207 protein-coding genes and 2 tRNA genes (2 of these 209 running past the window's edge) are annotated in these 225,092 nt (G+C 72.9%); 69 read left to right on the forward strand and 140 right to left on the reverse strand.

The window, feature by feature from the left end:
- The 4 genes from ACIG36_RS22685 to ACIG36_RS22700 all read right to left on the reverse strand — a co-directional run.
- Nucleotides 1–1,083, reverse strand: partial view of an MFS transporter gene (locus ACIG36_RS22685; RefSeq protein ID WP_399931214.1) — the 5' portion only. Its footprint begins 459 nt before the window's first position; 1,083 of the gene's 1,542 nt are visible here — the first part of the coding sequence; its start codon is at nt 1,081–1,083; the stop codon falls past the left edge of the window.
- Between the two features lie 8 nt (nt 1,084–1,091).
- Complete coding sequence (locus ACIG36_RS22690) at nt 1,092–1,640, reverse strand: TetR/AcrR family transcriptional regulator (protein ID WP_399930631.1); 549 nt, start codon at nt 1,638–1,640, stop codon at nt 1,092–1,094.
- A gap of 76 nt (nt 1,641–1,716) precedes the next feature.
- On the reverse strand, nt 1,717–3,165 hold the full coding sequence (argH, locus tag ACIG36_RS22695; protein WP_399930634.1) for an argininosuccinate lyase: 1,449 nt from the start codon (nt 3,163–3,165) through the stop codon (nt 1,717–1,719).
- An 89-nt stretch (nt 3,166–3,254) separates the two neighbouring features.
- On the reverse strand, nt 3,255–4,451 hold the full coding sequence (locus tag ACIG36_RS22700) for an argininosuccinate synthase (protein WP_399930637.1): 1,197 nt from the start codon (nt 4,449–4,451) through the stop codon (nt 3,255–3,257).
- A 155-nt stretch (nt 4,452–4,606) separates the two neighbouring features.
- Between ACIG36_RS22700 and ACIG36_RS22705 the strand changes: the two genes are divergently transcribed.
- Together ACIG36_RS22705 and ACIG36_RS22710 are read left to right on the forward strand one after the other, a co-directional pair.
- Nucleotides 4,607–5,152, forward strand: a complete 546-nt coding sequence (locus ACIG36_RS22705; protein WP_399930640.1) for a Uma2 family endonuclease — start codon at nt 4,607–4,609, stop codon at nt 5,150–5,152.
- Between the two features lie 96 nt (nt 5,153–5,248).
- Nucleotides 5,249–5,325, forward strand: a tRNA-Pro gene (locus ACIG36_RS22710).
- A gap of 105 nt (nt 5,326–5,430) precedes the next feature.
- On the opposite strand, the gene ACIG36_RS22715 is transcribed toward ACIG36_RS22710, so the two are convergent.
- From ACIG36_RS22715 to ACIG36_RS22740, 6 genes are all read right to left on the reverse strand, one after another.
- Nucleotides 5,431–5,973 (reverse strand): arginine repressor, encoded by a 543-nt coding sequence (locus tag ACIG36_RS22715; protein WP_399930642.1) that lies wholly within the window; start codon nt 5,971–5,973, stop codon nt 5,431–5,433.
- A gap of 8 nt (nt 5,974–5,981) precedes the next feature.
- On the reverse strand, nt 5,982–7,187 hold the full coding sequence (locus tag ACIG36_RS22720) for an acetylornithine transaminase (protein WP_399930645.1): 1,206 nt from the start codon (nt 7,185–7,187) through the stop codon (nt 5,982–5,984).
- Nucleotides 7,184–8,128: an acetylglutamate kinase gene (gene argB, locus ACIG36_RS22725; protein ID WP_399930647.1), complete on the reverse strand. Its 945-nt coding sequence runs from the start codon at nt 8,126–8,128 to the stop codon at nt 7,184–7,186. The genes ACIG36_RS22720 and argB overlap by 4 nt, the downstream gene beginning before the upstream one ends.
- Nucleotides 8,125–9,276: a bifunctional glutamate N-acetyltransferase/amino-acid acetyltransferase ArgJ gene (gene argJ / locus ACIG36_RS22730; RefSeq protein WP_399930650.1), complete on the reverse strand. Its 1,152-nt coding sequence runs from the start codon at nt 9,274–9,276 to the stop codon at nt 8,125–8,127. Before argJ ends, argB begins: the two co-directional genes overlap by 4 nt.
- Before the next feature lie 97 nt (nt 9,277–9,373).
- A complete protein-coding gene (gene argC / locus ACIG36_RS22735; RefSeq protein WP_399930653.1) occupies nt 9,374–10,402 on the reverse strand; it encodes an N-acetyl-gamma-glutamyl-phosphate reductase in 1,029 nt (342 codons plus the stop codon).
- Between the two features lie 82 nt (nt 10,403–10,484).
- Complete coding sequence (locus ACIG36_RS22740; protein WP_399930656.1) at nt 10,485–11,915, reverse strand: MFS transporter; 1,431 nt, start codon at nt 11,913–11,915, stop codon at nt 10,485–10,487.
- Between the two features lie 103 nt (nt 11,916–12,018).
- Here ACIG36_RS22740 and ACIG36_RS22745 point away from each other — a divergent pair, with 103 nt between their 5' ends.
- Nucleotides 12,019–12,933, forward strand: coding sequence for a LysR family transcriptional regulator (locus ACIG36_RS22745; protein ID WP_399930659.1), 915 nt, complete (start codon nt 12,019–12,021; stop codon nt 12,931–12,933).
- A gap of 9 nt (nt 12,934–12,942) precedes the next feature.
- Here the strand turns inward: ACIG36_RS22745 and ACIG36_RS22750 are convergent, their stop codons facing one another.
- Nucleotides 12,943–14,388: a PLP-dependent aminotransferase family protein gene (locus ACIG36_RS22750; protein WP_399930662.1), complete on the reverse strand. Its 1,446-nt coding sequence runs from the start codon at nt 14,386–14,388 to the stop codon at nt 12,943–12,945.
- Between ACIG36_RS22750 and ACIG36_RS22755 the strand changes: the two genes are divergently transcribed.
- Complete coding sequence (locus ACIG36_RS22755) at nt 14,387–15,343, forward strand: DMT family transporter (RefSeq protein ID WP_399930665.1); 957 nt, start codon at nt 14,387–14,389, stop codon at nt 15,341–15,343. The genes ACIG36_RS22750 and ACIG36_RS22755 overlap by 2 nt on opposite strands.
- A 135-nt stretch (nt 15,344–15,478) precedes the next feature.
- Nucleotides 15,479–15,679, forward strand: coding sequence for a DUF1918 domain-containing protein (locus ACIG36_RS22760; RefSeq protein ID WP_399930666.1), 201 nt, complete (start codon nt 15,479–15,481; stop codon nt 15,677–15,679).
- A 3-nt stretch (nt 15,680–15,682) separates the two neighbouring features.
- On the opposite strand, the gene ACIG36_RS22765 is transcribed toward ACIG36_RS22760, so the two are convergent.
- Complete coding sequence (locus tag ACIG36_RS22765; RefSeq protein ID WP_399930669.1) at nt 15,683–16,927, reverse strand: glycoside hydrolase family 10 protein; 1,245 nt, start codon at nt 16,925–16,927, stop codon at nt 15,683–15,685.
- Nucleotides 16,928–17,111: 184 nt separating this feature from the next.
- Here ACIG36_RS22765 and ACIG36_RS22770 point away from each other — a divergent pair, with 184 nt between their 5' ends.
- Both ACIG36_RS22770 and ACIG36_RS22775 read left to right on the forward strand, forming a co-directional pair.
- Nucleotides 17,112–17,969: a 3-hydroxybutyryl-CoA dehydrogenase gene (locus ACIG36_RS22770; protein ID WP_399931217.1), complete on the forward strand. Its 858-nt coding sequence runs from the start codon at nt 17,112–17,114 to the stop codon at nt 17,967–17,969.
- A gap of 202 nt (nt 17,970–18,171) precedes the next feature.
- Entirely contained in the window at nt 18,172–18,429 is a 258-nt protein-coding gene (locus ACIG36_RS22775; RefSeq protein WP_399930672.1) for a hypothetical protein, read from the forward strand.
- Between the two features lie 24 nt (nt 18,430–18,453).
- Here the strand turns inward: ACIG36_RS22775 and ACIG36_RS22780 are convergent, their stop codons facing one another.
- From ACIG36_RS22780 to infC, 10 genes are all read right to left on the reverse strand, one after another.
- Nucleotides 18,454–18,984 carry an NUDIX hydrolase gene (locus tag ACIG36_RS22780; protein ID WP_399930674.1) on the reverse strand — a complete coding sequence of 177 codons (531 nt, stop codon included), beginning with the start codon at nt 18,982–18,984 and terminating at the stop codon, nt 18,454–18,456.
- A gap of 58 nt (nt 18,985–19,042) precedes the next feature.
- A complete protein-coding gene (locus tag ACIG36_RS22785) occupies nt 19,043–20,380 on the reverse strand; it encodes a tetratricopeptide repeat protein (RefSeq protein WP_399930677.1) in 1,338 nt (445 codons plus the stop codon).
- 84 nt (nt 20,381–20,464) lie between these two features.
- On the reverse strand, nt 20,465–21,646 hold the full coding sequence (locus ACIG36_RS22790) for a PP2C family protein-serine/threonine phosphatase (protein WP_399930680.1): 1,182 nt from the start codon (nt 21,644–21,646) through the stop codon (nt 20,465–20,467).
- 199 nt (nt 21,647–21,845) lie between these two features.
- Entirely contained in the window at nt 21,846–24,356 is a 2,511-nt protein-coding gene (gene pheT / locus ACIG36_RS22795; RefSeq protein ID WP_399930682.1) for a phenylalanine--tRNA ligase subunit beta, read from the reverse strand.
- Complete coding sequence (gene pheS / locus ACIG36_RS22800) at nt 24,356–25,480, reverse strand: phenylalanine--tRNA ligase subunit alpha (RefSeq protein ID WP_399930685.1); 1,125 nt, start codon at nt 25,478–25,480, stop codon at nt 24,356–24,358. Before pheS ends, pheT begins: the two co-directional genes overlap by 1 nt.
- A 152-nt stretch (nt 25,481–25,632) precedes the next feature.
- Nucleotides 25,633–26,751, reverse strand: a complete 1,119-nt coding sequence (locus ACIG36_RS22805; protein WP_399930688.1) for an ATP-binding protein — start codon at nt 26,749–26,751, stop codon at nt 25,633–25,635.
- A gap of 37 nt (nt 26,752–26,788) precedes the next feature.
- On the reverse strand, nt 26,789–27,622 hold the full coding sequence (locus tag ACIG36_RS22810; RefSeq protein ID WP_399930691.1) for a TrmH family RNA methyltransferase: 834 nt from the start codon (nt 27,620–27,622) through the stop codon (nt 26,789–26,791).
- Nucleotides 27,623–27,745: 123 nt separating this feature from the next.
- Entirely contained in the window at nt 27,746–28,132 is a 387-nt protein-coding gene (rplT, locus tag ACIG36_RS22815) for a 50S ribosomal protein L20 (protein WP_004944290.1), read from the reverse strand.
- Between the two features lie 97 nt (nt 28,133–28,229).
- Nucleotides 28,230–28,424, reverse strand: coding sequence for a 50S ribosomal protein L35 (rpmI, locus tag ACIG36_RS22820; protein WP_399930694.1), 195 nt, complete (start codon nt 28,422–28,424; stop codon nt 28,230–28,232).
- Nucleotides 28,425–28,545: 121 nt separating this feature from the next.
- Nucleotides 28,546–29,184 carry a translation initiation factor IF-3 gene (infC, locus tag ACIG36_RS22825; RefSeq protein WP_190064994.1) on the reverse strand — a complete coding sequence of 213 codons (639 nt, stop codon included), beginning with the start codon at nt 29,182–29,184 and terminating at the stop codon, nt 28,546–28,548.
- A 423-nt stretch (nt 29,185–29,607) separates the two neighbouring features.
- Between infC and ACIG36_RS22830 the strand changes: the two genes are divergently transcribed.
- Nucleotides 29,608–29,985: a DUF1844 domain-containing protein gene (locus ACIG36_RS22830; RefSeq protein WP_399930698.1), complete on the forward strand. Its 378-nt coding sequence runs from the start codon at nt 29,608–29,610 to the stop codon at nt 29,983–29,985.
- A 25-nt stretch (nt 29,986–30,010) separates the two neighbouring features.
- Here the strand turns inward: ACIG36_RS22830 and ACIG36_RS22835 are convergent, their stop codons facing one another.
- From ACIG36_RS22835 to ACIG36_RS22850, 4 genes are all read right to left on the reverse strand, one after another.
- Complete coding sequence (locus ACIG36_RS22835; RefSeq protein WP_399930701.1) at nt 30,011–30,823, reverse strand: MIP family channel protein; 813 nt, start codon at nt 30,821–30,823, stop codon at nt 30,011–30,013.
- Between the two features lie 100 nt (nt 30,824–30,923).
- A complete protein-coding gene (locus ACIG36_RS22840) occupies nt 30,924–31,658 on the reverse strand; it encodes an SseB family protein (protein WP_399930703.1) in 735 nt (244 codons plus the stop codon).
- A 164-nt stretch (nt 31,659–31,822) separates the two neighbouring features.
- Nucleotides 31,823–33,031: a type VII secretion-associated serine protease mycosin gene (gene mycP, locus ACIG36_RS22845; protein WP_399930706.1), complete on the reverse strand. Its 1,209-nt coding sequence runs from the start codon at nt 33,029–33,031 to the stop codon at nt 31,823–31,825.
- Nucleotides 33,028–33,873, reverse strand: a complete 846-nt coding sequence (locus ACIG36_RS22850) for a hypothetical protein (protein ID WP_399930709.1) — start codon at nt 33,871–33,873, stop codon at nt 33,028–33,030. Before ACIG36_RS22850 ends, mycP begins: the two co-directional genes overlap by 4 nt.
- A gap of 171 nt (nt 33,874–34,044) precedes the next feature.
- On the opposite strand from ACIG36_RS22850, the gene ACIG36_RS22855 reads away from it, so the two are divergent.
- Entirely contained in the window at nt 34,045–35,232 is a 1,188-nt protein-coding gene (locus tag ACIG36_RS22855) for an amino acid deaminase/aldolase (protein WP_399930712.1), read from the forward strand.
- Between the two features lie 30 nt (nt 35,233–35,262).
- On the opposite strand, the gene ACIG36_RS22860 is transcribed toward ACIG36_RS22855, so the two are convergent.
- From ACIG36_RS22860 to ACIG36_RS22875, 4 genes are all read right to left on the reverse strand, one after another.
- Nucleotides 35,263–36,549: a haloacid dehalogenase-like hydrolase gene (locus tag ACIG36_RS22860; RefSeq protein ID WP_399930715.1), complete on the reverse strand. Its 1,287-nt coding sequence runs from the start codon at nt 36,547–36,549 to the stop codon at nt 35,263–35,265.
- An 89-nt stretch (nt 36,550–36,638) separates the two neighbouring features.
- On the reverse strand, nt 36,639–37,451 hold the full coding sequence (locus tag ACIG36_RS22865) for a 3-oxoacyl-ACP reductase (RefSeq protein WP_399930717.1): 813 nt from the start codon (nt 37,449–37,451) through the stop codon (nt 36,639–36,641).
- Nucleotides 37,448–38,815 carry an aldehyde dehydrogenase family protein gene (locus ACIG36_RS22870; protein WP_399930720.1) on the reverse strand — a complete coding sequence of 456 codons (1,368 nt, stop codon included), beginning with the start codon at nt 38,813–38,815 and terminating at the stop codon, nt 37,448–37,450. The genes ACIG36_RS22865 and ACIG36_RS22870 overlap by 4 nt, the downstream gene beginning before the upstream one ends.
- An 11-nt stretch (nt 38,816–38,826) precedes the next feature.
- Complete coding sequence (locus ACIG36_RS22875; RefSeq protein ID WP_399930723.1) at nt 38,827–40,194, reverse strand: glutamine synthetase family protein; 1,368 nt, start codon at nt 40,192–40,194, stop codon at nt 38,827–38,829.
- A gap of 72 nt (nt 40,195–40,266) precedes the next feature.
- Here ACIG36_RS22875 and ACIG36_RS22880 point away from each other — a divergent pair, with 72 nt between their 5' ends.
- The 3 genes from ACIG36_RS22880 to ACIG36_RS22890 all read left to right on the forward strand — a co-directional run bounded on the left by ACIG36_RS22880 (nt 40,267) and on the right by ACIG36_RS22890 (nt 43,315).
- On the forward strand, nt 40,267–40,989 hold the full coding sequence (locus ACIG36_RS22880) for a FadR/GntR family transcriptional regulator (RefSeq protein ID WP_399930726.1): 723 nt from the start codon (nt 40,267–40,269) through the stop codon (nt 40,987–40,989).
- A 121-nt stretch (nt 40,990–41,110) separates the two neighbouring features.
- A complete protein-coding gene (eat, locus tag ACIG36_RS22885) occupies nt 41,111–42,571 on the forward strand; it encodes an ethanolamine permease (protein WP_399930729.1) in 1,461 nt (486 codons plus the stop codon).
- Nucleotides 42,572–42,607: 36 nt separating this feature from the next.
- Nucleotides 42,608–43,315, forward strand: coding sequence for a gamma-glutamyl-gamma-aminobutyrate hydrolase family protein (locus tag ACIG36_RS22890; RefSeq protein WP_399930731.1), 708 nt, complete (start codon nt 42,608–42,610; stop codon nt 43,313–43,315).
- Between the two features lie 21 nt (nt 43,316–43,336).
- Here ACIG36_RS22890 and ACIG36_RS22895 read toward each other — a convergent pair whose 3' ends face one another.
- Nucleotides 43,337–44,272 carry a LysR family transcriptional regulator gene (locus tag ACIG36_RS22895; protein ID WP_399930734.1) on the reverse strand — a complete coding sequence of 312 codons (936 nt, stop codon included), beginning with the start codon at nt 44,270–44,272 and terminating at the stop codon, nt 43,337–43,339.
- A gap of 70 nt (nt 44,273–44,342) precedes the next feature.
- Here ACIG36_RS22895 and ACIG36_RS22900 point away from each other — a divergent pair, with 70 nt between their 5' ends.
- The gene (locus tag ACIG36_RS22900; protein ID WP_399930737.1) at nt 44,343–45,467 is read left to right on the forward strand and encodes a TDT family transporter; all 1,125 of its coding nucleotides are present in this window, start codon (nt 44,343–44,345) and stop codon (nt 45,465–45,467) included.
- Here the strand turns inward: ACIG36_RS22900 and ACIG36_RS22905 are convergent.
- Genes ACIG36_RS22905 through ACIG36_RS22915 form a run of 3 tightly spaced genes read right to left on the reverse strand, consistent with a single transcriptional unit; the run spans nt 45,391 to nt 49,040 of the window.
- Nucleotides 45,391–46,146 carry a helical backbone metal receptor gene (locus ACIG36_RS22905; RefSeq protein WP_399930740.1) on the reverse strand — a complete coding sequence of 252 codons (756 nt, stop codon included), beginning with the start codon at nt 46,144–46,146 and terminating at the stop codon, nt 45,391–45,393. The genes ACIG36_RS22900 and ACIG36_RS22905 overlap by 77 nt on opposite strands.
- Nucleotides 46,147–46,168: 22 nt before the next feature.
- The gene (locus ACIG36_RS22910) at nt 46,169–47,977 is read right to left on the reverse strand and encodes an ABC transporter permease/substrate binding protein (RefSeq protein WP_399930743.1); all 1,809 of its coding nucleotides are present in this window, start codon (nt 47,975–47,977) and stop codon (nt 46,169–46,171) included.
- A complete protein-coding gene (locus ACIG36_RS22915; protein ID WP_399930746.1) occupies nt 47,970–49,040 on the reverse strand; it encodes a glycine betaine/L-proline ABC transporter ATP-binding protein in 1,071 nt (356 codons plus the stop codon). The genes ACIG36_RS22910 and ACIG36_RS22915 overlap by 8 nt, the downstream gene beginning before the upstream one ends.
- A gap of 175 nt (nt 49,041–49,215) precedes the next feature.
- Between ACIG36_RS22915 and ACIG36_RS22920 the strand changes: the two genes are divergently transcribed.
- The 3 genes from ACIG36_RS22920 to ACIG36_RS22930 are packed head-to-tail and all read left to right on the forward strand — an operon-like array spanning nt 49,216 to nt 51,742.
- Nucleotides 49,216–50,121, forward strand: a complete 906-nt coding sequence (locus ACIG36_RS22920) for a 5'-3' exonuclease H3TH domain-containing protein (protein WP_399931220.1) — start codon at nt 49,216–49,218, stop codon at nt 50,119–50,121.
- Between the two features lie 55 nt (nt 50,122–50,176).
- Complete coding sequence (locus tag ACIG36_RS22925) at nt 50,177–51,034, forward strand: siderophore-interacting protein (protein WP_399930749.1); 858 nt, start codon at nt 50,177–50,179, stop codon at nt 51,032–51,034.
- Nucleotides 51,035–51,073: 39 nt separating this feature from the next.
- Nucleotides 51,074–51,742, forward strand: coding sequence for a hypothetical protein (locus tag ACIG36_RS22930; RefSeq protein ID WP_399930752.1), 669 nt, complete (start codon nt 51,074–51,076; stop codon nt 51,740–51,742).
- 151 nt (nt 51,743–51,893) lie between these two features.
- Here the strand turns inward: ACIG36_RS22930 and ACIG36_RS22935 are convergent, their stop codons facing one another.
- From ACIG36_RS22935 to ACIG36_RS22990, 12 genes are all read right to left on the reverse strand, one after another.
- Complete coding sequence (locus ACIG36_RS22935; RefSeq protein ID WP_399930755.1) at nt 51,894–52,109, reverse strand: hypothetical protein; 216 nt, start codon at nt 52,107–52,109, stop codon at nt 51,894–51,896.
- 170 nt (nt 52,110–52,279) lie between these two features.
- Nucleotides 52,280–55,105 carry a DEAD/DEAH box helicase gene (locus ACIG36_RS22940; RefSeq protein WP_399930758.1) on the reverse strand — a complete coding sequence of 942 codons (2,826 nt, stop codon included), beginning with the start codon at nt 55,103–55,105 and terminating at the stop codon, nt 52,280–52,282.
- A gap of 150 nt (nt 55,106–55,255) precedes the next feature.
- On the reverse strand, nt 55,256–56,194 hold the full coding sequence (gene tatC / locus ACIG36_RS22945) for a twin-arginine translocase subunit TatC (RefSeq protein WP_399930761.1): 939 nt from the start codon (nt 56,192–56,194) through the stop codon (nt 55,256–55,258).
- A 65-nt stretch (nt 56,195–56,259) separates the two neighbouring features.
- Nucleotides 56,260–56,541: a Sec-independent protein translocase subunit TatA gene (gene tatA, locus ACIG36_RS22950; RefSeq protein WP_399930764.1), complete on the reverse strand. Its 282-nt coding sequence runs from the start codon at nt 56,539–56,541 to the stop codon at nt 56,260–56,262.
- A gap of 218 nt (nt 56,542–56,759) precedes the next feature.
- Nucleotides 56,760–56,969 (reverse strand): hypothetical protein, encoded by a 210-nt coding sequence (locus ACIG36_RS22955; protein WP_399930767.1) that lies wholly within the window; start codon nt 56,967–56,969, stop codon nt 56,760–56,762.
- 150 nt (nt 56,970–57,119) lie between these two features.
- Complete coding sequence (locus tag ACIG36_RS22960) at nt 57,120–57,359, reverse strand: hypothetical protein (protein WP_399931223.1); 240 nt, start codon at nt 57,357–57,359, stop codon at nt 57,120–57,122.
- Between the two features lie 53 nt (nt 57,360–57,412).
- Complete coding sequence (locus ACIG36_RS22965; protein ID WP_399930770.1) at nt 57,413–58,375, reverse strand: helix-turn-helix transcriptional regulator; 963 nt, start codon at nt 58,373–58,375, stop codon at nt 57,413–57,415.
- A 21-nt stretch (nt 58,376–58,396) separates the two neighbouring features.
- Entirely contained in the window at nt 58,397–59,413 is a 1,017-nt protein-coding gene (locus tag ACIG36_RS22970) for a helix-turn-helix transcriptional regulator (protein WP_399930773.1), read from the reverse strand.
- A gap of 116 nt (nt 59,414–59,529) precedes the next feature.
- A complete protein-coding gene (locus tag ACIG36_RS22975; protein ID WP_399930776.1) occupies nt 59,530–59,904 on the reverse strand; it encodes an FKBP-type peptidyl-prolyl cis-trans isomerase in 375 nt (124 codons plus the stop codon).
- A gap of 65 nt (nt 59,905–59,969) precedes the next feature.
- On the reverse strand, nt 59,970–60,950 hold the full coding sequence (locus tag ACIG36_RS22980; RefSeq protein WP_399930779.1) for an FKBP-type peptidyl-prolyl cis-trans isomerase: 981 nt from the start codon (nt 60,948–60,950) through the stop codon (nt 59,970–59,972).
- Between the two features lie 150 nt (nt 60,951–61,100).
- Entirely contained in the window at nt 61,101–62,462 is a 1,362-nt protein-coding gene (gene pafA / locus ACIG36_RS22985) for a Pup--protein ligase (RefSeq protein ID WP_399930782.1), read from the reverse strand.
- 9 nt (nt 62,463–62,471) lie between these two features.
- Nucleotides 62,472–63,710 (reverse strand): MFS transporter, encoded by a 1,239-nt coding sequence (locus ACIG36_RS22990; RefSeq protein WP_399930784.1) that lies wholly within the window; start codon nt 63,708–63,710, stop codon nt 62,472–62,474.
- 303 nt (nt 63,711–64,013) lie between these two features.
- Between ACIG36_RS22990 and ACIG36_RS22995 the strand changes: the two genes are divergently transcribed.
- A complete protein-coding gene (locus ACIG36_RS22995; RefSeq protein WP_399931226.1) occupies nt 64,014–65,051 on the forward strand; it encodes a LacI family DNA-binding transcriptional regulator in 1,038 nt (345 codons plus the stop codon).
- A gap of 5 nt (nt 65,052–65,056) precedes the next feature.
- Here ACIG36_RS22995 and prcA read toward each other — a convergent pair whose 3' ends face one another.
- The 6 genes from prcA to arc all read right to left on the reverse strand — a co-directional run bounded on the left by prcA (nt 65,057) and on the right by arc (nt 71,235).
- Entirely contained in the window at nt 65,057–65,818 is a 762-nt protein-coding gene (gene prcA, locus ACIG36_RS23000) for a proteasome subunit alpha (RefSeq protein ID WP_399930786.1), read from the reverse strand.
- A gap of 37 nt (nt 65,819–65,855) precedes the next feature.
- Nucleotides 65,856–66,698: a proteasome subunit beta gene (gene prcB / locus ACIG36_RS23005; protein WP_399930789.1), complete on the reverse strand. Its 843-nt coding sequence runs from the start codon at nt 66,696–66,698 to the stop codon at nt 65,856–65,858.
- Nucleotides 66,650–67,243, reverse strand: a complete 594-nt coding sequence (locus ACIG36_RS23010) for an endonuclease VII domain-containing protein (protein ID WP_399930792.1) — start codon at nt 67,241–67,243, stop codon at nt 66,650–66,652. The genes prcB and ACIG36_RS23010 overlap by 49 nt, the downstream gene beginning before the upstream one ends.
- Before the next feature lie 40 nt (nt 67,244–67,283).
- Nucleotides 67,284–67,502: a ubiquitin-like protein Pup gene (locus tag ACIG36_RS23015; RefSeq protein ID WP_399930795.1), complete on the reverse strand. Its 219-nt coding sequence runs from the start codon at nt 67,500–67,502 to the stop codon at nt 67,284–67,286.
- A gap of 148 nt (nt 67,503–67,650) precedes the next feature.
- Nucleotides 67,651–69,162, reverse strand: coding sequence for a depupylase/deamidase Dop (gene dop / locus ACIG36_RS23020; protein ID WP_399930798.1), 1,512 nt, complete (start codon nt 69,160–69,162; stop codon nt 67,651–67,653).
- A gap of 306 nt (nt 69,163–69,468) precedes the next feature.
- Nucleotides 69,469–71,235 (reverse strand): proteasome ATPase, encoded by a 1,767-nt coding sequence (arc, locus tag ACIG36_RS23025; RefSeq protein ID WP_399930802.1) that lies wholly within the window; start codon nt 71,233–71,235, stop codon nt 69,469–69,471.
- Between the two features lie 242 nt (nt 71,236–71,477).
- On the opposite strand from arc, the gene ACIG36_RS23030 reads away from it, so the two are divergent.
- A complete protein-coding gene (locus ACIG36_RS23030; protein WP_399930805.1) occupies nt 71,478–71,774 on the forward strand; it encodes a ferredoxin in 297 nt (98 codons plus the stop codon).
- Between the two features lie 4 nt (nt 71,775–71,778).
- Here the strand turns inward: ACIG36_RS23030 and ACIG36_RS23035 are convergent, their stop codons facing one another.
- The 3 genes from ACIG36_RS23035 to ACIG36_RS23045 form a co-directional block, all read right to left on the reverse strand.
- Nucleotides 71,779–72,330, reverse strand: coding sequence for a hypothetical protein (locus tag ACIG36_RS23035; RefSeq protein ID WP_399930808.1), 552 nt, complete (start codon nt 72,328–72,330; stop codon nt 71,779–71,781).
- Between the two features lie 196 nt (nt 72,331–72,526).
- Complete coding sequence (locus ACIG36_RS23040; protein ID WP_399930811.1) at nt 72,527–73,414, reverse strand: tRNA (adenine-N1)-methyltransferase; 888 nt, start codon at nt 73,412–73,414, stop codon at nt 72,527–72,529.
- Nucleotides 73,415–73,458: 44 nt separating this feature from the next.
- A complete protein-coding gene (locus ACIG36_RS23045; protein ID WP_399930813.1) occupies nt 73,459–74,685 on the reverse strand; it encodes a site-2 protease family protein in 1,227 nt (408 codons plus the stop codon).
- Between the two features lie 126 nt (nt 74,686–74,811).
- On the opposite strand from ACIG36_RS23045, the gene ACIG36_RS23050 reads away from it, so the two are divergent.
- Both ACIG36_RS23050 and ACIG36_RS23055 read left to right on the forward strand, forming a co-directional pair.
- A complete protein-coding gene (locus ACIG36_RS23050; protein WP_399930816.1) occupies nt 74,812–75,741 on the forward strand; it encodes a RecB family exonuclease in 930 nt (309 codons plus the stop codon).
- A gap of 15 nt (nt 75,742–75,756) precedes the next feature.
- On the forward strand, nt 75,757–76,428 hold the full coding sequence (locus ACIG36_RS23055; protein WP_087928839.1) for a response regulator transcription factor: 672 nt from the start codon (nt 75,757–75,759) through the stop codon (nt 76,426–76,428).
- Nucleotides 76,429–76,539: 111 nt separating this feature from the next.
- Here ACIG36_RS23055 and ACIG36_RS23060 read toward each other — a convergent pair whose 3' ends face one another.
- The 9 genes from ACIG36_RS23060 to ACIG36_RS23100 all read right to left on the reverse strand — a co-directional run bounded on the left by ACIG36_RS23060 (nt 76,540) and on the right by ACIG36_RS23100 (nt 88,610).
- Nucleotides 76,540–78,138 (reverse strand): ABC transporter substrate-binding protein, encoded by a 1,599-nt coding sequence (locus ACIG36_RS23060; protein ID WP_399930820.1) that lies wholly within the window; start codon nt 78,136–78,138, stop codon nt 76,540–76,542.
- A 123-nt stretch (nt 78,139–78,261) separates the two neighbouring features.
- Nucleotides 78,262–79,857, reverse strand: a complete 1,596-nt coding sequence (locus tag ACIG36_RS23065) for an ABC transporter substrate-binding protein (RefSeq protein ID WP_399930823.1) — start codon at nt 79,855–79,857, stop codon at nt 78,262–78,264.
- Nucleotides 79,858–80,315: 458 nt separating this feature from the next.
- Nucleotides 80,316–81,008: an HAD family hydrolase gene (locus ACIG36_RS23070; RefSeq protein WP_399930826.1), complete on the reverse strand. Its 693-nt coding sequence runs from the start codon at nt 81,006–81,008 to the stop codon at nt 80,316–80,318.
- Between the two features lie 136 nt (nt 81,009–81,144).
- Nucleotides 81,145–82,209, reverse strand: a complete 1,065-nt coding sequence (locus ACIG36_RS23075) for a PAC2 family protein (RefSeq protein ID WP_399930829.1) — start codon at nt 82,207–82,209, stop codon at nt 81,145–81,147.
- Nucleotides 82,210–82,353: 144 nt separating this feature from the next.
- Nucleotides 82,354–83,394, reverse strand: coding sequence for a glycoside hydrolase family 18 protein (locus tag ACIG36_RS23080; protein ID WP_399930832.1), 1,041 nt, complete (start codon nt 83,392–83,394; stop codon nt 82,354–82,356).
- A 134-nt stretch (nt 83,395–83,528) separates the two neighbouring features.
- Nucleotides 83,529–85,136, reverse strand: a complete 1,608-nt coding sequence (locus ACIG36_RS23085) for an FAD-dependent oxidoreductase (protein ID WP_399930835.1) — start codon at nt 85,134–85,136, stop codon at nt 83,529–83,531.
- A gap of 2 nt (nt 85,137–85,138) precedes the next feature.
- Entirely contained in the window at nt 85,139–86,674 is a 1,536-nt protein-coding gene (gene glpK / locus ACIG36_RS23090) for a glycerol kinase GlpK (RefSeq protein ID WP_399930836.1), read from the reverse strand.
- Nucleotides 86,675–86,718: 44 nt separating this feature from the next.
- Nucleotides 86,719–87,501, reverse strand: coding sequence for an MIP/aquaporin family protein (locus ACIG36_RS23095; RefSeq protein ID WP_399930839.1), 783 nt, complete (start codon nt 87,499–87,501; stop codon nt 86,719–86,721).
- Between the two features lie 344 nt (nt 87,502–87,845).
- On the reverse strand, nt 87,846–88,610 hold the full coding sequence (locus ACIG36_RS23100) for an IclR family transcriptional regulator (RefSeq protein ID WP_399930842.1): 765 nt from the start codon (nt 88,608–88,610) through the stop codon (nt 87,846–87,848).
- A gap of 302 nt (nt 88,611–88,912) precedes the next feature.
- Here ACIG36_RS23100 and metH point away from each other — a divergent pair, with 302 nt between their 5' ends.
- Nucleotides 88,913–92,422 (forward strand): methionine synthase, encoded by a 3,510-nt coding sequence (metH, locus tag ACIG36_RS23105; protein WP_399930845.1) that lies wholly within the window; start codon nt 88,913–88,915, stop codon nt 92,420–92,422.
- Nucleotides 92,423–92,516: 94 nt separating this feature from the next.
- Here metH and ACIG36_RS23110 read toward each other — a convergent pair whose 3' ends face one another.
- Nucleotides 92,517–92,816: a DUF1330 domain-containing protein gene (locus ACIG36_RS23110; RefSeq protein ID WP_399930848.1), complete on the reverse strand. Its 300-nt coding sequence runs from the start codon at nt 92,814–92,816 to the stop codon at nt 92,517–92,519.
- 117 nt (nt 92,817–92,933) lie between these two features.
- Here ACIG36_RS23110 and ACIG36_RS23115 point away from each other — a divergent pair, with 117 nt between their 5' ends.
- The 3 genes from ACIG36_RS23115 (at nt 92,934) to ACIG36_RS23125 (ending at nt 94,406) form a co-directional block, all read left to right on the forward strand.
- Nucleotides 92,934–93,404, forward strand: a complete 471-nt coding sequence (locus ACIG36_RS23115; RefSeq protein WP_399930851.1) for a nuclear transport factor 2 family protein — start codon at nt 92,934–92,936, stop codon at nt 93,402–93,404.
- Nucleotides 93,405–93,523: 119 nt separating this feature from the next.
- Nucleotides 93,524–93,952 (forward strand): Hsp20/alpha crystallin family protein, encoded by a 429-nt coding sequence (locus ACIG36_RS23120; RefSeq protein ID WP_399930853.1) that lies wholly within the window; start codon nt 93,524–93,526, stop codon nt 93,950–93,952.
- Between the two features lie 58 nt (nt 93,953–94,010).
- A complete protein-coding gene (locus ACIG36_RS23125) occupies nt 94,011–94,406 on the forward strand; it encodes a DUF2267 domain-containing protein (RefSeq protein WP_399930856.1) in 396 nt (131 codons plus the stop codon).
- 74 nt (nt 94,407–94,480) lie between these two features.
- Here the strand turns inward: ACIG36_RS23125 and mshC are convergent, their stop codons facing one another.
- The 4 genes from mshC to ACIG36_RS23145 all read right to left on the reverse strand — a co-directional run bounded on the left by mshC (nt 94,481) and on the right by ACIG36_RS23145 (nt 98,018).
- The gene (mshC, locus tag ACIG36_RS23130; RefSeq protein ID WP_399930859.1) at nt 94,481–95,710 is read right to left on the reverse strand and encodes a cysteine--1-D-myo-inosityl 2-amino-2-deoxy-alpha-D-glucopyranoside ligase; all 1,230 of its coding nucleotides are present in this window, start codon (nt 95,708–95,710) and stop codon (nt 94,481–94,483) included.
- Between the two features lie 105 nt (nt 95,711–95,815).
- A complete protein-coding gene (locus tag ACIG36_RS23135; RefSeq protein ID WP_399930862.1) occupies nt 95,816–96,646 on the reverse strand; it encodes an SCO1664 family protein in 831 nt (276 codons plus the stop codon).
- Entirely contained in the window at nt 96,610–97,200 is a 591-nt protein-coding gene (locus tag ACIG36_RS23140) for a DUF3090 domain-containing protein (protein WP_399930864.1), read from the reverse strand. The genes ACIG36_RS23135 and ACIG36_RS23140 overlap by 37 nt, the downstream gene beginning before the upstream one ends.
- Before the next feature lie 95 nt (nt 97,201–97,295).
- Nucleotides 97,296–98,018, reverse strand: coding sequence for a histidine phosphatase family protein (locus ACIG36_RS23145; protein ID WP_399930867.1), 723 nt, complete (start codon nt 98,016–98,018; stop codon nt 97,296–97,298).
- A 66-nt stretch (nt 98,019–98,084) separates the two neighbouring features.
- On the opposite strand from ACIG36_RS23145, the gene corA reads away from it, so the two are divergent.
- Nucleotides 98,085–99,077, forward strand: coding sequence for a magnesium/cobalt transporter CorA (gene corA, locus ACIG36_RS23150; RefSeq protein WP_399930869.1), 993 nt, complete (start codon nt 98,085–98,087; stop codon nt 99,075–99,077).
- Nucleotides 99,078–99,170: 93 nt separating this feature from the next.
- Here the strand turns inward: corA and ACIG36_RS23155 are convergent.
- Nucleotides 99,171–99,255: transfer RNA gene (locus ACIG36_RS23155), tRNA-Leu, on the reverse strand.
- A 234-nt stretch (nt 99,256–99,489) separates the two neighbouring features.
- On the opposite strand from ACIG36_RS23155, the gene ACIG36_RS23160 reads away from it, so the two are divergent.
- The 3 genes from ACIG36_RS23160 to ACIG36_RS23170 all read left to right on the forward strand — a co-directional run bounded on the left by ACIG36_RS23160 (nt 99,490) and on the right by ACIG36_RS23170 (nt 102,225).
- Entirely contained in the window at nt 99,490–100,824 is a 1,335-nt protein-coding gene (locus tag ACIG36_RS23160; protein WP_399930871.1) for a M20/M25/M40 family metallo-hydrolase, read from the forward strand.
- A gap of 153 nt (nt 100,825–100,977) precedes the next feature.
- Nucleotides 100,978–101,211 (forward strand): chaplin ChpH, encoded by a 234-nt coding sequence (gene chpH / locus ACIG36_RS23165; RefSeq protein WP_399930874.1) that lies wholly within the window; start codon nt 100,978–100,980, stop codon nt 101,209–101,211.
- 162 nt (nt 101,212–101,373) lie between these two features.
- On the forward strand, nt 101,374–102,225 hold the full coding sequence (locus ACIG36_RS23170) for a chaplin (protein ID WP_399930877.1): 852 nt from the start codon (nt 101,374–101,376) through the stop codon (nt 102,223–102,225).
- A gap of 78 nt (nt 102,226–102,303) precedes the next feature.
- Here ACIG36_RS23170 and ACIG36_RS23175 read toward each other — a convergent pair whose 3' ends face one another.
- Complete coding sequence (locus ACIG36_RS23175) at nt 102,304–102,492, reverse strand: DUF5703 family protein (protein WP_399930880.1); 189 nt, start codon at nt 102,490–102,492, stop codon at nt 102,304–102,306.
- A 47-nt stretch (nt 102,493–102,539) separates the two neighbouring features.
- On the opposite strand from ACIG36_RS23175, the gene ACIG36_RS23180 reads away from it, so the two are divergent.
- Nucleotides 102,540–103,334 (forward strand): hypothetical protein, encoded by a 795-nt coding sequence (locus ACIG36_RS23180; RefSeq protein ID WP_399930883.1) that lies wholly within the window; start codon nt 102,540–102,542, stop codon nt 103,332–103,334.
- Nucleotides 103,335–103,414: 80 nt separating this feature from the next.
- Here the strand turns inward: ACIG36_RS23180 and ACIG36_RS23185 are convergent, their stop codons facing one another.
- On the reverse strand, nt 103,415–105,502 hold the full coding sequence (locus ACIG36_RS23185; RefSeq protein ID WP_399930886.1) for a helix-hairpin-helix domain-containing protein: 2,088 nt from the start codon (nt 105,500–105,502) through the stop codon (nt 103,415–103,417).
- A complete protein-coding gene (locus ACIG36_RS23190; protein ID WP_399930889.1) occupies nt 105,499–106,482 on the reverse strand; it encodes an aldo/keto reductase in 984 nt (327 codons plus the stop codon). Before ACIG36_RS23190 ends, ACIG36_RS23185 begins: the two co-directional genes overlap by 4 nt.
- 147 nt (nt 106,483–106,629) lie before the next feature.
- On the opposite strand from ACIG36_RS23190, the gene ACIG36_RS23195 reads away from it, so the two are divergent.
- From ACIG36_RS23195 to ACIG36_RS23210, 4 genes are all read left to right on the forward strand, one after another.
- Complete coding sequence (locus ACIG36_RS23195; RefSeq protein ID WP_399930892.1) at nt 106,630–107,679, forward strand: LLM class F420-dependent oxidoreductase; 1,050 nt, start codon at nt 106,630–106,632, stop codon at nt 107,677–107,679.
- A 242-nt stretch (nt 107,680–107,921) separates the two neighbouring features.
- A complete protein-coding gene (locus ACIG36_RS23200; protein ID WP_399930895.1) occupies nt 107,922–108,713 on the forward strand; it encodes a ferritin-like domain-containing protein in 792 nt (263 codons plus the stop codon).
- 7 nt (nt 108,714–108,720) lie between these two features.
- A complete protein-coding gene (locus ACIG36_RS23205) occupies nt 108,721–109,116 on the forward strand; it encodes an MmpS family transport accessory protein (protein WP_399930897.1) in 396 nt (131 codons plus the stop codon).
- A gap of 74 nt (nt 109,117–109,190) precedes the next feature.
- Nucleotides 109,191–109,598 (forward strand): (2Fe-2S) ferredoxin domain-containing protein, encoded by a 408-nt coding sequence (locus tag ACIG36_RS23210; RefSeq protein ID WP_399930900.1) that lies wholly within the window; start codon nt 109,191–109,193, stop codon nt 109,596–109,598.
- A 24-nt stretch (nt 109,599–109,622) separates the two neighbouring features.
- Here ACIG36_RS23210 and ACIG36_RS23215 read toward each other — a convergent pair whose 3' ends face one another.
- The 3 genes from ACIG36_RS23215 to ACIG36_RS23225 are packed head-to-tail and all read right to left on the reverse strand — an operon-like array spanning nt 109,623 to nt 114,123.
- Complete coding sequence (locus tag ACIG36_RS23215; RefSeq protein ID WP_399930903.1) at nt 109,623–111,575, reverse strand: primary-amine oxidase; 1,953 nt, start codon at nt 111,573–111,575, stop codon at nt 109,623–109,625.
- Nucleotides 111,572–113,125, reverse strand: a complete 1,554-nt coding sequence (locus tag ACIG36_RS23220; RefSeq protein ID WP_399930906.1) for an APC family permease — start codon at nt 113,123–113,125, stop codon at nt 111,572–111,574. The genes ACIG36_RS23215 and ACIG36_RS23220 overlap by 4 nt, the downstream gene beginning before the upstream one ends.
- A gap of 38 nt (nt 113,126–113,163) precedes the next feature.
- Complete coding sequence (locus tag ACIG36_RS23225; protein WP_399930909.1) at nt 113,164–114,123, reverse strand: hypothetical protein; 960 nt, start codon at nt 114,121–114,123, stop codon at nt 113,164–113,166.
- Between the two features lie 381 nt (nt 114,124–114,504).
- On the opposite strand from ACIG36_RS23225, the gene ACIG36_RS23230 reads away from it, so the two are divergent.
- On the forward strand, nt 114,505–115,392 hold the full coding sequence (locus tag ACIG36_RS23230; protein ID WP_399930912.1) for a DMT family transporter: 888 nt from the start codon (nt 114,505–114,507) through the stop codon (nt 115,390–115,392).
- Nucleotides 115,393–115,463: 71 nt separating this feature from the next.
- Nucleotides 115,464–115,994 (forward strand): NUDIX hydrolase, encoded by a 531-nt coding sequence (locus tag ACIG36_RS23235; RefSeq protein ID WP_399930915.1) that lies wholly within the window; start codon nt 115,464–115,466, stop codon nt 115,992–115,994.
- A 25-nt stretch (nt 115,995–116,019) separates the two neighbouring features.
- Here ACIG36_RS23235 and ACIG36_RS23240 read toward each other — a convergent pair whose 3' ends face one another.
- Both ACIG36_RS23240 and ACIG36_RS23245 read right to left on the reverse strand, forming a co-directional pair.
- Nucleotides 116,020–116,937, reverse strand: a complete 918-nt coding sequence (locus ACIG36_RS23240; protein WP_399930917.1) for an NADP-dependent oxidoreductase — start codon at nt 116,935–116,937, stop codon at nt 116,020–116,022.
- Nucleotides 116,934–118,487, reverse strand: a complete 1,554-nt coding sequence (locus tag ACIG36_RS23245; RefSeq protein ID WP_399930920.1) for an MFS transporter — start codon at nt 118,485–118,487, stop codon at nt 116,934–116,936. The genes ACIG36_RS23240 and ACIG36_RS23245 overlap by 4 nt, the downstream gene beginning before the upstream one ends.
- 166 nt (nt 118,488–118,653) lie before the next feature.
- Here ACIG36_RS23245 and ACIG36_RS23250 point away from each other — a divergent pair, with 166 nt between their 5' ends.
- On the forward strand, nt 118,654–119,094 hold the full coding sequence (locus ACIG36_RS23250; protein WP_399930923.1) for a MarR family winged helix-turn-helix transcriptional regulator: 441 nt from the start codon (nt 118,654–118,656) through the stop codon (nt 119,092–119,094).
- Between the two features lie 71 nt (nt 119,095–119,165).
- Complete coding sequence (locus tag ACIG36_RS23255; RefSeq protein WP_399930926.1) at nt 119,166–120,113, forward strand: MBL fold metallo-hydrolase; 948 nt, start codon at nt 119,166–119,168, stop codon at nt 120,111–120,113.
- A gap of 102 nt (nt 120,114–120,215) precedes the next feature.
- Here ACIG36_RS23255 and ACIG36_RS23260 read toward each other — a convergent pair whose 3' ends face one another.
- The 3 genes from ACIG36_RS23260 to ACIG36_RS23270 form a co-directional block, all read right to left on the reverse strand.
- Entirely contained in the window at nt 120,216–120,419 is a 204-nt protein-coding gene (locus tag ACIG36_RS23260; RefSeq protein WP_399930929.1) for a cold-shock protein, read from the reverse strand.
- A gap of 169 nt (nt 120,420–120,588) precedes the next feature.
- Nucleotides 120,589–120,834: a DUF6255 family natural product biosynthesis protein gene (locus ACIG36_RS23265; RefSeq protein ID WP_399930931.1), complete on the reverse strand. Its 246-nt coding sequence runs from the start codon at nt 120,832–120,834 to the stop codon at nt 120,589–120,591.
- Entirely contained in the window at nt 120,831–121,160 is a 330-nt protein-coding gene (locus tag ACIG36_RS23270; protein ID WP_399930934.1) for a hypothetical protein, read from the reverse strand. Before ACIG36_RS23270 ends, ACIG36_RS23265 begins: the two co-directional genes overlap by 4 nt.
- Nucleotides 121,161–121,316: 156 nt before the next feature.
- Between ACIG36_RS23270 and ACIG36_RS23275 the strand changes: the two genes are divergently transcribed.
- The 4 genes from ACIG36_RS23275 to ACIG36_RS23290 all read left to right on the forward strand — a co-directional run bounded on the left by ACIG36_RS23275 (nt 121,317) and on the right by ACIG36_RS23290 (nt 124,770).
- Nucleotides 121,317–122,168, forward strand: coding sequence for a helix-turn-helix domain-containing protein (locus tag ACIG36_RS23275; RefSeq protein WP_399930937.1), 852 nt, complete (start codon nt 121,317–121,319; stop codon nt 122,166–122,168).
- 13 nt (nt 122,169–122,181) lie between these two features.
- Nucleotides 122,182–122,370: a DUF397 domain-containing protein gene (locus tag ACIG36_RS23280; protein WP_399930940.1), complete on the forward strand. Its 189-nt coding sequence runs from the start codon at nt 122,182–122,184 to the stop codon at nt 122,368–122,370.
- A gap of 126 nt (nt 122,371–122,496) precedes the next feature.
- Nucleotides 122,497–123,531 (forward strand): phosphotransferase family protein, encoded by a 1,035-nt coding sequence (locus tag ACIG36_RS23285; protein ID WP_399930943.1) that lies wholly within the window; start codon nt 122,497–122,499, stop codon nt 123,529–123,531.
- Between the two features lie 6 nt (nt 123,532–123,537).
- Nucleotides 123,538–124,770: an acyl-CoA dehydrogenase family protein gene (locus ACIG36_RS23290; protein ID WP_399930945.1), complete on the forward strand. Its 1,233-nt coding sequence runs from the start codon at nt 123,538–123,540 to the stop codon at nt 124,768–124,770.
- 41 nt (nt 124,771–124,811) lie between these two features.
- Here ACIG36_RS23290 and ACIG36_RS23295 read toward each other — a convergent pair whose 3' ends face one another.
- From ACIG36_RS23295 to ACIG36_RS23305, 3 genes are all read right to left on the reverse strand, one after another.
- Complete coding sequence (locus ACIG36_RS23295) at nt 124,812–125,405, reverse strand: TetR/AcrR family transcriptional regulator (protein WP_399931229.1); 594 nt, start codon at nt 125,403–125,405, stop codon at nt 124,812–124,814.
- Nucleotides 125,406–125,472: 67 nt separating this feature from the next.
- Nucleotides 125,473–127,140 (reverse strand): class I adenylate-forming enzyme family protein, encoded by a 1,668-nt coding sequence (locus tag ACIG36_RS23300; RefSeq protein WP_399930949.1) that lies wholly within the window; start codon nt 127,138–127,140, stop codon nt 125,473–125,475.
- 32 nt (nt 127,141–127,172) lie between these two features.
- A complete protein-coding gene (locus tag ACIG36_RS23305; RefSeq protein WP_399930952.1) occupies nt 127,173–127,964 on the reverse strand; it encodes an SDR family oxidoreductase in 792 nt (263 codons plus the stop codon).
- 217 nt (nt 127,965–128,181) lie between these two features.
- Here ACIG36_RS23305 and ACIG36_RS23310 point away from each other — a divergent pair, with 217 nt between their 5' ends.
- Both ACIG36_RS23310 and ACIG36_RS23315 read left to right on the forward strand, forming a co-directional pair.
- On the forward strand, nt 128,182–129,525 hold the full coding sequence (locus ACIG36_RS23310) for a serine-threonine protein kinase (RefSeq protein WP_399930955.1): 1,344 nt from the start codon (nt 128,182–128,184) through the stop codon (nt 129,523–129,525).
- A gap of 179 nt (nt 129,526–129,704) precedes the next feature.
- Nucleotides 129,705–130,316: a hypothetical protein gene (locus ACIG36_RS23315; RefSeq protein WP_399930958.1), complete on the forward strand. Its 612-nt coding sequence runs from the start codon at nt 129,705–129,707 to the stop codon at nt 130,314–130,316.
- Nucleotides 130,317–130,341: 25 nt separating this feature from the next.
- On the opposite strand, the gene soxR is transcribed toward ACIG36_RS23315, so the two are convergent.
- Nucleotides 130,342–130,791: a redox-sensitive transcriptional activator SoxR gene (soxR, locus tag ACIG36_RS23320; RefSeq protein WP_399930960.1), complete on the reverse strand. Its 450-nt coding sequence runs from the start codon at nt 130,789–130,791 to the stop codon at nt 130,342–130,344.
- A 45-nt stretch (nt 130,792–130,836) separates the two neighbouring features.
- Nucleotides 130,837–131,460: a TetR/AcrR family transcriptional regulator gene (locus ACIG36_RS23325; RefSeq protein WP_399930963.1), complete on the reverse strand. Its 624-nt coding sequence runs from the start codon at nt 131,458–131,460 to the stop codon at nt 130,837–130,839.
- A 126-nt stretch (nt 131,461–131,586) separates the two neighbouring features.
- On the opposite strand from ACIG36_RS23325, the gene ACIG36_RS23330 reads away from it, so the two are divergent.
- The 3 genes from ACIG36_RS23330 to ACIG36_RS23340 all read left to right on the forward strand — a co-directional run bounded on the left by ACIG36_RS23330 (nt 131,587) and on the right by ACIG36_RS23340 (nt 134,359).
- A complete protein-coding gene (locus tag ACIG36_RS23330; protein ID WP_399930966.1) occupies nt 131,587–132,108 on the forward strand; it encodes a DUF2165 domain-containing protein in 522 nt (173 codons plus the stop codon).
- A gap of 158 nt (nt 132,109–132,266) precedes the next feature.
- Entirely contained in the window at nt 132,267–133,592 is a 1,326-nt protein-coding gene (gene hmgA / locus ACIG36_RS23335; protein WP_399930969.1) for a homogentisate 1,2-dioxygenase, read from the forward strand.
- Nucleotides 133,593–133,609: 17 nt separating this feature from the next.
- A complete protein-coding gene (locus ACIG36_RS23340; RefSeq protein ID WP_399930971.1) occupies nt 133,610–134,359 on the forward strand; it encodes a GntR family transcriptional regulator in 750 nt (249 codons plus the stop codon).
- A gap of 10 nt (nt 134,360–134,369) precedes the next feature.
- Here the strand turns inward: ACIG36_RS23340 and ACIG36_RS23345 are convergent, their stop codons facing one another.
- On the reverse strand, nt 134,370–135,086 hold the full coding sequence (locus ACIG36_RS23345) for a TetR/AcrR family transcriptional regulator C-terminal domain-containing protein (protein WP_399930974.1): 717 nt from the start codon (nt 135,084–135,086) through the stop codon (nt 134,370–134,372).
- A gap of 65 nt (nt 135,087–135,151) precedes the next feature.
- On the opposite strand from ACIG36_RS23345, the gene ACIG36_RS23350 reads away from it, so the two are divergent.
- Together ACIG36_RS23350 and ACIG36_RS23355 are read left to right on the forward strand one after the other, a co-directional pair.
- Nucleotides 135,152–136,126 carry an ATP-binding cassette domain-containing protein gene (locus tag ACIG36_RS23350; RefSeq protein ID WP_399930977.1) on the forward strand — a complete coding sequence of 325 codons (975 nt, stop codon included), beginning with the start codon at nt 135,152–135,154 and terminating at the stop codon, nt 136,124–136,126.
- A gap of 29 nt (nt 136,127–136,155) precedes the next feature.
- Nucleotides 136,156–136,911, forward strand: coding sequence for an ABC transporter permease (locus tag ACIG36_RS23355; RefSeq protein ID WP_399931232.1), 756 nt, complete (start codon nt 136,156–136,158; stop codon nt 136,909–136,911).
- Between the two features lie 72 nt (nt 136,912–136,983).
- Here ACIG36_RS23355 and ACIG36_RS23360 read toward each other — a convergent pair whose 3' ends face one another.
- Nucleotides 136,984–137,280: a hypothetical protein gene (locus ACIG36_RS23360; protein WP_399930980.1), complete on the reverse strand. Its 297-nt coding sequence runs from the start codon at nt 137,278–137,280 to the stop codon at nt 136,984–136,986.
- 238 nt (nt 137,281–137,518) lie between these two features.
- Here ACIG36_RS23360 and ACIG36_RS23365 point away from each other — a divergent pair, with 238 nt between their 5' ends.
- A complete protein-coding gene (locus ACIG36_RS23365) occupies nt 137,519–139,141 on the forward strand; it encodes a serine/threonine-protein kinase (protein ID WP_399930982.1) in 1,623 nt (540 codons plus the stop codon).
- 39 nt (nt 139,142–139,180) lie between these two features.
- Here the strand turns inward: ACIG36_RS23365 and ACIG36_RS23370 are convergent, their stop codons facing one another.
- Nucleotides 139,181–139,984, reverse strand: a complete 804-nt coding sequence (locus ACIG36_RS23370; protein ID WP_399930986.1) for an SGNH/GDSL hydrolase family protein — start codon at nt 139,982–139,984, stop codon at nt 139,181–139,183.
- 358 nt (nt 139,985–140,342) lie between these two features.
- Here ACIG36_RS23370 and ACIG36_RS23375 point away from each other — a divergent pair, with 358 nt between their 5' ends.
- The 6 genes from ACIG36_RS23375 to ACIG36_RS23400 all read left to right on the forward strand — a co-directional run bounded on the left by ACIG36_RS23375 (nt 140,343) and on the right by ACIG36_RS23400 (nt 148,785).
- A complete protein-coding gene (locus tag ACIG36_RS23375) occupies nt 140,343–140,798 on the forward strand; it encodes a hypothetical protein (RefSeq protein ID WP_399930989.1) in 456 nt (151 codons plus the stop codon).
- 1 nt (nt 140,799) lies between these two features.
- Nucleotides 140,800–141,894, forward strand: coding sequence for a GNAT family N-acetyltransferase (locus ACIG36_RS23380; RefSeq protein WP_399930992.1), 1,095 nt, complete (start codon nt 140,800–140,802; stop codon nt 141,892–141,894).
- Nucleotides 141,895–142,342: 448 nt separating this feature from the next.
- On the forward strand, nt 142,343–143,167 hold the full coding sequence (locus ACIG36_RS23385; protein ID WP_399930995.1) for a glycosyltransferase family 2 protein: 825 nt from the start codon (nt 142,343–142,345) through the stop codon (nt 143,165–143,167).
- A complete protein-coding gene (locus ACIG36_RS23390) occupies nt 143,164–144,255 on the forward strand; it encodes a glycosyltransferase (RefSeq protein WP_399930998.1) in 1,092 nt (363 codons plus the stop codon). Before ACIG36_RS23385 ends, ACIG36_RS23390 begins: the two co-directional genes overlap by 4 nt.
- On the forward strand, nt 144,252–145,067 hold the full coding sequence (locus tag ACIG36_RS23395) for a polysaccharide deacetylase family protein (RefSeq protein ID WP_399931001.1): 816 nt from the start codon (nt 144,252–144,254) through the stop codon (nt 145,065–145,067). The genes ACIG36_RS23390 and ACIG36_RS23395 overlap by 4 nt, the downstream gene beginning before the upstream one ends.
- Nucleotides 145,060–148,785 (forward strand): lipopolysaccharide biosynthesis protein, encoded by a 3,726-nt coding sequence (locus tag ACIG36_RS23400; RefSeq protein WP_399931004.1) that lies wholly within the window; start codon nt 145,060–145,062, stop codon nt 148,783–148,785. The genes ACIG36_RS23395 and ACIG36_RS23400 overlap by 8 nt, the downstream gene beginning before the upstream one ends.
- An 8-nt stretch (nt 148,786–148,793) precedes the next feature.
- Here the strand turns inward: ACIG36_RS23400 and ACIG36_RS23405 are convergent, their stop codons facing one another.
- From ACIG36_RS23405 to ACIG36_RS23495, 19 genes are all read right to left on the reverse strand, one after another.
- Nucleotides 148,794–149,429, reverse strand: a complete 636-nt coding sequence (locus tag ACIG36_RS23405) for a hypothetical protein (protein WP_399931007.1) — start codon at nt 149,427–149,429, stop codon at nt 148,794–148,796.
- Nucleotides 149,429–149,683, reverse strand: coding sequence for a hypothetical protein (locus ACIG36_RS23410; RefSeq protein ID WP_399931009.1), 255 nt, complete (start codon nt 149,681–149,683; stop codon nt 149,429–149,431). The genes ACIG36_RS23405 and ACIG36_RS23410 overlap by 1 nt, the downstream gene beginning before the upstream one ends.
- A gap of 56 nt (nt 149,684–149,739) precedes the next feature.
- Nucleotides 149,740–151,146, reverse strand: a complete 1,407-nt coding sequence (locus ACIG36_RS23415) for a xylan 1,4-beta-xylosidase (RefSeq protein ID WP_399931012.1) — start codon at nt 151,144–151,146, stop codon at nt 149,740–149,742.
- Nucleotides 151,147–151,239: 93 nt separating this feature from the next.
- The gene (locus ACIG36_RS23420; RefSeq protein WP_399931015.1) at nt 151,240–151,614 is read right to left on the reverse strand and encodes a GntR family transcriptional regulator; all 375 of its coding nucleotides are present in this window, start codon (nt 151,612–151,614) and stop codon (nt 151,240–151,242) included.
- A 78-nt stretch (nt 151,615–151,692) separates the two neighbouring features.
- On the reverse strand, nt 151,693–153,546 hold the full coding sequence (gene asnB / locus ACIG36_RS23425) for an asparagine synthase (glutamine-hydrolyzing) (protein ID WP_399931018.1): 1,854 nt from the start codon (nt 153,544–153,546) through the stop codon (nt 151,693–151,695).
- A gap of 141 nt (nt 153,547–153,687) precedes the next feature.
- Nucleotides 153,688–154,875: a type III PLP-dependent enzyme gene (locus ACIG36_RS23430; protein WP_399931021.1), complete on the reverse strand. Its 1,188-nt coding sequence runs from the start codon at nt 154,873–154,875 to the stop codon at nt 153,688–153,690.
- Complete coding sequence (locus ACIG36_RS23435) at nt 154,872–156,629, reverse strand: IucA/IucC family protein (protein WP_399931024.1); 1,758 nt, start codon at nt 156,627–156,629, stop codon at nt 154,872–154,874. The genes ACIG36_RS23430 and ACIG36_RS23435 overlap by 4 nt, the downstream gene beginning before the upstream one ends.
- Nucleotide 156,630: 1 nt before the next feature.
- On the reverse strand, nt 156,631–157,839 hold the full coding sequence (locus tag ACIG36_RS23440; protein ID WP_399931026.1) for an MFS transporter: 1,209 nt from the start codon (nt 157,837–157,839) through the stop codon (nt 156,631–156,633).
- Nucleotides 157,836–159,590: an IucA/IucC family protein gene (locus ACIG36_RS23445; RefSeq protein WP_399931029.1), complete on the reverse strand. Its 1,755-nt coding sequence runs from the start codon at nt 159,588–159,590 to the stop codon at nt 157,836–157,838. Before ACIG36_RS23445 ends, ACIG36_RS23440 begins: the two co-directional genes overlap by 4 nt.
- A complete protein-coding gene (locus ACIG36_RS23450) occupies nt 159,587–160,810 on the reverse strand; it encodes an acetyl-CoA carboxylase biotin carboxylase subunit family protein (RefSeq protein WP_399931032.1) in 1,224 nt (407 codons plus the stop codon). The genes ACIG36_RS23445 and ACIG36_RS23450 overlap by 4 nt, the downstream gene beginning before the upstream one ends.
- A gap of 166 nt (nt 160,811–160,976) precedes the next feature.
- A complete protein-coding gene (locus ACIG36_RS23455; RefSeq protein WP_399931034.1) occupies nt 160,977–161,984 on the reverse strand; it encodes an ABC transporter substrate-binding protein in 1,008 nt (335 codons plus the stop codon).
- Nucleotides 161,985–162,026: 42 nt separating this feature from the next.
- Nucleotides 162,027–162,851 (reverse strand): ABC transporter ATP-binding protein, encoded by an 825-nt coding sequence (locus ACIG36_RS23460; protein WP_399931038.1) that lies wholly within the window; start codon nt 162,849–162,851, stop codon nt 162,027–162,029.
- Nucleotides 162,848–163,906 (reverse strand): FecCD family ABC transporter permease, encoded by a 1,059-nt coding sequence (locus ACIG36_RS23465; protein WP_399931040.1) that lies wholly within the window; start codon nt 163,904–163,906, stop codon nt 162,848–162,850. The genes ACIG36_RS23460 and ACIG36_RS23465 overlap by 4 nt, the downstream gene beginning before the upstream one ends.
- The gene (locus ACIG36_RS23470) at nt 163,903–164,886 is read right to left on the reverse strand and encodes a FecCD family ABC transporter permease (protein WP_399931235.1); all 984 of its coding nucleotides are present in this window, start codon (nt 164,884–164,886) and stop codon (nt 163,903–163,905) included. Before ACIG36_RS23470 ends, ACIG36_RS23465 begins: the two co-directional genes overlap by 4 nt.
- 135 nt (nt 164,887–165,021) lie before the next feature.
- Nucleotides 165,022–166,575, reverse strand: a complete 1,554-nt coding sequence (locus tag ACIG36_RS23475) for a carboxyl transferase domain-containing protein (protein ID WP_399931043.1) — start codon at nt 166,573–166,575, stop codon at nt 165,022–165,024.
- An 18-nt stretch (nt 166,576–166,593) separates the two neighbouring features.
- Nucleotides 166,594–167,094: a DUF402 domain-containing protein gene (locus ACIG36_RS23480; protein ID WP_399931047.1), complete on the reverse strand. Its 501-nt coding sequence runs from the start codon at nt 167,092–167,094 to the stop codon at nt 166,594–166,596.
- A 94-nt stretch (nt 167,095–167,188) separates the two neighbouring features.
- Nucleotides 167,189–168,070: an esterase/lipase family protein gene (locus tag ACIG36_RS23485; RefSeq protein ID WP_399931050.1), complete on the reverse strand. Its 882-nt coding sequence runs from the start codon at nt 168,068–168,070 to the stop codon at nt 167,189–167,191.
- A gap of 151 nt (nt 168,071–168,221) precedes the next feature.
- On the reverse strand, nt 168,222–169,250 hold the full coding sequence (locus ACIG36_RS23490; RefSeq protein WP_399931053.1) for a hypothetical protein: 1,029 nt from the start codon (nt 169,248–169,250) through the stop codon (nt 168,222–168,224).
- Between the two features lie 80 nt (nt 169,251–169,330).
- On the reverse strand, nt 169,331–172,822 hold the full coding sequence (locus tag ACIG36_RS23495) for a DNA polymerase III subunit alpha (protein ID WP_399931055.1): 3,492 nt from the start codon (nt 172,820–172,822) through the stop codon (nt 169,331–169,333).
- Nucleotides 172,823–172,985: 163 nt separating this feature from the next.
- Between ACIG36_RS23495 and ACIG36_RS23500 the strand changes: the two genes are divergently transcribed.
- The gene (locus ACIG36_RS23500) at nt 172,986–174,017 is read left to right on the forward strand and encodes a DUF3533 domain-containing protein (protein WP_399931058.1); all 1,032 of its coding nucleotides are present in this window, start codon (nt 172,986–172,988) and stop codon (nt 174,015–174,017) included.
- A 548-nt stretch (nt 174,018–174,565) separates the two neighbouring features.
- Nucleotides 174,566–175,015 (forward strand): subtilase-type protease inhibitor, encoded by a 450-nt coding sequence (locus ACIG36_RS23505; RefSeq protein ID WP_399931061.1) that lies wholly within the window; start codon nt 174,566–174,568, stop codon nt 175,013–175,015.
- A 91-nt stretch (nt 175,016–175,106) separates the two neighbouring features.
- On the opposite strand, the gene ACIG36_RS23510 is transcribed toward ACIG36_RS23505, so the two are convergent.
- The 6 genes from ACIG36_RS23510 to ACIG36_RS23535 form a co-directional block, all read right to left on the reverse strand.
- Entirely contained in the window at nt 175,107–176,117 is a 1,011-nt protein-coding gene (locus ACIG36_RS23510) for a S1 family peptidase (protein WP_399931238.1), read from the reverse strand.
- 294 nt (nt 176,118–176,411) lie between these two features.
- Nucleotides 176,412–177,224: a slipin family protein gene (locus ACIG36_RS23515; protein ID WP_399931064.1), complete on the reverse strand. Its 813-nt coding sequence runs from the start codon at nt 177,222–177,224 to the stop codon at nt 176,412–176,414.
- A gap of 247 nt (nt 177,225–177,471) precedes the next feature.
- Complete coding sequence (locus tag ACIG36_RS23520) at nt 177,472–178,386, reverse strand: S1 family peptidase (protein WP_399931067.1); 915 nt, start codon at nt 178,384–178,386, stop codon at nt 177,472–177,474.
- 248 nt (nt 178,387–178,634) lie between these two features.
- On the reverse strand, nt 178,635–179,429 hold the full coding sequence (locus tag ACIG36_RS23525; RefSeq protein WP_399931070.1) for a DUF1684 domain-containing protein: 795 nt from the start codon (nt 179,427–179,429) through the stop codon (nt 178,635–178,637).
- 60 nt (nt 179,430–179,489) lie between these two features.
- Nucleotides 179,490–180,401 carry an LLM class flavin-dependent oxidoreductase gene (locus ACIG36_RS23530; protein WP_399931072.1) on the reverse strand — a complete coding sequence of 304 codons (912 nt, stop codon included), beginning with the start codon at nt 180,399–180,401 and terminating at the stop codon, nt 179,490–179,492.
- A 389-nt stretch (nt 180,402–180,790) separates the two neighbouring features.
- A complete protein-coding gene (locus ACIG36_RS23535) occupies nt 180,791–182,044 on the reverse strand; it encodes a DUF5685 family protein (protein WP_399931075.1) in 1,254 nt (417 codons plus the stop codon).
- Between the two features lie 275 nt (nt 182,045–182,319).
- Between ACIG36_RS23535 and ACIG36_RS23540 the strand changes: the two genes are divergently transcribed.
- The gene (locus ACIG36_RS23540; protein ID WP_399931077.1) at nt 182,320–182,766 is read left to right on the forward strand and encodes a cell division protein SepF; all 447 of its coding nucleotides are present in this window, start codon (nt 182,320–182,322) and stop codon (nt 182,764–182,766) included.
- 82 nt (nt 182,767–182,848) lie between these two features.
- Here the strand turns inward: ACIG36_RS23540 and ACIG36_RS23545 are convergent, their stop codons facing one another.
- The gene (locus tag ACIG36_RS23545) at nt 182,849–184,054 is read right to left on the reverse strand and encodes an acyl-CoA dehydrogenase family protein (protein ID WP_399931080.1); all 1,206 of its coding nucleotides are present in this window, start codon (nt 184,052–184,054) and stop codon (nt 182,849–182,851) included.
- Nucleotides 184,055–184,127: 73 nt separating this feature from the next.
- Nucleotides 184,128–185,720, reverse strand: coding sequence for an MFS transporter (locus ACIG36_RS23550; protein WP_399931083.1), 1,593 nt, complete (start codon nt 185,718–185,720; stop codon nt 184,128–184,130).
- 155 nt (nt 185,721–185,875) lie between these two features.
- On the opposite strand from ACIG36_RS23550, the gene ACIG36_RS23555 reads away from it, so the two are divergent.
- Nucleotides 185,876–187,054, forward strand: a complete 1,179-nt coding sequence (locus tag ACIG36_RS23555; RefSeq protein ID WP_399931086.1) for a glycosyltransferase family 39 protein — start codon at nt 185,876–185,878, stop codon at nt 187,052–187,054.
- Between the two features lie 260 nt (nt 187,055–187,314).
- Nucleotides 187,315–188,349, forward strand: coding sequence for a phosphatase PAP2 family protein (locus tag ACIG36_RS23560; protein ID WP_399931089.1), 1,035 nt, complete (start codon nt 187,315–187,317; stop codon nt 188,347–188,349).
- Between the two features lie 77 nt (nt 188,350–188,426).
- Here ACIG36_RS23560 and ACIG36_RS23565 read toward each other — a convergent pair whose 3' ends face one another.
- Entirely contained in the window at nt 188,427–188,642 is a 216-nt protein-coding gene (locus tag ACIG36_RS23565) for an I78 family peptidase inhibitor (RefSeq protein ID WP_399931091.1), read from the reverse strand.
- 499 nt (nt 188,643–189,141) lie between these two features.
- On the opposite strand from ACIG36_RS23565, the gene ctaD reads away from it, so the two are divergent.
- A complete protein-coding gene (gene ctaD, locus ACIG36_RS23570) occupies nt 189,142–190,821 on the forward strand; it encodes a cytochrome c oxidase subunit I (protein ID WP_399931093.1) in 1,680 nt (559 codons plus the stop codon).
- An 11-nt stretch (nt 190,822–190,832) separates the two neighbouring features.
- Here the strand turns inward: ctaD and ACIG36_RS23575 are convergent, their stop codons facing one another.
- On the reverse strand, nt 190,833–191,813 hold the full coding sequence (locus tag ACIG36_RS23575) for a hypothetical protein (RefSeq protein ID WP_399931096.1): 981 nt from the start codon (nt 191,811–191,813) through the stop codon (nt 190,833–190,835).
- Nucleotides 191,810–193,060 carry a glycosyltransferase family 4 protein gene (locus ACIG36_RS23580; RefSeq protein ID WP_399931099.1) on the reverse strand — a complete coding sequence of 417 codons (1,251 nt, stop codon included), beginning with the start codon at nt 193,058–193,060 and terminating at the stop codon, nt 191,810–191,812. Before ACIG36_RS23580 ends, ACIG36_RS23575 begins: the two co-directional genes overlap by 4 nt.
- Before the next feature lie 256 nt (nt 193,061–193,316).
- Between ACIG36_RS23580 and ACIG36_RS23585 the strand changes: the two genes are divergently transcribed.
- Nucleotides 193,317–194,099: a hypothetical protein gene (locus ACIG36_RS23585; protein WP_399931102.1), complete on the forward strand. Its 783-nt coding sequence runs from the start codon at nt 193,317–193,319 to the stop codon at nt 194,097–194,099.
- Between the two features lie 20 nt (nt 194,100–194,119).
- Complete coding sequence (locus ACIG36_RS23590; RefSeq protein ID WP_399931105.1) at nt 194,120–194,572, forward strand: hypothetical protein; 453 nt, start codon at nt 194,120–194,122, stop codon at nt 194,570–194,572.
- Between the two features lie 102 nt (nt 194,573–194,674).
- Here ACIG36_RS23590 and der read toward each other — a convergent pair whose 3' ends face one another.
- From der to ACIG36_RS23610, 4 genes are all read right to left on the reverse strand, one after another.
- The gene (der, locus tag ACIG36_RS23595) at nt 194,675–196,135 is read right to left on the reverse strand and encodes a ribosome biogenesis GTPase Der (protein ID WP_399931108.1); all 1,461 of its coding nucleotides are present in this window, start codon (nt 196,133–196,135) and stop codon (nt 194,675–194,677) included.
- 57 nt (nt 196,136–196,192) lie between these two features.
- Nucleotides 196,193–196,780 (reverse strand): lysophospholipid acyltransferase family protein, encoded by a 588-nt coding sequence (locus ACIG36_RS23600; protein ID WP_399931241.1) that lies wholly within the window; start codon nt 196,778–196,780, stop codon nt 196,193–196,195.
- A 44-nt stretch (nt 196,781–196,824) separates the two neighbouring features.
- Entirely contained in the window at nt 196,825–197,538 is a 714-nt protein-coding gene (gene cmk, locus ACIG36_RS23605; protein WP_399931111.1) for a (d)CMP kinase, read from the reverse strand.
- Between the two features lie 109 nt (nt 197,539–197,647).
- Complete coding sequence (locus ACIG36_RS23610; RefSeq protein WP_399931114.1) at nt 197,648–198,733, reverse strand: prephenate dehydrogenase; 1,086 nt, start codon at nt 198,731–198,733, stop codon at nt 197,648–197,650.
- 32 nt (nt 198,734–198,765) lie between these two features.
- On the opposite strand from ACIG36_RS23610, the gene ACIG36_RS23615 reads away from it, so the two are divergent.
- Nucleotides 198,766–199,128: a DUF952 domain-containing protein gene (locus ACIG36_RS23615; protein WP_399931117.1), complete on the forward strand. Its 363-nt coding sequence runs from the start codon at nt 198,766–198,768 to the stop codon at nt 199,126–199,128.
- A gap of 148 nt (nt 199,129–199,276) precedes the next feature.
- Here ACIG36_RS23615 and ACIG36_RS23620 read toward each other — a convergent pair whose 3' ends face one another.
- From ACIG36_RS23620 to ACIG36_RS23660, 9 genes are all read right to left on the reverse strand, one after another.
- Complete coding sequence (locus tag ACIG36_RS23620; protein ID WP_399931119.1) at nt 199,277–200,455, reverse strand: pseudouridine synthase; 1,179 nt, start codon at nt 200,453–200,455, stop codon at nt 199,277–199,279.
- Complete coding sequence (gene scpB, locus ACIG36_RS23625; protein WP_399931243.1) at nt 200,455–201,021, reverse strand: SMC-Scp complex subunit ScpB; 567 nt, start codon at nt 201,019–201,021, stop codon at nt 200,455–200,457. Before scpB ends, ACIG36_RS23620 begins: the two co-directional genes overlap by 1 nt.
- A 101-nt stretch (nt 201,022–201,122) precedes the next feature.
- Nucleotides 201,123–202,058, reverse strand: coding sequence for a segregation and condensation protein A (locus ACIG36_RS23630; RefSeq protein ID WP_399931122.1), 936 nt, complete (start codon nt 202,056–202,058; stop codon nt 201,123–201,125).
- A gap of 83 nt (nt 202,059–202,141) precedes the next feature.
- Nucleotides 202,142–202,684, reverse strand: coding sequence for a hypothetical protein (locus ACIG36_RS23635; protein WP_399931125.1), 543 nt, complete (start codon nt 202,682–202,684; stop codon nt 202,142–202,144).
- Nucleotides 202,669–203,796: a ParA family protein gene (locus ACIG36_RS23640; RefSeq protein WP_399931128.1), complete on the reverse strand. Its 1,128-nt coding sequence runs from the start codon at nt 203,794–203,796 to the stop codon at nt 202,669–202,671. Before ACIG36_RS23640 ends, ACIG36_RS23635 begins: the two co-directional genes overlap by 16 nt.
- A 333-nt stretch (nt 203,797–204,129) precedes the next feature.
- Nucleotides 204,130–205,245, reverse strand: coding sequence for an alanine dehydrogenase (gene ald / locus ACIG36_RS23645; RefSeq protein WP_399931246.1), 1,116 nt, complete (start codon nt 205,243–205,245; stop codon nt 204,130–204,132).
- 175 nt (nt 205,246–205,420) lie between these two features.
- Entirely contained in the window at nt 205,421–207,556 is a 2,136-nt protein-coding gene (locus ACIG36_RS23650) for a tetratricopeptide repeat protein (protein ID WP_399931131.1), read from the reverse strand.
- Between the two features lie 209 nt (nt 207,557–207,765).
- The gene (locus tag ACIG36_RS23655; protein ID WP_399931134.1) at nt 207,766–208,401 is read right to left on the reverse strand and encodes an NUDIX domain-containing protein; all 636 of its coding nucleotides are present in this window, start codon (nt 208,399–208,401) and stop codon (nt 207,766–207,768) included.
- Nucleotides 208,402–208,475: 74 nt separating this feature from the next.
- Nucleotides 208,476–210,128: a CTP synthase gene (locus ACIG36_RS23660; protein WP_399931137.1), complete on the reverse strand. Its 1,653-nt coding sequence runs from the start codon at nt 210,126–210,128 to the stop codon at nt 208,476–208,478.
- A gap of 449 nt (nt 210,129–210,577) precedes the next feature.
- On the opposite strand from ACIG36_RS23660, the gene ACIG36_RS23665 reads away from it, so the two are divergent.
- Together ACIG36_RS23665 and ACIG36_RS23670 are read left to right on the forward strand one after the other, a co-directional pair.
- On the forward strand, nt 210,578–212,380 hold the full coding sequence (locus tag ACIG36_RS23665; RefSeq protein WP_399931140.1) for a glycoside hydrolase family 15 protein: 1,803 nt from the start codon (nt 210,578–210,580) through the stop codon (nt 212,378–212,380).
- Between the two features lie 69 nt (nt 212,381–212,449).
- Nucleotides 212,450–214,060: a PucR family transcriptional regulator gene (locus tag ACIG36_RS23670; RefSeq protein WP_399931143.1), complete on the forward strand. Its 1,611-nt coding sequence runs from the start codon at nt 212,450–212,452 to the stop codon at nt 214,058–214,060.
- 309 nt (nt 214,061–214,369) lie between these two features.
- Here the strand turns inward: ACIG36_RS23670 and ACIG36_RS23675 are convergent, their stop codons facing one another.
- Nucleotides 214,370–215,491 carry a glycosyltransferase family 4 protein gene (locus ACIG36_RS23675; protein ID WP_399931146.1) on the reverse strand — a complete coding sequence of 374 codons (1,122 nt, stop codon included), beginning with the start codon at nt 215,489–215,491 and terminating at the stop codon, nt 214,370–214,372.
- Between the two features lie 488 nt (nt 215,492–215,979).
- Nucleotides 215,980–217,731: a DNA repair protein RecN gene (gene recN, locus ACIG36_RS23680; RefSeq protein ID WP_399931149.1), complete on the reverse strand. Its 1,752-nt coding sequence runs from the start codon at nt 217,729–217,731 to the stop codon at nt 215,980–215,982.
- 121 nt (nt 217,732–217,852) lie between these two features.
- Between recN and ACIG36_RS23685 the strand changes: the two genes are divergently transcribed.
- Complete coding sequence (locus ACIG36_RS23685; RefSeq protein WP_399931152.1) at nt 217,853–219,217, forward strand: S41 family peptidase; 1,365 nt, start codon at nt 217,853–217,855, stop codon at nt 219,215–219,217.
- 333 nt (nt 219,218–219,550) lie between these two features.
- Here the strand turns inward: ACIG36_RS23685 and ACIG36_RS23690 are convergent, their stop codons facing one another.
- From ACIG36_RS23690 to ACIG36_RS23700, 3 genes are read right to left on the reverse strand one after another with little or no spacing between them, the layout of a single operon-like run.
- The gene (locus tag ACIG36_RS23690; RefSeq protein ID WP_399931155.1) at nt 219,551–220,492 is read right to left on the reverse strand and encodes an NAD kinase; all 942 of its coding nucleotides are present in this window, start codon (nt 220,490–220,492) and stop codon (nt 219,551–219,553) included.
- Nucleotides 220,489–221,295 carry a TlyA family RNA methyltransferase gene (locus tag ACIG36_RS23695; RefSeq protein WP_399931249.1) on the reverse strand — a complete coding sequence of 269 codons (807 nt, stop codon included), beginning with the start codon at nt 221,293–221,295 and terminating at the stop codon, nt 220,489–220,491. Before ACIG36_RS23695 ends, ACIG36_RS23690 begins: the two co-directional genes overlap by 4 nt.
- Nucleotides 221,296–221,334: 39 nt before the next feature.
- Entirely contained in the window at nt 221,335–221,556 is a 222-nt protein-coding gene (locus ACIG36_RS23700; RefSeq protein ID WP_399931157.1) for a hypothetical protein, read from the reverse strand.
- Between the two features lie 69 nt (nt 221,557–221,625).
- Here ACIG36_RS23700 and ACIG36_RS23705 point away from each other — a divergent pair, with 69 nt between their 5' ends.
- Nucleotides 221,626–221,973 (forward strand): sterol-binding protein, encoded by a 348-nt coding sequence (locus tag ACIG36_RS23705; RefSeq protein ID WP_399931159.1) that lies wholly within the window; start codon nt 221,626–221,628, stop codon nt 221,971–221,973.
- Here ACIG36_RS23705 and ACIG36_RS23710 read toward each other — a convergent pair.
- The 3 genes from ACIG36_RS23710 to ACIG36_RS23720 are packed head-to-tail and all read right to left on the reverse strand — an operon-like array spanning nt 221,921 to nt 224,900.
- The gene (locus ACIG36_RS23710) at nt 221,921–222,790 is read right to left on the reverse strand and encodes an ABC transporter ATP-binding protein (protein ID WP_399931161.1); all 870 of its coding nucleotides are present in this window, start codon (nt 222,788–222,790) and stop codon (nt 221,921–221,923) included. The two genes, ACIG36_RS23705 and ACIG36_RS23710, sit on opposite strands and share 53 nt — an antisense overlap.
- A 26-nt stretch (nt 222,791–222,816) precedes the next feature.
- Nucleotides 222,817–223,854 (reverse strand): FecCD family ABC transporter permease, encoded by a 1,038-nt coding sequence (locus ACIG36_RS23715; RefSeq protein ID WP_399931164.1) that lies wholly within the window; start codon nt 223,852–223,854, stop codon nt 222,817–222,819.
- Nucleotides 223,851–224,900, reverse strand: a complete 1,050-nt coding sequence (locus ACIG36_RS23720; RefSeq protein ID WP_399931167.1) for a FecCD family ABC transporter permease — start codon at nt 224,898–224,900, stop codon at nt 223,851–223,853. The genes ACIG36_RS23715 and ACIG36_RS23720 overlap by 4 nt, the downstream gene beginning before the upstream one ends.
- Before the next feature lie 56 nt (nt 224,901–224,956).
- Between ACIG36_RS23720 and ACIG36_RS23725 the strand changes: the two genes are divergently transcribed.
- Nucleotides 224,957–225,092, forward strand: the 5' end (the start) of a protein-coding gene (locus tag ACIG36_RS23725; RefSeq protein WP_399931170.1) for an ABC transporter substrate-binding protein. 896 nt of this gene lie beyond the right edge of the window; 136 of the gene's 1,032 nt are visible here — the first part of the coding sequence; it begins with the start codon at nt 224,957–224,959; the stop codon falls past the right edge of the window.

Here is a 225,092-nt window from a genome sequence, read left to right on the forward strand (position 1 = left end):
GGACGACAGTCCGACCAGCACCGCCAGGGCCACCCCGATCGCTCCCAGGCCGCCCGCCACCACCGAGCGGACCGAGAAGCGCCGCGCGGCCTGGCCGGCGAGCAGACCCGCCGTCACCGCGCCGATGGCCGCGGGCAGCTCGGCGAGCCCGGCCTCCAGCGGACTGCGGTCCTGCACCAGCTGCAGGAACTGCGAGAGGAAGAAGACCATCCCGGACAGCCCCAGCACCGTCAGCAGATCGGCCAGTACGGCGGCGGAGAAGCCCCGGTGATGGAAGAGCCGCATGTCCAGCAGCGGCGAGGACAGGCTCAGCTGACGCCGCACGAACCACGTCAGAGCCAGCAGGCCCACCGCCACCACCAGGGCGATCGGCCAGGTCAGGCCGTGCGTGGCACCTTCCTTGATCGCGTAGACGACCGCGATGACACCCACCATCGACAGTGCCACGCTCAGCAGGTCCCACGGTCCGGGCGAGGGGTCGCGCGACTCGGGCAGCAGCCTGCTGCCGACGAGCACCAGCACGGCCATGACCGGCAGGTTGATCAGGAAGACCGAGCCCCACCAGAAGTTCTCCAGCAGGAAGCCGCCCACGACCGGGCCCACCGCGGCGCCGGCGGAGGCCATCGCCCCCCAGATGCCGATGGCCAGGCTGCGCTCCTGGGGGTCGTGGAAGAGGTTGCGGATCAGGGCCAGCGTGGAGGGCATCAGCGTCGCGCCCGCCACGCCCAGCAGCGCACGGGCCGCGATCATCATCTCGGGGCTGGTGGCGTAGGCGTTGAGCACCGAGACCGCGCCGAAGGCCACCGCACCGGTCAGCAGCAGCTTCTTGCGGCCGATGCGGTCACCGAGGCTGCCCATGGAGACGAGCAGGCCGGCGATGACGAAGGAGTAGACGTCGCCGATCCACAGCAGCTGGGTGCCCGAGGGGCGCAGGTCCTCGCTGAGGAAGGGGGTGGCCAGGCCCAGGACGGTGGCGTCGACGGCGACGAGCAGCACGGCCAGGGCCAGCACCGCCAGCGCCAGCCAGCGCCCCGGGCGCGGGGCCTCGGCCTCGTCCCGCTCGTCCGGCCGCGGGGTGATCATCTCGCTGCTCACCGCTCCATCCTCCGCTGTGCGCCGCCGAGCAGCAGCTCGGAGACCATGCGGCTGATGTCCTTGGCGGCCACCCGGCCGTCGTGCACGGCCCAGGCACCGGTGCCGATCAGCCCGTACAGGGCCTCGGTGAGCCAGGCGGGTGACAGGTCGATCCGGAAGGCGCCTTCCTCCTGGCCCCGGAGGAACAGCGCGTGGACGCGGGCGTCGAGCCGGTTCCAGCCCTCGTTGATCCCGCCCTCGTAGAGCTGGTTCTCGGTGAAGAGGAAGGCGAGCATCGCGGCGATGGGCTCGGCCTCGGCGACCAGCCGGCGCACGGCCTCGGACGCGTCGCCCTCGTCCACCCGCGCCGCGTCCAGGGCGCGCCCGAAGAGCTCGATGCCGAGGTCCTCCAGGGCGCGCACGAGCGCGTCGCGGCCGGCGAAGTGGCGGTGGAGGGTGGCACGGCTGATGCCGGCGGCCTTGGCGATCTCGTCCATCGAGGCGGTCGACTTGCGGGTGAGCAGGGCGGCCGCTGCTCTCAGGACACGTTCACGATCGAGGCTCATGAGACGACCATAACCCGGATGAGACAGAGATGTCTCATCCGGGTGGTCGTTGTCTCACTACCCCGGGGCCCCGGGGTCAGCCGCGCCGGGCGTCCGCCCAGGCCCGCTGGACCGCCAGGTCCTCCTTGACCTCCTGCAGCTGCGTCGCGACGGCCGAGGGGGCCGTGCCGCCCCGCCCGTTGCGGGAGGCCAGCGCGCCGGGGACGCTCAGCACGGAACGGACCTCGGGGGTCAGGTGCGGGGAGATCGCGGCGAACCGCTCGTCCGTCAGCTCGTCCAGCTCGATGCCGTGCGCCTCGCACTCCTTGACGCACTCCCCCGCGACCTCGTGCGCCACACGGAACGGCACGCCCTGCTTGACCAGCCACTCCGCGATGTCGGTGGCCAGCGAGAAGCCGGCCGGGGCCAGCTCCTCCATGCGCTCGCGGTGGACGGTGAGGGTCGCCATCATCCCGGTGAAGGCCGGCAGCAGGACCTCCAGCTGGTCGCAGGAGTCGAAGACCGGCTCCTTGTCCTCCTGCAGATCGCGGTTGTACGCGAGCGGGAGTGCCTTGAGGGTGGCGAGCAGCCCGGTGAGGTTGCCGATCAGCCGCCCCGACTTGCCGCGCGCGAGCTCGGCGATGTCGGGGTTCTTCTTCTGCGGCATGATCGAGGAGCCGGTGGAGAAGGCGTCGTGCAGGGTCACGAAGGAGAACTCCTTCGTGTTCCAGATGATGACCTCCTCGGCGATCCGCGACAGGTCGACGCCGATCATCGCCGTGATGAAGGCGAACTCGGCGACGAAGTCCCGCGAGGCCGTGCCGTCGATGGAGTTGCCGGCCGAGCCCCGCTCGAAGCCGAGGTCGGCGGCGACCGCCTCCGGGTCGAGGCCGAGGCTGCTGCCCGCGAGCGCGCCGGAGCCGTACGGCGAGACCGCCGTGCGCTCGTCCCACTGCCGCAGCCGCTCCGCGTCCCGGGACAACGCCTGGACATGGGCGAGCACATGGTGGGCGAAGAGCACCGGCTGGGCGTGCTGCAGGTGCGTGCGCCCCGGCATGGCGACGTCCGGGTGGGCCTCGGCGAGGCCGACCAGCGCCTCCTGGAGGTCGGTGATCAGGCCGCCGATGATCCGCGCGTGGTCGCGCAGGTACATCCGGAAGAGCGTGGCGACCTGGTCGTTGCGGGACCGCCCGGCGCGCAGCTTGCCGCCGAGCTCCGGGCCGAGCCGCTCCAGCAGGCCGCGCTCGAGGGCGGTGTGCACGTCCTCGTCGGCGATGGTGCCGGTGAAGGTGCCGGCGGCGACGTCGGCCTCGAGCAGCCCCAGCCCCTCGATCATCCGCTGGAGCTCGTCGGCGCTCAGCAGCCCGGCCTTGTGCAGCACGCGCGCGTGGGCGCGGGAGCCGGCGATGTCGTAGGGGGCCAGCCGCCAGTCGAAGTGGACGGAGGCGGAGAGCTTGGCGAGGGCCTCGGCCGGCCCGTCCGCGAACCGGCCGCCCCACAGGCGTACGTCGCCGCCTCCGGCGGGGTTCTGCGCTCCGGTGGTCATCGTCGGTTGCTCCTCTGCGTGGCGCGGTGCCCGCTGCCTCCCCCGGCCCGGGGCCGGGGGAGGCAGCGAGGTGGGGGGTGGCGGGTGGACTAGTGGGCCAGGTCCCGCTTGGCGGCGATCTTCGAGGAGAGGCCGAAGATCTCGATGAAGCCCTTCGACATGGACTGGTCGAAGGTGTCGCCGGTGTCGTAGGTGGCGAGGTTGAAGTCGTAGAGCGACTTCTCGGACCGCCGGCCCGTGACGACCGCCCGGCCGCCGTGCAGCGTCATCCGGATGTCGCCGGAGACGTGCTCGTTGGCCTCGGCGATGAAGCCGTCCAGGGCCCGCTTGAGCGGGGAGAACCACAGGCCGTCGTAGACGAGCTCGGCCCACCGCTGCTCGACCTGCCGCTTGTACCGGGCGAGCTCGCGCTCGACGGTGACGGCCTCCAGCTCCTGGTGCGCGGTGATCAGCGCGATGGCGCCGGGCGCCTCGTAGATCTCCCGGGACTTGATGCCGACGAGCCGGTCCTCGACCATGTCGAGCCGCCCGACGCCCTGCGCGCCGGCCCGCTCGTTGAGCTGCTGGATGGCCTGCAGCACGGTGACGGGCTTGCCGTCGATCGCCACCGGGACGCCCTGCTCGAAGCTGATGATCACCTCGTCGGCCTCCCGGGGGGTGGCCGGGTTGGCGGTGTAGTCGTAGACGTCCTCGATCGGGGCGTTCCAGATGTCCTCGAGGAAGCCGGTCTCGACGGCCCGCCCGAAGACGTTCTGGTCGATGGAGTACGGGGACTTCTTGGTGGTCGCGATCGGCAGGCCCTTGGCCTCGCAGAAGGCGATGGCCTTGTCCCGGGTCATGGCGTAGTCGCGGACCGGGGCGATGCACTTGAGCTCGGGCGCGAGGGAGGAGATGCCGGCCTCGAACCGCACCTGGTCGTTGCCCTTGCCGGTGCAGCCGTGGGCGACGGTGGTCGCCCCGTGCTTCTTGGCGGCGGCCACCAGGTGCTTGACGATCGTGGGCCGGGAGAGGGCGGAGACCAGCGGGTACCGGTCCATGTAGAGGGCGTTGGCCTTGATCGCCGGGAGGCAGTACTCCTCGGCGAACTCGTCCTTGGCGTCGGCGACCTCCGCCTCCACCGCACCGCAGGCGAGCGCGCGCTTGCGGATGACGTCCAGGTCCTCGCCGCCCTGGCCGACATCGACGGCGACGGCGATGACCTCGGCGCCCGTCTCCTCGGCGATCCAGCCGATGGCGACGGAGGTGTCAAGGCCGCCGGAGTAGGCGAGTACGACGCGCTCGGTCACGGGGTTCTCCTTACGGTGCGATGCGCTGTGCGCTGCGCGCTCATGCGCAGGTAGGCATAACTATGCGCTACTCCGTATGTTTCGTCAATAGCTCGTGGGGGTGAATATGGCCCTCCGACCCCGCGCAGGGCCCACGCACCCAGGACGCTGGGCGCATGTCATGGCCGCTCGACTTCCTCGTCAGCAGGTTCCATGCCATCTGCGAGCAGGAGGGAGGCATCAAGATCGATGTGGTGGGCGACCGGATCGTCATCTCGATGCGCACGGGCGTCCACAGCTGGACGGAGCACGACGTTTATGACGCCGCCATCGCGGCGGGCCTGTCCGAGCAGCGGATCCTGGGCCGCGTGCTGATCGAGTTCCCCGGAGAGGCCCCGCGCGTACCGGAGGTCTCGATCCTCCGAGAGGGCCGACCGGAAGAGCCCTATTCATGCAAGGACCTCATGGCCGCGGTCGAGATCGTCTCCACGCAGCACGACGGGCCCGACCTCGCACTCAAGGAGGAGCAGTACGCCCGCTCCGGCGTCCCGGCATTCCTGATCATCGACCCGCTCGACGGGGAGTGCACCCTGCTGGCAGACCCACGGGATGCCGTCTACCGGCGCAAGGAGACCTTTCCTTTCGGCGAGACCGTGCCTCTCCGCCTGCCGGACGGCATGCTGATCAACATCCCCACGGACAGCTTCCGCCGCCACGGCTGACCGCCACCCGCACCCCCGGATTTGGATCACGGCGCGGAACAGGATATTTTCTTTCTGCACGCCCCACCGGGAAGAAACCCCGGAGGGACACGGCACCGGGACGTGGCGCAGCTTGGTAGCGCACTTGACTGGGGGTCAAGGGGTCGTGGGTTCAAATCCCGCCGTCCCGACCAGCGTTTTCGCAGGTCGAAGGCCGTTTCCGCAGACAGCGGAAACGGCCTTTCGCGTATGCGCGGACACCGCCGCGGGGGCCGGGACGGCCCCCGCCACAGGGCCGGTCAGCGTTCCTTCTGGGCCAGCCGCAGCAGGTGGTCCGCCAGGGCCTGGCCGCCTACCGGGTCGCGGCTGATCAGCAGGACGGTGTCGTCGCCGGCGATGGTGCCGATGATCTCGTGGACGCCCGCCTGGTCGATGGCCGAGGCGAAGAACTGGGCCGCGCCCGGTGGGGTGCGCAGGACGACCAGGTTGGCCGAGGCCTCCGCGGAGATCAGCAGTTCGGCCGCCAGGCGGCCCATGCGGGCCTCCGTGGCGGACTCCCCCAGCGGTGCGCGGGGGGTGCGGTCGCCGCCCTCGGAGGGGACGGCGTAGATGAGCTCGCCGCCCGTGTTGCGGATCTTGACCGCGCCGAGCTCGTCGAGGTCGCGGGAGAGCGTGGCCTGGGTGACGGACAGGCCGTCGTCGGCCAGCAGCTTGGCGAGCTGGCTCTGGGACCGGACGGCCTGCCTGCTGAGAATGTCCACGATCCGGCGGTGGCGGGCGGTGCGGGTCTGCGGCACGGCCATTCCGCCGTGGCCCGGCTCGGTCTCCTGCGCCTCGGTCATCGTTGTCGTCAGTCTCCGGATCGTCGTTCCGCTGTGGCCCCGTCGGCGACGGCGTCCAGGACGCCCGGCAGCGCCCGGAGGAACGTCTTCGCCTCATCTTCGGTGATGATCAGCGGAGGGGCCAGCCGCACCACGTCGGGCGCGACCGCGTTCACCAGGAGTCCGGCTTCCCGGGCCGCCTGCTGCACCTGCGGTGCGAGGGGCTCGCCAAGGACAATACCCAGCAGCAGGCCCGCGCCACGGACGTGGTCGACCAGGGGGTGGCCGAGCGCGGCGATCCCGTCACGCAGCACGGCGCCCATGTGGCGCACGTGGCCGAGCCCGTCGCCGGCCGCGAGGGTGTCCAGGACGGCGAGGGCGGCGGCGCACGAGACGGGGTTGCCGCCGAACGTGGACCCGTGCTGACCAGGTGTCAGCAGGTCGGCGGCGGTGCCGAAGGCGAGGGTGGCGCCGATGGGCAGCCCGCCGCCCAGGCCCTTGGCGAGGGTGACGACATCGGGCTCGACGCCCTGCGCGAGGTGTTCGAACCAGTGCCCGGTGCGGCCGATACCTGTCTGGATCTCGTCCAGGACGAGCAGCGTCCCGGTGGCCCGGGTGATCTCGCGGGCGGCCGCCAGATAGCCGGCCGGGGGGACGACGACGCCGTTCTCGCCCTGGACCGGTTCCAGCACCACGAGCGCGGTGTCGGTGGTGACCGCCGCGCGCAGCGCGTCGGCGTCGCCGTAGGGGACGTGCGTGACGTCGCCGGGCAGCGGCAGGAACGGCTGCTGCTTGGCGGGCTGGCCGGTGAGGGCGAGGGCGCCCATGGTGCGGCCGTGGAAGCCGCCGGCGGCGGAGACCATGTGCGTACGGCCCGTACGCCGCCCGATCTTGATCGCGGCCTCGATCGCTTCGGCGCCGGAGTTGCAGAAGTAGACGCGTCCCGGCCGCCCGGCGAGCTCCAGCAGCCGTTCGGCGAGCTGGACCGTCGGCTCGGCGGTGAAGAGGTTGGAGACGTGGCCGAGTGTGGCGATCTGGTCGGAGACGGCCCGCACGACCGCCGGGTGGGCGTGGCCGAGGGCGTTGACGGCGATGCCGCCGACGAGGTCGAGGTAGCTCCTGCCGTCGGCGTCCCAGACGGTGCTGCCCTCGCCTCGCACGAGGGGCACGGCGGGGGTGCCGTAGTTGTCCATCATGGCGCCCTGCCAGCGCCGGGTGAGTTCCGCGTTGCTCACGACGCCTCCTCGGCGGTCTCCGGGGCCGGGTCCGGGTCGGGCACGACCATCGTCCCGATGCCCTCGTCGGTGAAGATCTCCAGCAGGATGGAGTGCTGGACCCGCCCGTCGATCACGCGGGCGGTGGTGACGCCGCCGCGCACGGCGTGCAGGCAGCCCTCCATCTTGGGCACCATTCCGCTGGCCAGCTCGGGCAGCAGTTCCTCCAGCTCGCTCGCGGTGAGCCTGCTGATGACGTCGTCGCTGTGCGGCCAGTCGGCGTAGAGGCCCTCGACGTCGGTGAGCACCATCAGGGTCTCGGCGCCCAGCGCGACGGCCAGCGCGGCGGCGGCCGTGTCGGCGTTGACGTTGAAGACGCCGCCCTCGTCGGCGTCGTCGATGCTGTGGGCGATGGAGGAGATGACGGGGATGCGGCCGTCGTCGAGGAGGGCCAGGACGGCGCCCGGGTCCATGGCGGTGATCTCGCCGACCCGGCCGATGTCCACGCGCTCGCCGTCGATGTGGGCGTAATGCTTCGTGGCGGACATCAGCCGGGCGTCCTCGCCGGTCAGGCCGACGGCCAGCGGGCCGTGCCGGTTGAGCAGGCCGACGAGCTCGCGCTGCACCTGGCCGGCCAGCACCATCCGTACGACGTCCATGGCCTCGGGCGTGGTGACGCGCAGCCCGGCCTTGAACTCCGACTCCAGGCCGAGCCGGTCGAGCTGGGCGCTGATCTGGGGGCCTCCGCCGTGCACGACGACCGGGCGCAGCCCGGCGTGGTGCAGGAAGACGACGTCCTGGGCGAAGGCGGCCTTGAGCTCCTCGTCGACCATGGCGTTGCCGCCGAACTTGATGACGACGGTCTTGCCGTGATGGCGCGTCAGCCAGGGCAGGGCCTCGACGAGGGTGCGGGCCTTGGGCAGGGCGGTGTGCCGCCGGGTGGCGGATGCGGGGACGCTCATGACGAGTAGGCGCTGTTCTCGTGGACGTAGTCGGCGGTCAGGTCGTTGGCCCAGATGACGGCGCTCGCGTCGCCCTCGGCCAGGTCGGCGGTGATGCGCACTTCGCGGTAGCGCATGTCGACGAGGTCGCGGTCGTCACCGACGGAGCCGTTGCGGCAGACCCAGACGTCGTTGATGGCGACGGCCAGTTTGTCGGGGTCGAAGGCGGCGGAGGTGGTGCCGATGGCGGAGAGCACCCGGCCCCAGTTGGGGTCCTCGCCGTGGATGGCGCACTTGAGGAGGTTGTTGCGGGCGATGGAGCGGCCCACCTCCACGGCGTCGTCCTCGGTGGCCGCGCCGACGACCTCGATGCGGATGTCCTTGCTGGCGCCCTCGGCGTCGCCGATGAGCTGGCGGGCGAGGTCGTCGCAGACGGTGCGGACGGCCTCGGCGAAGGCGTCCGCATCCGGGGTGACGCCGGCGGCGCCGGAGGCGAGCAGCAGGACGGTGTCGTTGGTGGACATGCAGCCGTCGGAGTCGACGCGGTCGAAGGTCTGCCGGGTGGCGGAGCGCAGCGCGGCGTCGAGGGCGGGGGTGTCCACGTCGGCGTCGGTGGTCAGGACGACGAGCATGGTGGCCAGGCCCGGTGCGAGCATGCCCGCGCCCTTGGCCATGCCGCCGACCGTCCAGCCGTCGCCCTGGGCGACGGCGGTCTTGTGGACGGTGTCGGTGGTCTTGATGGCGATGGCGGCCTTCTCGCCGCCGTGCGCGGACAGTTCGGCGGCGGCCTTGTCGATGCCGGGCAGCAGCTTGTCCATCGGCAGCCGGACGCCGATCAGGCCGGTGGAGGCGACGGCGATCTCGCCGGCGTTGTGCCCCAGCGCCTCGGCGGCCTTCTCGGCGGTGGCGTGCGTGTCCTGGAAGCCCTCGGGGCCGGTGCAGGCGTTGGCGCCGCCGGAGTTGAGGACGACGGCGGAGACCTGGCCGCCCTTGAGCACCTGCTGGGACCACAGGACGGGCGCGGCCTTGACGCGGTTGGCGGTGAAGACGCCGGCGGCGGCCAGGCGGGGGCCCTGGTTGACCACGAGGGCGAGGTCGGGGCTGCCGCTCTCCTTGATCCCGGCGGCGATGCCGGCCGCCGTGAATCCCTTTGCTGCGGTGACGCTCACTGCATCTCCTCGTCGGTGCTGCTCGTGGTGCTGGTGGTGTTCTGGGGGTCGCACGGGACCAGCCGTGCCAGTACGGTCGCGATCATCCGGCGCACGCTCATGGCGCCACCCCGGTGACGGGCAGCCCCAGCTCCTCCGGGAGGCCGAGGGCGATGTTCATGCTCTGCACCGCGCCGCCCGCGGTGCCCTTGGTGAGGTTGTCGATGGCGCTGACCGCGACGATCCGGCCGGCCGCCTCGTCGAGCGCGACCTGCACCAGGGCGGCGTTGGAGCCGTACACGTGGGCGGTGGCGGGCCACTGCCCCTCGGGCAGCAGGCGGACGAACGGCTCGCCCGCGAAGGCCTTGTCGTACGCGGCGCGCAGGCTGTGGGCCGTGACGCCCGGCCGGGCCTTGGCGCTGCAGGTGGCGAGGATGCCGCGCGGCATGGGGGCGAGGGTGGGCGTGAAGGAGACGGAGACCGGCTGCCCGGCGGCGCCGGAGAGGTTCTGGCTCATCTCGGGGGTGTGCCGGTGCGTGCCGCCGACGCCGTAGGGGCTCATGGAGCCCATGACCTCGCTGCCGAGCAGGTGCGGCTTGGCGGCCTTGCCGGCGCCGGACGTGCCGGAGGCGGCGACGATCACGGCCTCGGGCTCGGCGAGGGCGGCGGCGTAGGCGGGGAAGAGGGCGAGGGAGACGGCGGTGGGGTAGCAGCCGGGGACGGCGATCCGCTGGGCCCCGCGCAGCGCCGCCCGGTTTCCGGGCAGCTCGGGCAGCCCGTACGGCCAGGTGCCGGCGTGGGGGGTGCCGTAGAACCGCTCCCACTGCTCCGCGTCGTTCAGCCGGAAGTCGGCGCCGCAGTCGACGACGAGCACGTGGTCGCCGAGCTCCGCGGCGACGGCCGCGGACTGCCCGTGCGGGAGGGCGAGGAAGACGACGTCGTGCCCGGCCAGCGACTGGGCGCTGGTGGGCTCGAGCACCCGGTCGGCGAGCTGCGGCAGGTGGGGCTGGAGTGCGCCCAGGCGCTGTCCGGCGTTGGAGTTGCCGGTCAGCGCGCCGATGCTCACCTCGGGGTGGCCGAGCAGCAGGCGCAGCAGTTCTCCGCCCGCGTATCCGCTCGCTCCGGCCACTGCCGCACGTATTGCCATGGGTCGGTCCTCCTCCGTAATGCAGCATGACTATACGGAGAGAGGAACTTTTATGCAATACCCGCGGTGACTGACCTCGCCTTTATTCCGCCGGCACCGGCTCCCGCCGGGGTGCCGGGCGGCGGCGGACGGCGTCACCGGCCGTCGGGTGCAGGCGCAGGGCGCCGGCGAGGGCGCCCAGGCTGACGAGCGCGAGCAGACAGAAGGCGACGCCGTGGGCGTTGGCCGGGCCCGGGGCGCCCGGCAGGAGGCCGCCGAGGGGACCGCCGGCGCGCAGGGCGACGGTGGCCGCGGCGACACCGAGGCCCGCCGCGGCCTGCGCGGTGGTGGACTGCAGGGTGCTGGCGTGCCGCATGCGCTCGGGCGGCACGTCGGCGAACGCGATGACCTGGTAGCAGGTCAGGCCCAGCGAACGGGCGGCGCCGCTGATCACGGCCAGGGCCACGATCACGGCGAGCGGCGTGCCGGCGGTGAGGAACGCGCAGGCGGCTGTCGTCGCGCAGACGCCGAGCGCCGCGGCGACCAGCAGCGGACGGAAGCCGAAGCGGTCGAGCAGATACGTGGTCGCGGGCTTGATGCCGATGTTGCCCACGAAGACGAAGAGCACCATCGCGCCGGACTTCACCGCGCTCCAGCCGAAGGCCTCCTGGAACAGCATCGGCAGCAGGAAGGGCACCGCCGCCACGACGATCCAGAACAGCGAGCCGCCGCCGACCGACGCGCGGAACGTCGTCACCTTCAGCGTGCGCAGCTCGACCAGCGGCTGGTCCACGCGCAGCAGGTGCCACACCGCGGCGGCCAGCAGCATCGCGGCGAGAGCGCCCGCGGCGGCCGCCGGCGCCCAGGGCGCGCCGGGAGCGGACAGCAGGTGCGCCGTCCACGTCAGCGCACCGAGCCCGGTGGAGGTGAGGACGACGCCCCACCGGTCCAGGCGCGGCGGGGCGCCGGCGGGCGGGGTGGCGTCGACCAGGCGCCGGGCGACGACGAACGCCACCGCGCCGAGCGGCAGGTTGATCAGGAACATCCAGTGCCAGCTGGCGTAAGTGGTGAGCAGCCCGCCGATCAGCGGGGCGATCACGGGGGCGACGAGGGCGGGCCAGACCACGTACGCCACCAGCCTGGGTATGTCGGGCTTGGCCGCCCCGGCGACCACCATCAGCCGCCCGACGGGCACCATCATCGCGCCGCCCGCGCCCTGCAGGACCCGCATGGCCACCAGCTGGCCCAGCCCGGTGCTCAGCGCGCAGCCCAGCGAGGCGAGGGTGAAGACGGCGATCGCCGTCAGGAAGACGCGCCGGACACCGAAGCGGGCGACCAGCCAGCCGCTGAGCGGTATCAGCACGGCCAGGGTCACCAGGTAGGCGGTGACCACCAGGCCGATCGCGGCCGGGTCGACGCCCAGGGCCGGGCCCATGCGGGGCGCGGCCGTCGCCACGATGGTGCCGTCGAGGTTCTCCAGGAAGAAGCAACCCGCCACCAGCAGGGCGGTGTTGCGGTGTTTGGTATCGATCATCTGCTCCGTCGCTTTCTTGTTCAGCCCATCGTGGGACGTGCGACGTGTGACTACAAGGTCCGAATGCTCACAGCACAGTTGATCGCCGTGCAACGATTGCGCCATGCGCCTGCCCGACATGAACCTCCTGCCGGCCCTGGACGCCCTGCTGCGCGAGGGCAGCGTCACCGGGGCCGCGGCCCGGATGAACGTCTCCGCCTCCGCGATGAGCCGGACCCTGGGCCGGCTGCGCCGGGTGCTGGACGATCCGCTGCTGGTCCCGGCCGGGCGGGGGCTGGCGCTGACGCCCCGCGCGCTGGAGCTGCGCCCGCGGGTGGAGGCGGCCCTGGCCGGGGCGCTGGCCGCGCTCCAGCCGGTGCAGCCGGTGGACATCGCGGCGGTGCGGCGCCGCTTCACCCTCCGTTCGAACGACGGGCTGGCTGTCGTCCTGGGCCCGGCCCTGACCGAGCGCATCGCCCGCGAGGCCCCCGGCATCCAGCTGCGCATCCTGCCCGAGGGCGACGAGGACCCCGCCGACCTGCGTGACCGCGTCGACCTCGACCTGGGCAACCTGCCGGAGCTGCCGCACGACGTGCGCAGCCGGGCGCTGGCACCCGACCGCTATGTGGCGGTCTGCCGCACCGGCGCGCCGCACGCGGCCGATCCGCTGACCGCCGGGCGCTTCGCCGCGCTCCCCCACATCACCGTCTCGCGCAGGGGCCGCTTCCACTCCGTCGTCGACGAGCACCTGGACCGTCTCGGGCTGGAGCGCCGCGTCCTGGCGACCGTCCCCACGCATGTGACGGCCTGTTTCCTGGCCCTGCGCTCCGACGCCCTGGCCCTGGTGTCCGCGGCGGTGGCCGCGCGGGTGGCCGAGGCCGTGCCGCTGACCGTGCGGGACATCCCGCTGGAGCTGCCCGCCGTCAGTACCGGCATGGCCTGGCACGTCCGGCTGGACACCGACCCCGCCCACCGGTGGCTGCGCGACGCGGTGGCCCGGATCGCGGGCGATCCACAGGAGGACGCGGGCGCGGCGTGACGGGACGGCCTAAGCGGCGGTCTCCTCGTGGGCCGTGCGCAAGCGGCGTACGCCCTCGGCCAGTTCGCCGGTGCTCGCGGCCGCCGAGAAGCACAGCCGCAGCCGCGGAGCGGGGGGTTCGGCGCTGTAGAAGGGCCGGCCCGGGGAGACGGCGACGCCGGCGCGCAGCGCGGCGGCGGCCAGCGCGGCCTCGTCGGTGCCGTCCGGCAGGCGGAGCCACACGTGGAAGCCGCCCGGCGGCACGAATTCCGCTGTCAGGCCCGGCAGTTGCCGGCCCAGCTCGGCCAGGAGCGTCTCGCGGCGGACGCGCAGCGCGGCGGCGACCGTGCGCCCGTGGCGGGCCCAGGCGGGCGAGCCGACGAGTTCGAGCGCCGCCTCCTGCAGCGGGCGGGGGACGAAGAAGCTGTCGACGACCTGGATGGCCCGCAGCCGCTCGAGGACGGGGCCGCGGGCGGCGAGGGCGCCCACCCGCAGGTTGGGTGAGGTGAACTTGGTCAGCGAGCAGACGTGCACGACGACGCCGTCGGGGTCGTCGGAGGCGAGGGTGGGCGGCAGGGGCGGGGCGTCCTCGTGGGCGAGCCGACGCGCGAAGTCGTCCTCGACGACGAAGGCGCCCGCCGCGCGGGCGATCCGGAGCACCTCCGTCCGGCGTTCGTCGGCCAGGACCGTGCCGGTGGGGTTCTGGTAGAGGGGCTGGCTGACGAAGACGCGGGCGCCGCTGGCGCGGAACGCGTCGGCGAGCAGGTCGGTCCGCACACCGTGGCCGTCCACCGGCACCGGCACGGGCCGCAGGCCCGAGGCGCGGGCGGCGGCGAGCATGCCGGGGTAGGTGGGGGACTCGACGAGGACGGGCGCGCCGGGCGGGGCGAGGGCACGCAGCGCGGTGGTCAGCGCGCTCTGGCCGCCCGCGGTGATCAGCACGTCGGAGGCGGCGACGAGTCCGGCCGGGCCGCCGATCTCGCGGGCGAACCAGGCGCGCAGCTCGCCGACGCCCTCCAGGGGCGGCCGCTCCCACGCGCCGGGCCGCCGGCCGGCGCGGGCGAGGGCGGCGGCGAGGGCGCGTTCGGGCTGGAGAGAGGGGTGCAGATAGCCGCCGGTGAGTTCGATGACGCCGGGCGGCGGCGTGGCGAGGCTGAAGGAGATCCCGCGGGCGTCGACGGAGCGCGGTACGGCCTCGTCGCCCGTCTCGGCGCTCAGCGCGACCTGCTGCCAGGAAGTGTCGCCGGAGCGGGCGGGCGCCCGGCGCGGCTCGGCGCGGAAGGCGCCCGCGCCGGGCCGGGTGACGACCAGGCCCTCGGCGGCCAGCGCGGCGAGCGCCCGGGAGACGGTGACGGGGCTGACGCGGAAGCGGTCGATCAGGGCGCGGCTGGACGGCAGCTTCTCGCCCGGAGAGTAGCGGTTCATCTCCGCCCGCAGGATCCCGGCCAACTCCGCGACGCTGCTACGCTCGTTCATGACAGCACACGATAGCGCTACTCACCGTTCCACGATAGCGGTGGGCACCCCGTCGGTCTCCGCGCCGGCCACCGCGCTGCCCTCGCCCGCGGGCGACCGGTCCACGCTCGGCACGCTGCTCGCCGTCCTCGGCGTGGCGTCCTTCTCGCTCACCTTCCCCGCGACCGCGTGGGGCCTGGAGGGCTTCGGGCCGTGGTCGTTGATCAGCTGCCGGCTGATCCTCGGTGGGCTGCTCGCCGGGGCCTTTCTGCTGGCCGGGCGCGTACCCCGGCCCACCCGCGCGCAGTGGCGCGGGCTGCTCGTGGTGGCCGGCGGGACCGTGGTCGGCTTCCCGCTGCTGACCACCCTGGCGCTGCGGACGTCCACGACCTCCCACGCGGCGGTGGTGGTGGGCCTGCTGCCGCTGACGACGGCCGCCTACTCGGCCCTGCGGACCGGAACCCGCCACTCGCGGCTGTTCTGGGCGGCCGCGGTGGCCGGGGCCGTCGTGGTGGTGACGTTCGCCCTGTGGCAGAGCGGCGGGGCGCCCGCCACCAGCGACCTGTACCTCTTCGCCGCCCTGCTGGTGTGCGCGGCGGGCTATTCGGAGGGCGGCCGGCTGGCCCGCGAGATGCCCGGCTGGCAGGTGATCGGCTGGGCACTGGTGCTGTGCCTGCCACTGGCCGCCGCCGGGGCGGCGCTCTCCCTGCCGGCCGAGCCGGTCCACCCGACCGGCCACGCGGTGGCCGGGCTGCTGTGGGTGGCGGTCGGCTCGCAGTTCGTGGGCCTGTGGATCTGGTACCGGGGGATGGCGGCGATCGGGGTGGCCAGGGCCAGCCAGCTCCAGCTGGCCCAGCCCCTGCTCACCCTGGTCTGGTCGGTGACCCTGCTGGGCGAGCGGCTCACGCCGGCCGCGCCCGTGGCGGCGCTGGCCGTGCTGGTGTGCATCGGCGTGACCCAGCGGGCCGGACGGTGACCGGCGCGGGCCCTGCGGTGACCCGGCCGGCGCACCGGCCCGTACTTTCCTGAGCGCGCCCTATACCGCCGCCCACCCTAGGCTGGGAGTATCCGAGTGCACCTGTCCCGTCTCTCGTCGAAAGGGTTTACGTCGATGCATGCGAGCAAGGGCGACCGGTTGGTGGTGCACGGCCGAGTGGTGGGGCAGAAGGACCACGTGGTGGAGATCGTGGAGGTCCTCGGCCGCGACGGCAACCCGCCGTACCGGGTCCGGTCGGAGAACGGGCACGAGTCCATCATGTCGCCCGGCCCCGACTCCGTGGTGGACCACCGCAAGGCCTCCGACCAGCAATAGCCGTCAGCGCGGCGGGCGCGCGCGGTGCGGGTAGTGGTCCTTCACCACGCGCGCCATCGCCCCCGCGCGGTCCTGGGCGACGTGCTTGGCGGAGAAGTAGACGTTGCCCAGCACCTCGGGGTGGCTGCGGCCGAGCGTGAGGTGCCGGGAGAGCTCGGCGGGGTCCTGCCAGGGGGCGGGCTGCGCGGGGTCGCCCGCCCGGTACAGGGCCTCGCCGATGTAGAGGTGGACGTCCGTGCCGCGCACGGTCTCCGCCCACCACGGCACCAGCTTGGCGTAGTCGGCGGCGGCGAAGCCGATGTGCCAGTAGCACTGCGGGACGATGTAGTCGATCCAGCCCTCGCGAACCCACTTGCGGGTGTCGGCGTACAGGTCGTCGTAGGTCTGCACCCCGGCCCGGGTGTCGGAGCCGAGGGGGTCCGTCGCGCGGTTGCGCCAGACGGCGAACGGGCTGATACCGAACCGCACATGCCGCTTGCGTCTCCTGACACGCTCGGCCACCTCCCGCACCAGCCGGTCGGTGTTGTCGCGCCGCCATGCCGCCCGGTCGGGGAAGCCTGCGCCGTACCGCTCGTACGCGGCCGTGTCGTCGAAGGTCTGCCCGGCCACGGGGTAGGGGTAGAAGTAGTCGTCGAAGTGCACGCCGTCCAGGTCGTAGCGCCAGACCGCGTCGAGCATGGCGTCCTGGACGAAGCGGCGCACCTCGGGCAGGCCGGGGTTGTAGTAGAGCTTGCCGCCGTAGGGCACCACCCAGCCGGGGTGCACCCGCGCGGGATGGGTGGGCACCAGCCGGCCGGGGTCGGTGTGGTTGGCCACCCGGTAGGGGTTGAACCAGGCGTGCAGCTCCAGGCGGCGTCTGTGGGCCTCGCGCACCGCGAAGGCCAGCGGATCCCAGCCCGGCGACCGGCCCTGGGTGCCGGTCAGGTACTCCGACCACGGTTCGTAGCGGGACGGCCAGAACGCGTCGGCCGTGGGCCGGACCTGCAGCAGCACCGCGTTGAGCCGGCGGGCCGCGGCGGCGTCGAACAGTGCGGTGAGCTCGGCCTGTTGGGTCTGCGGGGGCAGGCCCGGCCGGGACGGCCAGTCGACGTTGACGACCGTGGCCGTCCACATGCCGCGGAACTCCCGCCTGCGGACCCGGCCGGTGCCCTCCCGGGCCGGAAGCGCACCGGACTCGCCGGTCGCGAGCATCGTGGTCATCGCGCCCGCGGCGGCCACGGTGAACCCTCTTCTGCTCATACGTCCCATATGCGGCCACTCCCTGCTTGTGGATGTCTCGTGAGTCACACCATTCGCGCAGAGCATGCCCGCCCCGGGCCCCTCGGCACCGCGTCCCGCGGAGTAACGTCTTTTCCGAGGCGGGAGCCGGACGACCTTCGACCACCCGCGCCAATCTACGAAGATCAGCGAAAGGCACGAGGTGACAGACTCAATCGCCGGCATTGCACGCGTCGGAGTGGTGGGCTGCGGCCAGATGGGCGCGGGCATCGCGGAGGTGTGCGCACGGGCCGGCCTGGACGTCAAGGTCGCCGAGACCACCGGCGACGCGCTGGAACTGGGCCGCACCCGGCTCACCAACTCCCTCGGCAAGGCCGCCGAACGCGGCAAGATCACCGAGGCGGAGCGCGACGCCACCCTGGGTCGGCTGGGCTTCACCACGGACCTCGGCGAGTTCGCCGACCGCGACCTGGTCATCGAGGCGGTCGTGGAGAACGAGCAGATCAAGACCGAGATCTTCAAGGTCCTGGACCAGGTGGTGACCAGCCCGGACGCGATCCTGGCCTCCAACACCTCCTCCATCCCGCTGGTGAAGCTGGCCGTGGCGACCTCCCGCCCCGACAAGGTCATCGGCATCCACTTCTTCAACCCGGCCCCGGTGCAGCAGCTCGTCGAGCTGATCCCCGCGCTGACCACCGGCGAGGAGACCATCAAGCGCGCCGAGGCCCTGGTGGGCAAGGTGCTGGGCAAGCACGCCATCCGCGCCCAGGACCGCTCGGGCTTCGTGGTCAACGCCCTGCTCATCCCGTACCTGCTCTCCGCGATCCGGATGTTCGAGTCGGGCATCGCCAGCCGCGAGGACATCGACAACGGCATGGAGATGGGCTGCGCCCACCCCATGGGCCCGCTGCGGCTGTCCGACCTGATCGGCCTGGACACCGTCGCCTCCGTGGCGGACAGCATGTACGCGGAGTACAAGGAGCCGCTGTACGCCGCTCCCCCGCTGCTGCAGCGCATGGTCGACGCCGGCCGCCTGGGCCGCAAGACCGGCTCGGGCTTCTACACCTACTGACGAACACGCTGAACGACGCCGTCCGCTGACGGACAGTCACCACCCGTGCCCCGCCGACCCGTCCGGCGGGGCACGGTGTTTCACACGGGGTGTGCGCCGGTGACCCGCGGATACCCTCCGCACACGCTCCCGTTCCGGCCCTCCACGCGATTGACTCGGACCGATGTCCACCGCAGGAAGTCTTCCGGAAGGGGTACGGACCGTGACCATCCATCCCGAGCACGCCGCCAAGGCGGCCGAGCTCGCGGAGCTCAGGCGCAGCCTCGACGTCGGCGTCGTCCGCATCGACGGCCACCTCGCCCTCCTCACCCAGCGCAGCGACCAGGCGGAGCGCGATCTCACCGACGTGGCCGATCGGGTACGGGCTCTGGAGCACGGCAAGTGGCCGTTGCCGTCACTTGCCGCGCTCACCGGCCTCGCCGGCCTGGCGGTCGCCGTCTGGCAGGCGATCGGCCGGTGAGCGCGCCACGCGCCGCGGGGCCCGTCAGCCGAGCCGGATGTGGTGCAGGAGCAGCAGGGCCGCCGCCATGTTGGCGGCCGGCACCTCACCGCGGGCGATCAGGTCGGGCACCAGCTTGAGCGGCACCCACTCGCGGCGGTCCGACTCGAAGCCGTCCTCCGGGTCGCCGATGTACTCGGCCTCGTCCGTCCAGTAGATGTGGTGCCGGGCGTCGGTGAGACCGTTGGACGGCTCGACGGACATCAGGTGCCGCAGCCGGCCGGGCCGCCATCCGGTCTCCTCCTCCATCTCGCGGGCCGCCGCGAAGGCGATGTCCTCGCCGTCCTCGACGACGCCCGCCGCCAGCTCCCAGCCCCAGTTGTCGGTGATGAAACGGTGCCGCCACAGCAGCAGGACCTCGTTGGCCGCGTTGACCACCGTGGCCACGGCGACGGGCCGCAGCCGGATGAGGAAGTGGTCGAGGTGGCGGCCGTCGGGGAGTTCGACGTCCGCGAGATTGACCTGGAACCAGCGGTTCTCGTAGACGGTCAGCTCCCTGAGATTCTTCCAACGCACGTGTCTGCCACCTTCCGCCGAGGTGGCCACCTCCCGGGCGCTGAACTGGCAGCCTTCCTCACAAGGGCACGCGCAGCGCCCCGTCGATCATCTCGGCGGCCTCGGCCGTGGCCGCGCACCCACTTTCGATCAGGTGCTCGCGCACCGCACGGAGCCGGTCCCGTAAGCGCTGCGATTCCATGCCTCTCGCCTGCTCGGTCATCTCCCGTGCGGTGGCCACCGCCTTGTCCGCGTCTCCCTGACGCAGCTCGATGTGCGTGAGCATGGCGAGCCGGTGGACACGGCCCCGGTCGTGCGCGGGGGTGTCGACGGCCCGGTCCGCGTGCTCACGGGCGGGTCCGAGGTCGCCGAGGCTCAGCAGCGCCTCCGCCACCTGTACGTTCACCAGGCCGGGCTGGACGTAGCCGGTCTCGGCGGGTTCCCGGCCGCGGTGGATGCGTTCGGCCGCGGCCTCGGCGCGCCGGATGCAGCCCAGCGCCCCGGCCCCGTCGCCGAGCCGGGCGTAGGCCTTGGCCTGCATGGCGTAGAGGTCGGCGGCGAGCGCCGGGGTGAGACTGCCGCCCCCGGCCCGCAGTGCCGACTCGGCGAAGGCCACGGCCTGCCGGTACTCCCCCATGAACAGCGACTGGTTGACGAGCAGGGCGATCACATAGGCGCCCAGGCCCCGGTCCCCGCTGGCCTTGGCGAGCCGCAGCGCCTGGTGGAAGTAGCGCTGGGCCAGTCCGTGCGCGTCGGAGTCGTACGCGCAGATGCCGGCGACGGCCACCAGGCCGCCGGTGGCGCGGTGCAGCTGACGGCCCGTCGCGTCCGAGTAGCTGCCGCGCAGCAGGGGCGCGGCCTCGGCGTTGAGGAAGCCGACCACCCGGGCCCGGGTCGCCACGCCGCCCGCCTTGCGGTACATCTGCTCGTAGTGCGCCCGTGCCGCGCGCAGCATCTCGATGTCGGCCGGTGAGACGCGGGTCAGGCCGCGCCGGGAGACGTCGGCGTCCTCGGGCGGGTTCTCCCACTCCCAGACGGGGATGACCGCGGGCGTCCCGGTGACGGCGGGGGCCCGCACCACATGCTCGCGCTGCTGTTCGTCGGAGCGCCACAGGGCGGTGGCGCGCTCGACGAAGCCGGACAGCGGGGTGCCGGGGGCCCTGGGCGTGCCCGGGGTGCCCAGGCCGATGTCGTCGAGGGTCAGCGCGCGGTGCAGCCGCTCGCCCAGGACCTCGCAGATCAGATCCGGTACCTGGCCGCGTGGCCGCTGGCCCTTGAGCCAGCGGGCGACGGCGGTGTGTTCGTAACGCAACGCCAGTCCGCGTGCCCGGCCCGCCGCGTTGATGTGGGCGGCCAGGCCGGCGTGGGATATTCCCGCCTCGTCGAGGATGGCGTCGAGCAGTGTGTTGGGCTCCATACCCGCCCTCCGGTGCGCTCGGTGGGATCAGCGTAGTGGAGGTGCCTTCGCACGGGGTGTGAACGGGCCACGGCCCGGCGCCCCTTACCGGCGGCGGCAGGAGCGGGCGAGCGGTGCCGGCGCGGCCTGGGCGGGGACGCGTTCGCGGTCGTTGCGCAGGGCGAGCAGGGCGAAGTCGTCGCAGAGCCGGCCGCCGGTGTGGCGCAGCAGGGCGTCCTGGACGTGCTCGACGACGGCCGAGGGGACCGCCGGCGCCCGGCGGGCGGCCTCGGTCAGCGTGCCGGTGAGGGGGAAGAAGGCTCCGGTGGCGTCGCGGGCGTCCTCGGCGCCGTCGGTGTGCAGGACCAGGGCGTCGCCGGGGAGCAGCCGGTCCAGCTCGCGGACGGGCAGGTCGGCGGGCAGCGGGAAGGTGCCGAGCGGGGGCAGGGGGTCGCCGGCGGTCACGGCGACGGCCCGGGGCGTGCCGTGGCCGGCCCGGGTGAGGCGGTGGGGCCAGGGGTGGCCGCAGTTGAGCGCCAGGACCTCGCCCTCCTCACGGACCTCGAGGAGCAGGACGGTGACGAACTCCTCGCCGGCAAGGCCGCCACCGGGCGGGTGGTGCTCGCGGGCGCGGTCGCACAGGTGGCGTTGCAGGGCGCGTTCGAGGCGGCGCAGTACGGCGGGCAGTTCGGCCTCGTCGTGGGCGGCCTCGCGGAAGCTGCCGAGGAGGGCGGCGACGGTGCCCAGGGCGGGCAGTCCGTGGCCGCGGACGTCGCCCATGACGACGCGGACGCCGTGGGCGGTGGCGAGCACCTCGTACAGGTCGCCGCCGACCAGGGCGCCCTTGCTGGCGGAGAGGTGGCCGCCGGCCAGGGCGAGGCCGTCGAGCCGGCTCGGCAGGGGGCGCAGCAGGGCGTGCTGGGCGGCGGTGGCGATCTCCCGGAGGTGCTCCAGTTCCTGGGTGATCCTGCGGCCGCGGCCGGAGGCCAGGTAGCCGGCGACGACGACGGCGAGGATGGCGCAGCAGGTGCCCAGGCGGGTGCCGGCGTCGGTGCGGCCGCCGGAGCCGAGCGGGACGAGCGCGAACAGCGCGCAGGCGCCGCCGAGCAGGACACACTGGCGACGGCCGCTGCCGGCGCAGGCGATCGCGGGCGTGGCGGCGAGGAGTTGGACGAACTGCGCTCCCAGGGGATTCAGCAGCTCCCAGCACAGGATCGAGAGGACCCACAGTCCGGGCAGCGTCAACACCAGACCACGCCGCCAGCGAAGCGCCCCAGTACGGATCATGCCGTCGGCCCCCCATTGCAGCAATGACGCTCGATTCTTTCGAGTGGTCAGCCGGAAGTAACGACTTGACCCCCTGATTCCACCCCATTGAGTGACATTCGGAGCGTGCCTCGCTGACGGTGCGTGAAAGGCTGGAGGGGCGCCCCGGAGATCCGGGGCGCCCCTCGCAGGCGCTGACGGCGCGACGGCCGTGGTGGTGCTACGCGCCGCGCAGCACCGCACCCGTGTGCTCGACGGCCGAGCGGACCGCCGCGTCACGGGCCGCCGAGGCCTCCTCGGCGGTCAGGGTGCGGTCGTCGGCACGGAAGCGCAGCGCGTAGGCCAGCGACTTCCTGCCCTCGCCGAGCTGGGTGCCGGTGAAGACGTCGAACAGGCGCAGCGACTCCAGCAGCTCGCCGGCGCCGGCCCGCAGCGCGGCCTCGACGTCGGCCGCGGCGACCGAGGCGTCCACGACGAGCGCGACGTCCTGGGTGGCCACCGGGAAGGAGGACACGTGCGGGGCCTCGACGGCGCCGGTGCCCGCCTGCTCCAGGCGGTCCAGCTCGATCTCCATCGCGCAGGTGCGCTCCGGCAGGCCGAAGGCCTTGGTCACGCGCGGGTGGAGCTCACCGGCGTTGCCGACGAGCACCTCCTCGCCGTCGATCACGGCGAGCAGCGCGGCGCAGCGGCCGGGGTGGAACGGCGCCTGCTGGTCCTGGCGGACGATCAGCTCGACGCCGGCCTCGCGGGCCACCAGGCGACCCGCCTCGACGGCGTCCGCCCAGGTGGCCGGGCGGCCCTGGCCCCACCAGCCGGCCCGCTCGCGGGCCCCGGCGAGGACGACGGCTGCGCGGCGCGGCTGCCGGGGCAGCGCGGCGTCGAGGCCGGCGATCTCCTCGTCGGTGGGACGGCGGTCGACGGGCAGCCGGACGGGGGCGATCTCCTCGCCGGTCGGCCGGAAGACCAGGCCGGTCTCGAAGAGCGCCAGGTCGTGCTCGCCGCGGCTGTCGTTGCGGCGCAGGGCGGCGAACAGCCCCGGCAGCAGCGTGGTGCGCAGCAGCGGCTCGGCGTCGGAGAGCGGGTTGACCAGGCGCACGGCGGTGCGGCGCGGGTCGTCGGCCTCCAGGCCCAGGTGGTCCAGGGCCCACTCCCCGATGAAGGGGTAGTTCAGCGCCTCGACGTACCCGGCGCCGGCCAGGGCCCGGCCGGTGCGGCGGTGCAGGCGCTGGCGCGCGGTCAGACCGCGGCCGGCGGGCGGCTGCGGGAGGGTGGAGGGAAGGTTCTCGTAGCCCTCGAGCCGGATGACCTCCTCGGCGAGGTCGTTGGGGTCGGTGAGGTCCGGGCGCCAGCTGGGCACGGTGACGATCAGCTCGTCCTGCCCGTAGACGTCGCAGCCCACCTCCTGCAGGCGGCGCACGACGGTCTCGCGGCCGTACTCCACGCCCGCGACGCGGTCCGGGTGGTCGGCGCTGATGGAGATCGTGCGGGGGCCGCTGGGGGCGACCAGCTCGGTGACGCCGGCCTCGGCGGTACCGCCGGCCAGCAGCACCAGCAGGTCGACGGTGCGCTGGGCGGCCGCGGAGGCGGCCTGCGGGTCGACGCCGCGCTCGAAGCGCTTGGAGGCCTCCGAGGACAGCTTGTGGCGGCGCGCGGCGCGGGCGACGGCGACCGGGTCGAAGTGGGCGGCCTCGATGACGACCTCGGTGGTGCCCTGAGCGGCCGCGTGGTCCGCGATCTCGGTGTCGGCGCCGCCCATGACACCGGCGAGCCCGATGGGGCCGCGGTTGTCGGTGATGACCAGGTCCTCGGCGTCCAGGACGCGCTTGGTGCCGTCGAGGGTGGTGAGCTTCTCGCCGGCGTGGGCGCGGCGCACGCCGATCGTCCCGTCCAGGCGGGAGCGGTCGTAGGCGTGCAGCGGCTGGCCCAGCTCGAGCATCACGTAGTTGGTGATGTCCACGGCCAGCGAGACCGGGCGCATGCCCGCCTTCTGCAGGCGGCGCTGCAGCCAGATCGGGGAGCGCGCCTCGGGGTCGAGGCCGGTGACCGTGCGGGCGGTGAAGCGGTCGCAGCCGGTGGGGTCGGCGACGTGGACGGGGTAGCCGTAGCTGTTGGGCGCGGGCACGTCCAGCAGGGCCGGGTCGCGCAGCGGCAGGCCGTAGGCGGTGGCGGCCTCGCGGGCGATGCCGCGCATCGACAGGCAGTAGCCCCGGTCGGGGGTGACGGCGATGTCCAGGACCTCGTCGGCGAGCTGCAGCAGCTCGATGGCGTCGGTGCCGGGCTCGCACTCCTGCGGCAGCACGATGATGCCGTGCGTGCCGTCGTCGCCCATGCCCAGCTCCTCGCCGGAGCAGATCATGCCGTGCGAGACCTTGCCGTAGGTCTTGCGGGAGGCGATGGCGAAGTCGCCGGGCAGCACGGCGCCGGGCAGCACGACGACGACCTTGTCGCCGACGGAGAAGTTGCGGGCGCCGCAGACGATCTCCTGCGGCTGGCCGCTGCCGTTGGCGTCGCCGACGTCGACGGTGCAGAAGCGGATCGGCTTGCGGAAGCCCTCGAGCTCCTCGATGGTGAGGACCTTGCCGACGACCAGGGGGCCCTTGATGTCGGTGCCGAGCTGCTCGACGCGCTCGACCTCGAGACCGGCGGCGATGAGCTTGGCCTGTACGTCACGGCCGGTCTCGCCCGCCGGCAGGTCGACGTATTCCCGCAGCCAGGAAAGCGGGGCGCGCATCAGATCTCCATCCCGAACGGCCGGGTGAAGCGCACGTCACCCTCGACCATGTCTCGCATGTCCTCGACGTTGTGGCGGAACATCAGCATCCGTTCGATGCCGAACCCGAAGGCGAATCCGCTGTACTTCTCCGGGTCGATGCCCGCGGCGACCAGCACCCGGGGGTTGACCATGCCGCAGCCGCCCAGCTCGATCCAGCCCTCGCTGGAGCAGGTCCGGCAGGCCTTCTCGGGGTTGCCGACCGACTCGCCGCGGCAGACGTAGCACTCCATGTCCAGCTCGGCGGAGGGCTCGGTGAACGGGAAGTAGTTCGGGCGCAGCCGGGTGGTCAGGCCCTCGCCGAACAGCGAGCGCACCATGTGCTCGATGGTGCCCTTGAGGTCGGCCATGGTCAGGCCCTCGTCGATGGCGAGGAGCTCGACCTGGTGGAAGACCGGGGTGTGCGTGGCGTCCAGCTCGTCGGTGCGGTAGACGCGACCGGGGCAGACCACGTAGACGGGGGGCTCGCGGTCGAGCATCGAGCGGACCTGCACCGGGGAGGTGTGGGTGCGCAGCACGATGCCGGACTCGGCGGCCTTCTGGTCCGAGCCCTGGACGAAGAAGGTGTCCTGCATGGCGCGGGCCGGGTGGTCGGGCTCGAAGTTCAGGGCGTCGAAGTTGAACCACTCCGCCTCGACCTCGGGGCCCTCGGCGACCTCGTAGCCCATGGCCACGAAGACGTCCTCGATGCGCTCGCAGAGCGTGGTCAGCGGGTGCCGGGCGCCGGCGGGGATCCGGTCGTGGGGCAGGGTGACGTCGACCGCCTCCTCCACCAGGACGCGGGCGTCGCGCTCGGCCTCCAGCTCGGCCTGGCGGGCGGCCAGCGCCTTGTTCACGGCGCCGCGGGCCATGCCCACGCGCTTGCCGGCCTCGGCCTTGGCCTGCGGCGGAAGGGCACCGATCTCGCGGTTGGCCAGGGCCAGCGGGGAACGGTCGCCCATGTGGGCGGCCTTCGCCTCCCGCAGGGCGTCCAGGTCGGCGGCCGCGGCGAAGGCGGCGAGCGCCTCGTCCCGCATCCGCTCGATCTCTTGCGGTTTCAGTGCCTCGACCTCGACAGGGTCGTACGACTTATTCGGTGCCGACATCTCTTCCCGTGCTTCCGATTCGCTGGCTTCGCTTCGCTGCGCGGTATTCCGCCCGGCGACGTTCCCAGAGGCGGGCCAAAAGGTGGTGCCAAAGGTGCCAAAGGTCGAGTCTAAGGGGCGCGCTCCGTCCGGTGAGCCCGTGGGGCGCGGCTTCAGGCCTGGGTGAGGAAGGCCGGGGCGCCCACGGGCAGGGTAAACCGGAACTGGGCGCCGCCCCGGGCGGCCCGGCCCACGGTGATCGTTCCGCCGTGGGCCTCGATGATGCCCTTGACGATGTACAGGCCCAGGCCGGTGCCACCGCGCTTGCTGCCCCGCCAGAAACGGGTGAAGACGCGGGCCATCGACTCCTCCGGGATGCCGGGGCCCTCATCGCTCACGGTGACCGCCGTCCCCTCCGCGTGCGCCTTCGTCCGTGCTGGTGACACCTCTATGGTGACCGTTCCCTCGCCGTGGCGCACCGCGTTTTCCAGGAGGTTGCCCAGCACCTGGTCGATCTTGTCGGGGTCGGCCCACAGCGCGGGCAGCGACTCGGCGACCTTGATCTCGAACCGCTCGGGCCGCAGCCCGGCCCGGGTGTACGTCGCGACGTGCCGGCGCACGGCCGCGGCGATGTCCACCGGCTGCCGGCGCACCTCCAGACGGCCGGAGTCGATCCGGGAGATGTCCAGCAGCTCGGCGATCAGGCGCGTGACCCGGTCGGCGTCGGCGTCGACGGTCTCCAGCATCAGCCGTTTCTGGTCGTCGGTGAACCGCTCCCACTTGGCCAGCAGGGTGGCCGTGAAGCCCTTGACGGAGGTCAGCGGGGAGCGCAGCTCGTGGGCGACGGTGGCGATCAGCTCGGCGTGGCTGCGCTCGGTGCGGCGGCGCGCCTCGGTGCCGCGCAGCTGGACCACCACGCGCACCACGGGCCCGCCCGCCCGTTCGCGCACGTACCGGGCGGAGACCAGCACCTGCCGGCCGCCCGGCAGCAGCAGATTGCGCTCGGGCTGTCCGGTGCGGGTGGCCAGGCCCCCGTAGGGGTCGGTCAGGGACCACCAACGGCGGCCGTCCAGGTCCTCCAGCGGCAGGGCGGTCTCCAGCGCCCGGCCGACGGCGTCGGCGGGGCGGACGCCCGTGATGCGGGCGGCGGCGGTGTTGAAGCAGGTCACCCGGCCCGCCGCGTCGGCGACGACCAGGCCGTCGGGCAGTTCGTCGGGGTGCAGGGCGAAGCCCGGCGGGGAGGCCGCCGGGCAGGTGCCGGCCACGCTCCCGGAAGTTCTGACGTACTTCATCCGCACCCCCTCCCGAGCCCCCGGAGCGCCAACCCTACTAGCTGGAGGTCACGGAGCGGCACCCTCCGGACGCGCGCTGCGCACGAGCGGAGGCGTACAGGCACACGGCGGCGGCCGTGGCGAGGTTGAGGGACTCGGCCTTGCCGTGGATCGGCACGCGCACCACGGCGTCCGCGAGCGCCCGGGTCTCCTCCGGCAGGCCCCAGGCCTCGTTGCCGAAGACCCAGGCGGTCGGCCCGCCCATGGTGCCCTGGTCCAGCTCCGCGTCCAGGTCGCGGTCCCCGGCGCCGTCGGCGGCCACGATGCGCACCCCGGCGGCCTTGAGGCCCTCGACGGCCTGCTCGACGGGGACGCCCACGGCGACCGGCAGGTGGAAGAGCGAGCCGACGGAGGCGCGGACGGACTTGGGGTTGTACAGGTCGACCGAGGCGTCGGTGAGGACCACGGCGTCGGCGCCCGCGGCGTCCGCGCAGCGCAGGACGGTACCGGCGTTGCCGGGGTCGCGCACGTGCGCCAGGACGGCCACCAGCCGGGGCCGGGCGGCCAGGATCTCCTCGAAAGGGGTGTCCAGGAAGCGGCACAGGCCGACCAGGCCCTGCGGGGTGACGGTCTCCGACATCTCCGCGACGACCTCGTCGGTGGCGGTCAGTACCGGCACCCCGGCCTCGAGCGCGGCGGCGACGATGTCCGCGTGCCGCTCGGCGGCGTCGGGCGTCACATACAGCTCGATCAGGTGCCCGATGGCCTCGCGCACGGACTGCGGGCCCTCCGCCAGGAAGCGGCGCTCCTTGCCGCGGAAGCTGCGCTTGGCCAGTCGGCGGGCCGCGACGACACGGGGCGATCGCAGGGAGGTCAGCTCGGGGGCCGCCATGGGCTCACTTTCGGTTGCTGGGGGGTGCGCCGGTGTCCGGCGCCGGACGCAACCGGACCCGCAGGCCGTCAGGGCCTGCGGGTCCGGTCAGTGCCTAAGCGAACGATGCCTCGCGGCACCGGATCAGGCGGCAGCCTTCGGCGCGTTGACGTCGGCCGGCAGCGCCTTCTGCGCGACCTCGACGAGCGCGGCGAACGCGTTCATGTCGTTGACCGCGAGCTCGGCCAGGATCTTGCGGTCCACCTCGATGTTGGCGGCCTTCAGGCCCTGGATGAGGCGGTTGTAGGTCATGCCGTTCTGGCGGGCAGCGGCGTTGATGCGCTGGATCCACAGCTGACGGAAGTCGCCCTTGCGCTTCTTGCGGTCGTTGTAGTTGTAGACCAGGGAGTGGGTGACCTGCTCCTTGGCCTTGCGGTACAGACGCGACCGCTGGCCGCGGTAGCCGCTGGCCTGCTCGAGGATCGCCCGGCGCTTCTTGTGCGCGTTGACTGCGCGCTTGACGCGTGCCACTTGTTAACTCCTTGTAGCGGGGCCGTGGGTTCTCACACGACCCGAAATCGATAGGTCCCGGTCCGACGCGCGCCCCGTTCGCACGGGGCGCAGGGCGTCACTTGCCGAGAAGCTTCTTGATCTTCGCGGCGTCGCCCGGGGCCATCTCGGCGTTGCCGGTGAGGCGACGCGTCAGCTTGGACGACTTGTGCTCGAGCAGGTGGCGCTTGCCGGCACGCTCGCGCATGACCTTGCCGGAGCCAGTGATCTTGAAGCGCTTGCTGGCACCGGAGTGCGTCTTGTTCTTCGGCATGCGCCGTATCTCCTCGTCGGTGGCGCTCCCCGGCCCGGATCCGGGCACACGGGTAGCGTCAGCTGTGTTCGGTTGCTGTCCGGGGCGGATACCCCGGGGCGATCCGGGGCGCAGCCCTGGATCACGCCTCTGCGGGCTCCTCGGCGGCGTCCGCGGTGGATCCACCCTGGCGCTCCGCCTTGCGAGCGGCCTGCGCCTCGCGGGCTTCGGCCATCGCCTCGGTCTTCTTCTTGTGCGGACCGAGGACCATGATCATGTTGCGGCCGTCCTGCTTGGGGTTCGACTCGACGAAACCCAGCTCCTGGACGTCTTCCGCGAGGCGCTGCAGCAGTCGGTAGCCCAGCTCGGGCCGGGACTGCTCGCGACCACGGAACATGATCGTGATCTTGACCTTGTCGCCCTGCTTGAGGAACCGGACGACGTGACCCTTCTTGGTGTCGTAGTCGTGCGGGTCGATCTTCGGCCGGAGCTTCATCTCCTTGATGACCGTGTGCGCCTGGTTCTTGCGCGCCTCACGGGCCTTCATGGCCGACTCGTACTTGAACTTCCCGTAGTCCATGAGCTTGCAGACCGGCGGACGGGCGTTCGCCGCCACCTCGACCAGGTCGAGGTCGTATTCCTGCGCAAGCTCCAGTGCCTTGGCAAGCGGCACGATGCCGACCTGCTCGCCACTGGGACCGACAAGTCGCACCTCGGGGACTCGGATCCGGTCGTTGATGCGGGGCTCGGCGCTGATGGGGCCTCCTCGGTAGCACCACACGGCCGCCTGGCGGACAGCCGCGTAACGTCTGTTCGGTATGACCGCCGCGTCGCGCGAGACGCAAAAAACGCCCCGGACGGGTCACAGGCAGGGCTCCTCACACTCAGGGAGCACCGCCGCGGTGAACCGCGAGGCGCGATAGACAGCTTCCCATCGTCCGTACGGAACGATGGGTCCTGTCAGACCCGAGACCTTCCGACCGTGGGCCGGGGAGGTGGGAGATCGGAGCCTCCACTTGTGGGCCGGGCACACAGGTGTCCGGCCGGTCGCTCACCAGCATACCAGCGACCCGGCCCGACCCCCACCCGGGCGCGACCGGGCCGCTGTCCGGGCGCGGCCGGGCCCTCGGCCGGGTCCGCGGGGGCACGGCCTAGGCTGGGCACAGCGTTCCGGTGCGGAACAGGAAGAAACGGAAGAGCAACGATGAGCGACGCCACCCCCGAGGCCACCCCGGGCAACGACCGGGCCCCGGACTTCGACACCATGACGCGCGACATCGCGGACGTCCCCGCGGTCGAGGTGATCACCACGGTCGCGGTGCACCTGATGAGCGCCGCGGCGGTCAACCTGGGCCTGGCCGAGGAGGGCGACCAGCACAAGGACCTCGACGAGGCCAGGAAGCTGATCCACGCCCTGGCCGGTCTGGTCACCGCGAGCGCCACCGAGATCAGCAACTTCCACGCCGCGCCGCTGCGCGACGGCCTGAAGTCGCTGCAGCTCGCCTTCCGCGAGGCCTCCGTGGTCCCGGACGAGCCCGGCCAGGGGCCCGGCGAGAAGTTCACCGGGCCCGTCTACTCCTGACGCCCGGCAGGGCGGAGGATACGGGTCAGGCCGCGCCGGCCCGGCCCGGCTTCTCCGGCGGCGGGGGCAGCTTCTCGGGAGCGGCCCGGTCGTTCGCGACGATGGCCTCCCCGTGCCGCGGATGGGTGACCCGGTGCGCGTAGGCGGCCAGTGCGGCGCCGATCAGCGGGGCGACGATGAACAGCCACAGCTGGGACAGCGCCGGGCCGCCCGCGAAGAGGGCCGGGCCGATGCTGCGGGCCGGGTTGACGGACGTACCGGTCAGCGGCACGCCCACGATGTGGACCACGGCCAGGGCCAGGCCGATGGCCAGCCCGTCGAAGCCGACCACCGCCACCCGGTGCGTCACCGCGAGCACCACGAAGACCAGCAGGAAGGTCAGCACGACCTCGGCGAGGAACGCGCCGCCCGTGTTCAGGCGCACGGCCGAGCGGTCGGCGAAGCCGTTGCTGCCGAACGCCCCGTGGGTCTTGATGCCCGGCACCTGCTTGGCCAGCAGGAAGAGGATCGCCGCGCCGACGATGCCGCCGAGCAGCTGGGCGATCCAGTACTCGATCGCCGTGTGCAGGGTGATCCGGCGCTCCAGCAGCATCCCCAGCGTCACCGCCGGGTTGACGTGGCAGCCCGAGACCGGGCCCAGGGCGTACGCGAGGGCCAGAAGAGTGAAGCCGAAGGCCAGCGCGATGCCCAGGACACCGATGTAGTCGGCCGCCAGGACGACGGATCCGACGGCGAAGAAGACCAGCAGCAGGGTTCCGATGAATTCCGCGGCGATGGTCCTCGTCTTCACCGGGTCGAGGTTCTCGAGGGCCGGTTTCACGTTCTTCAGGGCGTCCATGGCGTCCTCCTGAGGATCGGTGGACTGTCCACGGCAATTGTCGGACGATCCACCGCGCCACGCCTGTCGGAGATCAGCGACCCGTCGGAGGACCGGCGGCTCAGCGGCTGAAGAGCGCCTCTCCCGGGACGTTCGTCTCCGCGGGCAGCAGGGCCAGGTCCAGCCCGCGCACCAGCCGGCCCCGCAGCACCTCGTCGGCCGCCAGCGCCTGGGCGACGCGCCCCACCACCTCGGGGGCCGCCGCCTCCGGCACCAGGGCCAGCGCCAGCGTGCCGTCGGCGTCCCGGGCCGGGGCCAGGTGCGCGCGCAGCACGCCGGGCTCGGCCGCCAGGACGGCGCGCAGCGCGTCCGCGACGGCCGGGTCGGCCAGCGGGTCGGCGCTGGTGCGCCCCTCGGCCAGCGCCCGCAGGGCGGCGCCGGTCAGCGGGTAGGTGACGGGCCCGGCCAGGTCCAGGACGATCGTGTCCGCCTTCTCGTGGGCGGCCGCCTGCAGCGCCTGGTGCAGGGGCACGGCCACGGGCCGGGCGTCCGCGCGCCAGCGGGCCAGCGACTCGGTGGAGGTGAACGCGGGCAGCGCCCGGCGCCCGTCGGGGGCCTGCAGCGTGGGCACGGCCATGTCGCTGGTCTTCTCGCGCTTGAGCCCGTCGGGCCCGGTCTCCACCTCACCCAGCACGGCCACCACCGGTACGAGCAGCCGCGCACCCGGCAGGGCCGCCAGCACCCGCCCCTCGGCGGCCGGATCGGTCGCCCAGGCGGCGAGCGCCTCGGTCAGTGCGACGTCGGCGGAGCCGTCGTCGTCGGAGAAACCGGGATCGGGAATGTTCTTGAGCGCCACGTGCCCGAGCCTATCCGGCGGGGACGCCGGGCCTTGGCGCCGGGCCTTGGGTCCTCAAGCGCCGGACGGGCTGATCTCAGCCCGTCCGGCGTTTGAGGACACCGCGCGCAGCGCGGTCCGGGGGTGGGGGGCTTGCCCCCACCACGCGGCGGAGCCGCACATTGTCACTGCGGGAAGGGGCGGGGTGGGGGAAGAACCCTCCGCCGCGCGCCACGCCACCGCAGCACCCCGGCCGCGACCAGCAGCCCGGCCCCGGCCCCACCGGCCGCGAGGGCCGGCACCCCCGGCACGTACCGCGCCCCGCCCGCCGGAGCCGCCCCCGGCCCGCCCCCGAAATAGCGAGGCGGCCTCACGCCCCCGGCCCGCGTCCCCACGTCGGCCCGCCGCGCAGCGGCCACCGCCGCCGCCGCATCCACCAGCCCGGCACCCACCTCGTCGCTCCGACCGCCCGGCGGCGTGTCGCGCGCGGTGCGCGCCAGCAGTTCGCGTACCTGGGCCGCGTTCAGGGCGGGGTCGGCCGCCCGGACCAGGGCGACCACGCCGGAGACGAACGCGGCGGCCGCGCTCGTGCCCCAGCCCTCGTAGTAGCGCCGGTCGGGATCGGCGATCACGACGTCGACGCCGGGCCCGCTGACCGTCGCGTACCACCGGCGCGTGGAGAACGCCGCCCGCGTCCCGTACCGGTCGACGGCCGTCACCGCGATCACGCCGGGGTAGGCGGCCGGGTAGGAGACGTGGTCGCCGTTCTCGCCGCCGTTGCCGGCCGAGGCGACGACGACGGCGCCCTTGCTCAGCGCGTACTGCACGGCGGCGTCCTCGCGGGGCTCGGGGTGCGCGGTGTCGCTGTCGTCCCCCAGGGACAGGTTGATCACGTCGGCGCCGTGGTCGGCGGCCCAGCGGATCCCGTCGGCGAGGGCGCTGCCGCGCGCCCCGCGGGCCTTGGCGCGTGCCGGGTCGCCGTCCTCGAGGATCACCCGCACCGGCAGGACGGAGGCCTCCGGCGCGACGCCCATGACGCCGTCGGCGTCGCCCGGCCCGTGCCCGCGCCCGGCGATGATCCCGGCCATGGCGGTGCCGTGCCGGGCCCAGGACCGCTCGCCCCGCGCGGCGCCGAAGCCGATCAGGTCCTTGCCCGGCAGCACCCGGCCGCGCAGGTCGGGGTGGCCGTCGTCGACGCCGGTGTCGAGCACCGCGACGGTGACGCCGGCGCCCTTGGTCGTCCGCCAGGCCTCCTCGGCGTGCAGTGCCTCCAGGGCCCATTCCTGCGCCCTGATGCCGTCGGCCCGCGCGGCCGGGGCCGACGCCAGCACCGTGAGGGCGAGGGTGCCGGAGAGCAGGCCCAGCAGGCGCGGGCGCGGCCGTCGCGCCGTCACCGGCCGTCCTCCCGTGCCGTCTTGCGCGAGGCGTCGCGGAAGATGCGTTCCACTTCTTCCGCGAGTGCCCGCGCGTCGTGGCCGAGGCCCGCCTGGGCCGGGACGGTGCTCGCGCCGGGGGCCACCGCGCGGGCGGCGGGCTGGGGCGTGGTGCCGGTGCGGGCGTCGGCGAAGCCGGTGACGGAGTAGACGACGACCGGAATGTCCGTCAGGACGTCGATGTGCCAGCTGGCGCGCTGCGCGTCGCCGAAGCGTGCGGCGACGGTGCCGGGGGGCGCGTAGGGGCGGGGCATCAGGTCGGCGCGCTCGTCGAGGCGTTCGCGGGCGAAGCGCTCGCGCAGGGCCCGCATGCCCCGCGCGTCGGTGTCCGTGACGAGCAGTCCGACGGTGGTCACGCTCGAGGAGGTGACGTCGGCGTAGGTGGCCCGCAGCAGGCGCTTGCAGCCGGCGGGGGCCAGGGCCCGGTCGAGCGGGGGGTCGAAGGCGTCGGCGCAGCCGGCGTCGGGGGCGACTCCGAGGCGGGTCCAGTCGCGGCGGGCGCCGCCGGGGCCCGCCGCGTCGCTGTGTATGCCGCGGGGGAAGAGCTCGTCGACGGGCACCTCGCGCCAGAGGGTGCCCCCGCGCTCGTACGCCGCCTCCGCGGCCGAGCGCTCGGGCGTGCCGCCCGTCAGCCAAGTCCCGGCCACGGACCCTGCTATGAGCCCCAGTCCGGCGAACAGGCAGACGGCGGCCGCCACGCCCGGCCGACGGGCGGTCCGCCCCACGGTGGGCGGCGTTTCCGGCGGCGGGGGCGCGTACCGGGGAGCGGCGGGCGGCGCCATGGCATCCGCGTCGGTGCTCACGCTCTGCGCTCCCCCTCGCGAGCCGGCTCGGCGAACCGCCTCATGTCGGACATCGGCCGCGGCCCGAAGAGCCCGGCGTGCGCGCCACTTTACGGTGCGTGGCACGGCGGGTGCCATTCGCCCGCGCCCAGCCACTGTCCAGCGCAATCGGGCTCTGGCAAGCTGCCCTCCATGCCCTCCGACCGAGTGCGCTACGACCGGGCCACCGCCCATCTGCAGGCCCCGCTGGCGGTGGTCGACCTGCAGGCGTTCGACGCCAACGCCGACGACCTGGTGCGCCGGGCGCGCGGCAAGCCGGTACGGGTGGCCAGCAAGTCGGTGCGCTGCCGGGCGCTGTTGGAGCGGGTGCTGGCGCGGGACGGCTTCGCGGGGGTGATGAGCTACACGCTCGCCGAGTCGCTGTGGCTGGCGCGTTCGGGGGTGGCGGACGTGCTGCTGGCCTACCCCTCGGCGGACCGGGCGGGCTTCGCCGAGCTGACATCGGACGCGAAGCTGGCGGCCGCGGTCACGGTGACGGTGGACGACCCGGCCCAGCTGGCGCTGATCGACGCGGCGCGCGCGGGGCGCGAAGAGGTCCGGGTGTGCCTGGAGTTGGACGTCTCGCTGCGGCTGCTGGGCGGACGGGTGCGGATCGGGGCGTTACGGTCGCCGGTCGGCGAACCCGGGCGGCTGGCGGAGCTGGCCCGCGCCATCGACCGGCGGCCCGGCTTCCGGCTGGTGGGCCTGATGGCCTACGAGGCCCATGTGGCGGGCGTGGGTGACGCCCCCTCGGGCCGGCCCCTGCGGGCGCGGGCGATCCGCCTGATGCAGTCCGCCGCCCGCGACCGGCTGCGGGCCCTGCGGGCCGAGGCGGTGCGAGCGGTACGGGAGGTGGCGGACCTGGAGTTCGTCAACGGCGGCGGCACCGGCAGCGTGCAGCACACGGCCGCCGAGCCCGCGGTGACGGAGGTCGCGGCCGGTTCGGGGCTCTACGTACCGCGGCTGTTCGACGACTACACCAGCTTCCGGGGCCGCCCGGCGGCGCTGTTCGCGCTGCCGGTGGTGCGGCGGCCGGGGGTGGGCGTGGTGACGGTGCTCGGCGGCGGCTACCCCGCCTCCGGCGCGCCCGGCCCGGACCGGCTGCCGGTGCCCCATCTCCCGGCGGGGCTGCGCCTGGCGCCCCGGGAAGGCGCGGGCGAGGTGCAGACGCCGCTGCTGGGTCAGCCGGCCGACGATCTGCTGATCGGCGACAAGGTGTGGTTCCGGCACGCGAAGGCGGGCGAGCTGTGCGAGCGCTTCCCGGCGCTGCACCTCGTCGATGGCGACCGCGTCGTCGACACGGTCGCCACCTACCGGGGCGAGGGTCACGCGTTCCTGTGAGGGCGCGGCTTCCTGTGAGGGACCGGCCTGTCAGAACGCCTTGTCCACCTGGTCCGGGATGACGCTTCCGTCGGCGCGGCGCACCGGCATCCTCGAGCCGTCCTCGGCCGTGGCGCCGGTGGTCGAGCAGGGGTACGTGCCGGACTTGCGCGGCATGGGCTCGATGAACATCGGGTTGACCACCCAGCGGCCGTCCGCGTTGTCGTAGCCGCGGCACATCAGCTCGGACTTGTTGCGGTTGATGGCCACGTGCGCGCCGGTGGCGTCATTGACGAAGGTGACGTCGGTGTCGGCGTCACCCGCGCCCAGGGCGATGCGGTGGGCGCGGTCCTGCAGCTTCCAGGCCTTGGCCCCCTTGATCTTGAAGATCTCCTGGTTGATCATGCAGCGCTTGCCGTCCATGTACGGCAGGGCGTCGCCGCGGCCGGTCTCGACGCCGCCGCAGCCCTTGATGGCCGTGGTCAGCCGGCCGTGCTCGGTGATGCTGCGGATGCCGATGGTGTGCTTGCGGTCCAGGCCGACGCCGCTGGACCAGGCTTCGGCGATGGGCTCGGCGGAGGCGGAGACGATGTAGACGTCGAAGCCGGCCGCCTTGAGCGTGCGGATGAGGTCCTTCTGCTGGTCGTAGTAGCGGATGTACCCGGCGATCGTGTGCGTGCCGACGGTCTGCTTCGCGCCGATGGGCGCGGCGAGCTGCTCGGCGCGGGCCTGGCGGGCGAAGGAGGTCAGGGCGGCGGGGGTGTGGCCGGCGAACAGCTGCGGGATCCAGCCGTAGGCGGGCACCGTGCGCCGGTGGTTCCAGTCGCCGGCGAAGGCGGCGTCGCCCGCCATGGTCTGCGACTTCTCGCGGATCTCGAAGATCTCGTCGGCGCAGGCGGTGTTCTTCGAGGTGGGCAGCGGCCGGCCGACGGGCACGGCGGTGCCGCAGGCCTTGGTCAGGGCCTTGTCGGCGGCGGTGGTGAGCCAGGCGCTGGTGGCCTTCCAGCTCTTGGGCCGCAGGATCTTGTCGTGCTTGAGGGCCCAGGCGAGCGTGGCGTCGGTGATGTCGTTCTTGACGACGGTGTTGTCCCAGTCGAACGCGGCGACCGGGCGCGGGCCGCGGTTGCCGGAGCAGGTGCCGCGCTCGTCGATCATCTTCTGCAGCTTGGCGCGGTTGTCGCCGGCCCAGGCGAGCTTCTTGTCGAGCTGGGGGCAGTTCTGGCGGGGCGCGCGGTCGTGGGCGGGGGCCGCGGTGGCGGGGGCCGCGGTGGCGGGGACCGAGGCGGCGAGGGCCGCGGCGGCAGCGAGGCCGACGACGATGGCGGACTTGGTGCGCATGTGCTCTCTTTGGTGCGAGTGGGTGCAGGGCTCACGCCGGGACCGGGCCCGGTGCGTGACGGCCCGGTCCCGGCGTTTGATCATGGACCTTACAGCGGGGTGACGTAGGCGCCCGCGATGCCACCGTCCACGAGGAACTCGGCGGCGTTGACGAAGGAGGAGTCGTCGCTGGCGAGGAAGGCGACGGCGGCCGCGATCTCCTCGGGCTCGGCGAACCGGCCCACCGGCACGTGCACCAGGCGGCGGGCGGCGCGCTCGGGGTCCTTGGCGAAGAGCTCCTTGAGCAGCGGGGTGTTCACCGGCCCCGGGCACAGCGCGTTGACCCGGATGCCCTCGCGGGCGAACTGCACGCCCAGCTCGCGGGACATGGCGAGCACGCCGCCCTTGGAGGCGGTGTAGCTGATCTGGGAGGTGGCGGCGCCCATCACGGCGACGAAGGAGGCGGTGTTGATGATGGAGCCGCGGCCCTGCTCCCGCATGTACGGCAGCGCCGCCTTGCAGCACAGGTAGACGGAGGTGAGGTTGACCTCCTGGACGCGCTTCCAGGCGTCGAGCCCGGTGGTGAGGATGGAGTCGTCGTCGGGCGGGGAGATGCCGGCGTTGTTGAAGGCGATGTCGACCGAGCCGTAGGTGTCGTGGGCGGTCCTGAAGAGCGCCTCGACCTCCTCGGGGCTGGTGACGTCGACCTTGACGAAGAGCCCGCCGGTCTCGGCCGCGGCGGCCTTGCCCGCGGTCTCGTCGATGTCGGCGCAGACGACGTTCGCGCCCTCGGAGGCGAGCCTGCGGGCGGTGGCCAGGCCGATGCCGCTGCCGGCTCCGGTGACGACGGCGGTGCGGCCGACGAGCCGGCGGCAGACCGGGGTTTCCCCTGTCGCGGGCGCGGGGCGGGTCTGGTCGGTCACGGGGTCTCCTCCAGGGGGTCGATGGCGACGAAGACGTTCTTGGTCTCGGTGAAGGCGGACAGCGCTCCGGGGCCCAGCTCGCGGCCGATGCCCGACTGCTTGAAGCCGCCGAAGGGCGTCCAGTAGCGGACGCTGCTGTGGGAGTTGACGGAGAGGTTGCCGGCCGCGACGGCCCGCGAGACGCGCAGGGCGCGCGAGAGGTCCCGGGTCCAGATGGAGCCGGACAGGCCGTAGGGGGTGGCGTCGGCGATCCGTACCGCCTCGGCCTCGTCGTCGAAGGGGATGACGACGGCGACGGGGCCGAAGATCTCCTCCGTGGCCGTCCGGTCGCCGGGGGCACCCTCGAGGACGGTCGCGGGGTACCAGAACCCCTTGCCCCGCGGGGCCTCGCCGCGGATCGCGGCGGGCGCCGTCTCGGGGACGTAGGACCGTACGCGCTCGCGCTGCGCGGCGGAGATCAGCGGGCCCATCTGTGTCGCCGGGTCGGCGGGGTCGCCGACCACGTACGACGTCACGGCCGGTTCCAGCAGTTCCATGAACCGGTCGTAGACGGTGCGCTGGACCAGGATGCGGCTGCGGGCGCAGCAGTCCTGGCCGGTGTTGTCGAGGAACGCGCCGGGTGCCGCGGCGGCGGCGCGTTCGATGTCGGCGTCGGCGAAGACGATGTTGGGGCTCTTGCCGCCGAGTTCGAGGGTGACGCGCTTGAGGGTCGTGGCGCACTTGGCCATGATCTGTTTGCCGACGGCGGTGGAGCCGGTGAAGACGACCTTGGCGACGCCGGGGTGCTCGACGAGCGCGTCCCCGGCGACCGGGCCGGCGCCGGGCAGGACCTGGAAGAGGCCTTCGGGCAGTCCGGCCTCCAGGGCGAGGGCGGCCAGGCGCAGGGCGGTCAGCGGGGTGGTCTCGGCGGGCTTGAGGAGGACGGCGTTGCCGGCGGCCAGCGCGGGGGCCAGGCCCCAGGCGGCGATCGGCAGGGGGAAGTTCCACGGGGCGATGACGGCGACGACGCCGAGCGGTTCGTGGAAGGTGATGTCGAGGCCGCCGGCGACGGGGATCTGGGCGCCGCTCAGCCGTTCCACTCCCCCGGCCGCGTATTCCAGCAGGTCGCGGGCGTTGCCCGCCTCCCAGCGGGCGTTGCCGATGGGGTGGCCGGCCTCGCGGACCTCCAGCTCGGCCAGCTCCTCCAGGTGCGCGTCGACCGCGTCGGCGAAGCGGCGCAGCTGGCGGGCGCGGTCGCCGGGTGCCAGCGCGGCCCAGGCCGTCTGCGCCCGCGCGGCGCGGGCGACGGCGGCGTCGACGTCCTGGCGGGTGGAGTCGGGGACGGTGGCGATGATCTCTTCGGTGGCGGGGTTGACGATGTCCAACGCGGTGGTCCTCACATCCGCTCGAAGGAGCGGTAGCGCTCCCAATCCGTGACGGCGGTGTCGTACGCCTCCTGCTCGACACGCGCCATGTGCAGGTAGTGCTCGACGACCTCGTCTCCGAAGGCCGCCCGCGCTATGGGGCTGCTTTCCCACAGCGCGGCCGCCTCGCGCAAGGTGGCGGGGACGTGGGCGGCGTCGCCGGTGTAGGCGTTGCCGGTGCAGGCCTCGGGGAGCTCGAGCTGGTGCTCGACGCCGTACAGCCCGGCGGCGACCATGCCGGCGACGGCGAGGTAGGGGTTGACGTCCCCGCCGGGGAGGCGGTTCTCGAAGCGGTGGGAGTGGCCGTGGCCGACGACGCGCAGGGCGCAGGTGCGGTTGTCGGGGCCCCAGGCGACGGCGGTGGGGGCGAAGGAGCCGGGGCGGAAGCGCTTGTAGGAGTTGATGTTCGGCGCGTACAGGAGGGTGAAGTCGCGCAGGGCGGCGAGCTGTCCGGCGAGGAAGTGCCGCATGGTCGTCGACATGCCGTACGGGCCGTCGTCGTCGGCGAGGACGGGGCGCCCGGCCTCGTCGCGCAGCGAGAGGTGGATGTGGCAGGAGTTGCCCTCGCGCTCGTTGTACTTGGCCATGAAGGTGAGCGCCATGCCCTCCTGGGCGGCGATCTCCTTGGCACCGGTCTTGTAGACGGCGTGCTGGTCGCAGGTGGTCAGCGCCTCGTCGTAGCGGAAGGCGATCTCGTGCTGGCCGAGGTTGCACTCGCCCTTGGCGGACTCGACGGTCATCCCGGCGGCGCCCATCTCGTTGCGGATGCGGCGCAGCAGGGGTTCGACGCGGCCGGTGCCGAGGACGGAGTAGTCGCTGTTGTACTGGTTGGCGGGCGTCATGTCGCGGTAGCCGCGGTTCCATGCCGCTTCGTAGGTGTCCTTGAAGACGATGAACTCCAGCTCGGTGCCCGCGTAGGCGCTCCAGCCGTGTTCGGCGAGCCGGTCGAGCTGGCGGCGCAGGATCTGGCGCGGGGAGGCGACGACGGGTGAGCCGTCGTGCCAGGCCAGGTCGGCGGTCATCAGGGCGGTGCCGGGGTTCCAGGGGGTGCGGCGCAGGGTGGTGAGGTCGCCGCGCATGGCGAAGTCGCCGTAGCCGCGTTCCCAGGACGACATGGCGTATCCGTCGACGGTGTTGAGGTCGACGTCCACGGCGAGAAGGTAGTTGCAGCCCTCGGTGCCGTGGTCGAGGACGTCGTCGAGGAAGAACCGGGCGGCGAACCGCTTTCCCTGGAGCCGTCCTTGCATGTCCGTGAAGGCGAGGACGACTGTGTCGATCTCCCCGGTGTCCACGAGCCGGCGCAGCTCGTCGACCGTGAGCGGGGGCATGCGGTCTGCCACGGTGGGCCTCCTGTCGGTGCGACCGGAGGTCTTAAGGTAGGGCCGTAGACCATTGATTGGGAAGGGGGCGGGATGAACGACCGTGTGACGGACCGGCTGTCGCCGGTGCTGCGACCGGTCCGGGCGGGCAACGGTTTCGAGGAGGCGCTGCAGCAGATCCTGCAGATCGTGCGGCTGGGACTGGTGGCCCAGGGGGAACGGCTACCGGCGGAGCGCGAGTTGGCCGAGCGGTTGCACATCAGCCGGGTGACGCTGCGCGAGGTGCTCAAGGTGCTGCAGGACCAGGGGCTGGTGGAGAGCCGGCGCGGCCGCTACGGCGGCACGTTCGTCCTGGCCAGGGCGCAGTCGCCGGGCGAGGAGGAGCTGCGGCGCCGGATAGCGGCCGTGGACGTCGAGGACACCCTGCGCTTCCGCGAGGTGCTGGAGGTGGGCGCGGCGGGGCTGTGCGCCGCGCACGGGCTGACCGGCGAGCGGGAGCGGCGGCTGCGCGAGGCGCTGGCGGCCACGCACGACGCGCCGCTGGCCGGCTACCGCCGCTTGGACACCCTGCTCCACCTCACCCTGGCCGAGCTGTCCGGATCGCCCACACTGGCCGCCCAGTACGCCGCCGTCCGCGCGACCGTCAACGACCTGCTGGACTGCATCCCGCTGCTGGTGCGCAACCTCGAGCACTCCCAGCGGCAGCACACCGCCCTGGTGGAGGCGGTGCTGGACCGGGACGCGGACGGGGCGCGCGAGGTGATGCGCGAGCACTGCTGCGGCACGGCGGCACTGCTGCGCGGCTTCCTGGCGTGAGACGGCGGGGCGCGGGGAAGTAACCCGGGTTTAACGCAGAGGGGTTGCCTTTCGACCGGCGGCAGGGCAAAGGTATGGCGCAAAACCTTTGCCCCCCGGCATTTCCAGGCAGGAGCGGCTCATGGCCGATCGCACGGACTCCCCCAGCGCCCCGCCCGCCGCCCCACCCGGCGGCTCCCCCGGCTATCTCGAGAAGCGCACCCTGCGCCGGGGCAGCGCGGGGCCCCTCCTGCTCACCGGCCTGGGCGTGGCCTACGTGGTCTCCGGCGACTTCTCCGGCTGGAACTTCGGCCTCGCCCAGGGCGGTTTCGGCGGACTCGCCGTCGCCGCCGCCCTGATGGGCCTGATGTACACCTGTATGGTCTTCGCCCTCGCCGAACTCGCCGCCATCCTCCCCACGGCGGGCGGCGGTTACGGCTTCGCGCGCCGCGCGCTGGGCCCCTGGGGCGGCTTCCTGACGGGCACGGCCATCCTCATCGAGTACGTGCTGGCACCGGCGGCGATCTCGATCTTCATCGGCGACTACGTCGAGTCGCTGCACCTGTTCGGGCTCACCTCCTCCTGGCCGGTGTACCTGGCCTGCTTCGCCGTCTTCATCGGCATCCACCTGTGGGGCGTCGGCGAGGCGCTGCGGTTCAGCTTCGTGGTGACGGGGGTGGCGGTGGCCGCCCTGATCGTCTTCGCCGCGGGCGCCCTCACCGACTTCGACTCCGCCCGGCTGAACGACATCCCCGCCGACCCCGACGCCTTCGGCGCCTCCTCCTGGCTGCCGTTCGGACTGCTGGGCATCTGGGCGGCGTTCCCGTTCGGCATGTGGTTCTTCCTCGGGGTCGAGGGCGTGCCGCTGGCCGCCGAGGAGACCCGCGACCCGGCGCGCACGCTCCCGAAGGCGATGGCCACCTCGATGGGCATCCTGCTGCTCCTGGCCCTGCTCACCTTCCTGGCCGCCACCGGTGCGGGCGGCGCCGACGCCATGAAGGACGCCGGCAATCCACTGGTCGCCGCGCTGCAGGGCGACGGCCCGCCCACCCCGCTGAGCCGCGTCGTCAACTACGCCGGGCTCGCGGGCCTGGTGGCCTCCTTCTTCTCCCTCATCTACGCCGGCTCCCGCCAGCTCTTCGCCCTCTCCCGAGCCGGCTACCTCCCCCGCTTCCTCTCCCTCACCAGCCGCCGCAAGGCCCCCTGGCTCGGCCTGCTGGTGCCGGGCACCCTCGGCTTCGCGCTGGCCGCCGCCAGCGGCGACGGGGCACGGATGCTCAACGTCGCGGTGTTCGGCGCCACCATCTCCTACGCGCTGATGTCGCTCTCCCACATCGTGCTGCGCCGCCGCGAGCCGGGCCTGGCCCGCCCCTACCGCACCCCGGGCGGGGCCGTGACCTCGACGGTGGCGTTCTTGCTGGCCTGCTCGGCGCTGGTGGCCACCTTCCTGGTGGACGTGACGGCCGCGTTCATCGCGCTGGGCGTGTACGCGGTAGCCGCCGGGTACTTCGCCTTCTACAGCCGGCACCGCCTGGTGGCGAGCGCGCCGGAGGAGGAGTTCGCGGCACTGGCTGCAGCGGAAGCGGAACTGGCACGCGACTGAACCCGCGTAGGAACGACCCATGAAAGGACACCGCACGTGAACGCTGGCCCCCGGCCCCTGATCGGCGTCACCACCTACTCCACCCCGGCGCGCTGGGGCGTGGCGTGGCACCTGCACGCCGCGCTGCTGCCGACCGCCTACCCCCGGTACGTCCAACGGGCGGGCGGGCTGGCCGTGATGCTGCCGCCGGACGACGCGGCGGCGGCCGCCGCGGTGGTCGCGCGGCTGGACGGCCTGGTCCTCGCGGGCGGCGAGGACCTCGACCCCGCCCTCTACGGCGAACGCCCGCACCCGCGCGCCGGCGCCCCCGTGCCCGAGCGCGACCGCTGGGAGCTGGCCCTGCTCGGCGCCGCGCTGGAATCGGGCGTCCCGGTGCTCGGCATCTGCCGCGGCATGCAGCTGATGAACGTCCACGCGGGCGGCACGCTCGTCCAGCACCTGCCGGACGAGGTGGGCCACGAGGACCACAACCCCGTACCGGGCACCTTCACCGACCACCTGGTCAAGCCCGTGCCGGACACCCTGACCGGCCGGCTGCTGCCGGACGCCCTGGACGTCGCCACCCACCACCACCAGGCGGTGGGCCGCCTGGGCGAGGGCCTGATCCCCACCGCCCACGCGCAGGACGGCACGGTCGAGGCCCTGGAGTACCCGGAGAGGCCCTTCGCCCTGGGGGTGCAGTGGCACCCCGAGGCCCGGGACGACCTGCGGCTGGTGGAGGGGCTGGTGGCGGCCGCGGGGTGAGCCGCCCTTCCGGCGCGGCGCCTACCCCGCCGTCAGCCCCAGGAGTTCCCGCGCGGGCCCCGTCGGCCGGTGGCCCGCCGGCCAGACCGCGCGCAGGGCGCGGCGCAACGGCAGGCCGGCCACCGGGATCTCCACCAGGCGGCGTGCCGCCAGTTCCTCGCCGATGGCCAGCTCGCTGAGCACCGAGGGCCCGGCGCCGCTGACGACCGCGGCCTTGGCCGCCGTCGTCGAGGCCAGCTCCAGCAGCGGCGCCGCCGGGCCGCCGCGTTCCGTCAGCGCCGCGTCCAGCACCTGCCGCGTCCCCGAGCCGCGTTCGCGCAGGATCAGCGGCGTCGCCGCCAGCTCCGCCGGGTCCAGCGGCGCGCGGCGCCGGGCCCAGGGATGGCCCGGGGCGGTGACCACGACGAGCCGGTCGTGGCCGATCACGGTGCCGTCCAGGCCGGGCGGCACCTGAAGGCCCTCGACGAAGCCCAGGTCGGCCTCCCCGGCGAGCAGCCGTGCCGCCACGGCGGCCGAGTTCCCGGCGAACAGCGAGACGGCCGTGCCCGGCCGCTCCGCGCGCAGCGCGATCAGCCAGCCGGGCAGCAGGTACTCGGCGATGGTCATGCTCGCCGCGACGCGCAGCCGCGAGTCGCGGCGGCCCCGCAGCGCCTGCGCGCCCGCGTCGAACGCCTCCGCCGCCTCCACGATGCGGCGTGCCCAGTCCGTGACGAGGACGCCCGCGTCCGTCAGCCGCGAACCGCGCGGTGAGCGCTCGACGAGCGCGAGGCCGAGCTGCCGTTCCATGGAGCGCACCCGGCCGCTCGCGGCGGGCTGGGTGATGCCCATCTCGCGCGCCGCCCGGCCCAGACTGCCCAGCCGGGCCACCGCCAGCAGCAGCTCCAGCGCCCCCAGATCGGGCACCCGGTGGGTCAGCGGCACCCGGCCCTCCGCAGCCCCTCGGTCCTCCTCGCTCATAACTCCAGCTTATGTCCTCATAGCCGCAACGTCCCTGGTGGGAGCGGTCCGCGCGGGCGAGGGTGGAACCATGAGCACGAACGGCACCGCCTCCCCCCTCCGCCAACTGGGCCCCAACTGGTACGCCACCGTCATGGGCACCGCCATCGTCGCCTCCGCCGGGTCCGCCCTGCCGGTGACCGTGCCGGGGCTGCGGGGGGCGTACGAGGTGGTGTGGGCGCTGGCCGCGCTGCTGCTGCTCACGCTGCTCGCCGCGCGCGCCGCGCACTGGGCGCGCCACCCCGACCAGGCCCGGCGGCACCTGGGCGACCCGGCGGTCGCCCCCTTCTACGGCTGTCTGGCGATGGCCGTACTCGCCGTCGGCGGCGCCACCCTCTCCGTCGGCTCCGCGGTGATCGGCGAACGCGCCGCCGTGGCCGCCGACGCCGTGCTGTGGGTCGCCGGCACCGGCATCGGCCTCACCGCGGCGGCGGCCATTCCGTACCTGATGGTGACCCGGCACCGGATAGCCCCGGGCGACGCCTCGCCCGTCTGGCTGCTGCCCGTGGTGGCACCGATGGTCTCCGCCGCCCTGGGCCCCGCCCTGGTGGCGCACCTGCCGGCCGGGCAGTGGCGGGAGGCGATGCTGCTGGGCTGCTACGCGCTGTTCGGCGTGAGCCTGCTGGCGACGCTGGTGATCCTGCCGGTGGTCTTCGCCCGCCTGGTCCACCACGGCCCGCTGCCGCTCGCGCTGACCCCGACCCTGTTCCTCGTCCTCGGGCCGCTGGGCCAGTCCACGACGGCCGTGGGCAACCTCGCCGACGCCGCGCCGGGGGCCGTCGGCGCTCCCCACGCCGGGGCGATGGCCGCCTTCGCGGTGCTCTACGGCGTGCCGGTCATCGGCTTCGCCCTGCTGTGGCTGGTCCTGGCGACGGCCATGGTGGTCCGCGCCTTCCGGGGCGGCATGGGCTTCGCGATGACCTGGTGGGCCTTCACCTTCCCCGTCGGCACCTGCGTCACCGGCGCCGCCGGACTGGCCCGCCACACCGGGCTGGAGGCGTTCACCTGGCTCGCGACGGGGCTGTACGTCCTGCTGGTGGCCGCCTGGGCCGTCGCGGCGGCCCGTACCGCGGCCGGTCTCATCGGGGGCCGGCTGCTCGCAGCGCCGCGCCCAGCACCGTCGGTGCCCGCACCAGCGATGGCCCGTACCACGTGAGGTGACGCCCGCTGACCAGCGCGGACGGCAGGCCGGGGAAGGACTCCGGCCCGTCGTCCGCGCCGAAGCGGTACGGCTCGTCGGGCAGCACGACCAGGTCCGCCCCGCAGGAGTTGAGCTCCTCGAGCGGGATGCGCGGGTAGCGTTCGGGGTGCCCGGCGTGGACGTTGGCCACGCCGAGCCGGGCGAGGACGTCGCCGGCGAAGGTGTCGCGGCCCAGCACCATCCAGGGCCGGCGCCACACGGGCACCACGGCCCGCAGCGCCGGGCCGCTCGCGCGCACGTCGCGCCAGGCGTCGCGCGCGTCGTCGAGCCAGCCCGGCCGGGCCAGGCCGCAGCCGCGCACCAGGACCCGCTCGAGCTCGGCGAACGCCTGCTCCAGGGTGCGGACTTCGGTGACCAGCACCTCCAGCCCGGCCGCCCGCAGCGCGCCGAGGTCGGGGGCCCGGTTCTCCTCCTCGTTGGCGATGACGAGGTCGGGGGCGAGGGCCACGATCCGGGCCACGTCGGGGTTCTTGGTGCCCCGGACCCGGACGACGTCGAGGTCCGCCGGGTGCTCGCACCAGTCGGTGGCCCCGACCAGCAGCCCGGGGGCCGCGGCGGCCACGGCCTCGGTGAGCGAGGGGACCAGGGAGACGACGCGGCGTACGGTGGGGCGGCTCCTGCCGGGCGCGGTCATCGCTCCACCGTACGCCTGTTCGTCAGCTGCCGGCAGGCGCCATCCTGTCGGCGAAGCCCGGGTGGGCGTCGAGCCAGCGGCGGGCGGACTCCTTCTCCTTGCCCTTGCCGCCCTTCTGGATCTCGGCCTCGAGGGAGGAGAGTTCCTTCTCCGACATCGTGAAGTCCTTCACCCACTGGGTGATGCGCGGGAAGTCCTTCGCGAAGTCCTTCTTGCCGACCGCGTGGATCTCCTCGCCCTTGCCCCAGGCGCCCTTGGGGTCCTTGAGCTTCTTCAGGTCGTGGGTGCCGTAGGCCCAGTGCGGCGACCAGAGGGTCGTGACGACGGGCTCCTTCTTCTTGATGGCCCTCTCGAGGTCGGCGAGCATCGTGGAGGTGGAGGAGGAGACGACCTTGTACTCGCCCTCCAGTCCGTACTCCTTGAGCACCTTGTCGTTGAGCTTGGCCATCATCCCGGCGCTGGCCTCGATGCCGACGATCTTCCCGCCGAACTGCGCGCCCTTGCCCTTGAGGTCGGCGAGCGAGTCGACGCCCTTGACGTAGGACGGCACGGTCAGCTCCAGCGAGGTGGGGCCGTACCAGGAGCCGAGGTCGGTGAGCTTGTCGCCGTAGCGGTCCATGTACTGCTGGTGCGTGGTGGGCAGCCAGGAGTCGAACTGCAGGTCCATCTGGCCCTGCGCGAGCGCGGTGTACAGCGGGCCCGGGTCGAGCTGCTTGACGTCCGGCTTGTAGCCGCGGTCCTCCAGGACGTTCTGCCACAGGTAGGTGGTGGCGACGGCCTCGTCCCAGGGGAAGTAGCCGAGCTTGACCCGCTGGCCCTGGCCGACGTTCTTGCCCGCGGCCACGCTCTCGCGCCCGCTGTCGCCGCCCACCAGGTGCATGCCGCCCGCGACGAGCGCGAGGACGACGACGCCGACGGTGGCGACGGCCGTGCCGGGCCGGTAGCGCAGGAATGCCGGAGCGGCGCCGCGCGCGGCGGCGGCCTTGGCGGAGGTGCGGCGGCCGAGCGGGGAGACCCGGGTGCCGAGGGCGCCGGTCATCCGGTCCAGGTACATGGCCAGGACGACGACCGCGAGGCCGGACTCGACGCCGCCGCCGATGTCGACCTGGGTGACGGCCGCGTACACGGCCTCGCCCAGGCCGCCGGCACCGGCCATGCCGGCGATGACGACCATGGACAGCGCCAGCATGATCACCTGGTTGACGCCCGCCATGATGGTCGGCAGGGCCAGCGGCAGCTGGACGCGGGTGAGGGTGTCGCGCGGGGTGGTGCCGAAGGCGCGTGCGGCCTCGACGAGTTCGCCGTCGACCTGGCGGATGCCGAGTTCGGTCATGCGGACGCCGGGCGGCATCGAGAAGACGATGGTGGCGATCAGGCCGGGGACGGGCCCGATGGAGAAGAACATCACGCCCGGGATGAGGTAGACGAAGGCGGGCATCGTCTGCATGACGTCCAGGACGGGCCGCAGCGCACCGCTCACCCGGCGGTCGCGGGCCGCCCACACGCCCAGCGGCACGGCCAGCAGCAGCGTGACGACGCTGGCGACCAGGACGAGCGAGAGCGTCGACGTCGCCTCGTCCCACAGGCCGAAGGAGTCGATCAGGGCCAGTCCGGCGAAGGTCAGGACGGCGGCGGTCAGGCCGCGCAGCCACCAGGCGACGACGGCGAGGATGCCGGCCATGAGCAGCGCGTGCGGGGCGCCGAGTACGGCGTTCACGCCGTCGTACAGGCCGGTCAGGACGGTGCTGACGGCGTCGAAGAGCCAGGAGAGGTGGGACTGCAGCCAGTTCACCGCGCTCGCGGCCCAGCCGCCGAGGTCGATCCTAGGCACGGGCGGTCACCTCCTCCTCGTTCGCCGCCGCTCCGGGCGCGGCCCCGGCGGGCTGTTCGGCGAGCGCGGCCAGCAGCTTCTCGCGGGTGACGACGCCGGTACGGGCGCCGTGCTCGTCGGTGACGGCGAGGGGGGCGGCGCTGCGGGCGAAGGGCGCGAAGAGGTCGGCGACGGGGGTGCCGGCGGCGACCGTCACGGCGTCCGCGGGCAGCTCGCCGGCCGGCTCGTCCATGATCGAACCGGCGGTGAGCACGCGGGAGCGGTCGACGTCCTGGATGAAGGAGGCGACGTAGTCGTTGGCGGGGCGGACGAGGATGTCCTCGGCGGTGCCGTTCTGGACGATCCGGCCGTCGCGCATGACCGCGATGCGGTCGCCCAGGCGCATGGCCTCGTTGAGGTCGTGGGTGATGAAGACGATGGTCTTCTTCAGCCGCTTCTGCAGGTCCAGCAGCTGGTCCTGCATGTCGCGGCGGATCAGCGGGTCCAGCGCGCTGAAGGACTCGTCCATCAGCAGCAGGTCGGCGTCGGTGGCCAGCGCGCGGGCGAGGCCGACGCGCTGCTGCATGCCGCCGGAGAGCTCGTCGGGCCAGGAGGCCTCCCAGCCGCCCAGTCCGGCCAGCTCCAGGGCCTGCGCCGCGCGCTCCTCGCGCTCGGCGCGGGGCACGCCGCGCACCTCGAGCCCGTAGGCGGCGTTCTCCAGCACGCTGCGGTGCGGGAAGAGGGCGAAGTGCTGGAAGACCATGCTGATGTTGCGCGAGCGCACCTCGCGCAGCTCGCGCGGGGACAGGGCGGTCAGGTCCCGCCCGTCGTAGCGGACGCTGCCGGCGGTCGGCTCGAGCAGGCCGTTGAGCATCCGCAGCAGGGTGGACTTGCCGGAGCCGGAGAGTCCCATCACCACGAAGATCTGGCCGGCCTCGACCTCGAACGACGCGTCGATCACCGCCGCGGTGGTGCCGTCGGCGCGCAGCTCGTCGCGGCTCGCGCCGTCCTCGAGCCGGCGGACGGCGGTTTCGGGTCGTCTGCCGAACACCTTGTACAGGTGCTCGGCCTTCAGCCTGGACACATAAACCTCTCGGGTCGGACTCACTGTCGGGCCCCGCCCTCCCCCAGGGGCGGGGCCACTCCGGCGTCGCGCCTGCCCCAGGTCATTCGGGGCAAACCGAACAGTGATCCAGTTCACATGTCGGTGGGGCCGTGTCAGTGGGGTGCGGCATGATCGATCCGTGACCCGACGCCTGATGCTCCTCGACACCGCCTCCCTGTACTTCCGCGCCTATTTCGGGGTGCCGGAATCGGTGAAGGCCCCCGACGGCACGCCCGTGAACGCGGTGCGCGGCCTGCTGGACTTCATCGCCCGCCTGGTCCAGGACCACCGCCCCGACGACCTGGTGGCCTGCATGGACTTCGACTGGCGCCCCCAGTGGCGGGTGGAGCTGATCCCCTCCTACAAGGCGCACCGGGTGGCGGAGGAAGTGGCGTCCGGTCCCGACGAGGAGGAGGTGCCGGACACGCTCTCGCCGCAGGTGCCGGTCATCGAGGCCGTGCTGGACGCGATCGGCATCGCGCGCGTGGGGGCCGTCGGGTACGAGGCCGACGACGTGATCGGCACGCTGGCCGGCCGGGCGGCGGGCCCGGTCGACATCGTCACCGGCGACCGGGACCTGTACCAGCTGGTCGACGACGGGCGCGGGGTGCGGGTGCTGTACCCGGTCAAGGGCGTGGGCACCCTGCAGGCCGTGGACGAGGCGGTGCTGCACGAGAAGTACGGGGTGGACGGGCCCGGCTACGCCGACCTGGCGCTGCTGCGCGGCGACCCCAGCGACGGGCTGCCGGGGGTACCCGGCATCGGCGAGAAGACGGCGGCGAAACTGCTGGCCTCCTTCGGCGACCTGGCCGGCATCCTGGCGGCGGTCGACGACCCGGCGGCGAAGGTCAGCCCGGCGCAGCGCAGGCGGCTGGACGAGGCCCGCCCGTACCTGGCGGTGGCGCCGAAGGTGGTGCGGGTCGCCTCCGACGTGCCCCTGGCGCCGTTCGACGCGGCGCTGCCGGCTGCGCCGCGCGATCCGGCGGGGCTGGAGGAGCTGGCGGCTCGCTGGGGGCTGGGCGGCTCGCTGCAGCGGCTGCTCTCCGTCCTCGAACGCTAGATGTTAGGTTAGGCAGTCCTAACTTTTCGCGATCAGGGGATCAGGGGAGAACGCCATGGCAGACCGTCCCGTCCGCAGGAAGCCGCAGCTGACCCAGGCGCACGTGCTGCGCACCGAGCGGCTGACGCCGCACATGGTGCGGGTGGTCCTGGGCGGCGAGGCGCTCGCGGAATTCGGCGCCGGCGAGTACAGCGACCACTACGTCAAGCTGCTCTTCCCGGTGCCGGGCGTGACGTACCCCGAGCCCTTCGACATGGAGGTCATCCGCCGCGACCTGCCCCGCGACCAGTGGCCGCGCACGCGCACGTACACGGTGCGCTCCTTCGACCGCGCGGCGCGCGAGCTGGTGATCGACTTCGTCTTCCACGGCGACGAGGGCCTCGCGGGCCCCTGGGCCGCGCACGCCCGGCCCGGCGATGCGATCCGCATGCTGGGCCCCGGCGGCGCCTACGTCCCGGACCCGGCCGCCGGCTGGCACCTGCTGGTGGGCGACGAGAGCGCGCTGCCCGCGATCGCGGCCTCGTTGGAGCGGATGCCCGAGGGCGCGGTCGTGCGCGCCTTTGTCGAGGTCGCCGACGAGAGCGAGGAGCAGAAGCTGGAGCTTCCCGACGGCGTCGAGGTGACGTGGCTGCACCGCGGCACCGCGCCGGTGGGCCGGGCCCTGGTCGAGGCCGTGCGCGCGCTCGACTTCCCGGCCGGTGACGTCCAGGCCTTCGTGCACGGCGAGGCCGGGTTCGTCAAGGAGCTGCGCCGCCATCTGCGCCTGGAGCGCGAGGTGCCGCGCGAGCGGCTGTCGATCTCCGGCTACTGGCGTCGTGGGCACGACGAGGACGGGTGGCAGGCGTCCAAGCGGGAGTGGAACGAGCAGGTGGAGGCCGAGCAGGAGGGCGGGCCGGCGGCGTCCGCCGCCTGAGCCGTCTTCTGACGGGCCGCCAGGGATAGGGTCGGCCGTATGAACCCTGCCCGCCCAGCCCTGGCTGCCCTCGCCGCGGCTGCCCTCGTCCTGACGGCCGCCGCCGACGCCACAGCCGACCCCTCCCTCTCCGACTCCGAGAGCTCCATATCCAGCGCCGACCCGGCCCAGCGCGGCCGCGAGGTCGTCTTCACAGTGACCACCGGCCGGACCACGCTCGACGACCACGACGGCTATCTGACGGTGGAGTCACCGGCGTTCGCGAAGAAGCTCACCCTCAAAGCGAAACGATTCCGCGAGGGCAAGGACGGCGAGCTCTACACCAAGGTCGCGGGCATGGTCCTGTGCGACCTCGAGCCGGGCACCTATCCCGTCGACCTCAAGGACGGCGGCGAGGACGAACCGGCCGACTCCGTCGAGCTGACCGTCGTGGCCCAAATGGACCCGGCCAACCGCGACTTCTGCGACAGCCACACCAGTTACGAGGACGCCGTCGACCGCACCAGCGAGACCGCGCCCGACGAGGACGTCGACGAGGACGAGGAGGACGAGGGCGTCGGCCTCGGTGAACTCGCCGCCGTCATCGTCGGCACGGCGGCCCTCTCGGCGGTACTCGCGGCAACGGCGACGTACCTGCTGACGCGGAGGCGGCGGAGCCGCGACGAGGGCGGGAAGAAGGCGGCCGGGCCGGAGGACGAGGCACGGTAGTCCGCCCGGGACGGGGGGGGGGGGGGGGGGGGGGGGGGGGGGGGGGGGGGGGGGGGGTGGGGGGGGGGGGGGGGCCCCCCGCCCCCGCCCCCCCCCCCCCCCCCCCCGCCCCCCCCCCCCCCCCCCCCCCCCACTGCCGTAGCGAGCCTGCCTAGGGGGCCAGGCAGCTGACCCCGGGGGCTCCCGCGGGGTCCAGCAGGCCGGCGGGGTCCAGCAAGGCCGCGGGGTCGACGAGTTCCGTGACTGCGGCCGGGCCCTGGGTGAGGCAGGTGACGGTGGCTGCCGGGTCCGGCGCGGCCACGGACGGTGCGGCGAGCACGCCCAGGAAGGCGGCGGCCCCGACGCAAACGGTGACGATACGACGCATGAATTCACCCTTCATCGCGTGTGGTTGACGCGTACGGCAAGCTGCCCACGCGCCAACCCGCCATGCCGCGCATCACCCGAACGGGGACGGCGAATCGATCCGGCACTCCGGCGTCCGCGACGCCTCCCGACGACGCGGAGCCCGGTGACGGTGCGCCGTCCCCGAAACCGTCACCCCACCGACGAGTACGCCACCACGCCGCGCAGCAGCCCGTCGACCGCCTTGCGCGCGTTGCGCGCGACCGGGCTGCCGGCCGGGGCCGCCGCCGCGATCTGGCCGAGGACGTCGATGAGCTGCTTGGACCAGCGCACGAAGTCGCCCGCCGGCATGTCGATCTCCCGCAGCACCTCGTCCAGGCCGTGGCCGGAGGCCCACCGGTAGGCGGGCCAGGCGAAGCCGAGGTCCGGCTCGCGCTGGCCGACGCCTTCCGCCTGGTTGATCTTGTGCTGCTCCTCCAGGGCGTCCAGGCGGCCCCAGATGCGGACCATCTCGCCGAGCGCGTCCTGGGCCGCGCCGGCGGGCAGCTTCGGCGGTGCCGCGTCGTCGGCCGCGCGTGCCTCGTAGACCAGCGCGGACGCGCACGCGGCCAGCTCGGCGGGCTTGAGCCCGTCCCAGACGCCGTCGCGCAGGCACTCCGAGGCCAGCAGGTCCAGCTCGCCGTAGAGCCGGGCCAGCCTGCGGCCGTTCTCCGTGACCTCGTCGCCGCGCAGGTAACCGAGGTCGGTCAGCAGCGCGCAGATACGGTCGAAGGTGCGCGCGATGGTGTTCGTACGGCCCTCGATGCGGCGCTCCAGCTGCCGGGTGTCGCGCTGCAGCCGGTGGTAGCGCTCGGCCCACCGGGCGTGGTCCTCGCGCTCGGCGCAGCCGTGGCAGGGGTGCGAGCGGATCGCGGCGCGCAGCCGGGAGATCTCGGTGTCGTCGGCGGCCGCGGCGCGGGACCTGCGGTGCCGCTCGGGCTCCATGTGCCCGGCCTTGGTGCGCAGCGCGGAGGCGAGGTCGCGGCGCGACTGCGGGCTGCGGGGGTTGAAGGACTTGGGGATCCGCATCCGCTCCAGCGGCTCCACGGGCACCGGGAAGTCAATCGCGGCGAGCCGCTTGACCTGCCGCTCGGCGGTCAGCACCAGCGGGCGCGGGCCCTCGTGGTGGTCGAAGCCGCGGTGGCGGTCGGTGCGGGCGGGCGCCACGCCCGGGTCGAGCACCAGGGCCAGGCCCGCGAACTTGCCCGTGGGGACGTGGATGACGTCGCCGGGCCGGAGCCGCTCCAGGGCGGCGGCCGCGGCGGCCCGCCGCTGGACCGCGCCCTGCTTGGCCAGCTCGGTCTCGCGGTCCTTCAGCTCGCGGCGCAGCCGGGCGTACTCGTCGAAGTCGCCGAGGTGGCAGGTGATGGCCTCGCGGTAGCCGGCCAGGCCTTCCTCGTTCTTCTGCACCTGGCGCGAGATGCCGACGACGGACTTGTCCGCCTGGAACTGGGCGAAGGAGGTCTCCAGCAGCTCCCGCGAGCGGTGCCGCCCGAACTGGGAGACCAGGTTGACCGCCATGTTGTACGAGGGCTTGAAGCTGGAGCGCAGCGGGTAGGTGCGGGTGCCGGCCAGGCCGGCGAGCGCGGCGGGGTCCATGCCGCGCTGCCACAGCACCACGGCGTGGCCCTCGACGTCGATGCCGCGCCGCCCGGCGCGGCCGGTGAGCTGGGTGTACTCGCCGGGGGTGATGTCGGCGTGCTGCTCGCCGTTCCACTTCACCAGCTTCTCCAGCACCACGGACCGGGCGGGCATGTTGATGCCCAGCGCCAGGGTCTCGGTGGCGAAGACGGCCTTGACCAGGCCCTTGACGAAGAGCTCCTCGACGACCTCCTTGAAGGTCGGCAGCATGCCCGCGTGGTGGGCGGCGATGCCGCGCTCCAGGCCCTCCAGCCACTCGAAGTAGCCCAGGACGTGCAGGTCCTCGTCGGGGATGGGGGCGCAGCGCTCCTCGACGATCTCGCGCACCCTGGCGCGCGCCGCGTCGTCGTTGAGCCGCAGGCCGGCGTAGAGGCACTGCTGGACGGCGGCCTCGCAGCCGGCGCGGCTGAAGATGAAGGTGATGGCGGGCAGCAGGCCCTCGGCGTCGAGGCGCTCGATGACCTCGGGGCGGCCGGGGGTCCATATCCGGCTGCGCTGGCGGCGCTCGCGCTCGCGGTCGGCCTCGCGCACCATCTTGCCGCGGCGGCGCTCGCGCGGGTTGTAGGTGCGGCTGTTCTCCATTCGGGCCATGCGCAGCAGGTCGGGGTTGACCTCGCGGCGGGCGGCGCCGCGGCCGCCGTGGTCGGTCTCCTCCTCGAACAGGTCGTACATCCGCCGGCCGGCCAGCACGTGCTGCCACAGGGGGACGGGCCGCTCCTCGGCGACGATCACCTCGGTGTCGCCGCGCACGGTGTCCAGCCAGTCGCCGAATTCCTCGGCGTTGGAGACGGTGGCCGACAGGGAGACCAGGGTCACCGACTCCGGGAGGTGGATGATGACCTCCTCCCAGACGGCGCCGCGGAAGCGGTCGGAGAGGTAGTGGACCTCGTCCATGACCACGTGGCCGAGGCCGATGAGGGCCTGCGAGCCGGCGTAGAGCATGTTGCGCAGCACCTCGGTGGTCATCACGAGCACCGGGGCGTCGGCGTTGACGCTGTTGTCGCCGGTCAGCAGGCCGACCTTGGCGGCGCCGTAGCGGCGGACGAGATCGCTGTACTTCTGGTTCGACAGCGCCTTGATGGGCGTGGTGTAGAAACATTTGCGGCCCTGGCTGAGGGCCAGGTGGACGGCGAATTCGCCCACGATGGTCTTTCCGGAGCCGGTCGGCGCCGCGACCAGCACCCCCTTGCCGGCTTCCAGGGCCTTGCAGGCCTCTATCTGGAAGGGGTCGAGCTCGAAGTCGTACATCTCGCGGAAGGGGGCGAGCGCGGTGGCCTGCTCCGCGGCGCGCTGCCGTGCCAGGGCATAGCGCTCAGCAGGGGACATGTCCTCGGTCATCTTGTCTACGAGCCTACCGGGCACCTCCGGCAGCCACCCGATCTTTATCGAGCTCCCGGGAGCCGCAGGGCGGCGGGGGCCGCATACGACGGCGGGGCGGCCGCCGACCGGCGGCCGCCCCGCCGTGCGGACGGGTGGTACGTGATCAGGTCACGTCACGTCGTCGTAGCCCTTGTGGCGGCCGCCGGACTGCTCGGTCAGGGGCGGCAGCGGCTCGGAGTCGCCGACGGGCTGCGGGGTGAGGTCGAGCGGGGCGGCCTCGTCGTCGGAGAGCAGCCGGTCGGGGTCCGCGTCGCGCTTGCGCTTGTCGTTGAGCATCGCGATGCCCACGGCGATGAAGTAGAGCACGATGATCGGGCCCGCGAGCAGGAACATCGAGAACGGGTCGACGGTCGGCGTCGCGACGGCCGCGAAGACCGTGACGCCCATGATCATTCCGCGCCACCAGCCCAGCATCCGGCGGCCGGTGAGCACGCCGCCGAAGTTGAGCATCATCAGCAGCAGCGGCAGCTCGAAGGAGAGGCCGAAGACCACCACCAGGCGGGTGACGAGGTCGATGAGCTCGTCGAGCGGCAGCAGGTTGTTGACGCCGTCGGGGGTGAAGTCGATGAGGACCTTGGCCGCGGACGGCAGGACCTTGTAGGCGAAGAAGCCGCCGGCGGCGAACAGCGGCACACCGGCCGCGACGAAGCCCAGCGCGTACTTCTTCTCGGTCCGGTGCAGGCCGGGCGCGAGGAACGCCCACAGCTGGTAGAGCCACACGGGGCTGGCCAGCACCAGGCCGGAGACCAGCGACACCTTCACCATCAGGGTGAACGGCCCGACCAGGCCGGACATGGTGATGCTGGCGCACTGCTGGCGGCTGTCCTTGTTCGCGAGCTCCGCGAAGGAGATCTTGCAGCCGATCGCGTCCTGGATCGGGTGCTTGAAGACCTCGATGATGTCCCGGTAGTAGAAGGCCGCCACCACGGCGACGATCACGATCGCCAGGACGGACTTCGCCAGCCGGTTGCGCAGCTCACGCAGGTGCTCCGCGAGCGGCATCCGCCCCTCGGGGTCCTTCTCCTTCTTGCGGGCAGACTTCAGCAACCCACGTCCCTATCTCGTGCGGCAGACGGTCGCCGTCGGCGGCGGCCGTCACAGTCTGTCCTGGGTCAGCGCTGGGTCGTACGGTCGCTCGGCTCGTTCACCGGGCGGGAGGTGACGTCGCCGGGGGCGGCCTTGATGGTGCGGGGGGCCTCGGGGGCGGCGGGCGGGTCGGCGGGCGCGGCGGCGTTGTCCTGGCCCTCGGACTTCATGGCCTTCGCCTCGCTCTTGAGGATGCGGGCGGACTTGCCGAGGGAGCGCGCCATGTCCGGAAGCTTCTTCGCACCGAACAGCAGGACGATGACGACGAGGATGAGGATGATCTCGGGAGCACCGAGCCGTCCGAACATAGGGTTTACCTTCTCACCGAAGCGGGATGGGTGTGGGACCGGCCGGCTGATCGGACATTTGTCCATCAGCCGTACGGCAGCGATCGTAACGCGCAGGGGTAAACGCTCGGCAATCCCTGTGCATACGCCCAGTCGCGACCCTCCGCCTCGTCAACAGGGCCACCTCGACCAGCGTACCGTCCGTCCCGAAACCGCAGGAGGGGCGCCGGATGCGGCTTTCAGTGCCCTTCGCGCAGGGTGTGGGCGGTGTGCGCGGCCAGCGGCCCGGCGGCCCGCTCCAGGTCCTCGGCGGCCCTGCTGATCCGGTGCGAGGCCTCGGAGACCTGCCGGGACAGCCGCCGCACCTCGGCGAAGACGCGCACGGCGAGCACCGCGAGCACGGCGATACCGCAGAAACCGAGGGCGATGGCGAGCATGGGCCAGAACATGGGGGCGAGCCTATCGAGGGGGTAACCGAGGGCTAATCGACGGGTAATCGACGGACGATCGAAGCGGAATGGCCGGATTGTGACGGTCGAGCGGAGGTTCGAACGGGCGGTTCGGGTGGCGATCCGCCCGGTTCAGACGGTTCGGCCGTTTCAGGCGGTGATGTGCAACCGCAGCGTACGCACCCCGCCGCCGGTGAGCAGCTCGACGATCCGCTCACCGGCCGGTTTGCGGACGGCCGAGCCGCAGTCGGGGCAGGTGAAGGAGTAGAAGGTGGTGCGGTCGCTGGCGCCGATGGCCAGCCGCAGCGCCCCCGCCGCCAGCTCGAAGCGGCCCCGGCAGTCGGGGCACGCGGCCTTGAAGACCGCGGCCGCGGGCGGCCGCGCGCCCATCACGTCCCCTGCCCCGTCCACCGCGGGCCTCCCCTTCACCGTCGACCTCTCCTTCACTCGCCGTACGCCGCGAGGGCTTCGCGGGCGGCCTCCCGTGCGCTGCCGGCCAGCTCCGGCGGGGAGACGATCCGCCCGTCCCGGCCGAGCCGCAGCGCCAGGCGCCGCAGGGAGGCCGGGTCCGGGGTGCGCAGCGTGATGCGCAGGCCGCCCTCGGGCAGCTCCTCGGCGCTGTCGTGCGGGTAGTACTCGGCGACCCAGCGCCCGCCGGGCCCCACCTCGATGACCACCTCGGGGTCCTCGGCGCGGGGCTGTACCAGCCCCTCGGACAGGTCGCGCAGCTCCACCGGCGGCGGGTCGGACGGCTCGTCCAGCAGCCGGATCTCGGCCACCCGGTCGAGGCGGAAGGTGCGCCGGGCCTCGGAGAGCCGGCACCAGGCCTCCATATAGGTGTGGCCCACGGCGAACAGCCGGATCGGGTCGACCTCGCGCTCGGTGAGCTCGTCGCGCGCGGGCGAGTAGTAGCGCACCCACAGCCGGCGCCGCTCGGAGATGGCCCGGTCCACGTCGGCGAAGACGCCGCCCTCGGACTCGAAGCTGACCGACAGCCGGGAGCTGGCGCCCGCGGCCTCGCCGGCCGCGGCCTCGATCTTGGCGGTGGCGCGCAGCAGCGCCTGCCGGTCGCTCTCGCGCAGCCCCGGCAGGGTGGCCACGGCACGGGCCGCCACCAGCAGGGCGGTGGCCTCGTCGGCGGCGAGCCGCAGCGGCTCGCCCGTGCTGGCCCCGGAGGCGTCCGGGTTGTGCCACCAGATGCGGTCGCCGTCGGTGTCGATGTCCAGCAGGTCGCCGCCCCGGAAGCTGGTGCCGCACATCGGCAGGACGTCGAGGTCGCCGATCAGCTCGTCCTCGGTGATACCGAAGGCACGTGCCACGTCGGCGACCCGGGCACCGGGGCGTTCGCGCAGGTAGGTGACCAGCGACAGCATCCGCCGGGTCTGGTCAATGGCGTTTCCGGCCATCAGAAGTCGGTCCCGTTCCTCTCAGCCCTTGGCCACGGCACGCAGCCGGTCGATCACATCGGCCCGCAGCTCGGCGGGTTCCAGCACGATGACGTCGGGGCCGAACTCCACCAGCCAGGCGTCCAGTCCGTGCCCGTAGGGGATCTCCAGCTCGTCCCAGCCGTCGCCGAGCTCATGGGTGGCCAGCGCCCGCGCCCGCAGCGGGTAGCCGTGGCCGGCCCGCACCTTGATCCGGGCGGTGCCGGTGGCCTTCTCGCCCGCCCACTTCTCGACGGTCGTGCGCACCGTGACATGGTCGGGCACGGGTGCGGTGAAGGCCAGGGCCCGGGAGCGGACCTTGCCGGTGATGCGGGAGAGGCGGAAGACGCGCTCGGCCTGCCGGTCGCGGTCCCAGCCGGCCAGGTACCAGTGGCCGCGCCAGCACTCCAGGGCCCAGGGCTCGACGCGGCGCTGCTCGGGGCGGGCGGCGTTGGCCTTGCGGTAGTCGAAGACGACCGGACGGCGGTCGCGGGCGGCGAGCATCAGGGGCTCGAACGCGGCCTCGTGGGCGGGGATCCTCGTCTCGAGGGCGCTCAGGCCGTCGGAGGGGTCCTCGGCCAGCGGCATCCCGGCGGCGCGCAGCTTCTGCAGCGCCCCGCTGGCGGCGCCGGCGAGACGGGCCTGCTGCCAGACCTTGGCGGCCAGGCCCAGGGCGGCGGCCTCCTCGACGTCGAGGGTGATCGCGGGGAGGCGGTTGCTGTCGCGGCGGGCGAGGTAGCCGATCTCGCCGTCGAGGCCCTCGACGGTCTCGATGATCAGGCCGAGCTCGCGGAGGTCGTCCTTGTCGCGCTCGAACATCCGGTTGAAGGCGTCGTCGTTCGCGCTCTCACCGGCCGCCGGGGCCGCAGAGGCTCCCGAGGCTGCAGCAGCTGCAGCAGCTGCAGCAGCCTCGATGTACGCCTCGATCGAAGCCCGCAACTCCGCTTTGCTGAGCGGGCGGCGCGTGCCCAGCAGGCACAGCGCCAGGTTCATGAGCCGCTCGGCCTTGGCAATCGCCATCGACGCCCTCTCTACTTGTGCTCTCAACCGTTGACCGTACCGCTCACGGCTCGTACGACAAAAGCCGAGGGCCCGTGCCGGTCCGGCACGGGCCCTCGGCCTTCGTTCGGGGTGTCTCAGACGCCCATCAGGTCGCAAACGAAGATCAGCGTCTCGCCCGGGGCGATCACGCCGCCACCGGCGCCACGCTCGCCGTAGGCGAGGTGGGCGGGGATGACCAGCCGGCGACGGCCGCCGACCTTCATGCCCTGGATGCCGCGGTCCCAGCCCTCGATGACCTTGCCGGCACCGAGCTTGAACTCCAGCGCGCTGCCGCGGTTCCAGCTGGCGTCGAACTCCTCGCCGGTGGACAGGGCCACACCGACGTAGTGAACCTTGACGACGTCCCCGGCCTTGGCCTCGGGACCGTCGCCCTCCCAGATCTCGGTGATCTCGAGGTCAGACGGCGGCGGGCCCTCGTAAAAGTCGACCTCGGGCTTATCGATGTTCACGAACGTGCTCCTACGTTTCGATCCTGTGGACAACCGTGCAATTCTGGCAGACCGCGATCGAACGATCAGACCTTGCCCACGATGTCCACGACGAAGACCAGGGTGTTCTTGTCGAGGCCGCTCTGCGCCTGGCCCTCGTAGCCGAACTTCGGCGGGATCACCAGCTCCACCCGGTCCCCCACGTGCTTGCCGACCAGGCCCTTGTCCCAGCCCTGGACGACCGAGCCGGTGCCGATCTGGAAGGCGGTGGCCCCGGCGTGGTCCCAGGAGGCGTCGAACTTCTTGCCGTCCTCCCACTTCACGCCGGTGTACTGGGCGATCAGGCCGTCGCCGGCCTTGATCTCCGGACCGCTGCCCTTGATCAGGACCTGCTCCTTGAGGTCCGTCGGCGGCTTGGTGTCCTTGGGGATGGTGATCTCCGCGGCCTTCTGGGAATTGGCCTTGACCTCCGGCATCCCGTCCTCCGGCTTGGCCTGATCGCCCTTGGCCTCGGCCTTGGCGTCGACCTTCTGGGCGCCGACGACGTCGATGACCCACACCAGGCCGTCCTCCGGCTTGACGCCGGCCTGCGGGTTGAGCTGGTCGCCGATCAGCGCCTTCGCCGTGCCCTCGACCTCGATCCGGGAACCGGCCTTCTGACCGATCACCGCGTCGAGCACCTTGGCGGGCATCTCCTGGCTGGGCTGGCCGAGCTGCTGCACCATCTGGCGGCGCGGACCCTTGCCGCCAGACTTGTCCTGGGTCGCCCAGGTACCGCCCAGCGGCTTGTTGTCCTTCATCGTCTGCCCGGCGAAGTCGAGCCGGACGAAGGAACCCTTCTCGGCCTTCGCACCCGTCCCCTCGGTCAGGGTCTTCACGACGAGCTTGTCCGCGGGCTTGGCGTCCTTCGGCACGGAGATCTCGGGCTTCTCCCCGAACTTCCCCTCCACCTTCACCTTGGCGTCGGACGAGCCGCCGTCATCGGACCCGCACGCCGCGGCGGTCAGCAGCAGGACGGGCACGGCCAACGCCGCGGCGAGGCGACGCGCGTTCTTCGTGTGGTTCATCAAGTCCAACTCGGGCTATAGGGGTCGCTGGGCAGTGCCGTCACTCTACGGCCTGTCCCGCGCCGATCAACCCCGTCCGACACGGATGTGCGCCGGGTCCGGTGAACCCGGCGCACACGCGTGCCCTTTGCCGTCCCGGCACGGCGCCCGTCACATTCCGGCGATGAGCTTCTCCACCCGGTCGTCCACGGAACGGAACGGGTCCTTGCACAACACCGTGCGCTGCGCCTGGTCGTTGAGCTTGAGGTGCACCCAGTCGACCGTGAAGTCCCGGCGCTGCTCCTGGGCCCGGCGGATGAAGTCGCCCCGCAGCCGGGCGCGGGTGGTCTGCGGGGGCACCGACTTGCCCTCGAAGATCTTGATGTCGTTGCACACCCGGGCGGCCTGGCCCTTGCGCTCCAGGAGGTAGTACAGGCCCCGGCGGCGGTGGATGTCGTGGTACGCCAGGTCTATCTGGGCGATCCGGGGGTGCGACATGGTGATGTTGTTCTTCGCCCGGTAGCGCTCGATGAGCTGGTACTTCATCACCCAGTCGATCTCGGTGGAGATCCGGTCCAGATCCTCGTCGCGGACCGCCTCCAGCGCCCGGCCCCACAGCTCCAGCACGCGCTCGACCGTGCCCGTGCGGATCCCGCGGCGCTCGCAGAAGTCCACGGCCTTCTCGTAGTACTCCTGCTGGACCTCCAGCGCCGAGGCCTCCCGGCCGCTGGCCAGGCGCACCTTGCGCCTGCCGGTGATGTCGTGGCTGACCTCGCGGATGGCCCGGATGGGGTTCTCCAGCGTCAGGTCGCGCATGACCGTACCGGCCTCGATCATGCGCAGCACCAGGTCGGTGGCGCCGACCTTGAGCAGCATGGTGGTCTCGGACATGTTGGAGTCACCGACGATGACGTGCAGCCGGCGGTAGCGCTCGGCGTCGGCGTGCGGCTCGTCGCGGGTGTTGATGATCGGGCGCGAGCGGGTGGTGGCGGAGCTGACCCCCTCCCAGATGTGCTCGGCGCGCTGGCTGACGCAGTAGACCGCGCCGCGGGGCGTCTGGAGGACCTTCCCGGCACCGCAGATCAGCTGACGGGTGACGAGGAAGGGGATGAGGATGTCCGCCAGACGCGAGAACTCCCCGTGCCGCGCGACGAGATAGTTCTCGTGGCAGCCGTAGGAGTTCCCGGCGGAGTCGGTGTTGTTCTTGAAGAGGTAGACGTCGCCCGCGATCCCCTCCTCGTGCAGGCGCCGTTCGGCATCGACGAGCAGGCCCTCGAGAATGCGCTCGCCCGCCTTGTCGTGGGTGACCAGCTCGGTCACGCTGTCGCACTCCGGTGTTGCGTATTCCGGGTGCGAGCCCACATCGAGGTAGAGGCGAGCGCCGTTGCGCAGGAAGACATTGCTGCTGCGGCCCCAGGAAACGACACGACGGAAGAGGTACCGCGCCACTTCGTCAGGGGACAGCCGGCGCTGTCCCCTGAAGGTGCACGTGACGCCGTACTCGTTCTCCAGCCCGAAAATGCGGCGGTCCATGCCTGAACACTACGCCTGATGCTCCGCGCTGAAACCGGGTTCGACAGCACCGTTCCGATCATTTTCCGACCGGGCCACGACGGGCGAGGGGCTCGCGGGAGCCCGCAGGGAACGCCGGGCGAGAACCATCACGAGCAGCGCGGCCACGCCACCGCCCACGGCCACCACGAAGCCCGCGCGGACACCGGAGTGCTCCAGCACCGGACCGGCGAAGGCCGTACCGATGGCCGCGCCCACGCCGAAGGACGTCACCAGCCAGGAGAACGCCTCGGTCACCGTGCCGCGCAGCGCGTGCCGGTCCACCACCACGAAGGCACAGGCCAGGCAGGGCGCCAGGAAGAGGCCCGCGACACCGGCCAGCACCGTCATCGCGACGGGGCCGGGCACCAGCAGCAGCGGTACGTAACCCAGCGCGAGCCCGACGACGAGCATCCGCAGCCGCTGTTCGGGGCTGCCGGCCCACTGGCGGGCACCGTAGACCGTGCCACCGATCAGGGCACCCACGCCCAGCGCGGAGAGGATGTAGCCGGCGACGTTGTCGCTGTGGTGGGCGTCGCCGTAGGCCACGGCCGCGACGGCGATCGAGCCCAGCGCGGAGCCGATGAAGAAGAACGTACCGAGCAGCACCAGCAGCCCGCGCGAGCGCAGCGCGCCCAGCCAGTGGGCCTCACGGGGCTCGCTGCGCCACTGCCGCGAGGGCGGCGAGGTGACGACGGCGAGGGCGCCCAGCGCGCCCAGCGCGTTGATCACGTAGAGGGCGCCGGCCTCGGACCAGGAGGCGACGAGCCAGGTGATGAGCAGCGGGCCGACGACGTACATCACTTCCTGGGCGATGGCGTCGAGGGAGTAGGCGGCGTGGATGCGGTCCTCGCTCTTGAGGACGGACGGCCACAGGGCCCGCAGGCCGCCCTCGAGGGGCGGGGTGAAGAAGCCGGAGACGATCACGGCCGCGTAGACCAGGGGCAGCGGCTCGAGGCCGACGGCGGCGAAGACCGACATGCCGAGCGCGGCGAGCAGCGCCGAGGGCAGCAGGACGCGCGGCTGGCCGTGGAGGTCGACGGCCCGGCCGAGCAGCGGCTGGCCCACCGCGTTGGCCACGCCGTAGACGGCCGACAGGACGCTGGCGAGGGTGTAGCTGCCGCCCTCGGCGCGCACGAAGAGCACGATCGCCAGCGCCGCGGTGGCGTTGGGAAGCCGGCCCACCAGGGTGCCGGTGAGCAGTCGCGCCGCGTGCCGCGTCCTGAGCATGTCGACGTATCCGCCGCCCGCCGCCGCCATTGTCCGCCTCTCGTGGAACCGGATCGTTTTTGACAGACCCGGTAGTCTTATGACCGAGCCATCCCGGTTTTACGTATAACTAGCGAGGTTATACGTACCATGTTCGCAGCCCGTGGGTCCACCCGCGCGGCTCGGCAGGCAGCGGAGAGGGGCGACGCGGCGGTGGCGGACGACAAGCGCGGGGGCGCGGGGACGAGCGACGGGGACACCGGCGCACGATGGCCGACCGTCCGGGGCAGGCACGCGGCGACCGCCCGCGCCACCAGCCGCGACGTGGCACGCGCCGCCGGGGTCTCCCAGGCCACCGTCTCCCTGGTGATGGGCGACAAGTGGCGGGGCCGGGTCTCCGAGCCCACCGCCGAGGCCGTGCGGGCCGCCGCCCGCGAGCTGGGCTACCGGCCCAACCTCGCCGCCCGCAACCTGCGCCTGGGCCGCACCCGCACCGCCCTGCTCGTCGTGCCCGCGCTGACCAACGAGTTCTTCGCCGGCGTCTACACCGGCGCCGCCCGCGTGGCCGCCGAGCACGGCGTGGGCGTGGTCCTCTACCCCTCCCCGGAGGGCACCGGCCCGGCCCGCGACCCCTTCGCCTCCGCCCGCGCGACCCTGGACGGCGTCATCGCCTCCTCCATGGCCGCCGACGCCCTCAGCGACCTGCGCGCCGGCGACCTCCCCCTGGTGATGCTCGACAGCGACCCCGAGCGGACGGACGCCGCCGCCACCGTCAACCTCGACATCGCCGACGGCATGCGGCAGGTGACGGAGCATCTGCTCGCCCTGGGCCACCGGCACTTCGCGCACATCGCGGCCGACGTCGACTCCTGGACCTTCCGGGTACGCGCCCAGGCGCTGGCCCGCACGGTGGCCGGCGTGGCGGGCGCCACGGTCGTCGCGACCGAACCGGCCGCCCTGACCGTGGCCGGCGGGCAGCGGGCGGCCGAGCGGGCCCTGACCGGCCCCCGACCCCGGCCGACCGCGCTGGTCTGCGACGACGACATCCTGGCGGCGGGCGCCTGCAAGGCGGCCGGACGGCTGGCACTGCGGGTGCCCGACGAGGTATCGGTGACCGGCTTCGTCGACCTCACCCTGGCGACCGCCGTCGAGCCGGAACTGACCACCGTGCGGCTGCCCGCCGAGGCGGTGGGCGCCGCCGGCATGCGGGCCCTGGTGGCCGCCCTCGACGGCCGGCCGGCCGCGACGACCACCGTGCCGGTGGAGCTGGTCACCCGCGGCACCAGCGCCCCGCCGAACGCCGCGCGCCCCGATGGGCGGGATACCCAGCGGGGCGCGCGGCGTGAGGCGGGAGTGGTTTAGAGCGGCTACTCGTCGGAGGCGGCGTCCGCGCCGGACCCCGAACCGGAGTCCTGGCCGGAGCCGCCCGAGCCCTCCTCCAGCAGCCTGGACAGCTGCCGGCCCAGCAGCCGCTTGAACTTGCGCTGCTGCGGCCGCGTACGGTCCAGCACCGCGACCTCCAGCTGCTCGGCGGTCAGCGTGCGCTCGGTGCCGTTGGTGTCCCGGGCGAGCGAGTCCCGGGCCAGCTTGAGCGCCTCGGCGAGCGTCATGCCGTCCCGGTGCCGCTGGTCGAGGTAGCTGCTGATCTGGTCGGCGTTGCCGCCGATGGCGACCGAGCCGTGCTCGTCCACGATCGAGCCGTCGTGCGGCAGCCGGTAGATCTGGTCGTCCTCGGGAGCCGCCCCGACCTCGGCGACGATCAGCTCGACCTCGTAGGGCTTCTCGGCCGCGCTGGAGAAGATCCCGCCCAGCGTCTGGGCGTACACATTGGCCAGGCCCCGTGCCGTGACGTCGTCACGGTCGTAGGTGTAGCCGCGCAGGTCCGCGTAGCGCACCCCGCCGATCCGCAGGTTCTCGAACTCGTTGTACTTCCCGACCGCCGCGAAGGCGATCCGGTCGTAGATCTCGCTCACCTTGTGCAGCGCGCGGGACGGGTTCTCGGCGACGAACACCACGCCGTCGTTGTACTGGAGGACCACGACGCTGCGGCCGCGCGCGATGCCCTTGCGGGCGTACTCGGCGCGGTCGGCCATGGCCTGCTGGGGGGAGACATAGAACGGCGTCGACACCGCTATCCGTCCCTTTCTGTCAGTGTCGAGGACGGCATCACAGGAGGGCGGCCCGCGGGCCGTCGGGCTCCTCGAGCCGGCGCTCGTGAATGGCACGGACGATCTCGGAGGACTCGGCCTCGGTCAGCTTGCGGAAACCCTCGTCGGTGATGACGGTGACGATCGGGTAGATCCGGCGCGCCAGGTCGGGACCGCCGGTCGCCGAGTCGTCGTCGGCCGCGTCGTAGAGCGCCTGGACGACGAGCGTGGTGGCCTGCCCCTCCGTCAGGTCCTCACGGAAGAGCTTCTTCAGCGCCCCCCGGGCGAACAGCGAGCCGGAGCCCGTGGCAGCGAAGCCGTGCTCCTCGGAGCGCCCGCCGGTCACGTCGTAGGAGAAGATGCGGCCCTTCTGCCGGTCCACGTCCCAGCCGGCGAACAGCGGCACCACGGCCAGCCCCTGCATCGCCATGCCGAGGTTGCTGCGGATCATCGTCGACAGCCGGTTCGCCTTGCCCTCCAGTGAGAGCGAGACCCCTTCGACCTTCTCGAAGTGCTCCAGCTCCAGCTGGAAGAGCTTGACCATCTCCACGGCCAGCCCGGCGGTGCCGGCGATCCCCACCGCCGAGTACTCGTCGGCCGGGAAGACCTTCTCGATGTCCCGCTGCGCGATGACATTGCCCATCGTGGCCCGCCGGTCACCGGCGAGCACCACGCCCCCGGGGAACGACGCCGCCACGATGGTCGTGCCGTGCGGGGCCTCGAGAACACCCTGCGCGGGCAGCTGCCGGTTGCGCGGCAGCAGCTCGGGCTGGTGGGCGCCGAGGAAGTCGATGAAGGAGGACGAGCCCGGCGTCAGGAAGGCAGCTGGTAGACGCCCGGTGCTACGAGGGTTGGCTTCCACACGTTTCCTTCCACATATTCGGCGGCACGCCTCATGACGTCCGGCCGATCCTTGAACTGCCCCAGGGCGGCGTTGCAGCTGAAGCACAGTACGCCACGCACACCACCTGTTTCGTGATCATGATCCACATGCACGGCGGGAGCAGCAAGGCATATCACGCATACGCCCGCCTGCTGCTCCACGAGCTCTCGCAGCGCGACCTGACTCAGGCCATACTTGCGACGAAAATAGCTGTCGCGGTTTCGCTCCGCCCGGCATTCACGGCAGTAGCTGGCCCAGCCGTCCGAAGACGACTTGTTCCGCTCCCACTCGTCATGCGGCTTGACCTTCCCGCACTGCGGACAGCGCTTGTGCCCACGCGGCACGGGAACCTTCACCCGCACCGTGCGCCCCTTGGACTCCTGACGCACACGGTAGTACTCCGCCGAGCACTCCTTGCAGTACGCCTGGAGTCCATCCTTCGTCGACTTGTTGCTCGCGAACGCCGCCCGCGGTTTGCACTCACCGCACCGCGAGCAGCGTTTCGCTTCTTGCTCGTCAGACACCAGCCGCCCCCGTAGTCGACCTAAGAATCGAAGGTCAAATCTACTCTCCGCCCTTCTGAACGAAGGACCTCACGAAATCCTCGGCGTTCTCTTCGAGCACATCATCGATTTCGTCCAGCACGGAGTCCACGTCGTCCGACAGCTTCTCCTGGCGCTCCTTGAGGTCCTCGGAGGCCTGCGCGTCCTGCGCCTGCTCCTCGACCTCCTCCGTCGCACGCGTGGCCTTCTGCTGTCCGCCGCCGGTGTCCTTGGTCGCCATACCCCTCACCCCGCTCGGTTTCGACGTACACGTACACGAGACCTACAAGATCAGACCCTACAAGCCGGGTCCGGCCCCGTCCCTGCTCTTGCTACAACGTCCCGGAACCACCGTGATGATTCCCGGTTCCCGTACTTCTCAGACCCGCTCAGCCGCCCGAGAGGACGCGGACCAGGTCCTCGGCCGTGCGGCAGCGGTCCAGCAGCTCCTTGACGTGGTTGCGGGTGCCCCGCAGTGGCTCCAGGGTGGGCACCCGCTGCAGAGAGTCACGGCCGGGCAGGTCGAAGATGACCGAGTCCCAGGAGGCGGCGGCCACGTCGTCCGCGTACTGCTCCAGGCAGCGGCCGCGGAAGTAGGCGCGGGTGTCCTCGGGCGGGGCGGTGCGGGCGCGCAGCACGTCGTCCTCGTCCAGCAGGCGCTTCATCCGGCCGCGGGCCACCAGGCGGTTGTACAGGCCCTTGTCGGGGCGTACGTCGGCGTACTGGAGGTCCACCAGGTGGAGCCGGGCGGCGTCCCAGTCGACGCCGTCGCGGCGGCGGTAGCCCTCGAGGAGCTCGCGCTTGGCCACCCAGTCCAGCTCGCCGGACAGGCTCATGGGGTCGTGCTCGAGCCGGCCGAGCACGTCCTCCCAGCGGGTGAGGACGTCCTTGGTCTGCTCGTCGGCGTCCGCGCCGAAGCGGTCCTCGACGTATTTGCGGGCCAGCTCGAAGTACTCCATCTGCAGCTGGACCGCGGTCAGTGTCCGGCCGCTGCGCAGTGTGACCAGGCGGCGCAGAGTGGGGTCGTGGCTGATCTGGTGGAGGGTGCGCACGGGCTGTTCGACGGCGAGGTCGGCGGCGATGAAGCCGTCCTCGATCATGGAGAGCACCAGGGCGGTGGTGCCGAGCTTGAGGTAGGTGGAGATCTCGGAGAGGTTGGCGTCGCCGATGATCACGTGGAGGCGGCGGTACTTCTCGGCGTCGGCGTGCGGCTCGTCGCGGGTGTTGATGATGGGCCGCTTGAGGGTGGTCTCGAGGCCGACCTCGACCTCGAAGTAGTCCGCGCGCTGGCTGATCTGGAAGCCGTGTTCGTGGCCGTCCTGGCCGATGCCGACGCGGCCGGCGCCGGTGACGACCTGGCGGGAGACGAAGAACGGGGTCAGGTGGCGCACGATGTCCGAGAAGGGGGTCTCCCGCTTCATCAGGTAGTTCTCGTGCGTGCCGTAGGAGGCGCCCTTGTTGTCGGTGTTGTTCTTGTAGAGGTGGATGGGCTGGGCGCCGGGCAGCTGGGCGGCGCGCTCGGCGGCCTCGGCCATGATCCGTTCGCCGGCCTTGTCCCACAGGACGGCGTCGCGGGGGTTGGTGATCTCCGGGGAGCTGTACTCGGGGTGGGCGTGGTCGACGTACAGCCGTGCGCCATTGGTGAGGATGACGTTGGCCAGCCCGATGTCCTCGTCCGTGAGCTGGCTGGAGTCGGCGGCCTCGCGGGCGAGGTCGAAGCCACGGGCGTCCCGCAGCGGGTTCTCCTCCTCGAAGTCCCAGCGGGCACGTCGTGCCCGGTGCATCGCGGCCGCGTAGGCGTTGACGATCTGGGACGAGGTGAGCATGGCATTGGCGTTCGGGTGACCCGGGACGGAGATCCCGTACTCCGTCTCGATGCCCATTACTCGCCGTACGGTCATGCGGCCCTCCTTGCCCGGCGGCGCCCCCTGGTGGGGTCGGCGCTCAAGTACCGCTGCGCATCCAGTCCGTGCCCGGTCCCCGATCCCCCACTGCGCTTCGCGGTGGTACCGAAGAGCCTAGAACGGCTTTGCGGCGCTGGGGAGATCATTACAGTCTTTGCTCCGGTTCTTGTGGCGGTCGGAAATCGTCATTGTCGAGGTCCCACAAGTGGTGCAAAACGCGTCCGGCTGCGGACGCCCTGGCATTCCCCCGCCGGGAGGCGGGGGAATGTGAACAACAGGGACATCCGCAGCCGGACGGCGGTGCTAGAGGTACTGGCCGGTATTGGCCACGGTGTCGATGGAACGGCCGGTGTCGGCGCCCTGCTTTCCGGTGACCAGGGTGCGGATGAAGACGATCCGCTCGCCCTTCTTTCCGGAGATCCGGGCCCAGTCGTCCGGGTTGGTGGTGTTGGGCAGGTCCTCGTTCTCCTTGAACTCGTCCACGCAGGCGGCGAGCAGGTGGGAGACGCGCAGGCCCTTTTGGTTGTGGTCGAGGAAGGCCTTGATGGCCATTTTCTTGGCCCGGTCCACAATGTTCTGGATCATCGCTCCGGAGTTGAAGTCCTTGAAATAGAGGACTTCCTTGTCACCGTTGGCGTAGGTGACCTCCAGGAAGCGGTTCTCCTCGGATTCCGCGTACATCTGCTCGACCACCGACTGGATCATGCCCTGGACGGCGGCCTTGGCCGACCCGCCGTGCTCGGCGAGGTCGTCGGCGTGCAGGGGCAGGGTCTCGGTCAGGTACTTCGAGAAGATGTCCTTGGCGGCCTCCGCGTCCGGACGCTCGATCTTGATCTTCACGTCGAGCCGGCCGGGGCGCAGGATCGCGGGGTCGATCATGTCCTCGCGGTTGGAGGCGCCGATGACGATGACGTTCTCCAGGCCCTCCACGCCGTCGATCTCGGAGAGCAGCTGGGGGACGATGGTGTTCTCCACGTCCGAGCTGACTCCGGAGCCGCGGGTGCGGAAGAGGGAGTCCATCTCGTCGAAGAAGACGATCACGGGCGTGCCCTCGCTGGCCTTCTCCCGGGCGCGCTGGAAGATCAGCCGGATGTGCCGCTCGGTCTCGCCGACGTACTTGTTGAGCAGCTCGGGTCCCTTGATGTTGAGGAAGAAGCTCTTCCCCGCGGGCTTGCCGGTGACTTCGGCGACCTTCTTGGCAAGGGAGTTGGCGACGGCCTTGGCGATGAGTGTCTTGCCGCAGCCGGGCGGGCCGTAGAGCAGCACGCCCTTGGGCGGGCGCAGTTCGTGTTCCTTGAAGAGGTCGGGGTAGAGGTAGGGGAGCTCGACCGCGTCGCGGATCAGCTCGATCTGGTTTCCCAGGCCGCCGATCTTCGTGTAGTCGATGTCCGGGACCTCTTCGAGGACGAGTTCCTCGACCTCGCTCTTGGGGATGACCTCGTAGACGTAGCCGGAGCGGGATTCGAGCAGGAGGGCGTCGCCGGGGCGGATGGTGGTGTCCAGCAGCGGCTCGGCGAGCCTGACCACCCGCTCCTCGTCGGTGTGCCCGATGACCAGGGCGCGCTCGCCGTCCTCGAGGATCTCCTTGAGGGTGACGATGTCGCCGTGGCGCTCGAAGGCCATGGCCTCGACCACGTTGAGGGCCTCGTTGAGCATGACCTCCTGGCCGGGCCGGAGGTCGTCGATCTCGACGCCGGGGCTGACGTTCACCCGGAGCTTGCGGCCCCCGGTGAAGATGTCGGCCGTGCCGTCCTCGTTCGGCTGCAGGAAGACCCCGAAGCCGGCCGGTGGCTGGGCGAGCCGGTCGACCTCCTCCTTGAGGGCCACGATCTGGTCCCGTGCCTCGCGGAGGGTGTTCGCGAGGCGTTCGTTCTGTGCGGACACGCCGGCCAGGTTCGTCTGGAGCTCGACGATCCGCTCTTCGAGAATCCTCGTGTGACGCGGAGAGTCGGCGAGCTTGCGTCGCAGGACGGCGATCTCCTGCTCGAGATAGGCAACCTGGCCAGCGGGGTCTTCAGACCCTCGTCCCGGCCGGATGCCGCGGTTCATGTCGTCGTCGTGGGCTGCCACGGTCCTCACCTCCTCCAAGGGGAGCTGGACGCTTCCTGACCCTACCTGGGCCGGTGCAGGTTGAAACCCCTAGATCACAAACCCGGTCGGAGTGTGTCCGATCTTCACCCTTGCGCACGTCCTCACGGGAGGGGAATACCCACCCATCAACATCGGAAAGCGGGCGGTTGTATCGTCGACTCGGTCAACACCCGTCAGGGCTGGCTCCAATTGGTTCACGTACGCAGGAAACGGCAGGCGAGATGACCGTGCAGGAAGAGGGACTCGGTGAACTGGAAGTCTGGATCGACCAGGACCTGTGCACCGGTGACGGTATCTGCGCGCAGTACGCCCCCGAGGTCTTCGAGCTGGACATCGACGGGCTGGCCTATGTGAAGAGCGCCGACGACGAGCTGCTCCAGGACAAGGGTGCCACCACGCGCGTCCCGTTGCCGCTGATCAACGACGTGCGGGACTCGGCGGTCGAGTGCCCCGGCGACTGCATTCACGTGCGCCGGGTGTCGGACCAGGTCGAGGTCTGGGGTCCGGACGCCGCGTAGCGGCTCACACACGTCCCGCGACGGGCAGGGCGGTCAGGACGAACTTGCCGTTGCGCCAGTGCCACTTGACCGCCCGGAGCCGGTCCGGGCAGCAGCGCGGGACGCGGGCGGTGGAGTAGCCGAGGAGAGTGGCCGAAACGGTGCCCTCGGTGACGATGAGGTCCGTGACGCTCATCCCCTGCCGGGGGTCGACGAGCGTCGCCACGATCCGGGGCGTGCCGCCGGGGGCCGGGGGCGGGGTGAGGACGTAGAGCCCGCCGGGCGGGGTGCCCGCGCCGGAGGGGCAGCGCACCACCGCGGCCGTCTCGGGGCGTCCGTCGCCGTCGAGGTCGGCGGGGTCCTGGCGGACGACTTCGGCGCTCGCCCGGCCGCAGTCGACGGGGTAGCGGGCGGCGCGGGCGTCGGGGGCCCACGTGGGGGAAGCGGTGGCGGTGGCGTCGCCGGGGCCGAGGAGGGCCGCGCCGGCGATCAGGCCGGCCAGGGCGGTGGCGGTGGCCAGCCAGTGGACGGGGCGGGGGCGGGTGTGCGGGTGGGGCTCGGGTCCTGCCGGCTGCACGCGCGCGACTCCTGTGAGGGCTGGGGCTGCGGGAAGTGCTCGCATCGTGCCATACGGATCTTCGCGCCGGAACAGCGGGTTCAGGGGTGAGCCGCACGCTCGGTGCGCGCCGGCGGGGTGCGTCAACGCCGAGGCGCCGCCGCCGAGTTCCGCGAACGCGGTTCTCGGTGGCGGCGCCTTGTCGTCGTGCGGGGGCTCAGCCCTTGTTGGGGCCCTCGTAGTCCTCGCCGTAGGCGCCCTTGGCGGGGCGGCGGCGGCGCATCGGGGGCTCGACGCCGTCCGCGAGGCGGCGGGCGGTGACGAGGAAGCCGGTGTGGCCGATCATCCGGTGGTCCGGGCGGACCGCGAGGCCCTCCACGTGCCAGTTGCGGATCATCGACTCCCACGGCTGCGGCTCGGCGAAGCAGCCGATCTCACGGATGGACTCGACGGTCCGGGCGAGCTGGGTGGTGGTCGCCACGTAGCAGCAGAGGATGCCACCGGGGACGAGCGCCTTGGAGACGGCCTCCAGGCACTCCCACGGGGCGAGCATGTCGAGGATGACACGGTCGACGTCGGTGTCGGAGAGGTTGTCCTGCAGGTCGCCGACGGTCAGCTGCCAGGCGGGGTGCGGGCCGCCGAAGTAGCGCTCGACGTTGGCCTGCGCGATCTCGGCGAAGTCCGCGCGGCGCTCGTAGGAGTGCAGCATGCCCTGGTCGCCGATGGCGCGCAGCAGGAAGCTGCTGAGCGAGCCCGACCCCACACCCGCCTCGACGACGCGTGCGCCGGGGAAGATGTCGGCGAAGGCCAGGATCTGCCCCGCGTCCTTGGGGTAGACCACGGCGGCGCCGCGGGGCATGGACAGGACATAGTCGGGGAGCAGGGGGCGCAGCGCGAGGTAGGCGACGTTTCCCGTGGTACGGACAACACTGCCCTCGGGAGCGCCGATCAGCTCGTCGTGGGGGAAGGAACCCTTGTGGGTGTGGAAGTTCTTCCCGGCCTCGAGCGTGAACGTGTAGTGGCGTCCCTTGGGGTCGGTGAGCTGGACCTGGTCCCCGACCTTGAAGGGCCCGCGACGGCGGGCGGCACCGGTCGGTTCGGACATGTGACCAGCCTACCGGGCCCTGGGAGGGCCCAGCACCACGAGGCTCAGGAGGAGGGCCTGGCCATGGCCGCGACGAAGGCGCGCTCCACGTCGGCCGTGGAGAGGACGCCGTAGACCTCGCCGGTGTCCTCGACCACCAGGTATTCCGTGGCCGGAACGGCCCGCAGCATCTCGAGCAGGTCCTCGCCGGAGAGCTCGGCGGGGATGCGCATGCCTTCCCTGAGGTCCTGGGCGAGGGTGCCGACCGCGACCCAGGGGCGGCGGTGCTCGGGGACGCCGACGATGGCGGCCTCGCGGACCAGTGCGGTGGGGGCGCCCTGTCCGTCGACGACGACGAGGGCGCGGGCGCCGGCCTCGTTGGCGCGGCGCAGGGCCTCGGAGAGGGGGGTGGTGGCCTCGACGGGGACGGCGCGCCGGGTCAGGGCGCGGGCGCGCAGGGCGGGCAGGTGTTCGCGCAGCCGGGCCATGCGCAGGCTGTTGCCGGCACCGGTCCAGATGATCGCGGCGAGGATGGCGGCGAGCAGGGCGTCGGTGAGGGTGTCGACGCCGCCGAAGTCGGCGCTGTCGCCGCGGTGGGTGAGGAGCGGGAGGCCGACCAGGACGGCGACGGCGAGGGCGCGGCCGACCCAGGCGGCGGCGATGGTGCCGGTCATGGGCTTGCCGCTGATCTTCCAGACGACGGCGCGCAGCATGCGGCCGCCGTCGAGCGGGAGGCCGGGCAGCAGGTTGAAGGCGGCGACGAGCAGGTTGGAGATCATCAGTCCGGCGAGCAGCACGCCGGGGACGGTGCCGGGCTCGACGGCGAGCACGCCGAGGTAGAAGACGCCGGCGAGGACGAGGGAGAGGAGGGGGCCGACGAAGGCGAGGACGAATTCGCGGCCCGGGGTCTCGCTCTCCTTCTCGATCTCGGAGACGCCGCCGAAGAACTGCAGCTGGATGCGGCGCACCGGGAGCTTGAAGCGCAGGGCGGCCAGGGTGTGGGCGAGCTCGTGGACGAGGACGGAGGCGTAGAAGGCGACGGCGAAGAAGAGGGCGACCAGGTAGCGGGCGCGGCCGAGCTCGGGCAGGACCCTCTCGAGCTGGCCGCCGAAGACCCAGGTGATCAGGGCGGCGACCAGGAACCAGCTGGGGGCGACGTAGACGGGCACGCCGAAGGGCCGGCCCATGAGGATGCCGCCGCCGCTCTCGCGGGGTCGCGGCGGTTCGTCCCCGGGCCCGGCCGGTCGGCCGGCGCCCCCGACGCCGGATTGGCCCTGCCCGCTGTTGTCCACGGTGTCCCCTCGTCGGATCCGGTCATTCGCACCCACGTGGTGCTTTCTTACGATCATGCAGTGCGATGGGGTCTACCGTCGATGGTATGCGGCCGACTGTCAGTGACGGGCCGTAGGGTTTGTGTCATGGATACCGCCCCCGAGCATCCCGCCGCCCCGGCCGTGGCCGCCGTGCGCCCGGCCTCGCTGTCGCCCTCGCGGGCCGCCGATTTCATGCAGTGTCCGCTGCTCTACCGCTTCCGGGTGATCGACAAGCTGCCGGAGAAGCCGAGCGCGGCGGCCACCCGGGGCACGGTGGTGCACGCGGTGCTGGAGCGGCTCTTCGACGCCCCGGCGGGCGAGCGCACGGCGCCGCGGGCCACGGGTCTGGTGCCGGGCGAGTGGGAGAAGCTGCTGGCGGCCCGGCCGGAGCTGGGGGAGCTGTTCCTGCGGGAGGACGGCTCGCACGACGCGGAGCGGCTGGCCACGTGGCTGCGGGATGCCGAGCGGCTGGTCGAGCGGTGGTTCAGCCTGGAGGATCCCACCCGTCTGGAGCCCGCCGAGCGTGAGCTGTTCGTGGAGACGGTGCTGGACTCGGGCCTGAAGCTGCGCGGCATCGTCGACCGGCTGGACGTGGCGCCCTCCGGCGACCTGCGGATCGTCGACTACAAGACGGGCAAGGCTCCGGCCCCGCAGTACCGGGACACCCCGCTGTTCCAGATGATGTTCTACGCGCTGGTGGTGTGGCGGCTGCGCGGGCGGATCCCGCGCCGGCTGCAGCTGGTCTACCTGGGCAGCGGGGACGTGCTGACGTACGACCCGGTCGAGGCGGAGCTGGTGGCGGTGGAGCGCAAGCTGCGCGCCCTGTGGGAGGCGATCACGCTGGCCACGGAGACGGGCGACTGGCGGCCGCGGCCGACGAAGCTGTGCGGCTGGTGCGACCACCAGTCCGTCTGCCCCGAATTCGGCGGCACTCCCCCGCCGTATCCGCTGCCCGTGCCCGCACCGCGTACCGCCGCGGACGACGGTCCGGCTGCCCCTGCCCAGGGGGCTCAGGGCAGAATGGACCCGGTCTAGCGAAGGAGTTCTCCTGTGGCGATCCGTGTCCTGCTGGTCGACGACCAGCCGCTGCTGCGCACCGGCTTCCGCATGATCCTGGAGGCCGAGCAGGACCTCGCGGTCGTCGGCGAGGCCGGGGACGGCCTGCAGGCGCTCGACCAGGTCCGGGCCCTGCAGCCCGATGTGGTGCTGATGGACATCCGCATGCCCCGCATGGACGGCGTCGAGGCGACCCGGCAGATCACCGGCCCCGAGCGGAACGGCCCGGCCAAGGTGCTGGTGCTGACCACCTTCGACCTCGACGAGTACGTGGTGGAGGCGCTGCGGGCGGGGGCCAGCGGCTTCCTGCTGAAGGACGCGCCCGCCCATGAGCTGGTCCAGGCGATCCGGGTGGTGGCGGGCGGCGAGGCGATGCTGGCGCCGAGCATCACCCGGCGGCTGCTGGACAAGTACGCCGGTCATCTGCCGTCGGGCGAGGAGCCGCTGCCGGACACGCTGCACACGCTGACCGACCGCGAGGTCGAGGTGCTCAAGCTGGTGGCCCGGGGCCTGTCGAACGCGGAGATCGCGGCGGATCTGTTCGTCAGCGAGACGACGGTCAAGACGCACGTGGGGCATGTGCTGACCAAGCTGGGTCTGCGCGACCGGGTGCAGGCGGCGGTCTACGCCTACGAGAGCGGACTGGTGCGCCCCGGCGCGCAGTAAAACAGGACAAAGGCCGGGCGGGTGGCGTCCGGTCGCGGCGGCAAGCGAAACGCCCCGGTGCGCGGTGTCGACCGCGTACCGGGGCGTTCTTCGTTTCCGGCGCCCGGCGGACTAGCCCTTGGCGCCCTTGCCGATCTCCCAGAAACGGAAGACGGTCGAGGCGTCGAGGGTCCACTGCAGGCCGGAGACGCGCTCGTTGGCGACGGCGTACTGCTTGCCCTGCCACAGCGGCAGGACCGGCACGTCCTGGGCGATGGTGTTCTGCACCTTGGTGAAGTCGGCGACCGTCGCCGGGCGGCTGCCCTGGGCGGCGGTGTTCGGCAGGATGCCGGCTATCTCCTTGGACTGGTAGTTGTTCGCCAGCACGTTCTCGTCGCCGAAGAACGGCGCGGTGAAGTTGTCCGGGTCCGGGTAGTCGGGCACCCAGCCCTTGACGTAGACGCCGTACTTGCCGGCGGCGATGTCCTTCTCGTACTGGTCGAACGGCACGCTCTGCACGTCCGCCTCGAAGAGACCGCTGGCGTTGAGCTGCTTGGCGATCTCCTTGAACTCGGCCACGGTGGCCGGGCCGTATCGGACCGGGGTGGCCCACAGGGTGAGCTTGACCTTGCCCGTGATGCCCGCCGACTTGATGGCCGCGGCGGCCTTGTCGGGCTGCGGGCGGTCGCCGTAGACGTCGAAGAACGGCGTCTTGTGGGCGGTGATGCCGCTGGGGACGACGGAGTACAGCGGCTCGGCCGTGCGCTTGTAGACGTCGCGCACCAGGGTGCTGCGGTCGATCGTGTAGGCGATGGCCTTGCGGACGCCGACCTTGCCGACCACCGGGTCCTTGGTGTTGAAGACCAGGTGCTGGACCTCGGCGCTGGTGCCCTCGATGACCTTGAGGCTGCCCTTGTCGCCGGCGCCGGCGGACTCGATGTCGGCGATGTCCTTCATGGCCAGGCCTCGGTAGGCCAGGTCGACGTCGCCCTTCTGGACGGCGGCCTTCAGCTCGTCCTGCTTGCCGTCGAAGAACTTGATCGTCATGCCGCTGTTCTGCAGCTGGGCCGGGCCCTTGTAGGAGCCGTTGGGCTTGAAGACGGCCTTGGTCTTGCGGTCGAAGGAATCCAGCTTGTAGACACCCGAGCCGACGGCCTTGCCGTCGGTGCGGAGCTTGTCCTTCGGGTACTCCGTGTGGTCCACGATCGAGCCGGCACCGGAGGCGATCTTCTGCGGGAAGGTCGCGTCGGGGCGCTTGAGCTCGAAGACGACGGTCGACTTGTCCGGCGTCCTGATGTTCTTGATCGTCGACAGCATGGTCGCCGCCGGACCGTTCTTGTCGTTGATCTTCAGGGTCCGGCGGAAGGAGTAGGCGACGTCCTCGGAGGTGAGGTCGTTGCCGTTGCTGAACTTCAGCCCCTCGACCAGCTCGCACTGGTAGACGGTGCTGGTGTCGTCCTTGAACTTGCAGCTCTTGGCGGCGTCCGGCTGCGGAGTGGTGCTGCCCTTGGGGAAGCTCATCAGCGACTGGAAGACGTTGTTGAAGAGCAGCCAGGAACCCGGGTCATAACCGGATGCCGGGTCGGTGGCGAGCACCTCGTCCGACATGCCCATGACCACCGACTGCCCGGTGCCGGCCTCGTTGCCGTCTTCCGACCCGCACCCGCTCAGCAGGGCGGCGGCAAGCCCCGCGCCGAGCGGGGCGGCGAGCCACTGGTCACGTTTCCTCACGTGCACGTTCCTCACAGTTCTTTGATCGCAGATGAGACCGTCGGGTGAAACTTGTCGAGCAGGGGTGGAGCAGGTGGAGCAGGGTGGAGCGGTGGGGCGCCGGCCGGACGGGCGGCCGGGCCGTCAGGCGCCGCGGGAGAGTTCCCACGGCTGCAGCTCGGAGGCGGAGTTGAGGGCCCACTCCGCGCCGGTGATCTTCTCCCGCACCGCCACGTACTGCTTGCCCTGCCACAGCGGCAGCACCGGCACGTCCTCGGCGAGGATGTCCTCGGCCTGCTGGAAGTACTTGGCGGCCGTGTCGCGCTGCGCGGCCTCGCGGGACTGCGGGATCAGCTCGTTGGAGATCTTCGTGTTGCGGTAGGGCGAGGAGAGGAAGTTGTCATTGCCCACGAACGGGGCGATGAAGTTGTCCGGGTCCGGGAAGTCGGGGAACCAGCCCATGCCGTAGACGGCGTACTTGCCCTTCGCGGCCTCGGGGCGGAAGTCCGCCCACTTCACGCCCTGCACCTTGGCGGTGAACAGGCCGGTGCTGTTCAACTGCTTCTGCAGCGACTTGAACGCCTTCCCCGTGGTCTCACCGTAGTGATCGGTGGTGTACGTGAGGGTGAGCGGCACCGGAGTGGTGATGTTCGCGGCCTTCAGCAGGGCGCGGGCCTTCTCGGCACTGGGCTCGCCGTACTTGTTGGAGAAGGAGTTCTGGTGGCCGGTGATGCCGCTGGGCACCAGGGAGTACAGCGGCTCGCTGGTGCGGCTGTAGTCGTCGCGCGCCAGCGCCTGGCGGTCGACCACCTGGGCCACGGCCTGGCGCACCGCCTTGGACTTCACCGACGGGTCCTCGGTGTTGAAGGCGAGGTAGCTGATCTCCTGGCCGGGCGACTCCAGCAGCCGCACGCCCTTGTCCGTCGAGCCGCGCAGGCGGGCGATCTGCTCGGGCAGCAGGGCGCGGTTCATGATGTCGATGTCGCCGGCCTTGAGGGCCTTCTCCATCGCCTTGGAGTCGTCGTAGAAGCGCATCTCGACCTTGTCGTTGAGCAGCTTCACCGAGCCCTTGTAGTCCGGGTTCCTGCTGAAGGTGGCCTTGACGACGCGGCCGTCCTTCTCCTCGGTCTTCAGGGTGTACGGGCCGGAGCCGACGGTCGTGAAGCCGTTGCCCAGCTTGTTCTTCTCGTACGACTCGCTGTCGACGATGGCGGCGGCCGGGGTGGCGATCTTCTGCGGGAAGGTCGCGTCGGGCGACTTGAGGTGGAAGACGACCTCCAGCTCGCTGGGCGTCTCGACCTTGTCGATGTTGCTCAGCAGCGAGACCGGGCCGTTCTCGAAGTTGATCGTCCGGGCGCGGTCGATGGAGAACTTGACGTCCTCGGAGGTGAGATCGTGCCCGTTGGAGAACTTCAGGCCGCTGCGCAGCGTGCAGCGCAGCTGCTCGTTCTTGCGGTCCCCGAACGAGCACTTCTCGGCGGCGTCGCCGACCGGCGAGGTGCCGGAGCGCGGCAGGCGCAGCAGGGTCTGGAAGGTGCTGTGGAGAACGTTCCAGGCGCCGATGTCGTACGCGGCGGCGGGGTCGAACGGCGCGGGCGCGTCCGTGGTCTCCTCGAACCGGTCGGTCGTCCCGATGACGATGGCCTTGTTCCCGCCGGAGACCCCGCTCCCGCCACAGGCGACGAGGACGGGTGCCAGCAGGCCTGCCACGGCGGGCAGGACCAACGTCTTGCGGTTCATTGTCTGGGGTTCTCCCTGTGGTGCGTTCGGTGCCCGGACCCTACCGATACCTGATGCGCTGGTCATATGGGCAGCCGTGAAGTTCTCGCGAAAAGATTAGTGCGCGTGGCCACCGGCCCCGGAACAGGGCGAACTTGATGCAATATCACGCCGCGATAACGGCAGGCGCATGTCCGATATTCGGACGCCGGAACGATTCCGGCACGGGATGATCAAACGGGACACAAGGGTGCGCTTCAACCCCCGTGGAGGCCCGTCCGGGGCGACAGAAGCCGCCACGCGGACCCCGGAACCGGTGACGAACGTCACGTAGGCGATTGTCTGTCCGACCGTGCGAATTCAGCCGCCGCATTCGTCACGGAAAACAATCGATCAAACGCCCAGAGTTCTTGCTCATTCCCGCGCCGCACGCTCAGTGCATGCGCCGGTGCATTCCCGTGAGCAGGTCACCCGGGTGATCAGTGCCTGATCAGGCCCCGGAGAAAAGACAAGTCGACTTCCTCGAGCGAGCGCACCACCGTGCGCCCCGCGGCGGGCGGGATCGGGGCCACCGAGGGCACCGCCACCACCCGGCAGCCGGCCGCCTCCGCAGCCGTCACGCCCGTGAGGGTGTCCTCCACGACCGCGCAGCGCGCGGGCTCCGCGCCCAGCCGGGCGGCGGCCAGCAGGTAGGGGTCCGGGTGCGGCTTGGTACGGGCCATCTCGTCGCCCGCGACGGTGAGCGTGAAGTGCTGCGGGCCCAGGCTGTGCAGCACCCGGTCGATGATCTCCCGGTGCGAGGCCGAGACCAGCGCTGTGGGCACCGAGTGCGCGGCGAGCTCCGCCAGCAGCCGGCGGGCGCCCGGCATCAGCGGCACACCCGTGCCGATCATCTGGGAGAAGCGGCTGTTCAGCAGCGCGGTCAGCTCGGCCAGGGCGATCTTGGCGCCCGTCGCCTTGATCAGGAAGGAGGCGCTGCGGGCCATCGGACCGCCGACGACCACCTCACGCCACTCCTCGAGCAGCTGGTGGCCCAGCTCCTCGAAGACCGCGACCTCCACCTGCCACCAGAAACCCTCGGTGTCGACCAGCGTGCCGTCCATGTCGAGCAGAACGGCCTGCAGGGCCGGGGCCGTCGAACGCGTGTCGACAGCGGGGATGCTGCTGGTCATCCGCACACCTCCTGAGGGGACGAAAGGCCGGCCCCTCACCCTCCTCGGGTGACGAACCGGCCTTCACCGGGCAGACAAGTGTACGGCGAACCGTTACGGTGCGTCGCGTCAATAACGCGCGAAATCGGCGCCGGCGCTACCCGCCCGTACCGTCCGGGCCGTCCTCGGGCGTCCCGGGAGCGCTCTCGCCGCCCCGGTCCTCGCCCTCGTCGTCCTTGGCGGACGCCTTCGGCGGGCGCGTCCGGCCGCTCGTGGTGTCCCTGAGGTACGAGCCGTCCCGGCCGCCCTCGCCGAGCCCCGGTTCCGCCGCCAGCCCGCCGGGCTGACCCGGCTGGCCCGGCTGACCCGGCTGGCCGTCGCGGCGGCGCAGATAGCGCTCGAACTCACGGGCGATGGCCTCGCCGGAGGCCTCCGGCAGATCCGCGGTGTCCCGCGCCTCCTCCAGCGACTGGACGTACTCGGCGACCTCGCTGTCCTCGGCCGCCAGCTGGTCCACGCCCAGCTGCCAGGCCCGCGCGTCCTCCGGCAGCTCGCCCTGCGGGATGCGCAGGTCGATCAGGTCCTCCAGGCGGTTGAGCAGGGCCAGGGTGGCCTTCGGGTTCGGCGGCTGGGAGACGTAGTGCGGCACGGCCGCCCACAGGCTCACCGCCGGCACGCCCGCGTGGGTGCACGCCTCCTGCAGGATGCCGACGATGCCGGTCGGTCCCTCGTAGCGGGACTCCTCCAGGTCCAGGGTGCGGGCCAGGTCCGGGTCGGAGGTGACGCCGCTGACCGGAACCGGCCGGGTGTGCGGGGTGTCACCGAGCAGCGAGCCCAGGATCACCACCATCTCCACGCCCAGCTCGTGGGCGAAGCCCAGGATCTCGTTGCAGAACGAGCGCCAGCGCATGCTCGGCTCGATGCCGCGCACCAGGACGAGGTCACGTGCCGCCGCCTTCTCGCCGCCGCCGGTGCGCACCACGGACAGCCGGGTGGTCGGCCAGGTGATCTTGCGGACGCCGCCGTCCAGCCAGACCGTGGGCCGGTTGACCTGGAAGTCGTAGTAGTCCTCGGCGTCGAGCGCGGCGAAGACCTCGCCCTTCCATTCCCGGTCCAGATGCGCGACCGCACTGGACGCGGCGTCACCGGCGTCGTTCCAGCCCTCGAAGGCACAGATCATGACCGGGTCGATCAGCTCGGGAACCCCCTCAAGCTCGATCACCCAGCGCCTCCTTCCGACCGGCGGGCCGGGCTCGTGCCCCGGTTCGCGCCGGTTGCCGTTCCGTGCAGTTGCGGTTGCCTTGCGTGTGCCCCAAGCCTACGACTTCGGCGACCCCCCTTCGCAGCCCCTGAGGGGGAGGTACTTTCAGCCACGCACACCCCATCCTCCGCGGTAGGCACGCCAGTCCGACTCGGTCGCGGCGAAGTCCACGTACAGGGCCACCCCGAAGCGCTGACGACGGCGGTCCTCGCGGCTCAGGCCCAGCCGGGCGCCGCGCAGGGCGGCCGCGGCGGTCTCGGCCCGGCTCTGATGGCCCCAGGTGTCGGTGTGGTAGAAGGGCAGGCCCATCAGCAGATCCGTTTCTGCCGGTGTCACCTGCAGGGCGAGCGCCGTCTGCCGGGCCACGTAGCCGCCGTAGAGGTTCTCCCAGGGCAGCGCGGTGTCGTAGGACATCACGGCGATCTGGTCGGTCCGGCGGGCGACCTTGCCGAAGTAGCTCTGGGTCCACCACTTCTTGCTGCCCATCAGGCGGGCCGCGCTGTGCATCGAGGGCAGCGGGTCGATCTGCTGGGCGGCGACGGAGAGCAGCCCGCCGCTCGAGCGCACGGCCGGGCGCAGCGCGTCGAGCAGCGTGAGGAAGTCGGCGTCGTCGCTGGGCACCGGCTCCACATCGAGGTGCACCCCCTCGAAGCCGGCCCGCATCACCTGCCGGGCGCTCTCGACGACGGCGGCGCGGGCGGCGGGCGAGCCCAGCCACAGCCCGGCCCCGCCGGGCGCGGTGACCAGCTTGTTCCCGAGCCATGCCTGGACGCGCACGCCGGGCAGTTCGCGGTGCACGGAGTCGAGCAGCCACCGGACGTTCCTGTACGCCGAGGCGGGCAGGGTGCCGTCGTGCTCGAGCGGGCCCGCGTGCACGTACAGGTCGCGGATGCCGGTGTCGCCGATCCGCCGCTTGAGGCGGGCCAGGTCGGCGGGGCCGCGCCGGCCGTCGACCCAGGCGTGCCCCAGCCAGACGGCGTCCCTGCCCCGGGTGACCGCGTCCTCGGCGGGCGCCCCTGCGTACGCGGCCCGCAGCGCGCTGCCCGCCGTGACGACGGGTATCAGCACCAGCAGGACCAGGCCGAGCGCGACGCGCACCACGATGCGCCTGAGCAGCGCCTTGCGCCGGGTTTTTGGCCGGTTCATGTCGTCCCCCATCTTTCCCTTCGAGGGACGTGTCCGGGCCCGTGCCGGTTGCCTGCGGCCGGAAGTGCGGACCGGGCATGCGGAAGGGGAGGGACGCCCGGGGCGTCCCTCCCCTCACCGGGTGCGCGGGGACGTCAGCCCCGGTCGCCCAGCATGTCCTTGACCCGGGCGCGGACGTCCTCGTTGTCCAGGCCGCGGATGGTCAGGGTGGTGCGGCGGCGCAGCACGTCGTCGACCGTGGCGGCCCACTCGTTGTCGCGGGCGTAGACGACCTGGGCCCAGATCTCCGGGCCGTCCTCGTGGATCCGCTCGCCGAGCTCGGGGTTCTCGTTGACCAGGCGGGCGATGTCGAACGAGAGCGAGCCGTAGTGCGTGGCCAGGTGACGGGCGGTCAGCGGGTCCATGCGGCTGCCGGGCTCGCGGTCCACCAGCAGGCGGTGGGCGACGGCGTTGGGGTTGGCGACACCGGGCAGCGGGGTGCGGCGGACCAGGCTGGAGATGGGCTCCATGTCCTCCGTCAGCGGGCTGCCGGGCACCTGGGCGAGCTTGTTCATGACCGTACGGCCGATGTGGCGGTAGGTCGTCCACTTGCCGCCGGCGACCGAGAGCATGCCGCCCTTGCCCTCGGAGACGACCGTCTCGCGCTTGGCCTGGGCCACGTCGCCCGGACCGCCGGGCAGCACCCGCAGGCCCGCGAAGGCGTAGGTCATCAGGTCGCGGTCGAGGTCCGCGTCCTGGATGGAGAACGCCGCCTCGTCGAGGATCTGCTGGATGTCCTCCTCGGTGGCGCGCACGTCGGCCGGGTCGCCCTCGTACTGCGTGTCGGTGGTGCCAAGCAGCAGCTGGTCCTCCCAGGGGAGGGCGAAGGTGATGCGGTACTTGTCGATCGGGGTGGCCATGGCGGCCTTCCACGGCGACTTGCGCTTCATCACGATGTGCGCACCCTTGGAGAGGCGGATGGAGGGGGCCGCGCCCTTGTCCTCCATCTTGCGCAGGTGGTCGACCCAGGGGCCGGTGGCGTTGAGGACCACGCGGGCGTCGATGCCGAACTCGGAGCCGTCCAGGCGGTCCTTGAGCTCGGCGCCGGTCACCTTGCCGTGGGTGAAGCGCAGGCCGGTGACCTCGGCGTGGTTGAGGACCACGGCACCGGACTCGACGGCGGCGCGGACCGTCATCACGGCCACGCGGGAGTCGTTCATCTGGTGGTCGTAGTAGACCGCCACGGCCTTGAGGTTGTCCGTGCGCAGACCGGGGTTGTCGGCCTTGGCCTTGGCCGGGGAGATCACCTTGCCGACGCCGTCGCCGAAGGCGGACAGCGCCGAGTAGGCGAACACACCGGCGCCGAGCTTGGCCGCGCCGACCGGGCCGCCCTTGTAGACGGGCAGGTAGAAGGTCAGCGGGTTGACCAGGTGCGGGGCCACGTCCTTGGCCAGCACCCGGCGCTCGTGGTGGTTCTCCGCGACCAGCTTGACCGCGCCGGTCTGCAGGTAGCGCAGACCGCCGTGGACGAGCTTGGAGGACGCGGAGGAGGTGGCGCCGGCGAAGTCGCCGGCGTCCACCATCGCGACCCGCAGACCGGACTGCGCGGCGTGCCAGGCCACCGAGGTGCCCAGGATGCCGCCACCGATCACCAGGAGGTCGTACGTCGCGTTGGACAGCCGGTCCCGGGTCTCGGCGCGGCCCGGGTTGGCGCCGGCAGCCGGGTGCGTTCCCAGGGTCGGAACGCTCTGCGGGGTTGTCATGATTACTCCTCGTCCTCGATCCAGCCCATGGTCCGCTCGACGGCCTTGAGCCAGTTCTTGTACTCGCGGTCACGCGTGTCCGCGTCCATGCGGGGGGTCCACTCGGCGGCCCGGCGCCAGTTGGCGCGCAGCGCGTCGGTGTCCGGCCAGAAGCCGACGGCCAGGCCGGCGGCGTAGGCAGCGCCGAGGCAGGTGGTCTCGGCGACCATCGGGCGCACGACGGGTGCGTCCAGGAAGTCCGAGAGCGTCTGCATCAGCAAGTTGTTGGAGGTCATGCCGCCGTCGACCTTCAGTGCGGTCAGCTCGACGCCGGAGTCCTTGGTCATGGCGTCGGTGATCTCGCGGGTCTGCCAGGCGGTGGCCTCGAGCACGGCGCGGGCGATGTGCGCCTTGGTGACGTAGCGGGTCAGGCCCGCGATCACACCGCGCGCGTCGGAGCGCCAGTAGGGGGCGAACAGGCCGGAGAAGGCCGGCACGAAGTAGGCGCCGCCGTTGTCCTCGACGGAGCTGGCGAGCGTCTCGATCTCGGCCGCGCTCTTGATGAGGCCCATCTGGTCGCGCATCCACTGCACGAGGGAGCCGGTGACGGCGATGGAGCCCTCGAGGGCGTAGACGGGCTTCTGGTCGCCGATGCGGTAGCCGACGGTGGTCAGCAGGCCGTTGTAGGACTGGACGGGCTCGTCACCGGTGTTCATCAGCATGAAGGTGCCGGTGCCGTAGGTGGACTTGGCCTCGCCCTGCTCGAAGCAGGTCTGGCCGAAGAGGGCCGCCTGCTGGTCGCCGAGCGCGGAGGCGACGGGGACGCCCGCCAGGGCGCCGCCCTTGGCGGTGCCGTAGACCTCGGCGGAGGAGCGGATCTCCGGCAGCACGGCGGCCGGGATCTCCATGGAGGCCAGGATGCGCTCGTCCCACTCCAGGGAGCGCAGGTTCATCAGCATGGTGCGCGAGGCGTTGGTGACGTCGGTGACGTGCACGCCGCCCTGGGCGCCGCCGGTGAGGTTCCAGATGACCCAGGAGTCCATGGTGCCGAAGAGGATGTCGCCGGCCTCGGCGCGCTCGCGCAGGCCCTCGACGTTGTCCAGCAGCCAGCGGACCTTGGGGCCGGAGAAGTAGGAGGCCAGCGGCAGGCCCGTCTCGCGGCGGAAGCGGTCCTGGCCGACGTTGCGGCCGAGCTCCTTGCACAGCGCGTCGGTGCGGGTGTCCTGCCAGACGATGGCGTTGTAGACCGGCTCGCCGGTGTTCTTGTCCCACATCAGCGTGGTCTCACGCTGGTTGGTGATGCCGATGGCCTTGACGTCGGCGGCGGTGATGCCCGCTTTCTCGACGGCGCCGGCCACGACCTCCTGGACGTTGGCCCAGATCTCCTTGGCGTCGTGCTCGACCCAGCCCGGCTTGGGGAAGATCTGCTCGTGCTCCTTCTGGTCGACGGAGACGATGCGGCCGTCGCGGTCGAAGACGATGCAGCGGGAGGAGGTGGTGCCCTGGTCGATCGCCGCGATGAACGGGCCCTGGCCGTGGGTGCCGGTGGTGTCGGTCATGTGGAGTGTGCTCCTGAGGTCTGAAGGGTCTCGGCGGTTGCTGGTCAGAACGCGATCTTGTGGATGCCTGCGGCGAGGGCGCCGCCGATGAGCGGGCCGACCACCGGAACCCAGGCGTAGCCCCAGTCTGAACCGCCCTTGTTGGGCAGCGGCAGCAGTGCGTGCATGATGCGCGGACCGAGGTCGCGGGCGGGGTTGATCGCGTAACCGGTCGGACCACCGAGCGAGAGGCCGATGCCGACGACGACGAGGGCCACCATCAGGGTGCCCGTACCGCTCGTGGCCAGGCCCTTGGTCAGACCCATGGTGAGGATGAAGAGCACCAGCGCGGCGGTGCCGATGATCTCGGTGACCAGGTTCTGCACCGCGTTGCGGATCTCGGGGCCGGTGGAGAAGATGCCCAGCACCGGGCCGGCCTGGGGGGTCGCGGCCTGGTCGACCATGCCCTCCTTGGGGTTCAGGCTGGCGACGATCTCGGGGTCCGTCAGGTGCGCCTGGAACTGGCCGTAGTAGGCCAGCCAGACCAGCGACGCACCGATCATCGCACCGAGCAGCTGGGAGCCGATGTAGAGCGGCACGTCGCTCCACTCGGTCGCGCCGTCGATGGCGAGGCCGAGCGTCACGGCGGGGTTGAGGTGCGCACCGGACTTGGTGCCGATGTACGCACCGGCCAGCACGGCGAAGCCCCAGCCGAACGTGATGGCGAGCCAGCCGGCGTTGCGCGCCTTGGAGCTCTTCAGCGTGACGGCGGCGCACACGCCGCCGCCGAGCAGGATCAATACTGCGGTACCGATGAGTTCACCGGTGAAGATGTCGGAGCTGGACACCCGCGACTCCTTTGTCCTTCGTCCAGGGGAAGGCGAACCCCGGGTCCCTCCGGCGGTCCGCGCCCTCCGTGAGGGCGGTGATCGGTCCCGTGGCACTGCACACCATAGCGAATATTGTCGTTAGGTGTTCGACAATGCCGACCGATGAACGGCAGTTTTCTGCACGGTCAAGGGCGCGTCAAGGGCTCTGTGACCGGAAACTCTCGGCCAACTGGCCGGAAATCTACGTTTGGATACCGGCCGGTAACGGGGTGGTCTCGAGGGGGTTCCGGCCACCGCTTCCGGGGCTGTTTTCCATACCGCGGCCCCGGTTTCCGGCGGGCCCGGAAGCGTCCGGCGCGGCGCTAGAAGCGTCCGGCGCCCAGATCGCGGGAGACGGCGCGCGCGCAGTCGCGTACGGCCGCGACCAGCCGGGCCCGCAGCTCGCCGTCCTCGCACACCCGCTCCACGGCACCGGTGATGCCCACCGCGCCCACCGGCATCCGGCGCCGGTCGTGGATGGGGGCGGCGACGGACGCCACGCCTGCCCAGGTCTCCTCCACGTCCGCGGCCCAGCCGCGGGCCCGGGTCAGGTCCAGCACGCCCTCGATCTCGGGCAGCGCGGTGATCGTCCGCGGGGTGAACGCCTCGCGGCCGGCGTCGGCCACCTCGGCGTGCGCCACCGGGTCGTAGGCGCACAGCACCTTGCCCAGGGCGGTGGAGTGCAGCGGCTGCATCGCGCCGACCTCGAGGACCTGGCGGCTGTCGTCGGGGCGGAAGACATGGTGGATGATCAGCACGCCCTGCTGGTGGAGGACGCCGAGGTAGACGCTCTCCCCGCTGGAGCGGGCCAGGTCGTCCGCCCACACCAGGGCGCGGGCCCGCAGCTCGTGCACGTCCAGGTAGCTGTTGCCCAGCCGCAGCAGTTCGGCCCCGAGCTGGTAGCGGCCGGAGGCGGGGTCCTGCTCGACGAACCCCTCCTGCTGCAGCGTGCGCAGGATGCCGTGCGCGGTGCCCTTGGCCAGCCCCAGCGCCGAGGCCACGTCGGACAGGCCGAGCCGCCGCTCGCCGCCCGCGAGCAACCGCAGCATCGCCGCAGCCCGTTCGAGCGACTGGATGGTCCGTGCCATCGACAACAACCTCCTTGCGCGCTGCCGCCCGGCTGTATCCGTTTGTATCCGTTCGGCAATGCTGAACACTATCGGCCGATGCCGACCACGGGGTACCCGACAGCAGGCCAGACCATGATCGCTGACAGCGGACGGGTGGCCGGATCCGGCCACGCACCCGGGCGGCGGCCCGGTGGCCGGTGGCGGTCCGCAGCGTGGGACACCCCCTGCCGGCGCCGGGCACGCCAGCTACGCTTGCGGCGTGCGCCCTCTTCAAGGGAGGGCGCAAAGCCGACAGCCGTCGCACACCCGGGAGCACATCCATGGCCTCGCGTACGCCATCGACCCTTCTGCCCGCCCGAGTCGCGCATCTGCGCGAAGCCCTCGCCACCCGCGTGGTGGTGGCCGACGGGGCGATGGGCACGATGCTTCAGGCGCAGGACCCCAGCCTCGAGGACTTCCAGCAGCTCGAGGGCTGCAACGAGATCCTCAACGTCACCCGCCCCGACATCGTGCGCTCGGTGCACGAGGCCTACTTCGGCGTCGGCGTGGACTGCGTGGAGACCAATACGTTCGGCGCGAACCTCGCCGCCCTGGGTGAGTACGACATCGCCGACCGGATCTTCGAGCTCTCCGAGGCCGGCGCCCGCATCGCCCGCGAGGTCGCCGACGACTTCACCGCCGGGGACGGGCGGGCGCGCTGGGTGCTGGGCTCGGTCGGACCGGGCACCAAGCTGCCGACGCTGGGCCACGCCCCGTACGTGCGGCTGCGCGACGCCTACCAGCAGAACGTCGAGGGCCTGGTCGCCGGCGGCGCCGACGCGATCCTGGTGGAGACCACCCAGGACCTGCTGCAGACCAAGGCCTCCGTCATCGGCGCCCGCCGCGCCATGGAGGCGGCCGGGGTGGACCTGCCGCTGCTGGTGCAGGTGACGGTCGAGACGACCGGCACGATGCTGCTGGGCTCCGAGATCGGCGCGGCCCTCACCGCGCTGGAGCCGCTCGGCATCGACATGATCGGGCTGAACTGCGCGACCGGCCCCGCCGAGATGAGCGAGCACCTGCGCTACCTCTCCCGGCACGCCCGCACCCGCGTCTCCGCCATGCCCAACGCCGGCCTGCCGGTCCTGGGCAAGGACGGCGCGCACTACCCGCTGACGCCCGCCGAGCTCGCGGACGCGCACGAGACGTTCGTCCGGGAGTACGGGCTGTCCCTGGTGGGCGGCTGCTGCGGCACCACGCCGGAGCACCTGCGCCAGGTCGTCGAGCGGGTGAAGGACCTGACGCCCACCGAGCGCGAGCCGCGGCCCGAGCCGGGCGCCGCCTCGCTCTACCAGACGGTTCCCTTCCGCCAGGACACCTCGTACCTGGCCATCGGCGAGCGGACGAACGCCAACGGCTCGAAGAAGTTCCGCGAGGCCATGCTCGAGGGCCGCTGGGACGACTGCGTGGAGATGGCCCGCGACCAGATCCGCGAGGGCGCGCACCTGCTGGACGTCTGCGTCGACTACGTCGGGCGCGACGGCGTCGCCGACATGGCCGAGATCGCGGGCCGGTTCGCGACGGCCTCGACGCTGCCGCTGGTGCTGGACTCCACCGAGCCGGCCGTCATCCAGGCCGGCCTGGAGAAGCTGGGCGGGCGCGCCGTCATCAACTCCGTCAACTACGAGGACGGCGACGGCCCCGACTCGCGCTTCGCGCGGATCACCCGGCTGGCCGTGGAGCACGGGGCGGCGCTGATCGCCCTGACCATCGACGAGGAGGGCCAGGCCCGCACCCCCGAGCACAAGGTCGCCGTCGCCGAGCGGCTGATCGCCGACCTCACCGGGAACTGGGGCGTGCGGGAGTCGGACATCATCGTCGACTGCCTCACCTTCACCATCGCCACCGGCCAGGAGGAGTCCCGGCGCGACGGCATCGCCACGATCGAGGCGATCCGCGAGCTCAAGCGCCGTCACCCCGACGTCCAGACGACGCTGGGTCTGTCGAACATCTCCTTCGGCCTCAACCCGGCCGCCCGCATGGTGCTCAACTCCGTCTTCCTGAACGAGTGCGTCGAGGCGGGACTGGACTCGGCGATCGTGCACGCGAGCAAGATCCTGCCGATCGCCCGTCTGGAGGAGGAGCAGCGCGAGGTCGCCCTCGACCTGATCTACGACCGCCGCCGTGAGGGCTACGACCCGCTGCAGCGCTTCCTGGAGCTGTTCGAGGGCGTGGACACCAAGTCCATGAAGGCCGGCAAGGCCGAGGAGCTGGCCGCGCTGCCGCTGGAGGAGCGGCTGCGGCGCCGGATCATCGACGGCGAGAAGAACGGCCTGGAGGCCGACCTCGACGAGGCGCTGGCGGAGCGGCCCGCGCTCGAGATCGTCAACGACACGCTGCTCGAGGGCATGAAGGTGGTCGGCGACCTCTTCGGGTCCGGCCAGATGCAGCTGCCGTTCGTGCTGCAGTCGGCGGAGGTGATGAAGGGCGCGGTCGCCTACCTCGAGCCGCACATGGAGAAGTCGGACGCCGAGGGCAAGGGCACGATCGTCCTGGCGACGGTGCGCGGCGACGTGCACGACATCGGCAAGAACCTCGTCGACATCATCCTGTCCAACAACGGCTACAACGTCGTCAACCTCGGCATCAAGCAGCCGGTCTCGGCGATCCTGGAGGCCGCCGAGGAGCACCGGGCCGACGTCATCGGCATGTCGGGTCTGCTGGTGAAGTCCACCGTCATCATGAAGGAGAACCTGGAGGAGCTGAACCAGCGCAAGCTGGCGGCGACCTATCCGGTGATCCTGGGCGGCGCGGCGCTCACGCGCGCGTACGTCGAGCAGGACCTGCACGAGATCTACGAGGGCGAGGTGCGCTACGCGCGCGACGCGTTCGAGGGCCTGCGCCTGATGGACGCGCTGATCGCCGTCAAGCGGGGGGTGCCGGGCGCGACCCTGCCGGAGCTCAAGCAGCGGCGCGTGCCGAAGCGGGACGTGGCCGCGGTCCTGGAGGTGGACGAGCCCGAGGGATCGGTCCGCTCGGACGTCGCGGTCGACAACCGCGTCCCCGAGCCCCCGTTCTGGGGCACGCGGGTGGTCAAGGGCATTCCGCTCAAGGACTACGCGTCCTGGCTGGACGAGGGCGCGCTGTTCAAGGGCCAGTGGGGACTGAAGCAGGCCCGCACGAGCGGTCCGACGTACGAGGAGCTGGTGGAGAGCGAGGGCCGGCCGCGGCTGCGCGGCCTGCTGGACCGGCTCCACACCGACAACCTGCTGGAGGCGGCCGTGGTCTACGGCTACTTCCCGTGCGTGAGCAAGGGCGACGACCTGATCGTCCTGCACGAGGACGGCACCGAGCGCACCCGCTTCACCTTCCCGCGCCAGCGGCGCGGCCGGCGGCTGTGCCTGGCGGACTACTTCCGCCCGGAGGAGTCGGGCGAGACGGACGTGGTGGGCCTGCAGGTCGTCACGGTCGGCTCGCGGATCGGCGAGGCGACGGCCGAGCTGTTCGCCTCGGACGCCTACCGCGACTACCTGGAGCTGCACGGCCTGTCGGTGCAGCTGGCGGAGGCCCTGGCCGAGTACTGGCACGCGCGCGTGCGGGCCGAACTGGGCTTCGGCGGCGAGGACCCGGCCGATGTGGAGGACATGTTCGCCCTGAAGTACCGGGGCGCCCGCTTCTCCCTGGGCTACGGCGCCTGCCCGGACCTCGAGGACCGCGCGAAGATCGCCGACCTGCTGGAGCCGGAGCGCATCGGCGTCCACCTGTCGGAGGAGTTCCAGCTGCACCCGGAGCAGTCCACGGACGCGATCGTCATCCACCACCCGGAGGCGAAGTACTTCAACGCGCGGTAGCGCGGGGCGGGGTGGGGGGCGGGGGGCTCCGGTGCGTCCTGAGGCACCGGAGCCTTCCGGCTCGGACACCGGCCGGTATCCGGCCCGGCGTCGGCTAGACGTCCGCGCCCTCGACGAACAGCAGGCGCAGGTCCATGCCCGTCGAGCGGACCTCGCGGGCGCGGGCGTACTCGGGGGAGGCGTACCACTCCTTGAGGCGGGCCATGTCGGGGAACCGCAGGACGACCATGACGCGGGAGGCGGGCCACTCCTCGCCCTCCGCGGCCTCGGGCACGGCGCCCTTGACGGTGTACGTGCCGCCGTAGAGCTCGATCGAGGGAACGGCCAACTCCCGGTAACGAGCGAGGATTTCCTCGTCGTGGACCTCGGCATCGACAATCGCGTAAGCAGACATGCGGTCATGATGCCAGTCGCATATGCCAAACCCTGACGGGGCAGCCGACTCGCCCGCGACTTCCGGCCATCCGGCGGCACTTGACCTCAACCGCGCTTGACGTCCGATGCTGTGATCATGAAAACGCAGCAGATCAGCGACTCCCTCCGCGCCCTCGCCGAGCTCACCGACCGCGCCGCCCTCGACCGTCTCGTCACCGACTACCTCCGCTCGCTCGACGAGCGGAGCTTCGACGACGACTGGGCCCGCCGGTTCTTCACGGACGACGCGCGCTCCGAGACCCCGGTGGGCGTGCACGAAGGGGCCGGGGCGCAGCTGACCTCCACCCGCGAGGCCATGGCGCTGTTCCGGCGGACCGTGCACTTCGGCACGAACCTCTCCGTCGACTTCGACGGCGAGGACCGGGCCTTCCTCCGCTGGAACCAGCTCAGCACGCACGTGCTCGGCGAGCCCGAGCGGCTCTTCGAGTCCGGCGGGCACAGCGAGGCCGAGGCCGTCCGTACGACCGACGGCTGGCGGCTGCGGCGGATCGCCCTGCGCATCGCCTGGACGAAGGGGGAGCCGCCGGTCCTGCCCCACCGCCGTTAGGCGCCCCGCGGGGGCCCGAGGACACCATCCTTGAGTCCCCCCTTGTCAAGTTTGCTGCTGCGAGGTATATAGGGATTGATTGTCGTGTGTGCATCCCGTCCACGGGAGAGGAGTGACCCATGATGCTCATGCGAACCGATCCGTTCCTCGCGCTCGACCGCCTGACGCAGCAGATGCTGGGCACCACCGCGAGGCCGGCGGCCATGCCGATGGACGCCTACCGCGACGGCGACTCCTTCGTCGTCGAGCTCGACCTGCCGGGCGTGGACGCCGACAGCATCGACCTGGACGTCGAGCGCAATGTGCTGACCGTGAAGGCCGAGCGCCGTACGAGCGCCCCCGAGGACGCGGAAGTCCTGATCGCCGAGCGGCCCGCGGGCTCCTTCAGCCGTCAGCTGTTCCTGGGCGAGACCCTGGACACCGAGCACATCGACGCCTCCTACGACGCCGGCGTGCTGCGGCTGCGGATCCCGGTCAGCGAGCAGGCCAAGCCCCGCAGGATCGCCATCAGCGGCGGGGACTCGTCACGCAAGCAGATCAGCGGCTGATCCCGGCAGCCGAGGGCGGGGCGCCGCCCCGCCCGGCGGCGACCGGAAGGAACCACTCATGCCCATCCACTGGGACGCGTTCCTGACAGCGGTCCGCGAACGCGGCGAATACCCCACGGACCACGAGGCGGAACGGGCCGCCCGCGTCGTCCTCGCCCTGCTGGGCGCCCATCTGGTGGGAGAGGTGCGGGCCGAGCTGGCCGCCCGGCTCCCCGAGACGTTCGCGCTGGTGCTGCTCAACCCCCTGCAGGCACAGGAACCGCTCTCCCCGGAGCGGTTCGTCCGGGCGACGGCGGCCTGGATCGACGGCGCCACCGAGCAGACCGCCACGTGGGACGTCAGCGCGGTGCTCAGCGTCGTGGCCGACACCGCGGGCGAGGAGCTGACCGGCCGGGTGCTGCTCCAGCTCCCGGTGGGCTACGACCTGCTCTTCGGCCGGCCGCGCACCGGCTGATCCGCGCGGGGACGAATGTGGGGCGCTCCGCCGCGGAATCCCGCGGCGGAGCGCCCCACGACCGATCGATGCGGTTACAGCGCCACGCCCAGCAGCGCGTCCACCGCGCGGGAGACCACGCCCGGCGCGCCCTGGTCGGTGCCGCCCGTGGCGGCCTGGGCGGCCGCCCAGCGGTCGACCGCGGCGAGCGCGGCCGGGGCGTCGAGGTCGTCGGCGAGCGCGTCGCGGATCTCCTCGACGAGCGCCTCGGCGGACGGGCCGTCGGGGCGGGAGACGGCGGCGCGCCAGCGGTCCAGGCGCTCCAGGGCCTCGGTCAGGACGGCGTCCGTCCACTCCCAGTCGGCGCGGTAGTGATGGGCCAGCAGCGCGAGCCGGATGGCGGCCGGGTCGACGCCCTGGCGGCGCAGCGCGGAGACGAAGACGAGGTTGCCCTTGGACTTGGACATCTTCTCGCCGTCGAGGGCGACCATGCCGGCGTGCACGTACGCCTTGGCGAAGGGGTGCTCGCCGGTGAGCGCCTGGGCGTGCGAGGCGCCCATCTCGTGGTGCGGGAAGATCAGGTCGGAGCCGCCGCCCTGGACGTCGAAGCCCATGCCCAGGTGCTCGAGGGCGATGGCGACGCACTCGATGTGCCAGCCGGGGCGGCCGGGGCCGAGCGAGGCACCGTCCCAGCTGGGCTCGCCCGGACGGGCGGCCATCCACAGCATGGGGTCGAGGGGGTTCTTCTTGCCGGGGCGCTCGGGGTCGCCGCCGCGCTCGGCGGACAGCAGGCGCATCGCCTCGGCGTCGAGGTTGGAGACGCTGCCGAAGGACGGGTCGGAGGCGACGGAGAAGTAGATGTCGCCCTCGAGCTCGTAGGCGGCACCGGCGTCGCGCAGCCGCTCCACCAGCGGCACGATCTTGGGTATCGACTCCACGGCGCCCACGTAGTGGCGGGGCGGGAGCATACGCAGGGCGGTCATGTCCTCGCGGAAGAGGGCCGTCTCGCGCTCGGCGAGGGCGGTCCAGTCGTCGCCGTTGGCGACGGCCCGCTCCAGCAGCGGGTCGTCGACGTCGGTGACGTTCTGGACGTAGTGAACCTGCCGCTTGGTGTCGAGCCACACGCGCTGCACCAGGTCGAACGCGTTGTAGGTCGCCGCGTGCCCCATGTGGGTGGCGTCGTACGGCGTGATGCCGCACACGTAGAGGCGGGCGACGGGACCGGGGGCGAGGGTCACTCGCTCGCCGGTCGCGGTGTCGTGGATCCGGAGGTCGCGGCCACTGCCGGGCAGGGCGGGCACCTCAGAAGCGGGCCAGGCATGCATGCCCCGAGCGTAACCGGATGCATGTTCCGGATACGAACCGGACCGGTGTGTTGGCCGAAGATGCTCTCTTGCGTCCACGCCCCCCAGTGTGCTGCGCGAGCGTCCCTACAGCGGGGGCCAGGGGATCGCGGGCCACTGACCACTGGGTTCGCGGTGGCGCCCGGTGCGCAGGAGGTCCGCCACCCGGGCCCTGAGGGCGTCGATCTCGGCGGGGGTGATGAGCTCGGCCAGCCGGGCGGCCAGCGGGCGGTCCTCGGCCAGATCGGCCGAAAGTCGCCGCAGGGCCTCCAGCGCCTCCTCGGTCAGCGGCTCGCCCGCCCAGCCCCACAGCAGGGTGCGCAGCTTGTCGTCCGCGTTGAAGGTCACACCGTGGTCGATGCCGTAGATCCGCCCGTCGGCGGCGGGCAGCAGATGACCGCCCTTGCGGTCACCGTTGTTGATCACCGCGTCGAGGACGGCCAGCCGGCGCAGCCGCTCGTCGTCGGCGTGGACCAGCAGCGCGGTGCGGTCCTCCCCCACGTCGGCGAGGCCGACGGCCTTCCAGCCGGGGCCGGGCTCGTCGCCGTCGACCAGGGCGAGCAGCCGGTCCTCCTCGGCCCGCTCCTCCGTGGCCTCGATCCACAGCTGGCACATGCCCCGACCGTACGGGCCGTCGCGCAGCACCGTGGGCGGGACCAGGCCCCACCCCATGGCCTCGGACAGCTCGTACGCGGCCACCTCGCGCTGGGCGAGCGTGCCGTCGGGGAAGTCCCACAGCGGCTGCTCCCCCGCAACCGGCTTGTACACACAGGCGGCGCTGACGCCCTCGTACTCGACCGTGCAGTAGAGCACCGCGTTGGACGCCTCGCGGATCTGCCCACGCACCGTCAGCTCGCCCTTGGCCAGCAGCTCGTGCGGGGTCAGGCTCCGCGGCGGTATCCGTTCTGGCGCGGACATACGTGTCCTTCCGGGTCGAGCGGCAGGCTGCACAGCGGGCACGGGGGCCGGCCGGCGTTGACGACTTCGAGCGCGCGCTTGGCGAAGGCGCGGGCCATGGTTCCGGTGAGCCGCACGCGGAGCATGGGAGGGCCGTTCAGCTCGTCCTGCAGCAGCCGTTCCTCGGCCTCGGCGAGGTCCTCGTCGGTGTCCGCCTCGAGTTCGACGAGGGCCTGGGCCTCCACCACCATGCGCTGGCCGTCGCCGTCCCAGGCCAGGGCCATGGTGCCGACCCGGAACTCCTCCTCGACGGGCGTGTCCAGGGGGGCGGTGTCGGCGAATTCGACGGGGGCCACGGCGGGCACCGGGGCGCTGCCGCCGGTGCGCCGGACCACCTCGTCCAGCAGTTCGTCGATACGCTCGGCGAGCGCCTCGACCTGGGCCTTCTCCAGCGCGACGCTGGTGGTCCGGCCGCCCGCGGTGGCCTGGAGGAAGAAAGTGCGGCGGCCCGGCAGCCCGACCGTACCGGCGACGAAGCGGTCCGGCGGGTCATAGAGGAACACCTGACGGGACAACGTCCTGCTCCATTGGGTTCGGTGGTCGGAGTGACTGTTCCGGGTGCGGGATCAGGGCTGCCGACCCCGCGTCCCCACCCTACTGCGCGAGACGATCACGGGGCCCCCGCACCGCCTCCCACGGCCGCGTCCTCGCTGTGGCCCTGCTCACGGCCTTCCTCGCCGGCCTCCTCACCGGCCATCTCGCGGGGGGCGAGGCCGCTGAGGTCGCCGGTGTCGGCCAGGCGCAGCAGGTACGGGCGCAGCCGGGTGTAGCGGATGGCGGTGACCGAGCACGGGTCGGCGGTGATCCGCTGGAACTGGTCCAGGTGCAGGCCGAGGGCGTCGGCGACGATCGCCTTGATCAGGTCGCCGTGGGTGCACATGAGGTAGACGGCCTGTTCGCCGTGGTCCCGCTCGATCCGCTCGTTCCACTCCCGTACCGCGTCCACCGCGCGGGACTGCATGGCGCGCAGGGACTCGCCGCCGGGGAAGGCGGCGGCGGAGGGGTGGCGCTGGACGGTCTCCCACAGCGGCTCGTCGGCGAGCTCGCTGAGCTTGCGGCCGGACCAGTCGCCGTAGTCGCACTCGCCGATGCGTTCCTCGGTGTGCGGCGCCAGCTCGGGCCGGGCGGCGAGCAGCGGGGCGAGGGTCTCGCGGCAACGCTGCAGCGGGCTGGTGACCACGGCGGCGAGCGGGATGCCCGCCAGCCGTGCGGGGAGGCCGGCGGCCTGGGCGGCGCCGCGTTCGTCCAGGGCCACGCCGGGGGTCCACCCGGCGAGCACTCCGGCGGTGTTGGCGGTGGACCGGCCGTGCCGGACCAGGATCAGCGTGGGCATGGCAGCCAGCCTACGACGGCTTCCCACGGCCGTGACGGCTACCGGCGGTAGGGGCGGGCGGGGAGAATGCCAGGCGTGATCGTGGATTGCGCCATCTACCGCGACGGGCGCCGCACCGACGGCCCCGTCGACTTCTCCGACGCGCTGGACGCGGCGCGGGCAGCGGGGAACGCCTTCGTCTGGATCGGGCTGCACGAGCCCACGGAGAAGGAGTTCGAGCTGGTGACGAGCGAGTTCGCGCTGCACCCGCTGGCCGTGGAGGACGCCCTCAACGCGCACCAGCGGCCGAAACTGGAGGTGTACGACGACTCGTTGTTCGTGGTCCTCAAGACGGTGGTCTACGACGACGAGGCGGACACCGTCACCACCGACGAGCTGATGCTCTTCCTCGGCGATTCCTTCGTGGTGACCGTGCGGCACGGCGAGGGCAGCCCGCTGGCGCGCGTGCGGCGCCGCCTGGAGGAGGACCCGGAGCTGCTGGCGCACGGCCCGACGGCGGTGCTGTACGCGGTGAGCGACGACGTGGTGGACCAGTACACCGAGGTCGCGGCCCTGCTGCAGGCCGATCTGGACGACCTGGAGGCCGAGGTGTTCGCCCCGTTGGGCGGCGACACCAAGCACACCGCCTCGCGCATCTACTCCTTCAAGCGCCAGGTGGTGGAGTTCCGGCGGGCCACGGTCCCCCTGACGGACCCTCTGGCCCGGCTGACCGGGGCCGGCCTGCCCTTCGTCGACGACCGCGCCCGCCCGTTCTTCCGCGACGTGGGCGACCATCTGACGCGCGCCAACGAGTCGGTGGACGGCCTGGACCGCCTGCTGAGCGACATCCTCTCCGCCCACCTGGCGCAGATGGGCGTCCAGCAGAACGACGACATGCGCAAGATCTCGGCCTGGGCCGCCATGGCGGCGGTCCCCACAATGATCGCCGGCATCTACGGCATGAACTTCGACCACATGCCGGAGCTGCGCCGGCCGTGGGGCTATCCGGCGGCGGTGCTGCTGATGGCCGGCCTGGTCTTCTGGCTGCACCGGACGTTCAAGCGGCGGGGGTGGTTGTAGGAACCCCGGACGGTCGCGGGGTGCGGTGGCCGGAGCAGAGCGAAAAAGCCCCGGAAACGGCGAAGACCCCAGCTTCGCTGGGGTCTTTCCTTGTGTCCGAGGGGGGACTTGAACCCCCACGCCCGATAAAGGGCACTAGCACCTCAAGCTAGCGCGTCTGCCATTCCGCCACCCGGACCAGGTGTCTGTCTCTGCGGGGTGTTCCCCGCGGCGACATGGAAAACAATACCAAACATCCGGGGTGCTCGATCACCCGGCCGGACGTGGCGGCGGGCGCGGTCGTTGCGGGCGTGTGTCGGCGGCATTGCGGCCTTGGGCTGGGCGAACGGTGGGGGGAGGATGGCGGTGGACCCCCGCCGGAGGCCGCCCGTACGCGCGTCGGCCGCCCGGCGGCCAACCACGAGGAGGCAGCGTGAGCGAGTCGAAGCCGGGCACCGCCGGCACGGGCAGGACGGCTGAGAGCGAGGTCGTCGACCTCTGCCGCGACCTGATCCGGATCGACACCAGCAATTACGGCGACCACTCCGGACCGGGTGAGCGCGTGGCCGCCGAGTACGTGGCCGAGAAGCTCGCCGAGGTGGGGCTCGAGCCGCGGATCATCGAGTCGCACAAGGGCCGGGCCTCGACGGTGGCGCGGATAGAGGGTGCCGATCCCTCCCGGCCGGCGCTGCTCATCCACGGGCACACGGACGTGGTGCCCGCCGACGCCGCCGACTGGACGCACCACCCCTTCTCCGGCGAGATCGCGGACGGCTGCGTGTGGGGGCGCGGCGCGGTCGACATGAAGGACATGGACGCGATGACGCTGGCGGTCGTCCGCGACCGGCTGCGGTCGGGCCGCAAGCCGCCGCGCGACATCGTGCTGGCCTTCCTCGCCGACGAGGAGGCCGGCGGCACCTACGGCGCCCGTCACCTCGTCGACAGGCACCCGGACCTCTTCGAGGGGGTCACCGAGGCGATCGGCGAGGTCGGCGGCTTCTCCTTCACCGTCAACGAGAACCTGCGGCTCTATCTGATCGAGACGGCCCAGAAGGGCATGCACTGGATGCGGCTCACCGTGGAGGGCACGGCGGGCCACGGGTCGATGACCAACAAGGACAACGCCATCACGGAGCTGTGCGAGGCGGTCGGGCGGCTGGGGCGGCACGAGTTCCCGGTGCGGGTGACCAAGACCGTGCGGTCCTTCCTCGACGAGTTGTCGGACGCCCTCGGCACCCCGCTCGACCCCGAGGACATGGAGACCACGCTCGCCAAGCTCGGCGGCATCGCCAAGATGATCGGCACCACGCTGCGCAACACCGCCGCCCCGACGATGCTCGGCGCCGGCTACAAGGTCAACGTGATCCCCGGGCAGGCCACCGCGCATGTGGACGGGCGGTTCCTGCCGGGGTACGAGGAGGAGTTCCTCGCCGACCTCGACCGCATCCTCGGGCCGCGGGTCAAGCGGGAGGACGTGCACGCGGACAAGGCCCTGGAAACCGGCTTCGACGGCGACCTGGTGGCGGCGATGCAGTCGGCGCTCAAGGCCGAGGACCCCATCGCGCGGGCCGTGCCGTACATGCTCTCCGGCGGCACGGACGCCAAGTCCTTCGACGACCTGGGGATCCGCTGCTTCGGCTTCGCACCGCTGCAGTTGCCGCCCGAGCTGGACTTCGCCGGGATGTTCCACGGAGTGGACGAGCGGGTTCCGGTGGATGGTCTGAAATTCGGTGCACGAGTGCTCGACCGATTCCTGGATCAGTGCTGAGCCGGTTCCTGAACGACTGTCGGATTGCACGTATTTGGCGCTTCCTTAACCGGAAAGAGTGAACGCCGACACGCTTACGTAGCCCCATTACCTCCTCATCGTTACAGGTGTGCGGTCCGCGGCTGGGACCGCATTGCCAACAAGGAGGAATCAATGCTCAAGAAGGTCGTCGCCGCTGCGGCTGCCACCGGTGGTCTCGTACTCGCGGGCGCGGGCGTTGCCGCTGCCAGCGGCGGGGCTCAGGGTGCCGCCGTGAACTCTCCCGGCGTCGTCTCGGGCAACGTCGTGCAGGTCCCGGTGGAGGTTCCGGTGAACGTGTGCGGCAACACGATCAACGTCGTCGGGCTGCTCAACCCCGCCGCGGGCAACGTCTGCGTCAACAAGTGACGTTGTGTCTCATCCCGTGAAGGATTGAAACCGGGTGGCTCCGGGGCACATGCCATGTGCACCGGAGCCACCCGGCTTTCGACCCGGAGCTTTCCGCGCACGGGCGGAACACTCGTCCTTGCGCATTCCGCATGGCAAGAAGCAGCAAAGGGGCAAGACGAAATGCGACAGGTCACCAAGAAGGGCCTGATCACGGCAGCGGCGGCGACCGGCGTGATCGCCGCCGTCACGGGCGGCTACGCCCAGGCGGACTCGGGCGCGAGGGGAGTCGCCTCGAACTCCCCCGGCGTCGCGTCGGGCAACACCGTGCAGGTCCCCGTCCACGTTCCGGTGAACGCCTGCGGCAACACCGTGAACGTGGTCGGGCTGCTCAACCCCGCGACGGGCAACCGGTGTGTCAACGGCGGCGGTCACGGCGGCCACGGTCACGGCGGCCACCAGGGCCACGGCCACAACGGCCACGGCTCGCAGGCGCACGGCAGCAGCACCGGCTCGCCCGGTGTCGCCTCCGGCAACACGGTCCAGGCCCCGGTGAGCATTCCGGTCAACGCCTGCGGCAACAGCGTCAACGTCGTGGGCATCGGCAACCATGCCACCGGCAACCAGTGCGCGAACAACGGGCACACGCTGCCCGGCGGCCACGACCACGGCCACAAGCCGCCGCACGGCGACAAGCCCGGTCACCCGGGCGGGCACGAGCAGAAGCCCGGCGGCCACCACGGCAAGCCCGCCGAGACCAAGCCCGGCCACAAGCCGGCTGACCACCACGGCCAGCCCGCCGGTCACCCGGGCGCGCCCGCCGGCCACCAGGCCAAGCCGGCCATGGAGGTCAAGGACGCCCACCGGGCCCCGGCGGCCGCTCCCGCCGAGCACCGTCCGGCGACGGTGGCCCAGCAGGCCGCCGAGCTCGCGCACACCGGTGCGGGCCAGCTCGGCGCGGCCGGCGCGGCCAGCGCGGGCCTGCTGCTCGGCGGCGCGATGCTCTACCGCCGCGCGCGCGGCGCCCAGGGCTGACCGGGGCGAGTACGGCACGGAGGGGGCCCCGCTGTCGCGGGGCCCCCTCCGTCTGCGTTCACCCGGTCACCACGCGGCTCACCACGTGGCACGGATCTGGCGGATGATCCGGCGGCGCAGCCGCGCCTTGCGGCTGCCGTCGGGATTCAGGCGTAGTCGGTCCAACTCCCAGTGTCCGTACTCGGCGTGGTCGGTCAGCAGACGGGTGGCGGCCTTCCGGGAGACACCCCGGGGCACATACACATCACAGAATTCGTATTCCGGCATCGCATCTATTGTGCGGGAACGGGCCCGGTGCGGATAGCGTCTGCACTATGTCTGATGCTGCGCAGCCATCCGCTGCCGAGGTACGGGCCGCCGCCGAGGCGGTCAAAGCCGCTCTGGACCGCCACCTCGAGGCCGTCGAACGCCGTTCGGGGGAGGACGACCCGGCCGTGTACGCCGCGTTCAACGAGCTGGCCGCGACAGCCGAGGCGTACGACGAGCTGCTCTACGACGCCTATGACGAGGTCACCCCGTTCGAGATCCCCGGTGACGAGGGGCTGCCCGCGTACGCCGGGCCCGAGGAGCCCAGTGCCCTGAGCGTGCTCATCCGCAGGGACTACTCGGTGGCCGAGCCCCACCGCCTGCTCGCCCAGGCCCAGCGCGTCGCCGACCTCGACCCCGATGTCGACACGGACACCGGCACCGGAGTGACCTCCGGCGCGGCGGGCGGTGTCGGCAACAGCGTCCACGCTGCCCTCGGGGTGCTCTTCGGCGAGTACGAACCCGACGAAATCGCCTCCCGCCACAAGGAATTCGGCCTGGAGGAGGGCGACTCCACCCTCTGGGTGGCGGCGGCCGACGAGCTCGCCGAGCCCGGCGAGTGGCTGTCGGCCCCGTTCGACCAGGCCGATCCGCAGCGGGTGGTCTGCCGCTTCGACGTCAGCGCCGTCTTCGACGAGGAGCGCGGTCCGGTCGACGACCTCGGGGACGATCTCGACGACGACGGCGAGGACGTCGATGACGACGGCGACGTCGACGACGACGGCCTCGACGACGACCTGGACCTGGAGGGCGACGAGGACGCCGGCCCCGGCGACGGGGGCGGACGGTCCACCGGCAGGTGACCGCCCGGCCCGCCGGCCCCGGGGCCGGCGGGCATCACCCGGCGGGCATCACCCGTGCAGGGCTTTACCAGTGCAGGGCTCTACCCGGCAGGACGGAGCTGTGCCTCCAGCAGTGACCGCAGCCGGGTGGTCCGTTCCTTCGCCGGTACCTCGGCGACCGCGCGGGCCAGCGCCTGGTCCACGCCGTGCACCACCGACAGGTGCTGCTCGCCCCGGCTGAACGCCGTGTAGACCCAGGACCTCGTCAGGGTCTGCGCGGCGTCGCCGGGCAGCACCACCACGGCGGCCGCCCAGCGCGTCCCGGCGGCCTGGTGGGCCGTCACGGCCCAGCCGTGGCGCACCTCCTGGGCGACCCGGTCCGGCGGTACGACCACGGTCGTGCCGCCGCAGTCCAGCCGCAGGCCCTCCGCGTCGGCGGAGACCACCGTGCCGGGGACCATCCGGCCGGGCGCCGGCACATGGGCGACGCGGTCGCCCGGGTCGAAGCCGCCGAACCGGCCGGGGCCGGGGTTCAGCCGCTCCTTGAGGGCCGCGTTGAGGGCGCGGGTGCCGGCGGGGCCGCCGTGGCCGACGGTGATGACCTGGGTGCGGTCGGCCGGGACGCCGATCGCGCGCGGGACGGAGTCGGCAACGAGCTGCACCGTGCGGTGCACTGCCTCGCCCGGATCCCGCACCGGGACGATCACGACCTCCTTGCCGGGCGCGTCCACCTGGTGGAGCTCACCGACGCCGATGCCGGAGACCAGCTCGCCGACGGGGCCGGGGTCCGGGGTGCGGGAGACGACCACCGGGCAGGTACGGGACGCCAGGACGTCCGCGAAGACGCGGCCGGGGCCGGCGGACCACAGGACGGCGGGGTCGCCGGACAGCACGAGCCGGGTGCCGTCGGCGAGGGACTCCACCAGCAGGGCCGCCGTCTCCACGTCCAGTTGGGGGGCGTCGAGGACGGCCAGGACGTCGAGCGCCAGGGTGCCGTCCTCCTCGCGCCCCGGGCCCTCCCGGCCGGCGAGCAGGCCGGCGACGGTCACGGCGTCGGTGACCCCTGCCTCGGCCAGCCGGCGCCGGCCGTCCTCGGTGTGGGCGGCGGCACAGGCCCGCAGGCCCAGCCCTTCGGCGGCGGCGACCATGGCGGCGGGCTCGGCGCGGGCGGCCTCGCCGCCGCTGTGCGCCACCAGGCCGGCGCGGGCGACCGCCCGGATCAGCTCGGCGGCGGAGGGGGACGGCGCGGTGGCCGCGGCGGCCTCCCAGTCGCTCGCGGCGGGGCCCGGCTCGGCCTCGTCCCGCCCGGCGGCGGTGGCCAGCCGGGCGAGGCCGTCGGCGAGGCTCTCCTCGGCCATGGCGCAGCGGTCCAGGCCCAGCAGCAGCCGGGCCGGCTCGGCGGCCTCTTCCTCCTCGTCCGTCTCCTCCGGCTCGGGGCCCTCGCGGAAGACGAGCACCGAGCCCTCGGCGATGGCGTCGTGCAGGGCCTCCTCGGGGTCCGGGACGGAGCGGCGGGCGAGCTCGGCGCTCAGGGCGGAGGACTCCAGCACGGTGTGACCGGCGAGCGCTGCCTGCTCCAGCAGCCAGCCGGTGAGCGCCCGCGCCCGGCGTTCGTCCCCCGGTCCGCACTCCGGCCCGAGGAGCGCCCGCGCGAAGCCGTCGGCCTGGTCGGGGCGGACACCCGGCACGGCCAGCAGCCGCCAGGGGTCCTCACGCAGGGCGTCGGCGGCGTGCTCGCCGAGCGTTCCGGCGACCTGCCCGGCCAGCTGCTGCGGCGCCCCTCCGGCGGCGAGCACCTCGGTGAGCTCGGCGGTCGGGGCGATCGCCGCGGGGCGCACGGGCGCCGCCGCGGCGGCGGGCCGGGGCACCGGGGCGGGGCGGGCGGGCCGTGCCGGACGGGCGGCCGGCCTGGGCTCGTTGAAGAACGACGCGGCGGACCGCTCCCCGCTCTCGACGGCCCGCACGGCGGCGGCGAGCGCCTCGGCGACGGCCGACCGCTGCGCGGGCTCGCCCTGCTCGCCACTCGGCCCGGCGGTCTGCTCGGCGTCCCGCTCAGCGCCCTGCCCGGCGCGCTCCTCTCGGGCGTGCTCCTCGCCGGGGTGTTCCCCGCCGGGGGAGGCTGCGTCGCCGCGCGGCGGTGCGCCGGCCTCCGTCTCCGGCGCCCCGTCGGCGAGGGGGTTGTTGCTCACAGCGTGCTCCAGTCCTGGTCCGGGTAGCGGTGCACGGGCGCCGACACGTCGTCGAGCGCCTGGCAGATCTCCTCCGGAAGCGTAAGGGCCTCCACTGACAGTGCCTCCGCGAGCTGCTGCGCGGTGCGGGCGCCGACGATCGGGGCGGCGACCCCGGGGCGGTCGCGCACCCAGGCGAGGGCCACCTGCAGGGACGTGGTGGCCAGTCCGTCGGCGGCGGTGGCGACGGCCTCGACGATGCGGGTGGCCGTCTCGTCCAGGTACGGCTCGACGAAGGGCGCCAGGTGCTCGGAGGCGGCCCTGGAGTCGGCCGGGGTGGCGCGGCGGTACTTGCCCGTCAGCACGCCCCGGCCCAGCGGCGAGGAGGGCAGCACCCCGATGCCCAGGTCGAGCGCGGCGGGCAGCACCTCGCGCTCGATGCCGCGCTGCAGCAGGGAGTACTCCATCTGCGTGCAGGCCAGCCGGGTGCGCGCGCCCGGCGCGGCGAGCTGCCAGGTCGCCGCCTTGGCCAGCTGCCAGCCGCAGAAGTTGGAGACGCCGGCGTAGCGGGCCCGGCCGCTGCCGACGGCGAGGTCGATCGCCTGCAGCGTCTCCTCGACCGGGGTGGCCGGGTCGAAGGCGTGTATCTGCCAGACGTCGACGTAGTCGGTGCCGAGCCGCTCCAGCGAGGCGTCGAGGGCCGCCAGCAGGTGGCCGCGCGAGCAGTCGATCCGGCGCTCGGGGTCCAGGACGCTGCCGGCCTTGGTGGCGATCACCAGGTCGCGGCGCGGGACGAGGTCGCGCAGGAGCCGGCCCAGGAGGTATTCGGCGCCGCCGTCCGCGTAGACGTCGGCGGTGTCGACGAGGGTGCCGCCCGCGTCCCGGAACGCCTTGAGCTGCTCGGCCGCCTCGTGCTCCCCGGTGTCCCGGCCCCAGGTGAGGGTGCCGAGCCCGAGCCGGGATACCCGTAGGCCCGTACGGCCGAGATGCCTTTGTTCCATGAGCGCTGAGGGTACTGTCCGGGCCGCGTCGCGTCGCCGTGCCGCCACGGCCTGTGGACGACGGGTCGGTGACGTATCACGCGTCCGCGCGCTAGAGTCCCGGCAACAAGGACGTTACTGATCAGTAAGGGGTGCGGAATGAGTCGGATGAGGCTCGGAATCAACCTCGGCTACTGGGGAGCCGGGGTGGACGCGGACAACCTCGCGGTCGCCCGCGAGGCCGATCGCCTGGGCTACGCCGTCTGCTGGGCCGCCGAGGCCTACGGCTCCGACGCGCCCACCGTGCTGTCCTGGGTCGCCGCGCAGACCGAGCGGATCGACGTCGGCTCGGCGATCTTCCAGATCCCCGCGCGCACGCCCACGATGACGGCGATGACCGCCGCCACCCTCGACACGCTCTCCGGCGGCCGCTTCCGCCTGGGCCTCGGCGTCTCCGGCCCGCAGGTCTCCGAGGGCTGGTACGGCGTGAAGTTCGACAAGCCGCTCGCCCGCACCCGCGAGTACGTGGAGATCGTCCGCAAGGCCATGGCCCGCGAGCGCGTCACCCACGACGGAGACCACTGGACCCTGCCGCTGCCCGGCGGCCCCGGCAAGCCCATCAAGCTCACCGTGCACCCGGTCCGCGAGCGCATCCCGCTGTACATCGCGGCCATAGGCCCCAAGAACCTCGAGCAGACCGGCGAGATCGCCGACGGCGCCCTGCTGATCTTCTTCGCGCCCGAGCACGCCGAGGAGACCACCCTGGGCGCGCTGCGCGCCGGCCGCGCCAAGGCGGGCAAGGACCTCGAGGGCTTCGACGTGGCGCCGACCGTCCCGATGGCCGTCGGCGACGACGTCGACGCGCTGGCCGACCTCTTCCGCCCGTACACCGCGCTCTACGTGGGCGGCATGGGCAGCGCCAAGCAGAACTTCTACAACCAGCTGGCGCGCCGCATGGGGTACGAGAAGGAGGCCGCCGAGATCCAGGAGAAGTACCTCTCCGGCGACAAGGCGGGCGCCGCCGCGGCCGTCCCCCGCCGGCTGATCGACTCCACCACCCTGCTCGGCTCCGTCGAGCGCATCGCCGACCGGATGCAGGCCTACGCGGACGCCGGGGTGACCACCCTGTCGCTGGCCCCGGCCGGGTTCACCCTCGACGAGCGGATCGCGAGCCTGCGCACCGGCGTCGAGGCCCTGGAGCGCGCCGGACTCGCGTAACAGCGCGGGAGGACTCGCGTAACGACGCGGGAGGAACGGAAGGGGCGCGGCCGTGGTGGGGGCTCGGGGGTTCCTCCCCGCCACGGCCGACACCGAGCACAACGCCCGTCCGCTCTCGTGGTTACGCGCCGGACGCCCCCCAAATCTCCGTACCCGCTCCGCCATTCGGAGCAGCGCGCGGCGGCCCCTGATTGCCGCCCCCCGCCCGGGGCACTTGACTGGCGCGTACGGAGGTGAGGGCCATGCTCACGGCCAGAGGTCTGTTTCAGGAGATCATCGACAGCGACGAGGCCTACCAGCTGTTCTGCTCCATCGCCGCGGGCGGGGAGCACCAGGGCGGCTGGGAGAACGGCCGGATCGCCGCCCTCGTCCCCGAGAGCCTGCGCGACCTCGCCCCGAAGATCGCCCGGCACGGCGCCGACGAGGACAAGCACGGCCGGATCTTCGAGGCCCTTCTGCGCAGGCGCGGCCTGCCGCAGGTCGACGTTCCGCCGGAGACCGACTACACGGCCGTCCTCGAACGCAAGGGCATCGGCCTGCCGCACTCCACACTGCGCGCCGACACCCCGCTGACCGAACGGGACATCGTCACCTACCTCGCCCACAGCCGCGTCACCGAGCAGCGCGCCTCCGACCAGATGGACATGCTCACCACCCACTTCGGGGACCACCCCGAGGTCGGCAAGGCGATCCGGATGATCTGCCACGACGAGGCCAATCACCTCGCCTACTGCCACGAGGAACTGCTGCGCCTGGCGGCCGCCGGACACGGCCGGACGATCCACACCCTGCTGCGCGAGACCGCGCTCGCCGAGATCACCGTCTACCGGGACGTCAGCCTCGCCGTCATGGCCCGCATGGGCCGCATCCTGCGCTGGTCCGGTCCCAAGTCGGCCGCGCTGGCCGCGGGCATCCACGCGATGCACCGCTACGAACGGCTCGTCGGCTGGCGCCGGATGGTCACCCTGCGCATGCCGGAGCGCCGGGACGCGCTGGGCGGAAAGGCCCCGGCGGAGCCGGAGTTCGCCCGATGAGGCGGCCATGACCGGACACACGCGGCACCCCAAGTGGCCCTGGGTGGTGCTCGGGGTGCTCATCCTCCTGGCGGGGGGCTGCGTGGCGCTCTTCCTCGGGATCCGCGAGGACGCGTCCAAGGAGGTCACGGTGACGTACGAGGTCACCGGCAGCGCCTCCGATGTGGCCGTCTCGTACAGCACATGGCGCAGGGGCGAGATCCTCGAGAACCGGCAGACGTCGCAGTCCCTGCCGTGGCGCAAGGAGGTGACCACCACGGCGTTCAGCAAGGGCGGGGTGCTGGCGGCCACCACGGGCGCGTCCGGGGGGTCGGTGACCTGCCGGGTGTCCGTGGGCGGGGGGAAGCCCAGGACCGCCACCGCGTCCGGCCCCTTCGCCACCGCCACCTGCAGCGGGTTCTGACCGGCGGCCCACGGCGCCCCGGGCGTGCCGACCGGCTCTCCCGGGCCGTGCGGGGCATGCGTAAGATCACGCGGATGACCTCCAACAGCGCCCGTCTCCCCTCCCCTTCCGCCGCGCCCTGCCGGATCACCGTGTGCCGGGGCTGCTGCTGCGGTGACGCGCGCAAGGTGCCCGGGGTCGATCACGCCGGGCAGATCGGGCGGTTGCGGGCCGCGGTGGGCGGGGCCGCTCAGGTGCGGGCGTCGGAGTGCCTGGACGTGTGCGACCAGGCGAACGTGATGGTGGTGCAGCCGTCGGCGGCGGGGCGGGCCGCCGGGGGGCGGCCGGTGTGGCTGGGGCTGGTCAACGACGACGACGCGCTGGCCGACGTCGCGGCCTGGGTGCGGGCCGGCGGGCCGGGCCTCGCGGAGCCGCCGGGGGTGCTGGACCTGTACGAGTTCACCGTCTCGCGGCGGGTGGGGAAGGCGCTGGAGGCCCCCTGAGCGCCTTCCCCGCCCGCGCGGGCGTCAGGCGTGGCAGTGGCCGCCGCTGCCGGTCTCCTTGGGCAGGTCGAGGGCGGGGTTGCGGTCGAAGAAGCCGGTCGGCCTGAGGGAGAAGCCGCTGACGTCGACGGGCATCACGGGCCACTCCTCCAGGCGCGGCAGGTGGGTGGGCCCGAAGGTGTGCCAGACGGTCAGCTCGGTGTTCTCCAGTGACTCGCCGCCGGTGGTCCACTGCGGCAGTCCCGCGCCGCCGGGGTGCTGGTTGGGGTAGTCGCCGGCCGGGTAGCGCCGGTCGGTGCGGTGGTGGGTGACCCACAGGTGCTTGGTCCCGTACGCCATGCGCCGGGCGACGGGCGATCCCGGCCGGGCCAGGACGAGCGGCCCGGGACGCGGGACGAGCGTGTAGGCGACGGGCTGTCCCATGCGGTTGCGCGAGCCCGGGTTGGTGATCCGCCAGCGCCGTCCGGTCGTGGTGTCGGCCGTCCGCCCGCCGTCCGCGCTGTCGGCGAGAACCGTCGTACGGGTGGTGAAGGCGTTGCCGGCGGGGTTGCCGGGGCCCTCGGGCAGCGGGACGACGTCGATCTCCTCGACGGTGTTGGCGAGCCCGTCGACGGCCGCGTCCAGCCGTACGCAGAACAGGTGCTGGTGGTACGGGGCGAGCAGGCCCGGCGCCACCTCGGTGCCGTGGGGCGAGCCGGCGCCCGGCTCGACGGCCGAGGTCTGCACGATGCCGGTGGACTTGGCCTCGAAGGCGATCGTGCCGTCCTGGTGGAAGTACCAGTAGAAGCCGTAGTCGTAGTTGCCGACGGTGGCGATGTAGGAGATCACCAGGCGGCGCGAGCGGCGGCTCTCGGCGGCCATGCCGTTGAAGATGTCGCTGTGCTTCCAGAGCAGGCCGTCGTCCTCCTCGTGGATGCAGACGGCGTTGGGCAGGGTCTGGGGGTGGCCGAGGTCGTCGGCGACGACGGCGTCGAGGTAGCGGATCTCGCCCAGGCAGTCGCAGCCCAGGCGCAGCGCGTTGGCGTTGCGGCCCAGGGCGTACTCCCCCGCGTCGAGGAAGGCCACCCAGTTGCGGGACTCCTCGGCCTCGCCGTAGGCGACGGCCATCTCGGCGAGGGAGGCGCGGTGCAGGACGGAGCGTTCGGCTCCGGCGGTGCCGTCGCGGTGGGTGACGCGGTGCAGGACCAGGCCCTCGCGGGCGTTGAAGTCGATGCGCAGGCTCCAGTTCTGCCAGGTCAGCAGGGGGCCGTCGAGGTGGAAGGAGGGGCCTTCGGGCTGGGTGATCTCCAGCGGGCGCAGGTCGGTGCGGGCCGGGCCGGTGAACTCGGGTTCGTAGCGCCCGCATTCGACGGGTATGGGTACCGCGCCGGTGTCGGTGAGGCGGACGACCTCGCGTGCGATGACGTCGACGTCGGCGACCAGCCCGCCGACGGGGTGGGCCCAGGGGCTGTCGGTGGCGTCGCAGCGCAGCCAGGTCAGCGAGCGCAGCAGGCGCCGGCCGGGGCGGTCCGTGACCAGGACGCCGGCGGCGAGCGGGGCGCAGACGGCCAGTTCCAGGGCGGCGTCGTCGACTCCGCGGTCGGCCATGGCCTTGCGCCAGCCGGGGTCGGCCTTGACGACCGCGTCGACGATCTCGTACTCCTCGAAGGTGACCTGCGGCTGTCCCTCGGCGGCCGTGTCCAGCTCGCGGTGGGCGAGCAGCAGGCCGGCGGTGACGTCGACCAGTGCCTCGGCGGCGGCTCCGGTGGCGGAGTCCAGGAGGGTGACGCGCAGCCGCCGTACGACGGGGTCGCCGGGCCGGTGGGCGGCGGCGGTGTGCCGGGCGGGTTCGTCGAGCAGGACGAGGGGGAAGCGGGTGGTGGCGGTGACCTTGCCCGCCTCGGTCAGGACGCGGCGGGCGGTGGTGATCTCCTCGGCGCTCAGCGGGTCGAGGGGGTGCGGGGCGGCCGTCGTGGTCCGGGGGTGGCAGGACGTCATGAGGAAACCTTTCGCGACGGGGTGGAGGAGCCGGTCGCGGCCTCGGCCGCCCGCTCCAGCTGGAAGGCCTCGTTGCCCAGCCCGATGCGGGCGTGCAGCTCGGGCCGTACGGCCTTGAGCACCAGCCCGTAGGCCAGTCCGCCCACCACGGCCAGGCCGACGATGCCCGGCAGGACCCAGGTCAGGACGGACCCGGGGCCGGCGCCGAGCAGGACGCCGAAGTCCTTGACGGCGTAGCCGGCGATGACCAGCAGCGCGACGCCGGCCACCGCGGAGGCCACCAGCCGCGGGGCCTGTGCCCGTGCCGCGCCGCGGCGGACGAAGAAGGCGATGACGGCGGCGCCGGCGGCGGCCATGAGCAGGATGACGCCGAGAGCGCCGACGTTGCCCATCCAGGTGAACAGGCGCAGGACGGGCGCGGTGGGGTCGCCGTGCGGGCGGTCGTCGGTGAGGGCGAAGACGGCGACGGCGACGACGGAGACGGCGCTCTGCAGCAGCGAGCCGTAGGCGGGGGCGCCGCTGGTGCGGGCGGTGCGGCCGAGGGCGGCGGGCAGCAGGCCCTCGCGGCCCATGGCGAAGGCGTAGCGGGCGACGACGTTGTGGAAGCTGAGCATCGCGGCGAACATGCCGGTCACGTAGAAGAGGTGCATGACGTCGGTGAAGCCGGCACCGAGGCGGTCCTCGGTGAGGACGAAGAGCAGGTCCGGCCCTTCCTTCCGGGCCGCCTCCACGATCCGGGACGGCCCGGCGGCCACGCTCAGCGCCCAGGAGCCGACGGCGAAGAAGAGGGCGACGAAGCCGACGGCGAGGAAGGTGACGCGGGCGACGACGACCTGGGGACGGCTGGTCTCCTCGGCGTAGACGGCGGCCTGTTCGAAGCCGACGAAGGAGGCGATGGTGAAGCAGAGCGCGGTGCCGAGGCCGGCGCCGGTGAGGGTAGAGGGGTCGAAGGCGTGGAAGGAGAGGCCGTCGGGGCCGGGGTTGCCCGCGCCGGCGGCGACGAAGACGGCGACCATGGCGCATTCGACGAGCAGCAGCAGGCCGAGGACCTTGACGTTGAGGTCTATCTTCAGCCAGCCGAGCACGCCGATGACGGCGACGGCGGCGAACGCGGGCACCCACCAGGGAACGGCGAGCCCGAGGTACCGGTCGACGAGGGTGGACAGCTCGTAGCCGAAGATGCCGTAGATGGCGAACTGCATGGCGCTGTAGGCGACCAGGGCGACGACGGAGGCGGCGGCCCCGGCGGTGCCGCCCAGGCCGCGGGCGATGTAGGCGTAGAAGGCGCCGGCGTTGTGCACGTGCCGGCTCATCTCGGCGTAGCCGAAGGAGAAGAGCATCAGGACGATGCCGAGGATGACGAAGAGGAGGGGCTGTCCGACGATGCCCATCGTGCCGTAGGTGGTGGGCATGACGCCCGCGGTCACCATCAGGGGGGCGCTGGCGGCGACGACGGACAGCAGCAGCCCGGCGACGCCGATGCGGCCGGCGCGCAGCCGTCTCTCCTGGCCCTTGAAGGTGCTGATCTCGCTCGTGATGCCCGTGGACATGGCGGGGGTCCTTCGACGTGAGTGAGGGGGAGGCGTGGTCAGGCGGTGCCGAGGGCGGTGCGGCGGGCGGCCCGGAAGGCCTTGCGGGGATCCCGGTCGGGGTAGGACCAGGGGGCGTTCGTGGCGTGCGGGCCGATGCGGGTGAGCAGGGCGGCGGCCTCGGCGGTCCGGCCCTCGTGGAGCTTGGCGTGGGCGAGGTAGTTGAGGTCGACCTTGCGCCGGGGGTGGGCGGTGGTGCCGTCGTCGACGTCCCATTCCAGCCACCAGTCGAAGGCGGCCTTCATCACCTGGCGGGCGCGGCGGGTCGTCCAGTGGCCGGAGCGGGCGGGGTCGGCGGGCTCGAGGCCGGCGCGGGCGAGGACGCGGTAGCGCTCGGCGTGGGCGACGACGGGCAGGACGGCCAGGGGGGAGTCGGCGGGGGCCTGTTCGGCGGCCCAGGAGGCGAAGTCGTAGACCTCGTGCAGGGGGTCGTCGCGGTCGCCGTCCTGGTGTTCGGCGAGGCAGGCGGCCATCAGGTGGTGGGCGTGGTGGTGGTCGCGGTGCCGGGCGCGCACCTGGTCGAAGGCGCGGACGCGTTCGTCGTCGGTGCCGGTGCGGCGGGCGAGGATGAGGATGCCGAGCCAGGGCGTCGGGTCGCGGGGTGCCATGCGGGCGGCGGCCAGGCACAGGGCGCGGGCGGCGTCGGGCTGGTCCTGGCCGCGGGCGGCCCGGAAGACGGTGGCGCAGGCGAGGAGGGCGGCGGCGTCGGGGCTGTCGGGCTCGGCGAGCTGCCATTCGCGGGCCCAGGCGGCGCTGGTGGGGCCCTCGGCGAGGACGACGAGGCGGTGCCCGCGGCGGTCCCAGTCGTCGCCGGTGCGGGCGAGGAGCTGCCGGGCGCCGTCCCAGCGGCCCCGGACCAGCGCGTCCCGGACGGTGGCGAGTTCGTGGTCGTCCAGGGCCGGGTCGAAGGCCGGCCCGTCCTTGTTCCGGGGGCGGCCCAGGGGCGGCGGGGGCGTCATCGGCGGGCTTCCTCCACGGCGTGCGTCCCCTCCGGGCGCCGGGTCGGGGGCGTCCGTGAACAAGCTTTCTCGATCACGCACAGCAAACCGGTAGTCACGGCTCCGAGTCAAGACCGATCTTGATGCTGACATAACGTCAAGTAACGCCCTGTCAGGTCAAGTTGCGTGATCACTCGGACGGGAGGGAATGGCGTCGGCACCCTCCGCGCACATGCACGACGAACTGGAGTTCGACGCATCGGGCAGGATGGGAGCCGGGGCCGGAGGCTCCCGTTCCGGATGAACGGCCGAAAGAGGGGTACTCGGCCGTGACACCGTCCACGGGCGGCTATCGTTTTTCCGTCAAGTCTCCTACGGCCACACGGCCTTGAGGTGCGCGACATGATGGTCTTCGCCTTCGCCGTGAGCGCGGCGTGCTGCCTGGGCGTGGGGTTCGTGCTGCAGCAGGACGCCGCGCAGCGCGCCCCCATGAGCGACTTCCTCTCCTTCCGGCTGCTGCTGGACCTGGTCCGCATGCCCCGCTGGCTGGCCGGCATCGCGTTCATGGTGTGCGGCATGGCGCTGGGCGCGCTCGCGCTCGGCCTGGGCGAGGTGTCGCTGGTCGAGCCGCTGATGGCGACGAATCTGCTGTTCGCCATGGCCTTCTCCCGGTGGCGGACCAGGCAGCCGCTGGGCGGCACCGGCTGGGCGGGGCTGTGGCTGCTGGCGGTGGGGGTGGCCGCGTTCGTCGTGGCCGGGCGCCCGCACGGTGGCCGGACGGTCACCGATCCACTGCGGCACTGGCTGGTCGTCGGCGTGGTGGCGGGCACCGCGCTGCTGCTGGCGGCCGTCTCCAAGCGGGTGCGGATGAGCACGGAAGCCGCGCTGCTGGCCGTCGCCGCCGGGCTGCTCTACGGACTGCAGGACGCCCTCACCCGCGTCACCGGCGAGCGGCTGGCAGAGGGCGGGTGGACGGTGCTGGTCACCACCTGGCAGCCGTACGCCGTGGCCGGGCTCGGGCTCGCGGCGCTGGTGCTGGTGCAGAGCGCCTTCGAGACGGCGCCGCTGCGGATGTCGCTGCCCGCGCTGACCGCGGCCCAGCCCCTGGCGGGGATCGCCTGCGGGGTGGGGTTCATGGGCGACCGGCTGCGTACGACGCCGGGCGCGCTGGCGTGGGAGGCCGCGGGCCTGGTGGCGATCGTCTGCGGGATCGTGCTGATCGGACGGCATCCGGCGATGCCGTCCGGGGTGGCGCGCCCGGAGCGGGTCCGCGACCTGCAGCCGCACTGACGGCCGGACTGCCGCGCTCCGGCCGGACCGACTGACGCCACCGCCCCGCTCCGGCTGGTTGGATGGGCCGCATGAGTGATCAGCAGCCGCTCGCGGCCGATGAGGTGCTGGACGTCGTCGACGAGCACGACCGGGTGACCGGGCAGGCGCCGCGCGGCGAGGTGTACGCGGCGGGGCTGCGCCACCGCTGTGTGTTCGTCCAGGCGCGCGACGCGCGGGGACGGATCTTCGTGCACCGCCGCACCGCCCGGAAGCTGGTGTTCCCCTCGCTGTACGACATGTTCGTCGGCGGGGTGGTCGGGGCGGGCGAGACGTACGACGAGGCCGCGCTGCGCGAGGCCGAGGAGGAACTGGGCGTGAGCGGGCTGCCGGCGCCCACCCCGCTGTTCCGGTTCCTGTACGAGGGGCCCGGGGGCTCGTGGTGGTCGGCGGTGTACGAGGTGCGGTGCGAGCTGCCGGTCGTGCCGCAGGAGGAAGAGGTGGCCTGGTGGGACTTCCTCCCCGAGGACGAGGTGGAGGCCCGCCTGGCCGACTGGCAGTGGGTGCCGGACGGCCTGGCGGCCTACCTCAGGCTGCGCGAGCGGCGGCACGAGGGGCGGTAGCCGCCCCGCGCGGGGAAGGCACGGACTACACCGTCACCACGATCTTGCCCCGCGTGTGGCCCTCCGCGCTCAGCCGCTGCGCGTCCGCCGTCTTCTCCAGCGGGAAGACCTGGGCGACCTCCACCGACAGCACGCCCTGCTCCGCCAGGTGGCTCAGGGCCGCGAGGTCGGCGGCGTCCGGGCGCACCCACAGCAGCCGGCCGCCGAGGGCGGTGACGTCCGGGTCGACGATGGACACCAGGCGGGCGCCGTCGGCCGTCACCTCGGACGAGCCGTTGATGACGCCGCCCACGAAGTCGAGGACCACGCTCACGCCCTCGGGCGCCAGGGCCCGCACCCGCTCGTTGAGGCCCTCCCCGTACGTGACGGGCTCGGCGCCCAGCGAGCGCAGGAAGTCGTGGTTGCGCTCGCTGGCGGTGCCGATGACGCGGGCGCCCAGGTGCCGGGCGAGCTGGACGGCCATGGTGCCCACGCCGCCGGCGGCGGCGTGGATCAGCACGGTGTCGCCCTCGCCCGCCTGCACGGCCTTCAGCGACTGGTAGGCGGTCAGCCCCGCCAGCGGCAGGCCTGCGGCCTCCTCGAAGGAGAGGTTGGCGGGCTTGCGCGCGAGGGTGCGCACCGGGGCGGCGACGTACTCGGCGAAGGTGCCGCGGGAGAGGAAGTCCTCGCGGACGTAGCCGATGACCTCGTCGCCCTCCTGGAATTCGGGGGTGTCCGAGCCCGGGGTGACGACGACGCCGGAGACGTCCCAGCCGGGGATGACCGGGAAGACGGCGTCGATCAGGCCGCCGAGGTAGCCGGCCTGGGCCTTCCAGTCGACGGGGTTGACGGCGGCGGCCTTGACCTTGATCAGGACGCTGTCCGGGCCCGGGTGGGGGTCGGGCAGGTCCCCGTACTCGAGGACCTCGGGACCGCCGTAGGCGCGGTAGCTGACAGCCTTCATCGTGCGGACTCCTTCGTTGCCGGGGTGGTTGCGGTGTTCGGTTCGGTGGTCGTTCGGGCGTCGGCGTCCGTCTCAGCGTCGGACGCCGCGGCCGGGGCCGCCAGCGCTGCCGGCCTCAGGCCCTGGATCCCGCGCAGGCCCAGCCAGGCCACCAGCGAGACCATCAGGAACGCGGCGCCCGCGATGACGAACGTCAGGGTGAACTGGCTCTCGGCGGGCAGCTTGGGCGCGCCCGGCGGCAGGTGTTCGAGGCTCTTGGAGGCCAGCACCGTGGTGATCATCGCGCTGCCGATGGCGCTGCCCGTGGAGCGGGAGATGGAGTTGATGCCGTTGGCTATGCCGGTCTGGTGGTGCGGGACGCTGGCGACGATCACGGCGGGCATGGCGGCGTAGCCGAGGCTGATGGCCGCGCCGACGAACACGCCCGCGGCGATGACGGAGACGGTGTGCTCGTGGTCGAGGGCGATCCACACGAAGCCGGCGGTCCCGACCAGCGAGGCGAGCAGCAGGACGGGGCGGGGGCCCTTGTGGCGGACGAGCTGGCCGCCGACCGGGGCGGCGAGCAGCGAGACGACGGTGCTGGGCAGCAGGTACTCCACGGAGGCGCGCAGCACGCTGGCGCCGAAGCCGTAGCCGGCGATCTGCGAGGGCATCTGCACGAGGTAGGACACCCCGATGAACAGGGCGAAGGAGCCGAAGCCGACGAGCAGGCCGGCGAGGTTGGCGAAGAGCACCGGCCGGTGGACGAACATCTTCATGTCGACGAGCGGCTCGCGCACCTTGCGTTCCACCAGTGTCCACAGCACGGCCGCCACCACGGCGCCGGCGAAGCAGCCGACGGTACGGGCGGAGGACCAGCCCCACTCGTGGCCCTGGGTGATGGGCAGCAGGAGCAGCACCAGGGTGGCGGCCAGGGTGAGCGCGCCGAGGACGTCGGTGCGGCCGCCGGTGGTCTCGCGGGTGGCGGGGACGAGCGTGACGACGGCGATCAGGGCGAGCGCGGCGAGACCGGTGGCGAGCCAGAAGGCACTGCGGTAGTCCGGGTCGTCGCCGGAGGTGAGCAGGCCGGTGGCCACCAGCGCGAGGCCGCTGCCGAAGGCGAGCGTGCCGCTGACCATGGCCATGGCGCCGGGCAGCTTCGCCGGGCGCACCTCCTCGCGCAGCACGGACAGCGCCAGCGGGAAGATCGCGGTGGCGGCGCCCTGCAGGACGCGGCCGGTGATCAGCCAGGGCAGGGAGTGCGTCACGGCGGCCAGGACGGAGCCCGCGACCATGACGATCAGCACGCCGACCAGGGTCTTCTTCTTTCCGTGCTGGTCGCCGAAGCGGCCGAGCAGCGGGGTGAAGACGGCGGCGGAGAGGAGGGTGGCGGTGGTGACCCAGCTGACGTTCGCGGAGGTGGTCTCCAGGTCGTTCTGGATGAGGCCGAGGATCGGCACGACCAGGGTCTGCATCATCGAGACGACCATGGCGGCCAGGCTCAGGGCGAAGACGATCACCGTCTCGTTGCGCTGCTCGCCCGGTGCGGCCACGGGTGCGGGGGAGGTCATGGGATGGGGTGTTCCTTCGTAAGTCGCCCGGCGTTGCGGTGCCAACGCGTTACTTCATGGCATGGATGCTTGAAGACGTCAAGCAACTCGCACCACCGTAGGCAGCAATACTTCAGGTAGTCAAGTTAATGGTTTAGGTCATGAACCTCTTGAGTACACTCGAGCCATGACCGGCACCACTCCCCCCACCCCCGGCAAGGCCGAGCTCCTGGAGCTCGTGGCCGCGCTCGGCACCGCCCAGTGGCAGGACTTCGCGGCCGCCGCCGCCCGTCACGGCCTCACCTCCGTCCAGGCCAAGCTGCTGGCCCAGCTCAAGGGGCCGGTACCCATGCGCGGCCTCGCCGCGCTGCTGCTGTGCGACGCCTCCAACGTCACCGGCATCGTGGACCGGCTGGAGGCCCGCGGCCTGGTCCGCCGCGAGCCCGACCCCGCCGACCGCCGGGTCAAGAACGTCGTCGCCACCGACGAGGGCCGCGAGACCATCCGCCGCGTCCGCGCCGAGATGCAGGCCACGCACAGCGCCCTCGACGCCCTCGACGAGGCCGAGCGCGCGACCCTGTACGGGCTCCTCGCGCGGCTGCGACCCGGCCTGGAACACCGCGCGTAAGGCCTCCCGGCCGCCCGTATTCTGACGGTCAGTCCGATCCGCCGGCCCCGGCGGACGCATGGGAGGCCCTGATGACCAGCACGAACACCACCGCACCCGCCGCCGGGGCGGAGGGCACCGAGCCGTACACCGTCACCCTGGCGCCCGGCGTGAGCGCCTTCGTCCAGCCCGACGGCGGCTGGTGCCTGAACAACGCCGGCTTCGTCACCGGCGGCGGCCGCACCCTGCTGATCGACACGGCCGCCACCGAACGACGGGCGCTGCTGCTGCGCGACGCGGTGAGCGCCGGCGGCGCCCCCGAGCCCTCGCTGGTGGTCAACACCCACCACCACGGCGACCACACCTACGGCAACTGCGTCTTCACGCCCGGCGCCACCGTCGTCGGGCACGCGGCCTGCCGCCGCGAGACGCTGGCAGCAGGCCTGCAGTTGCACGGCATCTGGCCGGACGTCGACTACGGCCGCGTCGAGGTCAGCGCCCCCACCCTCACCTACACCGACGCGCTCACGCTGCACATTGGCGAGACGGAGGTGCGCCTGCTGCACCCGGGCCCGGCGCACACCGTCGGCGACACCATCGCCTGGCTGCCCGAGCAGGGCATCGTCTTCACCGGCGACCTCGTCTTCAACGGCGGCACGCCCTTCCTCCTGATGGGCTCGCTCAGCGGCTCACTGCGCGCCGTGCGGATGCTGCGCGAGCTCGACGCGTCGGTCGTGGTGCCCGGCCACGGCCGGGTGACCGACCCCGGCGTGTACGACACCGTCGAGGGCTACCTGCGCTTCGTCGACGACCTGGCCCGCACCGCCCACGCCGCCGGCCGCACCCCACTGGAGGCCGCCCGCGACGCGGACCTCGGCGAGTTCGCCGAACTTCGGGAGAGCGAGCGCCTGGTCGCCAACCTCCACCGCGCCTACGCCGAACTCGACGGTGTCCCCGCCGGACAGCCCCTCGACCTGGTCGCTGCGCTCGCCGACATGACGGAGATGAACGGCGGCCGCCCGATCGCCTGCCACGCCTGACGCTTGCCGCGTGGTGTGGCACCAGTGCTCTGGCCAGAAACGTTCACCGGGTCGAGAGCAGTGGCAGACGACGGCTGGTTGGCACGTCGGGCGGGTTCCGGATCAGATGGACCGGACGTTTTCCGCCTGGGGTCCCTTCGAACCTTGGACGACGTCGTATTCGACACGTTCTCCCTCGTCGAGCTCCCGGTAGCCATCCTTTCGGATCGCGCTGTAGTGGACGAACACCTCGCTGCCCCCGCCATCGGGCGTGATGAACCCGAATCCCTTCTCCTTATTGAAGAACTTCACATTGCCCTGAGCCATGGTCGTGTCTCCTGCTGATGTCCGGGTGCCCCGTTGCGGGCAGAGGGAGACCTACCCCGCCACGAAAGCGCAGGAGTCAGAAGTCACCCGAACGACGGCAGGCCGCGCTGACGCCGACCCGCCCTGCCCGAGCAGGCAACCGACCCGGTGAACGTTGCCGGTCAGGGCACTAGCCGGCCAGTGTCAGTGCCGCCTGGCCGGCAATGCCCCAGTGGCTGAGGTGGTACGCGGTACGGGAGATCAGCGCGGCCGCCGCGCGATCGGCTTTGGCCCGGACGCGGGCCGGTGGCCTCACCGTTTCCGGCAGGCCGGGGGGCCGTAGGGCCCCGTAGTCCGTGAAGCGGCGGGTGCCGCAGCGCTTGCAGCGTGCCTCGCCGGTTCCGGCCGACTCCCATTCCGGGTGGTGGCAGCTCATCGGTTCGCCTCCGGGGCGGGCTCCGGCGTGGAGTGTGCCTTGATCCAGTGCAGGTGCGCGTCAGCCGTCGCCCTGCCGCGCAGTTCGGGTGGCGCGGTGCGGCGGCGTGCCGCCAGTTCGACACACTCGGGGCACGTCCCGAGATAGGGCCGCAGCCCGGCCGCCTCGCGCTCCGCGCTGGTCGCCAACCGCAGTGCCGCGAAGGGCACTTCCCATTGCAGGCTCCCATCGGGGCTCTGCAACTGCACGCGGCCACCGGTGCCACCGATCACTTGGGCGATCTTGTCCTCACGTACGTCCACCACGTAGGCCCCCTTGCGATACATCTGTCCCCTCCAACTGGCTTGTGTGCGGCCGAAGTTCGCGCACCTTGACGGTAGCGCTGCCGGTCCAAAAATTGCGACCCGTTCATCCCAATCACTGCAACGAGTGGACCGTCGTCCGGTCACGGGCCACACTGAGTGCCGACAGGAGGGGAACGGATGCCACCGAGGAAGGCCCCAAGCGTCCGTCAGCGACGACTGGGTACAGAACTCCGCAGGTTGCGCGAGGCGGCAGGCCTCTCGCTGAGGCGGGCGGCAGAGCTGGTGGGCACCGACCCGAGCGGCATCAGCAATTCGGAGTCGGGCCGCCACGGCGTGAGTGGTGAGCGGGTCCGAGCCTGGGCCAGCGCCTACGGCTGCCCAGACCCCGCCTATGTGGATGCGCTTGTTGCCATGGCCGAGGAGCGCGGCAAGGGCTGGTGGGAGGAGTACCGCGGAACTCTGCGGGTCACGGCACTCGATCTCGCCGAGCTGGAGCATCGTGCGGTCGGCTTTCGCGCATTGCAGCTCATGCACCTGCCGGGACTGTTGCAGACCGAGGAATACGCTCGGGCCGTCTTCAGGACAGCGGTCCCGGCTCTCAGCCCTGCAGAGCTACGGCGCAGGCTTTCTCATCGGATGAAACGGCGTGACGTCCTCGATCGTCCGCAGCCGCCGACTTGTACGTACCTCATTCACGAGGCGGCTTTGCTGCTTCAGTTCGGCGGTCAGAGCGTTGCACGCGCGCAGCTCCAGCATCTCTTGAGCGAGTCGGAGCGCGACAACATCACCGTGAGGGTTATCCCGTTCTCCGCCGGTGGCTTTCCGGGCGCAGCGAACCCGATGCTGTACGTGCTGGGGGCCGTGCCGCGACTCGATACGGTCCACATCGATACGCCGACCGGCTCCGCATTCCTGGACGGGGAAACGCAGCTTGCCAATTACCGGTCCGTGCTTGATCTGGGCGAAGAGTTCGCACTCAGCCCTGAGCGCTCACGAGACTTCATCCGCAAGGTGGCGCAGCAGACGTAAGGATTCGAGGACCATGAACATTCAGTGGCGTAAGTCGTCGTTCTCGTCGGAAACACAGGGCGACTGCATAGAACTCGCCAATCCGACCGGTCGCATACTCCTCCGCGAGAGCGACACGCCCAACACCGTGATCGCCACCTCCCCGGCCGCCCTGCGAGCCCTGCTCACAACCGCCCCGTCCCGGCGGCGCCGGCAAGGGTGACGCCCCCGGCCCTACGGCCCGAGCATTCACGTCAATCGACCCCAGGGACACCTGGACGACATACCGACCAGTCGGCATGATGAGCCCTCACGGACCGGACAACAACTCCCCCGCGAGGAGCATGCGATGAGCGAGGCCAACGACCCGGGCAACCCCCCGGGCCTGGACCCGGAACGGCTGCGGGACCATCTGGATCGGGCGCTGCCCGGCCTGGTGGCCGGGCCGTTGACGGCCGAGCTCATCGAGGGGGGCCGCTCCAACCTGACGTACGCCGTCACCGACGGCACCAGCCGGTGGGCCGTGCGGCGCCCGCCGCTCGGACACGTGCTGGCCACCGCCCACGACATGCGGCGCGAACACCGGGTCATCAGCGCGCTGCGCCAGACCGCCGTCCCGGTGCCCGGGGCGGTACTGCTGTGCGAGGACGAGGACGTCCTGGGGGCGCCCTTCTACGTCATGGACTTCGTCGACGGCACCCCCTACCGCACGTCCGCGCAGCTCGCCGCCATCGGGCCCGGCCGCACCCGCGAGGTCGTGCTGGGGCTCGTCGACACGCTCGTCGACCTGCACGCCGTGGCCCCCGAGGCAGTCGGCCTGGCCGACTTCGGGCGGCCCGAGGGGTTCCTGGAGCGGCAGCTGCGCCGCTGGGGCAAGCAGCTCGAAGCCTCCCGCAGCCGCGAGCTGCCGGGGATAGACGAGCTGCGCGAGGCGCTGGGCCGGGCGCTGCCCGCCTCCCCCGCCCCGGCCGTCGTGCACGGCGACTACCGGCTCGACAACGTGCTCGTCGGCGCGGACGACACCGTCCAGGCCGTCCTGGACTGGGAGATGTCCACGCTCGGCGACCCGCTCACCGACCTGGGCCTGCTGGTCATGTACGGCGAGCAGCGTGCCGTTCCGGGCCTGCCCATCGCGAGCACGGGCGGCGCCCCCGGGCACCCGGACCCGGCCGAGATCGTCGAGCGCTACGCGGCCCGCTCCGGCCGCGACATCTCTGCCCTGCCCTGGTACACCGCGTTCGCCTACTTCAAGCTCGCCGTGATCCTCGAGGGCATCCACTACCGCTACACCCTCGGGCAGACCGTCGGCGCCGGCTTCGACCGCATCGGCGAACTGGTCCCGCTCTTCGTCGGCAACGGCCTCTCCACCCTGCGAAAGGGATAAGCCCCCATGGACTTCTCGTTCGACGCCCGCACCGAGGAACTGCGCGACCGGCTGCTGGCCTTCATGGACGAGCACGTGTACCCGGCGGAGGCCACGGCCGCCGAGCAGCGCGCGAATCTCGCCTCCCCGTGGGACGTGCCGCCGGTGGTGGAGGAGCTCAAGGCGGAGGCGCGGCGGCAAGGGCTGTGGAACCTATTTCTTGCAGACCAGCACAGCCTCCCCGACCCCGTGCACGGCGCCGGCCTGACCAACCTCCAGTACGCGCCGCTCGCCGAGATCACCGGCCGCAGCCCCCAGCTGGCCCCCACCGCCCTGAACTGTGCCGCGCCCGACACCGGGAACATGGAGGTGCTGGCACAGTTCGGCAGCGCCGAGCAGCGGAAACTCTGGCTGGAGCCGCTGCTGGCGGGCGAGATCCGCTCGGCCTTCGCGATGACCGAGCCGGAGGTGGCCTCCTCCGACGCCACGAACATCGAGACCCGCATCGAGCGGGACGGCGACGAGTACGTCATCACCGGCCGCAAGTGGTACATCTCCGGTGCGCTGCACCCGGATTGCCGGGTCCTCATCGTCATGGGCCAGACCGACCCGGACGGTGCCGACGTCCGCCGCCGGCAGTCGATGGTGCTGGTCCCGCGCGACACCCCCGGCGTGCACGTGCGCCGTGCCATGCGGGTCTACGGCTACGAGGACCATTACCACGGTGGTCACGCGGAGGTCGTCCTCGAGGGCGTCCGCGTGCCGGTGGGCAATCTGATCGGCGAGGAGGGCGGCGGCTTCGCCATCGCCCAGGCCCGGCTCGGCCCCGGCCGTATCCACCACTGCATGCGCCTGATCGGCATGGCCGAGCGCGCGATCGAGCTGATGTGCCGGCGGGCAGTGGCCCGTACGGCCTTCGGCAAGCCCCTGGCGGAGCAGGGGGTGGTGCGCGAGTGGATCGCGGACGCGCGCGTGGCCGTCGAGCAGCTGCGGCTGCTGGTGCTGAAGACGGCCTGGCTGATGGACACCGTCGGCAACCGCGGCGCCCACACCGAGATCCAGGCCATCAAGATCGCGACGCCCCGGACGGTCGTCGGCATCCTCGACCAGGCCGTGCAGCTGCACGGCGCCGCCGGGGTGAGCCAGGACCTCCCGCTGGCGGAGCTGTGGGCGGCGGCCCGGACGCTGCGGCTGGCCGACGGCCCGGACGAGGTGCACCAGCGGTCCCTGGCCCGCCGGGAGCTCGCCCGGTACCGCTGACCGGTAGCGGGGGTGCGGCCCCCCGGCCGCCCCCGCACCCCCTACGGCCGCAGCGCCCGCAGCAGCAGGTCCGCCAGGTGGTCGGCGACCTGCCGCGCGGTCAGCGCGCCCTCGGGCCGGTACCAGCTGCCCAGGTGGTGGACGGACCCGAAGTGGTAGTCCACCACCAGGTCGGCCGGGGTCTCGGCGCTGAAGACCCCCGCGCGCTGGCCCTCCTCGACCAGCGCCCGGAACCGCTCGTGGTAGCGGCGCCGCTCCGCCCGCACCTGCTTGCACTTCTCGGGGCCGAGGTGGTGCATGGACCGGAAGAAGATCTTCGTGTCGTCGAGGTTCTCTATGGTGGTCACCACCACGTCGGCCGCCGCGTCCCGCAGCCGCTTCTCCACGGGCGCGTCGGCGCCGGCGAAGCCGTCCAGCCGCTCCTGCTGCAGCCGCAGCACCCGCCCGTACACCTCGTGCAGCAGGTCGTCCTTCGACCCGAAGTAGTGATACAGCGCCCCCTTGGTGACGCCCGCCGCCTCCACGATGTCCTGGACGGACGTACGGTCGTACCCCCGCTCGGCGAACAGCCGCGTGGCGGCGGCCAGCAGTCGCTGCGGTACCGGCCTCCCGCCGTTGTCCGTCGTTCCGGCCATCGCCGACCTGGTCGTCATCGCCGCCACCCGCCCTTCCGCCACCGGTCCATGTGCCACGCCCCGCACACTAGTGCCGCTGCCGGTCACGCAGTTCCCTGCGCAGGATCTTGCCGGTGGTCGTCTTGGGCAGCTCGGGCAGGATCTCCACCTCGCGCGGGTACTTGTACGCGGCCAGCCGTTCCCGGCAGTGGGCGACCAGCTCGGCGGGGCCGGCCGGGGTGCCGGGGCGCAGGCTGACGTAGGCCTTGACGGACTCGCCGCGGTAGGGGTCGGGGACGCCGACGACCGCCGCCTCGCGGACGGCGGGGTGGGTGTAGAGGACGTCCTCGACCTCCCTGGGCCAGACCTTGAAGCCGGAGGCGTTGATCATGTCCTTCTTGCGGTCGACGACGTAGAGCCAGCCCTCGCGGTCCATGAAGCCGATGTCGCCGGTGCGCAGCTCGCCGCCGGGGAAGGTCTCGGCGGTGGCGTCGGGGCGGCGCCAGTAGCCGGGGACGACGTGGGGGCCGCGCAGGGCGATCTCGCCCGTCTCGCCGAAGGGCACGTCCCTGCCCTGGTCGTCGATGATGCGCAGCTGCGTCTGCGCGGTGGGCAGGCCCACGGAGAGGGTGCCGGAGCGGGGGTCGACGGGGGCCTTCAGGCCCGGTGGGACGGTGGAGCAGGGGGCGGTGCACTCGGTGAGGCCGTAGGCGTTGTGCAGGTACGGGCCGAAGGCGGCGGCGAACGACTCGACGAGCGCGGGCGGCAGCGGGGCACCACCGGAGTTGATCAGCCGGAAGGAGGCGAAGTGGTCGCGGGTGGCCTGCGGCTGGGCCATCAGGGCCATGAAGGCGGTGGAGGGGCCGACGGTGTAGTCGGGGCGGTGCTCGAGGAAGGCGTCGAGGACGACGCCGGGTTCGAAACGGTTCGCGAGGACGAGGGTGCCGGCGTCGGCGAGGCAGGTGGTGAGCTCGGCGACCATGCCGGTGATGTGGAAGAGCGGCGCGAGGGCGAAGTAGACGCTGCCCTCGGGGAGCCCGGCGTGGGCGCGGGCCCACTCGGCCTGATGGGTGAGGTTGCCGTGGGTGTTGACGGCACCCTTGGGGGTGCCGCTGGTGCCGGAGGTGTAGCAGATGAGGGCGGGGTCGTCGGGGCCCGTTTCCGGTACGGACGGCGCGGGGAGGTCCGTACGTCCGGCGACGGCGAGCAGGTCGTCGGCGTCCTCCGGGGGCCTGCGCCGCCCGTCGCGCAGCACGCGCGCGTCGTCGCGGGTCTGCAGGCCGAAGTCGCAGGCGGTGAGGGCGATCCGCACGGGCGAGGCGCTGGCGGTGTGCCGCAGGAAGTCCTCCCAGGCCCGGTCCCGGCAGACCAGCGCGGTGACGCCGGCGTCGTGCAGGACGTGACTCACCTCGTCCGCCCGGTACATGGGGTTGACCGGCACGACGACGCCGCCGGCCTTCCAGACGCCGAGGACGGCGAGGACGAAGTGCGGGGTGTTCTGGAGCATGACGGCCGCCCGGTCGCCGCGCCGGAAGCCGTTCGCCGCCAGGTGGCCGGCGACGGCGTCGGACATGGCGTCGGTCTCGCGGTAGCTCAGCCGCCCGTCGAAGTAGGCCAGGGCGGTGCGGCCGGGGGCTCTGCGGACGGCGGCGGCGAAGAAGTGCAGGGCGCTCGGCGGCGCCGTGACGGGCGTGCGCTGGGCGGGGGTGAGGCGGTCGAGCCAGGGCTGGTCCTGGTACGAGAGGTGCGCGTTCATGATGCGGCCCTTCTCTGCGTTCCGGGAGGTCCTTACGGCTGCTGCGCGGTACCGGTGGCCTGCTGTTCGCGTTCCTCGACGGTGCGCTGCAGGCGGTTCATGCCCGCGAGCCAGCGCTCCGGGTCGGTGGCGCGGGTGGCGGCGTGGCCGGCCACCTCGGGGTGGGGGAGGATCAGGAAGCGGCCGGCGGCCATGCCCTCGAAGAGCGCGTCCGCCACCTTCGCGGGCTCGATCGCGGTGGGGCGCAGCACGAGGTCGCCGACGACGCCGGTGCCGTGCAGCATGTCCGTGCGCACGCCCTGCGGGCAGATGGCGTGGACGTCGATGCCGCGGTGGCGGTAGGTGAGGGAGAGCCATTCGGCGAAGGCCAGGGCGGCGTGCTTGGAGACGCTGTAGGGGGCCGAGCCGACCATGGTGAGCAGCCCGGCGGCGGAGACAGTGGCCACGAAGCGGCCGCTGCCGCGCTCGAGCCATTCGGGGAGCAGGGCGCGGGCCGCGCGGATATGGGCCATGACGTTGACGTCCCAGGCCGCCTCCCACACGTCCTCGCCGGCCTCGGGGCCGCCCAGGGGGGCGATGCCGGCGTTGGCGCAGTAGATGTCGACGGTGCCGCCCAGCGCCTCGCGGGCGGCGGGCAGGACGGCGGAGGCGTCGCCGGGGACGGCGGTGGCGCCGGTCTCGGCGGCGACGGCTTCGGCCTTGGCGGCGTCGATGTCGTTGACGACGACGCGGGCCCCTTCGGCGGCGAAACGGCGCGCGAGCGCGGCGCCTATGCCGCCTCCGGCCCCGGTGACGACGACTGCCGCGTCCCGCACGGATTTCACGCTGGCGCCTCCTGGGCTCGACGATCCCGGCAGACTAACCAGTCGGTATGCCCGGGTGGAAGGGTGCCTCCCCCGAGGTTGTTCCACTCCCCGGGCCCCGGCACAAGAGCCCGGCCGACGGATCACGTAAGGGTGAAGTCCCCGTGGACAGGCTGGACATGCCCCCTTGACGGCAGGAAGATGCGCGCACACCGGACCGGGGGCAGGGGGACGCACCATGGCGGGCATATCCGTGGAGCCGTACTGGGAGCTGACATTCGACGCCGAGGGGGATGCCGACCCCGGCGAACGGGACGCCCTGGTACGGGGGGTGGCCGAGCGGGACGTCACCGACCTGGTGGTCTTCGCGCACGGCTGGAACAACGACCGGTCCATGGCCACCCGCCTCTACGACCGCTTCTTCGCCCCCTTCCCCGGCGTCCTCGCGGACGCCGGTGCCCCCGCGCGCCTCGGCTACGCGGGTGTGATCTGGCCGTCCATGCGGTTCACGGACGAGCCGGTGCCCGACTTCCCCGCGCGGGACGCCGTACCGCCCGGGGACGGGCCCCGTCTCGAGCCCGCGACCCTGCGGGCGCTGGCCGCGGTCTTCCCCGGCAGCGAGGCGCTGCTGGACCGGCTGGCGGAGTTGCTGGAGCAGCGGTCCGAGGACCCCTCGCGGCTGGAGGAGTTCGCGGCCCTGGTCCGCCGGCTCGTCCTGCCGCGCCAGGCGGGGACGGCGGCGGGCGCGGACGCCTCGGCCGAGGACCTGGACCCGGACGCCGGCGAGCGCGCCGAACCGGACATGTTCGCCGACGAACCGGCCCGGGTGTGCGGCCGCTTCGCCGACGCGCTGGCCACCGCGGAACCGGCCGGGGCGGAGACGGCCGCGGCGCGGGCCGAGTTCTTCGGGGACCTGCGCAAGCGGCTGTGGAGCGGCGCCCTGGAGCTGCTGCGCCAGGGCTCGTACTGGGAGATGAAGCGGCGGGCGGGCGTGGTGGGCCGCGCGGGGCTCGGCCCGGTCCTCGAGCTGCTCGCCGGGGACCGCGCCGGTCCGCGGGTCCATCTGGTGGGGCACAGCTTCGGCGCGCGGCTCATGGCGTTCGCGCTCGGCGCGCTGCCGGAGCGCACGGAGAGCGTGCGCTCCCTCACCATGCTCCAAGGCGCCTTCTCGCACTACGCGTTCGCTCCCCGGCTGCCGTTCGACAACGGGCGCGGCGGCGCGCTGAAGGGGTTGCACGAGCGGGTCCGGGGCCCGGTGGTGTGCTGCCATTCGCGCCACGACCAGGCGCTGAGCCTGCTGTATCCGCTGGCCTCGCGCGTCTCGGGGGACTCCGCCTCCGCGTTCGGCCTCGACGACGCCCGCTGGGGCGCCATGGGTCACGACGGCGTCCAGGCCGTGGAGGGCACCGGCACGCTGCAGCTGGCGCGGGCGCTGCAGGGCCCGTTGCCCGAGTCGGGTTGTGTGAACGTCGACGTCGCGGCGGTGGTGCGGCGCGGCGGTCCGCCCACGGGCGCCCACAGCGACATCTGCCACGGCGAACTCGCCCGTCTCGTCCTGCTGGCCGGGCGGATCGTACGCTGACCGGTGGGTGAGGATCCGCCACCTTCGTGGCCGCCCACATCTGTGCGCCCGTTGGGGGTAGCAGAGCGGAGTCGGGTGCGTGCGCGTCCGGCGGGTCCGGACATCCGATGGATCCGATCGGCGACGCGTTACGTCCCTTCCATGTCGATCCGAGTCCGCGCCGCCGGAGGTGGGATGCAGTGGCAGGTTTCAGAGCACTGGCCCGAGAGGTACGCAATCCACGGAACACCATCGCGCTGCGGCGGACCTCCTTGCGCAAATGCCTCGAGCGCTTCGCCCCCTACGGGCACCGGGCGACCTGGCGACATCTGTGCGCCCGCGCCGGCCTCGCCCCCGACGACCGCGCTCCCGACCCCGCGCTGCTGATCGCGGCGCTGGCCGAGCTGGAGGAGGCACGGGAGGTCTGGCTGGCGTACGAGGCCGAGTTCGCGGGCCGGCGCCGCCGTGAGAAGCACGACGGCATCCGCCAGCCCAGTGCCGTCGACGACTGGCACCGCAACACCTGGGGCGGCTGCGACATCGTGCCGTGCGCCTCCCCCGACGTGACCCCGGACGCCCGGCTCGCGGACGTCCTGCGCCGGGTGATGGCGGCCATGGAGTCCGCGCCCGGCCACACCTGCCCGGTGTGCGCCGGAGAGCGCGTCGAATGGCGCACCGACCTGGAGCGCTACCCGCTGGAGGGTCCGGTGTGCACCGACTGCGGCATCGTGGTGCCGGTGTCCGTGCTCACCCCGGCCGCGCTGCTCGCGGCGCGGCGGTACGCCTTCGCTGAGCGGTACGCGGCGGTGTGAGGGCGCTCCCCGGCGGCGGGGAGCGTCAGCCGTGCAGCATCGATCCACTGCCGAGCCGGCCCACGCGGTCGTCCGGGTTGGTCAGCGCGCACTTGTCGATGGACAGGCAGCCGCAGCCGATGCAGCCGTCGAGGTGGTCGCGCAGCTTGACCAGCTGCGTTATCCGCTGGTCGAGCTCGGCCCGCCATTCCTCGGAGAGCCGGGCCCAGTCGGCCCGGTTGGGGGTCCGCCCGTCGGGCAGCCGCTCCAGTGCCTCGCCGATGACCGCCAGCGGTATGCCGACCCGCTGGGAGGCGCGGATGAAGGCGATCCGGCGCAGCACGTCACGGGTGTAGCGGCGCTGGTTGCCGGAGGTGCGGCGGCTGCTGATCAGCCCCTTGGCCTCGTAGAAGTGCAGGGCCGAGACGGCGGCTCCGCTGCGTGCGGAGACCTGCCCGACCGTAAGCTCTTGAACTTTCAGGGGAATCTGGGGCACGGATCAGACTGTACGTCAGCCGCCGGGCGCACCGGCCGGGCAGCGTCACGGCTGCCCGTCGGTGCCGCCGACCATGCGCAGCACCAGGCCCGCGTAGAGCTCGCCGACCTCGTCGGGGGTGCGCCGGCCCTCGGCGTTGAACCAGCGGGCGACGTCGATGCACAGGGAGAGCACCGCGAGGGTGGTGCCGCGCACGTCGGGGACGTCGAAGTCGCCGGCCGCGACGCCGTCCTCGATGATGGCGCGCACGGCGGCGTCGGTGGCCCGGCGCAGCGCGATGATCTCGGCGTGGTGCTCCTCGCCGAGCGCCCCGAGCTCGTACTGCACCACGCGGGCGGTGGTGTGGTGTTCGGCGTGCCAGCGCACGAAGCGGCGGACCGCCTCGGCGAGGCGCTCGGCGGGGGTGCCGGCGCCGTCCCGGGCGCGGGTGACGATGTCGAGGGCGAGGCGGTGGCCGACGCCGCTGATGCGGTAGAGGAGTTCTTCCTTCGTTTTGTAGTGGATGTAGAGCGCGGCCGGGCTCATCCCGGCCCGGCCGGCGATGTCGCGGGTGGTGGTCGCGTGGTAGCCGCGCTCGGCGAAGGCCTGGACGGCGGCGGTCAGCAGCCGCCGGGCGGCGTCGGGCGTGACGTCGGCCCACTCCTCGGTCCGCTGCGCCTGCGCGCCCATGGGGTGCCCCGCTCTCCGGGCCCGCACGGGCCCTCTCGCCGACGGAAGGAGCGAACACCATACCGCGCCTCCTGAGCAAGCGCTTAGGGTGCGTACGGGCCGGGCGGCAAGGGAAGGCTTGTCCTCATGACCGCTGAGCGCACCCTGCCGGCGGCGGCCATGGCGCTGACCGCCACGGTGGCGGTCTCCATCACGCTCGTCGCCTTCGGCAACATCACCGACTTCGGCACCAATCAGGAGTTCGTCCGGCACGTCCTGGCGATGGACACGACCTTCCAGGACGAGGACCTGATGTGGCGGGCGATCACGGACCCCGCGGTCCAGGACGCCGCCTACGTTCTGATCATCGCCTGGGAGGCGCTGGCCGCGCTGGTGCTCCTCGCGGCCACGGCGCTGTGGCTGCGCGGGCTGGCGCGCGGCCGGCACGGCTACGGCCCGGCCCGGAGGGCCACCACGGTGGGGCTGGTGATGATCCTGCTGCTGTTCGGGCTGGGCTTCATCGGCATAGGGGGCGAGTGGTTCGCGATGTGGCAGTCGGCGAAGTGGAACGGGCTGCAGGCCGCCGCACGGAACGTCACCCTGGCCGGTGTCCTGCTGGTGCTGATCCACCTGCCGTCCCCGCAGTGGCACCGGGACCGCGAAGCGTGACCGGGCCCCCGGCTCCTGCGGCGGATCCGGCCGCCCCGGGCCGTTTTCCGGGCGGCCTCCGCACGCCGCGCGGCTGATCCATTGACGCACGCCGCTCCCGAATCCTACGGTCACCCATAGGAATCCATCGGCCAATCCACCGGCGGCGGGAGCACGCGATGAGCGGTACGGGCAACGAGCAGGCGCGCAAGACGGCCGAGGCGCTGGTGTACTCGTCCGGGTTCGGCAACGAGCACAGCAGCGAGGCCGTGCCCGGTGCGCTGCCGCAGGGGCGCAACTCCCCCCAGCGGGCCCCGCTCGGCCTCTACGCGGAGCAGCTGAGCGGCTCGGCCTTCACCGAGCCCCGGCAGCACAACCGCAGGTCGTGGCTGTACCGCATCCGCCCCTCGGCCGCGCACCCGCCGTTCACCCGGACCGGTAACGGCGCCCTGCGCGGCGCGCCCTTCACCGAGACCGTCCCCGACCCCAACCGGCTGCGCTGGAACCCGCTGCCCGAGCCCGCCGAGGGCACCGACTTCCTCGCCGGGCTGTGGACGCTCGGCGGCAACGGCGACGCCGCGCAGCGCACCGGCATGGCCGTGCACCTCTACGCCGCCAACGCCTCCATGACCGACCGCGTCTTCAGCGACGCCGACGGCGAGCTGCTGATCGTGCCGGAGCGCGGCGGGCTGCTGCTGCGCACGGAGTTCGGGCTGCTGCGGGCCGAGCCGGGGCATGTGGCGCTGATCCCGCGCGGGGTGCGCTTCCGGGTCGAGCTGCTCGACGACAGCGCGCGCGGATACGTCTGCGAGAACTACGGGCGTCCCTTCGTCCTGCCCGACCTCGGCCCGATCGGCGCCAACGGGCTGGCCAACGCGCGGGACTTCCTGGCGCCGGTCGCCGCGTACGAGGACGTCGAGGGCCCGGTCGAGGTCGTCAGCAAGTACTGCGGCAACCTGTGGTCGGCGACGTACGACCACTCGCCGCTGGACGTCGTCGCCTGGCACGGCAACCATGTGCCCTACGTCTACGACCTGCGCCGCTTCAACGTCATCGGCTCGATCAGCTACGACCACCCGGACCCGTCGATCTTCACGGTGCTCACCTCCCCGTCCGACACCCCGGGGCCGGCGGGCGTGGACTTCGTGGTCTTCGCGCCGCGCTGGCTGGTGGGCGAGGACACCTTCCGGCCGCCGTACTTCCACCGGAACGTGATGAGCGAGTACATGGGCCTGATCGAGGGCGCCTACGACGCGAAGGCGGAGGGCTTCGTACCGGGCGGCGGTTCGCTGCACAACATGATGTCGGCGCACGGCCCGGACCGGGAGACCTTCGACCGGGCGAGCGCGGCCGAGCTGACGCCGCAGAAGGTGGACGACGGGCTGGCCTTCATGTTCGAGACCCGCTGGCCGCTGACGCTGACCGGGCAGGCGGCGGACGCGGGACACCTGCAGACGGGCTACGACGGGGTGTGGCAGGGTCTGCAGCGCCATTTCCGTCGCTGACGCCCGCGGAGTTCCCCGTGACCACCTTCGCCCCCGACTCGCTCGCCCTCAACCGCAAGCTGCCGCTGTGGTACCAGGTATCGCAGTCGCTGCGGGCCTCGATACTCGGGCGCCGCCCGGAGGATCCGCTGCGGCTGCCGACCGAGGACGCGCTCGCCACGCACTACGGCGTGAGCGTGCTGACCATGCGGCAGGCACTGAAGGAGCTGGAGGCGGAGGGACTGATCAGCAGGCACCGCCGGCGCGGCACGTTCATCGAGCCGAGCGCCCGGCGCGGCTCGCCCGTGCGGCTGCTCGGCTCGGTGGACACCATCGTCGCCCAGCAGTCCGGCGAGATCACGGCCGTCCTCGACCACGGCCCTGAGCAGGTCCCGGCCGAGCTGGCCGAGCACTTCCCGGACCTCGACGAGGCGGTGGCCTTCCGGCGGCTGCGCTGCGACGGGGAGTCGGGCGAGCCGACGAACTGGGCGGAGAACCTGGTCCGCCCCGAGCTCGCCGAGCGCATCGACCTGGCCGACCTGACCCGGTGGCCGATGACGAAGGTGCTGCGCGACGCGCTGGGCGTGACGATCAGCCGCATCACCGACACGGTCGAGGCGCGCCTGGCGGACCCGGAGACGGCCCGGCTGCTCCAGGTGCCGCTGCTCAGCCCGATCCTGCACTACACGGGGATCACCTACGACGAGGACGGCCGGGCGATCGACGTCGCCCGCATCCGCTACCGCGGCGACCGCTTCTCCTTCACCGTCACGCTGGACGCCCACTAGGGCGAAGGAGTCAGCGCCCGAAGCCGTTCAGCAGGCGGTTGACCGAGCGCTCGAAGAGCGCGTCGGGGTCGGGCACCGCGGGCGCCTCGGCGAAGGCCGCCGCCAGCCGGGGGTGGGCCCCCTCGGCCAGCGCCCGCGCCAGATGGGCGTGCCGGGCCGGCTGCTCCTCCCCCGGCGCCCAGGGCGAGGTCCGCGCGCGCTCGGCGCCGGCCACCTCGTGGGTGACGTAGGCGGCGACGACCGCGTGCAGCATCGAGATCAGCTCCAGCTTGGTGGCGCCGTCGGCCTCGAGCGGCTCCAGCGTCCACAGGGCGTACTCGAGGTAGCGCAGCGCGTTGGGACTGAAGCCGTACTCGGGGACCAGCAGGCGCGGGAGCCAGGGGTGACGGCGCATCAGGGCGCGCATCTGCCGGGCCAGGCCGAGCGTCCCGGCGCGCCAGTCGGCCGGCGGCGGCCCGGACAGGTCGTACTCGCCGGCGGCCGCGTCGACCATCAGCTCGTACAGGTCCTCCTTGCGCGGCACGTAGTTGTAGAGCGACATCGTGCCGCAGCCGATCTCGGCCGCGACCCTGCGCATGGAGACGGCGTCGAGCCCGTCGGCGTCCGCGACGCGCACCGCCGCCGCCGCGATCTCCGCGCGGCTGTGCGCGGGGCGCGGCCCGCGCCCGGTCCGCTCGGAGCGCGCCCAGATCACCTCGGGCCCGGCCGGGCGTCCGCTGGCTGCCATTGATCCATCACCTCGGTCACCATCCTAGTTACGTACGGCGTACGTAGTACGGTATGGTCACCGCCATGACTACGTACGCTGTACTTAGTGAGGGCCTGCGGAAGCGCTTCGGCGACGTGCGGGCGCTCGACGGCTTCGACCTGGCCGTCCCCGAAGGCACCGTCTGCGCCCTGCTGGGCCCCAACGGCGCTGGCAAGAGCACCGCCGTCCGCCTGCTGACCACCCTCGTCGCCCCCGATTCCGGCACGGCCCGCGTCGCCGGGCACGACGTCCTGCGCTCGCCGGACGCCGTCCGCCGCGCCATCGGCGTCACCGGCCAGGCCACCGCCGTGGACCTGGACCTGACGGGACGGGAGAACCTGCGCCTGTTCGGCCGGCTGCGCGGACTGCGGCCCGCCGAGGCCCGTGCGCGCGCCGGGGAACTACTGGCGCGCTTCGGCCTCGAGGAGGCCGCCGGCCGCTCCGCCCGGACGTACTCGGGTGGCATGCGCCGGCGCCTGGACCTGGCCGCGAGCCTGCTCACCCAGCCGAGGGTGCTGTTCCTGGACGAACCCACGACCGGCCTCGACCCCGCCAGCCGCGAGCTGATCTGGCAGACCGTCCGGGACCTCGCCGACCGGGGCACGACCGTCCTGCTCACCACCCAGTACCTGGAGGAGGCGGACCGGCTGGCCGACGAGGTCGTCCTCATCGACCACGGACGCGTCACCGAGCGCGGCACCCCGGCGGGCCTCAAGGCCCGCATCGGCTCCCACGCCGAGGTCGTCGTCGCCGACGCGGAAGCGCTGCCGTCGGCCGCGGCCGCCCTCGCCGCCCTCACCGGCACCCGTCCGGTGCTGGACCCCGGGCGCCGCGCCGCCGGGGCGGCCGTCACCGGGCCGGCGCTCACCCTGCCGTTCCTGGTCCGCGAACTCGACGCGGCGGGTGTGCCCGTCGTCGACGCCACCCTGCGCGAGCCGACCCTGGACGAGGTCTTCCTGCGCCTGACCGCCCCCGCCGGCGCGACCGCCGGCACGACCGCCGAGGAGGCCGCCGCGTGATCACCGGCACCCTGTCCGACAGCCGCGCCATGCTCGGCCGCAACGTCCAGCGGATGCGCCGGGCGCCCGGGTTGTTCGTCATCACCCTGACGATGCCCGTGACCATGCTGCTCTTCTTCGGCTACGTCTTCGGCAGCGCGGTGGTACTGGACGGCGGCACGGACTACCGCGCCTATCTGGTCCCCGGACTGTTCGTCGCCACCGCCGTCAACGGCGTGATGACCTCGATGCTGTCCTCCGCGCAGGACTACCAGCGCGGGGTGATGGACCGCTTCCGGACACTGCCCATGAGCCGCTTCGCCATTCCGGCCGGGCAGACGGGCGCCGACGTGCTGCTCGCGGCCGTCGGCCTGATACCGCTGGCACTGTGCGGGTACGCGGTGGGCTGGCGCGTCGAGGGCGGGGCGCTGCCCGCGCTGGGGGCGTTCGCGCTGCTGCTGCTCTTCCGGCTGGTCACCGCCTGGCTGGGCCACTGGCTGGGACTGCTGCTGAAGACGGAGGAGGCGGCGGGCCAGATGGGCGGGGCCACCTTCATGCTGCCGCTGCTGTCCAACGCCTATGTGCCCACCGAGGGCATGCCGGGCTGGCTGCGCACGGTCGCCGAATGGAACCCCGTCAGCGCGGTCACCGCCGCCTGCCGCGACCTCTTCGGCAACGCCCACCCGGCCGCCGGTGCCTCCTGGCCCGTGGCACACCCCCTCGCGGCGTCACTGGCCTGGGCCGCGCTGGTCCTGGCCGTCGTCGTGCCGCTGACGGTCAGGAGGTACGGGCGGACTGCCGGGTGAAGGATTCGCCAGGTGTGCCGGTGGGGCGGCCGGCCCGGGGGTGAGGGCGGGCCGGAACGGGTACGGGCCGGGTCAGGCGGGGCTGCTGCCGGTGCTGGTGCTGGGGCCGCTGTGGCTGCCGAAGAGCGAACGGCGCAGCCGCTTCAGCGGGGCGAGCAGGGAGACGCGGGCGGTCCTGCTCTGCCCGGCACGGGTGTGGTCACGCGCGGTGAGCTCGCGCATCAGTACGGTCGCGCCCTCGACCTCGCGCTGCGGCAGGGCGGGCCCGCCGAGCACCGCGAGGTGACGGTCCAGGCGCGCGCTGGACGCACCGCTTCCGTAGCTGACGGCAGGTACACGCGCCCTGCTGCGCATCGCTATCTGATCCATGAGACTCCCCACCCGTACGAGGCACCCGGCCCAGGCAGAGTAACCCTATCGCCCCATCGCGTCACCCGCGCATCCGCGGGTCGGATTCACCACCCCGTCAAGGGCGTTGACGAGCCTGGCGTGAACCTGCCGTCACCGTGCGCGAGTTGGCCGGGACATTCCGCTGCCGCACAGGGGGCAATCACGCTCCGTTGCGGTACATTCACCCCGAATCGCTCTCGGGGGAGGGACGGACGTCATGGACGGGAGTTCCGGTGCCGGACGCGTGCTGGCGAACCGCTACCGACTGCAGCAACAGCTGGGGCACGGCGGGATGGGCGTGGTGTGGCAGGCCCGGGACGAGGTGCTGGGCCGGGAGGTGGCGGTCAAGGAGGTCCTGGCGCCGGCCGGGCTGACCGACCGTGACGTGCGGCAGCTGTACGCCCGGCTGGAGCGCGAGGGGCGCGCGGCGGCGCGCGTGGCGCACCGCAACGTCGTCACCGTGCACGACGTCTTCGTCGGCGACGACGGCCGGCCCTGGATCGTCATGGAGCTGGTGCGCGGCATGTCACTGGCCGACCTGCTCGACGCCGAGGGCCCCCTCGACCCGGCCCGCGCGGCGCACATCGGCGCCGAAGTGCTGGCCGCGCTCCGGGGAGCGCACGCCGTGGGCGTACTCCACCGTGATGTGAAACCGGGAAATGTGCTCATCGGTAACGACGGGCGTGTCGTGCTCTCCGACTTCGGCATCGCGATGATCGAGGGCAGCTCCGCCCTGACGGCGACCGGGCAGCTGGTGGGCTCGCCCGAATACCTGGCGCCGGAACGGGCCCTGGGCCACCCGCCGGGTCCGCAGTCCGACCTGTGGTCGCTCGGGGTGACCCTCTACGCCGCCGTCGAGGGCCACTCCCCCTTCCGTCAGGACACACCGCTGAGCACGCTGCGCGCCGTGGTGGACGCGGCGCTGCCGCCGCCCCGGCGGGCAGGCGTGCTCGCGCCCGTCCTGGACGCGCTGCTGCGCAAGGATCCGGCGGAGCGTCCGGGCATGGCGGACGCCGAGCGGATGCTGCGGACGGCGGCCGCGCAACGCCGGGCGCCGGGCCCGGCGAACGCGGCGTACTCGCCGACGGTCGCGGCGGCGGACCCCGGCCCGCAGCCGCCCGGCGGAGCCGGCGCGGGAGACCGCCCGGCCGCCGGGCGGGGCGAGGACCCGGCGCCCGCCGGCCGGCGGCGCGGGCGGGTGGCGCTGGTGGCCGGCGCGCTGGTCGCGGCGCTGGCGGTGGGCGGGCTGGTATGGGGACTGACCCGCGACGCCGGCGGCACGCCGGACGCGAGCGGGGCCGGGGCGGGCACCGAGCCGGCCATGAGCGACGGCAGGAACGCGGGGGCGGGCGCAGGCTCGGTCACGGGCGCCGGCTCGGCCACGGTGAACGTCGTCGTCACCGCGCAGCGCGACAGCTACTCCGGCGCGTGCCCGCCGCCCGCCGCGGCCGCCCCCGCCTTCCAGGCGGGCTTCGCCGTGGACCGCGGCCCGGCGGAGGTCGTCTACCGGTGGGTGACGGGCAGCGGGAGCGTCACGGACGGCGGGTGGAAGACGCTGCGCTTCGGCGCCGGGTCCGGCACCCGGGTCGTGGAGCACGCGGAGACGGGCCGGAGTGCCGGCGCGCCGGAGAAGGACTGGATCGCGGTGGAGATCAAAAGCCCGCGCCGGGCGACGTCGCAGCGCGTGCCGTTCACGGTGTCCTGCCGGCGGACACCCACGGGCGGGACCGGCCCGTCCGCCTCCGTCTCCCCCACCGCCTCCCCGCCGCGCCCGTCGGCACCGGCTCCGGCGCCGACGGGGTCGGGGGGTTCGGGTCTGTACGGCGGGACGGGGGGCTGACGGGCCGGCGGGCCCCGCCCGGTCCCCGGCCGCGGCCGCTCAGGACGCGGCCGCGAACACCGGCAGGTAGCCGCCCGACTGTCCGGCGGCGTTGGGGTGGTAGGACTCGTCGACGGGCAGCGTCACGCTGTTCAGCCAGGCGCTCCCCGAGCACAGCTCGTGCCCGGCGAAGGTGGCGTTGACGTCCCCGTAGGCGAAGCCGTGGTCGGCGGCCCGCTTGGCGGTGACGGTGCCGATGTGATCGGCGGCGGCGTTGATGGCCTTGCGCTTGGTGTCGCTCAGCCCGGCGCACGCCACGCCCGTCCGGTAGAAGCGGGGGTAGCCGAGCACGACGACCCGGGCCTGCGGTGCCTTGGATCTGACGGCCGAGTAGACGGCGTCGAGTCTGCCGGGCAGCTCGTCGCGGATGTACGCGCGGGCCTTGGCGATGCGCTCGAGACAGGAGCTGTCGCTGCCCAGGACGCAGGACGTCATGGTGTCGGCGAACCCCGCGTCGTTGCCGCCGACGCTGATGCTGACGAGCCCGGTGGCGGGGGTCAGCGCGCCGAGCTGCTTGCCGAGAACATCACCCGTCCGGGCGCCCGAACAGGCCACGAAGGCGAACGAGGAGGGGCGGTGCGCGGCGGCCCACAGGGCGGGGTACGCCCTCGTGCTGCGCTTGCAGGAGCCGCTCGCGGAGTCGTAGGAACCGGCACCGACGCCGGAGGAATAGGAGTCACCGAGCGCCACATAGGCGGGGGTTGACGCTCGCTCGGCAGAGTGCGCGGCGCCGGCCCCGCCGAAAGCGAGGCCGACGGTGAGGGCCAGCGCGGATACGGCACCCGCGACCCGGGACAGTTTCATGGAATCTCCCTTAGCAGGGTTTTCTGCCACCACCGTGGTAGCAACGACCCGGCCATGTTGGAAGTGTCCATGCCAAAAACGGAAGATCAATACCCTTTTTCGATCATGGCGTGAGGATGTCGTGCCCATGACGATCGCAACGCCCGCGCGCCTGTCAACAGGCCTCTGCGGATGATCATTTGACGGCTCGTCGGATGGTCGTGGCGGCGCACCGGCTGTTCATCCGACCGTAAGCCTCCGGTTGTGGCGGCCGTGCCGTCCGGGGGCTGTTTTGCATGGCCTTCACATCTTGACGGGCCTTTGCCCGCTGCGCGACATTGAAGCCCGGCATCCGGCGCTTCGGGGGGCTAAGTCGCCAATGCAGAGCTTCACTGATCTCACCGGTCTTGACGATCCGGCGGAACGGGACGATACGGGCGACGGTGACGGCAGCGACGACAGGAGGGCGTCCGCGGGGGACTCCCTCCTCGTGGTGGCGGGCGCGGCCGCGGCCATCGCGGGCACGGGCGGCGCCCTGGCGCTCGCCGACATCGCCTCGCCCCTGCGCGCGCCGTTCACGCTGTTCTTTCTGATCGTGGCGCCCGCGTGCGCCGTGGCGGCCGCGCTGCCGGGCCTGGACCCGCTCAGCCGGGCGGTGGTGGCCGCCGGGGCGGCCGTCGCCCTCGACCTGCTGATCGCGCAGGTCATGCTCGCGCTGCACGCCTGGACGGTGCGGGGCGGCGTGGCGGCGGTCGCCACGGTCAGCCTTCTGGTGTTCCTGCTGGCACACGCGCGGCGCCATCGCGGCCGCGCCGCGAGAAGTCGGGCTTCGTGACGTGGACATCAGCGTGTACCGGCCCGGTGAGCTCACCGCGGCCGACCGATTGGCGTGGTCGTCGTTGCAGGCGCGGGCCGTGGAGGACGGGTCGCCGCAGCTCGCGAATCCTTTCCTCGCTCCGGAGTTCGCGCTCGCCGTCGGCCGCTGCCGGCGCGGGACGCGCATAGCGGTGGTGCGGGAGGAGGGCGCGCCGGTGGCATTCTTCCCCTTCCAGCGCTCCTCGCTGGGGGTGGGGCGGGCCATCGGGCTGGGCGTCTCGGACGCCCAGGGCCTGGTGCACCGGCCGGGCTTCCAGTGGGACACGCGCGAGCTGCTGCTGGCGTGTGGGCTGTCGCTGTGGGAGTTCGACCACCTGGTGGAGGGTCAGAAGCCGTTCGAGGTGGCGGCCTCCGGCTCGTTCGCCTCGCCCGTCATCGACGTGGACCAGGGCTACGAGCGCTACCTGGCGGCCCTGCGCAAGCAGTCGCCCAAGTTCACCCGCACCACGCTCGCCAAGGAGCGCCGGCTGGGGCGGGACGTCGGCGAGGTGCGCTACGTCCACGACGAGCGCGATCCGGCCGTGCTGCGCGTGCTGACCGGCTGGAAATCGGCGCAGTACCGAAGAACAGGGCGTGCGGACCGCTTCGCGCGCCCCTGGATAGCCCAGCTCGTCGAGCAGCTGTTCCATACGCGCACCGCGACGTTCGCCGGGCTGCTGTCGGTGCTCTACGCGGCCGGGCGACCGGTCGCGGCCCACTTCGGGCTGCGCTCGCCGACGGTGCTGTCCTGCTGGTTCCCGGCGTACGACCCGGAGTTCGCGCGCTACTCCCCCGGCCTGGTGCTGCACATGCACATGGCCGAGGGGGCGGCCGCCGAGGGGCTGGCCTACCTGGACCTGGGCCGGGGCGGAAAGGCGTACAAGGACTCGCTCAAGACCCGGGAGCTCAGCGTCTCGGAGGGCTGGGTGACCAGGCGGCACCCGGTGGCCCTGGGCTACCGGGCCCGGCGGGCCCCGGTGCGGGCGCTGCGCAACACGGTGCTCTCCCGGCCGGAGCTGTTCGAGCCGGCCGACCGGCTGCTGAAGCGCATGGGGCGCATTCGTCACGGCGAATGAGCCCCGCACGCGCCCCCGTGCGTCCGGTGGGGGCGGCGACGGCGGAACCGGTCGTCATGAACTCGACGTCAATACCTAAGACTGTGCGGATGGTTGCATAGGCGCAAAAAACACCAAAGGAGGAGTCTCCGACCCACCTCTTGCCATACAGTCTCAAGCTTCAATACCGTCGTACATCTACCCGCATCGGCCCATCATCTTCAGCGGCTCCGGGGAGGGCTCACAGCGTCGCGATGATGTCCGGCGCGGGGCGCGGCAGGGGGTGCCGCGCTCGGCCAGTCGACAACGCCGGGGCGCGTGCCGCGCGGCTCGGTGATACTTGCCAACTCGCCCTGCTCTGCTGGTCGTTCCATGCCGGGCGGGCAAGGCGAGTACCCCCTTTTCGAACCGGACACACCATCGGACCGCTGGGGCAGGCGGTCCACCGGACGAGAGGGAAAGAAGACACATGAGTGCGTTCCTGCGGCCGGCGGCCAGTGAAGAGGATCCGGAGACATCCGGCCGCTACCGTCCGGTGACCTCGCAATTCGCGATAGCGCCACCGGTGAGCGTCGTCATTCCCGCCATGAACGAGGCGGAGAATCTTCCGTACGTCTTCAAGACACTGCCCGGCTGGATCCACGAAGTGGTCCTGGTCGACGGCAATTCCACCGACGACACCGTCCGGGTCGCCCGCGACCTGTATCCGGACGTCAAGGTCGTCGAACAGCTCGGCAAGGGCAAGGGCGACGCGCTGATCACCGGCTTCGCCGCCTGCAGCGGCGAGATCATCGTGATGGTCGACGCGGACGGCTCCGCGGACGGCGGCGAGATCGTCAGCTATGTCTCCGCCCTGGTGGGGGGCGCCGACTTCGCCAAGGGCTCGCGCTTCGCCAACGGCGGCGGCACGGACGACATGACGCTGATCCGCCGGCTCGGCAACCGCGTGCTGACCTCGATGGTCAACCACAAGTTCGGCGCCCGCTACACCGACCTGTGCTACGGCTACAACGCGTTCTGGAAGCGCTGCCTGGACGAGATCGCCCTGGACTGCGCCGGCTTCGAGGTCGAGACCCTGATGAACATCAGAGTGGTGAAGGCCGGGCTGCGCGTACAGGAGATTCCCAGCCATGAGTTCGTCCGCATCCACGGCACCAGCAACCTGCGGGCCGTGCGCGACGGGCTACGGGTGCTGAAGGTCATCCTGCGCGAGCGCGGTACCGGCCGCCGCCCCCGCCACCGGCGCGCGACGCTCGCCATCGCGCCCGCCGCCAACCGCGGGGAAGTCTCTTGAGCACAGCACCGACGCACCGCACCGGCACACCGAGCGTCTCGGTGGTCATCTGCGTCTACACCGAGGACCGCTGGGGCGACATCCTCGCCGCGGTGGCCTCGGTGCGCGACCAGTCCTATCCCGCCCTGGAGACGCTGCTGGTGGTCGACCACAACCCCGCCCTGCTGCGCCGCCTCGCCAAGACCTACGGGGACGACGGCGCCGGGGCGGGGGCACAGCCCGTGCGGGTGCTCGCCAACGCGGGCCCGCGCGGCCTGTCGGCGGGCCGCAACACCGGCATCGAGGCCTCCCGCGGGGAGGTCATCGCCTTCCTCGACGACGACGCGGTCGCCGAGCGGGACTGGCTGCTGCACTTCGCCGAGGGCTACGCCGACCCGCGGGTGATGGCGGTGGGCGGCCGCACCCAGCCGGTGTGGGCCTCCCGCCGCCGCCCGGCCTGGTTCCCGGAGGAGTTCGACTGGGTGGTGGGCTGCACCTACCGGGGGCTGCCGCCGGGGAAGGTGGCGGTGCGCAACGTCCTGGGCGGCAACGCCTCGTTCCGTCGCTCGGGGCTGGCCGCCGTCGGCGGCTTCGCCAGCGGCATCGGGCGCGACGGCCACCGGCTGCCGCTGGGCGGCGAGGAGACCGAGCTGTGCATCCGGCTGACCCGGGCGCTGCCGGACGCCCTGCTGCTGATCGACGACCGCTCGGTGATCCACCACCGGGTGCCGCCGGGCCGTGAGCGGTTCCGCTACTTCCGCACCCGGGCGTACGCCGAGGGCCTGTCGAAGGCCCTGGTGGCGCGCAGCGTGGGCAGCCGGGCGGGGCTGGAGAGCGAGCGCCGGTACACCACGCGGGTGCTGCCCGCGGGCGTGGGGCGCGGGCTGCGGGACGCGCTGCTGGGCCGGCCCGGGGGCGCGGGCCGGGCCGGGGCGATCGTCGCCGGTGTGGCGGCCGCCGCGGGCGGCTACGCGCTCGGCACGCTACGGGCGCGCCGGGGCGGCGGCCGGTTCGCGGTGGCGGCGGTGGAGTCGGTGACGGGCACGGCGAGGGGCACCCCTGCGGGACCGGGCGCCGGGGCCGCGGCGGCCGAAGGAGCGGGCGCATGAGCGACGGCCCGGTGCCGATCCTGATGTACCACGCCGTGGCCCACGCGCCCGCCCGCGCGACGTACGGGCTGTCGGTCTCGCCCGGCGCGTTCCGGGAACAGATGCGGGTGCTGGCGGGCCACGGCTTCACGCCGGTGACGACGGCGCAGCTGGCCGCCGCCTGGCGCGGGGGCCGCCGGCTGCCGCCGAAGCCGGTGCTGATCACCTTCGACGACGGCTACGAGGGCGTGCACCGCTACGCCCTGCCCACCCTGGCCGAGCACGGCTTCACGGCCACGCTGTTCGCCTCCACGGGCTGGCTGCGCGGCGAGCACGAGAGCGGGGGCGCCCTGGACCTCATGCTGAGCTGGGACCAGCTGCGCGAGCTGGCCGCGGCCGGAGTGGAGATCGGCGGGCACAGCCACACCCACCCGCAGCTCGATCAACTGTCCGACGAGAAGCTGGCGTTCGAGGTGCGGCACTGCCACGAGCTGCTGACGGCCGAACTGGGTCACCCACCCGTGTCGTTCGCCTATCCCTACGGTTACTCCAGCCGCCGGGTGCGCGGTACGGTGCGCGCGGCCGGGTTCGGGGTCTCGCTCGCCGTGGGCAACGCGCTGGCCACGCGCCGCCAGGGCCCGTACGCCCTGGAGCGGGTGACCGTGCGCCGCACGACGGGGATCGCCGACTTCGAACGGCTCGTCGAGGGACGGGCGCTCGGCCGGTTCTTCGCCCGGGACCGGGCACTGACCAAGGGGTACGCCGTCGTCCGCGGAAGCCGGAGACTCCTGCGGAGCAGCGGCGTCGGGAAGGCGATCGAAGCCCGTGCCTGAAGCGTCCACCCGGACCGAGGAAAGAGCCGTGGAGCCGACCCCCCGGCGGCTGCGGCTGCCCGGCGGCGGCACCGGAAGCCCGCTGTTCCGCAACGCCTTCGCGCTGATGCTCAACACCGGCATCAGCGGAGTCCTGGGGCTGGGCTTCTGGCTGGCCGCCGCCCGCTACTACAGCGAGGAGTCGGTCGGCCAGGGCTCGGCCGCCATCGCCGCGATGAAGCTCCTGGCGGGGCTGACGGCCATCACGCTGACGGGGGCGCTGGCCCGCTTCATCCCGGTGGCGGGGCGAACGACGGGCCGGCTGGTGTGGCGCACGTACGCGGGCAGTTCGGTGCTCGTCGCCGTGGCGGCGGGCGTCTTCGTGCTCACGCTCGACCGCTGGGGCCCCTCGTTCCGGTTCCTCGCCGGGCCGTTGCCGGCGCTGGGGTTCGTCGCGGCGGCCGTCGCCTGGTCGGTGCTCACCCTGCAGGACGGGGTGCTGACCGGGCTGCGCAACGCGCTGTGGGTGCCGGTGGGCAACACCGTCTTCTCGATGGTGAAGCTGGCGCTGCTGGTGGCGCTGGCGGTGGCGCTGCCAGTGTCGGGGGTGTTCGTCTCCTGGGTGGTCTCCATCGCGGTGTCGGTGGTGCCGCTGGGCTGGCTGGTGTTCCGGCGGCTGGTGCCCGCGCACATCGCGGCCACCGAGCGCACGGCGCGCCCCGCGTCCTACCGGGAGATGGGCCGCTTCCTGGCCGGGGACTGCACCGGCTCGCTGTTCTCGCTGGCCGTGGTCTACCTGGTGCCGGTGATCGTCGCCGCGCAGGTCGGCCCGGCCGACAACGCCTACTTCTACATCACCTCCACCATCGCCGGCACGGTCAACCTGCTGGCCATCAACATGGGCGCCTCGCTGACCGTCGAGGGCTCGCACGACCCGGCGCGGCTGGCGGAGAACTGCCGGGCGGCGCTGCGCCGCATGGCCAAGCTGATGGTGCCGGTGTGCGTGCTGCTGTTCGTCCTCGCGCCGTACGTCCTGCGGGTCTTCGGCCGGGGGTACGCGGACGCGGCGACGCCGCTGCTGCGCTGGTTCGCGGTCGGGGCGGCGCTGCGGGTGGTGATGGAGGTCTACTTCGCGGTGCTGCGGGCGCAGAGCCGTACCGCGGGGCTCGCCTATCTGCAGGGGCTGCTGTGTGCGCTCGTGCTGGGGCTGACGCTGGTGCTGCTGCCCCGGATGGGGCTGACGGGGGCGGGGGTGGCGGAGATCTGCAGCCTCACGGTGATCGTCTCGATCGCGGCGGTCAAGCTCCGGTCCGTGCTCCGGGCGGAACGGGCGGCCGCCGTCGGGCCCGACGAGACGCCGCCCGACGGCGACCTCGCCGACCTCGCGGTGCACGGCGACCGGCGCGACGACCGCCGGGACGACCGACGGGAGAAGGCGCCCGGGGAGCACGAGGGCGGCGGGTTCGGCACCCGCTGGGCGCTGCGCAAGGCGCTGGACGCGGACACCGTCCCGCTCGGCCTGCGCCCGGACATAGACCACCCCGAACGCCGCCCCGACGTGCGGCCCGTGCCCGACACGGGAGCGCACGGGCAGGCGGCCGAGCCCCCGGTGGCCGCGTCCCGGGAGGAGAAGACCCCGGCGGAGGAAACCCCGGCGGGCAGGGCCCCGGCCGAGCAGGTCCCGGCGCCCCCGGCACCCGCCGGGGGCGCCGTGGCGCGTCCCGCGCGGTGGTGGCGCGGTCCGCAGGCCTGGAGCTGGCTGCTGCTGGCCGCGGCGCTGGCGCTGTACTGGGTGCCGCTGACGGCCGCCGGGGACGTGGACCTGGAGGGCATGGGCGGGTTCGGGCTGGTGTCGGTGCTGCCGGTGGCCACGCTGCTGGGGGCGGGGCTACTGGTGGTGACGTTCGCCTCGGCGCTGTGGCCGGCCCGCCCCCGGCCGTGGCTGCTGCTGACGGTGCTGGTGGCGACCGTGGTGTGCCTGCACGCCGTGCCCGCGGTGCTGGAGGACCGGCCGCGCTTCGCGACGGCCTGGCAGCACCTGGGCTTCCTGGACTACCTCGACCGCACCGGCACGGCCGCGCCCGACCTGGACGCCCGCTGGAGCTGGCCGGGCTTCTTCGCCCTGGCCGCGTTCGCCGCCCGCGCCTGCGGGGTGGAGGACCTCGCCGGGGTGCTGCGCTGGTGGCCGCTGACCATCCAGCTGCTGTCCCTGGCACCGCTGGCGCTGCTGCTGCGGGCGGTACGCGCGAACTGGCGGGCGAAGTGGACGGCGCTGTGGATGTTCGCGCTGTGCGGCTGGGTCGGGCAGGACTACTTCTCCCCCCAGTCCCTCAACTACCTCTTCTACCTGCTGTTCACGGCCGTGCTGCTGGTGTGGTTCCGCTGGCCGGGACAGCTGCGCGGCAGGCTGCTGCCCGGCGAGCGCGAGGTCGCCCCGGTCGGGCGGGGCGAGGCCGCCGTCCTGGTGGCGCTGCTGCTGGCCCTGTTCGCCGCCTCGGTCGCCAGCCACCAGCTCACCCCCTTCGTGATGCTGGGTGTGGTCACCGCCCTGGCCCTGGCCCGGCGGCTGTCGCTGACCGGGCTGCCGCTGCTGTGCGCGGTGATGCTGGCGGTGTGGGTGGGGTTCCTGGCGGAGCCGTACTGGTCGGGGCACTTCGACGACCTCTTCGGCGGGCTGGGCTCGCTGGGCGGCAACGTCTCCTCGTCCGTCTCGGGCCGCATCGAGGGTGGCAGCGCCACGCACAAGATGGTGCTCTACGTCCGGGTCGCGCTCGCCGCGGGCGTGCTGGCCCTGGCCGCGCTCGGCTGGTGGCGGCGGCGCCGCGCCGGCCTGGGCGACCGGTCGCTGCTGGTCCTGGCCTGCGTGCCGTTCCTCGCCTTCGGCATGCAGTCCTACGGCGGCGAAGTGGCGCTGCGCGTCTTCCTCTTCGCCCTGCCGGGCGCCTGCGCCCTGGCCGCCCTCGCCCTCTTCCCCCGCCCGGACACCCACCCGCGGGCCACCGGCCGCCGCCCGTGGCGGGCACCGCTGGCGGCGCTGCTGGCCGGGCTCGTGCTCGTCCTGGGCTTCCTGGTGGCCCGCTGGGGCAACGAGCCCTTCGAGCGCGTGCGGCCCGGCGAGGTGGCCGCCATGGAGTACGTCTACCGGCACGACCGGCCCACCGTGCGGCTGCTGTGGATGAGCAGCGACACCGTCAACGACGTCACCCCCGCCATACCGTGGGGCTCACGGGACATGGAACGGGTCCTGTACGAGCCGACGCCCGCCCCGCGCGACCCGGCGCGGGCACCCGAACTCGTGACGCAGCTGCGCGCCGCCGGGCCCAACGCCTATCTCGTGATCAGCCGCGGCCAGTCCGTGTACCTCGAGTTCAGCGCGGGCTACGCCCCCGACTGGGAGCGGCGTCTGCTCGCCTCCCTCGACGCGCGGCCGGAGCTGCGCCGGGCGCTCGCCAACGACGACGCCGTGCTGTACGAGCTGCGGGACAAGCCCGCCGGCGCCGCCCCCGACCCGCGGCCGGGCCCGGCCGGGCCGCGGGTGACGTGGACGCCGGTGTCGGTGGCCGGCGCCCTCGCCGCGGTGGCGCTGCTGGCCCTGCTGACGGCCCGGGAGCTGGTGCGGGCCGGGGTACGGCCGGGGGTGCGGCAGCTGCGGTGGCTGCAGGGCTCGTTCTGGTTCGCACTGCCGTTGCTGGCGGTGGTGCTGGGGTCGCTGGCCTGGCGGCTGGCGACGATGTCGTAGCGGGGTGGTCAGAACAGGGACCGGTAGCACAGGGCGGCCACGGCGCTGAGGCCGGCGACCGGGCGCCGGGGCCGGTGGTGCGGCAGGACATGACCGTTCAGGGCGGTCACGCCGGAGTCCGGGTAGGTGACGCGGATCCCGCCGTCGCGGTCCCACGCGGGGTCGCCCTCGAGCTCGCCGAGCCGCTCCATGCCGGCCCCGATCAGATGGGGATGGACGTGCAGCGGGCCGACGTCGCCGAAGGCGACGGTCAGCAGGGTCAGGTCGCACTGCTCGGTGTCGATGTGCAGGAAGACCTCGTCGTCGCCCTCGTAGTAGCCGTAGGCCGCGAAGGTGGGTACGAGCAGCCGTCCGGTCAGCGCCCGTGCCGCGCCGACCAGCGACAGGTGCACCCGGGCCAGCAGCGGGCCGCTCGCGGCGGGCGTCGCGCGGCGCGGCAGCCGCCGGGCGGGGACGGGGGTGCGCGGGCCGCGCCGGGGTATCTCGGCGCCGGCGTGCCGCCGCCGGCCCTCGGCCGCGATGGCCTGGGCCAGGTCGCGGTCCCACAGCCCCGCCAGCCCCACGTGCCCCCGGGCCGCGAAGGCCCGTTGCTCGGCCCGGGTGACGGTGGTCCGGCGCAGCGGCGGTGTGCCGGGGCCGGCCATCAGGGCGTGGTGGCGACGGGCCAGGAGGCCTCGGTGGTGTAGTGCGCCAGCTCCCCCTCGGGTGTCAGGCGCAGCACCCCGACGAAGGTGTAGCCGTCGGCGAGCGGCACCCTGCCCTGCGCGCCGAGGTGTTCGTCGATGGCGGCCCGCGCGGCGGGCTCGGCCCGCGCCATCTCCACGACCTCGCGGGGCAGCACGTAGTAGTTGTCGTCCGCGTCGGCGATGACCAGCGCCTGGCTCGTGTCGTCCGGCATGGGGGCTTCCTTTCGGTCGGTGGGACGCCGCGGGGAGAGGGGTCGTGGCCGTGGGCTCACAGCCAGCGGGTCTCGTACGGCCCGAGCTCGACCCGGCGGCCGTCGACGCGGGCCGTGACCTTGTGGTCGAGGGTGTTGACGGCCAGCACCGTGCTGCCCGAGGCGAGGACGCGGATCCGTGCGCTGTCGTCGCCGCTCACGTCCACGGAACGGAACGCGGTGCCGGGCGGGAAGGCCCTGGCGAACCGGGTGAGCAGATCCAGCATCGGCAACTGTCCGCCGCCGTCGTTCAGTTCGGTGCTGCGCCACAGGCATCCGGGGCATTCGGCGCCCTGTTCCTGGGGGTTCCAGTAGAAGGCTCCCGCGACCCCGGCCTCGGCCAGGTACGTCATGGCGCTCGCCTGGACGGCCACGCGGTGGGTCTCGCTCCACGTCTTGCGGTTGTCGTGCTCGTCGGCGGGTTCGACGTACCACTCGGCCCACCACACCGGCAGTCCGGTGGTGCGGTTGAGCCAGCGGGTGACGTCCGCGAACTTCTCGGTGGCGCGGAACTCGTCGGGGACGGTCCTGTTGCCGGTGCGGGTGTAGCTGGCGCCGTCGACGACGACGAAGTCGGCTCCCTCCTTGTGCTCGTCCCAGTACTCCACCGCGTCGACCGCGCGCTGGTCCACGGCACCCCAGGGGCCGCTCACCCGGGAGGCGTTGGTACCGGCACCGGGGGCCTCGCTGTCCATGACGACGTACGGACCCCCGACGAGGGCTCTGCTGTTCCTCTTCTTCACCTCTTTGTAGACGAGGTTGTAGAGCTCGGTGTACCCCTCGTAGTCCCAGCGCTTCCTCGATTCGTCGTAGAAGCCCTTGAACTCGTTCCAGACGACGAAGTGCCGGACGTCGGGGTAGCGCTTGGCGATGACGCCCGCGAGTTTGGCGAAGTCCTTGTAGTGGGCCCGGTCGGGGGCCTTCTCCAGGGACTTCTGGGACCAGTCGGTGCGTTCGCCGCCGCCCTTCATCCAGTCGGGGGCGCAGCACAGGGTGAGCACGGGTGTGGTGCCGGTGCGGCGCATGAGGGCGACGCGCCGGTCGAGGTCGGTGAAGTTGTAGCGGCCCTTCCTGGGCTCGGGGTTGTCGACGCCCCAGCCCATGATGTGCTGGTTCTGGGGCAGCCGGTCGCCGGAGAGGGTGCGGGCGGCGGTTCTGCGGGCGTCGTCCTGGCCGAGGTCGGCGCTGTACTGGGTGTGGGTGAAGCCCCAGCCGATGTCGGCGGCGGTACCGCCGAGCCGTCCGCCGCCCGTGCCGGGCGGCAGGACCGCGAGGCTCACGGTGACCAGGGCCACCGCGGCGACGACGGCGGCCGCGAGCAGGACGGCGAGCCGCGACCGCGGCGTCCACGACCGCCACCACGCCGCCGGCGGCCGCCTCCGTGCCGCCTTCGGCGGCGTACCGGATCCACCATGACGTCCCATCACGGAAAGGGTAACGGGGGCGGAAACGGTATGCGGGGGCTTCGCGGCGGGACCGGGGAAAACCAGGGGCCGTGCCGACCCATCGGACACGCCCTAGCGTTCGTACACCGCGCGCAGTGCGTCCCGGGCGGCGGCGAGGGCGGCGTCGTGGTCCAGGCCCAGGCGGTGCGCGCGCTGGGCGAACGCGGCGGCCGCGGCGGCGGCCTCGCGCTCGGGCGCGGCGCCCCGGGCGGCGATGAACGTGCCGTGGCGCCCGCGCGTCTCGATGATCCCGTCGGTCTCGAGCGCCCGGTAGGCCTTGGCCACGGTGTTGGCGGCCAGGCCCAGTTCCTCGGCGAAGCCGCGGACGGTCGGCAGCTTGTGGCCCACCGGGAGGGCGCCGGAGCAGGCGCGCTCGGCGATGCCGGCGCGGATCTGCTCGAAGGGCGGTTCTGCGGCGTCCGGATCGACGGTGATCTGCAAGGGCACGGCGGGACTCCTGGCCGGTCGGGCGGTTGTGCCGTCCATTGTGCGCCAGCAGTGGCCGCCGTGCCCGCAGCGCCAGCCCTAGAGCTCCAGGGTCGCGCCGTAGGAGAGCAGCCAGCTGTTGAGGCCGAGCACCACCTCGGTGGCGGCCCGGTAGGAGTCGCCGGCGTCCTCGGCGAGCGCGCGCCGCAGGGCGGCGCCGTCGAGCAGGGGGCGTACGGGCGCGCCGGGGTCGGCGAGGACGCGGCCGAGCTCGGTGCGCAGTGCGGCCGCGTAGCGGGGGTCCTGGGTGCTGGGGTAGGGGCTCTTGACCCGGTCGGCGACGGCGGCGGGCAGCACGTCGCGGGTGGCGGCGCGCAGCAGGGACTTCTCCCGGCCGTCGAAGGTCTTCATCGCCCACGGGGTGTTGAAGACGTAGGAGACCAGGCGGTGGTCGCAGAAGGGCACGCGCACCTCGAGGCCGGTGGCCATGCTGGCCCGGTCCTTGCGGTCGAGCAGCATCTGCACGAAGCGGGTCAGGTGCAGATAGCCGACTTCGCGCATCCGCTTCTGCAGGCCGCTCTCGTCGGGCAGGCGGGGGACCTCGGCGAGGGCGTCGCGGTAGCGGGAGTCGGTGTAGCCGGGCAGGTCGATCTTGGCGAGGAGGCCCTGGTCGAACAGGCCGGTCCGGCCGCCGCTCGCCTCGCCGGAGAAGTGGTCGGCGACGCGGGCGGCGACCCAGGGGAAGGTGTCGGCGTGCGCGTGCTCGTTGTGGAACCAGGAGTAGCCGCCGAAGACCTCGTCCGCGGACTCGCCGGACAGGGCCACGGTGGACTGTTCACGGATGGCCTTGAAGAGCAGGTAGAGCGAGGTGTCACCGTCGCCGAAGCCGGCTATGGGCAGGTCGCGGGCGGTGAGGACCGCGTGCCGGTGGGCGGGGTCCGTCAGGGCGGCGGTGTCCAGGACGATGTCGCGGTGGTCGGAGCGCACGTGCTCGGCGAGGGCGTGGGCGTAGGGGCCGTCGGGGGTGGGCCGCAGGGCGTCGGCCCTGAAGTGCTCGGCGTGGCCGGCGAAGTCCACGGAGAACGAGCGCACCGGCCCGCGCCCGGCCGCGGCGAGGCCTTTGGCGGCGAGGGCGGTGATGGCGGAGGAGTCGAGGCCGCCGGAGAGCAGGGTGCACAGGGGGACGTCGGCGACGAGCTGGCGGTCGACGATGTCGTCGAGGAGTTCGCGGACGCGGCGGACGGTGGTGGCGGTGTCGTCGGTGTGCTCGCGGGCCTCCAGCGCCCAGTAGCGGCGCACGCTCAGGCCCTCGCGGCGCACGCGGGCGATGTGGCCGGGCCGCAGCTCGTGCATGCCGCGGTAGACGGCGTGGCCGGGGGTCTTGGTGAAGGCCAGCAGTTCGGCCAGGCCCTCGGCGTCGACGGCGGGACGGACGGCGGGGTGGGCGAGGATCGCCTTGGGCTCGGAGCCGAAGAGGACGCCGTCGGCGGTGGGCCGGTAGTAGAGCGGCTTGATGCCCATGCGGTCGCGGACCAGCAGGAGTTCCTCGGTGCGCGGATCCCACAGGGCGAAGGCGTACATGCCGTTGAGGCGTTCGGCGAAGGCCTCGCCCCATTCGAGGTAGGCGTGCAGCACGACCTCGGTGTCGCTGCGGGTGCGGAAGGAGTGGCCGAGGGAGCGCAGTTCGGCGCGCAGCTCGCGGTAGTTGTAGACCTCGCCGCTGTAGGTGAGGGCGAGCAGGGTGCGGCCCTCGCGCTCGACGAGCATGGGCTGGCGGCCGCCCTCGATGTCGATGACGGCCAGCCGGCGGTGCCCGAGGGCGGCGCGGGTGTCCAGCCAGATGCCGCCGGCGTCGGGGCCGCGGCAGGCCATGGTGGCCGTCATGGCCTCGAGCGTGCCGCGGGCGGCGGTGAGGTCCTGGTCGTAGGAGATCCATCCGGTGATCCCGCACATGTCGCGGTGTCCCCTCTCGGTGGCGGTCCCCCGTGGGCACGGCCCGCCGCGCGAGGGCGGCGGACCGTGCCGACGACGCTACGCCCGCTATAGATGCACACGCCATCTACATTTGGTAAAACCGAGCGGATCCGGCCCGCGTCAGCGCAGGAAGTGGAACGTGGGGGCCGGGTGCATCAGGAACTCGTGGTGGGAGATGTTCCAGGCGTACGCGCCCGCCATGGCGAACGCCACCCGGTCCCCCACCCGCAGCTCCGCCACCGGGACGCGGGCGGCGAGGGTGTCCTTGGGGGTGCACAACTGGCCGCTGAGGGTCACCGGTTCGTCCAGCGCGGCCGGGCGCGGCCAGGGACGGTCCCACTCCTCGGTGGGCAGCACGGTGAAGGGGTGGTCGTGGCCCTTGGCGGCGGGGGTGCGCATGTGGTGCGTGCCGCCGCGCAGCACCGCGAAGGCCTCGCCGTGGCTGTGCTTGAGGTCCAGCACCTCGGTGACGTACCAGCCCGCGTGGACGGTCATCGCCCGGCCCGGCTCGATGCGCAGGGTGACGCCCGGGTGCCGCCCGGCGAGCTCGCGCAGCCCCCGGCCGTAGGCGGCCCAGTCGAAGCGGGTGTGCGGGCGGGCGTAGTCGACGGCCATGCCGCCGCCGACGTTGACCTCCATCGGGCCCAGCCCGTGCCGGTCGCCGAACTCCCGGGCCCAGGCGGTGATCCGGCCCGCCACGGCCAGCTGGGCGGGGGCGTCGAGGCCGCTGGCCAGGTGGGCGTGGATGCCGCGCAGCCGCAGCCGGCGGCCGCGCAGCAGCGGCACGCAGGCCTCGGCGCGGCGCGGGTCGAGGCCGAACGGGCTGGGCCGGCCGCCCATGGCCAGCGCGGCGCCGCCCAGGTCGCCGTCGCCGACGGGCAGATTGACGCGCAGCAGGACGTCCACGGGCGCCGTGCCGGGCAGCTCGTCGGCGAGGGCGGCCAGCAGCCGCAGCTCGTGCTCGCTCTCCACGTGCAGGCGCTCGACGCCCAGCTCGAGGGCGAGCCGCAGCTCGGCCTCGGTCTTGCCGGGGCCGCCGAAGGCCAGCGGCAGGCCCGGGACGGCCTCGCGGACGTGCGCCAGCTCGCCGCCGGAGGAGACCTCGTAGCCGGTGACGTGGGGGGCGAGGGCCCTCAGGATGTCCGGGGCGGGGTTGGCCTTGGCCGCGTAGTGCAGCTCGACCTCCGCGGGCAGGGCGGCCCGTACCGCCCGCGCGTGCTCGTCGAGGGCGGTCAGGTCGTAGACGTAGGCGGGAAGTTCGCCGGCCGGCAGCGCGGTGACGTGTGCGGCGGCGCGGGGGGTGATCACGACGTGGTGCTCCAGGGTTCGGTGCGGGTCTCCGCCGAGTTCGCCACGGTCAGCAGGTCCGACACCAGGGGCGAACCGATCCGGACGTAGCCGGCGTGCCGGTCGGCCTTGCGTTCCCAGCGGGTCAGCAGGTTGGCCTTGGCCGGCAGCGGCACCCCCGCGACCAGGGCGCGCAGCAGTGGCGGGTTGCCGTGGGCCTCGGCCCGCCGGGCCAGCACCCGGCGGACGGCGGACCACAGTTCGGGCTCCAGGTGGGGGTGGCGGTCGGCGAGGGCCGCCAGCATCTCGGCGAGGTGGTTGACGAGCAGGCAGTACACGACGCGGTCCCAGCCGCGCTCGCGGTCGTACGTCATCGGGCGGGCCACGTCCTCGGGGAAGGAGGCCAGGGCCGCCGCGTGGTGCTCGGGGAGCAGCTTGGTGCCCTCCAGGTCGCGCAGCAGGACCTGCCGGGGCATGCCCTCGTCGTCGACGCCGACGACGACGTTCTGCAGGTGCGGCTCGAGGACGACGCCGTGGTCGAAGTAGGCGGCCAGCACCGGCGGGACGAGCAGGTCGAGGTAGGCGTCCCACCAGGCCAGGGCGGATTGCGGGCCGGTGCCGGCGAGCAGGCGGGAGACCTGGGCGCCGGTGGTGGGGTACTCGTCGGCGACGGCGGCGGCCAGCAGGGCGGTCAGGCCGGGCGCGAGGCGGGCGCCCAGGCCCTCGCGGACGATGACGCCGAAGCCCTCCGCGAGCTCGCGGCTGCCGAGGTCCAGGGTGCGGTAGCCGGGTTCGCGCAGCAGGTCGGCGCCGGGGAAGCGGGCGGCCAAGTCGGCGGCCACCGGCTCCAGCAGGCGGGTCAGGGCGACGGCGCCCGTCAGCTCGTACTCGGCGTTCTTGCGCAGGCAGTTGGTGATGCGGATGTTGAGGCTGAACTTCAGGAAGTCCTTGCCGTCGTAGAGGGTGCGCACCGATGCGGTGGGCTCGAACTCCGCGCCGCGCTCCCCGAGGTCGAGGACGTCGCCCCGCTCGATGGCCGCGCGCAGGACGGGGTGGTCGGCGAGCATGCCGTACTGCCAGGGGTGCGCGGGCAGCAGCGCGTACCCCTCGGGCACGCTTCCCTGCCGGTCGAAGGCGGCCAGGGCGGTGACGGTGGCGGCCTCCTCGCGGAGGAACTCGCGGCGCACGGCCAGGTGGCGCAGGGCGAAGCGGGCGCGTGCCTCGGGCGCGTAGCGGGCCCAGTCCTCGGCGGCGCCGGAGCGGGCCTTGGGGGTGGGGTGGAAGCGGTGGCCGAAGAGCAGGGACTGCTCGGAGTCCATGTAGCGGGCGCCCGGCGTCAGGCCGTCCGGGCCCGGCCGCCAGGTGTCGAGGGCGGCGCTGACGCCCGCGTGCCCGGTGGCCACCTGGCCGAGGAACTCCTCGTTGCGCACGCCGGTGCGCAGCTCGAGCTCGCGGTGGATGTACTCGGCGAGCGCCTGCCAGGGCAGCTCGGCCCACGCGCCGTCGCGCTGTTCGGTGACCGGCCCGGTGAAGCGGTGGGCGCCGATCAGGGAGGCGCGGCGCAGCCGGACGCGGAGCAGGGCGCCGCTGCGGGGCAGGCGCAGCAGCAGGTGGCCGTCGGTGACGGCGGTCTGGTGCTCGGGGCCCGACACCTCGCGCAGCAGGCAGTTCAGCAGCGTGTGGGCGACCACGTGGTCGGCGACGGGCACGCCGGCGAGCGCTGAAGGGCTCGTGCGGAGCGAGGAGGCGGAGGAGGCAGAGGGGGCTGAGGACATTTCAGCGACTCCAGCGGAGGAGGGTTGGCGTGCTGACGAGCGCCGTCAGGGCTGCGACGGCGGATCCTGCGACGATGGGGGCGGCCGGGCCCCAGAGGTCGTTGGAGACGGCGGCGACCGCTCCGGCGACCACGGCCCCGGCCTTGGATATGAACTCCAGGGCCCCGAACATCCGGCCGGGCCTGCGTCCCCGGCTGGCTTCGGCGGCGAGCGCGGACAGGCTCACCAGGCCCAGGGTCATGCCGGCGCCCAGCAGCAGCCGCAGCGCGACGAAGGAGACCAGGGTGCCGGCGCCCCAGTGCCCGGCGAGGGCCACGGCCACCAGCCCGAAGCCGGTGACCGCGCCGAGCAATGGGCGGTGGGCGACGGCCGTGTGCACGGGCCGGGCGAGCAGCGGGTAGCACACGTGGGGCAGGGCGAAGAGGACGCCGCTCGCGAGGGAGCCGAGGCCGGGCAGCCGCTCCTCGACCAGGGTGATCAGGTAGGGGTAGGAGATCACGGTGGCCAGGACGAAGGCGAACTCCAGGGCGTACAGCAGACGCAGCGACCCGGGGGCCGGGCTCTCGTCCGCCTCGTCGCCCTCGGCGGCCGGGGCGTCCGCCGCGGGCCGGGCGGCGCGCGGCGGTTCGGGGAGCGCGGCCAGCATCAGGGCGGCGGCCAGCGGCAGCACGGCGAGCAGCGCGTACTGGCGGTGCGGGGAGACCCAGGGCGAGAGGGAGCCCACCACGATGGGCGCGGCGACGAGCGCGAGCCGGGCGGCGCCCTGCATCAGGGTCAGCGCCCAGGACAGGCGGCTGCCGTCGAGGGCGGCGGCGAGGTAGCCGTTGGAGGCGGCGAAGGTGCCGCCGAGGACGCCCTGCAGGACGAGGGCGGCGGTGAAGGCGGGCAGGCTGTCGGCCCAGCCGGCGAGCAGGAACGACACCGCCAGGCCCAGCTGGGCCCGCAGCAGCAGCCGCTTGCGGCCGTAGCGGTCGGCCAGGCGCCCCCACAGGGGAGCGCCGAGCGCGCCGAAGACGGTGGGCACGATGTACAGCAGCCCGGCCCAGCGGGCCTCGCGGTCGCCGAGCGAGGGCAGGATCTGCGTGAGGTAGGGCGGCAGGCCCAGCGCGGCGAAGGAGGCGACGAAGTAGCAGGCGGCCACGGCGTGGATCTGGCGGTTGCCCAGGGTGGCCGGTGCCTGCCGCTTCGTACGCTCCAGGACCGCGGTCACCGGAGGTCCCCGCGCAGGTAGTTGGGCCCGTCGACGTAGTGCTTGTTGATGTCGGCGGCGCCGGAGCGCTCCTTGGTGAGCAGGGTGCCGGCGGTGATCATGGCCTTGACGGGCAGCCGGTCGGCGTCGAGGACCCGGGCGCGCAGCACGGCGGCGGGGCCGGGCGCGATCCGCCCGAGCGCCTCGGCCAGCCGGTCGCGCAGCTGCCGCAGCCAGTCCTCGAGCGATCCGCGGCCCACCGCGGCGAGTTCGAAGGCGAGGGCGCCGGCGCACAGGTGGACGGTGATGGTGGCGAACACGTCGGCCACGGGTCCGTCGCCGGCCACCAGGATGCGCTTGTCGTCGAAGCCGAGGAGGTCGGCGGCCTCGCCGCCCAGGCGTGCGGCGAGCCGGACGGAGTGCACGCGCGGCCCGTCGTTGTCCTTCAGCAGCAGCCGCATCCTGGGCCGGCCGTCGATCTCGTCGAGGACGACGGAGGTGTTCTGCTGGTGGGACTCGAGGGCTATGCCGTACGAGAAGAGGGTGGTGTGCCAGTCCAGCAGCAGCGTCAGGTAGGCGTCGACCAGGGCGACGAGCGAGCCGCCGTAGTAGCGCTCGGCGAGGGCGTCGGCCACCAGGCGTCCGTCGGGGGTACGGGCGAGCAGCCCGGCGACGGTGACGACGTGGGCGTCCTGCAGCCCGGCCGGGTAGCGGCGGACGAGGGTGGCCAGCAGTTCGTGGCCTGCGCCCAGGTGGGTGCGTTCGTCGGCGATCAGCACAGTGCCGGCGAAGCGCGGTTCCAGGGCGATGATCTCCTCGAGCAGCCGCTGGCCGACCTCGCCGTCCAGCAGGGTGCCGGGCTTGATGGTGCGCCGGTTGCGCAGGCCCAGGGTGGCGGTGGCGAGCGGCAGCTTGAGATGGGTCCCGTGGTCGTCGGTGACGGCGACCGTCCGGGTGGAGAGGGTGGGGGTCACCTCCAGCCAGGGCTTCTCGGCCAGGTGGGCGGTGCCGGTCAGGCCGGTGGCGGCCAGCGCCTCGGTGAGCGGGGCGCCGGCGGTCAGGGGGTGGACGGGCAGGGCCAGGTGGCTGTCGTCGAGGCGGGGCAGGCCGAGGGCGGCCGGGGTGGGCCACCAGTGCGGGAGCCCGGCGAGGTCCCCGGTGACCGCCGTGCGCGGCACGGCGAGCCAGCGCAGCGCGAAGGTGGGGTGGAACTCGGGCGCATACGCGCGTAGTTCGGCCTCGCTGAGGCCGGAGCGTGCTCGTCCGGTGGGGTAGACGGGGTGGTCGCGGAAGGCGGCCAGGGTGTCGAAGGCGAGGGAGCCGCCCAGCCCGGTCCAGGCCGTGACGGAGTGCCCGTAGGCGGCGGCCAGCCGTGCGACGACGTCCTCGCGCACCCGGCCGTGCAGCCGGATCGCGGCGAGCGCCTCGTCGCACTCGGTGAGGAAGGCGTCGAAGCCGGCCCGGTCCTCGGGGACGGCCGCGGCGCGCAGCCGGGAGAGCACCGCGCGCAGGCCCCGCACCGGTCCGCCGGCGGTCTCCAGGACGGCCTCGCGGGCCCGGACCTCGCACTGGAAGCCCTCGGGACCGACCGGGAGCAGCAACGTTTCCCCCGTGACGGGGAGCCGGAGCCAGTCCCCGTCGGGACGCTTCTCGGCGACCGCCTTGGAGCGCAGCTGGTAGGCGTCCTCGCGCAGCAGGGTGCTGAGCACCCTGCCCAGCAGCTCCTCCTCCAGCGCGTCGCGCGCCGGTGCGGTCGTCTCGGCCGTGCTCATGAGACGATCTCCCATCGCTGGGCAGCCAGGAATTCCGCGACGGCACGGTCGATCCGGTCCTGGTCGGTACCGGTCGCCCGCAACACCCCCAGGTAGTCACGGTTCGTGCGGTAGTGCGGGTGTTCCTCGCCGAGCTCGCGCAGTGGCCGGTAGACCAGCCGGACCCCGTCGCGCTCGGTGTCGCTCGCCCCGGGCGCGGCCTTGAGAGTGCCGCCGCGCTCGGCGCACACGTACTCCATACGTACCCGGCCGTCCGTGCGCGCACCGAGTTCGGCCGGGAGTGGCCGGCCGAGGTGGGTGCGCAGGATGTGCTCGAAGAGCGGAATGTCCAGCAGGCCGGCCAGGACGAGGTCGCACTGGTCGCCGATGGCGCGGTAGTTGACCTCGATGATGCGGGCGCGGTCGCCCTGGACGACGTACTCGGTGTGGCAGATGCCGAAGCCGATGCCGAGCGCGCGCAGCTGGGCGATGATCTGCTCGCTGTGGGGCTGCGGGAGTTCGGGCAGCAGGTCGAGGCGTTCCTCGATGAAGTACGGCAGGGGGGAGAGCTCGGTGCGGAACGCGGCGAAGGCGTGCAGGGTGGTGCCGTCGCCCAGCGTCTCCAGGGTGTGCAGCTGCCCGTCCAGGTACTCCTCGACGACCAGGGCGGCCTCGGGCCGGCGGGCGCGGATCTCCCGGCAGCGTTCGGCCAGTTCACGGCCGTCGTGCACGAGGACGACGTCCTCGCTGGCCACGCCCTCGCGGGGCTTGACCACGCAGGGGAAGGGCAGGTCGGCGTCGGCGAGCTCGTCGGCGTCCTGTCCGGGGCGCAGCTCCACCGAGCGCACGGCGTCCAGGCCGGCGTCGGCCAGGGCCCGGCGCAGCTGTGCCTTGTTCTTGGCGTTGTGGGCGGCCTTCCAGTCCTTGCCGGGCAGGCCGAAGTAGTCGGCGGCCAGCGCGGCCTGGGTCTGCAGGTGGTCGCTGTTGGTGAAGACGGCGTCGGGCCGGCCGAGTTCGGAGATGCGGCCTATGACCTCGCGGAAGTCGCGTACGCCGCAGTGCACCAGGTCGAGTTCGGGCAGGGCCTCGCCGCCGGCGGCGACGTGGCGTGCGTAGGCGCGCCGGTGGGCCTCGGGCTGGTCGGTCAGGAGGGTGACGGCCAGGCCCAGGCGGGCGGCGGCGGGCAGATAGCCCTCGGTGACGGAGTCGGTCGGGTTGAGCGCGAGAAGATGCAGCCGCACGGGGGCACCTTTCGGAGGAGGCAGGGGTGTCAGGGGGTGCTCGCCGCGGGCGGCGCCGCACACGCGGCCCGCGGCGAGCGGTGGGGAGAAAGGGTCTTGCGGGTACTGCGGGGTGTTCCGGGGCGCTGCCCGGGTCCTGCGGGGCGGCCGGGCCGGCCGGGGCGGGCTACTTGGGGGCGTCCACGCCGGCGGCCTTGGCGATGTCGTCGACGACGTGGTTGGCGGCCTGGATGCCGATGCCGGACATCCACGTCTCGTCGGGCACCTGGACGACCTTGTCGTTCTTGACGGCGCCCAGGCCCTTCCAGAGCGGGTTCTCCTGGACGGCGTCCTGCTGGGTCTTCTTGGGGTCGTCGGCGACGGTCACGAACACCAGGTCGGCGTCGGCCTTGTCGATCTGCTCCGGGGAGACCTCGAGCATGGGCTTGTCGACGTCCTGCGACTCGGGGCGGCGCAGGCCGATGTCGGACAGGACGATGCCGCTGAACGACTGCTTCTGGTACAGGCGGGTGGGGCCGGCGACGAAGCGGACGACGGAGGCGGTGGGCATCTTGCCGTCGTACTTCTTCTTGATCTCCTCACCGAGGGCCTTGGCGCGCTTCTCGTACGCCGCCATGGCCGCGTCGGCCTCCTTCTCCAGGCCCAGCGCCTTGGCGTGGACCTTGAGGTTGTCCTTCCAGGGGGCGCCCGTGGTCTCGGTGAAGACGGTGGGGGCGATGCCCTTGAGCTTGTCGTAGACCTTGGCGTGGCGGACCTTGGAGGACAGGATCAGGTCGGGCTTGAGCGACAGGATGCGCTCGACGTTGGGCTCGGCCATGGGGCCGACGTCCTTGGTGTCCTTGACCTTGGCGGAGAGGTAGGCGGGGAAGCCGCCCTCGGTCTTCATGTGGGGGGAGACCGCGCCGACCGGCGTGATGCCGAGCATGGTGACGTCGTCCAGCTCGCCGGTGTCGAGGACGACCACGCGCTGCGGCTTCTTCTTGATCTCGGTGGTGCCCATGGCGTGGGTGATCGAGCGCGGGAAGCCGGCGTCGGAGGCGGCGGGCTTGGACTCGTCCTTCTTCTTGTCCTCGGCGCCACCGCAGGCGGCGAGGGCGGCGGTGCCGACGATCACAGCGAGCAGCACCGTGAGCACTCTGCGCATTCTGTACAGGGCTGGTCGGAGCACGGTCATGGTGGGGTTCCTTTTTTCGAGCGGTTGAGGGGACGTGCGGAGTCAGGAGGCGGCGGGCGCGGTGCGTCTGCGCGACCGGTCGCGCGGGACGACCAGGGGGGTGCCGGTCTCGGGGTCGGGGACGACCCGGCACCGCACCCGGAAGACCTCCTCGACGAGTTCGGCGGTCAGGACCTCCGCCGGGGGCCCGGCCGCGGCCGGGCGGCCGTCGCGCATGACGACCAGGTGGCCGGCGTAGCGGGCGGCCTGCCCGAGGTCGTGCAGGACCATCACGACGGTCCGGCCGGCCTCGGTGTTGAGCTCCTCGACCAGGTCCAGCACGTCGAGCTGGTGGCGCAGGTCGAGGAAGGTGGTGGGCTCGTCCAGGAGCAGCAGCGGGGTGTCCTGGGCGAGGGCGAGGGCGATCCAGGCGCGCTGGCGCTGGCCGCCGGAGAGTTCGTCGACGGCCCGGTCGCGCAGGGCCTCGGTGCCGGTGCGCGCGAGCGCCTCCTCCACCGCGGCCTGGTCGGCGGCGGACCAGGGCGTGAGCATCCGCTGGTGCGGGTAGCGGCCGAGGCGGACGAGCGCCTCGACGGTGATGCCCTCGGGGGCGATCGCCTGCTGCGGGAGCAGGCCCATGCGGCGGGCCAGGGCGCGGGCGGACATCCGGTGGATGTCGGCGCCGTCGAGGGTGACGGTGCCCTTGGCGGGGGCCAGCAGCCGGGCGAGGCCGCGCAGCAGGGTGGACTTGCCGCAGGCGTTGGGGCCGACGACGGCGGTGACGGCGCCGCCGGGGAGCGTCAGGTCGACGCCGTCGACGATGACGGTGTTCCCGTAGCCGAGCGTCAGGCCGTGGGCCGCGAGCTGGTTGGCGTTGGTCGCGCTCATCGGGTGGCACTCCCGGGGTGGGGCTTGAGTTGACGCAGCATCAGTACGAGCAGCCAGGGCGCCCCGAGCGTCGCGGTGACGACGCCGACGGGCAGCCCGTGGACGGGCAGGAGGTGCAGGACGACGAGGTCGGCGCCCAGCAGCAGGACGGCTCCGGCGAGCGCGGTCAGCGCCAGCGTGCCCGCGGTGGGCGGCCCGGCGAGGAACCGCACGATGTGGGGTACGGCCAGGGCCACGAAGCCGACGGGCCCGGTGAGGGCGGCGGCGACCGAGGCCAGCACCACGGCCAGGAACAGCAGCTGCAGCCGGGCGGCGTTGGGGGACAGTCCGAGGGCGCCGGCGCTGTCGTCGCCGAGGTCGAGGACCGCGATCCTGCGGTGGCAGACCAGGGCCAGGACGAGCCCGGCGAGGATCGCTCCTCCCCCGGCCTCGACCTCGGTCCAGTTCCGCCCGTACACCGAGCCGGTGGTCCACTGGAGGGCGGAGGAGGCGAGCTCGGCGGGGAAGCGGACGATGAGGAGGTTCACGGCGGCGGCGAGGCCGGACTGCACGGCCAGGCCGACGAGGACGAGCCGGGAGACGGTGAAGCCGCCCCGCCAGGCGAGCAGGCCGAGCAGGCAGGCGGCGAGCAGGCCGCCGCCGAGCGCGGCGGGCGAGATCAGCGCCGCCGGCGCGCCCGAGGCGATGACGGCCACCGCGCCCAGCGAGGCGCCGCCGGTCACCCCGACCACGTCCGGGGAGGCGAGCGGGTTGCGGGCGACGCGCTGCAGGATCGCACCGGCGACGCCCAGTCCCGCGCCTGCCGCGACGGCGGAGAGCACCCGGGGGGCGCGCAGTTCCTGAATGAGCATCACGGTGCCGGGGTCGCCGAGCCCGACCAGGCCGCGCAGCGCGTCCACGGGCGGGACCCGCACCTCGCCGGTGCCGAGCCCGATCGCGGCCAGCACCACGAGCAGGGCCACGGCGGCCGCGCTCAGCAGGGCGGTCCGCCGGCGCTGCCGGGCGAGCGCGCCGCCTCCCGGGCGGGGCTTCGCGTCGGTCATGACGGAGGTCATCGCGCCACCTTCCGGGCGAGGAAGGCCAGCAGGGGCGCGCCGAGCAGGGCGGTCACGATGCCGACTTCCAGTTCGACGGGGCGCAGCACGACGCGGCCGAGGACGTCCGCGGCCAGCAGCAGCAGCGGGCCGGCGATCAGGCAGCCGGGGATCACCCAGCGGTGATCGGTGCCGAGGAGCTTGCGTACGAGGTGGGGGGCGGCGAGGCCCACGAAGGAGAGCGGGCCCGCGACCGCGACGGAGGAGGCGGCGAGCAGGATCACGGCGATCCCGCCGGCGGCGCGCACCCTGGCGACCGGGACGCCCAGCGCCTGGGCGGTCTCGTCGCCGAGGGCGAGGGCGTTGAGCGCGGGGGTGACGGCCAGGGCCAGGACGAGGCCGGCGGCCAGCGGCACGGCGACGGGCAGCAGGATGTCGGTCTGCCGGCCGGCGAGGGAGCCCGCCAGCCAGAAGCGGGCCTCGTCCAGGGTGCGGTGGCTGGTGAGCATCACCGCGGAGGTCCAGGAGATGAGCACGGCGTCCAGCACGGTGCCGCCGAGCGCGAGCCGCACGGGGTCCAGGTCGCCCGCGCGGCGGGCGAGGGCGAGCACGGCGAGGGTGGCGAGCGCGGCGCCGCCGAAGGCGAAGGGCAGGTACTGGGCCGGGTGCGTCAGGTGCAGCGCGTAGCTCGCGACGACCACGGCGAAGCCGGCCCCGTGGTTGATGCCCAGGGTGGCGGGCGAGGCGAGGGGGTTGCGGGTGATGCCCTGGGCGAGGGCGCCCGCGACGCCGAGGGCGGCACCCACCACGACGCCGATCACCGTGCGCGGCACCCGCAGCCCGGTGACGACCAGTCCGTCGCGGCTCCGGTCGCCCTCGGTGAGGGCGTGCCACACGGTGGCCAGGGGCACCGAGCGGGAGCCCGCCGCCAGGCTGAGCGCGGCGCAGGCGACGAGCAGGACGACCCCGGCCGCGACGAGGAGCAGCCTGCGCGTGGCCAATGGCCGCCCGGAGGCGGGCGGCCGGGTTGGCCGGCTCGGGAGGACATCGGTCGCGTTCACGGAGGGAACCTTAGGTTAGGCAAACCTAAGATTGTCAATTCCCCGCGAACGTATACCCCCAATGCCCGCTTATCTTTATGAATGAACGACACCCCGGCCACCGAGGCGCCGGTAGCGCGAACGACGCGCGGCGAGCCGCTCCCGCGGGTCGCGCGCCGTGAGAGCAGCCATCTCCGCTCCGATCACCCGCCCGAGAGCCGAAAGGAAGTCTCCTTCCTCCGGCAGTCCTTCCTCCACGATGCGGTCCACGATCCCGTTCGCCAAGAGGTCGGCGGACCGTACGCCCTGCCGCCCGGCCACCTCGTACGCCCGGTCCGTCGTGCGGTGCAGGATCGCGGAGGCGCCCTCGGGCGGCAGCGGGGAGAGCCAGGCGTGCCGCGCCGCCACCACCCGGTCCGCCGGGAGCAGCGCGAGGGCGGCGCCGCCCGCCCCCTGGCCCAGCAGCAGGCACAGGGTGGGCGCGGGCAGGTTCACCAGATCGGCCAGGCAGCGGGCGATCTCACCGGCGAGGCCGCCCTCCTCGGCCTCGCGCGAGAGCGCGGCGCCCGCGGTGTCCACGACGGTGAGCAGCGGAAGGCCCAGCTCCGCCGCGATGCGCATGCCGCGCCGGGCCGCGCGCAGACCGGCCGGCCCCAGCGCCTGCCCGGCGGCCGGGTCGGGGTGAGTGCCCCGGTCGTGGCCGAGCACCACGCACGGGGTGCCGCCGACGCGCGCGAGGGCGAGCAGCAGTCCGGGGTCGCGCTCCCCCGCTCCCGTGCCGCTGAGCAGCGTGACGTCGGTGGCGGCGGCGCGCAACAGCTCGCGCACGCCGGGCCGGTCGGGTCGGCGCGACCGGCGAATCGATTCCTCGGCGGAGGGCGGCGCGACAGGGCTCGCGACGGTTCCGGGCGTATCGAGGGAGGAACCGGCGGGGGAGCCGGCGGTGGCATCCGGAGCGCCTCCGCCGTCCGCGCACAGCACGGACAGCGCCCGCGCCGCGACGCCCGCCAGCCGCCCGGCCGGCAGAACGGCGTCCACCAGTCCGTTCGCCAGCAGGTTCTCGGCGACCTGGACGCCCGCCGGGAACTCCTCGCCGTAGAGCGCCTGATGCACGCGCGGGCCCAGGAAGCCGATGAGGGCGCCCGGTTCGGCGGCGGTGAGGTGGCCGAGCGAACCCCAGGAGGCGAGGACGCCGCCCGTGGTGGGGTGCCGCAGGTGGACGAGGTAGGGCAGCCCGGCGGCCTTGTGGTCGGTGATCGCGCCGGCGACCTTCACCATCTGCAGGAAGGCGATGGTCCCCTCCTGCATCCGGGTGCCGCCGGAGGCGGGCGCCGCCAGCAGCGGCAGCCGCTCGGCGGTGGCCCGCTCCACGGCCCGTACCAGCCGCTCCCCCGCGTCGACCCCGATCGATCCCGCCAGGAAGCGGAACTCGCAGGCCACCAGGGCCACTCGGCGCCCGTGCACCCGCCCCTCACCGGTGATCACCGACTCGTCCAGCCCGGTCCGCTCGCGGGCGGCGAGCAGATCGGCGCGGTAGTCGGGGTCGTCGGTGGTCACCGCGACGGGATCGTCCCAGCAGCGCCAGCTGCCGGGGTCCACGACGGCCAGGACGAGGTCGAGGGCGGAGACGTGCTTGCCGGTTTCGGTCATGCCGTCACCCTGTCATGTTCAGGCGAGAAGACCACCGAGGCCGCCCGACCGGGCCAGCGCCTCGAGCTCGTCCAGCGCCTCGCGGGCCGCCCGTGCCGCGGCGGGGTCACGGGCGTCCAGGCCGCTGTCGGCGAACTCGTCCTCGTCCAGGCGCAGTACGGTGGCCCCGTCCGCCGAGACCCACAGGTCCAGGTCGAGGTCCTCGACGACGAGCGCGCCGGCCTCCACCCGCGCGGGACGGGTGACGTCGCAGTACCAGCCCTTGAGCGTGCCGGAGGCGTCCCGCACCTCCTTGACGGCGTACCAGCGGTCGCGCCAGTAGTGCTCGGTGAACACGTCGCCGTCCTCGAACCGGACGAACCCGAAGTCGCGCGGCCCGGCACCCGCCCAGGGCGCCCGCACCACGACCCGCGTGCCGTCGTCGTGGGTGACGACGGCGGGATAGCGCACCTTGGTCCGGCCCGCCTTCACCAGCCCGACCGTCACCGTGCCGCCCGCCGTGAGTACCCCGTTCATCATGAAACCCCGCTCCATGCCTCGCCGTCGTCGGATCAACGGCCGCAGCCTCTCCCACGGCGGGGCACGGAGCCACTGGTTTTTCCGTCCCGGCCGGCTAGCTCAGCATGGAGGCGCAGTTCGCCGGGGTGGCGTTCTCCGGGTCCAGGGCGTTGGCGGCCTCGTGGAAGGCCACGCGGTCGATCGTGCCCAGGGTCAGGTGCATGGAGATGTCGACCGGGCACAGGTCCTGGACCAGGACGTTGCGGACGCCCGGCCCGGAGAGGAACTGCGTCTCGTAGGGGGTGACGACCTCGTCGTACCTGGTCGCGATCACGGTGTACTTGACGCCGGGAAGGGTGTCGCCGCCCTCGTTGAGGCGCTTCATGAAGTCCGAGCCGACGACCTGGTCGGTCAGGCCCGGGGCATTGTCCTGGATCACGCCGCGCGCGCCGGGGACCACGTCCAGCAGCCTGGTGAGCCCGGACAGGGTGGTGCCGTGGTTGTTGGGGGCGATGCCGACCAGCGCGTTGACCTTCTTGGCGCCGCCGTTGAACTTCATGTACTGACGGGGCATCATCCCGCCCTGCGAGTGGCCGACGATGTCGACCTTGGAGGCGCCGGTGGCGGCCAGCACCTTGTCGACGTCCACGGCCAGTTCCTCGGCCGACTTCGCCACGGGCCCGAGGCCGTGGAAGACAGGGACGCCGGGCAGCTTGCCGTAGTCGAAGGAGAAGACGCAGTAGCCGCGCTTGACCAGGTAAGGGGCGAAGGACCACCAGTTGTTGGTGGAGTTCTCCATCGTGCCGTGGACGAGGACCACGGGACGGGGATGGGCGGCGGAGGGCTTGCAACTGAAATCGTTCCAGCCACTGCTGACCGTTTCCGCGGCGCTCGGGGCGGCGGCCGCCGACGTCGGCACGGCGGCCGCCGACAGGGCGAGAGCCAGGGCGGGCAGGAGGGAACGGAGCGACTTCCAGGGTCTGCGGCGCAGCTTCATATGACGTCCTCGCAGGTGGGGGATGGCATACCGACCGGCACCCGGGCGACTGTTTCGGGCGCATTAAAAGGTCGTTAACTTACTTGCGAGTAGGGTGCGGGGCGTTTCTTGCTTTCGTCAAGCAAATTCCCCGAAATCGGATGTGGCGTGATTACGCCACTTCGCGACCGCGCACGTCCAGCGTCGCGGCGGGCCCCACCGCCCCCATGCCGAAGCGCGCCCGCGCCCGGTCGACCGCCGCCTCGACACGGCGCGCCTTCTCGTCGGCGGGATCGAACGTCAGCTGGTGCGCGGCGAGTTTCCCGTCGCCCAGCCCCTCGGCGCGCAGCGCCACCGACCGCACCCTGGCGCGCTGCAGGGCGAGCGCGGCGTGCAGCGCGTAGGCGGCGGCGGTCAGCTCGGGGGTGTGCGCGGTCGGTTCGGCGAAGGTCCTCGAGCGGGTGCTCGAGGAGCCGTCGGCGTACCGGACGGTGAGCTTCAGGCCGCGGGCGACCTGGCCGCCCGCCCGCATCCTGGCCCCCAGCCCGTCGGCGAGCGCGAGCAGCGCGTGCCGCCGTCGTTCCGGGTCCAGTTCGTCGGCGCCGAAGCGGTGTTCGGCACCCATCGAGCGGGCGCGCGCGTCCGGGGTGACGGGCGTGGGGTCGATGCCGTGCGCCCGCTCGTGGATCCGCCGCCCGGCGGCCGCGCCGAGGATGCGCTGCAGCGCGGCGAGCGGCGCGTCGGCGATCCGGCCGACGCTGTCGAGCCCGTACGAACACAGGGTGCGGGCGGTGGCCGGCCCCACCCCGTACAGCGCGGCGGCAGGCTTGCGCGCCAGGAACGCGGCCACGTCCTGCGGCTCCGCCGTGAGGGCGCGGATGGCGCCGGGGGCGCCGTCCTGTGCGGCCATCCTGGCGAGCATGGGGTTGGCGGCGATACCGGCCGTGCAGTCCACGCCGTACCGGGCCAGGGCCCGGACCCTGAGCAACTCGGCCAGCTCGGCCGGATCGTGCCCGAAGTAGCGCACGGCGCCGCGCACATCCATGAGCGCGGCGTCAGGAGGCACGGCCTGCACCACGGGCGTCACCTCGGCGAGCAACGCGAGCAGCCCGTCGTAGGTCTCCTCGTCGAGGGCCGCACCGGCTGAGCCGGGGTGGAAGTGCAGGTACAGAATTCCAACCCGTCCGGCGTTTGAGGACACCGCGCGCAGCGCGGCCCGGGGGCCGGGGGCAGAGCCCCCGGTTTCGGGAAGGGGCGGGGTGGGGGAAAGCCTGCGCACGTTCATCGTCCCGCACTCCCCGGACTCGCGTGCCACAGCTTGCGCCCCGTGGCCGCCCCCTCACCGGCCGGCTGCAGATCCGCCCACGGATGCATGGTGTAGCCGGTGGACAGCCGGATACGACGCTCGGCCGCGGCGGGGGCCCCGGCCCCCGTGGGCGCCGCCAGCACCGCCGCCACCGCCCCCAGTCCCCCCTCCGCCCGCAGCCGCGCCAGCTCCGCCAGGTCCCACGCCGCCGTGCCCACCACGCTCAGGCTGCGCGGCCCCCGCCGCTGCACCGTGCCGCGCACGAGCAGCAGCCAGGAGTGGAAGACGGTGTGCGCGCACGCCGGGTGGCTGTCGTCGAAGAAGGCGCAGTCGACCAGGCCCGTGCCGTCGTCGAGGGTGGTGAAGACGACCCGCCGCCCCGAGCGGACCGGTGGCGTCTGGGTCGCGGCCTTGGCGCCCGCGACCAGCACGGTCTCGCCGTGCCGCGCGTCGCGCAGCCGGCGGGCCGGGGTCGCGCCCAGTTCCGTCAGGAACGCCCGGTGATCGGTCATCAGATGGCGCGAGGTGTCCATGCCGAGCACGTTCAGCTCGGCGCCCAGCCGCTCCTTCGCGTCCAGGTCCGGCAGGCCGATCGGCTCGGCCCGCGCGCTGTCGATCAGCGTCGGCTGGACGGCGCCGGCGGGGTCCCGTCGTCCGTGCAGCTCGGCGATGTGCAGCAGCAGGTCCCGGCGGTTGGTGCCGAAGGCGTCCAGCGCCCCGACCCGGGCCAGCCGTTCGGCGACCGGCCTGGCGGGCCGGGCGCGCCGCCACAGGTCCTGGAGCGAGGTGTACGGGCGGCCGTCGGCGATCCGGTGCGCCTCGGACCGGCCGATGCCCTGCACCTCGGACAGGGCGAGGCGGATGCCGAAGCGCCCCGCACCCCCCGCCTCGCCGGACACCAGTTCGATCGAATAGGCCGTGCCCGAGCGGTTCACGTCCAGCGGCAGGATCGGCACCCCGCGCCGCCGGGCGTCCGCGAGCAGCAGCCGCTTGGGGTACATGCCGGGGTCGTGGGTGAGCAGCCCGGCGTAGAAGGCCGCGGGGTGGTGGGCCTTGAGCCAGGCCGACTGGTACGTGGGCACGGCGAAGGCCACGGCGTGCGCCTTGCAGAAGCCGTAGCTGCCGAACGCCTCGACGATCTCCCAGGTGCGCTCGACGGCCTCCGGCGGGTAGCCCCGCTCCCGTGCCCGCGTCGCGAACCAGGCCCGCACCCTTCCCACCAGCTCGGGGTCGGACAGCGCGCGCCGGGTCTCGTCGGCGTAGCCCCGGTCGCAGCCGGTCATGATGCGCAGGATCTCGATGATCTGCTCGTGGAAGACGACCACGCCGTACGTCTCGTCCAGGGCCGGTGCCAGGTCGGGGTGCGGGTGGCGCACGGGGGCGCGGCCGTGCCGGGCCTCGATGAAGGGCCGGACCATGTCGGCCGCGACCGGGCCCGGCCGGAACAGCGAGATGTCGACGACGAGGTCGTGGAACGTCTCGGGCTGCAGCCGTCCGATCAGGTCCCGCTGGCCCGGCGACTCGATCTGGAAGCAGCCGAGCGTCTCGGTGGAGCGGATCAGCTCGTACGTCGCCCGGTCGCCCGGCGGCACCTGCGCGGGGTCGTCGATGTCGACGCGGCGCCCGGTGGCCCGTTCGATCTCGCCCACCGCGTGCGCCATCGCGGACTGCATCCGCACGCCCAGCACGTCGAGCTTGAGCAGCCCCAGCTCCTCCACGTCGTCCTTGTCGAACTGCGACATGGCGAAGCCCTCGCCGCTGGTGGGCACGATGGGGGTGCGGGCGCGCAGGGAGGCGTCCGAGAGCAGCACCCCGCACGGGTGCATGGCGATGCCGCGCGGCAGCCCGTCCAGCGCCTCGACCAGCCCCCACAGGCGGGCGTCGGCGATCCCGTGCGGACCGGTGGCGACGCCGCGCAGCTCGGGGAGTTCGGCCAGGGCCGCGCGGGCGTCGCGGGCCCGGATGTGGGGGAACGCCTTGGCGAGCCGGTCGACCTCGGCCGGTTCCATGCCGAGGGCGGCGCCCACGTCGCGCACCGCGTGCCGGATCCGGTAGGTCTCGGGCATGGAGACGGTCGCGACCCGCTCCTCGCCGAAGCGGTCGAAGACGGCGCGGTAGACCTCCAGGCGGCGGGCGGACTCGACGTCGATGTCGATGTCGGGCAGCACCTTCCGGCGCGTGGACAGGAAGCGCTCCATCAGCAGGCCGTGTGCGACGGGGTCGGCGTGGGCGATGCCGAGCAGATGGTTGACCAGGGAGCCGGCGCCGGAGCCGCGGGCGGTGACGCGGATGCCGAGGGCCCGGGTGTCGTCGACGACCTGGGCGACGGTGAGGAAGTACGAGGGGAAGCCGCGCGCCTCGATGGTGCGCAGCTCCTCCTCCAGCCGGTCCCAGTAGCGGCGGTCGCGGTCGTATCCGCGCAGCACCATGGCCGCGGCGCAGCGGGAGCGCAGCACGCGGGCGGCGGTGCGGCGGCCGGCGCCGACCAGGTGCGGCTCGGGGAAGTGCACGGTGCCCAGGCCCAGGTGGTCCTCGGGGTCGACCAGGCACTCGGCGGCGGTCCGCTCGGTGGCGGCGAGCAGCCGACGGGCCTCGTCGCGGCGGAACCCGGCGGCCTCCGCGATCCGTTCGGCGGCGGCGGCCATGGCGGCGGGGTCCTTCAGCCAGCGCTCGCCGCCGTCGAGGGCCTCGGGCCTGCGGCGGTCGACCGGCACCAGCAGCCGGGCGGCGTCGAGGACGTCGGCGACGGGCCCCTGGCCGGGGTCGGCGTAGCGGACGGCGTTGGTCAGCACGGCCGGTACGCCCTGTTCGGCGGCGAAGCCGACGGTGCGGGCGGCCAGCCGCAGGGAGCCGGGGCCGGTGCCGGTGCGGCCGTGCCAGACGGCCTCCAGGCGCAGGCCGTCACCGAACATTTCGCGCCAGGGCGGCAGCAGCCGTGCGGCCCGGTCGGGGCGTCCGGCGGCCAGCGCGCGGCCGATCCCGGAGTCGGGGCCGAGCAGGACGGTCAGCGGGGCGCGGATGCCGTCGGCGGCGGCCGCGAGGTCGTCCCGGTCCAGTGCGGGGCGCTCGCCGGTGCGCGCGTGGGCGGCGGAGACCAGCCCGCACAGCGCGGCCCAGGCGGGCGCGCCGTCGCGGGCCAGGAAGACGGCGCGGGGCGCGGACTCGTCGACGAAGGCGCCGCCGCGCGCCGGGGTGCGGTGCCGCACCGTGGCCCCGTCCGCGGGCAGCGGCTCGCGGACGGCCAGGTCCACGCCGAACAGCGGCCGCACCCCCGCTCGGGCCGCCGCCCTGGCGAACCGGACGGCGCCGGCGAGGCTGTCGCGGTCGGTGAGGGCGAGTGCGTCCATGCCGCGCTCGGCGGCCCGCTCGGCCAGCTGTTCGGGGTGTGTGGCGCCGTACCGCGTCGAGAAGCCCGAGGCGGTGTGCAGGTGCGTGAACGCCGGCGCCGCCGCCGAGAACGCTGCCATCACACCTCCTGCCGCCGCACCCCCTGTCCGAAAACCGCCCCTCCCCATCCACCATAAACCACTTCTCGAACGTTCGTACGAATCACTGTGCGAGGCGCGCCCCGGCTCACCCGTACGGCCCGCACCGACTGCGCCGCCCCGCCGGACCTCGCAGGCTCGAGGCATGGTCTGCACCCCCGGCGGCGGCGCCCGCCTTCTCGAGGAGACGCGGGAGGCGGTGACGGGCCGGGCGGCGCTGCTGGTGATCGGCGCGCTGGTGCTGCAGCTCGCGTTCGTCATCTCCTACGTCGGCGCCTTCCACAGCCCGAAGCCGAAGGACATCGCGTTCGGCGTGGTGGCCCCGCCGCGGCTCGGCGAGCAGCTGACCCGTGACCTGGCCGCCCTGCCCGGCACCCCCCTGGACCCGCGCACGGTCCGCGACAGGACCCAGGCCGTACGGGAGATCCGCGAGCGCGACCTCGACGCGGCGCTGGTCGTCGACCCGCGCGGCAGCACCGACACCCTGCTCGTCGCCGGCGGCTCCGGCGCCTCCCTCGCCCAGGCCGCCGAGGCGGTCGTCACCCGCGTCGAACGGGCGCAGCAGCGCACCGTCGAGGTCACCGACGTCGCCCCGGCGGCCGTCGGGGACGCCCGCGGGCTGAGCTCCTTCTACCTGGTGGTGGGCTGGTGCGTGGGCGGCTATCTGTGCGCGGCGATCCTCGCCGTCAGCGCGGGCGCCCGCCCCGCCAACCCCCACCGGGCGGTCATCCGGCTCGGGGCGATCGCCGTCTACGCGATCGTCGCGGGCCTGCTCGGCGCCGTCATCACCGGCCCGCTCCTGGGGGCACTGCCGGGCAGCGTCCTGGGCCTGTGGGGGCTGGGCGCACTGGTGGTCTTCGCCGTGGGCGCCCTGACCCTGGCCCTGCAGGGGCTGGCGGGCGTGGTGGGCATCGGCCTGGCGATCGCCCTCGTCGTCGTGCTGGGCAACCCCAGCGCGGGCGGGGCGTACCCCTATCCGCTGCTGCCGCCGTTCTGGCGCGCCATCGGCCCGGCCCTGCCACCGGGCGCGGGCACCTGGTCGGCGCGCTCCATCGCCTACTTCGGGGGCAACGCGCTGACCTGCCCGCTGCTGGTGCTGTCCGGCTGGGCGGCGGCGGGGACGGCGGTCACGATGGCCGGCGCGGTGCGGCGGGCCCGCCGGGACGCCGCGGAATGACCGTGCCGCGCCGCCGCCCGTCCCCTCCTCGTGCGGGCGGCGGCGCGGAGCCCTTCGCGTCGCGACGCCATGGAGGGCCCCCGAAGCGGCAGACCGAACAGTCGGTCTGAGTGGTCTTCAGCCATTGCTGCGACACTCCGCGAACGCTCCGGCCGCCCCGCGGCCGCCGGGCGGACCGCTTTTCGGCCGGGCCCCGGGAGGCTCCCGGACCGACGCATAGCTCATTAGATCCAACGGTTCAGCGCATCGCAAATCGCCTTTTCGCAGGCTCTTTTGATATTTCATCAATGAAAACAAGGAATCTGCGCTGGTCAACATCCCTGAAACATTAATTCCGCATCTTCTCCCCCAAGTCGGACATCACAACGGATGCGACGACCGCTGCGCGATCGTCCGCGAGAGCCCGCTCACACCGGATCCGGCCAACCCCCGACACTACACAGGGTTTTCAATCAGCGACTGAAAGTGTTCGATCGGGGTGCGTTCATGCTCGAGTTGAGCAAGACTGCCGTCCGTTATCTGCACCGACGAACAAGGGAGTGTTCGGAATGCGGTACATCACTGGGGGGATCGCGCTGGGAGCCGCGCTGGCACTGGGCGGCCTGGTGGGAGTCGGAACGGCGGCGAACGCCGCACCCACGCCCATACCCGCGGCACAGACGCAGAGTCTGTACGCGCCCTCAGCGCTGGTACTGACCATCGGCCAGGGCGACTCGGCGGCCACCGCCGGCGTTCAGCGCGCCGTGACCCTCACGTGCACCCCGAAGGCCGACGGCACCCACCCGAACACCCGTGGCGCCTGCGCCACGTTGCGGCTCGCCGGCGGTGACTTCGACGAGGTCACCAAGGTCAAGGAGGGCACCGCCTGCACGCGGGAGTGGAACCCGAGCGTTGTCACCGCCGAGGGCGTGTGGGAGGGCCGCCGGGTGAGCTTCGAGCGCACCTTCGCCAACCCGTGCGAGCTGAAGGCGGGCAAGGGCACGGTCTTCGAGTTCTAGAATCTCGCCGGTTCGAGAACCACGGCACGTGAAGCGGCCCCCGGACACCGTGGAGGTGTGTCCGGGGGCCGCGGTCCGTGGCGGGGGCGCGTCAGCCGATGCGCACCCCGTAGGCGGCCAGGGCTTCTCCCACCGGCTGGTAGTAGGTCGTGCCGCCCAGCAGGCCGCAGTTGCCGCTGCCGCCCGAGGTCAGGCCCAGCGCGGCGTCGCCGTCGAAGAGCGGGCCGCCGCTGTCGCCCGGCTCGGCGCAGACGTCGGTCTGGATCAGCCCGGTGACCGTGCCCTCCGGGTAGTTGACGGTGGCGTCGAGGCCGGTGACCCTGCCGCCGTGCACCCCGGTGGTGGACCCGCTGCGCCGCACCCGCTCACCGACGTACGCGGCGGCGGCGTGAGTGATCTTCTGCGAGCGGCCGCCGAGGGCCACCGAGCCGGGGGAGGCGACACCCGGGTCGGTGTACTCGGCGAGGGAGTGGTCCTTGCCGGGGAAGACCGACTTGACGGTCTTCGCGAAGGGCGCGCCGCCCTTGGACCGGGACCACTGCGCCACGACGTTGCCGCAGTGCCCGGCGGTCAGGAAGAAGGGACGGCCGGAGCCGTCGACGACGTTGAAACCGAGCGAACAGCGGGCCGTGGGGCCCCAGATGGCGTCCCCGCCCTCGACGTAGCGGGTGAGCCTGGTAGTGATCCTGCGCACCTCCACCGCCTGCCCGAGGCCGGACGTGACCTCCTTCAGCCTCGCCAGCCGGGCACCGGTGACGGTGCTGTCGGCGGTCACCACGACCCGGTCGACTCTGGGATCCGTCACCCACGCGGTGCCGGGGATCGTGGCACGGTCGCTCAGCGTCCGGCGGGCCGACTCCAGCCGGGCCGGCGAGAGCCGCGCCAGGGCGGACCGACCGCCCGCCACCTGCCCGAGCGCACCGACGACACCGGTCACCAGGCCGTCGGCGACGACGTCACGAGGAGCCGCCTGGGCCTGCTGCGGAGCGAGAGTGACAACGGCGAGCGCGGCCACGGCCGCACCCGCCAGGGTGGTGCGCACGGACGTCCAACGAAACTTCAACTCGGCACCTCCAGTGGGGGGTTGGGCCCGGCTGCGCATGACCACGGGCCCGGAGGACGAACGACACAGCCGCACCCCCGACAGGAGGTCGCGTCCATGCCAAGTTGGTCCGTCGAGTGTCCCGATCGGGCGAGGGAGTGCACAAGGGCGACTTCCGGTCGCGCGTATTTTCATACGCGCGCCCCTACCGGGCGCCGAGCGCTGCGCGCGCTTCAGCGGGTCCGGGCAACCGATTCAGCCCGTCCGGCGTTTGAGGACACCGCGCGGAGCGCGGCGGGGTCCGGGGCGGAGCCCCGGTTACGGGAAGGGGCGGGGTGGGGGAAAGTCCCCGGCTCAGCCCCCACCGGCCTCCCCCTTGGGCAGCTGCTCCGCCGCCTCATGCGGCGGCTCCGCCGCCCTCTCCAGGAACCGCAGCAACTCCACCGGGAACGGCAACACCAACGTGGAGTTCTTCTCGGCGGCCACCGCCACAATCGTCTGCAACAGCCGCAGTTGCAGCGCCGACGGCTGCGAGGACATCGTCTGCGCCGCCTCCGCCAGCTTCTTCGACGCCAGCAGCTCCGCGTCCGCGTTGATCACCCGGGCCCGGCGCTCGCGCTCCGCCTCCGCCTGCCGGGACATCGACCGCTTCATCGTCTCCGGCAGCGAGACGTCCTTGATCTCCACCCGGTCGATGTGGACGCCCCAGCCGACGGCCGGGCTGTCGAGCATCAGCTCCAGCCCCTGGTTGAGCTTCTCCCGGTTGGAGAGCAGATCGTCGAGGTCGCTCTTGCCGATGATCGACCGCAGCGAGGTCTGGGCCATCTGCGAGACCGCGAAGCGGTAGTCCTCGACCTGGATGACGGCCTCGGCGGCGTCCACGACCTTGAAGTAGACGACGGCGTCGACCCGCACCGTGACGTTGTCCCGGGTGATGCCCTCCTGGGCGGGCACCGGCATGGTGACGATCTGCATGTTCACCTTGCGCAGCCGGTCCACGCCCGGAACGATCAGAGTGAATCCCGGCTGCCGTATCTCGGAGCGCAGCCGTCCCAGCCGCAGCACCACTCCGCGCTCGTACTGCTTGACCACCCGGGCCGCGGCGCCCAGGTACACCAGACCGGCCGACCCGGCGGCCACCAGCGCTACCACGAGGTCTTCGAGCATCACGGCCCCCTGTGCCCGTATCAGGTGATATGTCTCCACGGTATGCCCGGACCGGACGCCGGTCGAGAGCTGGGACGACGGGCGGACGGGCGGACAGGCGGCGGCCGGGGCGGCGGCGGACGTGCCCGGACCCCCGGCCCGCGGGGGCCGGGGGTCCGGGTGCTGCTGGCCGCAGGCAGGGGGAAGGGCGGAGCGCTCGCGGTCAGACGCGTGGTGGGGCCGGCGGACGTGGCCGCCCGGCCCGGCTTCAGAGGATGCTCACCCCGTAGGCGCTGAGCGCCTTGGTGACCGGCTGGAAGAAGGTCGTCCCGCCCGAGCGGCAGTTGCCGCTGCCGCCGGAGGTCAGGCCGAGGGCGGTGGAGCCGGCGAAGAGGGCGCCGCCGCTGTCGCCCGGCTCGGCGCAGACGTTCGTCTTGATCAGGCCGCGGACGATCTTGCCGTTGCCGTAGTTGACAGTGGCGTTCAGGCCGGTGACCTTGCCGCCGTGCAGACCGGTGGTGGAGCCGCTGCGCTGGACGTTCTGGCCGACGGTGGCGTTGCCCGCGCCGGTGATGCGCTGGGAGCGGCCGTTGTAGAGGTTGACCTCGCCGGGGTGGGCGATCGAGCCGTTGGTGTACTGCACGATCCCGTAGTCGTTGCCGGGGAAGCTGGTGCCGGTGCTGGGTCCGATGGGGGTGGTGCGGGAGGAGTTGGCGTAGTACTGCGGCTTGCCCTCGGTGCAGTGGCCGGCGGTCAGGAAGTAGTAGGTGCTGCCCTTGCGGACGTTGAACCCGGCCGAGCAGCGCCAGCTCTGGGCGTAGACGGCGTCGCCGCCGGATATCAGCGTGCGGAACGTGCCGGGGGTGCGCTCAACGCGTATCGCATGGGGCCCGGCCTCGCGTCTGATCCTGGCGATGTCGGCGGCGGAGACGGTGGAGTCCGCGGTGACCACGACCGTGCCGGTGTCCCGGTCGACGACCCAGGCGGTGCCCGCCACACCGGCTGACTCCACGGCCGTGCTCACCGCGGCCAGCCGCGCCGCCGAGGGCGCGGCGGCGGTTCCGGCGCCGGCCTGGGCGTCGGTGACGGCGAGGGCGGAGGCGGCCAGCAGGCCGGAGGCCACGGCGATGACGCGGGCTCGTCCGGTGCGGGCGGGGCGGGGGGTGGTGCGCCTGATCCTCACGTTGTTCCTCCCGAGTGGGGTCGGGGGTCCGCGGCGCGCGCGGGCCCGTGAGGCGCAGCCGAAGGGGCACACCGGATTCCACTTTCGCCGTGCCCCTGACAAGCGCTGCGGTGAGTATTCGGGCCATCGGCGGCAGGGCGCAAGGGCACCTTTCGGACGGCGCCCCCGGCGCACGACGAAGGGCCCCGACGGCTCGGGGCCACCGGGGCAGCGTCCTGAAGGGCTTCCGGGCCCGCTCCTGCGACGCGTCAGTGCGTGAGCGGGTTCCGCTCCCCCGCCTCGACGGCGACCGGCAGCCGGTTGCCCGGCGGCGGGAAGGGGCAGATGAAGTGGTCGGCGAAGGCGCACGGCGGCAGCACCGCGCGGTTGAAGTCCACGGTCACCGTGCCGTCGGCCTCGGGCGGCGGGGGCTTGAGGAAGCGGAAGGCGAACCCGGAGGTGCCGCTGGTGGCGTCGGCGAAGACCGCCCACAGCGACCCGTCGGCCTCCGCCGAGACGAGCAGCGTGTGCTCCTCGCCGCCGATGACGAAGGCCAGTTCACCGGCGAGGTCCAGGCCGCGCTCGCGCCCGTCGGCGTTCTCCACCGCGACCGTGCGCTCGCGCTCGTAGGAACGGAAGCGGCCGGGCAGCACCCAGCGCTCGTCGTAGTCGAAGGCGTCGATCCCGGCGAAGGCCCGGCGCCGCGCGGACCCGGGGTCGAAGACACGGACCGCCCACAGCCCCTCGCGGCGCATGACCACCAGTTTCCGGCCGTCGTGCGCGAGACGGGCGGTGGCCGGGGAGCTGTCGGGGGTGAGCCGGACCTGCCCCTCCAGCGGCCGCCCGTCCACGGTCAGCCCGTCCGCGGCAATGGCGGTCAGCAGCAGGGCCTCGCCGTCCTCCGCCTCCGCCCAGATCCCGGGGACGGCCGGAATCCGGCTACCGGAGGCGTCGGCGAGCCAGTAGGTGCCGGTCAACGCGAGCGGCCCGTAGGGGGCGGCGACCGTCTCGGTGCGTTCCTCGCGCCACGCCTTCCACTGCTGTCGCGCATCAGGTGTGCTCATGCCGGTCAACCTTTCCATACGGGCCGGGCGAGCCCGTACGGAACGCGCCCCCCGGTGTCCTCATGTCGTCTCCCTGGCGGGTGCCCGGCGTTTGGCCGGGCGGGACAGACACAGGTGCTCGCGGAGCGTGCCGCCCGGATAGAAACCGCGTAACAGGCCGCGGTGCTGGAGGACGGGCACGGTGCCGTCGACGAGCAGCGCGAGGTCCCGTTCGGGGTTGCGGGGCCGGAAGTGGAAGCCGTCGGCCACGCCGTCCGCGTACCAGTCGCCGACGAGGTCGGCGAGGGCGACGGCGTCCGCGGCCGCGTACAGCGCGACGGGCAGGGAGGCGAGGACGACGAGGCGGCCTCTCGCGGCGGCGGGGTCGCGGCCCGTCTCGCGTGCGCGGCGGCGCAGGTCGTCGCGGGCGGCGCGGACGGTACGGGCGTCGCCGGCGTGCCCGGCACGGACGAAGGCGACGTCGGCGTGCCGGGCGGCGAACCGGCGGGACGGCGGGGTGATGGCCTCGACGGCCACGACGGGGTGGCCCTGCGGGCCCCACGACCGGGCGGCGGCGTCGGCGACCGCGTCCGCCTCGCGCCAGGCCGCCTCCGCGGAGGGCACGGGGCGGCGGCCGAAGAGCCGGGCCTCGCTCTCGGAGGCGGAGACGGCCACGGTCCAGCCGGCGCGGCCCCGGCTGACCCAGTCGAGGGCGGCAAGGGAGGCGGAGAGGCGGAAGGGCTCGGTGTGGGTGGTGGTGACGGTGGGCACCAGGCCGATCCGCTCGGTGGCGGGCGCGACGCGGGCGAGCACGGCGGCCGCGTCCAGTCGCCCGGCGCCCCGCCGGGGCGGCCCGAAGGAGTCGCCGAGCGTGACGAAGTCCAGCCTCCCCCGCTCGGCGAGCCGCGCGGCCCGTACGAAGGGCTCGGCGTCATAGGTCCCGGGCCGGTCGAGCGCGACGGCCAGATGCAGGGGTCGGGTGGGTTCGGGCATGCGAAGGCTCCGTGGATGCGGGGACCGGACAGAGACGGTGCTGCCTTCACATGGGCCGCGCCCCTCAGCACGACCGGCCCCCGAGGCTAAGCCGGGGCCATGGCTCGCTGTCAACCCTGCCCGAACGCCCGTCCGTACTGTGGACGTTGCGTCTCAAGTGAGTTGACGGCGAAACGGATGACTGTTCCACTTGCCCCATGCAACAAAGGCAGCGGTTGGTCACCCGCGACCACATCGACTTCGGTCGGGTGTGGTCCGCCTCCTGTACGCGCTGACCCCGCCCGCCGTCGCGCCGTCCGCCGTCGTGCCACCCGCCGTGGCACCGTCCGGCGCCCGGCCCCACTGCCTTCACCGGCGCGGCCGTTGAGCCGCGCCCTCCCCTCGCTTATTCAGCAGCCACAGTCACACCCGCAGTCACAGCAATCGCATCCGTCGCAGCAGCCGCCGCCTTCACCCTCGGAGTTGCCGCAGCACTTGAAACATTCGGCGCAGTCGCCACAATCGCTGCAGTTGTCACAGCACTTGGCGCACCAGCCCTCGCGGGGCTCTCCGCTCCACGGGTCCTGGTAGGGGTCCTTGCAGCACACCTGCCCGGTGCAGAACAGCCCGGTCCACACGGCGCATCCGGCGATCAGGCCGCGCCGCCGCCCGCGCCGGGGCGGCTCCGGCGGGGCGGGCGGCGGCATCGTCGGCGGCGCGCCGTAGGGACCGTAGGAGCCCTGCGCCCCGGGCTCGCGCCCGCCGTGGTGGTGGCCCCGCGTCGAGCAGCCGCCCGTGGCGAACGCCCGGTCGACGGAACGTTCCAGCTCGTGCGCCAGCAGCAGATGCGCCAGCCTGCCCTGCGCCTTGCTCGCGAACTCGACGTCGCGCAGCGCCAGCCGCACGCCGTGCACGGCGTCGTCGCACAGCCGCCGCACCTCGGCGAGCTCGGTGCCGGTGGCGTCAATGGGGTTCCACGCCCCGGTGCGGGCGTCCTCCTCGAGGTCCTCGACGGCGTCCAGCAGATGGGCCAGGCGCCCGAAGAGCCGGCCCGCCTCACGCAGCAGTTCGCGGTTGTCGGGCCGCCCCGCCAGGACGGCGGTGTGGGCGAAGGCTTCGGCGGTGGCGGTCTCGGTCGGCTCGGTCACCTCCAGCAGCGGGGTGCCGGCGCGGACCAGCGCCTCGATCCCGGCCTGCCGTTCGACGGCCTCGACCAGAACGGCCGTGTCGAAGCCGAGTTCAGATCCCGTACGGGCGCCCGCGCGGTCCCACCGGGCGGCCACCCTGCGCGCGGCCGCCGCGACCGGGCGGCGCGCCAACATCCCGTCGCCGTCGGCGACATGGTCGCGCATCTTGGCGGACGCCAGGACCAGCGAGACCGAAGCGGCCAGCCGCGCGCCCTCGCCCCGCGCCACGGGCGCGGACCGCATCCCGCGCAACGGGCAGGGCCCCGCCGTGCGCCGCCAGGATCCCTCGCCGCCGTCGTCGGGCGACTGCGCCTCGACGAGCACGGATATGACCAGGCCGTCGTAGTTGGTGGCTATTCGAGCGAACTGCCCGTGATCGCCTTTCAGTGCCAGGCAGAGCCCGCAGAGATGGGCCATCCACTCCGTTCGCATGCTCTCGGACAGCCTGTGACGGCATGGCCTGATGATCCCGAACAAAACGTGCCCCCGTGTGTGGTGTCGATGCGTCCGGGCATCCTAATCACCGGGGACAATCGTGCTGGGCCGGAACCCGCTCCGCCCGAACCATGCCGCATATGCCCAGGTCCAGCGCCTGCGGTCCACTCATAGGAGTTTCTGACGCACCGCCACCCGCTTTGCACCAGATGCGTCACGAAATCCCCGCATGGCCGCCATCCACTTGGCACATCATCCGCATCATGGACGACCATAGAGGAGCGGGCGGAACACACCGCGTGTGAGAGGAGGCGTCCATGGGATCGGTGCGCAAGGCGAGTGCCTGGCTTGGCCTCGTCGACGACAGCGATGACGAGCGCTACTACGGCGGCTACGAAGAGGACTCGGACGAGGGGACCGAGCCCGGCGACTCCTGGGTGACCAACCCCAAGATCCGGGTGGCCGACGAGGTCGCCCAGGAGCAGGGCACCCGCATCGCCACGGTCACCCCGGACGGCTTCCGGGACGCCCGTGGCATCGGCGAGCTGTTCCGCGAGGGCGTCCCCGTGATCGTCAACCTCACCGGCATGGAACCCAGCGACGCCAAGCGGGTCGTGGACTTCGCGGCCGGCCTCACCTTCGGCCTGCGCGGCTCGATCGAGCGGGTCGCCAACCGCGTCTTCCTGCTCACCCCCGCCGACTACAAGGTCGTCAGCGGCGAGCCCATGGGCCGCGCGAACGGCGGCTTCTTCAACCAGAGCTGAGGGTGGGCCGTGACCCGGCCGGGGGTTCCGGGGGTTGCCCCCCGGGAAGCACAGCAACCGGAGCCGATGGTGGGCCGGGTGCTCACCGGAACGCGTCGACGCCGGTGAGCGCCTTGCCCAGCACCAACTGGTGCATCTCCACGGTGCCCTCGTAGGTGAGCACCGACTCCAGGTTCGTCGCATGCCGCATGACGGGGTACTCCAGCGAGATCCCGTTGGCCCCCAGGATCGTCCGGGCCGTACGGCAGATCTCGATCGCCTCCCGCACATTGTTCAGCTTGCCGAAGCTCACCTGCTCCGCCCGCAGCCGCCCCTCGTCCATCCGCCGCCCGAGATGGTGGGCCAGCAGGATCCCCTTGTGCAGCTCCAGCGCCATGTCGGCCAGCTTGGCCTGGGTGAGCTGGAAGCCGGCGATCGGCCTGCCGAACTGCTCACGGCTGCGCGCGTACTCCAGCGCCGTCTCGAAGCAGGTGCGCGCCGCGCCCATCGCGCCCCAGACGATGCCGTAGCGGGCGTGGTTCAGGCAGCTCAGCGGCCCCCGCAGCCCGGTGACCTCCGGCAGCACGGCGTCGGCGGGCAGCCGGACCTCGTCCATCACCAGCTCGCTGGTGACGGAGGCGCGCAGCGACCACTTGTGCTTGATCTCCGGCGCGGAGAAGCCGGGCCGGTCAGTGGGGACGACGAACCCCCTGACCCCCTCGTCGGTCCGCGCCCACACGACGGCGACGTCCGCCACCGAGCCGTTGGTGATCCACATCTTGCGGCCCGTCAGCACCCAGTCGCCGCCCGCCTCGCGCTTGGCGTAGGTGCGCATGCCGGCCGGGTCCGAGCCGTGGTCGGGCTCGGTGAGCCCGAAGCAGCCGATGAACTCGCCGGTCGCCATGCCCGGCAGCCATCGCTGCTTCTGCTCCTCAGAGCCGAAGCGGTGGATGGCGTACATCGCCAGGGAGCCCTGCACGGACACCAGCGAGCGGACGCCGGAATCGGCGGCCTCCACCTCGAGGCAGGTCAGCCCGTACTGGACGGCGCTCGCGCCCGCGCAGCCGTAGCCGGTGAGCTGCATGCCGAGGGCACCCATCGAACCGAGCTCCCGGGCCAGCTCCCGGATCCCGGGCAGCTCGCCGCGCTCGTACCAGTCCGCGACGTACGGCACCACGCGGTCCGCGGCCCACGCCCGGACGGTGTCCCGGACCGCCCGGTCCTCGTCACTGAGGAGATCATCGATGCCGAGCGGATCATGCGGGTCGAACACGTCGGCCTCCGGCGCGGTCGCGGTGGGGGTGATCATCGGTCACCCCTGACGCTACGGCTGAGTAACCACGGGGGGCAAGCCCCCGATCCCGGGCCCGGCGGTGCCGAACCTAGTCCGGGGCCGACCCGCAGTCCAGCCCGCGCGGCAACCGCAGCGCGGCCAGCGCTCCCAGCAGCAGCAAGCCGGCGCTCACCGCCAGGGTGACGTGCAGGCCGTGCACGAACGCGTCGCGGGCCGCGGCCCGCAGGGCCGCCCCGGCGGGGCCGCCGAGCCGGTCGGCCACGGCGTAGGCCTCGCCCAGCGAGTGCCCGGCCGACGCCCCGGCCGCCGACGGAACCCCCGGTACCGCGCCCACCCCGGGCGCGTACGCGGCGTTCATGACACTGCCCAGCAGCGCGATGCCGATGCCCGCGCCCAGCTGGTAGGAGGTCTCGCCGATCGCGGCCGCGCCGCCGGCCGCCTCCGCGGGGGCCTCGTTGAGCATCGACTCGTACGCCCCGAAGAGCGTGGTCTCCAGGCCGAAGCCGAGCAGGACGAAGCCGGCGATCAGCACGCCCGGCTGGTCGTGACGGCCCATCACGGTCAGCGAGAGCACCGCCATCGCCGTCAGCACGAAGCCCGTCGAGACCATCGCGCGCGGCCCGAACCGGTGCAGCACCCGCGAGCCGGCCAGCCCCGCCGCCATCGCGGCGAGCGTGAGCGGCAGCAGCCGCAGGCCGGTCTCGAGCGGGGTGAGGCCGAGGACGAGCTGCAGGTACTGGGCGGCGACGAGCTCGAGCCCCACCAGGGCCAGCATGGCCAGCACGATGCAGCCCACCGACGTGCCGAAGGCGGGCCGCGCGAACAGCTTCAGGTCCACCAGCGGATGGCGGCGGCGCCGCTGCCGGCGGACGAAGAGGACGAGCAGGGCGATGCCCAGCGCCGCCGGGACGACCGCGCCCAGCGAGAGCGGGTCCGCGCTGCCGGCCTGCTTGACCCCGTAGACGGCGCCGAACAGGCCGAACGCCGCCATCAGGGCGCCGAGCACGTCCCACGGCCCGTCGCGGTCACCCGTCGACTCCGGCAGCAGCCACCGCCCGACCGGGAGGCTGACCGCCATCAGCGGAATGTTGATGAGGAAGACCGAGCCCCACCAAAAATGCTCCAGCAGGAAGCCGCCCAGCAGCGGGCCCGCGGCCGCGCCGACCGCGGCCACCGCGCTCCACACGCCGATGGCCAGGGCGCGCTCGCGCCGGTCGGGGAAGACCTGCCGCAGGATGGACAACGTCGCCGGCATGATCATCGCGCCGCCGGCGCCGAGCAGCGCCCGCGCGGCGATGAGCACTTCCGGGGCGGTCGCCAGCGCCGCGAGCGCGGAGGCCACGCCGAACAGCCCGTAGCCCAGCAGCAGCACCCGGCGGCGGCCGACGCGGTCGCCGAGGGTGCCGAAAAGGATGAGGAGCGCGGCGCAGACCAGGGGGTAGACGTCCACGATCCACAGCAGCTGGACGGCGCCGGGCCGCAGGTCCTCGGTGACGGCGGGCACGGCCACGTGCAGCACGGTGGCGTCGACGGCGACGAGCAGCAGGCTGACGCACAGGACGACCAGCACGGTCCACCGGTTCGCCCCGGGGGCGGTCGGGCCCTCCGCGCGGCGCGGCAGGAGCCGCTGCCGGGGAACGCCGACCGGCCGTCGGGGCCCGGCCGTGGTCGTCCCGGACATCCACACACCTCCGTGTCGTGCGCTCGCGGCCACGCGCGGGCCTGGGGATCTGGGGCCCCGGCGGTGTCGAGGGGCGAGTGAGTCGACAGAGTACGCGAGTCCCGCCGGAACATACGTGGCCCCTCTCACGTCGCCGGTACTGGGACAATCGACCGATGACCTCTCTCGCCACCCCCACCGGCATAGCCTCCGGCGCTGCCGCGCCGCCCCGCGGCGGCGCGCTGCGCCGGGCCGCTCCCGCCCTGCTGCTGTACGCGGCGGTGCGGGCGCTGGGCGTCCTGGTGCTGGCCCTGTGGGGCCTGGCGGACGGCAAGGGGGCGCACCGGCTGCTGTCGGCGCGCTGGGATTCCCTCTGGTACGCCCGGATCGCCGAGCAGGGCTACGGCCACACCCTTTATCTGCCGGGCGGCAAGGTCCACTCCGACCTGGCGTTCTTCCCGCTGCTGCCATGGCTGGAGCGGGCGCTGTCGGCGGTCCTGCCGCTCTCGGTGAACGACGCGGGTCTGGTGGTCTCCGGCGTGGCCTCGCTGTTCGCGGCCTGGGGCATCTTCGCCGTCGGCGACCGGCTGTACGGCCGGCGGGCGGGTGTCCTGCTCGTCGTGCTGTGGGCGGCGCTGCCGGTGGGTGTCGTGCAGTCGATGGCCTACTCGGAGTCGCTGTTCACGGCGCTGGCCGCGTGGAGCGTGTACGCCGTGCTGAGCGGCCGCTGGGTGGGGGCGGGCGTGCTGGCGGCGCTGGCCGGGCTGACCCGGCCGGTGGGCGCGGCGGTGGTCGCCGCCGTCTGGATCACCGCGCTGGTCACGCTGGTGCGGGCACGCCGGGCCGGCGGGCCGCGGCCCCCGCTGCCCCGGCTGTTGCTCGGGGTGGCGCTGGCGCCGCTGGGCTGGCTGGCCTATTTCGCCTGGGTGGGGGTGCGCACCGGCAGTGCGACGGGCTACCTGGACGTGCAGGGCGGCTGGGGCAACGGCTTCGACGGCGGGCTGGCCTTCGCCTCGTTCATCGGGGAGCGGCTGACGGGCCCGGCGTTCGCGGCCGGGCTGGGCCTGCTGGTGGGCGTCGCGCTGGTGCTGTGGCTGTACTGGTCCGGGGTCCGGCAGGGCCAGCCGCTGCCGCTGCTGGTCTGCACGGGCACGGTGCTGCTGCTGGCGCTCACCGCGAAGGGCTACTTCGGCTCCAAGCCGCGCCTGATGATGCCCGCGTTCGGACTGCTGCTGCCGCCGGCCGTGGCCCTGGCCCGGCTACGCACGGTACGCGCGGTGGCGGTGGTGTCCGTCCTGGCGCTGGCGTCCTCCGCCTACGGGGCGTTCTGGCTGCACGGCTCCGGCCCGCCATGATCGAAATTCGGCGAGCGGCGATGCCCGGCGGGAAACGCCGCGGAACCGTGCGGCCAATCGCCGATAAACTCCGCCCTACATAAAAGAATTAAGCACCCGGCACAAAGTCCCGGACTCCACCGACGGCTCTTTAGCTGTTTCTTATTCGCCGGTTTCAAACCTGGGGCCGGGCACGATTGAGACGCATTCCACATCACATCGTCATCACAAAGCGCCTCGATCGGCCGAACCTTCCCGTCACGCAATGTAACGTCGATTGGGTGCGAACCAACGACGAGCTCGTCCAACCGGAGGAGCGCCCGACCGATCCCGTGCGACCACGGATGACCAGGACCCGCCTGGGGATCTTCGTGGCGACCTCCGTGGTGTACGCGGCGATCGTGGTCGGCGTGCTCACCACGTCCTGGCCGGTGCGGTTCGACTGGCAGGTGATGCTCTTCCGCCCGTACAAGCAGTGGCCGGAGATCCACACCTTCCTCGACTACTTCGTGGTCCTGGGCCAGCGCGGCCCGACCGCCGTGGCGGTCGCGGCCTGGCTGGGCTGGTGCACGTACAAGCAGAAGACCCTGCGCCCGCTGCTGGTGCTGGGCACGTCGTTGCTGCTGCTCAACGCGACCGTGGGCGCCGCGAAGATCGGCATGGGCCGGCTGGGTCCGCACTACGCCACGTCCATCGGCTCCAACGAGATGTTCGCGGGCGGCGACATATTCCCCTCGGGCCACACCGCGAACGCGGTGGTGACCTGGGGCGTCCTCGCCTACCTCGCCACCACCCCGCACACCCGCAGGATCGCCTCGGTGATCGCCGCGCTGCTGGCGCTGGGCGTGGGGATGACGACCGTCTACCTGGGCACGCACTGGATGAGCGATGTGACTCTCGGCTGGACCGCGGGCCTGATGGTGCTGCTGGTCCTGCCCTGGTTCGAGCCGCTCATGGCCCGTGCCGAGACCTGGCTGCTGGCCCTGTGGCGGCGGCTGCGCGAGCGCGGCGTCGGCCTCGCTCCGGCCCCGGTCGCCCCGGCCGTCGTGCTGGGCGCGCCGCGCGCCCCGGTCGACGACGAGCTGCCCGTCCGCGAGCCCGTGGGCGCCGGCAGCCGGCCGGGCGGCGGGACGCCGTCCCGCACCGCCGACGGCAGGGGCCACCTCTCGCCCCGGTCGCACACGATCCGCTCGGAGCGGACCCCGGTCACCCCGACCGGCAGCCGCCGTCCGCCGCACGCCGACCGCGTGCCGCGCACCACGCCGCTGGGTCCGGGCGCGGGCCGCGGCCGGACGGCCGGCACCGCGGGCGGCTGACCCCACGCACACGCGAAGGCGGCCCCGGACGAGCTCCGGGGCCGCCTTCGTCGCATTCTCCAGGGACAGGCGCGGCCTCAGCCCTTCCAGCAGCGCCGGACGATCCCGTCCTCGACCTCGAGGTTCAGCCGTCCGAAGACGTACTCCAGGGTGATGATCGTGCCGGGCGCCAGCGTGCGCACGTCACTCCAGCCGCGCTCGCGGGCGAGCGCGGTGGCGGTCGTGGCGTCGAGGCCGACGTAGCCCTCGGGGTCGTCGTCGGGCTCGGTGGGGATGCCGGGGAGGGGTGCCATGGCAGCCACCGTAGGCGGCGCCGCGCGGTGACGGAAGCCGGGCCCCCGCAGGGCTCCGGCATGCTCCCGTCCGCGCCCGGTCCGTCACTGGTCACACTTCTGTCACAGTGAACTCATCGGGGTTTACCGGAACACGCATCACTCATACGAGCCTTTCCGCACCACTCCCCCGTCCTCCCGAAATCCTCTCCGGTAAATTCACCGTGCTTTTCCCGGGCTTCACCGGCATCTCCCGGAACACCCGGGCAATTCACCGGCTCCGGGCCGCGCACCCAGTGATCCGGGCGAATTCCCCCGGCTTCCGCTTAGCTCCCCCGAAGCCGCCGGAATATAAAATTCCGGGAACGCTCGCCCGGCTGTCGAGGCCCCCGGTTCGGCAGTCCCCGCCCGAGGCACTCTCGCGCGCGGCGCCTCCCGGCGAGCATCATGGCCCCCTGACCGAGAACCCACGCGGACCACAGCACGAGAGCCCGTGTGAGCCGACAGCGAGGGGGCACGGATGGGGACCGACACCGCGCAGGCGGCCGCGGAGGGCACGGCGAGGGAACGGCAACCCGGCCGCATCATCGTGGACTGGCTGACCACCACCGACCACAAGAAGATCGGCCACCTCTACCTGATCACCTCGTTCGGTTTCTTCCTCCTCGCCGGCCTGCTCGCCATGCTGATGCGCGCCGAACTGGCCCGGCCCGGCCTGCAGCTGATGACCAACGAGCGGTTCAACGAGGCGTTCACCGCGCACGGCACGATCATGCTGCTGCTGTTCGCCACCCCGGCCTTCGCGGGCTTCGCCAACGCGATCATGCCGCTGCAGATCGGCTCGCCGGACGTGGCCTTCCCCCGGCTGAACATGCTCTCGTACTGGCTCTACCTCTTCGGCGGCCTGATGGTCGTCGCGAGCCTGGTGATGCCGCAGGGCGGGGCGACCTTCGGCTGGACCGGCTACGCCCCGCTCAACAGCATGGTCCGCTCGCCGGGCATCGGCACCGACATGTGGATCATGGGGCTGGCGCTGTCCGGATTCGGCACGATCCTCGGCGCGGTCAACTTCCTCACCACCGTCATCGGCATGCGCGCGCCCGGGATGACGATGTTCCGGATGCCGGTGTTCACCTGGAACGTCCTCTTCACCTCGATCCTGATCCTGCTGGCCTTCCCGGTGCTGGCGGCCGCCCTGCTCACCCTGGAGGCCGACCGGCGGTTCGGGGCGGTGGTCTTCGAGGCCCAGTGGGGCGGGGCGCTGCTGTGGCAGCACCTGTTCTGGTTCTTCGGCCACCCCGAGGTCTACATCATCGCGCTGCCGTTCTTCGGCATCATCACCGAGATCATCCCGGTGTTCTCCCGGAAGCCGGTCTTCGGCTATCTGACGCTGGTCGCCGCGACCATGAGCATCACCGCCCTGTCGCTGGTGGTCTGGGCGCACCACATGTTCTCCACGGGCGCGGTGCTGCTGCCGTTCTTCTCGTTCCTGTCGTTCCTCATCGCGGTGCCGACAGGGGTGAAGTTCTTCAACTGGATCGGCACCATGTGGAAGGGCTCGCTGTCCTTCGAGACGCCCATGCTGTGGGCGGCCGGCTTCCTGGTGAGCTTCCTCTTCGGCGGGCTGACCGGGGTGATCCTGGCCTCCCCGCCGCTGGACTTCCACGTCACCGACACCTACTTCGTCGTCGCGCACTTCCACTACGTGGTGTTCGGGACGGTGGTCTTCGCGACGTTCGCCGGCTTCTACTTCTGGTGGCCGAAGTTCACCGGGAAGCTGCTGGAGGAGCGGCTGGGCAAGCTGCACTTCTGGACGCTGTTCACGGGCTTCCACCTCACGTTCCTCGTCCAGCACTGGCTGGGCGCCGAGGGCATGCCCCGCCGCTACTCCGACTACCTGGCCGCCGACGGCTTCACCGCGCTCAACACGCTCTCCACGATCGGGGCGTTCCTGCTGGGCCTGTCCAACCTGCCGTTCTTCTACAACATCTGGAAGACCGCCAGGTACGGCAGGCGGGTCGAGGTGGAGGACCCCTGGGGCTACGGGCGCTCCCTGGAGTGGGCGACCTCCTGCCCGCCGCCCCGGCACAACTTCGTCAGCATCCCCCGCATCCGCTCGGAGTCGCCGGCCTTCGACCTGCACCACCCGGAGACGGCGCGGCGGGCCGAGCCGCCCAGGGCGGCCGAGCCCGCCGGCTGAAGGGGCGCCGGCTACCGGCCGCCCACGGGCGGACGCTCGTCGATGCGGACGGAGAGATCGTTGTCGGCGGTGTAGTACGGACCCACCTGGGCGGGGGCGTACGGGGCGGCGACGTCCTGCGCCGGGTAGGTGAAGATCTGCTTCTTGTCGGCGACGTCGTCCAGGATCCGGGCAATGCGCACCTGCGCGGCCCCCTCGGGCCCGCGCAGCCACAGGTCCCACACCTCCGGGCCGCCCCGCCACTCCTCGCACAGTTCCGCGAAGGCGAGGGTGAAGGAGAAGTCCTGGCCCTCGGCGGTGACCGGCGCGGTGCGCACCAGGTCGGGGGCGCGCCGGCAGCGGGCCTCCACGACGGCGCCGGCCAGCCACTCGGCGGGGCTCTCGACGCGGTAGAGGGTGCCCCGGCCGGTTATCCCGGTGGCCGCCACGCGCAGGTCGCCGGCCTCGGCGTGCGGGGCGCGCAGCCAGCTGCGCAGCGAGAGGTTGCCGTGCTTGGTGGCGTAGGGGATGCGCACCGCGAGCGGCGAGGTGCTGGGGCCGGGTCTGCGGTCGACCAGGGAGCGCAGGTCCGCCAGGCCCGGCACCAGGCGCTGGGCGGCGGCCTCGCCGCAGGCCACATGGACGTCCCAGCGGCCCTCGGGCAGGGCGACGGTGCTGGGCAGCACGGCCCGCAGCCGGCCGTCGCCGTTGGGCGTCAGCGGCAGGCGGACCTCCTCGTCGTGGTCCTCGGCGGCACCGGCGCCGCGGCGGCGCAGCACCAGCGCGGCGGACCAGTGCGCGGCGTCGGCGGGATGGCCGGGGACGTCGAGGTCGAAGGTGAGTCCGCCCGCGGAGTCGGCGATGCAGTCGGCGCTGGGGTTCCCCGCGCCGAAGGCCGGGAGAGGGGCAGACACGTCGGTGCACTCCTCGGAGGTCGGGATCGGACGGCCCGTCGAGGGGGCCGCTGCGGACAGGCCGTCGCCGGCGTTGCCGGGCACGGTGGACGGGGTCATGCGGCACGCACCCTTCGCAGGGCGGAGCGGCTTCGGTCCTTGGCCTGGAAGGCGCTGCTGAGGAGGGCGCCGCGGGTGCGGTGCAGCGAGCCGCGCAGGCCGCCGCGGCCGGCCAGGTCGGCGAAGAGGCTCTCGTAGCGGCCGGCGACCTCGCCGGGGTCGAAGCGCGCCGAGCTCTCCAGGGCCCTGCGGCCCATGCCCTTGCGCAGTTCGTCGTCGTTGATGAGCCTGAGCAGGCCGGCGGCGATGGCGTCCACCTTGCCGACGGGCACCAGCAGGCCGTCGACGCCGTCGTCGATGATCTCGCCGGGGCCGTGCGGGCAGTCGGTGGAGACCACCGGCAGGCCGCAGCGCATGGCCTCGACGATCGTCATGCCGAAGGACTCCAGGCTGGAGGTGACGGCGCCGATGGAGCCCTTGACCCACTCGGGCTCCAGCGGAGTGGCGGGGCCCATGAGGTAGATGTGGTTGTAGAGGCCGCGCTTGTCGATGAGGGCCCGTAGCTTGGCGCGTTCGGCACCGGCACCGTAGATCCGCAGCCGCCAGTCGGGACGCTCCGCGACGACCTTCTCGAACGCGCGGATGAGGACGTCGTAGCGCTTGGCGGGGGCGAGCCGGCCGGCGGCGATCACCCACTTGCCGCTGCCGTCGGCGGGGGCGAGCGCCGGGGCGGGCACGCTGTTGGGCACCGCCTCGACCCGTACGCCGGGCAGCCGCATCAGCTTGCGGTAGGTACGGGCGTCGGCCTCGGTGACGGTGGTGACGGCGTCCAGACGCGGGTAGTGGGTGCGCAGCGTCAGCTTCAGCTGGGGCGAGTGGGTGCTCAGCGTCAGGTGCTCCTGCCCCACCCGGGCCGGGCCGCGGCGGGCCTGCTGGGCGATGTGCACGTTGAGGCCGGGCCGGGTGCCGACGACCACGTCGCAGTCCAGGCCGCGCAGGTGCTCGGCGATCCGCTGGTCGGTGAGCGCGCTGTACTGCTTGTAGCGGCCCTCGGTGGCGGGGAAGACCGAGGCCGGCGTGTGGTACGCGGGATCGTCGCCCTCGTAGCCGGGGTTGTTCTTGCGCAGATCCACCAGATGGCGCAGCCGCACCTTCCCGCCGGGGGCGAGGACGGGCTCGTCGCGGTGACGGAAGACGGAGACGATCTCCACGTCGTGGTGCTCGGCGAGGGTGCCCGCGAGGTTGAAGGTGGTGCGGATCGTGCCGCCGATGCCGTACGCGTTGTGAATCAGGAATGAGATGTGCATTCGTCCCCATGCAGCCGGTGTGCCCGCGGACATTCCCTGTAGCCCGCCTCCACTGAGAGGTTAGACCGTGGCACGGCCCCCGCGGTTGGCCTTGATCACCAAGTCGTTCCCCAAGCGATGAGGAATCGGTAGACGATCCGGGAACTTTTCCGGGGCGTGACCCCGGCCATGCATCCTCCGTTGTCTTCTGAGGAGCCGGGAACACGTCCCGGCCCGCCGCTCAACCAAGCGCCACTCAAAAGTTCGAGGAGCCCCCGTGCCGCGCATGCTCGATGTCAGCGACGAAGTACGCGCCGAGATCGGCGACGAAGAGGCGGAGCGCCTGCTGGGCGGCGACAGCGCCCCGGGTCCTTACGACTGCACGTCCTGCCGCACTCCCGGGCACACCGAACAGCAGCGCACCAGCACGGTGCTGTTCGTCGGTGACGAGACGGCCGTGCTCGCCTTCGCCCACGCCGCCTGCATCCCCTCCCAGGTCGTGCCCGTCTCCGAGGAGCAGCTGCAGGGCGCCGTGCGGTCCATCACCGGCGAGGGCGGCCCCGTGGCCGTGGAGGCCGAGGTGCCGCTGCAGGCCGAGCTGGGCGTGACCAGCGGCCTGGTCCTGGTCGGCGGGGACGTCCAGCCCGCGCTGGTCGTCGAACCGCTCGGGCCGATCGCCCGCCCCGGCACCACCGGGCCCGTCGACGTCTTCCTCGAGCTGCTGACCGAGCAGGGCTTCGCGCCCGTCGCGGACGTCAACGAGGTGCCCGGACCGCTGCAGGGCTGGTCGGTGCTGGTGGCCGTCGGCAAGCTGCACGCCGTGCTCCAGCCGCCCGCCAACGGCGGCGCGCCGCAGGCCTGGTGGCAGGCGCACCGGCCGATGCAGGTGGCCGACGAGTGGCGGGCCGCCGTCAACAAGACCGGGCGGGTGCTGGTGTTCGCCGCCCCGGCCGGCACGATCGGCGCCCAGCCGCGCGAGGACCTGCTGCGCGAGGCCCTGGACCGGGCCGCGGCGGCCGGCCGGCTGGTCGGTGCCACGATGCCGCTGGCGGGCACATGAGCCAGGACGACCGTCCCGGAATGCCCTGCACGGACATCGTCCTGGCGGGCCATTCGCTGCCGGAACCGCATCCGACGGGCCTCGAGGTCGTTGGCAGGGATGTGTACTCATACGAACCCGCCCGGACCTCGTACCAGAACTACATCCCCGGCATGCGGCCACCCCGCGACGCCTCCCCGGAGAGTCACCCCGGTTCGGTAACCCCGATCTACGACGCTCTGTGCTCCGAGTACCGCCGGTCGTTCCGGGCCCTGCCCGGCGACCGTTCGGGCGAGGAGGACCTGCGGTTCAAGGCGTTCGGCCCCCGCCCGGTCGGCTACGGCCAGGCCAACCAGCTGGGTCCGGGCCAGTCGGCCTACCAGGGCCCTTCCGGGTACAACGCGGCCTGGGACTCGTACTACGGCGGCCGGCGTGGCGGGGCGCTGCCCGCCCTGCCGCCCGGCCAGCGCGACGGCCGCACGCGCGGCTTCTAGGACGCGCCCCGGCGGCGGCCACCGCTCCTGCTCACGTCCTCATGACGAAGCCCCGGACCCTGAAGGGCCCGGGGCTGTCCGGAGTCGACGGCGTCGACTCCCTTACTTCTTGCGGCCCCGCTTCTCCCGCACCCGCACGGAGATGTGGATCGGCGTCCCCTCGAAGCCGAACTCCTCGCGCAGGCGGCGCTCGATGAAGCGGCGGTAGCCCGCCTCGATGAAGCCCGAGGCGAAGAGCACGAAGCGCGGGGGCTTGGTGCCCGCCTGGGTGCCGAAGAGGATGCGGGGCTGCTTGCCGCCGCGGATCGGGTGCGGGTGGGCGGCCACGAGCTCGCCGAGGAAGGCGTTCAGCCGCCCGGTCGGCACGCGCGTCTCCCAGCCCGCCAGGGCCGTCTCGATCGCCGGGACCAGCTTCTCCATGTGCCGGCCCGTGCGCGCCGAGACGTTCACCCGCGGCGCCCAGGAGATCTGCTGCAGCTCCGTCTCGATCTCGCGCTCGAGGTAGTAGCGGCGCTCCTCGTCGAGGGTGTCCCACTTGTTGTACGCGATGACCATCGCCCGGCCGGCCTCGACGGCCATCGTGATGATGCGCTGGTCCTGCACGGAGATGGACTCGCTCGAGTCGATCAGGATGACCGCGACCTCGGCCTTCTCCACCGCGGCGGCGGTGCGCAGGGAGGCGTAGTAGTCCGCGCCCTCCTGCAGGTGGACCCGCTTGCGGATGCCCGCGGTGTCCACGAACTTCCAGGTGGTGCCGCCCAGGTCGATCAGCTCGTCGACCGGGTCACGGGTGGTGCCGGCCAGCTCGTTGACGACGACCCGCTCCTCCCCCGCGACCTTGTTCAGCAGGGAGGACTTGCCGACGTTCGGCCGGCCGATCAGGGCGATGCGGCGCGGGCCGCCGATGGCACCGCCGAAGGTCTGGGCCGGCGCCTCGGGCAGCGCCTTGAGGACCTCGTCCAGCATGTCGCCCGTGCCGCGGCCGTGCAGCGCGGAGACCGGCATCGGCTCGCCCAGGCCCAGCGACCACAGCATGGCGGCGTCGGCCTCGCCGGAGGGGCCGTCGACCTTGTTGGCGCACAGCACGACGGGCTTGCCCGCCCGGCGCAGCAGCTTGACGACGGCCTCGTCGGTGTCGGTGGCGCCGACCGTGGCGTCCACGACGAAGACCACCGCGTCGGCGGCCTCGATCGCGTACTCGGCCTGCGCGGCGACGGACGCGTCGATGCCGAGCACGTCCTGCTCCCAGCCGCCGGTGTCGACGACCTTGAAGCGGCGGCCCGCCCACTCGGCCTCGTAGGTGACGCGGTCGCGGGTGACGCCGGGGCGGTCCTCGACGACGGCCTCACGGCGGCCGATGATGCGGTTCACCAGCGTCGACTTGCCGACGTTGGGGCGGCCGACGACGGCGAGCACCGGCAGCGGGCCATGGCCGGCCGCGGCGAGCTCGCTGTCGACCTCCTCGGCGTCGAAGCCCTCCTGCGCCGCGAGCTCCATGAACTCCGCGTACTCGGCGTCGCCCAGCGCACCGTGCTCGTCGCCGGAGTGGATCTGGTCGTTCATGTTCCTCGTTCTTCTTCGTCGTCGGCGGACCCGTACGGCCCGCTGCTCAAGTCTCGTTCAGCGGCCTGTCAGCCGCTTGGCGTCCGCCAGGTGCGCCGCCAGGTGTTCCTGGATGCGCACGGTCGCCTCGTCCAGCGCCTTGCGGGTCCGGCGGCCGCTTCCGTCACCGGCGTCGAAGGGGTCGCCGAAGACCACGTCGACACCGCTGCGCAGCGGCGGCAGCCCCCGGACCAGGCGGCCTCGCCGGTCGGCGCTGCCCAGCACCGCGACCGGCACGATCGGCGCGCCGGACCGTACGGCGAAATACGCCAGGCCCGCGCGCAGCGAGGCGAAATCGCCCTCGCCCCGGGTGCCCTCGGGGAAGATGCCCAGCACCTCGCCCCGGTCCAGGACGTCCAGGGCGTTGGTGACGGCCGCGCGGTCGGTGCCCGTGCGGTCGACCTCGAGCTGGCCGATGCCGCGCAGGAACGGGCCGAGCGGGCCGGTGAACGCCTCCTTCTTGATCAGGAAGTGCACCGGCCGGGGCGCCGTGCCCATCAGCATCGGTCCGTCGATGTTGTGGGTGTGGTTGACGGCCAGGATGCAGGGCCCCGCGGCGGGCACCCGCCAGGCGCCCAGCACACGCGGCCTCCACAGCCCGTACATCAGGCCGATGCCGATCCGCCGCCCGACGGCGGCACCGGAGGCGGTCACGCCGACCGCTTCTCCTCCACCAGGGTGACCACGCACTCGATGACCTGCTCCAGGGTCAGGTCGGTGGTGTCCACCTCGACGGCGTCGGCGGCCTTGGCGAGCGGGGAGGTCTTGCGGCCGGAGTCGGCGGCGTCCCGCTTGGCCAGGGCGGCCTGGGTGGCGGCCAGGTCACTGGCCTCCTTGCCCTTGAGCTCACCGCTGCGGCGGGCGGCCCGCGCCTCCGGGGAGGCGGTGAGGTAGATCTTGACGTCGGCGTCCGGCAGGACGGTGGTGCCGATGTCGCGGCCCTCGACGACGATGCCCTCGGGGGCCTCGGCGGCGATGGCCCGCTGCAGCTCGGTCATCCGGGTGCGGACCTCCGGCACGGCGCTGACGGCGCTGACGGCGGAGGTGACCTGCTGGGTGCGGATGGGCGCGGCGGCGTCCGCCCCGTCGACCGTGATGGTCGGCGCGGACGGGTCGGTGCCGGAGACGATCTCGGGCTTGCCCGCGGCGTCGGCTACGGCGGCGGCGTCGTTGACGTCGATGCCATTGCTCAGCATCCACCAGGTGATCGCCCGGTACTGGGCGCCGGTGTCCAGGTAGCGCATGCCGAGCTTGGCTGCCACGGCCTTGGAGGTGCTGGACTTGCCCGTGCCGGAGGGGCCGTCGATGCCGACGATGACAGCTGCCGGGGCGGTCCGGGCGGCGGTTTCCACGGTGTCAGACACCTTCCTTGTGCACAGGGCGGAGGGATAACGATCCATATCAGGCTCACACAAGGTTACTGGCTCGCCGGACCACCCCGTGCGGGCCGGCCGCCGGGCCGGCCCGCGGACCCTACTGGCGGACCGCCCAGCCCCGCTCGCGCAGGGTCGCTGTGAGGGCGGCCACGGCGGCCGGTTCGACCATCAGCTGGATCAGGCCCGCCTGCTGCCCGGTGGCGTGCTCGATGCGCACGTCCTCGATGTTCACGCCCGCCCGGCCGGCGTCCGCGAAGATCCGGGCCAGCTCGCCCGGCTGGTCGCCGATGAGGACGGTGATCGTCTCGTAGGCGGCCGGGGCGGCGCCGTGCTTGCCGGGCACCCGGGAGCGGCCGGCGTTGCCCCGGCGCAGCACGTCCTCGATGCCGGCGGCGCCGCCCAGGCGCTTGTCCTCGTCGGTGGACTCCAGGGAGCGCAGGGCGGTGACGGTCTCCTCGAGGTCGGCGGCGATCCCGGCGAGGACGTCGGCGACGGGGCCGGGGTTGGCGGAGAGGATGTCGATCCACATGCGCGGGTCGGAGGCGGCGATCCGGGTGACGTCGCGGATGCCCTGGCCGCACAGGCGCACGGCCGTCTCGTCGGCGCCCTGGAGGCGGGCGGCGACCAGGCTGGAGACCAGCTGGGGGGTGTGCGAGACGAGCGCGACGGCCCGGTCGTGGGCGTCGGCGTCCATCACCACGGGCACCGCCCGGCACAGGGCGACCAGCTCGAGGGCGAGGTTGAGGACCTCGGTGTCGGTCTCGTGGGTCGGGGTGAGCACCCAGGGCCGGCCCTCGAAGAGGTCGGCTGTGGCCGCCATCGGGCCGGAGCGCTCGCGCCCCGCCATGGGGTGCGTGCCGAGGTAGCCGCTGAGGTCGCAGCCCAGCGCCTCGAGCTCGCGGCGCGGGCCGCCCTTGACGCTGGCGACGTCCAGATAGCCGCGGGCGAGGCCGCCCCGGATGGCCTCGGCGAGGGTCTCGGCGACATGCGCGGGCGGCACGGCGACGATGGCGAGGTCCACGGGCCCCTCGGGCGCCTGGTCCGTGCCGGCGCCGCGGGCGGCGGCCGTGCGGGCCTGGGCCGGGTCGTGGTCCATCAGGTGCACGCTGACGCCGCGGCCGGCGAGGGCGAGGGCGGCGGACGTGCCGATCAGTCCGGTTCCGATCACAAGAGCGGTTCTCACGGCGACCAGCCTAGTCGGGTAGAACCTTTGCCATGATCTTTCACGTGGTCCCCCTGGACGACTGGCTGGCCGTGCCCGACCGCCCCTACTCCCCCGCGTCCCTCTCCGACGAGGGCTTCGTCCACTGCTCGCCCGACGAGGCGACCACGCTGGCGGTGGCGACGGCGTTCTACCGCGATGTGCGGGGCCCGCTGATGGCCCTGCTGATCGACGAGCACAAGCTGGACGTGATGGTCCGCTGGGAGCCGGCGGACCCCGCCCCGCCGGCGGGGGTTCCTGCCGGAACCCTTTTCCCGCATGTGTTCGGCCGCATCACGCGGGACGCGGTGGAAGGGATGATGGAGATCCAGCGGGACGAGGAGGGCCGGGCGACGGAGCTGACCGTGTGGTCATAGCCGCAGGGTTCGGCGCCGCCGGTCTCCGCCGCGGTGGTGCCCCGCCGTCGCGGCGGAAAGTTCCCCGCCGCGACGGCGGGGCACCACGACGGCGTGGTCCGGCGGTGCCGAACCGGCCGACGTGGTGGGCTCCCGGTCCCGCCGCAGCCTAGAGGTCGACCTCGCGCATCAGCATGCCGACCTCGGTGTTGGTCAGGCGGCGCAGCCAGCCCGACTTCTGGTCGCCCAGCGAGATGGGGCCGAAGGCCGTGCGGACCAGCTTCTCCACCGGGAAGCCGGCCTCGGCCAGCATGCGCCGCACGATGTGCTTGCGGCCCTCGTGCAGCACGACCTCGACCAGGTAGTTCTTACCGGTCTGCTGCACGACGCGGAAGTTGTCGGCGCGGGCGTAGCCGTCCTCCAGCTCGATGCCGCTCTTGAGCTGCTTGCCGATGTCGCGCGGCAGCGGGCCGGTGATGGCGGCCAGGTACGTCTTCTGCACGCCGTACCGCGGGTGGGTGAGCCGGTGGGCCAGCTCGCCGTGGTTGGTGAGCAGGATGATGCCCTCGGTCTCCGTGTCGAGCCGGCCGACGTGGAAGAGGCGGGTCTCGCGGTTGGTGACGTAGTCGCCCAGGCACTGGCGGCCGTCGGGGTCCTCCATGGTGGAGACGACGCCGGCGGGCTTGTTCAGCGCGAAGAAGAGGTAGGACTGGGTGGCGACGGTCAGGCCGTCGACCTTGATCTCGTCCTTCTCCGGGTCGACGCGCACGCCGTGCTCGGTGACGATCTGCCCGTTGACCTCGACGCGGGCCTGCTCGATGAGCTCCTCGCAGGCGCGGCGGGAGCCCATGCCGGCGCGGGCCAGCACCTTCTGCAGGCGCTCGCCCTCCTGCTCGCCGAAGGTCTTGGGCGTGCTGATGCGCGGCTTGTTGTGCCGCTCCCGGTTGCGCTCCTCGATCTTGGCGTCGAGCTCGCGCGGACGGGCCGGGGCCGTGCGCCGGCCGCGGGCGGGCTCACTGGCGCGGCGCGGGCCGCCCTTGGCGCCGCCGCGGGCCGCCGCACCGCGGCCGCTGGTGCCACCGCTCGCGCCGCCGCGCCGCTCGGCGTCCGGGCCCACGTCGTAGCGGCGCTCCTCCGGGCGCGGCCGGCGCGGGCGCTCCTGCTGCCACTCCTCGCGCGGGCCCCCGGAGCGGCCACCCCCGGAGCGGCCGCCCTCGGGGCGTCCGCCACCCGCGCGCCCGGCGCCGGAACGGCCGCCGCCCGCGCGCCCGCCCCCGGAGACCGGACGTCCTCGACCGCCCCGGTCGTCCCGGTTGCCGCTTCCGCTGTTCCTGCCGCTGCTTCGCATCAAAGTTCCGTCTTGTCGTCTGCGTCGGTGTCCGGTGCGTCCGGATCGAACGACGGCACACCTTCCTGAGTGTCGCCCTCGATCGCTTCCGCCTCGGGGAGGAAGGGGGCGAGCTCCGGGAGCTCGTCCAGGCCGCGCAGGCCCATGCGCTCCAGAAAGTAATTCGTCGTCCTGTACAGGATCGCACCTGTTTCGGGTTCCGTCCCCGCCTCCTCCACCAGAGCGCGCTGGAGGAGGGTCCGCATGACGCCGTCGCAGTTCACTCCGCGGACGGCCGAGACCCGCGAACGGCTGACCGGCTGACGGTACGCGACCACGGCCAGGGTCTCCAGCGCGGCCTGGGTGAGCCGGGCCTGCTGCCCGTCCAGGACGAAGGCCTCGACGGCGTCGGCGTACTCGGTGCGGGTGAAGAACCGCCAGCCGCCGGCGACCTGCCGCAGGTCGAAGCCGCGGCCCTGGGCGGTGTACTCGTCGGACAGCTCGCGCAGCGCCTGCGCGAGCTCGCGGCGGGGCCGGTCGAGGACCTTGGCGAGGTGGTCCTCGGTGGCGGGCTCGTCGACGACCATCAGCACGGCCTCCAGGGCGGGCTTGAGGTCGAGCCGGGCCACCGCCGGCGCCTCGCCGGGCTCGTACGCCGGCCCGGTCGTCGGTTCTGTCGTCTCCCCGGTCACGATGTGCTCTCCTCCGGCTCGGTCTGCGGCTCGCGGTCGAACTCGTCGGTCACCACCGGAGCCGCGTCCTCCGCGCCCGTCCAGCGGACCGTCAGGGCCCCCAGCGCCTCTCCTTGGTCCAGGACCACCACCCGCTCGCGGTAGAGCTCCAGCAGGGCCAGGAAACGCGCCACGACGGTCAGGGTGTCCGGGGCGTCGGCGGTGAGCTCGCCGAAGGTCGCCTCGCCGGCCGTCCGCAGCCGCCCGACGACGACCTCGGCCTGCTCGCGGACGCTGACCAGCGGGGCGTGGATGTGGTCGACGTACACCTGCGGGGCCGGCTTGGGCCGCATGGCCTTGACGGCCAGCTCGGCCAGCCGCCTCGGGCCGATGCCGAGGACGACCTCGGGCAGCAGCTCGGCGTGGTGGGGCTCCAGGCCGACGGTGCGGGGGTGCCGGCGGCCCTCGGTGGCCAGCCGGTCGCTGAAGATCTCCGCGATCCGCTTGTACGCGCGGTACTGCAGCAGCCGGGCGAAGAGCAGGTCGCGGGCCTCGAGCAGGGCGAGGTCCGCCTCGTCCTCGACCTCGGCGGCGGGCAGCAGCCGGGCCGCCTTCAGGTCGAGCAGCGTCGCCGCGACGACGAGGAATTCCGTCGTCTGGTCGAGGTCGAAGTCCGGGCCCATGGCCCGGATGTGCGCCATGAACTCGTCGGTGACCTTGGAGAGGGCGACCTCGGTGACGTCCAGCTTGTGCTTGGCGATCAGCTGCAGCAGGAGGTCGAACGGTCCTTCGAAGTTGTCCAGCCGGACGGTGAACCGCCCGTCCCCGGCCTCGGCTCCGGGCTCGCCCGCCGGCTCCGTGGGCGCGGTCCCCTCCGGCTCCGGGGCGGGCGGCGCGGCTGCCGGGCCGTGGCCCAGGGTGCGGCGGGCCGGTGGAGAGGCGGCTGCGGGCATCGGTCGTCCAGGGTGCGGGGGCGGTACGGGGCGTACGGGCCCTTCGGGCTCGGTACGGCAGGAGGCTAGCGCGGCGGACCGGCTCAGCGGCCGCGCAGGCGGCGCACCAGGATGCTCGCGTCGCCGCGCTGCTCCAGGTCGGCCAGGACGACGGCGACGGCCTCCCGGACGATCCGGCCCCGGTCCACCGCGAGCCCGTGCTCGCCGCGCAGCACCAGCCGGGCGTGTTCGAGGTCCATGAGCTCCTCGGCGGAGACATAGACGGTGATCTTCTCGTCGTGGCGCTCGCGGCCGCTGGGCCGGCGGTTGGCGCTGCGGCCGCGCCGCTTGCCCGCGGGGGCCGCGTCGGTCGTACGGGCGGCGCCGGCGCGCTCGCGCTCGGGGGCGGCGGGGCGCCGCTCGGCGGGCTCCTGTTCCGGCCCGGCGGCGGCCGGGGCGGCCGCGGGGCGCCCGTCCCGCTCGGCGGGCTTGGCCGGGCGCTCCCCGTCGGGCGCGTCACCCGGTCCCGGCACCCTCGGCGGCACCTCGCCGTTCGCCTTCCGGCGGGGGGAGGAGGACTGCAGCCCCATCCCACCGGTGGTGCGGAACAGTTCGTCGGCGCCGGGCAGACTCACTCGGCGTGACACCGGGCGAGCACCTCCCTGGCGAGCTGACGGTAGGCGGCGGCGCCGACGGAGTTGGACGCGTACGTGGTGATCGGCTCGCCCGCGACGGTGGTCTCGGGGAAGCGGACCGTACGGCCGATGACCGTGTGGTACACGTGATCGTCGAACGCCTCGACGACGCGCGCGAGGACCTCGCGGCTGTGCACGGTGCGCGAGTCGTACATGGTGGCGAGGATGCCGTCGAGCTCGAGCTCGGGGTTGAGCCGCTCCTGGACCTTCTCGATTGTCTCGGTGAGCAGGGCCACGCCGCGCAGCGCGAAGAACTCGCACTCCAGCGGGACGATCACCTTGTGAGCCGCCGTCAGGGCGTTGACGGTGAGCAGGCCGAGCGAGGGCTGACAGTCGATCACGATGTAGTCGTAGTCGGCCATCAGGGGCTTCAGGGCCCGCTGGAGGGTCGACTCGCGGGCGACCTCGCTGACGAGCTGGACCTCGGCCGCTGACAAATCGATATTGCTGGGCAGCAGGTCCATATTGGGGACGGCCGTCTTCAGCAGCACCTCGTCGGCCGACATGCCCCGCTCCATGAGCAGGTTGTAGACCGTCAGGTCCAGCTCCATCGGGTTGACCCCGAGGCCGACGGAGAGCGCGCCCTGCGGGTCGAAGTCGACGAGCAGCACCCGGCGGCCGTACTCCGCGAGCGCGGCGCCCAGGTTGATGGTCGAGGTGGTCTTGCCGACCCCGCCCTTCTGGTTGCACATCGCGATGATTTTGGCCGGGCCGTGCTCGGCCAGCGGTCCGGGGATCGGGAAGTAGGGCAGAGGCCGCCCGGTGGGGCCGATGCGCTCGCGGCGCTGACGCGCGGCGTCGGGCGCGAGCGTGGCCGCGTACTCGGGGTCGGGCTCGTACTCCGCGTCGGGGTCGTAGAAGTGACCGTCCGCCACTTCCTCGTAATCGGCGAGACGGGTGGATTCCGCCTTGCCCCGGTCGCCGGCCATGGCGTTCACGTGTTGACCGTCCATGCTCTGGTGGGCTGTCGTCATGCTCTGGATGTTCTGGTGGGCTGCGAAGGTGTGGACAGCGACGGAGCCGACAGCTTGGAGTCCCACGGGACTCTGGCCCAGCGCAGACATTCCTGGGTGACCACCCCCGGGAGCAAATGTCGACTCATTCACAAGTCGTCCTACCTCCTTGGTGACCAGGAAACATCTAGATAGGTCAGCGTGGCACCATGCCGACGGTTGGCGACTCTATGGCGTGTCGGCGGTTCGCAGCAACACAATCCGCCGGAGACGGCACGATGTGTCGGCAATCGAACAGGCTTCTGTCAAGGGTGTACGGGCGATAACCCGGAAGAATCACGGTCGGGCGAAACCGTGGCGAAACACCCCGGCCGGGCCTTGCTCAACAAGGCCCGGCCGGGTATGTGCTGTTCTTTCGCCGTCCTGCGACGGCTTGCCCGGGGCTCAGCCCAGGAGGGTGCTCAGCTCGACGTGCGGCAGGCCGTGCGCCTCGGCGACGGGGCCGTAAACGACCTGACCCTCATGGGTGTTGAGACCCTTGGCCAGCGCGGCGTCGCGGCGCAGCGCCTCCTGCCAGCCGCGGTTGGCCAGCTCCACGATGTAGGGCAGCGTGGCGTTGGTCAGCGCGTAGGTGGAGGTGTTCGGCACCGCGCCCGGCATGTTGGCGACGCAGTAGAAGACGGAGTCGTGGACCTGGAAGGTCGGCTCCGCGTGGGTGGTCGGACGGGAGTCCTCGAAGCAGCCGCCCTGGTCGATCGCAATGTCGACAAGGACACTTCCGGGCTTCATCTTGGCGACGAGCTCGTTGGTGACCAGCTTGGGGGCCTTGGCGCCCGGGATCAGGACGGCGCCGATGACCAGGTCGGCCTCGACGACGGCCTTCTCCAGCTCGTAGGCGTTGGAGACGATCGTCTGCACCTTGGTGCCGAAGATCTTGTCGGCCTCGCGGAGCTTGTTGATGTCACGGTCGAGCAGGGTGACGTGGAAGCCCATGCCGACGGCGATCTGCGCGGCGTTCCAGCCGGAGACGCCACCGCCGATGACGACGGCCTTGCCCGCGTGGGTGCCCGGGACGCCGCCCGGCAGCACGCCGCGGCCGCCGGCCGAGCGCATCAGGTGGTAGGCGCCGACCTGCGGGGCCAGCCGGCCCGCGACCTCGGACATCGGGGCGAGCAGCGGCAGCGCGCGGTTGGCGAGCTCCACGGTCTCGTACGCGATGGCGGTGGTGCCGGACTGCAGCAGGGCGTCGGTGCACTCGCGGGAGGCGGCCAGGTGCAGGTAGGTGAAGAGGGTCTGGCCCTTGCGGAGGCGGTGGTACTCCTCCGCGATCGGCTCCTTGACCTTCAGCAGCAGGTCGGCCGTCGCCCAGACGTCGTCGGCGGTGTCCAGGATGGCGGCACCGGCACCGACGTACTCGGCGTCGGTGATGGAGGAGCCGAGGCCGGCCCCCTTCTCCACGAAGACCTGGTGGCCGTTGCGCACCAGCTCCAGCACCCCGGCGGGGGTGATGGCCACGCGGAATTCGTTGTTCTTGACCTCGCGGGGGATACCGACCTTCACGTCGATCACGGTCCTTGTTCAGAGAATGACAGGCTAATCCTGATATGCCGGGCACACCAGAGCAGACCGCGTCGATCGCGGCCTTGCCAGTCTAATGAAGGATCCCGCGCTGTCTAGCCTTGCAATGCACCAATCTTTAGCCGAACTGCCACTGATTTCTTAGGTCGAAGATCGGTTACCCTGCGTTGCTCCGCACGGGCGACCCCCCGCCCGGACCGGCCGGGCGCAGCGCCTGGTCCAGCAGCCGTTCCGCCGCCTGCCGGTGCGGGCCCGCGGCCCGCTCGTCGCCCAGCCGCTCGAGGATGTCCGCCAGCCGCAGCCGCACCGCGGCCTCCAGCCGGGCGTCCCCCGCCTGCCCCGCGCACTCCACCGCCTCCTGGCAGGTGCGCAGCGCCTCCCGCGGCCGGCCCGCGTGCTCCAGCACCCGCGCCACCTCGCTCAGCGCACGGGCGTGCCCCGGCAGGTCCCGCAGCCGACGGCAGGCGGCGGCCGCGGCCCGCCAGTCGCGCAGCGCCTCGGCCCACTGCCCCGCGTAGCCGTGCACCGCGCCCAGCCGCCCGTACAGCCGCGCCTCGTCCGCCAGCTCGCCGCGGGTCAGCCGCAGCTCCAGGCCCCGCCGGTACCAGTCGGCGGCCCGCTGCCAGTCCCCCAGCTCCTGATGGGCCGCGCCGATCGACTCCAGCGCCCGGCTCGTCGCGTACGGATCGCCCGCCTCGCGCGCCGACTGCAGCGCCTGCCGGTAGCGCTCCAGCGCCTCCGGTGTCCGCCCGGCCCGCGCGTCGAGGTCGCCCAGGTTCAGCAGCGCCGCGGCCTTCTCCAGCGGCATCTCGCAGCGCCGGGCCACGTCGAGGACGAGCTGGTGCAGCCCGTAGAGCTCGGGCGCCGCGGCCTCCGGGCCCAGGTGGGCGGTCAGCGCCCGGGTCAGCGCCGAGACCAGCCTGCGGGCCAGGGTGTCGAGCCGGCCGTCCTCCACGGCCAGCCGCGCCGCGGCCAGCAGCGCCGGCAGCCGGGCCAGCAGCCACTCCTCGGCGGCGCGCGCCGAGGGGAACCGCAGCGGCCGGGGCAGCTGCTCGATCCGGCGGCGGACCGCCGGATCGTTCCGCTCGGTGGCCGCGCGGCAGGAGTACAGCTGGCGCACCGTCCGCTCCAGCATCCGCGCCCGCGCCAGCTCCGTCTCGGCCGGCCGCTCCTGCGCCTCCAGCAGCGCGGCCAGCATCGGCGCCAGGCAGCCCGGCACCCGGTACTGGGCGGGCAGCACGCCGCCCTCGCTCTCCGGGGACTCCACCCGCAGCAGGCCCCGGGCCGTCAGGTCCTCCAGCACCGCCTGGGCGGTGGACAGCGAGCAGCCCGCCAGCGCCGAGGCGACGTGCGCGTCCGCCAGCCCCGCCGGGGCCAGCGCCAGCAGGTGCAGGGTGCGGGCGGCGGTGGGCGGCAGGGCCTCGTAGGCGAGCGAGAACGCCCGCGCCAGCGGCCGGGCGGCGCTCTCCGGCCGCTCGGCGGACGGCAGCTCCCGCAGGCGCTTGGCCGCGTCCACGACCGACATCTTCGGGTGCGCCGCCAGCCACCCGCCGACCAGCACCAGGGCGGCCGGCTGGCCGCCGCACTCCTCGACGACGGCACTGGCGGCCACCGGGTCGCAGGTGATCCGGGTCGGTCCCGCGTACCACTCGAGCAGGCCGACGGCCGCCGCCTTGTCCAGGCCGCCCAGCGCGCACGGCCGCACGTCCGGCACGCCCGTCAGCGGGCCCCGGGAGACCGCGACGACCAGGCACTGCGGTTCGTCCGGCAGCAGCGGGTCCACCTGCTCGGCGCCCGAGGCGTCGTCCAGCAGCAGCAGCGCCCGCTTGCCGTCGAGGGCCGCCCGCAGCGCCGCCGTCAGCTCGTCCTCCTCGGCCCCAGCCGGTACGGGCGCGCCGAGGTCGGCCAGCAGGGCGCGGGCGGTCCGCTCGGTGGGTACGGGTGAACCGTCGGCGCCGGTGAGGCGGGCGCGCAGTACTCCGTCCGGGTACTCCCCGGCGAGCTGCCGGGCCAGCTGCTCGGCGAGGGCGGTGCGGCCGGAGCCGGGCCGCCCGGCGATGAGCAGGACCCTGCCGCGCGGCTGCTTGCGGCCGGAGAGGGTGTCGAGGCCGGCGCGGATGATGTCGGCGCGCAGCTCCTTGAGCTCGCGCAGCCGGCCGGCGAAGGGCTGGGCGGCGAAGTCCTGAGGCGGGCCGGGCACCTGACGGGGGCTCACTCCGGGGCCGGGTGCGGGCAGCCGCCGCTCGGGCGGGGCCGCCGCCGGTCCGCCGGTCTCCACCGTCCGCTCCGCCACGGGTCCACTCCCGTTCCACCTGCACGCGCGAGCCCGCCGCGGCCGCGGCGGGAACATATCGAGCCTAGTTCACCGCCCGGCGCACTCCGGGTAACGCCGACCCGCCATGCTGAAGATCACCTATTCGGGTTGCATGACGGTAGGACCGCGAGGGCCCGTCCGGGGCACCCCGCGGCATACCGGTTCGCGCCGCGAGGTGCCCGGAGCGCTCAGGCCTCGAACGGGCGGGCCGGCCAGGGGGCATCGGCCGGGCGCAGCGCGTCCGGTCCGTCGCCCGCCAGCGCCGCCGTGAGCGAGAGCACGCCCACGACCAGGCAGTTGTTGTGCAGCTCGCCGGCCAGCACGCCGCGCACCAGCTCGGGCAGCGGGACGCGGGCCAGCTCCATGTCGAGCTCCTCGTGCTCGACCTCGAAGCGCTCCCCCTCGACGTCGGCGATGCCGCGCGCCAGGAAGATCCGTACGGCCTCGTCGCAGCCGCCGGGGGTGGTGTAGACGTCGGTCAGCACCCGCCAGTCCTCGGCCTTGACGTGCGCCTCCTCGTAGAGCTCGCGCTGGGCCGCGTGCAGCGGGTTCTCGCCGGGGACGTCCAGCAGGCCTGCCGGGATCTCCCACAGCCGCTGCCGCACGGGGTGGCGGTACTGCTTGAGCACCAGCACCCGGTCCTGGTCGTCGAGGGCGAGGACGGCCACCGAACCGGGGTGGGTCTGGTAGTCGCGGGTGACCGTCGTGCCGTCCGGCATGACCACGGTGTCCGTGCGGACGCCGGTCTTGTTGCCGGTGAACGGCGTGGCGGTGGCGGTGACGCGCCACTCCTCGGGGGTGTCCTTGATGACGGCGTTGCCCATGAATGTCCTCCAGCGAATACGAAACCGGGGTGAGCGCCCCCGCGAAGGAGGCCCTCACCCCGGTCAACCGTAGATCAGCCCTGCTTGCGCTCGACGGCCGCCTTCACCAGGCCAGCGAAGAGCGGGTGCGGACGGGTCGGGCGGGAGCGCAGCTCCGGGTGGGCCTGGGTGGCCACCAGGTAGGGGTGCGTCTCGCGCGGGTACTCCACGTACTCCACCAGCTTGTTGTCCGGGGAGGTGCCGGAGAAGACGATGCCCGCCTTCTTCTCCAGCTCGGCGCGGTAGGCGTTGTTGACCTCGTAGCGGTGGCGGTGGCGCTCCTCGACGTAGGGCTGGTCGGCGTAGACCTCGCGGACGATGGAGCCCTCGGCGAGCTTGGCCGGGTACATGCCCAGCCGCATGGTGCCGCCCATGTCGCCCTCACCAGCGACGATGTCCATCTGCTCGGCCATCGTGGAGATCACCGGGTGGGCGGTGGCCGGGTCGAACTCGGTGGAGTTGGCGCCCTCGATGCCGGCCAGGTTGCGGGCCGCCTCGATGACGACGCACTGCAGGCCCAGGCACAGGCCCAGCAGCGGCACCTTGTTCTCACGGGCGTAGGTGATCGCGCCGACCTTGCCGTTGACGCCGCGGTCGCCGAAGCCGCCGGGGATGCAGATCGCGTCGACGTCCGCCAGCTGCTTGCGGGCGCCGGCCGGGGTCTTGCAGTCGTCCGAGGCGACCCACTTGACCTTGACCTTGGCGCGGTTGGCGAAGCCGCCCGCGCGGATGGCCTCGGTCACCGACAGGTAGGCGTCGGGCAGGTCGATGTACTTGCCGACCAGGGCGACGGTGACCTCGTGGTCGGGGTTGTGGACGCGGTCCAGCAGGTCCTCCCACTGGGTCCAGTTCACGTCGCGGAACGGCAGGTCGAGCTTGCGCACGACGTAGGCGTCCAGGCCCTCGGTGTGCAGCACCTTGGGAATGTCGTAGATCGAGGGGGCGTCGATGGCGGCGACCACGGCGGCCTCGTCCACGTCGCACATCAGCGAGATCTTGCGCTTGATGGCGGTGGGCACGTCACGGTCGGCGCGCAGCACGATCGCGTCGGGCTGGATGCCGATGTTGCGCAGCGCGGCCACCGAGTGCTGGGTGGGCTTGGTCTTCAGCTCGCCGGAGGGGCCGATGTAGGGCAGCAGCGAGATGTGCACGACGAAGACGTTGTCCCGGCCGACCTCGTGGCGGACCTGGCGGACGGTCTCCAGGAACGGCAGCGACTCGATGTCGCCGACCGTGCCGCCGACCTCGGTGATCACGACGTCGACGTCGTCGGTCGCCATGCGGCGGATGCGGTGCTTGATCTCGTTGGTGATGTGCGGGATGACCTGCACGGTGTCGCCCAGGTACTCACCGCGGCGCTCCTTGGCGATCACCGTGGAGTACACCTGGCCGGTGGTGACGTTCGCCGAGCCGTCCAGGTCGACGTCGAGGAAGCGCTCGTAGTGGCCGATGTCCAGGTCGGTCTCGGCGCCGTCGTTGGTGACGAACACCTCGCCGTGCTGGAACGGGTTCATCGTGCCCGGGTCGACGTTCAGGTACGGGTCGAGCTTCTGCATCGTCACCCGCAGGCCCCGGGCCTTGAGCAGCGCGCCCAGGCTGGAGGCGGTCAGCCCCTTGCCGAGCGAGGAGGCGACACCCCCGGTGACGAAGATGTGCTTGGTCGTCGTGGGCTTTGCGGCAATGGCCAAAGGGGGGCTCCCGTGGTCGCGAGTGAGGTTGCGTTCCGGCGATCACCCGGTTGTTTTCGGGGGTGCCGTCGCTGCGGTTGGGGGGTCTTGCGCCCACCGGTCCACGGGGTACCAGGGTATCAGCGCCCGGGGCCGGACGCGTCCGGTGACGCGGCGCGACGCCCTCGCGAACCCTGCGTCACGGGCGGTCGTCACAGGCCACCCATTCGGCACAAGTTCCCCGGGCAACCGTCGCGCGTGTCCCAACTCCGCGTCGTATCCTGCTCGGACACACGCAGCGAGCCGGCCGGCACAGCACCATCCCGCTCTCGCCCAGCTACCGCTGGGAGGCGCCCCCATTCCGGAACAAGAGCTCGTCGAAGTTCGCTTCACCGACATAGGGCCCCCAGGGTCCTGGATGCCGTTCGACCCCGCGAAGGGGTCCTGGATGCCGTTCGACTGGAGATGACGTGGCCGGGCGTATCGAGGATTACGCACTCATCGGCGATATGCAGACCGCCGCCCTGGTCTGCCGGGACGGCACGGCCGACTGGCTGTGCCTGCCCCGATTCGATTCCCACGCGGCGTTCGCCGGGCTCCTCGGCACGGAGGAACACGGCTTCTGGCGGGTCGGCCCGGCGCACCCCTCGGGGGCGGCCCCGCCGGTCGCCGACCGCCGCCGGTACCGGGGGGACTCCCTCGTGCTCGAATCCGAATGGGACACCTCGCGCGGCACCGTGCGGGTCATCGACTTCATGCCCCCGCGCGACGGGGCACCCCAGCTGATCCGCATCGTCGAGGGCGTCAGCGGCCGGGTGCCGATGCGCTCCGCCCTGCGGATGCGCTTCTCCTACGGCCGGGTCGTGCCCTGGGTGCACAAGGTGGGCGAGCGCACGGTCGCCGTCGCCGGCCCCGACTCCGTCTGGCTCGACACCACCGCCGACACCTTCGGCAAGGACCTGACCACGTACTCCAACTTCACCGTCTCCGCCGGTGAACGCGTCGCCTTCACCATCAGCTGGCAGCCCTCGCACCGCGAGCCCCCCGCGCTGCCCGACCCCGAGGGGTCCCTGGAGGCCACCGAGGAGTTCTGGCGCGAGTGGGTCGGCCACTGTACGTACCACGGCCCCTACCGGGACGCCGTGGTCCGCTCACTGATCACCCTCAAGGCCCTCACCTACGCCCCCACCGGCGGCATCGTCGCCGCCCCCACCACCTCGCTCCCCGAGGAGATCGGCGGCGTCCGCAACTGGGACTACCGCTACACCTGGCTGCGCGACGCCGCCATCACCCTCTCCTCGCTGCTGCGCACCGGCTACCGCGAGGAGGCCCGCGCCTGGCGCGAGTGGCTCCTGCGCGCCGTCGCCGGCGACCCCGAGAACCTGCAGATCATGTACGGCATCGCCGGCGAACGCGAACTCGGCGAGGCCGAGCTGCCCTGGCTGCCCGGCTACGAGAACTCCTCCCCCGTCCGCGTCGGCAACGGCGCCGCCGGCCAGCTCCAGCTCGACGTCTACGGCGAGATGATCGAGGCCCTGCACCTGGCCCACATGACCGGGCTCGCCCGCAACGACTACGCCTCCGTGCTGCAGCTGCGCCTGATCGGCTACCTCGAGGACCACTGGAACGAGCCCGACGAGGGCATCTGGGAGGTCCGCGGCCCCCGCCGCCACTTCGTGCACTCCAAGGTCATGGCCTGGGTCGCCGTCGACCGCACCATCAAGCTCATCGAGTCCGGCGACGTCGACGGCCCCCTCGAGCGCTGGCGCGAGCTGCGCGACGACATCCACCGGGACGTCTGCGAAAAGGGCTACGACAAGGAACGCAACACCTTCACCCAGTCCTACGGCTCCAAGGAACTCGACGCCTCCCTGCTGCTCATCCCGCAGATGGGCTTCCTGCCGCCCGACGACAAGCGCGTCATCGGCACCATCGAGGCCATCCAGCGGGAGCTGTCCACCCCCGACGGCTTCGTCCTGCGCTACCCCACCGCCGGGGCCGAGGCCGGCGTCGACGGGCTCGAGGGCGACGAGGGCGCCTTCCTGGCCTGCTCCTTCTGGCTCGCCGACGACCTGGCGATGATCGGCCGCGTCGACGAGGCCCGCCAGCTCTTCGAGAAGCTGCTGGCACTGCGCAACGACCTGGGGCTGCTCGCGGAGGAATGGGACCCACACCTCAAACGACAGGTGGGCAACTTCCCCCAGGCCTTCAGCCACGTCCCCCTCATCGACACGGCCCTGCGCCTGACGGCCTCCAGCGCGTTCGGCGGCTGACGCCGCCGGTTCCGCCGGGCCGCACCCCGAGCCGGTAACCACAGCGCCGAGTACGGGTAGGTTCCGCCCATGGAACCAGGCACGATCACCGTGGCGGAAGCCCTCGCCGTGCCCGCTCTCCGCCGCGGCCTCCCCGAGGTGGTCGCCGGCGGCGACGGGCTGGACCGCCCGGTCCGCTGGGTGCACGCCGGGGAGGCCCCCAACATCGCCGCCCTCCTCAAGGGCGGCGAGCTGCTGCTGACCACCGGCCTGGGCCTGGGCAGCCGCCCCGCCGAACAGCGGGCGTTCGTCCGCGCCCTGGCCGAGCGCGGCATCGCGGCGCTGGTGGTCGAGCTGGGCTCCCGCTTCCCCACGCTGCCCGCCGCCGTGGCGGACGCGGCACGGGGCTGCGGGCTGCCGCTCGTGCAGCTGCACCGCGAGGTGCCGTTCGTCGCCGTGACCGAGGAGATCCACACCGAGCTCGTCAACGCCCACTACGCCCTGCTGCGCCGCGCCGAGGACGTGCACCGGCGCTGCACGGAGGTACTGCTGGGCGGCGGCGGGGTACCGGAGGTGCTGCGGCTGTTCGCCGACTTCGCGGGCAACCCGGTCTTCCTCGAGACCCCCGACGGCCGGCTGCTGTACGCGGCCGGACCGCTCACCCCTCCTCCCGCGCCGGGAGCCGCCGATCCGCTGCGCGTCTGGGACGGGCTGCGCGCCTCCGCCGCCGGGCTGCCCGGGAGCGTCATCGCCGACATCCCGGGCAACGGTCCGGGGCCGGGCGCGGGGGCGGTGCGGGCCCGCATGACCGTCCTGCCGGTGCACGGGCCGCTCGCGCCCGTGCACCGGATCGCCGCCGAACGGGCGGCCGGGCTGCTGGCCGTCGTGCTGCTGCGCGCCCGGCAGGAGGAGGAACTGGCCGCACGGGGACGCGGCGACTTCCTCACCGACCTCGCCGAGGGCCGGCTGGACGTGGCCGACGCGCCCGCGCAGGCACGCGTCCTGGGCTTCCGGCCGGGGGCCGGGCCGCTGCTGCCGGTGGTCATGCGGGCAGCCAATGGCCTGGTGCCGTTGGACAGTTGGGCCCTGCTGGCGAGTGCGCTGCAGGAGGAGCTGGCGGGAGCGGGGGTGCCCGTACTGGTGGGCGTGCGGCTGCCGGAGGGGCGGGTGCCGCTGCTGGTGGGGCTGCGCGAGGAGTCCGAGCGGACGGCCGCCGCGGACCGGGTGGCGGCCGCGCTGCGAGCCGCGGCGGAGCGCGCCGCGTTCCGGGCGCCGGTGGTGGTCGTGGGCGCGACGGCCACGTGGGAGACGGCGGGAGCGGGGCTGCGGCACGCGGCGGAGGCGGCGGTGGCAGCGCAGGGCCCGCCGGAGCGCGCTTGGCACGATGTGCGGCGGCTGGATGTGGACGTGCTGCTGTGGCGGCTGCGGTCGCACGGGGATCTGGCGGCGTTCGTGGAACGGGTGCTCGGGCCGCTGCTGGCCCACGACGCGACCTCACGGCCGGCGCTGCTGCCGACGCTGGAGGCGTACCTGGCGCATGCGGGGCGCAAGGCGGAGACGGCACGCGAGCTGCATCTGAACCGGCAGACGCTGTACGACAGGCTGGGCCGGATCGGCCGCCTGCTGGGCACGGACCTGGAGGATCCGGAGGCGGTACTGGCACTGGGGCTTGCGTTGCGGGCCCGGCGGCACGTGGGGTAGGTGGGTGCGGGTGCGTTGTGGGGCGGGGCCGGGTCGGTCTGGGCCGGGCCCTTCTGGGGCTGGATTATTTACGGCCCCCCTCCTGCGTAACGGTTGCCCGGACCGTTGCCGCAAATAACCCTTACGCCCCTGCCAGGGCCCGTCCCAGCCCGCCCCGGCCCCTCCCGCCGGTTCGCCGACTGCGGGCCGCCGGTTTGTGGGCAGTCGTTCCGCAGGGCGGAACGGGTGGGCACAAACCGGCCCACCGGGCCGCACACAAACCGCCCACCCCATCACCGGGCAACCGCACCGCACCCGGAAACGCAATGGTCAAGGGCGGCGCCGACTCAGCTCGTCGTACACGCTGAGAACGTGGGCGACGGTGTCGTCCTCAGACGGCCAGGTGTCCGCCTGAGCCAACCCCGCCTCCACCAACTCCGCACACCGCAACGGATCCTCCAACAACCGCGCCACCGCCCCGGCAAGGGCCCCCGCATCCCCGTACGGCACCAGCTCAGCCGCGTCGCCCACCAGCTCCGGCACGCCCCCGACCGCCGTGGCAACCAGCGGAACGCCGGCGTGCAGAGCCTCCTGCGCCAGGAGGGACCGGGCCTCCCAGCGGCTCGGCAGGATCGCCACGTCCGCCGCCGCCAGCAGCTCCGGCACATCGTCGCGGCGCCCCACCAGCAGGACCGGCAGTTGTTCGTCCTCGATCCGGCGCTGCAGCGCCGCCCGCTCGCTGCCCTCACCCGCCATGATCAGCAGGGGCTCGGGGTCCAGCTCCCGCCAGATGCGGGCCGCATCGAGCAGCGGGCCGTGGCCCTGGCCGGGCTCGAGCCGGCCCACGGTGACGAGCAACGGCCTGGCCATGGCGCCGAGTTCGGCACGGGCCTTGAGCCGCACGCATTCGTCCTCGTCGGGCCGCACACAGGGCGCCGGCAGCGCCACCGGTGCCAGCCGGGCATCCCGGGCACCACGCCGCCGTGCCCGGTCGACAAGGTCGGAGGAGGCTCCGAGCAGTACGGCGGCCGCCCGCGCGGTCTGCCGCTCCATCAGCCGTACGAGGTGGGAGCGGGCGCCCTCGGCCCGTACGCGCGCGTGCCAGGTGACCACCAGCGGGGTGGCCCGGCCCCGCAGCGCCAGCGCGGCCAGGGCTCCGGAACGCAGGCCATGGGCGTGCACCACGTCGGCGCCGGCGCTCGCGGCCCGGATCTCGGCGACGGTCAGGGCGTTGGCTCCCGCGCACAGCGGCATGAAGGCGGCCCCGGACCCCGTGAACTCGTACCGCTCCCCCGTCCCCCACGGCCCGCACACCGTCACCCGCAGCCCTCGCGCCACCAGCCCGTCCGCCAGCGAACGCACATGGGCCCCGCTCCCCGCGCTCCCGCTGCCCAGAATCTGAACAGCGTGCAGGGGCGGCCGCCCGTGCGAGGGGCCGGGTGTGCTGCTCACGCGGGGGAAGCTCCTGAGTCGACGTCGGGCGGGGCGTACGGCGAGGTGCTGAGCCCAGGATGCCAGCCTCCGCCGACATCACGGCACCACCGTTCCGAGGTCGGCCCGTCCCACCTCGCTAACAGATCTCCGGATTCACCCACTTTGGGGATGTGACGGTTCGGGTGCGGCCCGGTGGGTGGGTTTGTGCCCACCCGTTCCGCCCAGCGGAACGATTGCCCACAAACCGGGGCGGCGGCCCACTCTGCCCAGCACCGCTGGGGCGCCACCGGCCCGCAGCCGGCGAACCGGCGGGAGGGGCCGGGGCGGGCTGGGACGGGCCCTGGCAGGGGCGTAAGGGTTATTTGCGGCGTCGTTCCGGGCAACCGTTACGCAGGAGGGGGGCCGTAAATAATCCAGCCCCAGAAGGGCCCGGCCCAGACCGCCCCGGCCCCGCCCCACAACGAATCCGCACCCGCACCACACAAGCCCGCACCGCACTCACAGCGTCAGGCCCCACCCCGCGCAGCCTCCAGCAGTTCCTCCGCATGCGCCCGCGCCAGCTCCGAGTCCTCCTGCCCCGCCAGCATCCGCGACAGCTCGCGCACCCGCGCCTCGCCCTCCATCGCCCGCACCCCGCTCCGCGTCACCGCGCCGTCGTGCGTCTTCTCCACCACCAGGTGCCGGTCCGCGAACGCCGCCACCTGCGGCAGGTGCGTCACCACGACGACCTGCGCCGTCTGCGCGAGCCGCGCCAGCCGCCGCCCGACCTCGACGGCCGCCTTGCCGCCGACACCGGCGTCGACCTCGTCGAAGAGATACGTCGGCACGGGCGCGGACCCGGCGAAGACGACCTCCACGGCCAGCATGACCCGCGAGAGCTCACCGCCCGAGGCGCCCTTGGCCACGGGCCGCGGCTGGGCCCCGGGGTGCGGTGCCAGCAGCAGCTCGACGTCGTCCGCGCCGTGCGGACCGTACGCGACGGCGCGCCCGCCCACCTCGATGCCGGCGTCGGCGTCGCCGGCTTCGTTCTGCCGGATCGCGAAGGAGACCCGCGCGTGCGGCATGGCGAGCGACGCCAGCTCGGCCGTCACCGCGTCAGCGAAACGCTTCGCCGCCTCGGTCCGCGCATCGGTCAGCGCCTGTGCCAGCTCCCCGAGTTCGGCGCGCAGCGCGTCCCGCTCGGCCGTCAGCTCGGCGATGCGCTCGTCGTCGCCGTCCAGCTCGCCCAGCCGCGCGGCACCGCTCTCGGCCCAGGCGAGGACCTCGCCGATGTCCGCGCCGTACTTGCGCGTCAGCTGGCCGAGGGCCGCCCGCCGCTCCTCGACGGCGGCGAGCCGGCGCGGGTCGGCGTCCAGGTCGGAGGCGTACCCGGCCAGTTCCCCGGCCACGTCGGCCAGCAGGATCCCGATCTCGCCGATCCGGTCGGCGAGGGCGGCCAGGGCGGGGTCGTGAGCGCGTACGGACTCGAGCGCCCGGTGCGCCCCCGCGACGAGCGTGGCGGCGTCGATGCCCTCGGGGTCCTCGGGGTTGCCGGCGAGTGCGGCGTGCGCGGCGGTGGCGGAGGAGGCGAGTGCCTCGGCGTGCCCGAGCCGGGAGGCCTCGGCGGCGAGTTCGACGTCCTCGCCGGCCACGGGTTCGACGGCGGCGACCTCGTCGAGCCCGAAGCGCAGCAGATCCGCTTCCTGGGCGCGCTCGCGGGCGCGTGTGGTCAGCTCGTCCAGGGTGGCGGCGACGGCGCGCAGCCGGCGGTAGGCGCCGGCGTACTCGGCCAGCGGCACGGACACCGCGTCGCCCGCGTACCGGTCGAGGGCCTGCCGCTGGCGTGCGGGCCGCAGCAGCCCCTGCTGGTCGGTCTGGCCGTGCACGGCCACGAGGTCGTCCGCGAGCTCGCCGAGCAGCCCCACGGGCACGCTGCGCCCGCCCACGTGGGCGCGCGAGCGCCCCTCCGCGGACAGGGTGCGGCTGATGAGCAGGGTGCCCTCGTCGAGTTCGGCGCCCGCCTCCTCGGCCCGTACGGCCACGGCCGAGCGGCCGTCGACGGCGAGCCGTCCCTCGACCACGGCGGCCTTGGCCCCCACCCGTACGAGGGCGGGGTCGGCACGCCCGCCGAGCAGCAGCCCGAGGCTGGTGACGACCATGGTCTTGCCGGCGCCGGTCTCGCCGGTCACCGCCGTGAAACCGGGCGACAGCTCGACCACCGCGTCATCAATGACGCCCAAGGACCGGATCCGCATCTCCTCCAACACGGATACGACCATACGAGGTTCCGGGGCCCGCTCGCGACGGCCTCCCCCATCGATCGCCCGGGGGAGAGCCCCACCACCGTTCCGGGTGATGGCTCCATGTTCCCGGGAACCCTTGCGGCGTCAGGCTTGAATCATGATCACCAAGATCTCCGCCGCCCTCCTCACCTCGGCCGTCGTCCTCACCACCGCGCCCACGGCGACCGCCCGCCCCACCGCCTCCCTCGACGGCGTGTGGCAGATGGACGGCTACGGCACGGTCGTCTCCCTCGAGAACGGGGGCCGGCTCCTGCGCGAGTACCAGACGACGTCCCTGGGCTGCCTGCCCGGCGACGTCACCGAGCTCGGGAAGACCACCGCCACGGTCACCCCCGACGGCCGGGGCCGGGCCCGGCTCGGGTACGCGGGCGCCGTCGGCCACCGCACCCTGCGGCGCGTCGCCGCCCTGCCCGCCGCCTGCCTCGACCCCCACCCCGCGACGGGCCCCCGGGCCGTCTTCGACACCTTCTGGCAGACATACGCGGAGAACTACCCCTTCTTCGCCATGAAGGGCGTCGACTGGCAGTCCGTCCGCGACCGCTACCGGCCGCGGGTCACGGACCGGACCACGGACGACGAGCTGTTCGCGATCCTGACGAAGATGGTGGAGCCGCTGCACGACGGCCATACGTACGTGGCGCGGGGCGACTGCGGCGCGAAGCCGGACAACTGCTTCGGCGGCCATCGCGAGGACACGCCGTTCCCCACGGAGGAGCTGGTCAAGAAGATCGACGCGTCGGTCACCGGACAGGTCGGCGCCGGCCGGCTCCAGGAGTGGGGCAAGGGCAAGATCTCCTTCGCCGAGCTCCCGGACGGGATCGGCTACCTCCGCCTGACCGGCTTCGTGAACTACACCGACGCCAGGACCTACGAGGCGGACAGCGCCGAGCTGGACCGCGCACTGGACGCCGTCCTCACGCCCCAGCGGGTGCGGGCCATGCGCGGGCTGGTCCTCGACCTGCGCCTCAACGGCGGCGGCTCGGACCGGCTGGGCCTGCGCGTGGCCGAACGGCTGACGGACCGCCCGTACACGGCCTACCTCAAGCAGGCGCGCAACGATCCGAAGGACCCGCGGAAGTTCACGCCGGCCGAGCCGGTACGGGTGCTGCCGCACCGGGACGGCCCGGTCTACACCGGTCCGCTGGCGGTCCTCACCGGGCGGCTGACGATCAGCGCGGGGGAAACGACGACGCAGGCCCTCATGGGGCGGCCTTCGCGGCCGACGCGCATCGGGGCGAACACGAACGGGTCGTTCTCGGACGTCCTGGAACGGCGGCTGCCGAACGGCTGGATGTTCGGGCTGCCGAACGAGGTGTTTGTCGAGGCGGGGACGGGGCGGTCGTACGACGGGGAGGGGATCGCACCGGATGTCCGTACCCCGGTCTTCACCGAGGAGGAGCTGACGTCGGGCCGCGACTCGGCACTGGCGGAAGCGCGCAAGCGGCTGGCGGGGCGGCGCTAGGGGGTTGCCCGGCACCGGGGGCACCGCGTTGGGTGCGGCCCGGTGGTCCGGTTGTGCCCACCCTCCCCCATAGCCTGAACGGCATGGGGGGACCCCCATCGCCCAGCGGGACGATTGCCCACAACCGGGTGCGGCCCACAAACGGCGTGAGGGGGCGGGGTGGGGTGGACGGGCCCTGGTAGGGGCGTAAAGAGCTCTTCGCCGCTACAGCTCATGCCGGGCAACCTCAGCGTGATGGCAGGCACCGCGAAGAGCTCAGCCCCGGAAGGGCCCGTCCACCCCACTCCGCCCCCGACCCGGACCCGGACCCGGACCCGGACCCGCACCGACGGCCTAGTGCGGCGCCCCCCGCCACCCCGCCACCGGCAGCGCGAACTTCGCCACCAGCCGGTCCGTGAACGACGCATGGTGCAACCTCGCCAACCGCACCGGAACGGCACCACGCCGTACCTCGACACGAGCACCGGCGGGCAGCTCCACACTCCGCCGCCCGTCGCACCACAGCACCCCGTTCGGCGTCTGCGGCTGCACCTCCACCGCCAGCACCGAGTCCGGGGCGGTCACCAGCGGCTTGGCGAACAGCGCGTGCGCGCTGATGGGGACCATCAGCAGCGCCTCGACCTCGGGCCAGACCACGGGCCCGCCGGCCGAGAAGGCATAAGCCGTCGACCCGGTGGGCGTAGCGCACACGACGCCGTCCCCGCCGAACCGCGAGACGGGCCGCCCGTCGACCTCGGTCACCACCTCGAGCAGCCGCTCGCGCGCCGCCTTCTCCACGGACGCCTCGTTCAGCGCCCAGTCGGTGTGCACGATGTGCCCGTCGTTGCGGACGAGCACATCGAGGGTCATCCGCTCCTCGACCTCGTAGGCGCGCGTCACCACGCGGTCGACGACCTTGTCGAGGTCGTCGCGCTCGGCCTCGGCGAGGAAGCCGACCCGGCCGAGGTTGACGCCGAGCATCGGCACCCCGGACTGGCGCGCGAACTCCGCGCCGCGCAGCAGCGTGCCGTCACCGCCGAGGACGATCAGCAGCTCGCAGCCCTCGAGGACGTCCGGTTTGCCGGGCCCGGCCTCGACCCGCTCCGTCGAGGCCGGCAGCGGCAGGTCGGCGGCCTCCTCGGCCAGGACCCGCACGCCGATGCCGCAGCGCAGCAGCCCCTGGACGACCAGTTCGGCGCTGCGGATGGCCGCCGGGCGGCCGGTGTGGGCGAGCAGGAAGACGGTGCGTCCAGCCGGTGCTGCCGGTACTGCTGATGGTGCTTCTGAAGTGGTCAACGGGGCCCCTCCGCCACTGCACGGTCAACATCCGCCGGGTCCAGTTCAGGCGCACCGGCGCGCAGCCACAGAAAGTACTCGACGTTGCCGGAGGGTCCGGGCAGCGGGCTCGCGGTAACCCCGAGTACGCCCAGTCCCAGCTCGGCGGCGCGCGCGGCCACGGCCCGCACGGCCTCGGCGCGCAGCTCGGCGCTGCGTACGACGCCGCCGGTGCCGAGCCGTTCCTTGCCGACCTCGAACTGCGGCTTGACCATGAGCACCAGGTCCGCGTCGGGCGCGGAACAGGCGACCAGGGCAGGCAGGACGAGCCCGAGCGGGATGAAGGAGAGGTCGCCGACGACGAGATCGACGGGCTGCCCGTCGATCTGCTCGAGCGTCAGTTCACGGACGTTGGTGCGGTCCTTGACGGTGACCCGTTCGTCGCTCTGCAGCGACCAGGCGAGCTGTCCGTAGCCGACGTCGACGGCGACGACGTGGGCGGCGCCGGCGCGCAGCAGGACGTCGGTGAAGCCGCCCGTCGAGGCGCCGGCGTCGAGGGCGCGGCGGCCCTCGACCTTCAGGCCGAGGGGCGTGAAGGCGGCGAGCGCGCCGGCGAGCTTGTGTCCGCCGCGGGAGACGTAGTCGGGGTCGCTGTCGTCCTGGGTGACGACGAGGGCGGCGCTGGTCTCGACCTGGGTGGCGGCCTTGGTCGCGGTCGTTCCGCCGACGGTCACGCGGCCTGCGGCGATCAGCTGGCTCGCGTGCTCGCGCGAGCGGGCCAGCTTGCGGCGCACCAGCTCCGCGTCGAGTCGGCGGCGGGTCACTGCCACGTGCGGTTCAGCTCCTGTTGTCGTACGGACGCGTCACGGACGCGTGGGGCCGGCGGGCCCCGGGCGCTGGTCGAGCGCGCCGAGCGCGTCCCGCAGCCCCTGGTGTACATCCTCGTACACCTCGAGGTGACCGCTCGCCTCGAGGTGGTCGGCGTCGGCCAGCCGGGCCAGCCGGGCGTCGACGCCGGCGTTGCCGGTGGGGGTGCGCTCGACGCCCAGGGGCCGGGGCGGCTGGGGCTGCTGCGGCTCGGTCATGGTTCCGACGCTACCCCGTGCCGGGCGCTTCTCCGGTGTTCCGGGCTCCGCGGTGTACCGTCCATTGCGATGGCGACCATCGAGGAGTGCCGTGCGGCACTCGAGCGGCTGGCGGAGAATCTCGCGGGCGCGGGCGGCGAGCTCCGTGCCGTCGCCGCGCCCGACCGCTCGCTGAGCTGCCACGTCACCGATCTCGACGTCACCTTTGTGGGGCACCTCAGGGAGGGCCGCATCAGGGAGGTGCGCACCCTGCCGGGGGCGCCGGAGGCGCGGGCCGAGATCGGGCTGGAGATGACGGGGGACGACCTGGTGGCCCTGGTCGACGGCAAGCTGGACTTCGCGCGTGCCTGGGCCGGTGGCCGGGTCAGGCTGAAGGCGGGCCTGCGGGACGTGCTGCGCCTGCGGTCGATCCTGTAGCGGAGGCCGCAGCCGCGGCCGCGGCCTCCGTGCGCGGCCGTCGCGCCGCCGGCACGACGAGGGGGGTGCCGGTCTGGGGGTCGTCGATGACCTGGCAGCGCAGTCCGAAGACCTCTTCGACGAGCTCGGCGGTGACGATGTCGCCGGGGGCGCCCTGGGCGACGACCCGGCCGTCGCGCAGGGCGACGAGGTGGGTGGCGTAGCGGGCGGCGTGGTTGAGGTCGTGCAGGACGGCGACGAGGGTGCGTCCCTGTTCCTCGTGCAGTTCGGCACACAGGTCGAGGACCTCGATCTGGTGCTGGATGTCGAGGTAGGTGGTGGGCTCGTCGAGGAGGAGCAGCGGGGTGCGCTGGGCGAGGGCCATGGCGATCCATACGCGCTGGCGCTGGCCGCCGGAGAGTTCGTCGACGTACCGGTCGGCGAGGGCGGCGACGCCGGTGGCGGCCATCGATTCCTCGACGATGCGTTCGTCCTCGGGGGACCACTGGCGCAGCAGGCCCTGGTGGGGGTAGCGGCCGCGGGCGACGAGGTCGGCGACGGTGATGCCGTCGGGGGCGACGGAGGTCTGGGGCAGCAGTCCGAGGGTGCGGGCGACCTTCTTGGCGGGGTAGGAGCCGATGGCCGCGCCGTCGAGGAGGACGGAGCCGGCGGCGGGCTTGAGCATGCGGGACAGGGCGCGCAGCAGGGTGGATTTGCCGCAGGCGTTGGGGCCGACGATGACGGTGAAGGAGTTGTCGGGGACGGCGACGGTGAGGTTCTCGGCGATGACGCGGCCGTCGTAGGCGAGGGTGACGGATTCGGCCGTCAGTCGGCTCATGGGGGTGTTCCTGTCCTTGTGCGTGCTCATATCCGTCCTGCCTTACGCTCGGTGAACAGCAGCCACAGCAGGTAGCAGCCGCCGAGCATGCCGGTGAGCGCTCCGACGGGCAGCCGGTCGGCGCCGAAGAGGTGCTGGGAGGCCCAGTCGGCGGTGACGAGCAGGGTGGCGCCGGTGCAGGCGGCGGCGGTGAGGTTGGGGCCCGGGGAGCGGGTGAGGCGGCGGGCGAGCTGGGGGGCGGCGAGTGCGATGAAGGCGATGGGCCCGGCGGCGGCCGTGGCGGCGGCGGTCAGCAGGACGGCGGCGGCCATGGTGATCAGCCGGGTCCGTTCGACGGGCACGCCGAGCGCGTACGCCGAGTCGTCGCCCATCTCCAGCATCCGCAGGGCGCGGCCGTGGCCGAGGACGAGGGGGACGAGCACGGCGCAGGCGGCCAGCAGGGGCCGGACCTGGTCCCAGTCGCGGCCGTTGAGGGAGCCGACCATCCATGTGGTGGCGCGGGCGGCGTCGGTGAGGTTGGCCTTGGTGAGCAGGTAGCCGATGACGGCGACGAGGATCGCGGCCATGGCGATGCCGACGAGCACGAACCGGTATCCGTGCACGCCCTTCTTCCACGCCAGCGCGTAGATCAGGGCTCCGGAGAGGATGCCGCCGACGACGGAGCCGCCGGCCACGGCGGTGGTGCCGCCCTGGAAGAGGACGATGACCAGCAGCGCTCCGACGGTGGAGCCCTGGCCGAGGCCGATCACGTCGGGGCTGCCGAGGGGGTTGCGGGAGACGGACTGGAAGACCGCGCCTGCCAGCCCGAGGGCGGTGCCGACGAGCAGGGCGACCAGGACGCGCGGCAGCCGCAGGTCGTGGACGATGAACTCCTGGGCCCCGGTCCCTCCGCCGGTGAGGGTGCGGATGACGTCGGCGAACGACATGGGGTAGTCGCCGGTGCCGATGAGGGCGACGGACGCGGCGAGTGCCGCGGCCATGAGGAGCACCACGACGAGCGCGGCCCTCGGGTCGAGGCGGACGGAGAGCCCGCCGCGGGTGCGCAGGGCTTGTGCGGCCTTCACAGTTGAGCCATCCTCCGGCGCCGTACGAGGTGGATGAACAGGGGTCCGCCGATGAGGGCGGTGACGATGCCGACCTGCAGTTCGGAGGGGCGGACGGCGACGCGCCCGGCGATGTCGGAGCCGAGCAGCAGCACGGGCGAGAGGATCGTGGCGTAGGGCAGGACCCAGCGCATGTCGGGGCCGGTGAAGGTGCGTACGACGTGCGGCACCATCAGTCCGAGGAAGACGATGGGCCCGCAGGCGGCGGTCGCGGCTCCGCACAGCAGGGTGACGGAGGCCAGTGCGAGGACGCGGGTGGTGGTCAGCCGGGTGCCGAGCGCGCGGGCCTGGTCGTCGCCGAGCGCCATGGCGTTCAGCGGCCGTGCCAGCGCCAGGGCCGCCACGATGCCGACCGCGATGAAGGGCGCGACCTGACCGAGGACGGCGGAGTCGGCGGACGCCAGCGAGCCGACGGTCCAGAAGCGCATCCGGTCCAGGGCGGCGGTGTCCATCAGCTGGACGGAGAAGACGTAGCCGTTGAGGGCGGCGGTCACGGCGGTGCCGGCGAGGGCGAGGCGCACGGGGGTGGCGCCCCGGCTGCCGCCCAGCGCGTAGACGACCACGGAGACGGCGGCGGCGCCGAGGAAGGCGAACCACACGTATCCCGTGAGCGAGGTGACGCCGAGAAAGCTGATGCCGGAGACGACGGCGGCCGCGGCGCCCGCGTTGATGCCGAACAGGCCGGGGTCGGCGAGCGGGTTGCGGGTGAGGGCCTGCATCACGGTGCCGGCGAGTCCGAGGGCCGCGCCGACGAGCAGGCCGAGGAGGGTGCGGGGGACGCGTACGTCCCGTACGACCACGTCCGTCTCGTTGCCGGTGTAGTGGAACAGGCCGTGCCAGACCTGGTCGACGGGAATCTGCTTGGCGCCGATGGCGATGGACGCGACGACGACCAGGAGGAGCGCGCCCGTGGCGGCGAGCAACCCTGCGGCGTGCAGGGCGCCTCGGCGGCGGGGTGCGGCCTCCGGGGCGGTGACGCCGGGGGGAGGGGGACTGTCGACCAACACCTGGTTAGGTTAGCCTACCCTCACATTCACCCCCTCCATCGAGAGAAGCACCACCCATGAGCACCCCCCGCACCATAGCTCCCTCCCGCCGCGGCTTCCTGGCCGCCGGCGGCGCCCTGGGCCTCGGCGCCCTCCTCACCGCCTGCGGGGGCGGCTCATCCGACGCCTCGTCCGGCTCCGACGGATCCGGCG

The sequence above is a fragment of the Streptomyces sp. NPDC053048 genome (assembly GCF_044547045.1).
Lineage (GTDB): Bacteria > Actinomycetota > Actinomycetes > Streptomycetales > Streptomycetaceae > Streptomyces.

Coding starts and splice junctions, on each gene's coding strand:
- ACIG36_RS22690 (WP_399930631.1), bottom strand. CDS start 1,640: ATGAGCCTCGATCGTGAACGTGTCCTGAGAGCAGCGGCCGCCCTGCTC.
- argH (WP_399930634.1), bottom strand. CDS start 3,165: ATGACCACCGGAGCGCAGAACCCCGCCGGAGGCGGCGACGTACGCCTG.
- ACIG36_RS22705 (WP_399930640.1), top strand. CDS start 4,607: ATGTCATGGCCGCTCGACTTCCTCGTCAGCAGGTTCCATGCCATCTGC.
- ACIG36_RS22715 (WP_399930642.1), bottom strand. CDS start 5,973: ATGACCGAGGCGCAGGAGACCGAGCCGGGCCACGGCGGAATGGCCGTG.
- argB (WP_399930647.1), bottom strand. CDS start 8,128: ATGAGCGTCCCCGCATCCGCCACCCGGCGGCACACCGCCCTGCCCAAG.
- argC (WP_399930653.1), bottom strand. CDS start 10,402: ATGGCAATACGTGCGGCAGTGGCCGGAGCGAGCGGATACGCGGGCGGA.
- ACIG36_RS22740 (WP_399930656.1), bottom strand. CDS start 11,915: ATGATCGATACCAAACACCGCAACACCGCCCTGCTGGTGGCGGGTTGC.
- ACIG36_RS22745 (WP_399930659.1), top strand. CDS start 12,019: ATGCGCCTGCCCGACATGAACCTCCTGCCGGCCCTGGACGCCCTGCTG.
- ACIG36_RS22755 (WP_399930665.1), top strand. CDS start 14,387: ATGACAGCACACGATAGCGCTACTCACCGTTCCACGATAGCGGTGGGC.
- ACIG36_RS22750 (WP_399930662.1), bottom strand. CDS start 14,388: ATGAACGAGCGTAGCAGCGTCGCGGAGTTGGCCGGGATCCTGCGGGCG.
- ACIG36_RS22760 (WP_399930666.1), top strand. CDS start 15,479: ATGCATGCGAGCAAGGGCGACCGGTTGGTGGTGCACGGCCGAGTGGTG.
- ACIG36_RS22765 (WP_399930669.1), bottom strand. CDS start 16,927: ATGGGACGTATGAGCAGAAGAGGGTTCACCGTGGCCGCCGCGGGCGCG.
- ACIG36_RS22785 (WP_399930677.1), bottom strand. CDS start 20,380: ATGGAGCCCAACACACTGCTCGACGCCATCCTCGACGAGGCGGGAATA.
- ACIG36_RS22790 (WP_399930680.1), bottom strand. CDS start 21,646: ATGATCCGTACTGGGGCGCTTCGCTGGCGGCGTGGTCTGGTGTTGACG.
- pheT (WP_399930682.1), bottom strand. CDS start 24,356: ATGCGCGCCCCGCTTTCCTGGCTGCGGGAATACGTCGACCTGCCGGCG.
- pheS (WP_399930685.1), bottom strand. CDS start 25,480: ATGTCGGCACCGAATAAGTCGTACGACCCTGTCGAGGTCGAGGCACTG.
- ACIG36_RS22805 (WP_399930688.1), bottom strand. CDS start 26,751: ATGAAGTACGTCAGAACTTCCGGGAGCGTGGCCGGCACCTGCCCGGCG.
- ACIG36_RS22810 (WP_399930691.1), bottom strand. CDS start 27,622: ATGGCGGCCCCCGAGCTGACCTCCCTGCGATCGCCCCGTGTCGTCGCG.
- rpmI (WP_399930694.1), bottom strand. CDS start 28,424: ATGCCGAAGAACAAGACGCACTCCGGTGCCAGCAAGCGCTTCAAGATC.
- ACIG36_RS22830 (WP_399930698.1), top strand. CDS start 29,608: ATGAGCGACGCCACCCCCGAGGCCACCCCGGGCAACGACCGGGCCCCG.
- ACIG36_RS22835 (WP_399930701.1), bottom strand. CDS start 30,823: ATGGACGCCCTGAAGAACGTGAAACCGGCCCTCGAGAACCTCGACCCG.
- ACIG36_RS22855 (WP_399930712.1), top strand. CDS start 34,045: ATGCCCTCCGACCGAGTGCGCTACGACCGGGCCACCGCCCATCTGCAG.
- ACIG36_RS22860 (WP_399930715.1), bottom strand. CDS start 36,549: ATGCGCACCAAGTCCGCCATCGTCGTCGGCCTCGCTGCCGCCGCGGCC.
- ACIG36_RS22880 (WP_399930726.1), top strand. CDS start 40,267: ATGAACGACCGTGTGACGGACCGGCTGTCGCCGGTGCTGCGACCGGTC.
- eat (WP_399930729.1), top strand. CDS start 41,111: ATGGCCGATCGCACGGACTCCCCCAGCGCCCCGCCCGCCGCCCCACCC.
- ACIG36_RS22895 (WP_399930734.1), bottom strand. CDS start 44,272: ATGAGCGAGGAGGACCGAGGGGCTGCGGAGGGCCGGGTGCCGCTGACC.
- ACIG36_RS22900 (WP_399930737.1), top strand. CDS start 44,343: ATGAGCACGAACGGCACCGCCTCCCCCCTCCGCCAACTGGGCCCCAAC.
- ACIG36_RS22905 (WP_399930740.1), bottom strand. CDS start 46,146: ATGACCGCGCCCGGCAGGAGCCGCCCCACCGTACGCCGCGTCGTCTCC.
- ACIG36_RS22920 (WP_399931220.1), top strand. CDS start 49,216: ATGCTCCTCGACACCGCCTCCCTGTACTTCCGCGCCTATTTCGGGGTG.
- ACIG36_RS22925 (WP_399930749.1), top strand. CDS start 50,177: ATGGCAGACCGTCCCGTCCGCAGGAAGCCGCAGCTGACCCAGGCGCAC.
- ACIG36_RS22930 (WP_399930752.1), top strand. CDS start 51,074: ATGAACCCTGCCCGCCCAGCCCTGGCTGCCCTCGCCGCGGCTGCCCTC.
- ACIG36_RS22935 (WP_399930755.1), bottom strand. CDS start 52,109: ATGCGTCGTATCGTCACCGTTTGCGTCGGGGCCGCCGCCTTCCTGGGC.
- ACIG36_RS22940 (WP_399930758.1), bottom strand. CDS start 55,105: ATGACCGAGGACATGTCCCCTGCTGAGCGCTATGCCCTGGCACGGCAG.
- tatA (WP_399930764.1), bottom strand. CDS start 56,541: ATGTTCGGACGGCTCGGTGCTCCCGAGATCATCCTCATCCTCGTCGTC.
- ACIG36_RS22955 (WP_399930767.1), bottom strand. CDS start 56,969: ATGTTCTGGCCCATGCTCGCCATCGCCCTCGGTTTCTGCGGTATCGCC.
- ACIG36_RS22960 (WP_399931223.1), bottom strand. CDS start 57,359: ATGGGCGCGCGGCCGCCCGCGGCCGCGGTCTTCAAGGCCGCGTGCCCC.
- ACIG36_RS22965 (WP_399930770.1), bottom strand. CDS start 58,375: ATGGCCGGAAACGCCATTGACCAGACCCGGCGGATGCTGTCGCTGGTC.
- ACIG36_RS22970 (WP_399930773.1), bottom strand. CDS start 59,413: ATGGCGATTGCCAAGGCCGAGCGGCTCATGAACCTGGCGCTGTGCCTG.
- ACIG36_RS22980 (WP_399930779.1), bottom strand. CDS start 60,950: ATGAACCACACGAAGAACGCGCGTCGCCTCGCCGCGGCGTTGGCCGTG.
- pafA (WP_399930782.1), bottom strand. CDS start 62,462: ATGGACCGCCGCATTTTCGGGCTGGAGAACGAGTACGGCGTCACGTGC.
- ACIG36_RS22990 (WP_399930784.1), bottom strand. CDS start 63,710: ATGCTCAGGACGCGGCACGCGGCGCGACTGCTCACCGGCACCCTGGTG.
- ACIG36_RS23015 (WP_399930795.1), bottom strand. CDS start 67,502: ATGGCGACCAAGGACACCGGCGGCGGACAGCAGAAGGCCACGCGTGCG.
- dop (WP_399930798.1), bottom strand. CDS start 69,162: ATGACCGTACGGCGAGTAATGGGCATCGAGACGGAGTACGGGATCTCC.
- ACIG36_RS23030 (WP_399930805.1), top strand. CDS start 71,478: ATGACCGTGCAGGAAGAGGGACTCGGTGAACTGGAAGTCTGGATCGAC.
- ACIG36_RS23040 (WP_399930811.1), bottom strand. CDS start 73,414: ATGTCCGAACCGACCGGTGCCGCCCGCCGTCGCGGGCCCTTCAAGGTC.
- ACIG36_RS23050 (WP_399930816.1), top strand. CDS start 74,812: ATGGATACCGCCCCCGAGCATCCCGCCGCCCCGGCCGTGGCCGCCGTG.
- ACIG36_RS23065 (WP_399930823.1), bottom strand. CDS start 79,857: ATGAACCGCAAGACGTTGGTCCTGCCCGCCGTGGCAGGCCTGCTGGCA.
- ACIG36_RS23070 (WP_399930826.1), bottom strand. CDS start 81,008: ATGACCAGCAGCATCCCCGCTGTCGACACGCGTTCGACGGCCCCGGCC.
- ACIG36_RS23080 (WP_399930832.1), bottom strand. CDS start 83,394: ATGAACCGGCCAAAAACCCGGCGCAAGGCGCTGCTCAGGCGCATCGTG.
- ACIG36_RS23085 (WP_399930835.1), bottom strand. CDS start 85,136: ATGACAACCCCGCAGAGCGTTCCGACCCTGGGAACGCACCCGGCTGCC.
- glpK (WP_399930836.1), bottom strand. CDS start 86,674: ATGACCGACACCACCGGCACCCACGGCCAGGGCCCGTTCATCGCGGCG.
- ACIG36_RS23100 (WP_399930842.1), bottom strand. CDS start 88,610: ATGGCACGGACCATCCAGTCGCTCGAACGGGCTGCGGCGATGCTGCGG.
- metH (WP_399930845.1), top strand. CDS start 88,913: ATGGCCTCGCGTACGCCATCGACCCTTCTGCCCGCCCGAGTCGCGCAT.
- ACIG36_RS23110 (WP_399930848.1), bottom strand. CDS start 92,816: ATGTCTGCTTACGCGATTGTCGATGCCGAGGTCCACGACGAGGAAATC.
- ACIG36_RS23115 (WP_399930851.1), top strand. CDS start 92,934: ATGAAAACGCAGCAGATCAGCGACTCCCTCCGCGCCCTCGCCGAGCTC.
- ACIG36_RS23120 (WP_399930853.1), top strand. CDS start 93,524: ATGATGCTCATGCGAACCGATCCGTTCCTCGCGCTCGACCGCCTGACG.
- ACIG36_RS23125 (WP_399930856.1), top strand. CDS start 94,011: ATGCCCATCCACTGGGACGCGTTCCTGACAGCGGTCCGCGAACGCGGC.
- mshC (WP_399930859.1), bottom strand. CDS start 95,710: ATGCATGCCTGGCCCGCTTCTGAGGTGCCCGCCCTGCCCGGCAGTGGC.
- ACIG36_RS23135 (WP_399930862.1), bottom strand. CDS start 96,646: ATGTCCGCGCCAGAACGGATACCGCCGCGGAGCCTGACCCCGCACGAG.
- ACIG36_RS23145 (WP_399930867.1), bottom strand. CDS start 98,018: ATGCCCACGCTGATCCTGGTCCGGCACGGCCGGTCCACCGCCAACACC.
- corA (WP_399930869.1), top strand. CDS start 98,085: ATGCCAGGCGTGATCGTGGATTGCGCCATCTACCGCGACGGGCGCCGC.
- chpH (WP_399930874.1), top strand. CDS start 100,978: ATGCTCAAGAAGGTCGTCGCCGCTGCGGCTGCCACCGGTGGTCTCGTA.
- ACIG36_RS23170 (WP_399930877.1), top strand. CDS start 101,374: ATGCGACAGGTCACCAAGAAGGGCCTGATCACGGCAGCGGCGGCGACC.
- ACIG36_RS23175 (WP_399930880.1), bottom strand. CDS start 102,492: ATGCCGGAATACGAATTCTGTGATGTGTATGTGCCCCGGGGTGTCTCC.
- ACIG36_RS23180 (WP_399930883.1), top strand. CDS start 102,540: ATGTCTGATGCTGCGCAGCCATCCGCTGCCGAGGTACGGGCCGCCGCC.
- ACIG36_RS23190 (WP_399930889.1), bottom strand. CDS start 106,482: ATGGAACAAAGGCATCTCGGCCGTACGGGCCTACGGGTATCCCGGCTC.
- ACIG36_RS23195 (WP_399930892.1), top strand. CDS start 106,630: ATGAGGCTCGGAATCAACCTCGGCTACTGGGGAGCCGGGGTGGACGCG.
- ACIG36_RS23200 (WP_399930895.1), top strand. CDS start 107,922: ATGCTCACGGCCAGAGGTCTGTTTCAGGAGATCATCGACAGCGACGAG.
- ACIG36_RS23205 (WP_399930897.1), top strand. CDS start 108,721: ATGACCGGACACACGCGGCACCCCAAGTGGCCCTGGGTGGTGCTCGGG.
- ACIG36_RS23210 (WP_399930900.1), top strand. CDS start 109,191: ATGACCTCCAACAGCGCCCGTCTCCCCTCCCCTTCCGCCGCGCCCTGC.
- ACIG36_RS23215 (WP_399930903.1), bottom strand. CDS start 111,575: ATGACGTCCTGCCACCCCCGGACCACGACGGCCGCCCCGCACCCCCTC.
- ACIG36_RS23220 (WP_399930906.1), bottom strand. CDS start 113,125: ATGTCCACGGGCATCACGAGCGAGATCAGCACCTTCAAGGGCCAGGAG.
- ACIG36_RS23225 (WP_399930909.1), bottom strand. CDS start 114,123: ATGACGCCCCCGCCGCCCCTGGGCCGCCCCCGGAACAAGGACGGGCCG.
- ACIG36_RS23230 (WP_399930912.1), top strand. CDS start 114,505: ATGATGGTCTTCGCCTTCGCCGTGAGCGCGGCGTGCTGCCTGGGCGTG.
- ACIG36_RS23235 (WP_399930915.1), top strand. CDS start 115,464: ATGAGTGATCAGCAGCCGCTCGCGGCCGATGAGGTGCTGGACGTCGTC.
- ACIG36_RS23240 (WP_399930917.1), bottom strand. CDS start 116,937: ATGAAGGCTGTCAGCTACCGCGCCTACGGCGGTCCCGAGGTCCTCGAG.
- ACIG36_RS23245 (WP_399930920.1), bottom strand. CDS start 118,487: ATGACCTCCCCCGCACCCGTGGCCGCACCGGGCGAGCAGCGCAACGAG.
- ACIG36_RS23250 (WP_399930923.1), top strand. CDS start 118,654: ATGACCGGCACCACTCCCCCCACCCCCGGCAAGGCCGAGCTCCTGGAG.
- ACIG36_RS23255 (WP_399930926.1), top strand. CDS start 119,166: ATGACCAGCACGAACACCACCGCACCCGCCGCCGGGGCGGAGGGCACC.
- ACIG36_RS23260 (WP_399930929.1), bottom strand. CDS start 120,419: ATGGCTCAGGGCAATGTGAAGTTCTTCAATAAGGAGAAGGGATTCGGG.
- ACIG36_RS23265 (WP_399930931.1), bottom strand. CDS start 120,834: ATGAGCTGCCACCACCCGGAATGGGAGTCGGCCGGAACCGGCGAGGCA.
- ACIG36_RS23270 (WP_399930934.1), bottom strand. CDS start 121,160: ATGTATCGCAAGGGGGCCTACGTGGTGGACGTACGTGAGGACAAGATC.
- ACIG36_RS23275 (WP_399930937.1), top strand. CDS start 121,317: ATGCCACCGAGGAAGGCCCCAAGCGTCCGTCAGCGACGACTGGGTACA.
- ACIG36_RS23280 (WP_399930940.1), top strand. CDS start 122,182: ATGAACATTCAGTGGCGTAAGTCGTCGTTCTCGTCGGAAACACAGGGC.
- ACIG36_RS23285 (WP_399930943.1), top strand. CDS start 122,497: ATGAGCGAGGCCAACGACCCGGGCAACCCCCCGGGCCTGGACCCGGAA.
- ACIG36_RS23290 (WP_399930945.1), top strand. CDS start 123,538: ATGGACTTCTCGTTCGACGCCCGCACCGAGGAACTGCGCGACCGGCTG.
- ACIG36_RS23295 (WP_399931229.1), bottom strand. CDS start 125,405: ATGGCCGGAACGACGGACAACGGCGGGAGGCCGGTACCGCAGCGACTG.
- ACIG36_RS23300 (WP_399930949.1), bottom strand. CDS start 127,140: ATGAACGCGCACCTCTCGTACCAGGACCAGCCCTGGCTCGACCGCCTC.
- ACIG36_RS23310 (WP_399930955.1), top strand. CDS start 128,182: ATGGCGGGCATATCCGTGGAGCCGTACTGGGAGCTGACATTCGACGCC.
- ACIG36_RS23325 (WP_399930963.1), bottom strand. CDS start 131,460: ATGGGCGCGCAGGCGCAGCGGACCGAGGAGTGGGCCGACGTCACGCCC.
- ACIG36_RS23330 (WP_399930966.1), top strand. CDS start 131,587: ATGACCGCTGAGCGCACCCTGCCGGCGGCGGCCATGGCGCTGACCGCC.
- hmgA (WP_399930969.1), top strand. CDS start 132,267: ATGAGCGGTACGGGCAACGAGCAGGCGCGCAAGACGGCCGAGGCGCTG.
- ACIG36_RS23345 (WP_399930974.1), bottom strand. CDS start 135,086: ATGGCAGCCAGCGGACGCCCGGCCGGGCCCGAGGTGATCTGGGCGCGC.
- ACIG36_RS23350 (WP_399930977.1), top strand. CDS start 135,152: ATGACTACGTACGCTGTACTTAGTGAGGGCCTGCGGAAGCGCTTCGGC.
- ACIG36_RS23355 (WP_399931232.1), top strand. CDS start 136,156: ATGCTCGGCCGCAACGTCCAGCGGATGCGCCGGGCGCCCGGGTTGTTC.
- ACIG36_RS23360 (WP_399930980.1), bottom strand. CDS start 137,280: ATGGATCAGATAGCGATGCGCAGCAGGGCGCGTGTACCTGCCGTCAGC.
- ACIG36_RS23365 (WP_399930982.1), top strand. CDS start 137,519: ATGGACGGGAGTTCCGGTGCCGGACGCGTGCTGGCGAACCGCTACCGA.
- ACIG36_RS23370 (WP_399930986.1), bottom strand. CDS start 139,984: ATGAAACTGTCCCGGGTCGCGGGTGCCGTATCCGCGCTGGCCCTCACC.
- ACIG36_RS23375 (WP_399930989.1), top strand. CDS start 140,343: ATGCAGAGCTTCACTGATCTCACCGGTCTTGACGATCCGGCGGAACGG.
- ACIG36_RS23385 (WP_399930995.1), top strand. CDS start 142,343: ATGAGTGCGTTCCTGCGGCCGGCGGCCAGTGAAGAGGATCCGGAGACA.
- ACIG36_RS23395 (WP_399931001.1), top strand. CDS start 144,252: ATGAGCGACGGCCCGGTGCCGATCCTGATGTACCACGCCGTGGCCCAC.
- ACIG36_RS23405 (WP_399931007.1), bottom strand. CDS start 149,429: ATGGCCGGCCCCGGCACACCGCCGCTGCGCCGGACCACCGTCACCCGG.
- ACIG36_RS23410 (WP_399931009.1), bottom strand. CDS start 149,683: ATGCCGGACGACACGAGCCAGGCGCTGGTCATCGCCGACGCGGACGAC.
- ACIG36_RS23415 (WP_399931012.1), bottom strand. CDS start 151,146: ATGGGACGTCATGGTGGATCCGGTACGCCGCCGAAGGCGGCACGGAGG.
- asnB (WP_399931018.1), bottom strand. CDS start 153,546: ATGTGCGGGATCACCGGATGGATCTCCTACGACCAGGACCTCACCGCC.
- ACIG36_RS23435 (WP_399931024.1), bottom strand. CDS start 156,629: ATGTCCTCAGCCCCCTCTGCCTCCTCCGCCTCCTCGCTCCGCACGAGC.
- ACIG36_RS23445 (WP_399931029.1), bottom strand. CDS start 159,590: ATGAGCACGGCCGAGACGACCGCACCGGCGCGCGACGCGCTGGAGGAG.
- ACIG36_RS23455 (WP_399931034.1), bottom strand. CDS start 161,984: ATGACCGTGCTCCGACCAGCCCTGTACAGAATGCGCAGAGTGCTCACG.
- ACIG36_RS23460 (WP_399931038.1), bottom strand. CDS start 162,851: ATGAGCGCGACCAACGCCAACCAGCTCGCGGCCCACGGCCTGACGCTC.
- ACIG36_RS23465 (WP_399931040.1), bottom strand. CDS start 163,906: ATGACCTCCGTCATGACCGACGCGAAGCCCCGCCCGGGAGGCGGCGCG.
- ACIG36_RS23475 (WP_399931043.1), bottom strand. CDS start 166,575: ATGACCGAAACCGGCAAGCACGTCTCCGCCCTCGACCTCGTCCTGGCC.
- ACIG36_RS23480 (WP_399931047.1), bottom strand. CDS start 167,094: ATGATGAACGGGGTACTCACGGCGGGCGGCACGGTGACGGTCGGGCTG.
- ACIG36_RS23485 (WP_399931050.1), bottom strand. CDS start 168,070: ATGAAGCTGCGCCGCAGACCCTGGAAGTCGCTCCGTTCCCTCCTGCCC.
- ACIG36_RS23495 (WP_399931055.1), bottom strand. CDS start 172,822: ATGGCAGCGTTCTCGGCGGCGGCGCCGGCGTTCACGCACCTGCACACC.
- ACIG36_RS23500 (WP_399931058.1), top strand. CDS start 172,986: ATGGTCTGCACCCCCGGCGGCGGCGCCCGCCTTCTCGAGGAGACGCGG.
- ACIG36_RS23505 (WP_399931061.1), top strand. CDS start 174,566: ATGCGGTACATCACTGGGGGGATCGCGCTGGGAGCCGCGCTGGCACTG.
- ACIG36_RS23510 (WP_399931238.1), bottom strand. CDS start 176,117: ATGCGCAGCCGGGCCCAACCCCCCACTGGAGGTGCCGAGTTGAAGTTT.
- ACIG36_RS23515 (WP_399931064.1), bottom strand. CDS start 177,224: ATGCTCGAAGACCTCGTGGTAGCGCTGGTGGCCGCCGGGTCGGCCGGT.
- ACIG36_RS23525 (WP_399931070.1), bottom strand. CDS start 179,429: ATGAGCACACCTGATGCGCGACAGCAGTGGAAGGCGTGGCGCGAGGAA.
- ACIG36_RS23530 (WP_399931072.1), bottom strand. CDS start 180,401: ATGCCCGAACCCACCCGACCCCTGCATCTGGCCGTCGCGCTCGACCGG.
- ACIG36_RS23540 (WP_399931077.1), top strand. CDS start 182,320: ATGGGATCGGTGCGCAAGGCGAGTGCCTGGCTTGGCCTCGTCGACGAC.
- ACIG36_RS23545 (WP_399931080.1), bottom strand. CDS start 184,054: ATGATCACCCCCACCGCGACCGCGCCGGAGGCCGACGTGTTCGACCCG.
- ACIG36_RS23550 (WP_399931083.1), bottom strand. CDS start 185,720: ATGTCCGGGACGACCACGGCCGGGCCCCGACGGCCGGTCGGCGTTCCC.
- ACIG36_RS23555 (WP_399931086.1), top strand. CDS start 185,876: ATGACCTCTCTCGCCACCCCCACCGGCATAGCCTCCGGCGCTGCCGCG.
- ACIG36_RS23565 (WP_399931091.1), bottom strand. CDS start 188,642: ATGGCACCCCTCCCCGGCATCCCCACCGAGCCCGACGACGACCCCGAG.
- ctaD (WP_399931093.1), top strand. CDS start 189,142: ATGGGGACCGACACCGCGCAGGCGGCCGCGGAGGGCACGGCGAGGGAA.
- ACIG36_RS23575 (WP_399931096.1), bottom strand. CDS start 191,813: ATGACCCCGTCCACCGTGCCCGGCAACGCCGGCGACGGCCTGTCCGCA.
- ACIG36_RS23580 (WP_399931099.1), bottom strand. CDS start 193,060: ATGCACATCTCATTCCTGATTCACAACGCGTACGGCATCGGCGGCACG.
- ACIG36_RS23590 (WP_399931105.1), top strand. CDS start 194,120: ATGCCCTGCACGGACATCGTCCTGGCGGGCCATTCGCTGCCGGAACCG.
- der (WP_399931108.1), bottom strand. CDS start 196,135: ATGAACGACCAGATCCACTCCGGCGACGAGCACGGTGCGCTGGGCGAC.
- ACIG36_RS23600 (WP_399931241.1), bottom strand. CDS start 196,780: ATGTACGGGCTGTGGAGGCCGCGTGTGCTGGGCGCCTGGCGGGTGCCC.
- ACIG36_RS23615 (WP_399931117.1), top strand. CDS start 198,766: ATGATCTTTCACGTGGTCCCCCTGGACGACTGGCTGGCCGTGCCCGAC.
- ACIG36_RS23620 (WP_399931119.1), bottom strand. CDS start 200,455: ATGCGAAGCAGCGGCAGGAACAGCGGAAGCGGCAACCGGGACGACCGG.
- scpB (WP_399931243.1), bottom strand. CDS start 201,021: ATGGTCGTCGACGAGCCCGCCACCGAGGACCACCTCGCCAAGGTCCTC.
- ACIG36_RS23630 (WP_399931122.1), bottom strand. CDS start 202,058: ATGCCCGCAGCCGCCTCTCCACCGGCCCGCCGCACCCTGGGCCACGGC.
- ACIG36_RS23640 (WP_399931128.1), bottom strand. CDS start 203,796: ATGTCTGCGCTGGGCCAGAGTCCCGTGGGACTCCAAGCTGTCGGCTCC.
- ACIG36_RS23655 (WP_399931134.1), bottom strand. CDS start 208,401: ATGGGCAACGCCGTCATCAAGGACACCCCCGAGGAGTGGCGCGTCACC.
- ACIG36_RS23670 (WP_399931143.1), top strand. CDS start 212,450: ATGGAACCAGGCACGATCACCGTGGCGGAAGCCCTCGCCGTGCCCGCT.
- recN (WP_399931149.1), bottom strand. CDS start 217,731: ATGGTCGTATCCGTGTTGGAGGAGATGCGGATCCGGTCCTTGGGCGTC.
- ACIG36_RS23685 (WP_399931152.1), top strand. CDS start 217,853: ATGATCACCAAGATCTCCGCCGCCCTCCTCACCTCGGCCGTCGTCCTC.
- ACIG36_RS23700 (WP_399931157.1), bottom strand. CDS start 221,556: ATGACCGAGCCGCAGCAGCCCCAGCCGCCCCGGCCCCTGGGCGTCGAG.
- ACIG36_RS23705 (WP_399931159.1), top strand. CDS start 221,626: ATGGCGACCATCGAGGAGTGCCGTGCGGCACTCGAGCGGCTGGCGGAG.
- ACIG36_RS23710 (WP_399931161.1), bottom strand. CDS start 222,790: ATGAGCCGACTGACGGCCGAATCCGTCACCCTCGCCTACGACGGCCGC.